Genomic DNA, 230,686 nt, shown 5'->3' with positions numbered 1-230,686 from the left:
GTCGAGCGGCGCTATCCCACAGCCGAGATCCGACTCGTCGGCAAAGTCACCTATGACGAAACACGGCTTGCCTACATTACCGCTTGGGTGCCGGGGCGCATTGATGATCTGTTGGTTGATTACACCGGGGTTACGGTGCGAAAGGGCGATCACATGGTGGAGCTCTACAGCCCTGAGCTGCTCTCCGCGCAAGAAGAACTGCTGCAAGCCATTCGCGGCATGACGGAGCTCTCAAAAAGTAATGTCGAGTCGTTGCGCCGCTCAGCGGCAGGCACGGTTGACGCCGCGCGCGACAAACTGCGCCTCTGGGGCCTTAGCAGCGAGCAGATCGCGGAGATCGAGCGTAGCGGCAAGACATCGGAACAGGTGACAATCTTTTCGCCTGCGAGCGGCGTCGTAATTCATCGCAATGCCCAGGAAGGCATGTATGTCGACACGGGGACACGTATTTTTACTGTGGCCGACCTCGATGCGGTGTGGGTTCAGCTCGATGCCTATGAGTCAGATCTGCAGTGGCTCCGCTATGGGCAGACCGTGAACTTCACCACAGAAGCCTATCCAGGTGAGCGCTTTAGCGGCGTCGTATCTTTCATCGATCCCGTGCTCAACCCGCAAACCCGCACTGTGAACGTTCGGGTCAATGTCGGTAACAAGGACGGCCGCCTCAAGCCAGAGATGTTCGTTCGCGCTGAAGTCTTCGCGCAGTTCGCAAGCCATGGACGGATCTTCGATGAAAGCCTGATAGGAAAATGGGTGTCACCGATGCACCCAGAGATCATCAAGGATGAACCGGGGCAGTGTGATATCTGCGGTATGGATCTAGTACCGGCGGAATCTCTGGGCTATGCAAGCGCAGGCAAGAGCCATGAAGGCGCGCCTTTGGTGATACCGGCGACGGCCGCCTTGCTGACCGGCACACGCGCTGTCGTTTATGTCGAGCAGCCTGGAGCGGACCGCCCCACGTATGTCGGTCGTGAGGTTGTACTAGGACCGAGAGCCGGGGATAGCTACGTCGTTGAAAGCGGCCTATCGGAAGGCGATCTGGTCGTTGTATCCGGCAATTTCAAGATCGATAGCGCGCTTCAGATCCAAGCTAAGCCCAGCATGATGAACCCCGAGGGCGGTGGAAGTGGCGGCGGCCATGACCACGGTAGCCGGTGATCATGATGAGCGACTCCTACTCAATTATTGATCGGCTGCTGCGTTTTTGTCTTGAAAAGAAGCTGATCGTGGGCCTGCTGTTTATCGGCATTATTGGTTGGGGCATATCCGTTGCTCCCTTCTCCTGGGATGTCGGCAACCTGCCGCGTAGCCCCGTACCGGTCGATGCAATCCCGGACATTGGTGAGAACCAGCAAATCGTATTCACCGAATGGATGGGGCGATCGCCGCAAGATGTAGAGGATCAGATCACCTATCCGCTGACGGTTGCGCTGCTGGGTGTTCCTGGCGTCAAAACCGTTCGCAGCTACTCCTTCTTCGGCTTCTCCACGATCTACATCATCTTCCAGGAAGATGTGGAATTTTATTGGTCACGTAGCCGTGTGCTCGAAAAACTCAATTCGCTACCTCAAGGCACGGTGCCGGCGGATGTGCAGCCGGCCCTGGGACCTGACGCCACGGCGCTTGGACAGGTCTACTGGTACACCCTGGAAGGGCTTGATCCTGATGGCAATCCGACGGGCGGCTGGGGTTTGGAAGAGTTGCGATCGATTCAGGACTGGTACGTGCGCTACGCATTGCTCGCCGCCGAAGGGATCAGCGAGGTCGGCTCCATCGGAGGCTACGTTCAGGAGTATCAGATTGATGTGGATCCCGATGCGATGCGCGCGCACGGCATTACGCTGAACGATGTCTTCAAGGCAACGCGAGCCTCCAACCTCGATGTCGGCGCGCGAACAATTGAAGTGAATGGTGCGGAATACGTCATACGCGGCCTTGGTTTTATTGAGGATATCGAAGACGTCAAATCTATCGCGGTTGGCGTGCGCGATAACGTACCCATTCGAATGCGCGATGTCGCCAATGTGAGCAAAGGTCCGGCATTGAGGCGAGGCGCGCTCGACAAGGGTGGCGCGGAAGCCGTGGGCGGTGTCGTCGTTGTGCGCTATGGCTTCAATCCCTTAGAAGCCATCCAAAATACAAAAGACAAGATCGCTGAAATCTCACCAGGTTTACCTGCCAAAGCAATCGTCAATTATCGAGAGACCTCCCGCGATACTCTTAGCGCGTTTGCCGCTCAGCAAGGCATCAATGCCTTTGCCGGGAGTGAGCTTGATCATGACGCCTGGACGGCGTGGCTACGTGCCAACCCACAAGAATTGTGGCCCGAGGGCGTCACTCTGTCTCAGGTCTCCGTCGTGCCTTTCTACGATCGTACCGGATTGATCAATGAAACCTTGGGAACGCTCAACGATGCACTAGCGCAACAGATCTTCATCACGATCATCGTCATTCTCGTTATGGTGCTGCATTTGCGCAGTTCGATCTTGATCAGCGCGTTGCTGCCCATTGCTGTGCTCATGACATTCATTGCGATGAAGCTCTTTGGTGTGTCCGCCAACATCGTCGCGCTGTCGGGAATCGCGATCGCGATTGGCACCATGGTTGATATGGGGGTGATCATCTGCGAGAACATCTTGCGGCACATGGATGAGAGTGACGGAGAAGAGCCGGCGCTTGAGATCGTTTTCCGGGCGACGCGCGAGGTAGCTGGCGCGGTGCTGACCTCCGTAGCCACTACTGTCGTCAGTTTTCTGCCGGTCTTCACCATGACTGGAGCTGAGGGCAAGCTGTTCACGCCTCTCGCCTTCACCAAAACCTTTGCGCTCATTGCTGCGGTGATTGTGGCGCTCGCCATCATCCCGCCGGCAGCACAAATCCTTTTTTCATCGCGGATCGATTCAGCGCGTCTGAAAAGTGTTTTCCATGTCGGTCTGGTTGTCGCGGGATTGGTAATTGCTGTGCTGTGGAGCCCCCTTGCAGGGTTACTCCTGGCGGGCTTCGCAATGGCGCAGCTGCTGACTAAGCGTCTACCGCACTGGTTGGGAGCAAACAAACCGGCGTTAGCCAGTCTTCTGGTCGCAGGACTGGTTGCGATTCTGTTGGCTGAGGCTTGGATGCCCCTGGGTTTGGGTCGCCATAGCCTGATTAACATTGTCTTTGTGTTCCTGCTCGTCGGCGGTTTGTTATTGGCGTTCATTGCCTATCAGCGTGTCTACCCTCGGTTGCTCGCGTTCTGCCTCGAACGCAAAGCGCTTTTTCTGAGTGTGCCTGTGATGGTCACGTTGCTTGGGGTCATCTCCTGGACGGGCTTCGATAATGCGCTACGCTTTGCTCCTGAGGCGTTGCGCCAAACAGCGGCTTGGCAGGCTGTCAATCGCACGTTTCCAGGACTGGGCAAGGAGTTCATGCCCAACCTGGACGAAGGCTCCTTCCTTTACATGCCCACGATCATGCCGCACGCTTCGATCGGAGAGGCTCAGGATGCGCTGCAGATACTCGATGAAGCTATCGGGTCTATCCCTGAGATCAGCTCAGTAGTCGGCAAGTTGGGCCGTGCGGATACGCCGCTCGATCCCGCGCCTATCTCGATGTTCGAGACAGTCATCAACTATCACCCGGAGTATCGAACCGATGCGAACGGGCGTGTCATGCGCTTTGCCTACGACCGTGACACGGAGACCTTCAAGCGCGATGCACGCGGGGAGCTCATTCCTGATATGGACGGTCAGCCGTTTCGCAATTGGCGGGATCACATCACTTCGACCGACGACATCTGGCGAGAAATCATCGAAGCCGCTGACCTTCCAGGTACAACGTCAGCGCCGAAGCTTCAGCCGATTGCGGCTCGTATTGTCATGCTCCAAAGCGGCATGCGAGCGCCCATGGGGATCAAGGTTAAGGGCCCGAGCTTGGAGACGATTGAGGATGTTGCGCTGCAACTGGAGTCTCTACTCAAACAGGTTCCCAGTATTGAGGCGAACACGGTCACAGCGGATCGATTGGTCGGCAAGCCCTACCTAGAAATCGACCTGGATCGAGAAGCCCTAGCACGCTACGGGTTGCACATTGAAGACGCGCAGCAAGTGATTGAGGTCGCTGTCGGCGGCAAACGCATCACGAGCACGATCGAAGGGCGAGAGCGTTATCCCGTTCGCGTGCGCTACTTCCGCGAACTGCGTGATACGCCAGAAGGACTGGAAGAGATTCTGGTACCCACGCCAAGCGGCGCGCAGATTCCACTCGGGCAGCTTTCGGAGATTCGGTACATCAGAGGTCCACAAGCCATCAAGAGTGAAGACACGTTCCTGGTGGGCTATGTCGTCTTCGACAAGCGCGCCGAAGCGGCTGAAGTCGATGTGGTAGAGGACGCGCAGGCCTTCTTGCGGTCGAAGCTCGACAGTGGAGAGTTTAGTTTACCGGCCGGCGTAAGCTACACCTTTGCCGGTAACTACGAAAACCAGCTCCGCGCGCAGCAAACACTCTCGGTTGTGCTGCCCATTGCCTTGCTTGTCATCTTCCTGATCCTCTACCTGCAGTTCGCATCGGTGACGACAACGCTGATCGTCTTCAGTGGCATTGCTGTGGCCTGGGCCGGCGGCTTTCTGGTCGTTTGGATGTATGGCACGAGCGGCTTCTTAGATTTCTCAGTGTTGGGGGCTAATCTCCGCGAACTTTTCCAGGTTAGCCCTATCAATATGAGCGTCGCAATCTGGGTCGGTTTCTTGGCGCTGTTTGGGATAGCCACCGACAACGGCGTTGTCACGGCGACCTATTTGGATCAGACCCTTGCCCGGACGCCCACACGCGATGTATCGGAAATCAAAAAGCTTGTCGTGAAAGGCGCGACTCGGCGCATTCGGCCGGCACTGATGACGACAGCCACGACGTTGATTGCACTCATCCCAGTGCTAACCTCGGATGGCCGCGGCTCCGACATCATGGTGCCTATGGCCATACCGTCATTTGGGGGCATGTTGGTTGCGGTGATCACCACGCTGCTCGTACCCGTCTTGTATTGTGCAGCAAAAGAACACGTCGCGCGGAGGGCTAACGCATGACTCGCTTCGGTACTCCATTACGTTTTGAATGCGCTGCGGTGGATGGCGTCTCCATGAAAAGGATGGCCCAGATAACCACAGCTTTGTCTGCCATCACCCCAAAGGAGATTTCTCTATGATTAGAACCTTTTCGATAGTACTGCTCATTGCTCTCATGAGTGCGTGTTCATCATCACCGGTGTACCACAAAGTCTTCATGAGAGGGCAGGTGGTTGGCGTCGATGAAGATCAGGTCGTTTTCTGCATCGGTGAGGACTCCGGAGCATCGATTGGTGAAGAGTTCGTCGCCTACCGATACACCTACGAGGACTTCGACGGAGATGGCGAATACTACGACACTATAGAAGTCGGCTCGGTTGTGGTTCGTGAGATTGTAAACCTGCACTTCGCCAAAGGGGTGATCTCCAGTGGAGACGTAACTAAATACGACATTCTTTCTTCTAAATGAAAGCCTTTGACCGTCTAAGTCCGAGGCCGTGCTGGCGCCAGTCTTCGGCGTACAAACGACGTGTGACTTGTTTCAAATCTACTAGGAAATTCAATATGAAAGGCATCAAACCTATTCTGATTAACCTGCTGGTATTAATCCTCGCTGGCTGTGGCGGTACCGAGGACACGACTTCGTCACAAGCCGTCGATGCGCAAACATCGAGCGGTATGCCAAGACAAATGATGGATCACGGTGCACAAGCCATGGAAGAGTCCGTTGGATACGCCACTGGCGTGATTCGTTCTGTTGGGGATCAGGGCAACACGCTGACTATCGATCATGGACCTTTCAAGGGCGATATTGAGATGGACGCGATGACAATGCGCTATGGCGTGTCAAAAGACGTGGATGTTTTGGCGTTCACTGAAAACACCGAAGTGGCGTTCTTGGTCAAGCACGGAAGAGATGGCTCGTACCGAGTTATGGCGCTTTGCAACACCAAAACTGATGGAGCCAACTGCCTTGATGCCAAGATTGAAAAGTAAAGAAGCACCGTCGGCCCAGTGCCGCTTCTACCGCCAGGATTTTGCAGCGGCTCCGGCCGGCTTCGGTGGCTCCGCTCGCTCTTCATCATATCGATGTCGCCATGAGAAAGAGTAAGCACTTCTACGTGCGTAAAGCGCACCGCTGGATAAGCATTTTCGTTGGCGTCCAGCTACTGATGTGGACAGCAAGCGGCCTCTACTTCAGCTGGACGGATATCGACGAAATACACGGCGACCAGTTTTTGGCTCCCGGCGCTCAAAGCACAGCGCTTCGCGATCTGAGGTTCCCTGATTTAGATATGGAGGTATCCGGGCTGGGTCTGCGGTTTATCGACAATCGGGCTCACCTGTGGATCAACGGCGCTGTCCTCATCGACCCTGCAAACGGGACGGTGAAGCCGGGTGTCTCGAAGGATGAAGCTGAAGGAATCGCCCGGCGGCACATCAAGGACGAGTACCACTTGGTGTCCAGCACCTTACTGACTGAGGCAGGCAGGCATCATGAATATCGAGGAAGGCCCTTACCAGCCTGGGTAATCACCTTTGCAGGCCCGACAACATTGACGGCTTATGTCTCCCAGCGAGATGGCAGTTTTCAGCGAGTGAGGCATCGGTCCTGGCGCATCTTCGATTTTCTCTGGATGCTCCACACCATGGACTATCAAGGTCGAGACGACTTCAACAATGCTGTGCTCAGGGCTTTTTCGCTGTTCGCGCTTTCCGTTGTGCTGACAGGTTTTATTCTGTTTTTCGTGTCTAGAGCGAATAGAAACGCGCAAAAACTGAAGGCAGGTCGATAAAAAAAGGCCCTTCTTCTCAGAGAGAAGAAGGGCCCGTTTTGCTTGCTTTAGAACGTGAGGCGCAGGCCTGCTTCGACACTCTCTCCGGCTTGAGGCGCAAAATTACGCAGGAAAGAAGTGCTCAGACGAATTTCCTCGTCGGAGATGTTTTTCAGCTTGAGAAAAGCAAGGAGCTCGGTGCCACCGCTGAACTGCAGGTTGTAGTCGATGCCGCCGTCCCAGCGCGTATAGCCTTCGGTCTCCGTTTCAAAATCACCGGGGTTATCCTGATCGCTGGCGTTCAGAACCCGCACATAGGCCCCCAGGGAGTCGCTGCGCCACGACAGCTCGCTTCCTACGCGCATCGGTGGCAAGCGGGGTACGTCGCCGGCGGAGTCAAACTCACCGGTAATCATGTCGCCGAAAATGCCTAGCGCGAGATTGCCGCCCGCCAGGGTCGCCAGATCAAAGCTTGACTCAAATTCGACGCCGTAAAAGTCCGCGTCGTCCTGTTCGTACTCATAAACCGGCGTTTCATCCACCTCACCGCCCGTGTTCAGCAGAAAGATGTAATCGCTGAGGCTATTGTAGAAAAAAGTCAGTTCCGCAAATGACTTCTCTCCCTGCCAGGTGAGGGAGAGATCGCCGTTCAGGGATACCTCCGTATCAAGATTGGGGTCGCCGATCTCGATAATGCCCGTAGCAGCATGCGTTACGAGCTCTTCTTCCGAATTGTTCAAGTTAGAGAACAGTTCTTCCGTCGAGGGAGCGCGCTCTGATCGGGACAAGGACACTCCAAGGCTGAGGCTTTCGTTAATGGGATAGAGCGCCGAACCCGAAAGGCTGTGGCTGGTAAAGTCTTCTTCAAGTCCCGTAGCCGGGTCACGCTCGACATAATCCAAACGACCACCGGCCTCAAACTGCCAGTCCCCCGCGTGAAAATCCTGGACGTAGAAGCCACCCCACTCGACGGAGTCAGTTTCTGGAACATAGGCTTCTTCGCCTATGGCCGAGAACTCATCCCCCTTGAATTGCAGGCCCAATACACCGTGATTGGCGCCCTCGCGCACAAGCTCCATACGACCCTCGTAGGTCTCGCGGCTGAATTGTGTGCCGATTTCCGTGCCTTCAAGCTCAACGTGCTCGTAGTCCGTATAGGTCAGGTAGGCACGCGCCACATCGATGAACCCGGGCACAATGTCGTGCATGTGCAGCTGTGTGTCATAACGTTCCTGCTGGAGGTTGATGCGGATGATTTCCTCTTCTTCCTCCTCTTCTCCGTGCTCCTCGCCCTCGTGCTCCTCACCTTCATGCTCTTCTTCGTGGCCGTGCTCGTGCGCGCCGGGGGGAATGCCGTAGTTGGTTTCGAAGCTGTTATAGGAGAAGCCGATGAAATCGCGCTCACCGAAGTGATAGCTGCCTCCGATATTGAACACATCGGAATCGCCATTGCTGTTGGCGATAAACCCGTCGGAGTTCTCGAACTCTTCTTCATCGTGCTCTTCGCCTTCGTGGTCCTCGTCGTGACCGCCGAGAAGCTCTTCCTGCATTTCTACCGCTTCCTCGTCGATGGCGAGGCCCGGGATGCTCATGTCATCAAAGTCACGAAAGGTACCGCTGACATGGAAAGCAAAGTCGCCGGCGCCACCCTCAAGCTTCAAGACACCGGTATTCATTTCCGGGGCGTCGTCGTAGCGATACTCGACAGCGCCCTGTATGCCGTCGATACGTTTGGCGGGAATACGGTTGTCGATGGTGTTGATGACACCGCCAATGGCACCGCCACCGTAGAGCAGGGTAGAGGGGCCGCGGAGCACCTCGACGGTCTCCGCCAGCATGGGCTCGATACCCACCGCGTGGTCCGGGCTGAGGCTCGATACATCCCCAGCGGCTATGGCGTTGCTGAGGTTGACGGTGCGGGGGCCCGCCTGGCCCCTGATCACTGGTCGACCCACGCCGGGGCCGAAGGATGAGTTGGAAATACCCGGTTTGTCACCGAGAGTTTCGCCGAGGGTGCTGCTGGCAAGGCGTTGTAACTCATCGCCGCTGAGTACCGTGACCGGCAAGGCGGTTTCTGCCGCTTTCTTGTGAATGGGAACGGTGACGAGCACGTGCTCGAGACGGGTGTCGGGTGCTTGTGCCATAGCCTGGCTTGCGGCGCCAATACAGGCCGCGAGAATCGTACGCTTCATGGGTCTCTCCTAAAAATAGAATATGTGGTGGTTCTTTAGGAGAGTGGGGGTGGTCCTCGGGCGTTGAGACGGTAGTGGACACGAAGAGCTGCGCGAGCCAGCGGCGGTTGCACCGCATCGACTCCACTGGCGGTTCCTTGTGCAGCGTCAACTTGTGTCGAAGGGGTAGGCTGGTCGTGCTCAAACTGACACACCGGACATTCGCCAATGGGACAGTCGTCTGCGTGGAGATGTCCCGCAAGCGCCACCTGCAAAGCAATGAACAGCACTAGCGCGATAGCCGGTGCCCAATGGGAGCTTGCTTTTATAGACGTTAATCTCAGCACGCGGCGGATACTACTATAACTCCGACGCAACAAAAACTCGGCCAGAACCAGACTCTGGACTTTTTTGCTGCCTGCGGCACACTCCTCGTTAAGTTCTCCAAGGTGGTTCCACATGCGGGCGGCGCATCACCTGCCCGATAAGTCGATCAGAGTATCTGGAGGCGCCTACTTCATCACCACGGCTATGTAGGAGATTATGCTTTTTTGCGGTCAGCGTAGCGGTTGGCTTCTGGAGCTGATGTTTTACCAAGGAGCCTTTGAATGCCCCTGATATTCCGTCTTTATCTGATACTCGTCGCTTCCTTGCTCGCTGCCTGCTCCACGGTAGATTTTGATCAACCCAAGGCGGCGAGTTACGCGAACCTCGACACCAGCGACACGCGTCTGGGCCGAAATCTTGCACCCCTGCGGGAGGCACGGCATCCCGAGTCTGGGTTCTCTCCCCTGTCCCTGGGCATCGATGCGCTGTCCGCGCGACTGCTGCTGATTGGCCTGGCCGAAAAAAGCCTGGATGTGCAGTACTACCTGGTGGGGAATGATCCTATTGGCGCAGTGTTTTTTGAGGCCCTGCTCAAAGCCGCGGACCGTGGTGTTCGCGTACGTCTGCTCATCGATGATATTGGCACGCGTACCATCGAGCATCAGCTGGCTCCCCTAGACAGTCATCCCAACCTCCAGCTCCGCCTGTTCAACCCCTTCGCGAACCGCAATGCCCGGGGTCTGGATGCCTGGGACTTGCACCGTCTGTCGCGACGTATGCATAACAAGACGCTTATTGCTGACCAGGAGTTGCTTATCCTGGGGGGTAGGAATATCGCGACGGAATACTTCGCGGCAAATCCCGCCTATAACTTCGGTGATGTGGACGCGGTCGCCATGGGTACCGTGGCGAGAGATGCCTCTACCATGTTTGATCGCTACTGGAACGATCGCTACAGCATTCCCTTTGAGCATCTCACTGACCCCGAAAAAAATGCTCTCAGCCTCGAGACCCTGCGCCTGGAGTTGAAGGAGCGGTCTCAGGAACTTGCCGGCTCAGCCTACGGCTCGCTGGTGGGGGACCGCGCTCTGGCTATGACGGACATTCACGCCGACGAGTACTTCTGGTCGCCTTATCAGCTGATTTACGACAATCCCCAAAAGGCACTCTCTCAGGAGGCGCCCCCCGAAGAAAAGCTGAGCTACTCCCTGGGCAAGGTGGCGGGCGATGCGAAGGAAGAGATCTTTGTGTTGTCGCCTTATTTTGTGCCGCGCAAGGCCGGTGTTGATTGGCTGTCAGCTATTGCGGACCGGGGGGTGCAGATAGATATTCTGACCAATGGCCTCGCCGCTAACGACCATATTGTGGTTCACGGTGGCTACGCGCCCGCCCGAAAACCGCTTCTTCGCAAGGGCGCGCGGTTCTTTGAGCTCCGTGGCGATATTGTTATGGAGGGCACGAAAGCATCCGAAGCGTCTGAGGCCAAAAGCAAACTGCATGGCAAGGCGTTTGTCGTAGACCGGCGCCATTTGTTTATTGGGTCGTTCAACTGGGATCCCCGTTCGGCAAATCTCAATACGGAGATGGGGGTGCTGATAGACAGCGAGGCCTTTGCCGGTGCCTTCGCCGAAGGAATGTATGAAGCTCTCGATGAAAATGCCTACGAGGTGTTTTTAGAGGATGGCGCCCTACGGTGGCGTGCCCAAAGGGAGGGCACTACGGAAGTGTTACGTAAGGAACCGGAGGTGAGCTGGTGGACGCGCTTTCTCGCGAACTTGTCGCGCTTGCTACCCATTCGCGGGCAGCTTTAGAGCAGCTTAAATGAGGGATGGGCCTAGGGTGCCTGGGCCGCGCTGGCCTGGAGACGCCTGGCCAGTTCGTCCATATCCGACGCTTCGATATTGGCAAAAGCAAAGCGCAGGAAACGTTCCTGACCCGGACCAAAGAAACTTCCCGGCAGACACAGGATGTTCTGCTCGTCGGCCAGACGTCGGGCGACTTCCCGGGCGCTTTGTAATTCAAAGGGGTGGCGGATATAGGCAAAGTAGCCACCGGCTGATATGAGCTCGTAGCCCAGATCGTTTTCCCGGAAAACGCGTTTCATGGCGTTTTCTCTGCCGGCGAGCAAGGCCCGCTTCTCCGCGACCCAGGGCCATGAATGCTTGAGTCCGAAGAGTGCTGCATCCTGGGAAATGCGTGGCGTGCAGATCTGCACCGTGTCCATCACCTTTGCCACGGCATCAATGACCCGCGCGCTGGCGGACACCGCTCCTATGCGATATCCCGTGAGGCTGAAGGTTTTTGAAAAGCTGTAAAGCTGCACGAGGGTCTCATCCCAATGGTTCTTCTGAATGAGATCATGGGGCGGTCCCTGCTCATCGGTCAGAAAATCGCGGTAGGTTTCATCGAGGATCAGGGCGATACCGCGCTCCGCCGCAAGATCCCGAAACTCACTGATCACCGCCGGTGGATAGACAGCGCCCGTGGGGTTGCCGGGCGAGACCAGGACGATGGCCTTGGTCTCGTCCGTAAGTAGCGCTGCGGCCTCTTTTGGATCAGGCACGCCGGCGCGGTCGTGACGGAAGGGCAGGTGGATAGGCTCAATGCCAAGCATTTCCAACCACATCTGATGATTGAAGTAGTAAGGGACGGGCAGCATGACGGCATCCCCTGCGCGCGCCAGGGCCTGAATTGCGAGGCAAAAGGCCTGATTACAGCCGGCGGTGATAAGGATGTTTTCGGCGGCGACATAGCCCCGGTAACGCTGACTGACGTGGTTGGCAAGAGTCTCCCGCAGCTCCGGTATACCCTTGATACCCGTGTATTGCGCGGTTTCGAAGAGAGCCGCGCGTTCGGCCACGTGCTCCGTGATCTCTTTTGCCGGCGGATAGCTGGGTACCCCCTGAGCCAGATCCAGGAGGGGCTTGTCCGCGGGAAATTCCCGTCCTTCGATCCACGAGTGAGCCTCGGCGATGGGTGGATCGATAGCGTTAAGTACATCGGGATTAAGCGCGAGTTTCATGAATCATTGGCCGGCGTGTTAAGGAAAAGCGCCCAAGGTTAGATCCTTTTAGCCGGTATAGGAAGCCAATATTGCCGAGTGGAAGAGGAGGTTACGCCCCAGGGTGCAGGAGACTAGCGGTCGGTCCGGGGGAGCAACGGTGGCGGCTCCCTACACGGGGGTCAGCCTGTGCCGGGCGTCGGTTGCACCTTGTTCTTGCCGCTACTTTTCGCCCGGTAAAGCTGCTTGTCTGCGGCTTCGATAAGCGTCTCCGCAGCATCCTTGCTGTCCGGGTGCATCGCCGCTACCCCAAGGCTGATGGTGACTACGGACGCCCCGTCGCCACAGGCCTTTCGTGCAATGCCGAGCGCCTCGACGGCCTGGCGACACTGCTCGGCGACGCTGGCCGCATCCTCAAGGGAGAGTCCCGGGAGTATAATCGCTAACTCTTCACCGCCGTAACGCGCGACGCAATCACCGACGCGGTTACCGAATGCCTCAATGGCAGCGGCGATGTTTTTTAGACAGTCATCTCCCGCCAGATGCCCAAAATCATCGTTGAAGGCTTTGAAGTCATCAATGTCAGCGAGGACCAAAGCGAGCTCTGTGCCATGACGGCTGGCGCGTCGCCACTCGTTTTCCAGCGCTGTATCGAACCTCCGTCGATTACCGATACCCGTGAGTCCGTCGGTCATGGATAGCTTGGCGAGGCTGTCGTTCAACTGCTCGGCAGCGATCTCCGCCTGTTTTTCCGCCGAGATGTCCTGGATAAGACTGACAAAGTACTGGGGGTGGTCGGCTGCATCCCTCACCAAGCTGACCGTTAGGCGGGCCCAGAAGTAATGCCCCTGTTCATGGCGATAGCGTTTCTGCATGGAGTAGGTGCTGCGAAGTCCCGCAAGCATCTCCTCGACATAGTGCAGGTCCTCATCGAGATCATCCGGGTGGGTAAGGTCCTGAAACGTCAGCGGAAGGAGATTCTCCTCGGAATAGCCGAGGATCTCGCAGAGCTTTTCGTTGCATTCCAGCCAACTGCCATCCAGATTCACTCGGGCAATACCAATGCCCGCGGCGCCGAAGACGTGTTTAAAGCGATTTTCTGAGTCCTTGATGCGCTCATATTCCGAGACATCCGTGAAGGCTGCCAGACGATAGTGCGTATCGGCCACCGGGAAAACGTGGGGCGTGACCATTACCTGCTTGATGCGGTGATGACCCAGGGACAGTTTGAGGGCGTAAGGTGTCGTATTTTGGGAGGCAAAGCGCTCCCGCATGGAGGATTGTTCATCGGGTGTGATGTGATCAAAGACCGGGGTGCCAATGAGGTCCCCTTCAGGTTTTTCCAGAACTTCACAGAAGGCAGCGTTCGCCGCGACGATCAGTCCGTTCTCAGTGATGACGAAGGCTCCGAGCCAATCGAGGCTTCGGGTCACGGCCTGGGGACCGTCCTCCTGAAAAAGCTGAATGAAAAAGTCATCCAGGGCGTACCGCGGATTCAAGCTCTGACTCCTGCCCGTTGTTTACTGCCAGCTACCGAGAGCCTTCTGGCAATCTTTGAATAACCCTATCATCAAATTGGTGATCCCGCTTCTGAAATTTGGGAGCTCCGGTGCGGCCTAGGGTGATGTCCCAGACCATGCCTGCAATTGCGGCTCCGATTCGATGGCGGGGGCGCCCTCTATCTTATCCAGGGGGCCTAAAACGGCCACAATCATGCGCTCCGGGTGAATGTAGCGTTGCGCCGCAGCGCGCACGGACTCCGCAGTGACGGCGGCCACGCGATCAGGATAACTGGCGGAGGTTTCGTGATCTCCCCGGCTGAGCCACTCCTTGGCGTAGGCCTGGGTGGTATCGACACCTGTGGCGTAGCGCGTGGCGTAAATCCCATCCACCAAGGCACCTTTGGCCACAAAGAGTTCGTCGTCCGTAGCGAGAGATTCGCGGATACGCGTTAGTTCCCGGAAGGTGACGTCCACAAGCAGGCGCACCGCCTCCGGCCGACCATAGGTGCGGAAGGAGTAGGCACCGGGACCTCTGATGCCGGGCTCAAGGAAGGCGCTGTTGTCATTGGTCAGGCCGCGGGTTTCCCGGGAACTTCGATAGAGGCGGGAATCGAGATGATAGGCGCCGAGGATGTAATCCATAACATCCAGTGCCGCCTGGTCCTCCACGGGAACCCGGGGTAGCTCATGACCGATAACCACCCAACCCTGAATGCGGTCCGCATCCGATAGCAACAACTCCCGCTCTTGCGGGGGAGAGAGGGGTGGAAACGTCGTTGGAGCAGGGGGCGCGTTGTCAGCCAGGGAGCCAAAGGCCTTGCGGGTCGCCTTCACGACGCTATTCCGCTTGAAGTCGCCTGCCACCGCCAGAGTGGTGTTTTTTGCCACGACATAGCGCTTATGGAGGCTTCGTGCTCCGGTGCCTGCGGCAGCGGTACCTTGTTCGGCGGTCGCCTTTCGTCCAAAGGGATGGTTGGCGAAAAGCCGTTTTTCGAACATCGCTACCGCATTCACCAGGGAATAGTTGTAGTCGATGCTGGGGCTGGTGGTGCTTTGAATGGCAAGGGATTCAGCGCCTTCAAATGCCGGAGCGCTGAGCACGGCGGCTAACAGTGTAAGGGCGTCAGCGGTTTTGGCGGCGGGCACATCCAAGAAGACTTCGGTGAGCTCGTGGTGTTGCCTCACACGAAACTCTGCGTTCATTGTGCCGAGGAGGCTTTGAAACTCATCCCGTGCCATAGAGGCGGGACCCCGGCGCAGGGCGGCGGCCAGGGCTGGGGCCTCGCCGGGGGCGCCATGGCCGCTGCCGACACCGATATACGCCGTGAGCGTCGTAAGCGGGGCGCGATGATCCTCGGCCACATAGGCAACTAACCCGTTGTCCAGCATCACTTGCATTGATTCCGGAGCGGGTCGCTCAGCTTTTACGGCGGGCAGGGCCATGCGCTGGGGGTGCGTGGTGTCCTGGGCCGTAACCGGGCCGACAACCATTCCAAAAATTGCGATGGCTGCCGTAAGGGAGCCGACAGTGCTTCTGAACATCTTCATGGCTGCATCTCCGCCGTTGCCACAGTCTGGCGCGGACGGGCAATGCCCACGCTGCGATTGTCGACGACGAGATAAGTGCCCGCCAGGCGCTCTATATCCCCGGTCTCCACAGTGTCCCGCGCCGCAAGGTACTTCGGCAGTGTTTTCCAGCTGTCCATGGTCTGAAAGTGGCCTATCTCAAAGGCCAGGGCGCTGGCATCGCGCATGGTGCGGAACCATTGGGTGCGCAAGGCTGCCTTGGCAGTTTGAAGCTCGTCTTTACTGACGCCTTCGCCGAGGGTCGCCAGAGTTTCTTCAAGCACGGCCTCCGCCGCGGCCAGGTCCCCGGCATCGCTCAGGATCAATTCGAAGTTCATCGTGGCGGGAACGCCAAAGCGCTGGGTATGCACCACCCGGGTATTGACGTTTACCGTCGCGGCCAGCTCCGCGTCCTCGACGGCACTCTCCAGACGGGCGCTGGTGACTTCGCCCAGAACATCGAACATTGGGCGGTCCGGGTGCCCTACGGCAGGGATGAGATAGCGAAATTCGACGCGGGGACTGATCTCATTATTTCGATAGATCAGTCGCCGCTCGGCACCGGGTCGCGGCTCGATGGCAGGGGTTCGCGTGGGCTCGGGGGCGGGCTCCATCCAGCCAAAGTAATGCTCCACTCGGGGGATCATAGCTTCGAGACTGACGCCGCCGATGAGGACGATGGTGCTGTTGTTGACGACGAAATACTCCTCATAGAGCGCGCGTTGCGTCGTTCGCGTGTATTCGTAAAAATCGCTCATATAGCCCTCGGGCCAAAACACCGGATGGATCAGCCCTGCCACGGCATTCATTTGCTCGTAATAGGGCGTGGAGGGTTTGTTGAGGTCTCCGAGACGCTGCTCCACGAGAATCATGCGTTCCTGATCAAACTCCCGAAACACGGTGTTCGCCATGCGGTCTGCTTCGATTCTGAAGAACAGATCGATGCGCTCCACGGGAAGATTGATGTCGAACTTCATGTACTCCTGTTCCGTGGTGGCGGTGAGATTGGTCCCGCCATAGGCCTGATACCACTTGTTCAGGGCGCCGTTTTCCCGGTATTGCGAGGCTTCCTCTTCCAGTGCAGCGAGCTCTGCCTGCAATGCTTCCATGCGGGCCGTGGCCTCGCCGTGCCGGTAGTCATCCATGGCTCCACGCTGACGAATGAGGTTTCGGGCCCGGTTCTTCTCTTCGATGTAGTCGGCTTCCACAGCTTTCATGCGTTCTCTTATGGGAGCCTCCGCAGACCAGTTCGTGGTACCCAGAGAGGGCGTTCCCTTGAACATGATGTGCTCCTGAAAATGCGCCGCCCCCAGGAGCCCGGGCGTTTCATGGATGGCACCCATGTCCGTAAAAATCTTCGCTTCTACCCGCTTATCCCCGGGACGCTCCAGAACCAACAGGCGCAGACCGTTTTCAAAGCGATGCTCCCGTATCGGCAGATCGTAGGGCGATGCCGCTTCCGCGGCGGTGCTGGTCAGAGCCATGGTCAGCGCCAGAACAAAGGTCAGGGACAGCGAGGCTATCCTCCGAATCGGTAATACCGCTGGCTGCGCGAATGCTGGGCGAGGTATCTTTTTCAAAGGAATAGCCATCGGAAAGAGGGGACGGGAGTATAGAAGCGCGGGCGGTATGACGACAAGCCGGGCTAGGTGCCAGCCGCTGGGGGCGGGCTTATCGTTCTTGCTCGTCGATATAGACAAAGCGCTCCACGAAGTCGCCCTTGATGTGATATCGCTGCCCTCGACGGCCGAGTCTGTACTCCGCGTAGCGGCGGGAGCGTCGATGGACTTTGCGCACCGTACGCTCCTCGCCGTTTTGCATGATAGCGATGAGGGTGAAGCGTGCATGGGACATTTTCTCGTGAAGTTCCGCATCCTCCGAGCGTCCCGACGCCCGGGGTATCGCCCCGAGGGTGCTCGCAACATGCCGCCAGCGCGGGCCGTGTTTGAAACGAATGCCGGCAATAAGATGGGCAAGCTCGTGGCGGATAGTGTCTTCCAAATCTGCCAGGGCAGTGGTCCCTAGGAAGCTTTTGGATAACACCATGCGCCCGTCGCGATGAGCCTGCCCGTAGGAGCGGCGGGCACGGTTGAAGGAGAGCTCCCGAAAAGGATGCTCCCAGTCTGTAAACAGAGCCTCGGCGCGGACCCGCTCCCGGGCAACGATATGGCGTATCGCGTTTTCCGTGAGGGGGCCGTCGGGGGCCGAGGCCGGGGCAGTCCCTTCAAATCCCGTGTTCAGCGCTCTAGTCTGCCAATCCCGCTTCCGCAAGGATGGTCAGTATGCCGATCTGGGGGCCGAGGTGAACGTCGACGGGCTCCCAGTACTCAGCCAGGGAGTGAGCTTTACCCGATTTTCCGCCGCGACTCATGGTGACCGCGGGAATACCCTTGGAAATCGGCAGATTCGAGTCCGTCGAGGAGATCTGCAGAGATGGCGTTACGCCAAGAGCGGTGGTCGCCGCCATGGCACGCTGCACCAACGCGGCCGTTGCATCGCCTTTGGCCGCAGGACGGGTGCCTACGCGGTCGACGTCTACCGTCAGTGCGGGGCCATCGAGGCGCCCCTCATTCTCTTCCTTTAACGCGGTTTGAATCGCCGCCTGGAGCACCGCATCGATGTCGTCGAGCTTGTCCTGGCTCCCTGAGCGCATATCAATTTCCATCCACGCCTCAAAAGGGATGGAGTTGATGGAAGTGCCACCACCGATGCGGCCGACGTTGTAGCTGGTTTTCTCGCCCACGGTGGTTACCGAGGGGGCGTTTTCATCAAAGAGGGCGATAGCGCGGCCCAGGGCATGTTGGGGGTTCGCGAGGCCAAAAGCGCCCCAGGAGTGGCCGCCGGGTCCTTTGAAAGTCACCCGATAACGGTGAGAGCCGACACCACCGTAAACGATGCGCTCGGCGTTACCGCCATCGACGGCAATGAAGGTATCGATTTTTTCCGCGCCATCGCGAAACAGGTATTTCACGCCGCGGAGATCCCCGAGGCCTTCCTCTCCCACGTTGCCGATGAACAAAACGTCCGCCTCGGTTTCGATATCCGCTTCGTCAAGGGCCGAAATAACTTCCAGAAGCGTGACCAGACCCCGGGTGTTATCACCGATACCCGGCGCGATCATCTTGTTACCTTCAAATTTCACCGTGACGTCGGTCTCTTCGGGAAACACCGTGTCCAGGTGTGCGGCATAGGCGACCACCTTGTCACCCGATTTCCCCGGGCGGCGCCCAATCACGTTGCCCGCGCCGTCGATGGTGACATCCTCAAGACCGCGATCTTTGAGCATCGTCGCAAAATGAGCGGCCCGAACGTCCTCTTTAAACGGTGGCGCGGGGATTTCCGTAAGTTCGATCAACTCCTGCCTGGACCGGGCTTCAAGGGTCAGCACGTAGTCCAGGGCTGTTTGTACCCGCGCATCGGCAGTCAGGGCTTCCATCTCTGCTGTGTACTCCGGCAGGATGGTGGCATCGGCATCTGCGGCGTTCAGGGCGCTGGCACCTGTGCCCAGGGCGGTGATTAACAGGGAGCCGACCAGGGTCGGCAATTGAAGCATCGATGATGATTTCATGAAGTATCCCGCTATTCCTCTAAGGTGAGTTCTACGTCCCGTAAAATATTGATGGCCCATCAGGCGACCAACGCCGGCGTCGTTGTGGTCTACTATACGGCCTAAGGCAGAGCCGATGAAGTAAAAGCCAACGGGAGCTCATACTTCACAAGTCTGATGCTGCTCCGGACTCAGAGTTTGGGGCGACCCTTGAAATCACACTTTCATCGTAATAAGAGAGGGGAGAGTCAATAGTGAGTGAAACCATCGATTTGTATTTTTCGTTTCGCAGTCCCTACAGTTACCTCGCAGCGCAGCTTGCGGAGGATGCTCTCCGGGACTTCGATGTGGAGCTGCATTTAAGACCGGTACTGCCCCTGGCTATCCGTGAACCGAATTTTTTTGATAAGTCCAATCACGACCGTGTCCGATACATTCTCATTGATTGGTTGCGACGGGCAGAAATGCTGGGCTTGCCTGCGGGGTTCCCCAGTCCTGATCCTATAGTTCAGGATATGAGCACCTTCACAATAGCCGATGAGCAACCGCATATCTTCCGTCTCACCTATCTGGGTGTGGAGGCCGAAAAGCGAGAAACCGGTGTGCCCTTTGCCCGGGAAGTGTCGCGTCTCATCTGGAGCGGGACCCCGGATTGGAATCAGGGCGATCATCTCGCCGATGCGGCGAAACGGGCGGGTCTGGATTTAGCGGCTATGGAAGCTGCCGTGGACTCTGGCGAGACCCACAAGGCCATTGTCGAAAGCAATCAGGAAGCGCAGGCGGCAGCGGGGCATCGCGGCGTGCCGCTTTTTGTTTACAAGGATGAGCCGTTCTTCGGGCAGGACCGCATAGATTCCCTGTGCTGGAAGCTGGAAAAAGACGGGCTCAAGCGCTGAACTTCCTGACATGGCATGCTTAACAGGCCCGGCGGCATCATCGGGCATAAAACCAACGAGTCAAAACGAGGAAAACTCCATGGCTAAACTTCACCGATCCGTCCTCAGGGCGACCGCAACACTGGCCCTGGCTATTGCTCCATGGGCCCTGAACGCTGCCGAGGAGCAGGGTGATGCCAAACCTGTGTTGTCCGGTTTGCAGGCGGAGGCAGTCAAGGGAGTAGAGGATCGTGAAAAGCTTATTCAGGAGATCATAGACAGTCTGTTTTCTTTTTCCGAACTGGGTTTTCAGGAGTTTGAAACCCAGGCTTATATGACAGCGCTCCTGGAGAAGGAGGGTTTTTCCGTTGAGCAGGGTGTCTCCGGTATGCCCTCGGGGTGGTGGGCGAGTTGGGGCAGCGGCGAGCCCGTGATCGCCCTGGGCTCGGACGTGGATGGTATTCCCAAGGCGTCGCAGATGCCGGGTGTGGCTTATCGGCAGCCCATGGTGGAAGGTGCGCCGGGCCACGGTGAGGGCCACAACTCGGGACACGGCGTTACCGTCGCCGCGGCCCTGGCGGTTAAGGAGATCATGGAGCGGGAGGGGCTTCCCGGCACTCTGGTGATCTGGCCCGGGATTGCCGAAGAGCTAGTGGGCGCCAAGTCCTACTACGCCCGGGACGGACGTTTTGAGGATGTCGATGCGGTGCTCTTTACCCACGTAGGTCGCAACCTCCAGACCTCCTGGGGCGGTGACCGGGGAACGGGTCTGGTGTCCGTGCAGTATCAGTTCAACGGCGTGGCCGCTCACGGCGCGGGTGATCCCTGGCGTGGCAAGAGTGCTCTTGATGCCGTGGAGCTTATGAACGTGGGCTGGAACTACAAGCGTGAGCATCTCAGACCCCTCCAGCGCTCCCATTACGTGGTAGTCGATGGAGGTGACCAGCCCAACGTGGTGCCGTCAAAAGCGAGTGTCTGGTATTTCATCCGGGAGATTACCGCCGAACATATTCTTGAGAATTTCGAGTCGCTTCAGCAGATCGCTGAAGGCGCGGCGATGATGACCGGCACCACCGTGGAACGGCGTATCATTGGTTCAGCGTGGCCGCGCCACTTTAACAAGGTCATCGCCGAGCGCATGTACCACAACATTCAGGCGGTCGGCCTTCCCGAGTGGTCCGAAGACGATCAGACTTTTGCCCGCGCGGTGCAGGAACTCATGGAGGCCGAGAATCTTAAAGAGGAAGGCCTTGCGACGAAACTGAGCGAGCTTCAGGCACCTCCCGAAAGGCCTATCAGTGGCGGGTCGGACGATATCGGCGATGTTTCCTGGAATGTGCCCACGGTCACCCTGCGGTTTCCGTCCAATATTCCCGGCACCATCGGTCACAACTGGTCCTCCGCAATGGCAATGGCAACACCCATAGCCCATAAGGGGGCCGCCGCTGGCGCAAAGGTGCTTGCCGCCACCATGATGGATCTGCTGACGGAGCCGGAGCTACTGGAGGAAGCCTGGACGTATTTTGAGGAGGAGCAACTCAAGGACATCGAGTACGTGCCCTTTATCAGTGAGGATGATAAGCCCGCCATCGAAAAAAATGCGGCGATCATGAGGGAGTTCAAGGAGCGCTTGAAGCCGCTCTACTACGATCCCAGCAAATACACGACTTACCTCGAACAACTGGGTGTGGATTATCCGCAACTGAAACCCTGATTCAGGGACTGGGAGCTGAAGAGGCAATCCTCCATTGCTTCGTGCGGTTTGTTTTTGCGGGTCAAAAACCGGCGCGAAGATAATCCTCGGGCCTCGCCAGGGGCTCGAGACTCAGGTGAAGGCTCGGTATCTGCAGGGCGCCGCGATCGACCTCGAGCCCGTGGCGCCGCTTCCATATCCAGCGGTGGGCCTTGGCCCGATCTTTAAAGCGATCGTTGGATATAACATCCGCACCGTCTTTTTTAGCCTGCTCCAGAATCCAGGGATCCGCCTGTGTGCCTCCGGGCACTACGCGAAAGCATGCAGCCCAGGGTTGCTCGCTGATCAGTCGTTCAAAACAGGCCTCCTGCTCCCTGCGATGATCGCGAAATAGGTAGAGCGTGTTGGCGTCAAAAAAACAGCTGAGGGCTGCTCCGTTCTCCCGAAGGTGCACAGCGATGGCCAGGACGTAGCGCAGCTCGGGATACTTCGGGCCATGGAGTAAAGCGATGTTGGTGCCGTCCAGGACAAAGGAGCGGCCATGGAAACAGCCCTTTTCCGCCGTGGTTCCCTCAGGCTTTATTTCTGCTTTTGGGTTTTCAATGCCGGAACTGCGAAGGAGCACCGTGGATATCCATCTCCAAAGCGACATTTCCCGCTGCCGTTCAGTCGTGGACTCGTACCCACATGGTTTCGCCGGCATTGGACTGCTCCGTGCTCACAGGGCCATTACCGATAATCTGCACCACGGCGTCCCGGTCGCCCCGGGCGCCGTCCCAGTGGGCAGCACCGGCGGGGTGGAACATGTATCCGCCGGCGGTGATTTCCTGTGCCGCTTCGGGATCAAAGGTGGTGCCCACGCCGGCAAACCAACTCCCTTCAATGACGGTAACGTGCCGGTCCCGGGAATGAAAATGGGGCGTGTCCATCACCCCGGCGGGAAATCGAACGCGGATGACATAGGTGCCCGCTTCGGCAGGATTACCGCGGACCACGGCGAACTCCGCGCCCAGACCATCGGGAACGGGCATCCACGTGAGTTCCTGCGTCTGAACGACCTGGAAGTCCGCCGCCACGCTCTGGCTCTGAGCGCTCGCCGCACTGATACACAAAAGAATACCGAAGAGCCTTGCTACGCCTTTAAATCTCATGAACTCTGCTCCAAGCTGTCGCAGCAATGATTAATGCCGAGCAGTTGATCATAATGACGCCGCACCGTCGATAGGCGGGGGCGCAGGGTAGGGAGCGCGGTGCCCGGCAAGCATTTCGCGCATTGAAATCTGACAGTCTCAGGAGGCGTCATTGAAGATAAGTAATTGCAACTGGTTTGAGGTTGAAGACTACCTAAAGCACGACGACCGCTGCGTGCTGCCCCTGGGGAGTACCGAGCAGCATGCCTATCTCAGCCTGTCCGTGGACTCCATCCTGTCAGAAAAAATGGCGACAGATGCGGCGGAGCCCCTTCACGTACCGGTGTTTCCTGCGGTGCCCTACGGCGTCACTCCCTACTTTATGGGATTCCCGGGAACCGTTTCATTAACTATGCAGACCTACGAAGCCCTTGTTCGCGATGTTTTGGACAGTCTGTATACCCATGGTTTTCGGCGGGTACTGATTGTTAACGGGCATGGCGGCAACAGCCCGGTACAAGCAGCCTGCGCAGACTGGGTGAAGGACAATCCGGGCACGGCCCTGCGGTTTCATGACTGGTGGCGCGCCCCGAAGACCTGGGCGGCGGTAAAGGCCGAGGATCCCGTTGCCTCCCACGCTTCCTGGATGGAGAACTTTGCCTGGACCCGGCTTGCTGGCCGCTCCATGCCGGCGGAGCAAAAGCCTTTTGTAGACTTTGAGCGCCTTCGAGAAGCCAGTCCCGGCGAGGTGCGAACGCTCATCGGCGATGGCAATTACGGTGGTGAGTACCAGAAGGCCGATACGGTTATGGAAGCGATCTGGGCTGTCGCCGTGGCGGAAACCCGGTCCCTGCTTGAAGGCGAATGGGAGTGAAGACCCCCGCGTCAGATCCCATTCTTATCTGGGGCGCCGGCGCTATCGGTGGCATTCTCGGCGCCTATTTTGCGCGGGCGGGGCAGGCGGTGCACATGGTGGATGTGGTGGAAGACCATGTGGGATCCATGCGCAGCGAGGGTCTGCGCATTGAGGGGCCCGTGGAAGCATTCCGCCAGTGCCTGCCGGCGGACACCCCCGCCAGCCTGAAGGGCAAGTTCCGGCGCGTTGTTCTCGCGGTAAAGGCCCATCACACGGAGTCTGCCCTGAATCAATTGCTTCCCCATCTGCGGGATGACGGCTTTGTGGTATCGGCTCAGAACGGGCTTAACGAAAAGTTTATTGCCGCAGCTATCGGTCAGGAGCGTACCCTAGGATGTTTTGTGAACTTTGGTGCCGATTGGCTGGGCCCCGGACGCATACTGTATGGCAATCGCGCGGCGGTGGCCCTGGGGGAACTGGACGGTATAAGGAGTGAGCGTCTTGCGGAGATGCACACGCTTTTCCGTCTTGTCGAGCCAGACGCCGTCATGACGGATAACATCTGGGGTTATCTCTGGGGCAAGCTCGGCTACGGCGCGCTGCTGTTTGTCACCGCGCTGACAACGGCGTCCATGGCCGATGCCATGGACTCGGCGGCACACCACAAGGTCTACGCCACCCTGGGCACAGAGGTGATGCGACTCGCGGCGGCGGAGGGCGTTGAGCCCATCGGCTTTAATGGCTTTGATCCCCTGGCTTTTGCGACGGGTGACGGGGCGGGGATTCATGAATCCCTCGCTGCCATGGTCAGACATAACCGTCAGACGGCTAAAACCCATTCGGGAATTTATCGCGACCTGGCCGTGCGTAAACGCAAGACGGAGGTGGATGCGCAGATGGGCATCATGGTGGCCATGGGACAGAAACACGGCATCCCAACGCCGGCTATCGCCCGCCTCTGTGAATTGATTCATGATATTGAGAATGGCCAGCGGGATCAGTCCATGAAGCTCCTTGATGAGATGCTGACGCAATGCAATTAGGCCTTAAGGACAAGCTGTTTGTTGTCACGGGCGCCGCCCAGGGCATCGGATCTGCGATTGTAAAAAGTCTGGCAGCGGAGGGCGCTGCGGTAGCCGCGCTCGATATTGACGCCGAAGGTCTTCAGGATCTTGCCGCCTTGCAGGGCGTGACGACTTACCCAGGAGACCTGTCTCGCGCGGAGGAGGCCCACGAACTCTGCAAGCGGGTGCTCGACGCCCAGGGCGCTGTTTATGGTCTGGTGACCGCCGCCGGCGGTGTGCGGGGTCAGACGGCTAAAAATCTCGAAAACGTGAGTGCCGCCGAGTGGCACCGTATTTTTAATGCCAACGTGGATGCCGCCATGTGGTGTGCCCAGGCTTTTGCACCTGCAATGAAGGCTGCCGGCAGCGGTCGCATTGTCACGATATCTTCGGGCGCGGGCCTCCGGCCGAGCCTGACGGGGATTCAGTCCTATGCCGCTGCCAAGCACGCCTTGGTGGGGCTCACAAAACAGCTGGCTCTGGAGCTGGGTCCCGACGGTATTGCCGTGAATTCCGTGGCTCCGGGTTTTGTGCTTTCCAACCCCTCTACGGTCAGACAGTGGGAAGCCTTTGGGAAAGCGCGGCAGCAAGAGATCCTGGGTGGCATTCACATGCGCCGCCTGGGGAGCGCCGACGATATCGCCGACGCTGTGCTGTTTCTCTGCTCCGAGCGCGCCTCCTGGATCTCCGGTCAGATCCTTTCCGTCGACGGCGGTCGCGCCTGAGTGAGGGGCGGCCGCTGGTTTTTTTCCTCCACGCTCATCGAAGTGCTCCTGCAGATCCCGTATCAATATGAGCGAGGGTTTCCCCGCGCTGTTCGGCTTCGCGGATGGCCCAGGCGCGATACAGTTCATCCCGCGTTTTGAGCCCCGAGCGGGGAAGGCCATGGGTGGCGACGTAGTTGGCGCCGGCATGACGGTTTTCCCACATGGCCTGATGGGCCTCTGCGATCTCGGTCAGGTCTACGTTGACCGGTGGCATCACATCGATCATGCCTCCGGCGATACGCTCCTGCATTTCTGCGAATTCCCGTGCGGTGTTGAGGTGGGTGCCTCGGATCTCTGCACTGGGCATGAGTATGCGGCGCTGGCGCATCCAGACCTGCGGCGCATAAAAACTGAGCCGCTGACCCCTGAGGTCTTCGGCGTAAACGACTTTGCCAACATTGGGTTTTACCAGCGAGGTTGCCAGTCCCAATCCGTCTCTCCCGGCGCGTTCGAATACCACGTCGGGAAGTCCTCGCTTGTCGAGAGTATTGCGCAACAGCGGCGCTATGGCAGAACCGATGGGCTTTAGGGTGACGTCCGAGAATCTGCGAACCGCCTCCTTGAAAGCCTCGGATTCCTTAAAGGCATCGGGCAGTTCGGGAAAGGGCCCTGGCGGCACAAAGTCATCACCGAGCTTGCGAGCGATGGCATCGATGCTCACCACGCCGGTGAGGCGGGTGCCAAAGCCCAGGGAGGTAACAAACTCCCGCTGGGCGGCATTGTCTGCCAGCACCGCCACCTGGGCTCCCAGACTGCATCCCACCTCGATGGCCTCAATGGCCACGGGGTCGACAACGCCGTCATCGGCACCGGGTCCGTAAACCACAAGGAGGGTGCCGCCGCTGCGCAGGCCAGCGCGATCAAACATGACCGCAGGGCTCGAGCTTCCGCTTTTGCCCATGAACGAAAAGCGATAACCCGATGATGCACCATAGAATGTGAGTACACCGTCGTCGCCCAGCAATTGGAAGGAGCGGGAAAAGGCGTTTTCGCCGGCGTGGGAGACCACGTAGTCAATATTGCCTTCGGCCTGCTTCCGGGCCTCCGCCACAAAAGCATCGCCGGCGCGTTCCCAGGGCTCCCAGGCAGCGGGGTCCTCGGGCACCGGCGTAAAGATATCGCTCCAGCGTTCGTCCTTGCGGTTGATGGGGGCGCCGCCAAAGGCCCTCACGCGCTCGCCGCGTTCTTCTGAGGAGACCATGCCGACGACGGATAACCCCGTCTGTTTTGCCGTGCGGAGACAGTCAAGGCCCGTACCCGTGGATGCGCCCTCAACAAAGAGCCGGCGTCCCGGCTTGATGTCCAGCGTCGTGAATAATGCCCGATGAATCGTGCCCAGGGTCAGTCCGTAGGAGCCCGCTTCTTCGATGGTCATGGAGGGTAGCTTGGGATGGAGCTGGGGACCCTGTACCACCAGAAACTGCGCATGACTGCCATCGTTCTGCTCATAACCCTGGATGCGGAAATCCGCCGCCATAGGATCGAGTCCCTGATCCGGGGACAGGAGTTCGCTCTGTCCTGAATAGATAGTTACCAGTTGACCCACGGAGAGTCGCCCTTCGCGCAGGAGTTCCGCGCCGAGCTGGGCGACCATGGCCACGCCACCGGAACCGGTCACCTGCACATCGGCATCCCGGGCATCAAAGGGTGACACGGGAATGCCGGTAATGGCCCAGATGTCATTGAAGTTCATTTCCGAGGCGAGGACGTAGACCAAGGCCTCGTTGGGCCCGGGCGTGGGTGTGGGAAACACCAGGAGCTTTTCCGCGTCTTTGGGATCGCCGTGATCCGGTGCGCCCGTGTCTGCCCGTTTGGCTACTCCCATACCGTACTGATAGCGGGGCAACTGTGTGACACCGGCAAAAAAGGGCGCGTCCAGGGCGATGAGCTCTCCCGCGGCTTCCAACGCCGCGCGCTGTTCCATCGGGGCATCAGGGGTTACGTCGGTGTACTTGACGGGGAGGGGGGCGCTGCGCCGCTCCAGGAACGCGCTGATGCCTACGGGGCCCGATGCAGGATCACAGACCGCCTCGGCGAACAGCTCGGCCTCGTGTTTGAGACCGGCGGATTGGCCTTTGCTGGCACCAAAGCTCACGGCGTCGATAATGCGATCCAGACAGTGTCCTCGTCCTCCGGCGCGAAGCTGGGCGAAGGTGCTTGCCAGTCCCTTGTCGTCCAACAGTGCCTGATCCACCGGGAGGCTGTATTCCCGGGTTTCAAGGTAGTGTCGCTGCCGTTCCAGGGTGGCTCCGACAGGCCCCTCGCCGTTGAAGTGTTGCCTGAGCATCGCCATGGCAGACTCCACGGCGCTGACGCCCGGCGCCTCGACGATATGATCCACCAGACCCGATGCCAGGGCTTCCCGGGCATCGATGTTGCGGCCCGAGGCAATGAGACGGATAGCATCGATAAGTCCCGCGCGACCATGAAGCTGATGGAGCCGGCGCACCAGGCGCTGGGTGCCGCCGTAGCCCGGCAGCAGATTGAGATTGATTTCCGGTTGGCCGAATCTGGCCTGGGGATCGGCGACGATAAAGCCGCAGGCCAGGGCCAGCTCGCAACCGCCCCCGAGGGCCGGCCCGTTCACCGCAGCGATCACCGGTTTACCCATGTTCTCCAGAACGGAGAACGCCGTGTGCGCTGCGTTGGGCGGGGTTTGGGCCGACTCGCGGTCACCGGCTTCGCCGATTTCAAGCAGTTCCTTGACGTCGGCACCGGCGACGAAGGCGTTGCGCGCGCCCGTTACCACCAGGGCCTCGATGCGATCCTGCTGGGCGATATGTTGTAAAACGGTATTGAGCTCGTCCAGGGAGCGCTCGTTCAGGGAGTTCACCGGCGGAGAATCGATCATCAGTAGCGCTACAAAACGCCGGGGCGCAATCTCATGGGTTTCCAGGCGTAAGAAGCGATAGCTCTGCACGATTTCCCGGGCCTGGCTGAGCTGACCAAAGGATTTCCAGTTGCTGACGATGTGCTGAATTTCCGGGACAACTTCGGGATTGCGCAGGGTAGAGAGATCACCCAGGGGCTCATCCAGGAGAATCGCCCGCAGGGTTCGTCGCATGTATTTGCCAGAGCGGGTTTCCGGGAAGGCGGGGATGACCAGAAAATCTGAGGGCACCGCCGTCGCACCTTTTTCGCTGCGCACCAGACCCTGGAGTCGGCTGAAGTCATCATCACCGAGACGGGAGCCGGGGGCGGCTATAAGGAAGGCCACGGGGGTCTCCCCCTTTTCATCGTGGGGCGCGCCAACGACAACCACGTTGCCCACGGGGGAGTCTGTACGCAGGGTCTTGTCGCGCAGGACAGCGCCCTCAATTTCTTCCGTGCCGATACGGTGTCCTGAGACATTGATCACGTCATCCGAGCGACCGTGAAGGGTGAAGGCACCATCCTCGTGGCTGCGGGCATAATCGCCCTGGGTGTAGGCCAGGCCGTCGGACCAGCGGTTGAAGTAAACCTCAGCGAAACGCTTGATATCACCCTGCCACTCGTCGGTGCCCAGGGCATCGGCGTCGCCCCAGATGGTGCGCGCCAGGTAGGGGTAGGGCTGGGTAATGACCAATTCGCCTTTCTCGCCGGGCTCCGCAGGTCGCCAGTTGGATGCAGAGCCATCGGCAGCGACGTCTTCAGCGATGCGCACCTCCGCCTGTATCCACGGGAGGGGCCAGGTTTTGGCGTCTGCCTGCAGGTCATTGAAGCCACCCCAGGGGCAGGAGAACACCATGCCGCCGTGCTCCGTTGCCCAGTAGGAATTAATGTAGTGATCGCAGATGCGGTCCATGCCGAATTGCTGCACGGCGGGAGAGACCGGCTCGGCACAGAAGGTGGCAACCTTGACCCCGCTCATGTCGTAGGTCGACATGTCTTCAACACTTGCCGGATCGGTCATCACCGCTTTGAGAAAGGTAGATCCCGCTTTGAAGATACTTGCTTTATGCCTCTCGATAATCGACGAGAAGCGTCCCGCATGGGGGAAAAGCGGAGAACCCTCGGCGATGATTGTGCCGATACCCAGGCACAGGGGCGCGGCGATGAGATAGGCCTGACCGGTAATCCAACCGGGGTCGCCCACGACATAGATGCGATCGTCACCCTCGGCGTTAAAGACCATGCGCATGGTGTGAGCAATGCCGGCGAGCCAGCCGCCGTGGGTGTGGACCACGCCTTTGGGTTTGCCGGTGGAGCCCGAGGTGTAGATGATAAACAGTGGCCAGTCGGCATCGACGGGTACGGGGGCGTGGGAGGCGCAGAGAGCTTTATGGAGATCCCGGTCTCCGAGTTTGAGCAATTCCTCGATGTTTGCGGCAATAAACCCTTCTTCTGCCGCTTTTGCCAGCACCCGATCCGTGGCCTCGCTGACGAGTTCGTGGGACCAGCGGTCCCGGCTCTGACGGACAATATCCTGTCCGGTGTAGCGCACCACCACCACCTGCTTCACCGTGTGTTCGACGCCGGCGAGCTCCCGGGCTACCGTGGTTCGCAGCTCCGCGGAGCGTTCAGCGGCCAGGTCGGCCTCGGTGGCCAGGGCCGCACCGAGTTCACGCATGAGGTCGCTGCGCTCGATGGTGATTTCGCCGCGCAGACCCTTCTCGACGGCGTCTACTATGCGAGTCCTGGCATCTCCGAGATCAAAGTCGGCAATGACGCGATTCAGACAGGCGAGCGCCGACGGGAGGGGGATGAAGTTATCCAGCGCCTGATCGGTGTAGGCCTCCTTATAGGAAACTACCTCCGCATTACGGTAGCCGCCATCAGCGGTGATAACGACAGTGGCGCCGGCGTCATAGATACGATCCGACAGGGTTTTTGCGGAGAAACCGCCAAACACGGGGGTGTAGATAATGCCCAGACGTTTTGCCGCCTGGGTGTAGAAGATTTGCTCCAGGATGTTGGGCAGGTTGAAGGCAATGCGGTCACCGCGCTTCAGGCCCAGGGAAGACAGCACCTCAGCGCGCAGGACGGTCTCTGCCAGGAGTTGGCGAAACGAGACGGTGATTTCCTGTACCGGGCCGCCCTTACCATCATTGCGTGACGGATCCCAACGGTCACCCTCGAACACAATCGCAGTGGCGTCGCCGCGACCCGCGAGTACATGCCGATCGACCTCGTTGAAACAGGCGTTTGTGAGGGCTCCGGCGTACCAGCGATAGAAGGGTGCGCGGCTGTCGTCGAAGGCCCGGGTCCAGGGAAACCACTCCCGGGGACGGGCGTTGTCTGCAGGCCCACCGCGGTTGACACCCAGGCCCTGCCAATCGCCGTTGTCAGTGCGGCTCAGCCAGTCACCGTTGTCGTACCAATGGAGCTCCCGGGAGGCGATGGAGCCGTGGTACTGACCCGGGTCTTCAAGAGCAAGTTTCCGCTGCTCGCCTTCGTCTGACGCCGATGCCAGGCGGCCCCATTTGTTTGAGTCTTGGTGCACGCTGCCCCCTCAATTCTCACATTATTTTTTTTATCGCATTCTGGCAGCGCTCTGGTATTCCGCTCTGGAAATCTGCTTTGAAAATCAGAGTGCCCGCATTCTGTCTACCTAGAGATTACAACCCCAAAAGACCATTGGATCAATGGGGGTTTAGGTCCCTTCTGTCACCTACGGTCAGCGATGCTGAGCGTTCGGGTCAATGCTTATGGGCCAGGCTCGGCGGTAACATCGTCCGCCAAAGCTTGTTGAGGCCTCGTCGTCACGACAGGTGGTCGGTTTTTTTCGGAGTAGCCAGATGATCCCTAGAACAGTATTTGATGAAGAGCACGAACTGTTTCGCAGTAACGTTCGACGCTTTCTGGAAACGGAGGTGGTGCCCTTTCACGGGCAGTGGGAGAAGGACGGGCAGGTTGATCGGGAGCTGTGGCGCAAAGCGGGCGCTCAGGGCTACCTGGTTCCCCAGGCGCCGGAAGTCTATGGCGGTGCAGGAGCGGATTTTCGCTACAACGCCATCATCGATGAGGAGGTGTCTCGGTCGGGGTGCACAGGCCTCGGGTGGGGCGTGCACAGCGATATCGTTGTTCCCTATCTCATGCGCTACGGGAGCGATGCGCAAAAAGAAAAATACATCGCCGCCTGTGTGCGGGGCGACATGGTAACGGCCATCGCCATGACGGAGCCGGGCACGGGCTCGGACCTTCAGGGTATCCGCACTCACGCCGTCGCCGACGGCGACGAGTACGTCATCAACGGCTCCAAAACCTTTATTACCAACGGACAGCACGCAGATCTGGTCGTTGTGGTCTGTAAAACCGACCCTGAGGCAGGCGCGGCGGGTACCAGCCTGATACTGGTGGAGGCGGATCGCGCGGGCTTTGAGAAGGGCCGTAATCTTGAGAAGGTCGGTATGAAAGCCCAGGACACCTCGGAACTCTTTTTCAGCGATGTCCGTGTGCCGAGGGAAAATCTTCTCGGCGAAGAGGGCAAGGGCTTTGTATACCTCATGCAGGAGTTGCCCCAGGAGCGACTCTCCATCGGCATTATGGCTATGGCCGCTTCCGAGGTTTGCCTCCGCCAGACCATTGACTACGTCAAAGAACGGCAAGCCTTCGGTAAGCCCATCGCCGCCCTCCAGAACACGCAATTCAAGCTCGCGGAGCTGGACACGGAACTCACCAGCGCTCAGGTGTTTATGGATCGTTGTCTGGAACTTCTGGTAGCGGGACAGTTGGATACGGTAACTGCCTCAAAAGCCAAGCTCCTGGGATCGGAGCTGCAGTGTCGCATCGTCGATGAATGCGTCCAGCTCCACGGAGGATACGGCTATATGTGGGAGTACCCTGTTGCCCGCGCTTTCGCGGACTCCCGGGTACAGCGTATCTATGGGGGCACCAGTGAGGTGATGAAGCTGATTATCGGACGATCACTTATCGCTGACTGACGATCGACTGAAGGAGGGCTTAAGAGGCCTTGGGGCCGGTGTCGCTAGGCAGCGCAGCACTTTTGTCTGCGGGGCTGGAAAAACTATCCGTGCTCCATGACATTGCCATCGCGGTGGGCGCCGATATACTCGTGTGGTGATCGCAGGAACGCTGTCACCGCGGCGCAGGACTCCCAGGGTCGCGTCGTTAATCAAGGCCCAATTCCGTCAATCAAGTAGAGATCACGACTATGTTCAAGCTCAAAATTCTCGCCATGGCAACGCTGGCCGCGGTGACCTGGGTGTTCAGTGTGGCGTCGTTTGCCGCTGACAAGCCCAATATTCTGGTGTTGTGGGGCGATGATGTGGGGGTTTGGAATACCAGCGCCTACAATCGCGGGGGCATGGGGTATCAAACTCCGAATATCGACTCCATCGCCAACGAAGGCGCGCTGTTCACTGATATGTATGCGCAGCAGTCCTGCACCGCGGGTCGAGCCTCCTTTATCCTGGGGCAGCAGCCTTTCCGTACAGGCCTGCTGACCATCGGCATGCCAGGTAGCGATCAGGGCATCCCCGACTGGGCGCCCACCATCGCCGACCTTCTGAAGGACCAGGGTTACAAGACGGGTCAATTCGGAAAGAACCACCTCGGTGACCAGGACAGGCACCTGCCCACCAACCATGGTTTTGATGAGTTTTTCGGCAATCTTTACCACCTCAACGCCGAGGAGGAGCCCGAGACCTACTACTACCCCAAAGATCCGGCATTCCATGAGAAATTCGGCCCTCGCGGTGTGCTCCATGCCTATGCAGACGGCAAGATTGAAGATACGGGTCCCCTCACGCGCAAGCGTATGGAAACCGTCGATCAGGAGTTCGGCGGGGCTGCGAAGAAGTTTATGGCGGCGGCGGTGAATGAGGATAAGCCGTTTTTTGTGTGGATGAACTTCACCCGCATGCATGTCTGGACGCACCTGCAGGAAAAATACCGTGGCAAGACAGGTATCAGCCTTTATGCCGATGGTATGGCGGAGCTCGATGACATGGTCGGCAGCTTCCTCGAAGAATTGGAGACCCTGGGGGTAGACGACAACACGATTGTTATCTTCTCGACGGACAACGGCGCCGAGAAGTTCACCTGGCCCGATGGCGGTGCGTCACCCTACCGCGGCGAAAAAGGCACCACCTGGGAGGGTGGCATGCGTGTGCCTCAAATGGTCAAGTGGCCGGGCACCATCAAGCCGGGCACTATCTACAACGACATTATGAGCCAGGAAGACTGGATGCCGACGCTCCTGGCTGCCGCCGGTGTGCCTGACGTCAAGGAAAAGCTCGCCTCTGAAGAGGGTATGCGCGCCAATGGCAAGCAGTTCCGCGTTCACCTCGATGGCTACAACTTCAAGCCGTACTTTGAAGGTGAGACGGACAAAGGCCCCCGCCGTGAAATCATGTATTTTGCCGCCAGCGGTATGCTCAACGCCATCCGTGTTGATGATTGGAAAGTCGCTTTTGCCATTGAGCGCGGCCCCATCAATGAAGCTTACCGGGAGACACCGGCCTGGCCCGTGATCACCAATCTCCGCGCAGATCCCTTTGAAAGTGCGTACACCGAGTCCGGCATGTACGTCCGCTGGTACGCTGATAATATGTGGCTCATGGTTCCGGCCCAGGGCTTTGTTCAGCGTTTCTTTGCGACCATTCAGGACTTCCCCTTTCAAGCGGGCGGGTCACTCAGCGCCAGTAACATCGGTTACGGCACCCTCGAAAGACAAAAAGCCATGGGTAGCCTGCAGCGTTTGATGGATCTATCGATTCAAAACTAAGCTGCATTGGTGAGAAAAGAGCCCGGGTGCTGAAACACCCGGGCTTTTTTTATTGCGCTATTTGAGTAAACCCTGATCTTTCAGGTCTCCAATCAGGGAGGCAATGATGTCGTGGCGCAGCCTGTCCGTGGAGCCGGCTTTGATGGTGTCGGATACCGCCTGCCACATATGTTCATGGGTGTCAGCAATATAGAGGTCGGCGATGACCTCGTGGGTGGTGTTGGAGGTCCAGACCGGTTGCTGATAGGCCACCTCGTAGGCGTGTCCGTAGTAGCCCGGGAATCCGCCGTAGTAACCCGCGCCATACATCGGCGTCACGCCGTAATAGATGGTGCCCGGGTGATACACCTCGTCGGTGCTTGCGCCGATATACCGCGTGACCAGTACGGTATCCAGGGCATGGGCCTTGGCAGCGTCGATGACGTCATCGGCCGTGAGCTCCCTGTCAGGCAACAGACTGTGGGCCGCCACCGCATTCACGCCATGGGTGGCGAGAGCTTTGACGAACATATTCTCAAAAACGATCTGGTTCTCGCGGTTTTGCGCGACACCAAGCACAAGCACGCCATTGAGATCGAGCTTCTTCAGGAGGGGGTCGGCGTAGGAGCGGGTAATGGTGGAGTTTGTGGAGCAGGCTGCGGTGAAAAAAGCGAGGAGGCAAACAAACAAAACACGGAAGGCAAAAAACAGTCGGTAGCTCACACGGAGGCTCCTGAAAAATTGTGCCTCAAGGATACCGCTAAATGCGCAGCTTTCACTCTATAATCGCCCGCGCGTCTTTAAACGGTGACCGTGACGCGAGGGTAGGGGAGAGCAACTGCGCCATTGATTGCGGTTAGTTTGTTCATGAGTTTGTGTTAATTACCGTGAGTTTCACGATCAGGCGATCAGTTCTAGAGTCATGTTTTTGAAAAACACTGCAGTCGTTGGGGCACGGCAGCCATGCTGTCCTTGGCGCTGGCGGCAGCCGCAAAAACCGCGAAAGCTTCGCCAGGCCTTACAATGCGCCGCCTGCGTTTGCCTTGCCTTGCTACTCCCCGCATATCCCGGCATAGCATGGGGCCTGGGCGATCTTCGCAGTCTGGACCCGGAGGATCGCAGCCAAGAATGGTCCTTTGGCTTTGCATACATTCTCGAGGACGTGATCTACGCGGGCGAGGAGGCGAGCGGTACGGATCTGGTTCCCTTGTTTACCTATAGCGGCAAGCATCTCTTTTTGGACAGCACCGATTTTGGCTGGCATGCGGTGGACACTTCCGCCTGGCAGCTTGATCTTTTCGCCAGTTACTACATCCAGGGTTACAACGACCATTCTTTTTTTTATGAGACCGGTGCCGTACGCCCTAATGATGACGCCCTCAAAGGCATGGTGCGCAAGAACACCGTGGAGGCCGGTCTGGAACTCACGCGCAAGACAGACTTCGGACGCTTTTCTCTGCAGCTCCGTCAGGATGCTCACGGTGTTCACCATGGCGGTGAAGTCCGCGCACGTTGGGCAAAGGTTTTTCGCGGTAATCGATGGCAGCTCGAGCCCTGGGCGGAGTACAACACACTGGCGGCGGGTAAAGCGGATTATTACTACGGCGTCCGGGAAGATGAGGTCACGGACACTCGCCCCGCCTATACCCTGGAGGATGGGAGCATCTGGGGCGTGGGCGTCGCGGGCCGCTATGCCGTCGGTCGACATCATCAATTTAACCTAAACCTGGCGTATCGAGGCTATGGCGGAGACATCGGCGCCAGCCCCATCGTCGCCCGGGATAGGGGCAGCAGTCTGCAGTTTGGCTACCGCTACGAGTTCGGTGGCGAGAAGCTGCCGTTGGGGGATGAAGACTTCAATTTTGTCACGAACAATGCGCGACGCAGCGCAGTGCGTGCGGCCTACGGCTGCTCCACGGAGGTCAAGTTTGTAGAGATCCTGCAGGGGGATATCGGCTGTAGCGATCTGGATACGGAGCTCGCCAGTGTTTTTGTCAGCCGACAGCTGACGGAACGCATGGTGACGCTTCCCATCGAGGGCTGGTTGCAGCTCGGTCTGGGGCGTCGCTTTGAAAACAATCTTCAGGATGATTTTTGGGAGGGGGTTTTTGCCTTTAAGGCGCTTTTTAGGCAATTCCCCTGGTCCGATTCCGTGGAGACTCGTGTGGGGTTCTCTAATGGTGTTTCCTACACAGGGCGCGTGCCCGCCCTGGAGCAGGAAAAAGCGGCCCGTAAAAACCGCCGTGAGAGCCATCTGCTACATTATCTGGAGTTTAGTCTCGATGTGTCCGTGGGGGACCTGCTGCGCGTGGACAGCATGAGAAATCTGTTTGCGGGCTTTTATGTGCACCACCGCTCAGGCATCTTTGCGAGTTCCAACTACTACAAAAACGTGGACGGCGGCTCGAACGCCAACATGCTTTATCTTGAGTGGGAATTTTAAATAAAAATTGAGTATTTATAATGACTTGCAGGTTTTTTGTAACACTGATTCTAAGTCTTTGTGTGGCCGTACCCCTCGTCCATGCGCAGCGTGCGGGGCAGTCTGTTTCGGTGCAATACGGGGTGGTGACCGGCGGTCAGCAGCTTGATCTGAATTCGGGGGCCGTACCCCGAGGCGCGGTAGTCGGCGGTGCCCTGGGTCTCGCATCCGCCCGGGGCAAGAAGTCCAGTAAGAAAACCCGCAACGCGTTGATCGGCGCCGCAGCGGGGAGCGCCCTGTCCGGCGCAGCGCAGGGTGACACCCGTGGCATGGTTTACAACGTTGCGTTGACCGGTGCCGCAGGCGAGATGCAAGTGGTGACGGATCAGCGTGAGATCCGCATCGGCGACTGTGTCGCCGTGGAGCGAGCGGGAGAAACCGCGAATCTGCGTCGCGTCAGTGACGGGTTCTGTGAGGCCGCTAACGCGAGCGTTGTTGAGGCCCTGGCCGAGGAGAGTGCCGAAGAGGCCAGCGAGTGTGCCGCCGCAAAGGACGCTGTGGTCAACGCGGCAACGATCGAGGCTGCGGAACTGGCAGCGGTCAAGATGCGACTCCTCTGCGACGATTGATGGAAGCCGTCTGGGCGCCTGGGAAGAAACCCGGGCGGCGGTGCCGCAGACGCTATCGCGTTATAATCGCCGCTTATTCTAAGTGACAGGGAAATCATGAGCGGCAGTTCAAGAATTCCGGTGGTAGATGTTTCCAGCGGCGAGAAATACGTCAATGACCGTGGAATGTCGGTGATTAAGGACGGCATCAAGGCCAGCGCCGGCGGCGGGCCCAGGTTGCCCAAGCCAAAATGGCTGCGCGCCCGAATCCACGGTGGCGAAACCTACGAGCAGGTTAAGAGTATTGTTCATGAGCATCGTCTGGCCACGGTGTGTGAAGAGGCCAAGTGCCCGAATATGAGCGAGTGCTGGAGTGCCGGCACGGCCACCATCATGCTTATGGGCGATGTGTGTACCCGCGCCTGTCGCTTCTGCGCCGTTAACACCGGTAATCCCAGGGGCTGGCTGGACAGCGAAGAGCCGGATAACACCGCGCGCTCCGTTCAACTCATGGGACTCAAGTATGTCGTGCTCACGTCGGTAAATCGCGATGACCTCCCCGACGGAGGGGCAGGGCACTATGCCGCTTGCGTGCGACGGGTCAAGGAAGTGAACGCCGCTACAGCGGTGGAGGCCCTTACCCCGGACTTCCTTGGCAGCCTCGCGGACGTTGAGACCGTTGTTGATAGTGGGGTCGAGGTGTTCGCGCAAAACGTGGAAACCGTGCGTCGCCTCACGCATCCCGTGCGGGATCCTAGAGCGGGTTACGAGCAGACGCTGGAGGTATTGGCGCATGCCAAAAAGCACCGCCCCGACGTGCTCACCAAAACCTCCCTGATGCTGGGCCTGGGGGAAACGGACGAGGAAATTCGAGAAGCCCTGGAAGACCTCCGCCGAGCCAAGGTTGATATCGTGACCTTTGGTCAGTATCTCCAGCCGACGGCTCATCATTATCCCATCGAGCGCTATGTCACGCCAGAGGAGTTTGAGACCTACCGTGAGTGGGGACTCGAGATGGGATTTCTGGAGGTGGTTTCCGGCGTGCTGGTGCGTTCGAGCTATCGCGCAGAGCAGGTGCTTGAAAAGAACAATGTGGGTCTGACGCCTGCCTAGCCCTGAGCTCTAATCTTCAGTACCCGGGGGAGACGCCAGCCCTCGCGGGGGTTAAGCCTTACTCCGCGGCGGCGTTACCGCGGGCCTGCATGGCGAGCAGGCCGTCGTGGATCTGCTTGGCCCAACTGCTAAAGTTGCGCCGTACCTCCGCCATATTAGTCACGCTGTTGTTCACAGACCACATATTGCTGTTCATGCTGCTGCGGGAGTCTTTGATGATGGCCAGGGGTTCCCCGCTGTCGCCATCCGCCAACATGATGGCAACGGATATGCTGCCGCCACCCTGAGTGATCACCGTGGAGCGCGCCGTCGTTCGAGACTGCATGTCATCCTTGGGCGCCACAGGTGCGATGCGCGTGACCATGGCCTCCAGACGGATTACATCGTCGCCGCCATCGCTGGCTATCTCAAAAGCGCCTCCAGCCTGCAACGCTTTTTCCATGGCGTCGTTAAAGGCGGTCTGGAGCTTGGCCTTATCCTCATCGGTGAGTTCCCACTCGCGGTTATAGCGATTCACCATGCTGCGGGTGGCGTCCGGCTGCACAATTTCGACATTGTCCAGGTCCAGGGGCTCGATAAGCACCTTGGTGTAGCGCGCGTAATCCGCATTGGGGTCGACATAGGCAAGATCAGCCCTGGAGTTATCGACCTTCGCAAGTCCTCCTAAAATGGTCTCGGCTCCTTCGCCCTGTTGGATGCTGGGCTGCTCGGCGCAGGCGCTTAGCAGCGCGAGAGGAGTGATGGCGACAGCGATTGCTCGGGTCAGTTTTTTGATGGCGTGCATGGACAGGTTCCTATGTCTTGAAACGGCAACGTAAGGCCACAAACAAAAGCGTAGTTTGCCACCGTCAGACCCCAGCGCAAGTAGGGCTGGGTTCGCGTGAGGAGTGACCGAGCGCGGGCAGCCATACCCCGCGCAGGTCTGGCTGGGTATACTGGCGTCTTTGCCGCGAGTGAATTGCATGCCCGGAGTATTTTCCCAGGTTGGGGTGGTGGGCCGAAGTCGCCAGGAAGGCATCGAAACGGTCCTGGAAGAGTTGATCGGGGCCTTGCGAGATGCCGGCGCCACTTTGCTCCTCGAAGACCGTTTTGGGGAGCTGACATCCGACGGCGGTGATACCCACACCCGGGACAGCATCGGTGCCCACGCCGATCTGATCATCGTTCTTGGCGGCGATGGTTCCATGCTCAGTGCCGCCAGGGAGATGCTCCAGTACGGCAAGCCGATGCTCGGCGTCAACCGCGGGCGCCTGGGGTTTCTTACGGATATCAGTCCGGATCGTGTTCGCGAGCAGATCGCCGCGGTCATGAGTGGCGATTTCAGTAGCGAAGAGCGGTTTCTCCTCGACGTCAGTGTGCAGCGCAATGGCGAGACCGTCGCCGAGGGTGATGCCCTCAACGACGTAGTCGTTAACTCCGGCACCTCGGCTCAGATGATCGAGGTTGAGCTTTATATCGACGACGAGTTTGTCAATCGTCAGCGGGCGGATGGCCTCATCGTGTCCACGCCCACCGGGTCTACGGCCTATTCCCTGTCCGGCGGCGGGCCAATCATGCATCCGTCCCTGGATGCGCTGCTGGTGCTACCGATGTTTCCCCACGCCCTTTCCAGTCGGCCCATTGTCATCCGCGGTGATAGCGAGATACGCATTGATGTGCTGGCGCGCAATCGCATCCATCCGCCGGTCACCTGCGATGGTCAGGTGAACATGACCGCGCGGCCCGGTGACTCGGTGCTCCTGCGACGAAACCCAGCGGTGCTGACCTTGCTGCATCCCCCGGGGCACAGTTTTTATGCCAGCTGTCGGGATAAGCTGCGCTGGAGCGGCGCGCTGGTCGACTAGATGTCTGAAGCTCTTTATCGCGGCGCTCTTGATGAGGATCTGCGCCCTCTCAGCGCATTGCTCTGGCAGCAGAAGATTGCTCATCGCATCGTCGAGGAAGACGGCGCGCAGGTGCTACTCCTTGCCGTGCCCGAAGAGCGCGAGCGTGCTGCAAGCCTGCTCCGGCGCTGGCAGGATGGGGAACTGCGCGTGACCCTGCGCCCCGCACCGGCGCCCACAGCAAGGCCTTCAAATTTACCCGCCATTATTGCCGGCGCTCCTGTCACCCTGGGGCTTATTGCCCTGAGCATCTGCGGCTTTCTGCTGGTATACCTCAATGCGCCCATAAGCTGGGTGGCGGCTCTCACCTATGAGCCCTTCACCCTGCAGGGGGGGCGCCCGGTGTTTTCCCCGGCAGAGGGGCAGATCTGGCGCCTCGTAACACCGGCGTTTCTGCACTTCGGCCTGATGCACATCGTGTTCAACAGTCTCTGGTGCTGGGAGTTGGGGCGACGTATCGAGGGCGCTCTGGGAAGTTTCAATCTTCTGGGGCTGTTTCTGGCGACGGCGGCGCTGTCCAACTTTTCACAACATACGGTCTCGGGTTCCGTGCTCTTTGGGGGACTGTCCGGGGTGGTCTATGCGTTTCTGGGATTTGCCTGGGTGGCAGGACAGATCAATCCTCGTTGGCGGCATCTGGCACCCGCGACACCGATCATGCTGTTTATGGTGGGCTGGCTGGTGGTATGTCTCGTGGGTCTAGTGAATGTGTTGGGGTTTTCCGTGGCCAACGCCGCCCATGTGGGTGGACTGCTCAGTGGCGCTGCCATCGGTGGCGCCTTTGCCCTGCTCTACAGGAACCGCTCCTGATATTGCGTATAATCGCGCTCTTTTTACGGGAGGCCGCATGGATTACCAGACGCTGATAGACACGCTGAGCCCCGATATCGTTGCGCGCCTGCGTCAGGGCATCGAAACGGGCCGCTGGCCGGATGGCCAGCCCCTGACCCCGGAGCAGCGGGAGCACAGCTTACAGGCGGTCATTGCCTGGGAGCAGCAGCATTTGCCCGAAGATCAGCGGGTTGGCTTTATCGATAAAGGCAAGAAAGCCAAGGCCGGTGTCAGCGGCGAGGGAGACACACAGCAGCTACGTTGGGCTGATCAAAACAAGGACGGCACAGAATGAGCATTTCCCTGGGGGAGGGCGGCATTCGGAAAATGAAAACCGCCCTGAGGGACGGTTCCGTGGATTACGCCCTTCCTCTGGGTGAAGATGCAGTACCTCTAAATGACCTCCTGGGGCAGTCTATCAGTCTGAGTTTTCTGGGCGCGATCCACTGCGTGCACTGCGGTCGCAAAACCAAGAAGAGTTTTAACCAGGGATACTGTTATCCCTGTTTTAAACGTCTGGCCCAGTGCGACAGTTGCATCATGAGCCCGCAGAAATGCCATTATGCCGCCGGCACCTGCCGCGAGCCTGAGTGGGGTGATGCAAACTGCATGGTGGATCACTTTCTGTACCTTGCGAACACCTCGGGCTTAAAAGTGGGTATCACCCGGGGAACGCAGGTCCCTACGCGCTGGATCGATCAGGGCGCCAGTCAGGCGATGCCGGTCTACCGCGTGGCGAGTCGCCTGGACTCCGGCCTTGTCGAGGTAGCCTTTGCCGCTCACGTGGCGGACAAGACCGCCTGGCAGCGCATGCTCAAGGGGGCCAACGATCCCCTGGATCTCTCAGCGGAGGCTGCGCGTTTATCCGAGGCCTGTGCGTCCACCATCGAAGAGCTTCGCGCAGAGCGAGGCATCGACGCGATCACTGCCCTGGAAAACGATACGGTAACGAGTATTGAGTACCCGGTACTTGAGTATCCCACCAAGGTGAAGTCCATGACCTTCGATAAGATGCCCGAAGTAGCGGGCACGCTCTTGGGCATCAAAGGGCAGTATTTGATTCTGGATACCGGCGTTATCAATATGCGGCGCCATGCGGGCTATGAGCTCGCACTGTCCCAATCGACGGAGAACTGATATGCGGGATGGGCAGCCAAAGACTATTTTTCTCAGCGATTATCAGCCGCCGGCCTACAAGATCAGTCATACGGAGCTCCACTTTGAGCTCTTTGATGACTACAGTCTGGTACACGCGCGGCTACATTTTGAGCGCGCGTCCAAGGGGCCGGAGGCTACGCCGCTGATCTTGAACGGTCAGGAACTGGAGCTGGTGTCTCTGGCGGTCGATGGAGAAAGCCTTGGCGCTGAGCGCTACGACCTGAACGATGAAAGCCTGCGCGTCGATGGGCTGCCGGCGACGGGGATTCTCGAAACCACGGCGCGCATCTTTCCCCAGTCCAATGATTCTCTCGAGGGGCTCTACCGGTCCCGGGGCCTGTTTTGCACGCAGTGTGAAGCCGAGGGCTTCCGCAAGATAAGCTGGTTCCTCGACCGGCCCGACGTCATGTCGACCTATGCCGTGACCATCGATGCGGATGCACAGGCCTGCCCGGAACTCCTGAGCAACGGCAACTGTGTGCATAGGGAAACCCTCGCCGATGGTCGCCATCGCGCCGTATGGGAAGACCCCCATCCCAAGCCCAGCTATCTTTTTGCATTGGTTGCCGGGGATCTGGCGCGCGTAGAAGACCGCTTCACCACGATGGGTGGCCGCGAGGTGCGCCTGATTATTCTGGTGGAGGAAAAGGATCTGGATAAGTGCGCTCACGCCATGGACTCCCTGAAACGTTCCATGCGTTGGGACGAGGAGCGCTTTGGTCGCGAATACGACCTGGATGTATTTCACGTCGTGGCCGTCGACGACTTCAATATGGGGGCCATGGAAAACAAGAGCCTCAACATTTTCAACACCTCCTGCGTACTGGCGGCTCCCGACACCACCACGGATCTCGGGTACCAGCGTATCGAGAGCATTGTTGCTCACGAGTATTTTCACAACTGGTCAGGAAACCGCGTTACCTGCAGAGACTGGTTTCAGCTGAGCCTGAAAGAAGGCTTTACGGTGTTTCGGGATGCGGAGTTCTCTGCGGATATGGGCTCCCGGTCTCTCAAGCGCGTAGAGGATGCCATGACCCTGCGCACCCTCCAATTTGCCGAGGACGCCGGGCCTATGGCGCATCCCGTGAGGCCCGCGTCATTTATTGAGATCTCCAACTTCTACACTCTCACGGTGTACGAGAAGGGCGCCGAAGTCGTGCGCATGATCCAGACCCTTGTGGGGGAGGAGAACTTCCGTCGTGGCAGCGACCTTTACTTTGAGCGGCACGATGGACAGGCCGTCACCTGTGACGACTTCGTGGCCGCCATGGAAGACGCTTCGGGCAGGGATCTTTCCGATTTCAAGCGCTGGTATTCCCAGGCGGGGACGCCGGAACTTACGATTCGCGACCAGTGGGACGAGGAGGAGGGTGTTTATACCCTGACTGTTTCCCAGGAGACGCCGCTGACACCGGGGCAGGCCGAAAAGGAGCCTCTCGTGATACCCCTGGCCATGGGCCTTTTGGGTGATGCTGGCAATTTACGGATAACTCTCGAAGGTGAGCCTGAAAACACCGAGACAGACGACAACACTCACCGGGTGCTTATCGTGGATCAGCCCACCCAGGTGTATCGTTTTACGGGGCTGCCCGAGCGTCCGACACCCTCCCTGTTGCGGGGCTTCTCTGCTCCCGTGCGCGTGGACTATCCCTACACCCGGGAACAATTGCTTCAGCTTGTGAGTCGCGACGGGGACGATTTCGTACGCTGGGACGCCATGCAGCAACTGATGGTATCGGCGCTCAACGCATTGCAGGCTCATCCTGACAATGAGTCTCTGGATCCTCTGTTGGAAGCGGCGGTGAAAGCCATCGGCAGTCAGTCTCTGGACCCCGCCGTGCAGGCCGATATGCTGCGTCTGCCCTCGGAAACCTACCTCGCAGAGCTCGCAAGCCATGGTGGCACGGCCGACGTGCAGGGCATTTTCCGTGCCCGGGAGAGTTTGCGACGCTCCCTCGCCGGCACGCTGCATGACAACTGGGCAGCACTGTTTGAGGCGTCGCGCGTAACAGAAAGCTATGCGGCGACCGGGGAGCAGATTGGTGCCCGGGCCCTGGCGAACGTTGCCCTGGATTATCTGGCGACGGCAAACGAGAGCGGTGTTGCCGCGGCCGCCGATTATTACTACGCCTCGGACAACCTCACGAACCGCCTTGTGGCTCTTCGGGCAGTGCTACGCGAGGGCGAGGAGTCTCTGGGTGCGGCGCTCCTTGATGATTTTTACGAGCGCTTTGGCGATGAGGCCCTGGCCATGAATCACTGGCTCACGGTGCAGGCCGAAATCACCCATGGCGACGCTGTCACCCGGGTGCGAGGCTTGATGAATCACCCGGCCTACGACAGCCGTAATCCCAATAAGATTCGCGCCTTGATCGGCGGCTTCGCCAACGCCAACGTCGTGAATTTTCACCGCGCTGACGGCGCGGGCTATCAATTGCTGGGTGAGGTCGTGGAGTCTTTGAATGCGCAGAACCCGCAAATCGCATCCCGCCTATTAACGCCCCTCACCCGCTGGAAAAACTACGCCGCGGGTGGCGACTTGATGCATGCAGAATTACAGCGACTCTCGGCGCTCCCCTCCCTGTCTCCCGACGTCTTCGAGGTGGTCAGCAAGTCACTGGCTTAGGTAGAGCTGGGGCAGGGGACTGTCTTTGCGGCGCGTCTTCGCCTTCTTGGGAAGGCTGCGGATAGCGGCGGCTAAAGCACTGCCATCCCAGGGCTCTGATGAGGGCGCAGCTGCTCCCTTGGCAGCATTGTCCCCGTCGGACAGGGAATGGCGATAGAGATGGCGCTCCAGTTCCTGAACCGCCTCCCGCAGGGAGGCCGAGTCCTGCTCCCTCAGCCAGATCTCCATGGAACCCCTGTGACCCTGCTCCCTCAGCCACAGCCTCAGGGCCTCGCGAGCGAGCCTGGGATCATTGCGCTTGCAGGCGTCCAATAGCCGCGGTGGATCGGGTTCCACGGTGGATGTCTCGCTTGGGCGCGACCCGGGTCTTTGCCCCCGGCGCCACCAGAGGATCGTCGTCACCAGCCAGCCCGCGGCGCAGAATCCTGCAATCCAGGGCCATGGGCTGCCCTGAAGCTGCCCCGCAGCCGGTGCAGCCACCGCCGGGGAGGCATTGCCCGGTAAAGCCGCGGGGGTATCGCCGGTATTGAGCGCCGCACCGGGACTGGGGAGAACCGTGAGTCGCTGGGCCGGCAGGCGCGCAATTTTCAGGCTGTCGGATTCTGTATCCCACCAGGGTATTTCCAGAGCGGGCAATTCATAAACGCCATCCTCAACCGCCACCAGAGCGAGACTGTCACTGCGAATACCCGTGACGCCCTTGTCGGAGTTCACATTGTTGATCAGAGGTTGATCGGGATAGGCGCGGAGCCCGCTCGCACTGTTGCCGTCGATGGGGGGCAGCTGTGCGCCCTGGAGACCCTCACCGGTCACGGTGATCGTGCGTGTGATGGAGTCCCCGATACGCAGCTGATCCAGGGGGCCGGACCACTGCTCTTCGATACGCAGATCCGAGGAAGGGAGCCAGGTTGCCGCCGGATATTCATCCGGCCGGGGCAGGACGGGAATCACCAGCTCCTCGCTCCGTCGTCGCAGCAGTCTTCCCGCAGGACGCGTATCAAAGAGCGTGCGCCGTCCCGAGGCAATGCGCCCGGAGAATGTCTGGGCGGGGATGACCAGTTCTCCACTCGATTCGGGAAAAATCGCGTAGCGGATTTCATGCACCAACCAGGGCCGGCCGTTGATGGTGCGCTGAAAGGAATTCTGGCCCAGGGTCTCAACGTAGGCATTGGGAATATCGAGCTCGCTGATGCTGCGGGAATCCAGGTTGACCGCCTGCTGCACGCGGAGGGTCAGCAATAACTGCCCCTGTACATACACCTTCGAGCGATCCACCTCCGCTTCAAAAATCACAGCCTCATCCGTGGCCTGCAGCGTCGGTTCCGGTCCGACGGTGACGGACAGCGCCTCACTGCGCTTGCCGTCGACTTCAAAGGGCGGGATGACCAGAGAGCCCTCGCGCAGGGGCGTCAATTCCAACGTCAGCTCGCGGGTCTGGCTCCGTTCACCATTGATAATGCGGGTGCTGATGTTGGAAGAGCTCTGGATGATTTCAAAATGCTCCCTTAGCGCCGTCAAATCCGCGTCGCTGGGATCACTGCCGTCGTCGCTTCGCAGGGACAGGCGAACGCTGTCGCCCATGGCGATGTTGTAACGATCCAGGGATGCCTCGAGGGCGCTCTGTGCCGGCATGGCCAGCGCTATCAGGAGCCAGAACACCCACCCCGGGGCCTGTTTACCAGATCTCTTTTGTGTCACGTCTCTTTCCTTGCTGCTGTCTCTGGCGGCTTTCAAAACGGAATTTCTCCCGCAGCAGGCCCGAAGGATCATCCGGCACGCGGCGCAGCCATTGCTGCATGGCCTGGTCTTTCTCCAGGTCTTCCTGCATCGCACTGTTGTCTATTGTCGGTTGAGGCATGGGACGCCGGGAGGCTTCCTCGGACTGTTCGCTATTACCCTGGGAACCTTGCTCACTGTTCGCTTCCTCATCGCCTTGCTCGTTTCCGCTTTCGGACTGGGACTGGTCACTGGAGCCCTCAGGCTGGCTGTTTTGCGCGCCAGAGTTGCCCTGGGATTGCTGCGACTGCTGGTTTTCCTGATTGCCGTCGCCGCTTTGCTGTTCCTGGTTGCCGTCGGAATCCTGAGGCTGTTGCTGGGAATCTCCCTGTTCACCCTGCTGCTCCTGCTGTTGCTGCTGTTCCAGGAGTTGCTCGAGTATTGCCAGATTCTTTTGCGCATCCTCCCGGTCCGGGGCGCGTTCTAAAGATTGCTTATACGCGTTAATAGCAGCCTCGAGTTCGCCCTCGGCGGCAAGGGCATTGCCGCGGTTGTACCAGGCATCCGCGCTGTCCTCTGCGCCAAAAGATGCGGCGGCCGTCGCGTAATCCTTATCCCGAAAGGCGGCGGTGCCGCGCCAGGCAGGATCCTCAAACAGCGCTGCGGCCCGCTCCGCATCGCCCTCGGTAAGCGCGCGCTTGGCCTGCTGATCAGCCCGCAACCAGAGATCCTGCCACTCAAAGGCTTCACTGTGTTGCGCGGGAAAAACGCTCACAAACAGGGGCAGGACGTAGACCCAACCTTTGCGAAAACTGCCCAATGCGACGAGCAGCAGGGGTAGCACCAGCCAGTGGGCCATGTCCTGCCAGCGATCGGCGCGTCGATCCAGAGCGATGGTGTCGTCATCGTCCACCCGGTCCGTTTGACTCAGGAGTGTCTGCAGATCGCTATCGTCCACGGTCATGGTGCGATAGCGGCCACCGGTGTCTTCCGTGAGATTCCGGAGGAATTCCTCGTCAAGGGCGGGCACCACGATTTCTCCACTCTCGTCCTTCAAGAAGCCTCCGCCCGGCAGGGCAATGGGCGCGCCAACCCGCGTTCCCACACCCAGAACCGCCAGGTCCCGGGGCTGGCCCGCAAGAAGGTTTTGCAGGGGTGCAAGATCGCCGATTCGAATGCCGTCGGTCACCAGCAGGATACGGCCCCGTCGCACGCCAGCGGAGTCCAGGAGCGCAAGGGCCCGCTCCACGGCCTCCACAGGATTCGAGCCGGGGAGGGGCATCATTTCTGGAGTGAGAGCCGGCAGAAGATTGGCAATGGTCGGATTATCGTCCGTCAGGGGCGCAACAATGTGCGCATCACCGGCATAGGCGATGAGTGCCGTGAGGCCTTCCCGTCGTTCCCGCAGTAAATCCAGGAGCTTGCGGCGCACACGATCCTGGCGCGATGGCTGTAAGTCCGTTGCGAGCATGGAGTAGCTCAGGTCCAGCACCAACACCAGGGCATCCTGCTTTTGCAGCACCGGCTGGGGTAGCTGTTGCCAGCTGGGGCCCGCCGCGGCCAGCACGGCGATGATCCAGGCAGCAAGCAAGGCGGGAAGGCCGCTGCGTCCTTTGCGCAGTGTCTCCCGGTTAATGAGATGTTCAAGAAGCTCCGGCGCCACGATGCGCGACCAGCTTGCCTCCTGTCCCCGCTGACGCCAAAGGAGCGCGCCCAGTAAGAGACAGGGGAGGAGTAATAACAACCAGTGAGGCCGCAAAAAATGAAAGTTACTGAGGACTTCAGTCATGGACTGCCCTCGCGGCGGTTCCCGCCGTTGCCGCGGCTGACCGGGCTGCCCGATGTTGCCAGAGGTAGCGGATCACCAATGCGAAGCTCAGGACGATAGCGATGAGCAGTGGCAAGGCGCTCAGGGACTGCTGCGGCCGATAGAGGGCTTTTTCCACTTCGAGGGGTTCGAGCTGATCAAGCAGCCGGTAGACCGTGGCCAGCTCTTCGGGATCCCGGGCGCGGAAATACTGACCACCGGTGCTCCTGGCAATCTCAATAAGTGTGCTTTCATCGAGATCCGCCGAGGGATTCACCGTCCGTGCGCCCAGGGGAGAGCCCAGGAGGCCCGGCAGGGTGAGAGAGTCAGCGCCGATACCAATGGTGTAGATGCGGACACCCAGATCCGCCGCCAGATTGGCCGCTTCCAAGGGATCCACGGTGCTTGCGGTGTCCTGGCCGTCGGTAAGCAGGACGAGCACGCGGCTGCTGGCAGGCCGCTCCTGCAAACGTTTGACCGCGAGGCCGATGGCATCACCGATGGCGGTTTCCTGACCTGCAAAACCAATCTGTGCCTCGAGAAGAAAACGCTGCACGGTCTGAATATCAAAGCTCAGGGGCGATTGCAGATACGCGCGACTACCGAAGAGGATCAGCCCCAGGCGATCGCCGCTGCGCCGGGACATGAAGTCGCTGCCCAGTTGTTTCACCGCATCAATACGTCGGGCCATGCGGTTGCCCACCTGCATATCCTCGACGCGCATGCTGCCTGAAATATCAACGGCGAGCATGAGATCCCGGCCGCTGTTGGGCAGTTCGATGGCATCACCGACCCATAGGGGACGCGCGGCGGCCAGCAGCAGCGACAGCCAGATCACCCATAGCGCGACGGCGGGGACGCGGCGCGCGGTGCTGACGATTGACTGCTGGTCTCTATCCGCGAGGCTCTGCCAGTGGCGAAAAAACGGTGCCCGCAGCGCCGGCCTTTCGACGGTGCGCGGCGGTGCAAAGCGGCGCACGAGCCAGGGCAGGGGCAACATCAGCAACATCCAGGGCCATAGGAAGGTAATCATCGGGGCCGCTCCAGTTCCCGGAGCCAGCGTCGCGTCGCTTCCTGCGCATCTTCACAGTCCTGGGCGCTGACCTCGGGCCCGTAGGCGATATCGGCGAGGGTGGCATCAAAATAGGGCCCCCGGCCTTTTGCTAGGGAGTTTAAAAAATCGGCCCAGGCCTGTCCTGTCAGGCCGGCGCAGGCCCTGCGGCCGGCGACACTGATGGCCAGACGTCTTTGGAGTACTCCCAAGGCCGCTGCGCGCTCCGCATCCGACAGCACTGCAACCTCCAGAGACTGAAATTCCCGCCGGGCCGCCCGCAGGGGTGCGGCCCGCTGGTGAAAGCGCCACAGGCGGATCAGGCCATAGATCATCAGGACCAGTGCTAACACCGCGAGGAGCCACCATCCCGGCGCCGGTGGCCACCAGGAGACTGCCTCGGGCTCGCGCAGGGGCTCGAGCATGTCAATAATGGCATCAGCTTCCATGGCTTTCTGACGGTGTCGGGGGATGGGTCGCTACCGCGTCCGGTGATGCCTGGGTGCTCCCGTAGATATTTCTCAGGAGAGTCAGGGGTGCCTGAGTGGTGCTGGCGCGAAGCATGGGAATCCCCAGACGCTGAAGCTGCGCCTGGTAGCTGTCGACCCGCTGGCTGTAGAGCTCGGAAAAGCGCTGGGACAATCCTGCGACTCCCGTATCCAACTCGGCGCGCGCGTGGCCATCGGTGACGCTGTAGCGACCCGCAGGGGGCAGTTGTGACTCCAGGGGATCGCTGCAGTGGATTGCCGTGACCTCTACGTGGCGCGCCAATTGAAAAAATTCCTCGCGGGCCTCGTCCTCCTCAGCTCCCTCAAAGTCGCTCACGAGAAATACGCTGGAACCCGGACGCGCCACTCTGCGAACACTGCGCAGGAGCGTGCTAAAGCGGTTGTTCACGGTGCCGGCCTCCGCGGGGGCGGGAGTTTCGGCCAGGGCGGAGAGTAGTGCGAGGACCGTGCGTCGGCTGTTGCGGGGACGCATTTCCCAGTGGTCCCTGTCACGCATGAGAAAACCACCTACGCGCTCATTGCTACCCAGAGCACTCCAGGCAAGGAGTGCCGCCAACTCAGCCGCGAGGACGATTTTGAAGCAGTTTTGCGTGCCAAACTGCATGGACGAGCGTTGATCGACCACCAGTAGCACCGGGCGCTCGCGCTCCTCATGAAACATCTTGGTGTGGGCCTCGCCGGTGCGCGCCGTGACCCGCCAGTCGATGGCGCGGATATCGTCGCCCGGTTGGTAGCCTCGTACCTCTTCAAACTCGATGCCGCGGCCGCGAAAATTTGAACGCTGTCCGCCGGAAAGCTGGGCCAGAGCCCGACGCCGACGGCGAATGTCCAGCTGGCGCGCAGGGAAGCGCAGCGCCAGTAAGCGCGCGATATCCACCGTAGCGCCCCGGGCAGGTTGGGAGGGGTCCAGCGTCAGCATGGGATTATCAGGCCACCGGTACCAGGCGCAGGATCTCGTCAATGACCTCGTCACTGCGTACGCCCGCTGCCTCCGCCTCGAAGCTCAGCAATAGCCGATGGCGGAAAACGTCCGCAGCCACGGCCTGGACGTCATCGGGGGACACAAAGTCTCGGCCGTGGAGCCAGGCGTGGGCCCGGGCGCAGCGATCCAGAGCAATGGTCGCCCGGGGGCTGCCACCGTAGTCCAGCCAGTGGGCCAGGTCGTCACTGTAGGGCACCGGGTTTCGGGTAGCCATGACCAGCTGCACAATGTATTCCTCCACGGCGGGCGCCATGTGCAGGGCGAGGGCTTCTTCCCGCGCCTGAAATACATTGTCCTGAGCCAGCTGCGGGGCATCGACGGCGGCACCCTTGGCTGCCTCAGAGCGGGTCAGGCGGAGGATTTCCCGCTCCGCTTCCGCGTCGGGATAATCCACTTTTACGTGCAACAGGAAACGGTCCAGCTGCGCCTCGGGCAGCGGATAGGTGCCCTCCTGCTCAATGGGGTTCTGGGTAGCCATGACCAAAAACAGGCGGGGGAGGGGGTAACTCTCGCTGCCCACACTGACCTGGCGTTCGGCCATGGCCTCGAGGAGTGCCGACTGCACCTTTGCCGGCGCGCGGTTGATCTCATCGGCGAGTACCAGGTTGCTGAAGACGGGGCCCTGCTGAAAATGAAAACTGCTTTGCTGGGGCCGGTAGATTTCCGTGCCCGTGACATCGCCGGGAAGCAGATCCGGCGTAAACTGAATCCGGTGGAAGGTCCCCTCCAAGGCATCGCCGAGGGACTTGATCGCCCGGGTTTTTGCCAGGCCCGGTGCGCCCTCGACGAGAAGGTGCCCATCGGCGATGAGGGCGATGAGCAGCCGTTCTACCAGATGGCTCTGTCCAATAATTTGCTGGTCCAGCCACTGTTCCAGTTGTCTCAGATCGCTCGAGGTCACGGTCTCTCCCGTTATTTGTCTATCAGCGTAAAGAATGTCAGGGGGCAGCTTCGCACAAGCCCCATGGAAAGGGTGCGATTCTAGCGGAGTAAGCGCTCCGGGGCACCCGAAGACACGTCTAATCGACTGGGAGAATGTGGGAAAGTTCCCCCCGCTATCTCACTCACGACGATGGCCTTTGCGATACACTCACCGTTACAACGAGTGCAAGGGCGAAGGGGGACGAGCCATGGCATGGGAGACACTCAAGCAGGCTTTGCTTGATGATATTGCAGGGATCGTTGCCAGGCGGGCGGACGCTGCCCATGGGGATGATCTCCGTCGTCTTTCCGATTCCTTTTTCAGCCGTTTCTCTGCGGAAGACATGCGCGATCGTTCTCCCGACAATCTCTACGGACTGCTCTACGGTCTTTTGCGGTTTATGCAGAGCTGGTCCGGTGAGGGGCCGAAGGTACGTCTTCTCAATCCCCAGATCAGTAGCCATGGCTGGGAAAGCACCTCCACCATCGTGGCGATACTCTGTCGCGATATGCCGTTTTGCACGGCTTCCGTGCGGGGCGAAATCAATCAGCGCAACCTCGGAATTCACTGCCTCGCGAGTTGTAACCTGCGCGTGGAGCGTGATGCTGCCGGTGAGCTGCAGACACTCCTGCCGCCCGGCGAAGAGAAGGCAGACGCCTCTGCCGAAAGTCTGCTGTATTTCGAGATTACGCGACACAGTGATCTTAGCGAGCTGAATGATCTGCGCGACACTCTCGAACAGATTCTCGAAGAAGTCGCTATGGTGGTTAACGATTTTGGCGCCATGCGTGAGCGTCTGGAAGAGGCCCGTCAGAGCATCACGAACGCCGCCTGCGTCAGTGAGGATTTTCGCGACGAGGCAACCGCTTTTATTGAGTGGTTGCGCAGCGATCATATGACCTTCCTGGGCTACGAGTATCTCCGCGTTGAGGATAGCGATGTTCACGTTGACAGCAGCTGTAACCTCGGTGTTCTCCGCGGTCTCGAAACCCGCGGCGCTGTGGACCTCAAGCACGACCTGGCGACCATGGCCTCCGAGGAATCCCATCGTCGTCAGCTGAGCTTCGGGAAGTCACGGCGGAGAGCGCGGGTCCATCGCCAGGCTTATCCGGATTACGTGGAAATCAAAACCTATGACGAGGCCGGAGCGGTCACGGGGCAGCATCGCTTTCTCGGGCATTACACGGCTGCCGTGTACAACATGGATCCTGCGGAGATACCTATCCTCCGCCGCAAGGTCAGCCAGGTGCTGGAGCTTTCGGGGCTCGCGGCAGAGGAGCACGACGGTCGGGAGCTGAAACGCGTTCTGGAGCTTATGCCCCGAGATGAGCTGTTTCAGTCGTCCACGGCTGATTTGTACGCGACAACCGCAGCGGTGAATCGCATTCAGGAGCGTCGCCATACGCGCTTGTTTGTGCGCAAGGATGCGCACGGCAAGTTTGTGAACTGTTTGCTTTACATGCCCCGGGACCGCTACACCACGCGACGGCGGATCAATATCCAGCGCATTTTGTCCCGGGCTTTTTCCGCAGAGGAATCGGAGTTCAACACGCAGTTCACCGAGTCTGTGCTGGTGCGCGTGTACTTCGTTTTGCGTGTGGATCCGTCACAAAATCATGAATATGACGTCAATGAAATCGAGGAGCAGATCGTGCAGGCAACCCTAGCGTGGAAGGATCGACTGCGGCTTCGATTGCTGGAAGAGTTCGGCGAAGAGCGCGGCGAACAGCTGATGAGAGAGCTGGGCGAGGGCTTTGCCCCCGGTTATCGTGACGACTTTGATCCCCGGGTGGCCGTGCTGGATATCCAGCATATTCTCGGGCTTAACGGCAGTGATCGCCTGGGCATGAATCTCTACCGCCTCCTGGAAGAGAAAGATGATCACCTGAAGCTGCGTCTCTACCGCATGGGGTCGCCCCTGCCACTCTCCGATGTCCTGCCCATTCTGGAGAACCTGGGTCTGCGCGTGGTGGCAGAGCGGGCCTATCCCGTGCGCTCGGCATCAGAGGGTCGCTATTGGATCCAGGAGTTCAGCCTCATTTATTCCCTGGCTAAAAATATTGATCTGGAGCAGGTAAAAGAAGAGTTCGAGGATGCTTTTTCCCGGATCTGGTACGGCCAGGCCGAGAGCGACTCCTTCAACCGCCTTCTCCTCGGCAGTCGTTTGAGTTGGCGGGAGATCGCTCTGCTTCGCGCCTATGCCTGTTACTTCGGACAGATCAATTTTCCTTACTCGCGCAGTTACATCGCCGAGACCATGGCCGCGCATTTGCCCATTTCTGCCAGTATAGTCGAGCTATTTCTTACCCGTTTTTCCCCGGTGTTTGATGGCGATGACGAGTGGCGGGACCAGCGGGAGGCGGCGGTGCGCGAGCGCATACTTCTGGCTCTGGATGAGGTGGAAAACCTTGGCCAGGACCGCATTATCCGCCAGTACGTAGAGCTGATCACGGCGACGGTGCGCACCAACTTTTTCCAGCAGGGAGAGCTGGGAGACAGCAAGTCCTACTTTTCTTTCAAGCTGCGGCCCGGAGATATTCCCGAGATTCCGCGGCCCGTGCCCCTCTACGAGATATTTGTCTATTCTCCACAGGTCGAGGGCGTCCATCTGCGCGGAGGCAAGGTTGCGCGGGGTGGCTTGCGCTGGTCCGATCGCCTGGAAGACTTCCGCACGGAGGTCCTCGGACTGGTGAAAGCGCAGCAGGTAAAAAACGCGGTGATCGTACCCGTGGGTGCCAAAGGCGGATTTGTAGCCAAGCGCCTGCGACCGGAAATGAGTCGCGACGAAGTCCAGGAAGAGGGCGTGGCCTGTTACAAGACCTTTATCCGTGGGCTTCTGGATATCACCGACAACCGGGAAGAAGACCGTATCGTGCGTCCGGCGCTGACCGTGTGCAAGGACGATGAAGATCCCTATCTCGTGGTTGCAGCGGACAAGGGCACGGCGACCTTCTCCGATATCGCCAACTCGCTCTCCGATGACTATGGATTCTGGCTTGGCGATGCCTTCGCCTCCGGTGGCAGCGTGGGCTACGACCACAAGAAAATGGGCATCACCGCCCGGGGCGCCTGGGTGTCCGTGGAGCGCCACTTCCGGGAGATGGATGTCAACGTCGCGACCACCGATTTCACCGTGGTGGGTATCGGTGATATGTCCGGCGACGTGTTTGGCAATGGCATGCTGCTGTCACAGCATATTTGCCTGGTGGCGGCGTTCAACCATATGCATATTTTTGTCGACCCTGATCCCGATGCGCAGAAAAGCTACGCCGAGCGGGAGCGCCTCTTCGCACTCCCCAGGTCGGGGTGGTCGGATTACGATACGTCCCTGATCTCCGAGGGTGGTGGCATATTCAGCCGCAACGCCAAATCCGTAGCGATTTCGGAGCCTATGAAGGCGCGCTTCGGTATCACTGTTAACCAGATGACGCCGACGGAGCTTATCAGTGCCATCCTGCGGTCCGAGGTGGATCTCCTGTGGAATGGTGGTATCGGCACCTATGTTAAATCCAGTCTGGAGAGCCATACAGATGTAGGCGACAAAGCGAACGACGGTCTGCGTGTGGACGCCCGGGATTTGCGCTGCAAGGTGATTGGTGAGGGCGGTAATCTTGGTATCACGCAGCTTGCGCGAACCGAATTCGCGCTTATCGGCGGTCGCTCCAATACCGACTTTATCGACAATGCCGGGGGCGTCGACTGCTCGGACCACGAGGTCAATATCAAGATTTTGCTGGATGCCATTGTGGCCCGGGGAGATCTCACGGAGAAACACCGCAATCAGCTTTTAGAAGACATGACCGAGTCCGTGTCCGAATTGGTGCTTGCCAACAACTATCGACAGGTACAGGCCATCAGTATTGCGGAGCGCGAGGCACGGGTGCGCAGCGGCGAGTACCGGCGCTTGATTTCCACCCTGGAGAACGCCGGTCGACTCGATCGGGAGCTGGAGTTTTTACCCACGGATGAAGCCCTTGCGGACCGACGCACCCAGGATATTGGTCTCACGCGGCCGGAGCTCTCGGTACTCATTTCCTATAGCAAGGCGATTTTGAAAGAGGAGTTGATTGCCTCGGATCTGGGTAGTGACGCCCACTTGCTCAGTGCGGTGGCCACGGCTTTCCCGCCCAAACTCCAGGAGATCTACCCCGAAGACATGGCCGAGCACCGTCTTCGCCGGGAAATTATGTGCACCCAGGTTGCCAATGACATCGTGAATCGCATGGGACTGAACTTCGTTCTGCGGCAGCAGAAGGCCACGGGTGCGCCGGTGGCTGATGTGGCACGTGCTTACAAGGCGGTGATGGATATTTTTGCTGTTTCCTCGCTGTGGGATGACATCGAAGCTCTGGATTTTGTGGTGAAGTCCGATGTGCAGATAGAAATGATGCTCGACGTTATTCGTCTGGTGAAGCGAGCAACGCGCTGGGTACTGCGTAACCGTCGTCACCAGATAACCCCCTCCAGCATGATCGATGAATTTGTTCACGGAGTGTCCCAAATGCAGGTGGCGCTGCCGGAGCTCCTTCGCGGTCGTGCGGCGGAACAATACGAGGCCCGCCTGGAGCATTATGTGGACGCCGGCGTCAGCGCCGAGACCGCCGCCCGTGTTGCGGGTTGCATGCACGCGGCGACGGCTCTTGCCATCGTGGATGTCGCCGCGCAGACGGAAAATGATCTCATGGAAGTTGCAACGCTTTATTACCATTTAGGGGAGCGTCTGGAGCTGGATTGGTTTGGTGCTCAGGTGTTGGGCAGCAAAGTCGAGAATGAATGGCAGGCCATGGCCCGAGAGGCGTACATGGAAGACCTCCAGTGGCAGCAGTGCACCCTGGCCCAGGGAGTGCTTCGTCTGCGTTGTGAGGACCGTGACGTTGTTGCCTGTATTACGGCCTGGGAAGAGCAGGAGAGTGCCTTACTTAAGCGCTGGAAGGACATGCTCAGTGAGCTCCACACCACCGCTTCGCCGGACTTTGCGATGTTCGCTGTTGCCAATCGGGAACTCCTGGATCTGGCTCAGAGTAGCCGTAGGGTCTGACGAGAGGACGCAGATAGAGGGCGCGTTAGCTCTGGGAGGATAACAAGGCTTCGCCGCGGTCGGTGTGTCTTGCATCGCCCGGCAGCATGTCTGTGGCGGCTTGCGCGCTGACCGCCTTGCTGTACAAAAATCCCTGTACGGACATGGGGCCGCGCTCCCGTAAAAAGCGCGCCTGTTGCTCGGATTCCACGCCCTCTGCCACGATGCCCATATCCAGGGCCCGGGCCATGGCGATGATGGCTTCGGCGATAGCATCGGCGTCTTTGCTGACGGACAGCTCGCGCACGAAAGAGGCATCGATTTTCAGCGTGGCAACCGGTAGCCGCTGGAGGTAGGACAGGGACGAATAGCCCGTGCCAAAGTCATCGATGGAGATGGTAAGCCCCAGGGCCCGAATCTGGTCGAGAACACCTGCCTGTTTCTCCGGCTGAGGGAGGAGGGCGGTTTCCGTGAGTTCCAGCTCCAGGCTCTCCCCCGACACATCGTGGTGCTCAAGGATATCGCGCAGCCGTTGATAAAAATCCGCCTGTTGCAAAGTGCGCCCGCTGACGTTGACCGCGATCTTGGGGGGCAGCAACCGAGCAGCCCGCCACCGTGACAACTGTGCGCAAACGCCACCTAAGACCTTGTAATCCAGCTCTACGATGAGACCGTTATTTTCGGCGATGGCGATAAACTCCTCGGGGCTGACATTGCCAAAATCGGGCGATGTCCAGCGGCTCAGGGCTTCGAAGCCCGTGAGGGCGAGGCTATCCGCGTCGTACTTGGGCTGATACACAATCTCCAGGTCGTTAGCCGTGAGCGCTTCGCGAAAAGCCCCGGATAGCAGCAGGTGACGTGTTGCTACATCGGTCATGGCTTGTGAATAGCATTCCCAGGTACCCCGGCCGGCTTTTTTTGCGGCATACATCGCGGTGTCTGCGTTGCGCAGGAGAGTCTCTGTGTCAGCGCCATCTTCGGGGTAGCGGCAAATACCGATGCTGGCGGAAACGCGCACGGTTTCACCGCCTATGGCGATGGGTTCCTCAAGCACAGCGATCAATTTGCTCGCGATGGTCGATACATTTTCGTAGCCGGGAACATCAAATAGCAGAGCCACAAACTCGTCACCACCTACCCGCGCAAGAATATCGTCGTCACGGAGGGAATCCAGGAGGCGGCTACTGCAGACTTTCAGCAGCTCATCGCCTGCGCTGTGGCCGAGGCTGTCGTTGACGTCCTTGAACTGATCCAGGTCGATAAAAAGGATCGTGGTGGAGCGGTTCCCCGGTGCCGCGCGCGCCAGGCGGCTGTCCAGGGTGTGCCGAAGATGTGTGCGGTTGGGTAGTCCCGTGAGCGGATCCTGGCGAGCGAGGAGTTCCAGGCGGTGCTCGTTCTGTTTGATGGTGGTGATGTCGCTGAAACTGGCGACATAGCCGGTTACCCGGCTCTTTTCGTCGCGCACGGCGGAGACGGTAAGAAGGCAAGGAAAATGATCGCCATTTTTACGACGGTTCCAGACCTCTCCCTGCCAGCGCCCCTGTGCGTCGATGATGCGGAACATTTCCTGGAAAAACTGCGGGCTGTGCTGGTCAGACGAAATGATCTCTGGGGTCTCCCCGATGGCTTCATTTCGGGCATAGCCGGTAATCTCCGTGAAGGCGTTATTCACATCGATAATTGAGCCGTCAAGTTCAGTCATCATCACCGCCTCGGCGGAAGAGCTGAACACCTCTGCCACGCGCCTGAGTTTTGCCTCGGCCTCATGAAGCGGGGTGATGTCGTGGATGCTTACGGCGACCCCGCGAGGGACCTGGGTATCGGAATAGGGCGCGAAGGTGACGTCGATACGACGGGGGCCTTCCGGCGTCTCCCGCCACTGCTGGAAGCGCACCCTGTTTCCCTGCTGTGCTTCCTTGAGCTTCTCTTCGATGCCGCTGCTCGGGTATTCGTCACCCAGCACTTTGGCGATGGGCTGGCCCGTGATGTCGCTCACGGTAAGTCCATGACGGGCTGCGTAGGCGGGATTCACAATCTGATAGACGAAGTGTTCGTTCAGGAGGGCAACTTCACTATCCGTGGAACCTAATACGCGTTCCAGGGTAATGGCGTTATCGAGGGCTTTTCGGTTTGAGAGCCAGAGACTTACGGATGAAGCCGTGCCTTTGAGGAATTCAAGCTCCTCGGGTAATGGTGGGGTGGCCTCGCTGAAGGTAACTTCAATAGAGCCCGGGGATTTTTTTTCACCGCCGATGGGCACTCTCAGGCGTGGGCCCTCGCAAGGGTCCTTGCCCGCGCACCAGGTCCTGCCATGGATGACCAGGCTCGCGCGGACATCCGCAGGGGCCTGCATGGAGCGCACAAGCTCATCGCAGACGTGCTGGGCATACTGGTCCAAGTCGGTGTCGGTCTGGGATCGGCGATGAATCTCATAGAGTCCCCGGAGCTCTTTTACGCGTTCTCCCAGATCACGGTCCGCCTGCTTGGCGTCTGTGACGTCGCTGTAAACCGCCATAAGTCGGCGGTCGGCCAGGGCGTAGATGTCGTTTTGAAACCAGCGATGATGAAGGTCGGTCTTCTGTGTGGCGTCGGAATACTGCAGGGCTGGGAGTTTTTCTGCTTTTCCGGACCTCAAGACCCGGTTGAGGGCGTCGGTCACTCCCATATCCCGGGCACCGGGAAACGCCTCTGAGAGTAGCTTGCCGACGACATCGGAGCCTGCGACTTCGCTTATACGAAGGGCGGCGGGGTTCATGGTGAGAATGCGGAAATCTGCACCGATGTCTACTGCCTCGTAGATAACCACGCCCAGATCGAGTGCCGCAATGGCCTCGCTGTAAAGCTCCACCGCTCCCGACAGCTTGAGATCGGGAGTCATGGGGCGGGCATCACTGCATGCGCAGGCGATGCACTCCTGAAACGCCGATGAGTCCGTCCAGCTGATCGGCGTGGCCTTCGCGCCAGCCGGTAATCCAATTGATGCGCTGTTGTTCCGTTGTGTGCGGACAACTTTCGCTGCTCCGACCTGATACTCCTGCCTGATAACCACGCTCGTAAGCTCGAGCAGTCATATCGCGTTTCTGTCGGCGCATCGCTATTCCTCTCATGTTTTACATAGGGGCTTGTCTGTATATAAGCAGAGATGATTCCTTTGCGCTACTATTTTTTTGTTACGGATACAAGCATGCGTATGTCGCAATGATATAAAGAATTCACAATTTAGGCGGTGACCCCCGTTTGGCGTACTCCCGGGGCGAATTTGTGATCGCCGGGCACTCAGGGCACCATGGCGTTCGTTGCGCAATTAAGCATTACTCATCCACCATCTACTATCGACAACAAGGACTCCCCCTATGCCTTTTCGAGGATTGTGCGGCATCTTTTTGTTCATCAGCCTACTTTCCAGTGCCTATGCCCTGGATGAAACAGAGTCGGCTATTCGCGATGCCGTGAATCGCGGTGAACAAGAAGCCCTGGCGCTGCTGGAACAGGCGGTGAATATTAATAGCGGGACCATGAACACCGGGGGCGTAAAAGAAGTGGGCGAGCTGTTTGCCAAAGCCTTTGCTGATGCGGGTTTTGCCACCCGCTGGGTAGATGGTGCGCCCTTTGGTCGGGGAGGGCATCTCCTTGCCGAACATGGGTCCCGGGGGCCCAAGGTACTGCTCATCGGGCATATCGATACGGTTTTTGCAAAAGACAGCAGTTTTCAGCGCTTTCAGCGTGTCGATGAGCATCATGCCGCAGGGCCGGGCATCACCGACATGAAAGGCGGCGATGTCATCATCCTGCAGGCCGCAAAGGCCCTGGATGCGGCCGGCGTTCTCGACGAACTGCAACTGCGCGTGATTCTCACGGGCGACGAGGAATCCCGGGGACGCCCCCTTGATGTCGCAAACGCCGAGCTCATTGCCGCCGCCGACTGGGCGGATATCGCCCTGGGTTTTGAAGATGGCGACGGCGATCCGGGTACGGCGGTGACGGCCCGACGCAGCTCCAGCGAGTGGCAGCTGACGGTAACCGGGAAGCCGGCGCATTCTTCACAGATCTTCCGTGAGGACATTGGTTTCGGGGCGGCCCTGGAAGCGGCCCGTATCCTGGACGGCTGGCGAAAGGCTTTGTCGGCGATTCCCAACCTCACCTTTAACCCCGGGTTGGTCATGGCGGGTACCGATATGGACCACGATGAGGGCAACACCCGGGGTAAGGTCTTTGGAAAAAACAACGTCATCGCACAAACCGCGGTGGTCAGCGGCGGTTTGCGCGCTATCAGTCCTGCACAAATCGCCCGCGCCGAGGAACTGATGCGCGACATTGCTGGTGACAATCTCTCCCAAACCGCTGCGACCCTGAATTTTAATCACGGTTATCCCCCCATGGCTCCCAGTCCGGGCAATGATGAGTTGCTGAAGCATTACAGCGCGATCAGCGAAGCGCTGGGTTATGGCAAGGTCGCTGCTGTGGATCCCCGGCGAGCGGGCGCGGCCGATATTTCCTTTGTGGCTAGTCGGGTAAGCGCGGCGCTCGATGGCCTGGGTCTCATGGGCGATGGCGGGCACACGGTCGATGAAGTCGCTGACCTGCGTACCTTGCCCCAGCAGACCCAGCGTGTAGCGATTTTGCTCTACCGAATAGCCCGGGGCGACATAAGTCTCCCCGGAAATTAAGGAGAACCCCGCAGGACAGCCCGGGGCGCTTACCCTAGTCCAGCAGCGGCGTTGGGTCAGCGTTATCCCAGATACTGCCGCGATAAGCGCTGTTTCTTGAGGGCGTATGCTCTACCACGTCGATGTTGCCGCCGCCCTCGAGAAAATTGCGCACCTGCTCCGCAATGCTCTCCCGGAGCCGCTGTTTTTCCGCAGTATTGATGTTTGACGATTTTTCCATGGGGTCGCTCTCCAGATCGATCTCCAAAAAATCTCGGACTATCCTCTAAGTCCCTGATTGCAGAAAAAAGATAATTTTTTGAAGTTTTTGTGACCGCTCGGCAGTGAAAAGACCCGCCGATCGTTGTCATAAATTTGTCATATCTCGATAACATAAGCGTCACATTACGCCCCTAGGATGCGCGGATTGCTTTCATGGCTGGCGCGCAGCTGCGTGTCGCCACGTCAAAATTCCTGACTTAGAGGTCGTAATGACACAAGTGTTTGGCGCCCGGCGTTTTCTGCCAGTTTTGCTGTTCCTCCTGTGCTTCACTCACCCAGCCAAGGCTGCGGACGAACTTCTTGTCTATGTGTTCGATCAGGGCGCTGCCGTCGCCGGTGCCGCCGTGGCCATTGACGGCGAAGCCGTCGGGGTCACTCGACGGGATGGGTCCCTGTTTGTCGACCTCCCCGGCAGCGGGCAGCGGGTGCTTACCGTTACGAGCGCCGACGGTGCCAAGCAGCGTGATCGTTTTTCCTCCGCATCCGGGCAACTTGTCGATGTGATCGTCAATCTGGGAAGCGGTGACAATCAGTCCATCGTTGAGGTGTATTCCCGCACAGAGTCCACGGCGGACCGCCGGGAAGTGCCCACAGGTGAGCTGCAGATTACCGTGCGCAAGGGCTCTGATGCCGCCGCCAGCCAGCTAGTGGTGATTTCCAACGGCCAGGGGGGGGTATCCACCAATGCCCAGGGTGTTGCGACCAAGACGGTTCCTCGCGGTATCTATCGGGTCACCACCAACGGTGTCTCTCGCTCTGTGCGCGTGGTCGGGGGCGTAACGCGCGGGGTGCAAATTAATTTGCCCGAGGCTGACGCAGGCTTTTCTATTGCCGCACCGCAAATCGAGGAAGTCTTTGTCCTTGGAACCTTCGACGCCAGCGGTTTTGAACTGTCGGAGCGGGACACCAACCTGATTGTCGACACCCTGGGTGTCGAGGAGCTCGCGCGCTTTGGGGACTCCGACGTCGCCGCATCGGTGATTCGCGTGCCCGGCGTTGCGGTGCAGGACGACAAATACGTCTTTATCCGTGGCCTCGGAGGACGCTACGTCACGTCCACCCTGAACAACGCCACGATGCCGTCGACGAACCCGACCAAGCGTACGGTTCCCCTGGATTTGTTTCCCTCCAATTTCGTTAACCAGCTGGATATCAAGAAGACCTTCCTGCCGTTCATGCCAGGCGAGTCCACAGGCGGTAATCTGGTAATCAACACCAAGACCTTTCCTGACGAGCGTGCGGGGAGCATTACGGCGTCCCTGGGTTACGTGACTGACTTGACCGGAAACACCGTCGCTGTTGACCCCGCCGATGGCACTTTCGATTTTATCGGCTGGGACGACGGCTCGAGAAAAGAAAATATTCTCGTATCCACCATCGGCGACATTGTGTCCGACGGCGGAACTTTTACCGATGATGAAGGTAATACCTTTACGCTGCAGCAAAGCGTTCTCCGAGAGCTTCAGCGCTCCGCCGGTGTACTGCTTTCCCAGGACTGGGACCTCGATTTTTCCGAAACCACACCTAACGGCGGCCTCGGCGTTAACTACGGTGACCTGTTCTACCTGGGTGAGGGTGAGCTCGGATTTTATGCGGCGGTGAACTACTCCAATGAGTGGTCGCAGCGGGGTAACGGTATTCGACGGACCTATAGCGCCAGCGGGATCGTCGCGGACGATCAGAGTTACGAGTCCTATTCTCAGAACATCGATATCTCCGGACTTGTGTCCATCGGCTACAACATCGGCAACAACACTTTTGAGTGGAACAATGTGATGTCCCGCTCGACGGAGAGTTTTGTAGAACGCTCCGTAGGTCGCGAGGGCGATGAGTTTCGCTCGGTGTATCAGGCAACGAGTCAGTGGGAAGAGCGACAGTTCTTCTCCACGCAAATTGTCGGCTCTCACTTTTTAAACGAAGACGGATCTATCTTTGGCGAATGGCAGTTTACAGGCAGCCAGGCCCGCCGATATGTGCCGGGTCGAACCGATGTTCGTTTTAACGCCGAGGCGAATCTCACAGAGCCGGCGGATTTACGCGCGGGCTACGATTTTTCCAGCCCCAACGACGAGCAGGGCGATCTCCTCAACGGTTTCTTCTTTTCCTCGGGTAGCTCCTCCAAACGCTGGGATGATCTGACGGATAACAACTTCGACGGCTCCTTTGATATTACCTGGGATCTGTACGATGACGGTGCGAGTTTTGGACAGCTCCGCTTTGGTGCCCAGGCTATCTACCGCGAGCGTGACGCCGACAGTGCCACCTACGGTTACTTTAACAACGGCGCTGATGCCACCCTGAGCGCGTCGCCGAATGTTCTGGTGACGGACAATATTTTTGTCTGTGGCGAGGGGCCCGGAACGGTTACCTGCGAAGACAATACCCAGGGCGGTGTTCAGGACAGTCCGACGACCGGCTTTCTCTTTCAGGTGCGTACCCAGGTATCGGACGAATACGAGGCGAAGCTGGATTACAACAGCATCTATGCCATGTACGACCATACCTTTGACGGCGTATGGGAAGTGATTGCAGGCGCTCGGTACGAGCAGTACGAGCAGGTGACAGATACCTTTGACCTTACAACGGGTAACCCTGTTCAGGGCATCGTTGACGAGGGCAGCTTCCTGCCGGCCCTGGGCATCAACTGGTTCTACTCCGATACCCAGCAGTTGCGCCTGGCCATCAGCCAGACCGTGGCGAGACCGGATTTCAAGGAAGCCTCTAACGCGGTTTTCTTCGATAACGAATTCAACGTGCGTGTTCGTGGTAATCCCAATCTCACGGTCTCCGACGTTTTCAACGCCGATCTTCGCTGGGAGTGGTATTTCGGTGATAACGATACTGACAATGTTTCGGCGGCGGTGTTCTACAAGGACATGACGGACCCCATCGAGCGTGTTTATCAGGCCGCATCGGGAACCGCCAGTAACTCCCGGACCTTTCAGAATTCCGAAGCGGCGGAGCTTTACGGATTTGAAGTCGAGGGCCGGAAAGAGTTCCTGTTGACGGATGATTACAACAACACGCTCTTTGTGTCCTTCAACGCTGCTTACATCGAGTCTGAGGTCACGCTTCTCAGTGGCGATGCCCGCGCACTCCAGGGGCAGCCCGAATACACCGCAAACTTTGTCATCGGCTACGACAATGTTCCCGGCGGACATCAACTGACGCTTCTCTACAACCATAACGGTGAATCCATCGCCGACGTGGGAATTCTCGGCTTACCCAATGTGCTCCTGGAGGAGCGGGGTGAAATGAATCTCGTGTATCGCTACGACATTTCAGAGACGGCGTCCCTGAAGGCGCGTATCGAAAACATTTTTGATGCGGAAGTGGAATACACCCAGGGCGGTGAAGTTTTCCAGTTCTATGAAAAGGGCACTACTTTCCAGATCGGACTCGACTGGGAATTCTAAGCAGTACTAGAGGACCCAATCGGGTCGATAAAATCCACTAGGGAGTATAGTGATGAACAAGCAGTTTGTATTAGCTCTCGTAGCCTCCGGGGCCCTGGTGGGCCTGTCCGGTTGCTCCGAGGGCGATAGCGCATCGATTATTATCGAAGCGCCAACGACTGATACCGGCGGCGGCAACGTCTGCAACGGCGATGGCAGCTGTAGCGATGGCGGTGACGGCGGCGATGACGGTGGCAATGGTGGCGGCAATGGCGGTACCGATCCCACGGCCTGTCCCACGGGGACCGAAGAGGTGGCCTCAGGAACCTGCTTGCTCAGCGGCACCTATACGAGTGATCTGACTCTGGCTGCGGGCAACGTTTATCATTTGGATGGTCGGGTTAACATCGGTAACGGCAACTGCCTCCTCGCAGACGCTACGACCTGTGACAACGGTGATGCCCTGGTCAACGCGACATTGACCATTGAGCCCGGTGTCAGCGTACGGGGTCTCCCTTCAGATGATCCCCTGAGTGCGGCGGTGCTCCACATCACCCGCGGTAGTTCCATTAACGCTGTGGGTACTGCTGCAGCGCCTATTATCTTCTCTTCCGTTGACCCGGACTTTTCCACACCCGGCGAGTGGGGCGGCGTGCAGATTTCTGGTTTCGCACCCCACAACGCCTGTGACACTGATCCCTGTAACGTGGACGGTGAGGGCGAAGCAGGCTTTATAGGTGGTGATGATCCTGCGGACAACAGCGGCGTGATGCGCTATGTGGTTCTTGCGGAAAACGGTGTTGCCATTAACTCCGACGGTGATGAGATCAATGGTCTCAGCCTGAATGCCGTGGGCTCTGGCACGGAGTTTGATTTCATTCAGATCCACGAGACATCGGACGACGGTGTGGAGTTTTATGGAGGCACAGCCAACATCAAGCACCTCGTCGTTTCCAATGCCAACGATGACTCCGTTGACTGGGACGAAGGGTATCAGGGCAACATGCAGTTTGTTCTCGTCAAGCAGCACGGCGACGGCAGCGGTGAAGCGTTTGAAATGGATACCGAGGGCTCTCTCGCCTGGCTGTCCAAGCCAACAATAGTAAACACCACGGTCATCGCTGATAAGCAGGCCGACGACTCGCCTTTCATCACCCGCTTCAAGGACAGCACCGGTGGATTCTTCCACAACATGGTTATGACTGTTGCCGGCGATGCGACGGGCACTTTCGACACCTGTGCACAGATCGAAGACGGTGCCGAGGCCAACATCAATACCTCTCTGGTGTTCAATAACTGGATCCAGGATTGCTCCAACATCTCTGGTGCGGGTGGCATGCTGTCCAATGAGCCCTCCGTTGATAACGATTCTGTCGTTATTGCAGCGGCGGCCCTGGATGACATCCTGGCGTCTCAGGCGCCTGCGGCCTCAGGTATCACGGCCATCGATTGGGATGCCATTGGCGCTGCCTTTGATTTGCCCAGCATGGCGGACGGCGATCCTCAAGACTTCGATGCGAGCTTCTTTGAGCCCACGACGTACATGGGTGCGGTGAATCCTGATGGATCTGACCCCTGGTGGGCCGGCTGGACCCTGGACTTCGGTGCGGGTAACGCTATTCCTCCCGTAGTCGAAGGCTGCCCCGCAGGCACGGAAGAAGTTGAGGCTGGTGTATGCCGTCTCAATGGTACCTATCTCAGTGATCTGACGCTGACGGCCGGTAATGTCTATCAGCTGGATGGACGGGTGAACATCGGTAACGGTAACTGCCTCCTGACCGACGCGACGACCTGTCAGGGTGGTGCTTCTCTGGTGAATGCAACGCTGACTATCGCTCCGGGTGTATCCGTTGTGGGCCTGCCCTCTGATGATCCCCTGGCGGCCTCTGTGCTCCACATTACGCGCGGCAGCAAGATCAACGCTGTAGGTACGGCCATGGCGCCCATCGTGTTCTCTTCCGTTGACGACGATATCGTCGGACCGGGCGAGTGGGGCGGCGTGCAGATCAGTGGTTTTGCTCCGCACAATGCCTGTGACTCTACACCCTGTAACGTTGATGGTGAGGGCGAAGCGGGCTTCATCGGTGGTGAGAATCCTGCGGACGACAGTGGTGTCATGCGCTACGTGATCCTTGCGGAGAACGGTGTTGCCATTAACTCTGACGGTGACGAGATCAACGCCCTGAGCTTGAATGCTGTTGGTTCCGGCACGGAGTTTGACTTCATCCAGATCTACGAGACGACGGACGATGGTGTGGAGTTCTACGGCGGTACCGCCAACGTGAAGCACCTGGTGGTCGTGAACGCTAACGATGACTCTGTCGATTGGGATGAAGGCTTCCAGGGCAACATGCAGTATGTGCTCGTGAAGCAGCATGGCCAGGGTAGCGGTGAAGCCTTTGAGATGGATACGGAAGGCTCTCTCGCATGGTTGTCCAAGCCCACGGTGGTCAACACCACGGTGATCGCGGACAAGCAGGCGGACGACTCTCCCTTCATCATGCGCTTCAAAGACAGCACCGGTGGCTTCTTCCACAATATGGTGATCACGGTTGCCGACGATGCGACGGGTACCTTTGATACCTGTGCGCAGATCGAAGATGGCGCCGAGACCAACATCAACACCGCCCTGGTGTTCAACAACTGGGTGCAGGACTGTGCAAATGAGTCTGGTGCGGGTGGAACACTGTCAAATGAGCCGAGTGTAGGTAACAGCTCTGTGGTTGTAGAAGCGGCAGCGTTGGATGACATCCTGTCCTCCCAGGCTGCGGCGGCCTCTGGCCTCACCCCAATCGATTGGGACGCCATCGGTGGCTCCTTCGCGCTGCCCAGCGTGTCTGGTGGTGATCCCCAGGACTTCGATCCGGACTTCTTTGATCCCACGGATTACAGCGGTGCCGTGAACCCTGACGGTTCAGATCCCTGGTGGGCTGGTTGGACTGTTGAAGGTTCACTCTAAAGTAACTCTGAAGTGAGTGTTCTGGCGGCCTTCGGGCCGCCTTTTTTTTGCCTGTGATTTATCCTCCGGCAGCGTCCACGCCATGCCAAACGCACGATCACCAGGCTCTTCTAAATGCGAAGCAAAAAAAACCGCGAGCCCTCAGGGCCCGCGGTTTCGCCTTGGCTAATGAGTGCTCAGGCGCTTTTGGGGTGCAGAATAACGTTCAGTGATTTATAGCCTTTGACAAACACTGACAAGGTCCGCTCGGGCTCGCCAACGACCTCTATGCGGTCGAAGCGCTCGAGAATCTCTTCCCAGAGCGTGTGCAACTGCATTTCCGCCAGCTTGTTACCCATGCAGCGGTGGATGCCAAAACCAAAGGAGAGGTGCTTGCGCAGATTCTCGCGATGAATATCGTAGGCATCGGGATTATCAAAGAAGCGTTCGTCACGATTGCCCGATACATACCACATCACAACCTTGTCGCCTTTCTTGATCTGCTGACCACCCAGTTCGGTATCTTCGAGAGCTGTGCGGCGCATGTGCGCCAGAGGCGTCTGCCAGCGGATGGTCTCGGACACCATGTCGGGGATCAGGTCGGGATTCTTCTTCATGTCGGCAAACTGCTCGGGATGGCGGTCCAGGCAGAGCACGCTGGAGCTCATGGTACTGCGCGTCGTGTCATTACCACCCACAATCAGCAGCAGCAGATTGCCCAGATACTCCATGGGTTCCATGTCCTTGGTCTGCTCGCCGTGGACAAGACGGGAAATAAAATCGTTTGAGGGGGGCTCCTTTGCCCGCTGGTTCCAGAGGCCAATAAAGTACTCCAGGCAGCCCAGCATTTCCTGCTTCCACTCGTCCTCGGTCTCGACCATGCCCTGCCCGGGGAGGGTTGTGGTCATGTCAGACCACCAGGTGAGCTTGCTCCGCTCCTCATAGGGAAAGTTGAATAGGGTCGCCAGCATCCGCGTGGTGAGCTCGATGGAGACTCGCTCCACCCAGTTGAAGGGCTCACCCACGGGCAGATTGTCCAGCACATCGCGGGTGCGCTCGCGGATGATGGGTTCAAATTCCCGCAGCGCTTCGCCCCCTACCGTAGGGCTCACGGTCTTGCGCTGTACATCGTGCTTCGGCCGGTCCATGGCAATAAACATGGGCAGCTGAAAATCATCGTCCTGATCGCGGATGGTGATCGCCGGTTCCGAGGAGAAGATCTTGTGCGACGTGTCTACCGTCATGATGTCTTCGTAGCGCGTTATGGACCAGTAGGGCCCGAACTCGCTCTCGGCGCAGAAGTGCACCGGCGCCTCGTCGCGAAGGCGTTTGAACCAGGGCCAATGGACATCCGCTTCGAAAAGATAGGGGTTGGACACGTCAAGCTTTTCCAGGGGTACGGAGTAGGGGTCTACCTTGACCTGTTCTGGATCGTGCTCGGGTATTTTCGGGGAGGCAGGTGCCGGTGCGTTCATGGGTGACATCTCTTGTTGTTGTACTGTGCCTGATTGTAAGCAAAGTCATGCGGTAGGGCTACGCCCGCGCTGCAGAGCGATAAGATGTTCTCTCAGGCTTGAGGTCTGCGCCTGTGATGTTCTTCCCGGCGCTCATATTTGCCGCCCATGGGGTTTATCATGAGGGGAAGTAAAGCAGATAGACGAGCGGAGCGTTATGAGTAGCGAGGCGAGGGTTAAAGAGAGCGGCGAGGTGATTTGGGATGCCTTGCGTTTGGAACAGGAGGCGCTTGCCGATGTGCCCACGCTGGAACTCTTTGATGTCGATGCAGAGCGGGCCCGGGATTTTTCTTTGGAGGCGGCCGGGCTCTATCTTGATTACTCGAAGAACCACGTATCGCGCACTGCGGTGGACCTGCTCCTTAAGTTGGCGGATGCCTGCGACGTGCCCGAACGCATTGCTGCGATGTTCCGCGGTGATCGTATCAATGCCACGGAGGATCGAGCGGTTCTGCACACGGTACTGCGGGATCGCTCGGGACGGGAACTGCTGATTGATGGCGAGGATGTCTGCGCCGTCGCTACCCGCGAAAGGGATCGCATGTTGTCCTTCGTCGATGATATTCACAACGCCAAGCGTGTGGGCGCGACGGGTAAACCTCTCACCACCGTGGTCAATATCGGCATCGGTGGTTCTGACCTGGGGCCCGTAATGATCGTTGAGGGCTTACGACCCTATTGGATTGCCGGGCGGAGAAGCTTCTTTGTCTCCAACGTGGACGGGCAGCACCTGGGTGACACCCTCGTACAGCTGGACCCCGAGACAACGCTGTTTATCGTGGCGTCCAAAACCTTCAGCACCCAGGAAACCATGACCAATGCCCAGAGCGCCCTGGACTGGTTTCTTGCTCAAGGCGGCAGCCGCGAGGGCGTAAGGGATCATTTTGTGGCGCTGTCGACCAATCAAGAGGCTGTGGCGGCCTTTGGTATCGCGCCGGAAAACACCTTTGGCTTTTGGGACTGGGTGGGGGGGCGTTACTCCCTGTGGTCTTCCATCGGTCTGTCTATTGCGCTCCAGGTGGGCAGGTCTCACTTCCTTGAGCTTCTCGGTGGGGCTTTTGCGATGGACGAGCACTTTCGTCATGCGGCTCCTGGCGACAATATGCCGGTGCTGTTGGCGCTCATCGGTATCTGGAACCGAAACCTGGAGGATATCGGTGTACACGCGATTCTTCCCTATGACCAGCACCTGCACCGGCTGCCCGCTTACCTGCAACAGGCCGACATGGAGTCCAACGGTAAATCGGCCTGTCTGAATGGCCACTGGAGTGCCCTGAAAACAGGGCCGGTGATTTTCGGCGAGGCGGGTACCAACGGACAACACGCTTTTTACCAACTGCTTCATCAAGGTACGGACCTGGTGTCCTGTGACTTTATCGCTGCGGTGAACTCTCAAGGGGAACTAGGTGATCATCATCCCAAGCTTCTTGCAAATCTGCTGGCCCAGCCCCGGGCGTTGATGTGCGGTAAGTCTCTGGATCAGGTACGTAGGGAGCTGGTCGCCCAGGGCATGGATGCCGCCGCTGCAGAGGCCCTCGCTCCCCATAAAGTATTTGAGGGTGATCGACCCAGCAATACAATTCTTATGGAGCGCCTTACCGCCGAAAGTCTCGGGGCACTCGTGGCGCTGTACGAGCATAAAATCTTTGTGCAGGGCGTCATCTGGGGCATCAACTCCTTTGACCAATGGGGCGTGGAGCTGGGTAAGCAACTGGCCAGCGAGCTCCTGCCTCTCATCAACGGTGCCGTAAAACCGGCGCCGGGAGGGGGAGAGAGCGAACTGGACCCTTCGACGGCGCAGCTACTCGATTGGATTCGCCGACATCGGGCGGTCTCCTGAGCATCGGACGGCGTTTCCTAAAAGCGCTTACTACCATTGTCCAATAGCGGCGGCCCGGCGGGATAGCTAGGCTTTGCTAAAGGCTGCGGGAAGGACTTTACCCCTATGACAGTAACTGTTGACTGGATGTCGGAAGCGCAAAATATCTATTGGTATGAGGCACCCTCACGACTGTTGGATGAGTCTCGTCCGCCGTTCTATCGCTGGTACCCCGACGGCGTAACTAACGCCTGCTACAACGCGCTGGATTTACACGTGTCCCAGGGCCGCGGGGATCAGCTTGCGCTCATTGCCGACAGTCCCGTGACAAACCACAAAAGTAGCTATAGCTATGCACAGTTGCTTGAGGCCGTGGCCCGGTGCGCCGGTGCTATGGCTGCGCAGGGTGTGTCCATAGGGGATCGTGTGCTGATTTACATGCCCATGATTCCGGAAGCGGTTATTGGCATGCTTGCCTGTGCGCGTCTCGGCGCCGTGCACTCCGTGGTGTTCGGGGGCTTCGCCAGCCATGAGCTCGCTGTGCGCATCGATGATGCCACACCCAGGCTGATTCTCTCGGCGTCCTGCGGTATCGAACCCAGCCGCGTTGTCGCCTACAAGCCCCTCCTGGACGATGCTATTGATCAGGCGGCGCACAAGCCCGATTGTTGCATCGTGGTCCATCGTCCGGAGCTTGAGGCAGCCATGGTCGAGGGGAGGGATCTTGCCTGGCACGATGTGGTGCCGGATGCTCCCCTTCATGATTGTGTGCCTGTGCCGGCAAATCATCCCCTCTACATCCTCTACACATCGGGCACCACGGGGCAACCCAAAGGCGTCGTCCGCGATACTGCCGGCGGCATCGTTGCCCTGAAGTGGAGTATGAAAAGTATCTACAACGTGTCGCCGGGAGAGGTCTTCTGGGCGGCCTCCGACGTGGGCTGGGTTGTAGGGCACAGTTACATCGTTTACGGCCCGCTCTTCAGTGGTAACACGACACTGCTCTACGAAGGTAAACCCGTGGGTACACCGGATGCCGGGGCTTACTGGCGGGTTATAGAGGAGCACAATGTTCGCGTGTTGTTCACGGCGCCCACGGCTTTTCGGGCTATCCGAAAGGAAGACCCCCATGCACAGCTCATGGCTGATTACGATCTCACGGGTCTAAAAGCTCTGTTCCTCGCAGGAGAGCGCTGTGATCCCGACACGCTTCACTGGGCGGAGGAGCAACTGTCCGTACCGGTGATTGACCACTGGTGGCAGACAGAGACGGGCTGGCCCATCTGTGCAAACTGTCTGGGTTTGGAAGCCTTGCCGGTAGTACCCGGATCACCGGCACGGGCGGTGCCGGGCTATGACGTGGTGGTTCTCGATGAGCAGGGCGAACTTGTAGAGGCGAACATTATTGGAGCTCTCGCTATACGCCTGCCCCTGCCGCCGGGCACCTTTACGACGCTGTGGAATGCCGACGAGCGTTTTGAGAGCGCCTATTTCTCACGCTTCCCCGGCTTTTACGAGACGGGAGACGCGGGCTACATCGATGACAATGGCTACGTGTTCGTCATGGCGAGAACCGATGATGTCATTAACGTCGCCGGTCATCGCCTGTCCACCGGCGCCATGGAGGAGGTTCTGGCTGCGCATCCGGATGTTGCTGAGTGTGCGGTTATCGGTGTGGCGGATGCCCTCAAGGGGCAGCTGCCCCTGGGGTTGATCGTCCTTTCCGACGGTGTGTCCCGCCCTGACGGGGATATTGTCTCGGAGGTCGTTGCCTCTGTCCGGGAGGCTATTGGTCCCGTTGCGGCCTTTAAGCAGTGCTACATCGTCAAACGATTGCCAAAAACCCGTTCGGGGAAGATTCTGCGCCGCACCATGCGCGATATCGCCGACGGACAGCCGTTTAAGGTGCCCGCGACCATTGATGATCCGAGTATTCTCGATGAGATACGCGCGGCAATCGGAAGTCGCTGAGGTCTGACAATGTCAGCACATGGAGCCTTGCAATAGCCGTTAACGCCTGACGCACAGCGGCTGAATTTCCACCGTGGCAAAAAATGATTCTCACTCATGTTTACTGTCACTTTTCGGTCGCGCTTTTGTCATTTGATAGTCACCTTGATGTCATCTAGTTGTCATTTTTGTGACACATAAGTGTCATATTTCACCGTTATGGTGCACGCATTCAAACTTTTGGTCTTTTCGTTATGAAACTCCACAATGTAGTTTTTTCAGCCTTAGTCGCAGCGATCGTCAGCCTGCCGGCCCAGGCTCTCACCCTGAGCTCGGTTGAACTCAGCGCCGCAGAGCACCTGGGTTGCGTTCTTGCCGACGATGCCCTGGGCTATCTTAATGAAGAGCAGTTCAACGCACGCTTTGATGAGGCCGTTGGCGATCTTTCCGATGCACAGGTTGATGTGATTTACGCCAAGGCCCTGGGTTATATCGACGGCCTGCTCTTTGGTGTGTCTTCCGGCGATAGGGATATCGCCCACAGTCGCCTGGAAAGCTTCAGTAACAGCGAGACCTGTGCTTACGGCACCCAGGCGGTAAGCCGGACGGTGTCGCTGTAAACTTTTTTCTGATCGGGTGATCCGATCGCATTCGGGGGGGCGTATCAAGCTCCAGTAACGCGCAAGCGTTGCGGCAAACACCATCTCTCCCCCAGATGGCTGTATTTTTTAACCCGACCTTTTGGTCGGGTTTTTTTTGCCTGCGATATGCGCCGCAGCCGTAACGATTGGTTTCCCCCGGGGTGCCACGTGATCCCCCCGGAGGCCCCCTGCGTAATGTTTCCCATCAAGGTATTTGGATGTGTGTATGCGTGTTACCCGGACTGTATTGTTGCTTGCGCTGTCAGTGATGCTGACGGCTTGCGGCAGCATCTCTGTTGAGGACTATGCGGGGGAAGAGCCCAGGTTTGAGCCGGAGCAGTTCTTCGACGGGCCGCTGGTTGCCCGCGGCGTTCTCAAAGATCGCGGCGGCAGGGTTATCCGTCGTTTCACGGCAGACATCAATGCCTACTGGACCGACGGCATCGGTACCCTGGAAGAAGATTTCCTGTTTGACGATGGCGAAGAGAGTCGGCGGGTATGGACTTTGACGCCAGCGGGTAATGGGCAGTACGTTGCTACCGCCGGCGATGTGGTAGGCGAGGGGCGTGCCAGTGTGGCGGGGAACGCGATGTTTCTCGACTACGTGCTCCAGGTGCCCTACGGCGACGGCACCATCAATCTCAAGATTGACGATCGCATGTATCTTCTCACCCCCGACGTCCTTATCAACGAATCGCAAATGCGAAAGTTCGGTTTTCGCGTCGGTGAAATCGTGCTGAGCATCGAACGCCTGGCCCCCTCCGCCTGATGTCCATGCGTTTGATGCAGGCCCTGGGTGTCGCCGGGTTGATACCCTTTATCGTTGCATCCCTCGGGGTAATGTTTCTCGACGACCTGCTCCTGGCCCTGTCCCAGCGCAGCTTTCTTTTATATTCCACAGCTATTCTGTGTTTTCTGGGCGGCACCTTGTGGGGTGAAACCCTTCCCGAGCCCGCGGCGGGGCAGGGCGCAGCTATTCTCATCAGCAATGGTATTGTGCTCTTCGCTGTGCTGGCGATGCTGACAGCACAGCCGCTTTTGGCAGCCCTGCTGCTGATGCTGGGACACCTTGCCCTCCTCTGGTATGAGCGTCAGCTTCCCCATCGGGCTGATTGGTACACGCGTATGCGAAGCTGGTTGACGTTCATCGCAGTGCTTACCCATCTGATGTTCAGCATCGGCCTGACTATGCGGGCGACGCCCTAGCGGAATCCGTTGCGGTAAGCGCGCGTCGAAGGCTAGACTCGGTGCACTTTCTTTCGGAAGCTGGTCCCATGAAGTACTGCGATAGCGCCCTGGAAGCCGTAGGCGGGATTCAGAGTGGCGAGTACATTTGGTCTCACTCCATGGCGGCTACGCCGGTGCTCCTGCTGGATGCCCTGGCGGAACACGCCACCTCCTGCAAGGACGTTACCCTGATGCAATTGCACCTGGAGCACGCGGATCAGGTCACGGCGCCGGCCCTGGAGGGTCATCTGCGTCATCGCTGCTTTTTTGCAGGACGGGAAACGCGAAAACTCATTAACGACGGCCGTGCTGACTACGTACCGATGTTCCTCTCGGAGATCCCCAAGCTGTTTCGGAAGGGCGAGCAGCGGGTGGACACGGCATTGATTCAGGTTTCTCCCCCGGATCGCCACGGCAATTGCTCCCTTGGGATTTCCGTGGAAGCCACGAAGGCGGCCTGCGACGTCGCGGGCAGGATTGTCGCCCACATTAACCCCCTGATGCCGCGGACCCATGGCGACAGCTTCGTTAACGTGCGGGATATACATAGCGCCTTTCAGCAGTCCGAGCCCCTGATCAACGTGGTGAGCAAAGGCAGTACGGATACAGAAAGCCGCATCGGGGCAAATGTCGCCAGCCTCGTGGATGACGGCGCCTGTTTGCAGATGGGTATTGGTGCGATCCCCGATGCAGCACTGCGCTGTCTGGGAGACCATAAGGACCTGGGTGTGCACACAGAAATGTTTTCCGACGGCGTGCTACCCCTCCTGGAATCCGGCGTCATTAACAACGCCAGAAAGAAGATTGCCACGGGCAGAAGTGTCACCGGATTTACCATGGGCAGCGATGCACTCTATGCCCATGTCCATGACAACCCGGAAGTGACTTTTCTCGATATCGAGTTTGTAAACAATCCGACGGTGATCGCCAAGAATTCCAGGGTAACCTCCATCAACAGTGCCCTGCAGATCGACCTCTCGGGTCAGGTCTGCGCTGATTCCATCGGTCATCAGATCTATTCCGGCGTGGGAGGGCAGGTGGATTTTGTTCTAGGAGCGACCTATTCGGAGCACGGCAAATCGATCATTGCTCTTCCCAGTACGGCGCAGAAAGGCGCGCTCTCGCGACTGGTAACAACTCTTGCAGCGGGCGCCGGCGTGGTCACCACCCGTGCTCAGGTCGATTATGTTGTCACGGAGTTTGGCGTGGCGGAGCTGCGGGGGCGATCCCTGGGGCAACGGGCAAAGGATCTTATTGCCATTGCCCATCCTGACTTTCAGGAAGCGCTGTTAAGGGAAGCCCGGGATACGCTGAAACTCAAACTGTCCTAGGCGCTCTGCGCGGTAGCGGGAAAGCGGGCGAAAATTTCTTATCTCACATGCAAACGCAGGAGACAGGCATGCAACACATCTATGTCACAAAATCCGGCGGCCTGGACGGCCTCACCCTGGGTGAGACTGAACCCCGGGCTCCCGATGCCGGCGAAGTTCAGGTACGGGTACAGGCGAGTTCTCTCAACTATCACGACTATCTGGTAGCGGCGGGGCTCCTGCCCGTGGACGACCACCGAATACCCATGTCCGACGGCGCCGGTGAGGTGACAGCAGTGGGTGAAGGGGTCACGGATTATGCTGTGGGTGATCGCGTGATGAGCTGTTTTTTTCCTAACTGGGAGGACGGCGGTGCGACTCTGGAGGGGCTTCTCGGAGTGCCCGGGGACCATGTCGATGGCTTTGCCAGTGAGACCGTCACCATGGCCGCCAGCGCATTTTCTCCCATGCCCGGGCATATGAGCTTTGCAGAGGCCGCGACTCTGCCTTGCGCTGGTCTGACAGCATGGCGGGCGCTGGTAGAGGAGACGAGTCTGCAAGAGGGGGAGTGGGTCCTTGTGCAGGGCACCGGGGGTGTCAGTATTTTTGCTATGCAGATTGCCAGGCATCTTGGTTGCAAAGTCCTGGCGACGTCTTCGAGCGAAGCCAAGCTCCAGAAGCTCAAGGAACTGGGCGCTGATGAGGTTATCAACTACCGCGAGGAGCCGGAGTGGGGCCGTCGGGCGGCAGAGCTGACCGGCGGTGTCAGCCTCGTTGTCGAGGTGGGCGGCCCCGGCACGGTAACCCAGTCCGTGCGGGCCCTTCGTGTTGGCGGTGCCATCAGCATGATTGGGGTGTTAACGGGAATTTCCGGCGATGTGCCCCTGGCGGAATTTTTTCAGCGCAATGCGACCATGTCGGGAATTACCGTGGGTTCCCGACAGCATCAGGCCAATATGACCAAAGCCTTTGAGGACTGGGAATTGCGTCCTGTGCTGGATCGCAGTTTTCAGCTCAAGGAGCTGACCGAAGCCTTCCGCTATCAGGAAAGTGGTCAGCATTTTGGGAAGATTGGTCTGGATCTGAGCTAGCCCCCAGCCTGACGTCGGCTGGATTAGCTCTGAATACACTTCTCCATGGATTCTGGAGGTCAAAAGAGGTTCCCAGGCCCCGGCAGGGGCCGGGAGCACGCTTCCTAGCGACGATCTATTTCATCGAGCTCCAGATCAACGTTGTCAAAAGCGTCGCCCTTATTCAGGCGAATATGCAGGGACACATTGTTCTTGGAATCTGAGTACTCAACAGCGGTCTCCGCAGAAATAGTGCCTTTTTCGTAGAGTGCAATGAGCGCCTGATCAAAGGTACGCATCTGGTATTTGCTGCCCTGCTCAATGGTGTTGCGTAGCTCCGTAAGGTCCTGCTTGGTGATCAGGTCCTGCACGCGAGGAGTGTTTACCAGGACTTCCATGGCCGCGCACTTGCCCCCGTCTATGGTGGGCACCAGTCGCTGGGAGATGATGCCCCGGAGGTTCTGGGCGATTCTGACCACCTCGTTGGCCTGATCTTCCGGCGGGAAAAAAGTCATCATTCGTTCAAGCGCAGAAACCGCGTTGTTGGCGTGAAGCGTGGTCAGACACAGGTGACCCGTGTTCGCGAACTTGAGGCCAAATTCCATGGTCTCGTGGTCGCGGATCTCCCCCAGGAGAATCACGTTGGGGGCGGAGCGCATCGCTGAGCGTATACCGGTGCTATAGCTTTCCGTGTCGACGCCAATCTCCCGCTGGGCGACCACGGAGCGTTTGTGGTTATGGAGATATTCGATGGGATCTTCCAGCGTGAGAATATGCCCCGCCGCATTTGTATTGCGATGATCAATCATCGCGGCAAGGGATGTCGATTTACCCGAACCCGTGGCACCGACCACGACGACAAGACCATTTTTTTCCATCACCAGGTCGTTGAGTACGGTGGGTAGTCCCAGTTCCTCCACCGTGGGGATATCGTTGCGCACGTAGCGAAACACCAGGGAGGTCTCGCCGCGCTGGCGGAAAGCAGAGCCACGGAAGCGTCCCAGATTAGGAACGCCGAGGCTGAAGTCCACCTCGCCGTGTTCCTCAAACTCCATGATCTTTTTGTCGGAGGCGATGCTCCGAAAAATGTGGTCTACCTGTCCTGGCTGCAGCTGCTCACCGAGCCAGGCAAAGCCGAAGGGGCCTTTGATGAGTATTTTTGCACCCGAGTGGAAATAGATGTCTTCGCCTTCCTTATTGACCATCAGGGCCAGATAGGGGGCAATTTCGAGATCCATGTCGCTCATCGCTGCTACCTCTTTTGCTGAAGCTTTGAGTATCGCATTGCTCGTGGGGCGCGAAAAGCGTTCTTTGAGGCTGGGGTGCCTGGGGAGTTTCCGCTAAACTGCGGTCTCCACCCGCCTGTAGCTCAGCAGGATAGAGCAGCCGCCTTTTAGGGGTTCTAGACTTTCTACCTGTAGCGAAGTTTAAGAGCCATCGGGGCGCAGGCATGGAACTAACAGATAGGTTATTCAGAGGCGTTACGGTAAATCAGCGCACTGAGCACGCTGAGGATAGCAGGCCACAAGATACATTGAGTTCGACACGGGTCCTGATCTTGCGCGGTAATACTAGGGGTTACAAAACAAAGTTGATTTGCCACAAATCGGGCGGCTAGTGATTTTTTAAGAGCATCGCACACTATCTCGAGCCTGGTGTTGGTGCAGCGAGTGAGCGCTTCGACAATTTTGAGGATCATAGCCCACCGAGGGATGAGACCGTACGCGCTGTTGGCGCCCCCCCACGGAAGTAAACCTTCAGACAGTCACACTGGAACAACTCGTGCGATCTTAAGTTCGCGAGAACTGCCAGCCACACAGTCCTATCTGGCTGAAGCAGCAGGGCATCGCCGACCACGAGCCAGTAGCCCCTCACGGCGGACTGCCAGCGGATGAACTCAGCGAGGATTACGTTGTGGCCATCATAAACGCCGCACTGGCCTGAGGAGCGTCTAGATTTCCACAGGAGAGTTTCACAGAGATCTAGGCTCCCGAAAAGCGTATGGGTAAAAAGCGTGTACTACGCGGTGATGGTCCAGATAGTAGCTGGTAACGTCTGTAAAGCGGGAGCGGATTATAAAGATCACACAGAATCTCGCTGAGGCTATCATTACTTTTGAATTGAACTGGTCGATATCCTCGGGGCTGCCTCGACCATACAGGCATCGTCGAGGCCCCCCCACCTGAGCTCGGAGCGGGGCGCATAAAAAAGCCCGCCGAAGCGGGCCGTTAGGAGTTTTGTCCTTGCTTAGGCCTTCTTGCGCCGCTTCCAACCCAGTCCGGCAAGGCCGAGACCAAACAGTGCGAGGGTGGCCGGGGCTGGTACATCGCTTGGCGGCTCGATTGGCTCCCCCCCTACTGTGATCCCGTCGTAGGCGAGGCCTGTGTTGACAACATCATCGCTAATATTGGTCACGCCGAATTCCAATAGGTAGTTGCCTGCACTCGCGATTTCAAATTCTGAGCGTATCCAACCTGTGCTTCCGCAGCCAAGGTCGAAACAGGTCCCTGAATCACTTCCCAGCGGGCTCCAATCAGTGGCGTTATCAATAATATCCGCGCTCGCCGGCGTTATTGTTGCTGAAATAGCCGGTAAGCCAAAACCCGGAACTGTTGAGCCTATTGTGACAGTACGAGCAGTGAACAATAACGCACTTTCTGTAAGGTCAGGATTCAGAAGCCTCGCCCACGCGTAGTCACTAAATTCTGAGGAACCATCAGCAGTCACGAAGTTAAAGTAAAAATCCAACAAATCGCCGGCCATTGCAGAAAAGATATCGGTCTGGAATACCGATCCGTTAGTCTCTCCTCCCACGCCCAAGTTAGGTGCGCCGACTATGCCTCCATCCGTGGTCACAAAATCGTAATCACCACCTTGCGGGGACGAAGTCACATCTCCGTCCGGGCCGAGCGTTCCGCACGTCCCTATGCACAGAGACGCTGACGCTGTTTGGGGCATTAACGCCGTTGCAGCAAGTAGCGCAGCGCCACCTAAAAAAGACTTTCTCGTCGTTGTGTAAATCGGGTTCATCTAATTGAGCTCCGTGTTTTAGTCCACCGCCCCTGGTAACGCTAAATGCATACCGTTTTCGAAGAAATATAACAAAAACATATGGTTAGATTTTTCTGCACATTTGGAGTGAGCTTCGGCTGTAAAAAATCTTGACATCGCCGGTTCTGCCCTTTCTTAAAACCTCCTCTAGCGATTAACTTGTTCTTCGCCGGCGTTTTCGGTCTCCGCCGTCTATTCCACGGTGCGCGTGCGGGGCTTTTGATACAATCTCCACGCTCTGGTGATATCGCTAGGGCAAAAAGAAATATAAGAAGTCTTACCTACAATCATCCGCCTGTAGCTCAGCAGGATAGAGCAGCCGCCTCCTAAGCGGCAGGTCGCAAGTTCGACTCTTGCCAGGCGGACCACATTCAGAGCCCGGGTGGGTAGAGACCTCGGGCGTCGTTCAAGGCTGCCTATGAACCGTATTTTTCTCCTCGTCCTCATCAACGCGCTGCTGGTGAGTCTGTCCGCAAGAGCCGATGTCACCTTATTGGAACCTGAGCGGGTGTTCGACGGCCGGGAGCTTCACGAGGACTGGATTGTCCTTGTGGCGGATGAAGCGATTCTCTTTGCGGGTCCCCGCGGCGAGGCGCCCGATGTTGCCGTTGAAAGCACCCTGGAACTCGCGGGCCAGACACTGTTGCCCGGGCTTATCGAGGGGCACTCCCATGTGCTTCTGCACCCTTATAACGAGACGCCCTGGAATGATCAGGTGCTCAAGGAGTCAGAAGCCGAGCGGGTGGTGCGCGCCGTCAATCACGTTCGTGACAGCCTTGCTGCCGGCGTCACGACCATGCGCGATCTTGGCTCTGAGGGTGCGGGATATGCCGACGTGTCGGTGCGCAACGCTATCGCGAAGGGACTGATTCCCGGACCGAAATTGCTCGTGGCCGGCCGCGCCATCGTGGCCACGGGTAGCTACGGCCCCAAGGGCTTTCACGAGGGTGTTACGGTGCCCCTGGGAGCGGAAACCGCGGATGGCTACGACGATCTGGTTCGCGTGGTGCGCAGCCAGATCGGTCGTGATATCGACTTTGTGAAGGTCTATGCCGATTATCGTTGGGGCCCCGGGGGCACCGCTGCGGCGACCTTTTCCCAGGAAGAGCTCAAGACGATTGTTGACACCGCTCGGAGCAGTGGTCGCGGCGTAGCGGCCCATGCCTCCACGTCCGAGGCTATACGTCGCGCGGTGCTTGCCGGGGTCGAGACCATCGAGCACGGCGACGGCGCGACGCCGGAGGTGCTCCGTCTTATGAAAAAGCATGGCGTTGCCTTATGTCCCACCCTGGCGGCCGGTGACGCCATCTCCCGGTATCGTGGCTGGGTAAAAGGCCGGGATCCCGAGCCGGCACGTATCACCCAAAAACGTGCCTCTTTTCAGGCGGCGCTGGATAGTGGTGTGGACATCTGCTTCGGCGGCGATGTGGGGGTGTATCCCCACGGCGACAATGTCCGGGAGCTGGAGATGATGGTGGACTACGGCATGACACCCGGGGATGCCCTGCACGCTGCCACCGCGGGCAACGCCGAGCTGTTTCACCTCAGCGACACCGTGGGAAGCGTGAAGTCCGCTCTCCTGGCGGATCTGATAGCGGTGCGCGGCAATCCCCTGGAGGATATCGCTGCTCTGCGTAACATCACCCTGGTTATGAAGGCGGGCGTTACTTACAGCATCCAGAAATAACGGTTAAAAGACATAGCGGTTAAAAGACATAGCGGTCAAAAGTACTCGCCGGTCATAAACGTCTGGCACTGCCGATGTTGTCCAGGATGAGGACGCCGGCCGCGCTCTGATCAAAGTCCAGACGGAGGCTGCGCACGTCTTCCAGAGAGAGCGATGGGTTGACGCTTGTAAACGCAGCGAAGGGGATTTCGACATACTGCAGCACGGGCTCCCAGAGCGCGTGGTACTGCGCTTTGTTTCGCCGCGCATTTTTCAGGTATTGGACACGCACTGGCGGTATGAGCTGTGCGAAATCAGAAACCAGCACAGTGGCTTCCTGCGCGTTTTTTCCGATAAGGCTGACGCTGAAGTCAGGGACCGTCGGGGCAGCGGAATCATCGGTTTCTGCATTCTCTGAATCTGAAGGGGCGCCTGCAGATTTTTCGAGGGAACCGCTCACGGCAAACACCAGGGAACGCTCCGTGGTGATCAGGCCGGTATCAATGTTGCTGATCAGATAGCTGGCGCCGGGAGTCTCCCAGCCCAGGACCACGGCATTGCTGCCCTGAAGTCGTTTGTCTCTGTGCTGCAGCGCTTCCTCGCGCCATAGAGCGAGATCTTTCACGCTGATACGGGCACCATCGGCACTGCCCGTAGCCGTATCAATGTCCTCTTCAAAGTCCGCGATGGGCGCAAAGCTTGAATCCATGAACTGATGGACATAGCTCTGCCTTGGCAGCCAGGGGGAAAGGCTACGGGGATCCTTCAGGTAGCTCAGGAACCGGCCGTCACCGTGCAAGGATGCTTCTAAAAAGGCGGAAATGTAGATTTTGGCGGCTTTGCGCTGGTCCTCTCCGGGGATTATTGGCGCGGTGTTCAGGCTCCAGGCACCCGGGGGAGAGTAGTCATAGCGCCCCCAGCCCGAGTTGAACTGGCCGTGGTTTGCGCCGTGCACATAAACGCCTGCCTTGAAATGGTAGTCCGCGGTGCTGAGGCTGATGCGGTTCATCTGTCGGAGCCCGTGATAGGCGGGCTCGTCGCTGTCATAGCTTCCGTGAATGGTAAAAAAGTCCACGTCCTGCAGCTTCACCCGGCGATGGTAGCGCTGATCAACCTGCGCAATGGCCACGAGGGCGCGAATGTTAAAGCCATAGTCGAAGGCAACGGTGGCGTCATCGGGAAAGTGGCTGAGGCGGTTAAAGCTGTGAGCGATGGACACCGCCTCACCCCCACGGGAGTGCCCGATAAGCGCAAGCCTGTTCATATCGATTTTGTCGCCAAGGGGGTGGCCCGGTGTCTGGTTCCAATCCCGCCATTGCGCCAGGTGTTCCAGGAGCAGCCACCCCCTGGCGGCCATTTCCTTGCCCTGAAAGTCCCCGGACCAGCTGCCATTGATATAATTCTGATCGACGGACACGGTGATGAAGCCGCGGTTCGCAAGAAGTTCGCCAAGGTAGGCATAGCCATCATCGGAGTAGTCTTCCATGCCATGGTTGCCGTGGACGATGAGCACCAGGGGAAAAGGCCCTGCGCCCTCGGGCATCCAGACGCGGCCATTGAGGGGAGCCTCTTCGAGACCAAAGCCCCAATAGGACTCGCGCATTCGTTTTTTCAGAGATACCCACTGGGGTAATAGCTTTCGGGCGTCCACGGTGCGGCTGTCTATGTCCCGATTGCTGCCGAACTCCGGGCGTCGCAGATTATTGCCGGCCCCATAGGTGAGGGTCTTTACCGTGTACAGGCCGGGGGCGGCGGGATTGCCGGCGTTGCCAGGATCGTCAGCGATGGTCAGGAGCTCGGGGAAAGCACCGTCATCGGGATAAGGATTGTGTCCATCACTCATCAAGGACCACAGGGTCCCCGCGCTTACGGTTATCAGGCTCACCGTCAGGAGAACCAGCAAGCCGCGGTGCGCTGCCCGCAGCAGGGTCAGGTGTTTTTTCCACACCAGAAAAACAATACCCGCCAGCAATCCCAGGGTCAGGACCAGGCCTGTGAGAGAGCCAAAGGACAGGGCATCGCGGGAGAGGTCAAGCTGCCACTGAGGGTCATCGAGGAGGGTTCTGGCGATACGGGCAGGGCTGTTTTTGTTGAGATACCACAGCGCAAATATCGAACCACCCCCAACGCTGAGAGCGGCGAAGGGGATGCTGTGGGTCAATTTCAGGGCGAGGGCAACAACGATGGCCCCGGTGATGACCGCCACGAGGCCGAGACCCAGCCCCAGAAAAAATTCCGTAACGTTTCCAAGCCCCGTGTCCATAAGTGCCACGTTAATGGCACTCAGGAGCATCACCGTGAGGCCCACGGTAAGCGAACCGATGGGCCAAAAGCGGTCGCTATGCCGCGAACGCTGTCGTTTCATGCTGCTCTCACTCGCTGTCGACGATAAAGACCTGCCGCATCTTCACGTCCAAGGCGGTGGAGATGGCGGTTGCTGCGCCGGTCCGGGGATCGGGATAGGCGTCACCAAAGCGACGCAGGGCCTTGTAAAGAGAGATGCCCGAAATCTGACCGTTACTCAGGTGGTGCGTGGAGTCGTTGCGAATCAGCTGGTAGTACCAGGCATCGATATCGGCATAGCCTGCGACAATCCCCGTCGCGCCCTCGGGCGTCAGCGCCAGTTCGAAACGCAGATCCCGGATAATCTGCACCGACGGAACGTTGAGATTCATCCAGGGAATGATGACTTCGTCGATGGGTTCCGTGCGCAGCACGCCATTGTCGATGCTGCCGCTGGTCTGCCGCATGAGACTCTCACCCCATTGTCGATCAACGCGCTGGGAGCCACCGGGGACTACGTTCAGCCCCGTGGCGTCCGTGAGTAACCGGTCCCGCCCGCGGTACAAAGTGACCGTGACCGAGTCGTCGTTATACAGATCATCCACGTCACTGACTTCGATCATCATGCGACTGTAGTTTTCGTCAAGGATGGCCTTGTTCTGAAAAATGTATTCCACTCCATCGGGACCTCGGAAACCGATGACGCAACCCACGGCACGGTACACCTGGTTATCAATCCCCGCTGTGCCATCAGGATGCTCAAAGTCCTCCTCAGTAACGGCATCATCAAGATTCAAACCCCAGGAGTAGGGACCCTCGACGGCCTTGAATTCGAATCCGTCGGACTCGGTGTCGGGCAGCCAGGTCTGAGCCTCCTGACTCAAGCGGGTCGCCTCAACGGTCATTTCCCTGTGTTCCGGGAATAGCTGTTCAAACTGTTCCCGGGGGCCATCGTTAAAGCCCCGGGGACACTCTTCTTTGGCGTCAGGGGTTTGATAGACGGACCAGAACAGATCGGTCATCGCATAGCCGATCTTTCCATTCCGGAGGGGGGAGTCACCAGACTGTGATTGTACAACCGGCGCGAGCGCCAACAGCATCAGGAGAGCAGCGGAAACTTCCATGCCGTGCCTGCGCAGCATTACTGAATACCCCTCATATAATCATCCCGAAGCCAGTGGGCGCGAAGACCGTTGCGTTTACCACGCCATTCTCCGGTGCCCCCGCCATGAACATCGCCCGGTTTCTTATCACCCTCGTAGGTGTACACCGGACGCTCCCGGTAAGCCCAGACCCGCAGGGCCTCCGGGTCTCCGGCGTCGGCGAATCGACCGGTCTCTGGATTGATTTCTACAACGCGCCAGGCCCGGCTGACGCTGGACTCTCGAGGTCCTGCGACCACGTAGGGCCAACGCTCCCGGCAGCGTACCGCGTCGCCACCGCCGCAAATCGCCAGGCGGTAGACCTGCGTGTCCTCGGGGTGATCGCAGGCGAGCTGATCCACGGAATCGTCTCCACACTGATAGGTATAGATAGTTTTGCCTTCAGCGGTGGCCAGAACAATGCCCGCCAGGGTGCGCTGGCGGGTGAAGCTTGTCGGCAGCGGGGGAACGCGCTGCGTGAAGACATTGCGCCAACCCTCGGCGTCGCTTCCCACCTGACTCCAGGGCTCAGGGTCCAGGGTGTAGGTGTAAAGCGGCGCATCGCGGTAAACCCACTGGCGTACACCGGGGGCTCGCTCAAGGACAGACCACTCACCGAAACCCTTGGCCAGCGCCGGTGCGAGAAGGGGCTGGCGCTCGCGCGTGCAGTCCTTTGCACAGGCGACTTTATCGGCGCTGTCACCGTCAAAGGCATATACGGCGTAGTTCTGATGGGTGGTGAGCATCCGTCCGATGCTGGTGGTTTTTACCGCAAAGCCCGGGGGCAGCAGCGGCGGAGGGCCAGCAGGAACGCGACCCGCGGGGGAGTCCCCGTCGCCGCTGCCGTCAGCACGGCGTTTTCGACGATAGCCGCCGTAGGTGTCTCCAGGTTTTTTGTCGCGCACGGATGTGTAGAGGGCCTGCTCCCGGTAGGCCCATTGCCTCGCACCGTCCTTACGCAGGAGCAGACTCCACTCACCGATGGGTTCCGCATCGGTTGCAGCTAATACCGGCGGCCAGAGATCGGTGCAGCTGGGCCGGGAGTCGAGTTCCGGGAGTTGTAAGCCCGCGGGGTAAGGGCTCATCAAACCCGCGCTCACCGTCACGACTTCGTCGTAGCAGGCGATCTGACCTGCCGCCTCACCGCTGTAGCCGTTGCGTAACTTCAGCTGAGGCCAGGTATAGAGGGTTTTTCCTTCTTCGTTGGCGAATACGGGGCCTTCAAGTTCCGTATGTTCTACATGAAATCGCGGGGGCATGGGGATTTCGCGGTAGGCCTCGCGGAAGGGGGGGGCGCTTTGCCCGGCGCCGTCTGCCTCCGCGCCCTTTGAGCCGGGAGCGGCCAACAGTAAGCTCATCGTCAGGAGACTCAGGCAACAGGCGCCTGCCAGGCGCGGCAGGGCGGGGTTAATGCGCCGTGCCGCGGCGGGCCGCGCGATGGCCGGGGAGTAGGGAGAGGCCGCCCCAAACAGAACGCTAAACAAGTATTTCACTGATGGCGTCAGACGTCGTATTGCTTTTTGTTCCCCAGCTGGCGATATCGAGGCCCATGAGCCGCTGCGCCGTGTAACCGAGGCGACAGCCGGGGCTTCCGCCTCCGTCGATATGCAACCCCGTCTTGATTTTGCCGCCGGCGTTACCCGCGGTGAACATGGGTATGCCATCGATGGCATGCATCTTCGCAAAGGACTGGTCCGTGGTGGCATAGATCAGAGAGTTGTCCAGCAGGGATCCGTCGCCCTCACGGAAGTCCGCCAGAGCCTGTACATAATAGGCCCATTCCTCCATGGCACGCCGGGTATACCAGGACACGTTGGGCTGGTAGCGAAGCTCTTCATCCACGGCCTCTTCGTGCGTCGCCGTGTGGTGGGGCTTGTCGTAACCGGGCTTGGTAGTCGCGGAAAACGCGGATGCGTAGAACATATTGAAGACCCGCGTCTGATCGCAGGCGACGGCCATGAGCATCAGATCCGTCATGATGCGATGGCGCTTGGACACCAGGTCAGCATCCAGACCGCTGGGCATGTCTGCGGGGGGATCAATGATCTCGCAGGCCTCCCGGGGCTCGGGTTTTGTGAGCTGCAGGTCAAATCGACGCTCCAGATCCCGAATCCCCGTGAAGTACTGATCGAGTCGGGCGCGGTCCTCCGCTCCCAGGGACTTATTCAGTTTTTTCGCGTCCTCCTGCACCGAGGAGAGTGCGCTCTTTCGGATCATCACGCGCGGATCCGGTGTAAACGTTTCCGCGTTGGGGTTCTGGAAATCCGAGCCAAACAAACGCTGGTAAAAACGTAGGGGTGACCATTCGGGGGCGTTAACGGAATTGCCCGCTTCGTAGCTGAAGCTGTCCCGCACATCGCCGGTGGCGGTAGCGCTGAGGCTGCGGAATCGCGTTTCGTTGCCAAGTTTCCGCGCAATGGATACATCGATGGTCTCTCCGGGACGATTAGGGCGCGAGGTCGGCGCGGTGCCCGAACGCAGTACCACCCATCCCGAATGGTGGCAGAGATTGGGTGCATCGTCCTTAAACACATCAAAATTCGTGAAGAGGTTGATGTGCTTTTGCACGGGCGCCAGAGAGGCGATTTCCGGCGGGAGATCAAAATTGGCGCCGGTTTTCTTGGGAACAAAGACATCGCGATTCATACCCAGTCCCCAGGACCAGGTGCCAAAGCGTGTGGGCAGGGATTCTCCCGATGCGAGGGCTTTTCCGTTGCCATCAAGGAAGGCGTCTAAAAAGGGTAGGGCAACGCTTACGGCAGCGCCTTGCAGGGTGCCGCGAAGAAACCGGCGGCGATTCATTCTACTCATCGATTAGCCTCCTCCTGATCTCGTCGTGTTGTGAAGTCCTGACGCCCCGCAATGAGTCTTTCCGCCAGCGCTGAGTTTGTTTCCTCAGGCTTCTCCTTGGCAAGCCTCGGCAATCGGATGGCTGAAAACTCCTGGCTCATGCTGAGATCCTTGAGCAGCGCAGGTACGCGGTGTCCGTTGGACACAAAACGCTCTTCGAAGCGTTTGAGGATATCGCGATCATAGCGCAGAGACACGGGCCCGCCGGTGCCATAGGCGTACAAGCGATTCACCAGGCAGGCGGACAGCTTGGGGTGATTACGCATCGCAGTGCCCAGGCCCTCGATGTCGTCGAAGAACACCCCATCCAGTTCACCGCTGATATCTAGCGCAGCGCCGTTTTCCGTCTCCCGGTAACCGCCGGCGCCGTCAAAGTTTTCCAGGGCAAGCCCCATGGGGTCGGTAATCAGGTGGCAGCCCGCACAGGAGGGGTTGGTGTTGTGTACCTTCAGGCGCTCCCGCGCTGTGGAGACATTCCCGGCATCCTCGAGTTTGGAAAAGTCCACATTGGGGGGAGGGTCGGGCACATGCTGACACAGGAGCAACTCGCGCATGGCCTTGCCGCGCAGCGTTGGGGAGCTGCGCACGGCGTGGGAGTTCGCCGCAAGAAAGCTGACGTGGGTCAACAATCCGCTGCGATGACTGTCTTCGTCAAACTCGTAGGGACTCCAGCCCTGAGGGGTGGGAATGCCATACAGCGCCGCCAGGGACATGGACATGTGCGTCTTTCGCGTGGTGAAAAGATCCCGGTAGTCCGCGTCTTCACGAAGCAGGTGGTCGATGATCGTTCGCAAGGTCTGTTCCCGGGCGTCCGCAAGGGCTCGGGCCGTTACCTTGGGATAAACAATGGGATCTTTTGCCAGGCTGTCAAAGTCGTCAAAGGCGAGCATGTCGTCAAAGAATGCCCGCATGCCTGTTTCGAGGCGGGGGCTGTTCAACAGTCGATTGACCGCCGCGGCCCGTCCCGCTTCGCTGTGCAATTCACCCCGGGCGGCGGCATCGAGTAAGGCGCTATCCGGCGTGGCGTTCCAAAGGAAAAAGCTCAGGCGGGACGCCAGGGCATAGGCGTCGAGTCGCAGAGCGCCCGGACGGTCGGGATCGGGCTCGGCTCGGTCCATGACAAACAAAAATTCGGGACTGATGAGCAGGGTTTCCAGAGCCAGAGCCAGACCTTCGTAGAAACTGCCGGTTTTTTCCGCTGCTCCGTTGGCCACTGCCACGAGGTCCGCAAGACGCCGACTTTCCAGCGGGCGCCGGAACAACATGCGGCCCGTATCCTGAATGAATTCCGTGGCACAGTTATCATCGGCCTTGACTGCGGACGCCGGCTCACAGGGCACGAGGTACGTGCGGTGATTCCTGTCTACGACCTGCGCGGCTATTGTGGCCGCAGCCTGCTGAATCTGTGACACCTGATCAGAGGTCAGACCCACAAATGCGGCGCCGGAGGCCAGAAGGCCGTCTTTACGCGGTAGGGGAGGCAGGGGCGGAGTCACGCTCTCGCTGATGTCGCTGCCGAATATGTGCGCGATGCTGTTGCTGTACTGCTCACTGGTGAGGAGCCGCACACGCAATTCTGAAGCGCCGGAAACCTCGGGCTCAGGCGCTTCGCCGCAGGCGGTAAGCAACAGGCAGATGGCCACCCCCGTGGCGATCAGTGCACCGAAAGAGAAACGTTTGTCACCGGGGCTAATCAAGGAACGACCCTCGTATTGCGGGGTGGACACTATACCATTGTGACCAGCGAGGGCTTGTACCGGGATCTTGCTCATTCCCATCGCTGCCGCGCTACCTGCTCGGGGGTGACGGGGCCCGCACGGTTATCCCAGGAATGGCGAATGAATGTGGCGACGGCAGCGAGCTCCTCGTCATCCAGTATGTACTGAAATTCTTCCATGGGCTCACGCCATTTCTCTGGCAAATCAGCCCTCGGCGCTTCGGGGCTGTAAAGAATGGCATTGATCATGGAAGCGGGGTTCTCGGCCTGCACGACGAGGCTACCGCGATTTAATCGGGGCGCCATTTCCGGATCACCCTCACCTGTGGGCAGATGGCAGGTGCCGCAGTGGAGATTGTAAATCGTGCGGCCCCGTCCCATAACCACGGTGTCGGGCTCGCTGACGGGAGAGGGCTCTACCCCCGGAAGTGACTTCAGGTAAACCGCCATGGCATTCACGTCCTCGGCTGTCAGGTGCCGCGTGCTGTGTAATATCACTTCATTCATGGGGCCAAAGGATTCCAGAAAGTCGTTCCGTGCGGTTTGCAGATAAGCGCTCAGGTCTTCCGTCGTCCAGGCCCCAAGGCCCCGGGATGACGCAGTGAGATTGGGCGCAGACCAGGGTTTATAGACGTCCGGCATGACCCGGTCGAAGTATTCGCCGCCGGCCATGTGCGCCGAGGCTTTCTCTGCGCCCAGAATATTGCGGGGCGTGTGACAGGCGCTGCAGTGGGCAAGGGCTTCCACCAGATAAGCCCCGCGATTCCATTCATCGCTTTTACCCTCGTCGACTTCATAAGCACCCGGGGTAAAAAACAGCAGTTTCCAGATGGCCATCAGGGGGCGCTGATTAAAGGGAAACGAGACCTCGTTGACCGTGTTTTCTCTCGCCACAGCCGGGATACTCTGCAGATAGGCGTAGAGGGCTGCAGCATCGTCATTACTCACCTGGGTAAACGCGGTGTAGGGAAACACCGGATAGAGGTGATCACCGTTAGCGCGCATGCCGTGGCGCATGGAGTTCAGTAAATCCCAGTCGCTCCAGGCGCCGATGCCGGTCGCCTCGTCCGGCGTAATATTGGTGGAGTAAATGGTGCCGAAAGGTGTTTCGAAGGCCAGGCCACCGGCCATGTACTCGCCGCCCGCTGCGGTGTGGCAACTCGCGCAATTGCCCGCCAATGCGAGGTAGGCTCCCCGCTCGACAAGCTCAGCTTCGCTCATGGTCTCCGCGGCCAGGGGGCCACTGCCGGTCTCCCTTGCACCCGGTTTCAACACAAGCACCACCGTGACCAACAGCGCGGTCAGGGCAAAAAACGCAAAAGCGCGGAGAAAACTCATAGATATCTCATAGCATGTTCAAAGCAGCAGCGATAAGAAAGCCCGGGGCAAACAAAAGCCCGACAAAAACAGGGTCCGACAAAACGGATAGCCAAACATCGGCTCGGAAAACGGGCTCAGCCCCAGCCCCCGGGCGGGAACGCCGCGGACGCATTACCGGACAATGCCGGGTCGCTGTCAAGTATCGGGGGCGATGTGCCTCCGCTTACGCGCATTTGCGCTGCGTGCAGGCATCGATAGTCGCGGATTTCAGGTAGCATTCATGCTTCGCGAGGCGATGGGTCGTCGATGCGCCGTCACTTCAACCGCAGACAACAATCGGGAGCTGCACATGCTGCACAGATTTCTTATTAGTGCCCTCACAGGCTCCTTGGCGTGTTTCGCTGCGGCCGTGCACGCACAGGACCCTACCCAGACCCCGGCCGACGAGCTTCTCGCGGCCAAGCTGGGCAGCGAGCGGCCCATAGCGGCACGACAATCCTACTGGCTTGAAGAATTGACCTGGATGGAGATCCGTGACCTCGTCGCGTCAGGCCATACGACGGTCATCATCCCCACGGGCGGCATTGAAGAAAATGGCCCTTTTCTTGCGACGGGCAAACACAATGTGATCCTTGAGGGCAGCTGCCCGGCAATAGCGAGCCAACTCAGGAATGCGCTGTGTGCGCCCATTGTGAAGTTTGTTCCCGAGGGAAGGATTGATCCTCCCACAGGCGCTATGCGTTTCCCGGGGACCATCAGTCTGAGCGCGAGTACCTACGAAGCCTTGCTTACGGATATCGCGAGCAGTCTCAGGCAATCCGGTTTTACCGACATCGTAATGATCGGTGACAGTGGCGGTAATCAGCGAGGGATGAAGAACGTGGCGGCCACCCTGAACGCGCGTTTTGCAGATACGCCAAGCCGTTTCCATTTCATCGAGGCCTTCTACAACCCGGGGTGGGAAGCGACGGAAAACTACACCCGCGACGTGCTGGGTGTTGATGAAACACAAAAAGACGGCCATCACGACGACATCTGGGTGACGGCCATGATGATGGTGACTGATCCTACCCAGGTGCGCTTCGATGAGCGCGTGGCGGCTGGCCTGGCATCCATTAACGGCGTGCCCCTGACGCCGCTGAGGGACGTGGTGTCCCTGGGAGAGCGCATGATTGCCTTTCGTGCCCGGATGACAGCCGATGCCATTCGGGAAGCCATTGAGTCTGCGCGTTAGGGTCTATTCCGTCCCGGCGTAAGCGACGACTTCCCGCGCCAGAATATCAGCGGCGTCGTAAACGGGCAGGGCGTTCTTGAGTTGCCGGGACACCACGGAGAGCTCCGTGCAGGCGATGAGCAGGCAATCCACGCCTGCAGATGCCAGGAGATCGGCACAGTCCTGAAACGCGGTGTAGCCACAGTCCTCGCCCCGATTGGCCTTGATGGCCTGAATCAGCGCCATGAGCCGGGTTTGCTGCGATGCCTCGGGGTAAACCGCTGTCATCCCTCGGGCATCAAAGCTCCCTTCGTACAAGCGGATTTGTGACAGCGCCGACGATGCCAGGAGTCCCACGCGCGCCGTACCCGGTTGCGATGCGCAGATGTGCCTCGCGACCAGTTCCATGATGTTCAGGAAGGGCACGTCCACGGCGGCGGCAAGCTCTGGATAGAAATGGTGGGCGGTGTTACAGGGCATGGCCAGAAAATCCGCGCCCTGGGAGACGAGTTGCTGTGCCATGGCCGTAAGCGCAGGTACGGGGCTGGGGCCGGTCTTCTCGATAAGCGCCTTGATGCGCGAGGGCACTCTGGGATTGTTGTCCACCAGCATACGAATATGATCGCAGTCGTCCGAAGCAGGCGTCGCAGCGATCACCCTCTGCATCAGATCGACGGTCGCAGCCGGTCCCATGCCCCCGAGAATCCCAACGGTTTTGCTGCGGTTCATAAGGCCTTAGCGATTGCCGTAGCCAAAGGCGTCGCGATAGGCAAACAGTGCCTGGGCGCCCCCCGTGTGTATAAACACGATGTTCTGATCTTTTTGGAAATGCCCTTTACGAACAAGATCAACAAGACCTGCAGCACCTTTTCCGGAATAGACGGGGTCCAGGAGAATGCTCTCGGTGCGGGCAAAGATCTCGATGGCCTCGATGGTGCCCTCGGTAGGTATGCCGTAGCCTTCACCCACATAGTCGCAATTTGCCTCCACGTGTTTACGCTGAACGGCACCCGGTATCCCGAGTAATTCGGCGGTGCGCTCTGCCAGTAAAAAAACGTTGTCCTCCTGTTTTTCTTTAGGCGCCCGGACGCCGATCCCAAGTACCGGGACCTGGCTGTTGCTCCCGGCAAAACCGGCGACAAGACCTGCCTGGGTGCCCGCACTGCCTGTGCCGTGCAGCACCAGATCCATTGCCAGGCCTTGAACGTCCGCCTGATAGAGCAACTCCATGGCGCAGTGAACATAGCCCAGGGCGCCGATGGGGTTGGAGCCGCCGCCGGGGATGATGTATGGCTTTTTGCCATCACTTGTGAGCCTGTGGGCAAGATCGTCCATGGCCTCGTTCATATCCGTGCCGCCGGGAACGCGGCTGATGGCGGCTTCGAACAGTTCATCCAGAAGCACATTACCGTTGTAGTTGTAGTCGTCGATGGTGCTTCCGGTCCGGTCTTCCAGGACCACCTCGCAATGCATGCCCAGCTTTGCTGCGATCGCCGCGGTTTGGCGCACGTGGTTTGACTGCGTTGCGCCCTGGGTAATGATGGTATCCGCGCCCTGTTGCTGTGCATCGGCCATGAGGAACTCAAGTTTCCGGGTTTTGTTACCCCCACCCGCAAGACCGGTGCAGTCGTCGCGCTTAATCCAGATATTCGGTCCCCCCAGGGCTTTGGAAAGATTTTTCATGGGTTCCAGGGGGGTGGGGAGATGGGCGAAGTGCAAACGGGGAAAGCGGGCTAGGTGCATAGGTCAGCTCTGGGAGTTATTGGTAGTAAGGATCGGCGAAGGGCGCAAGATTACCGAATGCGCGTGTTCGCCGCCATTACTCGACAGTCCCAGTTATACTGTGATGCCCATGGTCTGAGAGAGCTGCACCTGTGCATCGACTGTTTTTGTTTGGTTTTGGGCTTGTGCTCACTGCCTGCTCAGCTATTCAGTACAACCTGCCTCCGGTGGCCAGCGAGACTGACGGTGAGCGCCGCGCCGGCAAATTTATCTGGCACGATCTGATCTCCGACGATCCCGCCGGAACCGAAGCTTTTTATGGCGAACTGTTTGGCTGGGAGTTCCGCTCCCTGGAACTCCTCGGCGCCAGCTATTGGGTCATCTCCCTGGACGGCAAACCCATTGCGGGTATGGTGGATCAGTCGGGACTTGCCGCGCAGCGCGACATCTCGCAATGGATGTCGGTGCTCTCCGTGGCAGACCCGGATGTGGCTGTCACGATCGTCAGGGAAGAGGGCGGCCAGGTTCTCCGTGAGCCCGTATCCATCGGCGATCGCGGCACCATCGCCGTTTTCGCCGATGCTCAGGGCGCGCATTTTGCCACCTTGACCACCGTGACGGGCGATCCTGTTGATGAGGAACTCCTGCCCCCTGAGGGCGCATTTCTGTGGCATGAGTTGTGGACCGCGGATGTGGTGGACGCCGCGGACTTTTACGCCAGGCTGGGAAATCTCGATACCAGTGCTGGAGACAGCGAGGGGGTCGCCGGGGCCGATGCCATTGAGTATCGACTGCTACGCAGCGGTAAACTGACACGCGGCGGCATTCGTAGCCTGCCCCAGGACGATATGCCTTCCCTGTGGATGCCCTATCTTCGGGTGGAAACCCTGGCGCGATTGGAGCTGTTGCTGGCCAGGGTGCCGGCGCTGGGTGGGGAGGTGCTGGTGTCGGCGGTGGCGCGTCCCGCAGGCGGCCATGTGGCGGTCATTGCCGGTCCCTCGGGCGCTCCCGTGGCTTTGCAAACCTGGGGCAATGATCAGCCCCTCATAGAGGATATTTGACATGGCCAAGTCACGAAAAGCTCGTAGACGGCAAGGTCGCGCACTCCGCGGTCTTGGCCTGGCGGTGATCGCGGGCACGGTGTTATCCCTCAGTGCTTGTGATGATCCTCACGTCTACGGCAGTGTTGGCGTGTCCACCGGTTACGGCGGTGGCTATTACGGCGGTTACGGCGGCTGGGGTCAGCCACGTATGCGCACGAGTATTTCCGTGGGCGGGCGTATCCGCTGATTAGAAGCTCCAGCCGACGCCGGTGGTAACACCCCAGTCAAATTCTCCGGCGGCGTCGATGTCTACCGTAGAGTTGTCAAAACTCCCCCAGGCGCTGAAGTCCCAGAAGAGATCGCTCACCAGTTCCCATCGCAGGGTAGCGCTGGTATCAGCACGCATACGACCGTTTTCCGTCAGCGAAGGATAGAGCGAGGCGTCAAGCTTGAGCTTCAGCTCCGGGCTGTCATAGCGCCAGCGTGAGTAGCCCAGGGTGAGCACCCCCTCGATGCTTTCCTGGGTGTCGCCGCCAATGCTCCGTTCTTCCAGCCCCTGCACGGACATGCTGCCGATGAGTTCGCTTCGAGGACTTTCCAAAAAGTAGCGTCCCAGGCCTGCTCCCAGGGAGATACGATAATCAAGGCCCAGTTCATCGTTAGTCTCGTGGCCCCCGAAAACCAGACGGAAATTTGCCGCGCGGTCCGTCCACACTTTGCGTGAAAGATTGATGCGGGAACTGGAGGTGGAGTCATCGTCCGTATCGGAGATGGTTATGCGACTCGTGAGGGCATTGAGGGATTCCTCATCTTCGTAGGAGATATCCGTACGAAACTCCGTCTGCGCCACGCCGCTGGCTTTGGTAAAGGCATAATTCGCCGCCACGTAGATATCAATGCGATCCACGAAGCTCTCTTCCACAGGACGGATCTCGACAACTTCCTGCCAGCCGAAATTCTTTGTCCCAAAAACATCCTCAAGGGATACCGTACCGGGCAATGATCCGGGTTTAACGCTGCCGAAGAAGCGTTGGCCGTTATCAAGACGCAGTTCGTAGTTAAAGTTTGAATCGATGCTGGCTACTTCCTGCCATTCGACGTCCAGGGTGCCCATGGCATCCGTTTTAAAGCTCAGGCGGCCCCCGAGCATCGATTTTATTTCACCGGTAATTCGGTCACCGTTGTAGAGAGTGATAGTATCGGTTCTGCGCTGAGCCGCTGCCGAATCACTCAGACAAACGCAGATCAACAGGAGCATGACTACCATCATCACGCGTTGCAGCCGCCATTGGTCTCTTGCTGTCGGGCGCAGGTCTTCCCCCGGGAGCATCTCCAAACTGTTCACCGTTGTTCACCGATATCTGTCTGTGGATGACCGAAGTTTACCGCCATCGGCATGTGAAATTCCTCCATGGGCAGCTTTATCGTTACTGCTGTTTCTGCTTTCGACCTCCACCATGGCTCCGGCGCACGCCGGGGTCGACGAGGCGGCATTCAATCCCTCGGCAGAAGCTTCCGCCCTCGTAGCGGATCGCGAGGGTTTTCTCCGCGCCCGGGAAATGCTGGACGCGGGGAACTGGTCCGCCTTTGATCGCGAGCGAAAAAAGCTCGACGGCTACCCCCTGGGGCCGTATCTGGATTACGAGCGCCTCATGCGACGGCTTACCATGACGCCCGGGAGCCAGGCCCGTAAGTTCGTTGCAGCGGAAAGCCACAGTCCCCTCGGTGTTCGCTACCTCGGCAGTTATCTGAGCACGACGGGGAAGCGTCGGCGCTGGGGGGATTATCTTGAGGCGGCGACGCGGGAGCCCCGCAGTGAAAATCTTCGCTGCTACTACGCGCGGGCAAAACGGGCGAGAGATGCCAAAGAGGAGGCCTGGGCACTGGCCAGCAATCTCTGGGTGTCTCCCAGCTCTGTTGACGATGCCTGTGACCCCCTCTTCAAACTCTGGCAGGCGGCGGGAGGACTCGACGACACCCTGGTCTGGCAAAGGGCCAAGCTTGTCTTCGCGGCTCGCGAGGGAGGCTTGCTGCGGTACATAGCGTCTCTGGGTAGCGAAGAGCTGCAGCCTGCCCTGGGCATCTTGCGACACAGCTACCGTCAACCCCAGCGCAGCGTTGATCTGGCGGCAGGGCTTGATCATCCGCAGAAAGCGGAGGTGATCACCCTCGGTTTGGAACGCCTCTCGCGCTACGACCCCGCGCGCGCACTCAGGCAGCTCCAGGCCCTTGATGAGACGATCCTTGACGAAGCGCAGCACAGGCGTGTGGTCTCGGCCATCGCCTTCCGCGGCCTCCTGGAACTGGATGAGGCCATCAGGGACTGGGCGGACGAAGGGCTTTCCCGGTGGGCGGATGACAAGCTCACCACCCTGCGCCTGCGTTGGGCAATTGCGGAGCAGGACTGGGTCGCCATTGATCGACAGTTTATATCCCTCAGCCAGGCAGCGCAGGAAGAGGGCACCTGGCGCTACTGGTATGCGCGTTCCCTGGAAGCCCAGGGCCTCGTGACGGACGCCGAACTGCTCTATGCAGCTGTGGCTCAGGAGCGTAGTTATTATGGGTTTCTCAGCGCTGACAAACTGGGTCTGCCCTACAGTTATCAGGACAGGGCGGGGGCAGGGAACGCTGTGCCGATCTCGGATCTGCCGGCGTGGACTACAGATTCTCTGTGGCGTGTTCATGAGCTTAACGTCCTTGGGGAGAACAGGCTCGCTGAATCTGAGTGGACCTATGCGCTGAGGCGTCTCGATGAGCGTCAGCAACTCGCCCTGGCTAATATTGCCAAAGAGCAGGGCTGGCACCGCTTGAGCATTGACGCTGCGAATGCGGGACAGCATTGGAATGCCCTCGATCTGCGCTTTCCCCTGGCCTTTGTGGACGACTTTTACCAGCGGGCGGCGGCCCAGTCCCTGCCGGTCAGTGAGCTGATGGCCATTGCGCGCCGGGAGAGTGCGTTTTCTCCGACGGCGAGGTCTCCCGTGGGCGCGAGGGGCCTTATGCAACTGATGCCTGCAACGGGGCGATCCGTGGCACGGAAAGTCGGGGTTCCCGCGAGCACCAAGGCTCTGGATAACATCGAATACAACATCACCCTGGGCAGCGCGTATTACGCGCAACTCCTGGAACGTTTTGATGGTAATCGTGCCGTAGCACTTGCGGCCTATAACGCCGGTCCGAACCGTGTGAAAAACTGGTTGCGCGAGGACCTTCCTCTGGACGCCTGGATCGAGACTATTCCCTATCGTGAAACCCGCGACTACGTAAAAGCCGTGTTGGCTTACAGTGTGGTCTTTGATTATCGCCTGGGAGAAAAGACCCAGCTGATGGGTGTAGCCAGCCCCGCGCCGATTGACTGATTCGCCGTCATCGCTGAGCTTTGTGATCCCCGTGGTGAATGAGGGCGCGAGGCTGCCCGAACTACTCTCCCGTTTGCGCCGTGAGTTCGGCGATGCTGAGCTCATTGTCGTCGATGGTGGCAGCCGTGACGGTAGCGTTTCTCTCGCTCTCATGAATGCGGACCTGGTACTCCTTGGGGAGGCCGGTCGGGCGCGGCAGATGAATCTGGGGGCTGCCTGTGCAAAAAATCACTGGTTGGCGTTTCTTCACGCCGATACGCAGCCCCGGTTTGACACGAATGCATTGCGGGCCGTGCTTGCCGGTGATGTTCGTTGGGGGTTCTGTCGTATTGCCCTGCAGGGCCGCTCCTCGGGGCTGGCAATGGTGAGCGCGTTTATGAACCGCCGCTCCGGGGTCACGCGCATCGCCACGGGTGATCAGTTGTTGATTGTGGAGCGGGAGCTTTTTGAAGTTCTTGGAGGCTTCGCCGCGATGCCGCTTATGGAAGACGTGGAGCTGTGTAAGCGCCTTCGTCGCCACGCTCCCGGCGGGATGCTGCCCCTGGTGGTAGATTCCAGTGGTCGGCGCTGGGATGAAAAGGGTCTGTGGCGGACGATCTTCCGTATGTGGGCCCTGCGCCTGGCGTTCTTTGCCGGCGTCTCACCGCACCGTCTCTGGCGGCATTACTACGGGAAGCATGCCCTGAAGGGTTCCCCGGGCGGGCAATGAGGTGACCGCTTCTCCCTGTCTTCTCCAGCAGTTTGCCCGATACCCTGAACCGGGCCGGGTAAAAACACGGCTCCAGACCGAGCTTAGCGCGACGGAATCCTGTGCCGTTCACGAGCGCCTGCTCCTTAGCACAGCGGCAACATTGACGCAGTCTGCCCTCGGCGTGGCGGAATTGTGGTTGGACAGGGCGGGGGAGCATGACGTGCTCTCGCGGGCGTTGGCCCTCGGCATGCAAGGACCTTTTTTGCAGCAGGGAAAGGATCTTGGGGAGCGGATGCATGCCGCGCTCCGTGATGGGTTAACGCGCGCGGACGCGGTGGTGCTGGTGGGCAGTGACTGCCCGGTGCTGTCGGTGGACTATCTGGAAGCAGCCTTTGATGCTCTTGAGTGTGCTGACGTCGTGCTGGGGCCGGCGGAGGACGGAGGCTTTGTGCTTATTGCTTGCCGCAGAGTCTCCGCGAACATGCTGACGGGCGTGCCCTGGGGCAGCGACGCGGTGCTTGAAGTTACGAGGATGCGTGTGCGCTCGGCAGGCTTAGGCACATCAGAGTTGCCGATGCTTTACGACATCGATACGCCCGACGATCTGCGTCGCTGGGAGCGGGAACTGCGCTCAGGCGTGAGCGGCGACCGCTGAACCTGCCACGGCACCCAGGGTGCTTGTATCCTGCCAGTCACTATGGACCCGTGCCTGCTGATACAGCAGCCAGGCAATGGCCGTGCAATAGCTGAGGTTGGTCTGCAACTCGCTGTCGGGATTGCTCAGAAAAGCCCGTTGACTTGCCAGCCCGCGGACCCGGCTTGCGATGTCGGGACGGAAAGCCAGGTAGCGATCCCAAAGATCCCGATGCTGGTTCGAGGTGATCTGAAACAATCCCAGACCGCGCTCCCGTCGGGAGAACATTCCCCCCTCGGTTTTTCGCAGCGCTGCCGCCAGCAGCTCTCGCTCCGCCTCCGATGACCACTCGCCGAGATATTCAAGGGTGGGTTTGATGACCTGCTCGCGCAGGTGTTCAGCCGTGATGTACATAGATAGCAGGCTCCTCGCAGGAACATGGCGCGAATGCTCTTTGGCATTTCGTCACCGGTTTGCATGCTATTACCGGTTGGTCCCCATCCCGTCCCAACGCGACTGACGCTCTCCTGTGGCGGGAGCATCCGGAACAACCGGTATTTAGGCGGTACTTTCTCCACCATGGCTCCATTTTTACCACACCATTTTTAAATATCCAATATAAATTAGGGGTTTAGAGCATTTTATTTATCTTATTTTTGTATATTGGTGCTAAATGGCACTGTTTTTCACTGTTTTTCACTGTTTGACGCCAAAAACCCGGTTCGGAGCGTGATTTTCGTGGGAGATTGATCAAAAATTAACCAATAATGGGGCGTGGCTTCAGCCGCCCGCAAGTTTTACCGTTAATCCCTCGGCTTCAAGCATGCTTTTGATGATCTCGCGCTGGTCGCCCTGGATCTCAATGACCCCATCTTTGATGGCCCCGCCGACGCCACAGCGCTGTTTGAGAACCTTGGCCCGTTTTTTCAAAGTAGCCGCGTCGTCGGGGAGGCCCGTCACCAGGGTCACGGCTTTACCGCCCCGACCCTTGGTTTCCCGTTTGATGCGTACCACGCCGTCACCTGCGGGCGCAGCAGCTTTTAAAAGCCTGCAGCGACAGTCAGCCTTCACCACGCCACAGTCGGGACAAAGGCGGCCTTTGTCCGTGCTGTACACGGTGCGGGATTTGCCTTGTGCGCCTCGACTCATGAACATTGCTCCTGCCTTGGGGGGCAGTGTAGGGTACAGCGCTTTGTAATTTGGTGAACCCCGTGGACGACGATCAAACGGCAGCCGATATCGCTAAGCTTCAGGCAGAACTGGCGTTTCAGAACGATAGCGTGCAGCGGCTCAACGATGCCCTTGCCACGCAGCAGCAGGATATTCTGCTCCTGCAGCGCCAGGTCACCTTACTCGGCGAGCAACTGCGGGCCCTGCGGGAAAACGAGAATGACGGTCCGAGCTCCGGCGAGAGCGTCGTAGAAAAGCCACCGCACTATTAGGCCGTAACGAGGCCTTAGGTACACTCACGCAATGCGACTTTCCAGCTTCGGCGAAAAATTTGCTGCCAACAGCGGCATCAGCGGTCTCATGGACGACCTCGGTGCTGCCCTGAGCGATGATCCTACGCTGCTGTTTATGGGCGGTGGCAATCCCGGTCGCATCGAGTCCGTGGAAGCCACCTTTGCAGCGCGTCTCACAGCGCTGGCGTCAGATAGAGAGCGACGTCACCAGTTGCTGGGTATTTATCAGGAGCCCCAGGGAGACCGGGTTTTTCGCCGGGAGCTGGCGCGGTTTTTGACACGGGAATACGGCTGGTCGGTCGGACCTGAGCACATCGCCCTCGCCAATGGGAGCCAGTCTGCGTTTTTCGTGCTTTACAACCTGTTTGCGGGCCGGGGATCCGATGGGGTCGAGCGCCAGATACATCTGCCCCTGTGTCCCGAGTACGTGGGTTACCGGGACATCGGGCTCAGTGAGAATTTTTTCTCCGCGACGAGGCCTCGGATTGAGCGCCTAGATGGCGGACAGTTCAAGTACCACGTAGACGGGGAGGCCCTGACCGTGTCTTCCTCAGCCGCGGCGCTCTGTGTTTCCCGTCCCAGTAATCCCACGGGCAATGTGATTTCCGATGAAGAAGTTGCGCTCCTCGAGGCACTTGCCCGGGCAGGGGATATTCCCCTGATTATTGATGGAGCCTACGGTCATCCTTTTCCGGGTCTCATAGAACCCTCCGCAAGCGCGTCCTGGTCGGAGCAGGGCATCCTGATGCTCAGTCTCTCCAAGCTGGGGCTGCCGGGGGTGCGCAGTGGCATTGTTATCGCCCATCCCGATATCGCCCAGGCGTTTGCCCGCGCCAACACCGTGGTCAGTCTTGCCTGTGGCACCCTGGGGCCGCAGCTCCTCCGCGGTATGCTCGACGACGGCTCGCTGATGGCCCTGTGTCGCCAGGAAATACAGCCCTATTATAGGGAGCGACAGCAACTGGCCGTGAGAGCCGTTGAAGCGGGGCGGGGCAACTTGCCCGTATGGATTCACCGGCCCGAGGGCGCCTTTTTTCTGTGGCTGTGGTGTGAGGGTTTGCCGATCGACAGCTTCACCCTCTACGAGCGCTTGAAAGCCCGGGGCGTCATCGTCCTGCCGGGCAATGAGTTTTTTATCGGCACCGGTGAAGACTGGTCTCACAGCAGGGAGTGTTTGCGAATATCCTATGCCGGGGATCGCGAAACCATCGAAGCGGGGATCGCGTTGATCATGAGCGAGCTTCATCGCTGTTATGCAGAAGGCTCAGGATCAACGTGATCCCCCAATGAATGATGTCACGAGCGTATGAACCGACGGTCAGTGACGGCGACAGCACGCCAAGAAGAATACCAACAGGGAGAAAATGTATGCGAAAACTAGTCCTAGCCACGCTACTTGGCACCGCGAGTTGTGTCACGGTTGCCCAGGAGTCAGCGCACCTTGACTGGCTTAACGCCAACTACGAGCAAACAGCCGAAACGGCGCGCTCCCTCTGGGAGTTTGCCGAGGTGGGCTATCAGGAAACGCGTAGCAGCGCACTCCTGCAGGAGCAATTGGCCGCAGCAGGCTTTGCGATTGAAAGCGGCGTTGCGGACATTCCCACGGCCTTCGTAGCCAGCTACGGCGACGGTGGCCCCGTTCTCGCGATCCTCGGTGAGTTTGATGCATTGCCGGGGATTACCCAGGATTCTGTACCCACGCGAAGTCTTCTTGAAGAAAAATCAGCGGGTCATGCCTGTGGACACAATCTCTTTGGCGCAGGTTCTGCGGCTGCCGCCATTGCCGTCAAAGAGTGGCTGGATAGCACCGGCACGCCCGGTACGATTCGCTTCTACGGCACCCCCGCCGAAGAGGGCGGCAGTGGCAAGGTTTACATGGTTCGCGCCGGTCTCTTTGATGATGTGGATTTTGCCATGCACTGGCATCCCTCGGACAAGAATTCAGCGGCGGCGGCCACGACCCTTGCCAATCGCTCGGCAAAGTTTCGCTTTCGTGGTGTGTCTGCCCACGCTGCAGGTGCGCCGGAGCGCGGGCGCTCAGCCCTGGATGCGGTAGAAGCTATGAATTACATGGTCAATATGATGCGTGAGCACGTGCCCCAGCAAACCCGGATTCACTATGTTATTACCTCCGGAGGTAACGCGCCCAACGTGGTTCCCGATTACGCGGAAGTCTTTTATTACCTGCGACATCCCGAGGCCAACACCGTACGGTCCTTGTGGGAGCGCATGGAAGCCGCAGCGCGAGGGGCGGCGGAAGGCACGGGCACGGAGCTGGAGGTGGAGATCATTCACGGAAACTACCCTGTGCTGGTGAATGAAACGCTACACAAAATGATGGATGCCACCATGCGCGAGATCGGTGGCATCACATATAGCGCCCAGGAAAACCGCTTCGCGAAAGAAATATACGAAAGCTTTGATAACCCGAAGCGTGAACTGGGCTCCCAGGAAGAAATACAGCCCTACAGCCTGTCCCTGAGCTATGGCTCCACGGATGTGGGCGATGTCTCCATTGCAGTGCCGACGGTCGGTCTGACGACCGCCACCTACGTGCCCGGCACCGCCGGCCACAGCTGGCAGGCCGTTGCCGCTGCGGGTTCGTCGATCGGATTTAAAGGCGCCGATCTTGCGGCCCGTGCCCTGAGCAGCGCCGCCGTTAAGTTATACACGGACGAGGCTTTGCGCGAAGCCGCGAAAGCCGAGTTTGCCGAGCGTCGCGGCGACGACTTCGACTACGAGGCGCTATTAGGGGACCGGGCGCCGGCACTTAACTACCGCAGATAAGCGGGACAATAAATGCAGCGTGAGTTGCGCAGGACGCATTGGACGCATTGAGATAAGGAAAAACGCATGTCAGACAGTGAACGCAAAGACACGGCGGAGCAGGCGGAGTTTCGTCGCTACTGTAAAGCCTGGATCGCAGATAATCACCCGGGAGAGCCGACGGTACGCTTGCCCCTGTCGCCCCTGGAGATTATGACTCCTGAGCAGATGGCCTATCTTCAAAGCTGGCAGAAGTCCGCTTACGACGCGGGGCTTGTGGGCTGTGACTATCCGAAGGAAGTGGGTGGCGGTGGGCGCAAGGACTGCCAGCGCGTGGCCAATGAGGAACTGGTGGCGGCACGAACGCCCTATTATCCCAATGTCATCGGCCTGGGTATGGCCGCGCCCACTGTGTTCCATCACGGGAAGGAAGCGCTTAAACAGCAACTGTTGCCGCGATTATTTTCCGGTGAGGATATCTGGTGTCAGGGATTCAGTGAGCCCGGCGCGGGCTCTGATCTCGCGAATGTCCAGACCTTTGCAGAACCCAAGGGCGACAAGTGGATCATTAACGGCCACAAGGTCTGGACCAGCCTGGCGCACTTTGCCGAGTGGATGATCATTCTTTTGCGCACGGATAAAGGCCACAAGTACGAGGGCCTGTCTTACTTTGTTGTGCCCATTGCTTCTGCGCTGGGCAAGGGGGTCACGGTAAAGCCCCTGATTAAAATGACTGGCGAGACCGGTTTCAACGAGGTGCTCTTCGAAAACCTCGAGGTAGACGACAGTTTTCGCCTGGACGAGCTGGGCAAGGGCTGGCAGGTAGCGATGACAACCCTGCTGCATGAGCGGGGCGCCGGGGAGTTGGTGACCCCCCGTGCCGGCGGTCTGAAGAGCGAAAGCTCTCTGTCCATCAGTTCGCGAAACGTCATGGATCTGGCGACAAAAACCCCTAGGGGGGCACAGCAGGCGTCCGACGATCCCCTGCTGCGAGATCGCATGGTGCGACAGCTTATTCGTGAAGAGGCCCTCAAGGAGCACCAGCGCCGATCCCGGGTGCCGGCACTGATCGATCATCCCATGCGGCTGCCCTTGCAGAACAAGCTTCTGGCGTCAGAAATCGCCCAGGACACGGCCGCATTGGCTCTTGAGGTGGAAGGACCTGCGGCGAGTCTGTACCTGGCGGATGAGAATGCGCCGGCGCGGGGTCAATGGCCTCTGGCTTATATGAACTCCTACGGCATGACCATTGCCGCGGGTACCAGCGAAATTCAGCGCAATATTCTGGGCGAACGCGTCCTGGGACTAGCCAAGTCTAAATAGACTTGCCGGCCTCTGAAGGAGATTTTTGTGGCACAACCAAAGAATTACGGATTTGAGGAAGAGGCGGGGATGCTGAAAGATGGCGCCCGCCGGTTTTTTGCAGAAAAACTGCCCGTGGACCAGCTTCATGCGCTTGTCGCGGATGCCTACGTGCCCGAGCGGGCGCCGGAAGTGAAATGGCGAAAAGAACTATGGGACGAAATGGTGGCACTGGGGTGGACCTCCCTGGCGGTCCCGGAGAGCGCCGGTGGTGTGGGCATGCCCTGGGTTGCCGTGGCAGCGCTTCTTGAAGAAAACGGGCGCGCCGCGTTTCCCTCACCCCTTTTGACAACTCTGCAGGCCACGGCCGTTTTAAGTCACTGCGGTCAGGCCGGGGAAGCGGCCCTGGCAGAAGTAGCCGGCGGCTGCGCAGCAACGATTGCCGTGATGGACCCCGCCGGTAGCGCTGTTCCCGGTGCCGTAAAGGTGGTGGATGGCAAGCTGATGGGTACGGCTTCTTTTGTTCAGGACGCCGGCAAATGCGATAGCGTTCTGGTCGTCGCCACGGACGAGGGCGAACCCACGCTGTTCTGGGTAAAACTTGCCAGCGATGGCGTTGAGGTGAGGCAGGACGCCATCATCGATCTCACCCGGGATCAGGCGCGAGTGTCCTTTGACGGCGTCGCTGCCGATCGAATTGAGACCCATGGCGCTGCAGCCTGGGACGCCGCATTGCCTACCCTGTGGATGTTGCTCAGCGCAGATATGGTCGGCGCCGCTGAGTGGCTTTTGCAGACGACGGTGGAATACGCCCAGCAGCGCAAGCAGTTCGATCGATCCCTGGGCTTTTTCCAGGCCGTCAAACACGATCTGGTCAACGTCATGATTGCCATCGATGAGAGCAAGTCACTGCTGTACAGCGCAGCCTGCGCTATCGATCATGAGCCCGAGCGCGCCCGGGAGCTGGCGCACATGGCGAAGTCCTCGGCGAGCGATACAGCAGCCTTCGCCGCGGGCAGAACCGTTCAGATGCACGGCGGCATCGGTTTCACCTGGGAATGTTATGTGCACCTGTACTTCAAACGGCAGAAGCACAGCCAGTTGCTTTGGGGTGACGCCGCCTGGCATCGCGCAGCCCTTGCGGCATTACTCCTGGATGGACCGTCTGCGGCAGCGGCGGCCTGATGAACTGGAAAACCGCCGGTCTCATCGCCGCGGCCCTTCTTGTGGGCTACGGCACCCTGGCGCTCATTGCTTTTGCCTAGGGGCGTGGACCCATTCAGGCAGCCATGCTGTCTTCGAGGGTAAAGTCTTCGAGAAACGCCATGAGCTTTTCCCGCTCAGATACATCTTCCCGGGTTCGTGCCAGGAGATGCGTTGTGCGTGGCTCGCGATCAAGAAAGAGCTTGCCCGTGACCTTGGCGGCCTCGGAGGCAGCTGCGAGCCAGATAATGGTGTCCGCGCCTTCCTCCGGGGTTCGCAGAATAAAGCGGGTCAGGGAGTGGAAAGCGGGGAGGGATGACTCCACTCCCGGCGTATCAGCCCAGCCGGGATGCATCGCGTTGACGACGATACCGTCCCTGGCCCAGCTCTCGGCCCACTCTTCCGTAACCACCGTGAGTGCCCGTTTGCAGCGCGCGTAGGCTGTGGCGCCCGAGTAGTTATCCGGGATCGCCTGAAGACGATCCACGCGAAGCTTCTGGGAGTACATGCCTCCGGAGACCACGTTCACCACGCGGGCATCGCCGGCGGCTTGCAGCAGGGGTTTGAGCGCTCGCGTCAGGCGCCAGGGGCTGAGAAGGAGAAGTGCGAAGCTCTGCTCCAGGCCTTCGGGTGTGGTACCCCAGTCATTGAAAAGAGCCCCCGCATTGTTTACCAGAACATTGATGGGCTCGCCGGCTTTCAGGAGTCGGTCAGCGAGGGCGTCGACGTCGGCCATGATGGAGAGATCCGCCAGCTCCTGACGTATCGCCATGTTCCCCGTTTCGGCCTTTAATTCCCTGACCACCGCTTCGCCACGCTCGCGGTTTCGCATGACCAGTATCAACTCCGCGCCGCGTTCCGCCAGATCCCGTGCCGTGGCTAATCCCAGACCGGAGGTGGCGCCCGTGACGATAATCCTCTGCCCCTTGAGCGAGGCGCTCATGGGATCCCAGTGTTTTTTACCCCGGCGGTAACCCCACTTACTGAACATGGCCAGGCCGGGCCAGAGGAGCCGGTCCGCGGTGGCGCTGCCCGAAGATATTTCGGGAGCTTCGTTGCTGTCGTCCAGCGCACGCTTGAGACCACGTAGGGCACTTTTGCCCATGCGCACCATCCCGGACTTCAGTACACCCTCCAGGGCGGCGAGGGGCATTTTGTAACTGAAGTCTGCGTGGTAATCGATGCGGGTCTGACCGTCGTCTTCTGCAAAGTAGATGGTGTCCACCGCGGAGAACAGCCAGCTCTCTGCCTGCAGGGTGACCATGTTCGGCGCTTCAAACTCCGTGATGGTATAGAGAAGCTCGATGGATCCCAGGGGCAGGCTGCAGCGCACTTTGAACTGTGTGCCCAGCCCGACGGGGCCATCGCTGATTTTGCGGGCTTTAAAAGCTGTGGCGTCCCATTCCGGCGTGGTACGGAAGTCTGCGGTGTAATCGAAGCACTCCTCGACGGGGCGCTGGACTCGGATGGTTTCTTTAAGACTGATCATGGGGACTGTGAACTCTGAATCTGATGCTGTGCTTACGCAGTCCTGTGCCTGGCAGTTCACCTTTTGTCCAGGGGCGGGCTGCGGCCCCGCCGTCTTACTCCTCTACCCAGACGTGTCTCAGAGGTTCACCAAAATCGTCATAGATCACCTGTTTTCGGGACCGCCGCCGTCCGGTTTTTGAGCCGGGCTTTCTGGATCCTTTCAGGGATTCTCTTCGCGCCTCGATCGTTGCTACCACCTCGGGTACGGGGGTGCGCTCGCTGGGAGGTTCCGTAAACAGCGGTCGGGAGGGTGCGGGCCGTGTACCGGGCTCCCAGGCACTGGCACCGCGGGGCACGTTGTTGACCTGACCACCCACTTTCAGAAACTTCTCCGTGGCCTGCTCCAGCTCACGACGAATAGCCGCCTTTGACTTGACGCCGAGTTTGGGTTTCTTCTGTGGGTCGTCTTTTGTCATCCCTAGGCTTTTACGGAAGTTCCCTGCAGGTCCGTCTTTGATAGACGGATTAACGGTCAATCCCCATTATAGCGCCGGATTTGGTGGTTCAGGGCTACCGGTATCTGGGATAATCACGCCCTTGAGCGATTCTCGGGAGTTAGATTTATGTTTTGGCTTGTTATCACGGTCGTGGCCTTCGTCATGTTTTCCTACATCGTGCTTCGAGGGGAGAACCTGTCTTATCTCGATCAGCCCGTTCCCGAGCCAGGCAGAAGGCCGCCCAGTGAGGCCATGGAGAAAGTGCTCGCATCCCTGAGGGAGTTTGGCGAAGGCGCTCATGGCCGCGGTCGTCAGCGTGTTCAAGCCATTCGTGGCTTTATGGATAAGATGGGCGCGGAGCGCAACTACGAGAGTGAGTTTCTGGCACTGTCCACACCGGATCTGCGCGGTGAGTGGGTTTTGGCGCCCGAGCACGATAGCGGGCGGCGGATTCTGTACCTCCATGGTGGCGCATTTATTGCCGGCAGCCCCCTGAGTCATCGACCCATCACCGACCGCCTTGCGCGCCTCACTGGTGCGTCGGTCTTTGCTCTGGATTATCGCCTCATGCCCGAGCATAAGCGCATCGATGGTATCGAGGACTGCCGACGGGCGTACCGATGGATTCTGGAAAATGGTCCCGACGGTCGTTCACCCGCAGAAACGCTGGTGGTGGCCGGGGACTCAGCCGGCGGCAACCTGACCCTCTCGCTTTTGTCCTGGGTGCGGGATCAGAATTTGCGCCAGGCAGATGCCGGCATCGCCTTATCGCCCGCGACGGACGCAGTGCTTGACGCGCCCAGTCTCCGCCATAACATCGCCAGCGATGCCATGCTCGGACCGGCCTTCGGAACCCTCGCAAAGGTTCCGGATATTTTTCTCCTTTGGTACACCTGGGCCACGTCGCGGATGCTGCCCGCCGATCCCCGTATTTCGCCGCTGCGCGGCTCCCTGGCGAATCTACCCCCGATTCTTGTCCAGGCGAGTGACACAGAAATGCTCCTGGATGATGCGCGGCGCTATGTGGCGAAGGCCCAGGCGGCGGAATCGCCGGTGGTGCTTCAGACATGGCCCGACATGGTGCATGTCTGGCAGATGTTTACGCCGGAACTTGAAGAGGCCGAGGAGGCCTTTGACAACATTGCAGAGTTTCTCGACGCGGTGCTGCCCTCAAGTGTAGAGCAAGCCGCATGAATGCTGTCCGCTCGTCGCTGGTGTTTGCCTGGATGGTGATAAGCATTATCCCCATTGGTCTTGGTCTCGTTGTTTTTTCTCTGTTTCTTTCCTCGGGCGCTCTGTGGGCGTACTTCGCCCGGCCCTGGCTGCGCGGCGTCATAGGCGCGGCGCGATGGATAGGGGGCGTGGATTACGAACTTCACGGAGCGGATAATCTACCGGAACCTGACGACATGCGCCGCGTGATCCTCGTGTCAAAGCATCAATCTACCTGGGAGACCTTTTTCTTTCCCAGCATGATGCCGCATAACCTCGCTTACGTTTTTAAGAGAGAGCTTCTTCGGATTCCCATTTTCGGTTGGTGTATGGCGCGTCTCGAAATGGTGCCCATCGATCGCAGTAAACGCTCCGAGGCCTGGAACAAGGTGGCGCAGTTCGGTGTCAATCTGATGGATAAGGGACGCTGGATTATTATGTTTCCCGAGGGAACCCGCAGTGCGCGGGGAGGGCAGGGCAACTACAAAAATGGCGCAAGTCGTCTGGCGGTGGCGACGGACGCCTGGCTCATACCCATTGCGGTGAGCTCCGGCCAGTGCTGGCCGCGCCGGTCCTTTTCTTTTATTCCAGGAAAAATCGATGTCTCCATCGGTACCCCCATCCAGGCCTCGGGCGGCGATCCCGAAGCCCTGATGAGGCAAGTTGAGACCTGGATCGAGGGGGAGATGCGCCGCATAGACCCCGAGGCCTATTCCCAAGAGCACTCCGACACTTCCGGGAGCAGCACAGACGGTGGCTGATCATCCCTTACCCGAATGCCGGGCGTTGATTCTCAGTGGAGATCAGCAGTGGCGGGACCTCTTGTGCTCCCGCCTTTGCGAGCTCGAAGCCCGGGGAAGTGAGGACTCTCAGCGCTTTTTGTTAAGCCTGGAGGGCCTCTCCCGCTGTGAGGCGCTTCTTGAGCAGGCGGAGCGGGACGGCAGCTTGCAGTGCGTGGTTTTAGACGCGGCGAGCCTGCCGGATACCACAAACATTATTGCGAAGCTCCGGCGTCTGCGCAGCGAAGTCGACATTTTCATAGCGGTCTCCTCGGGAGAGCGATCAGCGGATGAGCGCTGTGAGCTGGTGGATCGCGATGATACCCGCGCCGAAATCCTTCTGCGGCGCTTGCGCCGTGCTATCGCAAAACGGGCCAGCACGCCCTTTGCCGATACCCTGCGGGACTATGTGGAGGGTGCCCGGGATGCCTGGCATACACCGGGACATTCCAGCGGGGATGGTTTGAGGGAAAGTCCCTGGGTGGCGGATTTCTACCGCATGATGGGGGAGCACGTCTTTAATGCTGATCTGTCCGTGTCGGTGCAGGAACTGGATTCCCTGTTGGAGCCCTCCCACGTCATTCACTCCGCTCAGGATCTCGCTTCGGATGCTTTTGGGGCGAAACACACTTTTTTTGTGACGAACGGCACCTCCATGGCGAATAAAGTCATCGTGCAGCACGTCCTCGGAAACGGCGGCAAGATGCTCGTGGATCAGGCCTGTCACAAGTCTGTGCATCACGCAGCCATCATGTCCGGCGTCGATCCGGTGTATCTACCGGCGAGCGTAAACGAGACTTACGGCCTCTACGGCCCCGTCAGTAAAGCGAGTATCGAAGCGGCGATCGATGCCCATCCGGACGCCGCTTTGTTGGTGCTCACGTCCTGCAGCTACGATGGTTTTTACTATGATCTGGAGCCTATTATCCGGCGTGCTCATGCGGCGGGCATGAAGGTATTGGTGGATGAGGCCTGGTACGCCCACGGTTATTTTCATCCCAAATTGCGACCCTGCGCCCTGGAAAGCGGTGCCGACTACGTCACCCAAAGCACGCACAAGATGCTCTCGGCTTTTTCCCAGGCAAGCATGATTCATGTTGCAGATCCCCGCTTCGATGAGGCCCGCTTTCGAGAACACCTGAACATGCATACCTCCACAAGCCCCCAGTACGGGCTTATTGCCAGTCTGGACGTTGCCAGAAAACAGATGAGCATGGAGGGCTTTTCCCGTTTGGATCGCTGCATTGGCTTTGCTCGGGAGTTGCGCGACGGCATTGCGGCTACGGGGCGATTCCGCGTGCTCAGCCTTGACGACATGTTGCCTGCGGTATTGCGGGATGATGGCGTGCGCCTCGATCCCACAAAGCTCACCATCGACGTGAGCCAGGGGGGATGCGGAGCCCGGGAGCTTCAAAAAGCGCTCTACGAAAAATACTCCATCCAGGTGGAGAAGATTACCCACAATACCCTCTCGGTGCTGGTCACCCTGGGAACGACGCAGAGCAAGGTTCTTCGATTACTGAATGCCCTTCGCAGTCTTGCCCGGGATATCCCCGCAAAATCTGTGAATACCCCGGCTCCACGGGTGCTCCCTGCCATGGGTGTTATGGAGCTAAGCCCCCGGGAGGCCTATTTCGCTAGCAGCGAGGATCTGCCCCTCAACGATGAGAGTCACGGCATCAATCGCGCTCTCGTGGGGCGCGTAAGCGCTGATCAATTGGTGCCTTATCCCCCGGGCATCCCCGTGCTTGTCCCCGGGCAGCGAATCAGCGAGGACGTTCTGCACTATCTTCTGGATCTTTATCACGGTGACAGTGGGATCGAACTCCACGGTCTTGCGAAACACGATGGCAGGCCCATGCTTCGGGTCTCCGCTACAGGCGGATAAGAACACTTGCTACGCACTTTGGCTCATTAACAGGAGGAATCGGTATGGCCATTCAGGAAAAATACATCGAGTACTCGGTGGGCGACAAAACCCACGAGGCCTTTCTCGCCTGGGATGATGATCACAGCGGACCGCGTCCCGGCGTGATGGTGGGGCATGCCTGGGGCGGACGGAGCGAATTTGAAGAAGACAAGGCTCGTTGGCTAGCTCGTCAGGGGTACGCAGGTCTCGCCATCGACATGTATGGCAAGGGTATCCGAGGTTCATCGCCGGAAGAGAACAGTGCGCTCATGGCACCGCTTCTCGAGGACCGGGGGGAGCTCCAGGCACGCATGACAGCGTCTCTTGAACTGCTTCGATCCCTGGACCCCGTCGACGCGTCTCGCTGTGCCTCCATGGGATACTGTTTTGGTGGTCTGTGCGCCCTGGATCTTGCGCGCATAGGCAGTGACATAGCCGGCGTCATTTCCATTCACGGACTGTTCACGCCGCCGGGGAACACGGGGGATGTCACCATTTCCGCCAAGGTGCTCTGCCTTCATGGTTATGACGATCCCATGGCAGACCCGGATAGTATGCTGGCGTTGGCAAAAGAATTGAGCGATGCGGGTGCCGATTGGCAGGTGCATGCTTATGGAGGCACGCTTCACGCTTTCACCAATCCCCAGGCAAACAATCCCGATATGGGCACGGTTTATCATCCACTGGCGGATGCCCGTTCCACCGTGGCGATTGCTAACTTTCTGCAGGAGCTTTTTGCCGCCTGAGCCCTACCGGACTCTCAGCGGAAGAGACGCTCCAGCCAGCGACGCCAGGCGCTTTTTACCTCGGAGGCTTCTTCCGGGTCGGATACCGTGGGCGCCGGCGCGGCATCGCGGTAACCGTGGGCCTCGGACACCCCGTCAAAGGTCGCGTTTAACCAAGCCGCCGTGCGCACGGCAGACAGCGCGAGTCGCTGCTCCGCCCGGGGAAGCTGTTGTTTGATGTAAGCCCTGTCGATGGCAGTCGGGACGGGATACAGCGTTTCCCGGAGGGCGGCGCTTTCCCGGATCCATAGGAGAGGGTCGCTATCTGCTGGGTTGGGCTCTCGCAGGAGATCGCCTCGGCGAAAATAGTCGAGCCAGGTCTCCTTGCTGCGCCCGGTGCTTTCAAAAAGCTGGCGATCCCAGACGCTGTGCAAATTGGATGTTTCCCCGTTTATGGCCACCCGGATCTGGTTGCCGCCCCGATCCCGTCCATTCCCGACATGCAGGGGTTGCTGGAGGTCCTGCACAATATGCAGGGCAAAGCGCAGGGCGAGACGTTTCCGTCGGGTCGGGGTTGTCGGGTCTCTCAAATCCTTACGGAACTGTTGTAACGCCGTGTAGCCGTCTCCCTGGGGCGGCGCACCGACCTGGGTGTAGCTCTGACCATCCGGTACGGTGACGTAGTGGTAGGGGCCGGCTTCTTCCTGCCAGAAGGGATCGGGGTCGCCACGCATACGGTCGGCCCAGGTTGAGGCGGATGCCAGGGTCTCGTCTTTGAGAAGCGCATCGATCTGCGCCCGCGCATTTGCGCTCAGGTAGGGTGCTGCGAGCGTGCCGGCAAGCTCATGACCCATGGCACCCCAGGCGCGCGCTCCCGAACTCCACGCCAGGGTATTACCCAGGAGACAGAGCGTCACCAGGAATCGGCCGGGGGCCGATCCCCCGAGGGGCGGGATAAACGCTGTAAACACCCATCGACTCCTATTCTTCATCATGCAAGTTTACGACGGTCGAGAGCGTTGGAGCGACCCTGCGCTTCGCCCTGTGCTGTGATATAAAACCGCGGCTTTCAATCTGGAAAAAACATCATGAACAGCGACTCACAACCTATCATCATCGGCGTTGGTCAGGCGATCTGGCGCGAGCGTGACGTCACGCGTACTCCCGTGGACGCTCTGCAGGACGTAGGGACCAAAGCACTGTCGAACACGGGGTCAGAGCAGGTGCTGGCCGCCATCGACCGTATCGTGCACGTGCCCTTTCTCATGAACCAGGTGCCCGGATTTGCAGAGGCCATGCCCGTGAATCCGGGCGCCGCACTGGCCGAGCGCCTTGGCATCAGCGCTGCGCAGTTCACTTCCGATGTGGGTGGGAATCTCCCCCAGCAGTTGCTGAATGAGTTTGCACGGCGTCTGAGCCAGGGTGACGGTGACGTGGTCCTGCTCTGCGGTGTGGAACTGCTGGCGACGTTCCTCGGTGCCGTTCGCGGCGGTGATGGATTTCCCGACTGGGCGACGGGGCAGGAGGATACGGCGTTGCAGGTGGGTGAGACGCCGGTGATGACCGCCCCGACGGAGCAGGCTCACGGCCTCTACGAGCCCATTAATGCGTATCCCCTGTTTGAATCTGCCCAGGCTCATGCCCGGGGTCTCTCCGTCGATGAACATCAGGCGCTGCTCGGTAAGCTGGTGTCGGACATGAGCCATGTAGCGGCAGAGAACCCCTACGCCTGGAAGAATCAAGCCCTCTCTGCAGACGCGGTACTGTCCACTGACGGTGGAAATCGCATGATCAGTCATCCCTACACCAAGGTGATGAACGCCGTGTTGGCCGTGGATCAGGCGGCGGCCGTGGTACTTACGACCGTGGGCAAGGCCCGGGAACTTAACATCGACCCCGAGCGATGGATTTATCTACGCGGCGCCGCGTCGGCCCATGATAGCTGGTATCTGGGGCAGCGGATGAAACTCAGCGAATCTCCGGCATTGAAGGCGGCCTGCGATGGAGCCCTGTCCCAAAGCGGGTTGGACGTCGAGGAACTCACGCACTTTGATCTTTACAGCTGTTTTCCGGCAGCGGTACAAGCGGGCTGTGACGCTCTGGGGATCCAGCCCGACGACCCCCGGGGTGTCACCGTGACCGGGGGTTTGAGTCTCTTTGGAGGGCCGGGTAACAATTACAGTCTTCACGGCATCGCCTCTATGGCGGACCGTCTTCGGGAGACGCCCGGAGGCGCCGGTCTCGTGTGGGCGAATGGGGGTTACCTCACGAAGCACGCGGTGGGTGTCTATGCCCGGGAGCCCGGCGACAGCCCGTGGGTTCCAGGTGATGATGAGATGCTTCAGGCCGCCATCGACGCGCTACCCCTCGTCGAACTCGTGGATGCAGGGGAGGGGGGATTCCTTCTCGAAGCGCATACCGTGACCTATGCCAGGGAGGGGCCGACGCGGGCCATTGCACTGGGTAAGCTCGCCGATGGACGCCGCTGCGCAGCCGTGAGCGATGATCCCGACGTGATGCACGCGCTCGTGTCCGGAAACTATGTCGGTCAGCTCGCGCAAGTCAGGCACGAGGATGGCTTGAACCGCTTTCGCCTTGTCGCGGCGGACTGACAAAAATTTGATCGAGCGCAACATAGCTAAAGTCATTCCACAGTAAAGTTTTTACAGCTTATTCGCGATCCTGAATAAACCAATAAGGAGAAGGCCGTGAATGTCTGTAGTAAACACCTGCCTCAAGGTGGCCGCCGTCGATTTCAGCCCTCAGCTTTAGCGTTCGCTCTGGCATTGGCAGGCGCGGCCTTCACTCCCGTTGTTTCAGCGGCCAAGTTTGACCTTGGCCCTTTCGAGGCAACTTTTACCTCTCGTCTGTCCGTAGGCGCCAGCTGGCGTACGGAAGACCCCTCCCATCGGGTGATAACACCGGGAAACAGCGCTGGCCGCGGTCAGGCTTCTTCGGGCACCACGGACGATGGCAATCTGAACTACGCCAAGGGCGATATGTATTCCCTGCAGTTTCGTGGTCTCCATGACCTCGATTTGAACGCCGGCAGCTGGGGTGTGTTTACCCGTGTGAAGTACTGGTACGACTACGAACAGGCGAACGGTGAGGTGCGCCACGGTCACGCGGCGACCAATTACGCAGCAGGTGAAGAGCTCGATCTGTCGGGCTTTCAGGATCTTGCCCAGGACAAGGGTTTCGAGTTTCTGGATTATTACCTCTACGGTGAATTTGATCTCGGCGACAAGCCTCTGGAACTCCGTGCCGGCAACATGGTGCTGAACTGGGGTGAAAACCTGTTTATACAGAACGGTGTTAACGTTGTAAGTCCCGTTGATGTGACGGCGTTGCGTCGTCCCGGGAGTGAGATTCGCGAGGCCCTGCTCCCGGTGGGGATGCTTTACGCCAACTTCGGGGCCACCTATAACCTGTCCGTGGAAGCTTTCTATCAATACGACTGGCAAAGGTCGATTCTGGATGAATGCGGCACCTACTGGAGCTCCGCGGACCCCTATGGAGGTGGTTGTAATTATCTGACCGCCAGTGCTGCCCTGCCGGACGCTGCACAGGTGGGCACGATTTTTGAGATAGGGCGCGCCCCCGACTAGAGAAGCCAGCGACTCCGGGCAGTACGGTTTTTCCGCCCGCTATTTTGCCGAATCCCTGAACTCCACGGAATTTGGTCTCTACTACCTGAACACCCACAGCAGAACACCCATCTTCAGTGCGATCAATACGGAGGTAGGTCTGGGTCAGCCGATTCTGAACCCTGCGGTGCAGCCACGCTACGTCTTTGAGTTCCCCGAGGATATCGAGGTTTTTGCCGCCAGCTTTACTACGAATATCGGCGATTGGGCCTGGGCGGGAGAGGTGAGTTACCGGCCGGACTTTCCTCTTCAAATCAACACCACGGAGTTACTTCAGGCCCTGTCTTTAGGGATTATCGCTGAGTGGTCACCCATGGTGCCCCGAAGTCTCGCCGCCGGACCCGGCGGTTACGTCGCGGGCTACGATGATGTGTCCTATACCCAGATGCAGACCTCGGTGATCAAGTTCTTCGAGCAGGTTGCCGGTGCGGATCGCATATCCCTTGCGGCAGAAGTGGGCGCTGTTTGGCTGGGGGGCATGGACGACGACATCAACTATGGACGCTCCGCCGCTTATGGCGCCAACACCTTTGACACCTTCGCCAGTAATCTACCCCCGCTGCCCGGATTGCCACCGATCACCGGTGCGCCGATCAGCTGCAACAGTCATCCCTATCAGCCATTGGGTGTCGTGGCCAACCCAACGGCGGAGTATTGCGAGGATGAGGGCTTTACCACGGACTTCTCCTGGGGCTATCGCTTACGGGTTGCGGCAAATTACAACAACGCTTTTGCCGGCGTGAATCTAACCCCCAGTGTGGCGTGGTCCCATGATGTGTCCGGTTATTCTCCGGCGCCCAATTTCATAGAAGATCGCATGGCCTTGAGCCTGGGCCTCCGCGGGGATTACCTGAACATCTATCAGGCGGAGCTGTCCTATACGTCATTTTTCGGGGCCGACTACAACGAACTGCAGGACCGGGATTTTGTGTCCCTGAGTTTTTCCGTTGCCTTTTGAATTCACTATCAGGGAGTTTTGGAGATGAATAAGAAGCCGCTCAATCTCTTACTTGCCGCCGCGCTGGCCATAAGCTCGTTGCCCGGTGCCGCCAAGATCAGCGAGGCCGATGCCCAGAGACTGGGAGGGCCCGAGCTGACTCCCGTAGGCGCAGAGCGGGCCGGCAATGCTGATGGCTCCATCCCGGCTTGGAGCGGGGGGCTCACGGACTTGCCCGAGGGTTACACGCCGGGTGACCGCCTGGTGGATCCCTATCCCGATGATGCGCCGCTGTTTACCATTACTGCCGAGAACGTCGGTGACTACGCGGACAAACTGTCCCCGGGACAGATCGCCATGTTCGAGCGCTATCCTGATAGTTACCGCATGCGCGTGTTTCCCACGCGTCGCAGCGCGCGTCTTCCCGAAGAGGAATACGCGCTGATCAAGAAATCTGCGGTGGTCACGGAGCTCGCGGAAGGCGGCAATGGGCTGCGGAACTTCTCTGCGGGTGTGCCGTTCCCTATCCCCCGGGATGGTGTCGAGGTCATCTGGAACCACATCACCCGCTACCGCAACGAGAGAGGCTTGAAGCGGCGGTACACGCAGATTCCCGTGCAGGCCAATGGTAACTTTGCGCCGGTGCTCTTTGAGGATGAGTCCATACCGGCCAGTCGCCTGCCGGACAATGAATATCCCAATCGTCTTTTCGTGTTTCTCCAGCGCATCCTCGCGCCCGCGCGCCTGGAGGGCGACGTGCTCCTGGTACACGAGAATATTGATCAGGTAAAAGAGCCCCGTAAGGCCTGGATCTACAATGCCGGCCAACGCCGGGTACGTCTGGCGCCGAATATTGCCTATGACGGTCCGGGCACGGCGTCCGACGGGCTGCGGACAGCCGACGATCTCGACATGTTTAACGGCGCGCCGGATCGCTACGACTGGACGCTCGTAGGGAAGAAAGAGCTGTATATCCCTTACAACGCCTATGACCTTCGTCGCGGCGACTTAAGCTACAAGGACATCGTCAAAGCGGGGCATATGAATCCTGATTACCTGCGCTATGAGCTGCACCGGGTATGGGTGGTCGAGTCCACCTTGAAGGAGGATGCGAGGCACATCTATGCGCGGAGAACCTTCTATGTGGATGAGGACAGTTGGCAGATCTCTGTTATTGACCATTACGACGGCCGTGGTGAGCTTTGGAAAATGAAAGAAGGGCACAATATGATGCACTATCAGGTCGCTGTCCCCTGGTTGGCTGCTGAGTCCCTCCATGATCTCGTGTCGGGTCGCTATGTGGTGATTGGTCTCGACAATGAGGAGTCCGGTTACCAGTACGACTTCGGCTACGAGGGCAGCTTTGGCGACTTCACGCCTTCGGCACTGCGTCGGGCTGGGCGTCGCTAGGACCGTGACCCGGGAGAAAACATGGATTGGCCGCTGCCTGGCGGCCATTTTTTGCATGCTTCTGTCGGGCACTCTCCATGGGGCCGATCCTGACGGAGAGTCGAAAGCGCTGGTTTTTACGCCGGCGCCTACCGTGCGTAACCCTGAATCTCAGCAACTGCTGGATATCACCCGGGCCGGAGAGAGAATCCTCGCCGTAGGCGCAGCGGGGCTTATTGTTGTCAGCGATGACGAGGGGGATTCCTGGAGACAGGTGCCCGGTGTTCCCGTGAGCACAACCCTGACCGCCGTTACATTTCCTACGCCGACCCGGGGTTGGGCGGTAGGTCACGGAGGGGTGATTCTGGCGACGGAGGACGCTGGGGAAACCTGGCATCAACAATTTGATGGGTACCGGGGGGCCGAGGCGTTTCTGGACTTTGCCCGCATGCAAAGGAGCAGGCTTCAGAGCCAGCTTGACGCAATGGAAGCCGATAGCGATCTGTCTGAAAACAGCGCGGAGCTGGAGGAACTCGCCATCGCCCTTGATGACGCCCTTTTCATTGAAGAAGAGGCGCTGTTGGCTGTGGAGAACGGTCCCGCAGACCCCTTCCTTGATGTCGCGTTTTTCGATGCGATGAGCGGTCTGGCGGTGGGTGCCTACGGCATGTCCTTTCTCACCACCGACGGCGGTGCCAATTGGGCGGTGAACCAGCAGGGCATCGATAACATCGAAAGGTTTCATCTCTACGGCCTGCATATTGAAGATTCTCTGGTAACGATTACCGGCGAGGCGGGTCTGCTTTTTCAGTCCCGGGATCGCGGGTACCGGTTCCGGCGATTTTATGATGTTTATGAAGGGAGCCTGTTTGGCGCGGTACCTATTGCCGCCGGTCTGGTGAGTTATGGACTGCGAGGTAACGTGTTTTTACAGTCCCGTCCCGGAGGTGAGTGGCGAGAACTGCATACCCGGAGTGAAAGCAGTCTGTATGGGGCTGTGGCTTTAAGCGATGGTGGTGCTTTGCTTCTCGGTGCCGGGGGAATGCTTGTGCGACTCAGCGATGATGGCGAAGCGCGCTTGTTTCAACATCCCGGTCGCAGCACTTTTTCTTCAGGGCTTGAGGGACATGAAGGTGAAATCTGGCTGGTGGGCATGGGTGGTGTCGCGCGTTTTTCCCGGGCGGTGGCGCAGTGACGGTCCAGGAAAGTTACACCCTTGACGACAGTGACGGGCGAATACGGCCCGCAATCGGCCGGGTAATTTTCGCAGCCCGCGTACCCCTCATTGCCTTGTTTGTCATTGCTACAGGCTTCTTTGGCTGGAAGCTGACCCAGCTCCGGGCCGACGCAAGTTTCGAGAAGATGATCCCCGTCTCTCACCCCTACGTGCAGAATTTCCTCGCGAGCCGCGACGATCTCAAGGGTTTGGGTAATTCTGTTCGCATCATCGTAGAAACCCGCGACGGAGATATTTTTACAGAGTCGTTTCAGACGCTGCTCCAGCGAATTACCGATGAAGTCTTTTACATCAATGGTGTGGATCGCTCCGCCTTGCAATCGCTGTGGACACCGAACGTCCGCTGGCAGGAAGTCACGGAGGAGGGCTTCGTCGGCGGATCGGTGATCCCCGATGACTATGATGGGAGTCCGCGTACTCTAAGCAAGCTTCGGGAAAACACTCTGAAGTCCGGGCAGATCGGTCGCCTCGTGGCGAATAACTTTCGCTCCGCCATCGTGGTGGTCCCCCTGGTCGAGATTGATCCCTCCACCGGCGAGCGCCTGGATTACGCGACCTTTTCCCGGGACCTCGAAACCCTGGTTCGGGAAAAATATGAATCCGATGAAATTTCTATCAGGATCATCGGCTTTGCCAAGCTGATCGGTGATCTCATCGAAGGTGCAGCCCTCGTAGGGTTGTTTTTCCTCGTGGCCTTTGTGATTACCGCGATACTCTTGTTTTTATACACGCGATGTCTCTGGTTGAGCTTCGCATCGCTGCTCTGTTCTACGGTAGCGGTGGTCTGGCAAATGGGCCTTCTCAAAGTGATGGGCATGGGCCTTGATCCCTATTCCATGCTCGTGCCATTTCTGGTGTTTGCGGTGGGTATCAGCCACTCCGTGCAGATCGTGAACCGCTTCGGTCACTTCATCTACCACAGGGTGTCTCGCGTTGATGCTGCCCGTCTGACCTTTGTACGCCTTTCAAAACCGGGTTTTATCGCCCTGGTCAGCGATGGCGTTGGGTTCTTCACGCTTCGGGTCATCGATATTCCCGTGATTCAGGAGCTGGCCGTGGTCGCCAGCACGGGCATCGCGGTACTGGTGTTGACGAACCTGATTCTCCTGCCTTTGGTGCTCTCCTTTACCGGTGTCAGTGATCGCTGTGTGCGCTACCGCGCCGATAAAGACCACAGTGAATATCGGCATTGGCGTTTCCTCAGTGGGGTTACGCGTCGTGGTCCGGCGACCGCGGTTGTGTTGGTTTGCCTGAGTCTGTTTGCGGTGGGTATCTGGTTTGGGCAGGATCAGCAGATCGGCGATCTGGACCCCGGTGCCCCCGAGTTGCGAGCCGATTCCCGCTACAACATCGATAACGCCTTTCTCACGGAAAACTATTCCACCAGTACCGATGTATTTGTCGTGATGGCCAGAACCCGCGAGCAGCAGTGCGGTAGCTATGACTTTATTGCCGCCGTGGATCGGTTCCAGCGTCAGATGGAGGCCGTGCCGGGAGTGCAGTCCGCTCTGTCCCTGGTCGATGTGTCCAAGCTCGTGATTCAGGGAATGAACGAGGGCAGTCCCAAATGGCACGACATCAGTCGTAATCAGTATGTGCTGAACAATTCCCTCAGTCGTGCCCCCAACAGTTTGCGGAATACTGACTGCTCCATGGCGCCGGTGATCCTGTTTCTCGATGATCACAAGGCAGAAACCCTGAATTCCGTGGTGGATGCCGCCGAGTTATTAGCCCCCCGGTACGAATCGGAAGATTTGCAGTTTCAACTGGCCGCGGGTAACGCAGGAGTTGAGGCAGCTACAAACATCGTTATTGCCGATGCCCAGGCCAAGATGCTCTTGTGGGTCTACGGTGTGGTGATCTTGCTCTGCCTGCTTAACTTTCGATCGGTTCGGGTCACGGTGTGCATCATCGTGCCCCTTGCGCTGACCTCGGTTCTGGCGCAGGCACTGATGGCGGCGCTGGGGATCGGTGTAAAAGTTGCAACGCTGCCGGTTATCGCCCTGGGTGTGGGCATAGGCGTAGATTACGGCATTTATATCTACTCGGCCCTGCAGTTTTACCTCCATCGAGGCGAACCCCTCACCGTGGCATATTTCGAGGCGCTGAAAAGTAGCGGCACGGCGGTGGCCTTTACAGGCTTAACCCTGGCTATCGGCGTGGGCACGTGGATCTACTCGCCTATCAAGTTTCAGGCGGATATGGGGCTTATGCTCACCTTCATGTTTTTCTGGAACATGCTCGGCGCTTTGATCTTCCTGCCAGCGCTCACGGTGTTCTTTTATTCTCGTGAGGAAAGGTCCGGTAACCCCACAGTCGGCAAGCCCGGCTAAGCGTTCAGGACCTCGAAGCGGTTGGCTTCCAGGTTTTTCTGCACGTTGTCGATGTCGAAGAGCTGCCCGTTCATGGCGATGTAAACGCCGGGAGCGGCTGCCTGCAGTGCCCCGATGGCGCAGCCGATGTTAAAAATGGCATCGGACCCCTTGAAAGCAGCGGGTTGCAGCGCGCCCGTGAGAACGATGGTTTTCCCGGGAATGCCCTTGAGGGCCTGACCCGTGCGGACCATGCCATCGGTGCCATGAGTGATGAGTACCTGCTGTTCCACGCAGCGCTCGGTGCTTTGCCGGATCGCCGCCCGGTCCTCTTCCGTAAGTTCCAGGCTGTCCTTTCGCATGGCCGACTCTACGGTATAGGGAAATTGCGCTCCCATACTCTCCAGTAATTCGCCGATGACCGGTTCACCGACCTGGTAGTCACTTTTGGCGTCGAAATAGATTTTATCGATGGTGCCGCCGGTGGTGATGATGTGTAGATCCATAGTGGGCCTGAGCCTTCTGAACAGAGAGCGAATCCTGCTACATGCGCGCGCCGCTGTCGAGGCTCTCGGGTTCATGGGTCGAGGGCTTGCTTTTGTTCCGCACCCAAGGCTGCAGGCCGCTTATAATGCCCGGTCCGAGCAACGACGTGAGACAACAGGACAGCAGCTTATGGGTTTCTATGAACGTCACCTACTGCCGCACTTCATCAACTGCGCCTGCGGCAGCAAACCCATCATGAAGCAAAGGGAGAAGATTGTGCCCCGGGCGAAGGGCGTCGTACTGGAAATTGGTATAGGCACCGGGCTCAATCTTCCCTACTACGACCGGGATAACGTGGAGCGACTTATCGGCCTCGATCCCTCCGAGGCCTCCTGGGAGCTGGCGGGGGAGCGGGCCGACAACATCGGCTTCCCCATTGAATTTATTGGTCTGCCCGGGGAGGAGATCCCCCTGGAAGACAACAGCGTCGATACCATTGTGATGACCTACAGCCTCTGTACCATTCCTGACCCCGTCACCGCACTGCGCGGCATGGGACGTGTGCTGCGCCCCGGCGGCGTCCTCCATTTTGCCGAACACGGTCGCGCACCCGATGAGGCCGTCCGTCGCTGGCAGAACCGTCTGGATCGCCCCTGGGGTCTCATTGCCGGTGGCTGTCATCTCAACAGGGATATTCCGAGGCTGTTGTCCGAGGGTGGGTTTCACAGTGATGATCAGGAGAGCATGTATCTGCCCAGCACACCCCGTTTTGCCGGTTTCAATGTCTGGGGCAGCGCAAGGCCGGCGTGAACCTGGCTAATGATTCTTGCCCTGCGCAAAGCGCTAATCACTGTCTTTTCGCTTCTCCTGAGTTATGGCGCTGCCGCTGATGGCCTGCGTTACAAGGTTGAGGGCGTCAATAAGGAAGTCAGGGAAAATATTCGTGCGTATCTGGGGGAATCTCCGAGTGAACGGGGCGCTGTCGAGCGGTTTCTGAGCACGGCTCCGTTGTTGGCAGCCAAGGCCCTGGAAGCCCTGGGCTATTACGAGCATGAAATCGACTTGCAGGTGGATCGCGAAGGAGATCCCTGGCGGGCGACGCTGTTCGTCGTGCCGGGAGAGCCTCTTCGTTACACCGCCGTGTCCGTACGTCTGCTGGGAGAGGGCGCCGACGATGGGAGCCTGTCCGCCGTTGTAGATGCCCGCTCGCCAAAACCGGGCGACCCCTTGCACCATGGACGCTACACCGACCTCAAGCGGGAACTCCTGCAGGTGGCCCGACGTCGGGGCTACTTTGATGCCGCCTTTGCGGAAAACCGTGTGGATCTGGATGTAGCGCGGCAACAGGCGACGCTGTCCCTGATTTTTGATGCGGGCCCCCGCTATCGTTTTGGCGCTGTCAGTCTGGACGAAGCGGTGATGGATCCGGGGTTACTGGAGCGCCTCCTGCCCTTCAAAACGGGCGAGCCCTATGAGCAGCGCCTGCTTCTTGAACTGCGTCAGCGTCTTTTGCGTCTCGGGTACTTCGGCAGTGTCACAGTCCTGCCGGACCTTCCCAAACGCAGTCTGCCAACGGTCCCCATTGACATCGCTTTGACAAAGGCGCCGCGCCACAGCTATGAAGTGGGTGTGGGTTTCAGCACGGATACCCGGCAGCGCCTGTCCCTTGTCTGGCAGAGTCCACGCCTCAACCGCTGGGGGCATAGTCAGGAGACAGCGCTTCGCTGGTCGCCCGTTAATCCCCAGGCACGCGTGACCTACAGTATTCCCCTGGATGATCCGGCAAACGATGTTTTGCAGCTCATCGCTCGTCTTGAAGACAATGAATTTGGCGATCTTGAGAGTGAGCAGCAGGAGTTCCGCCTTCGCCGGGAGCGCACCAAGGACGGCACGGTTCGCAGTGTGCAAGTCCGAGCCCTCAGGGAGCGTTGGGGCGTTTTTGAAAATAATTTTGACGCCGGCTTTATCCTGGCGGGCGCGAGTCTCTCATCCCGTTACCGACGGGGCGATGCCGTAGATCCCCGAAGCGGCGTGAGTCAGTTTTACAGCCTTGAGGGCGCATCGGCGGATGTTGGCTCGGATGAGGACTTGTTGCGGCTCTACGGCAGTGTGCACGGGGTGCGGCGTTTTAATGAGCGCTGGCGTGCGGTGGGTCGCCTGGAGGCCGGCATGCTCTGGACCAGTTCCGAGGAACCCCAGGACCTTCCGCCATCCCTGGCGTTCTTCGCCGGCGGTGACAACAGCATCCGTGGTTACGCCTATCAGTCCCTGGGCCGGGAAGTGAGTATTCGCCGCGAGGGCGACCCTCAACCGGATCGCCTGGTGGTGGGCGGGACCCGTCTCCTCACGGGGTCTCTCGAGTTGCAGCGTTACTTCTCCCAAAGCTGGCGGGGCGCGGTGTTTGTTGATGCAGGTGATGCTTTCGATAGCGGTGATTTTGAAACTAATGTGGGTCTGGGTATCGGCGTGCATTACCTTTCTCCCGTAGGTGCCCTACGTCTGGAGTTGGCAAACCCCGTATCCGACAGTGACGGCTCCTGGCGGGTTCACATCAACATTGGAGCAGAATTTTGAGACGCCGTCTTCTTCGTTACCTCGCTCTCGGCGTATTGCTCCTCATTCCTTTGCTACCACTCTGGCTTGTCGCGACTACCTCGGGTCTGAACCAGGCGATACAGTTTGCCCAGGCGAGGCTGCCCCTTGTTGCGGAAAACCCCGAAGGCTCGTTGTGGCGGGGTGTTTCCCTCGATGCCCTGCGTTACCAGGGTGATGGTCTGGATCTGACCATCAAAAATGTCAATCTGCGCGTCCGCTGGCTCTGTATGCTAAGAAGCACGTTGTGCATCGACGAGGCATCTGCAGGCAGCGTAAAACTGGTCATCGAGGAGCGCGAGAGCGAGGACGCCGTGTCCCTCAAAGCGCCTTTGCCCTGGCTTCCCTTTTTGCTGGATATCAACAGTCTGGCAGTACAAGAGTTGCGCATAGTGAGGGGCGATAATGAGGAATTGGTAAGAAAGCTGACCCTGTCCGGCGAAGTGGGCAAGCGTCAGGCCCTCGTCGCGCAACTGGCGGGCGAACACGCCATGGTCGCCTGGGACGGGGGCGGAACCCTGAGTCGTAAGGGTGCCTGGGACCTGGCGCTGGAAGTCTCCCTGAGGTCCGCAGCTCTATCGGGCTGGCCCGAGAATCTCACTACGGATTACGCCATCAGCGGTACTGGCGATCTCGATTCCCTCGAGGGAACGGTCAGCGCCCTGGACGACTCCCTGTCCCTGGCGCTGGCCCTTGATCGTGGGCTTGATGGCAGGGTGGATCTGGTCGGTTCTCTCGACGGAGCGGCCATACTGTTGCCGCAGCTCCCGGCCTATCCGGATATTGGGCTGGAGGGCCCCCTGGCTTTTGAAGCTCAGCTTGCGGATCTTCAAAATCTTCGGGCCTCGTTTCGCCAGCAGGTAGTGGGGCTGACACCCCGGGCAGCAAGCCTGGGGGTGAGCCTCGAGCAATCAGCCGGTTTCTGGACTCTTGAAGAGGCCGTGCTGGGTGATGACCCAGAGCCTTTGCTGCGCGTCGCAGGCGCCCTGGGTGAACTCTCGTACCTCTCACCGGTGCTGAGTTTTGAGGCGAACAATTTTCGCGTTCCCTTGCGCCCGGATCAGCCCCGGATTGTTCTGAGCGGTTCCGGGCAAGGTCGATTTACCCTGAGCGATCCCCTGGGAAGTTTTGCGCTGAGCACGCTCTCAATGACAGTTCTTGAAGGAGAGACGCTGTGGAGCGTTGCTGGCGACCTGCAGGCCAGCGACTTTCCGCTGCTCCCTGCGGGGAAGCTCCGGGGCCGTCGCGGGGAGCTGCCATTCTCCTACGAGCGATCGGCGAGTCCCGGCGCAGCAGCGACCCTTGATCTCCCCGAGGGACTCCCCGGCGAGGAGCTTCGCGTATCGGCGCTTCAGGCACGGCTTACCCCCGGTGATGTTGCACAGCTGGACCTCAATGCCGAGGGCGACCTGCGCGGCGATCTGGATATTGCATTGCAGCGGAGCAGCAGTGGAGTCGAGTTTGAAATCCAGCCCTTTGTGCTGTACCTCCGCGATGAGGCGATCCTTGCGAATGCGCCCCTGGTCGGTGCCTGGCATTCGGAGGATGCCGCCATAGCCCTGGAAGCGTTTTGCCTCCAGTGGCGCGCTAACACGGCGTGTTCGGAGAACGCCTCCCTGGGCCAGCAGGGGGAGTTAAACGTATCGGTGCAGATTGATGAAGAACTCCAGGGAGCGATCTCCGAAAAGCCTTTTTCTCTGGAGGCGAGAGGGGCGGGCGCTACGAAGATCGTCTGGGGCGACGGTGCCCTTGAGGAGGCTGTATTTGACCTGGCTTTTGATCGTCTCTCCATCGACCCGTATATGTACGAGGGAACAGCCAATCCCATCGAGTGGGAAGAGGCGCGGGCCTTCGGCACCCTGCGACCCGATCTACGCGAGCTCACTCTTGATCTGCAGTCCGCGCGTCTCGGCGCGGTTTATCTGACCTTGAATGAGGCGGGGGCTGATTTGAATGGCACCCTGCGAACCCGGGGTCTTGATCTGGCATCCCTTGATGATCTGCTCCCGGAATGGAGCCTGCGCAGCGGCAGCATCGAAGCTGACATGAGCATTAAAGGTTCCCGCGGTGATCCGCAGCTCTTTGGGAAGTTGCTGTTGCAGAACGCGGCAGCCCGTCATCCGGACATCGACACGACGCTCTCGGATCTGCGCCTTGCCCTGGATGCCCGTGGCGACGCATTTTCCATCGACGGCAGTGCCCTGCTGGGAGGAGCGCCCTTAACCCTCGCCGGCAACTGCTGTGACGACGGTACTTTGGAAGCGGTGCTGAAGGGCGAGAAAAATGAGCTGCTGCTGCCGACCCTGGGTGTCGAGGCGCTCCTCTCTCCGCAGCTGAATCTGCGGCTCAACCGGGAAAGCGTCCACGTGGGCGGGGAAGTCACGGTGCACCGCGGCGTGTTTGAACATGCCGGACCTGCGGACGAGGCGATCGAAGTATCCGAGGATTTTTATCGCATAGATATTCCCCAGGCACCGGCCCGGCGTTTTGACGTGACGGTGGACCTTCGTGCTCTCATTGAGCCGGGATTTACCCTGCGATCCAAGGAGCTCGAGGCGACGCTCTCCGGGGACCTCAAGGTCAATATCCAGCCGCGACTGCCTCCGGCGCTTTATGGGGATTTGCAGGTGCTGGGGGGGGAATTGCGCGCTTATGGCCAGGTATTGCGCCTTACGGAGGGCAGCGTGGGTTTTGTGGGGGATCCTGTGAATCCGGCTCTCAATCTCAGCGCCGAGCGGCGTATACGCGCTGAAGATCTCCGCGTCGGTTTTCACGTTCGCGGCAGTCTCGAAGAGCCCACCTTCGAGATGTTCTCGGACCCCGTGCGTTCCGAGCGTGACACCCTGTCCTATCTTCTGCGAGGGCGGGGGCCCGATGCGGGGGCGTCCATGGACGGTACCGCCATGGCCCTGTCCCTGGGCGCATCGGCAATTAACCAGTCCGGCGCCCTGGAATCCCTGAACTCCATTCCGGGGCTGTCCGGCGTGTCTCTGGGGGCTGAGGGTAGCGACGATGATATGGCAGCCACCATCAGTGCCTATGTGGGTGAGCGCCTGTACCTGAGCTACGGCGTGGGCATCTATGAGCCGGTTAATGCCTTGACGGCGCGTCTTTATCTGCGTTCGCGTTTGTGGCTGGAGGTGGTGAGCCGCCTCGAAAGCTCTTTTGATCTTTACTATCGCTTCGATATCGAGTGAGGAGTCACTCCAGGCCATGAAGAACAGCCTCGTGTTTTCTGTGAGTAATCTATGGATCCCGTAAGTCAGGGGGCTTTAGGCGCGGCGCTGCCCCAGTCCCTCGCGCGGGCTGAGCACACAGGACTCGCCATGCTCTGTGGTATCGCGGGGGGCATGGCTCCGGATCTCGATGTGCTGATCCGCTCCAGCAATGACCCCTTGCTGTTTCTGGAATATCACCGCCAATTCACCCATTCGCTGGTGTTCATTCCCGTCGGTGCCTTGATGGTGGGGTTCACGCTCTGGGCTGTTTTCGGTCGCCGACGCGCCTGGAGCTTCAGGGAGACCTACGTTTTTTCCCTCCTGGGCTATGCGACCCATGCGCTCCTGGACGCCTGCACCAGTTACGGCACCCTGTTGTTCTGGCCGTTTTCGGATCAGCGCTTTGCCTGGAATAACGTGTCCATCATTGACCCGCTTCTGACCTTGCCGCTTATCGGGCTGATCATTCTGTCCCGGTTCAGGCGCCGTCGCTGGCCCGCAGCCCTGGGCATGCTCTGGGTGGTGGCTTACCTGTCCGCTGGGGTGGTAGCGAGAGACGCCGCCGAGGATGTGGGGCGAAAGATTGCCAGGAGTCGCGGGCACGATCCCCTCGTGGTTGAAGCGAAACCCAGTTTCGCCAATCTCCTGTTGTGGAAAACCATTTATCGGCAGGGGAATGACTATTTTGTCGATGCCGTGCGTTTGGGGCGGGAGCCGGTGATTTACCCGGGCTCTACGGTACCCGCCCTTGATCTGCGCAGGGACCTGCCCTGGCTCCAGGCGAACTCCCTCCAGGCCAGAGACGTGGAACGCTTTCGCTGGTTCAGCATGGGCTATCTGGCCCTGGATCCGCGTTTTCCTGATCAGGTGATGGACATCCGCTATTCGATGCTGCCTAACGAAATTCTGCCCCTCTGGAGTATTCAGCTGGATAAGGGGGCCCAGGGCAGCCAGCACGTGCGCTATAGGGTGAGCCGCGAGCGCGGCCCCGATACCTTTCAGCGTTTGTGGCGCATGATCAGAGGGCTCCCTCTAAAAGATACTCCGGGGGACTCTCCTGCGGGCCTCGGGGGCGCTCAGCTACCGGTCAATGACTGATAATAGTCGCTCGCGGCCTCTACGGCGGCGCCGCTGTCCAGGGCGTAGCCCTCGGCTTTTAATGCGGTTTCCAGGGCATTAAGGCAGAGAATGACGTTCCGCTGCCGACTGGCGTGACCCATGAGACCGATGCGCCATGTTTTGCCCGCCAGGGCACCGAGACCCGCGCCGATTTCGAGATCAAAGTCGCGAAGGAGCCGGCCACGTACACGGGCATCATCAACACCATCAGGAATACAGACGGAGTTGAGTTGCGGAAGACGCCAGGCTTCTTCCACGGCCATGGACAAACCCATAGCCTCAAGCCCAGCCACCAGCGCCTTATGGTTTCGCTGGTGTCTGCTGATGGCGTTATCCAATCCTTCTTCCTGCAGAATCACCAGGGTTTCGTGAAGCGCGTAGAGTGCATTGACGGGCGCGGTGTGGTGATAGGCACGTTTGCTGTCGCCGCCCCAATACCCCATCACCAGCTGCATATCCAGGAACCAGCTCTGGACCTTGTGAGCCCGCGCCTGGATGCGCTCTACGGCGCGGGGACTGAAGGTCACGGGGGAAATACCCGGCACGCAGGACAGGCATTTTTGCGACCCGGAGTAGACAGCGTCCGCGCCCCAGGCATCCACTTTTAGTTCGATGCCGCCCAGGGATGTCACGGTATCCATGATCACCAGTACCCCGTGCTCCCGCGCGAGTTTGCACAGGGTTTCGGCGTCACTGCGTGTTCCCGTAGAGGTCTCGGCGTGAACAAAGGCCAGCACCGATGCCTCGGGATGATTTTTGAGGGCCTCAGCGACCTTGTGGGGATCCACCGGCGCGCCCCAGTCGTCTTCAACCATGACCGCGGTGGCCCCGCAGCGCTCGACGTTCTCGCGCATACGCCCGCCAAATACACCGTTCTGACAAACGATCGCCGTATCACCGCAGGACAGTAAGTTGACAAAGCAGGCTTCCATGCCCGCCGAGCCGGGTGCAGAAATGGGCAGGGTAAGCTCATTGCTGGTCTGGAAAGCATACTGAAGCAGGCCTTTGATCTCGTCCATGAGAGAGACAAACAGGGGGTCCAGGTGGCCGATGGTGGGTCGAGCCAGGGAAGCCAGCACGCGGGGTGACACATCCGACGGACCGGGTCCCATCAGTGTGCGTTGGGGTGGAAAAAAGCTCTGTGTCACGGTGCTACTCCCTTTATCGGAAATGAAACTCGGTGTTACTTGCGTTGCGTGGTTTGCCTGTGTCGGCTGTTGTTTGATGCAGGCCGGTCGTCGCGTTTGGCGCGGGAGTATACCGCCGCGAGCTGCCCGAGGCACCGTCACCCTTGTTGCGGGCCGGTGCCTGTGTCAGCATCCCACTCTCCCGCGCAATGCGTGGGACTTTGTTACCCGTCGATGCTCCGGATATCCATGCTTTCTTTGACTCGTCTTCGTCCGCGGTGCCTCTGTGCCTTGCCACTGCTGGTGCTTCTTCTCACTGCCTGTGCTGATCAGCCGGTGCAGCAGGAGGTGGCTGCGGATCCCGTAGATATGTCCGGAAACTGGGAGCTCGACTACGCGAGGAGCGACAACCTTCAGGCGCAGTTCAACGCCACCATGCGCGGACTGCGGGCCCAGGCGGCGCGCAACGCCAATGACAGGAGCCGCAACACCGTCGGGACGCCTCCCACCTCGTCCCAGGAAAGAGTGCTGGCGATGGCCCGCATGGCAGAGATGATCACGGAGTCTCAGCTCCTGGAAATTGAGCAGAGCCGCATTGCGATTCGCGTAGAGCGAGAGGGCAACTTTTCTTTAAGCTGTGATTACGGGCCCGACGCGCCCGTGCAGGTGGACTACGGTCTGGGCAGTGAACGTTGTTTCTGGGACGGGCAGCAACTGGTTTTTCAGATTCGTCTCCCCGATGGCCTGGATATCGTCCATCGTCTGTCTGTCTCCCGCACCGGTGACACCCTGGCGATTGTCACCAGTCTTTTTTCCCGAGGCGTTTCTGATCCCTTTTCCATACGCCGGGTCTATCGGCGGTTTGTTCCCGGGAGTAACGGTTACCGCTGTGTAGAGACACTGACCCGGGGTCGTGTCTGTACCACGGAGGCCTCATGATGCCGCGTCCCTTTGGTCTGGCTCTCCTTTTGCTCATGTTTTTACAGGGTTGTAGTAACAATCGCGGTGTGCCCGAGGCGCCACCGGAGCCCGAACCCCTCGCACCGCCCGTGGGTTCCGTGCGCCTCGAAACCACGGGCATGGCATCTGTGCCGCTGGATCTGGGCATCGCGGTGTTCGACCAGGGTCTGGATAACCGTCAGGACGGAGCGAGGGTATTCCCGACGGTAAGAAAAGCCGAGTCCCTGCTCATACCCGTAACGCTGTCGACCTATCTCGAGGATAGCGGTGCCTGGGGCGCTGTGCGCGTGGTGCACTCCGACGATGTGTTTATGCCACTGCTGGTAGAGGGGGAGATTCTGCGGGCCGATGGCGCCGTCCTGGAACTGCAGTTGCGCCTTCGGGCTGCTGACGGCCAGCTACTTCTCGATCGCATTTATCGCGATGAGGCGAACAGCGCTGATTATCCCGTGAAACCGGGCAAGGAACCCTTTGAAGATATCTACCGGGCGATGAGTAATGATCTCCTGCGCATCGGAAAGTCTTTAAACGATAGCCGGCGGCAGTCGCTTCAACGCCTGGCGCTCATGCGTTTCGCTGCGGGTTTATCCCCGGCAAGCTTTGAGCGTTTTATCGCTCAGACGGAGCAGGGGGGCTATGCCCTGGTGAGTTTTCCGGCGGATGGCGACCCCATGCTTCAGCGCCTGGCGCGTGTGCGCCGCCAGGATGATCTGTTCATTGATGCCGTGGATGAGCAGTACAGCGACCTGCGGGGCGAGGTCGAAGACAGCTACGCCCTCTGGCGGGAATACAATTTCGAGCTGCAACGCTTTGGCGATGATTACCGCAGCACCGCAGCGGAACGAAAACTTAACGCCCGCCGCGGCTCCTACGCCGCGATGCAGCAGGTTTACGCCAGCTATCGCAAGGTGAAAATCCAGGAAGAGGATCTTCGGGAGCTGGTAAAAGGGTTTTCGGGTGAATCCCTGGAGACGGTGCTGGAGGTTGATGACGGGGTGTTTCGCTTAAGTGGCAGCGTGCAGGATCGCTATCTTCAGTGGCGAGAGATACTCACCCGCATCAATGCCCTGGAAACGGGAGGGCAACTCCCCAACGCTCCCTAGGGTGTGGGGTCCCCCTGCGTTATGCTCTCACCGTGACAAACGACTCGAAAAAGGCATTCTCCGAAGCCGGCGACAAGATGGCGACCTTTGCATCCGCGCGATCCTCTCTCCTGGATACGCTGATCAAAGGCGCCGGTAAAGTGGCCGGTGGCACCCTGGATCTTGCTGTGGATGTGGCCACCATGAGCGCCATGTTCGGAGACTCCTGGGTGCGGGATCTGCTCTTGAATGGGGCGTCACCCGAGCGCCTGGAGGCGATGGCGGAGGCGGGGCACTTTCTCCGCGATGCCCGGGAGACAGCGGGCCTCACTATCAGCGAGTTGTCGGATCGTCTCGATCTGAAGGACGATGCGGTTCTTGCCGACGTAGAGCGTGGTGAATCCATTCTGCCCCTGGAGGTCATGCTGCGCACGGCATCATTGCTCGCCCGGCACGATCCCGTCCCCTTTTTTATCAAGTTCCTGCGAAGTTATAACCCGCAGCTGGAAGCGACCCTGGAACAGTGGGGAGTGATGGCACTACCGCGCAACTTTGAGCGGGAGCGTCGCTTCGTGAATCTGTACCGCCAGCATGATTTTCTCCGGGATCTCAGCGATGAGGGCTATCAGCGGTTTATTGAATACATGGACTCCTCAACCCGGCTGGTGGTGGATGTCATGGAGCGGGAGGCCGAAGCCAATAGGCCCAAAGCTGCGGGAGCTACGGCTAAAGGCCGGACAAAAACCACGTCAAAGCCGAAATCCCGGCGCCCAAAAACGAAGTCAGGTCCCACGGCGAAAAAAACCGCGGCCCCCATGACTCCCAGCGCGACGACAGCCAAACCAGTCCGTGAGCCAGAGCCAGAGCCAGAGCCAGAACCAAAGCCAAAGCCAAAGCCAAAGCCGGTAGTGCGTAAAGTGAAGCCCCGAAACAGTGATCGCTGATACGCCCCGTCAATGGCTCGCGACCTGCCCCCGGGCGCTACCGCCGGTTCTGGCCGCGGAGCTCGAGGCCCTGGGCGCCACGGATATCCGTGAGCAGCAGGCCGGAGTGAGTTTTACGGGCACCCGTGCGGTCATGTACCGGGTCTGTCTCTGGTCGCGTATTGCGACCCGGGTGCTGTTACCCGTTGGCGAAGGGGCTGCCGGGGATGCGGATGCACTGTACGCAACGCTCCTGGAGATACCCTGGCCCGATCTCCTGGCCGAGGGCGCGAGTATTGCGGTGAACTTTAACGGCACGAACAGCGAGATTCGCAACACCCGCTTTGGTGCCCAGCGCAGCAAGGATGCCATCCTGGATAAGTATCGCGCAGCGGGCAGGGCGCCTCCAAGGGTCAATCCCGAGGCACCGGATCTCCACATCGTTGTGCGATTGCATCGTGATCATATCGATGTGGCCCTGGATATGGTGGGTGAGAGCCTCCATCGCCGTGGTTATCGCCGCGCCGCGGGAGATGCCCCCCTCAAGGAGAACCTAGCCGCGGCGCTCCTGTTGCGAGCGGACTGGCCTCAGCTGGCGAGAGAGGGTGCTGCCCTGGTGGATCCCATGTGCGGTTCTGCAACGCTGTTATTGGAGGGGGCGCAGATAGCTGCGGATCAGGCGCCGGCCCTGGGTCGGACGCGTTTTGATTTTATGGGCTGGCAAGGCCATGACCCTGAGCAATGGTCGGCGGTTCACAGTGAAGCCCGGGGCAGAGCAGAGCGGGGGCTCGCGGCAGGGTTGCCGGAGATCCGTGGCTATGACGCCGATCCCAAAGTTATTCGCCGTGCGGAAGAAAACATTGCTGCGGCAGGGCTCGCAAAGTGGGTGCGCGTCAGCGTCAAAGCCCTGGGCGAAGTGCGCAAACCGACCCACGTGGCGCTGCCCAAAGGCCTGCTTATCACCAACCCCCCTTACGGTGAGCGCATCGGGCGTAAAGACAGCCTGCCGCAACTCTATCGTCACCTTGGCGAACTGCTTCACCGGGAGTTCGCCGGTTGGCAGGCGGCTATCCTCGCCGGGGACCGGGAGCATGGTCGGTCCCTGGGGCTGCGCAGCCATAAGCAGTACCAGCTGTTCAACGGCCGTTTGCCCGTCACGCTGCTGCTCCTGGATCTTGAGGGGAACCGCCTCGCCGACGGTGACGCGCTGGTCGCGAGGAAGGACTTGGAGATCGACATCCCCGAGGCGGAGGCATTACCGGAGCTCAGTGACGGAGCGGAGATGTTTGCCAACCGCCTGCGTAAAAATCAGCGCAAGCTTGCGTCCTGGCTCAAGCGCAGCGGCAACGAATGTTATCGACTCTACGACGCAGATATCCCCGAATATGCTGTGGCCGTGGACCGCTACGGCGATTATCTGCACGTGGCGGAGTACAAGGCGCCGGCGCAGGTCAGCGAGGCAGCGGCTGCTCAGCGCTTGAACGATGTGCGTCAAAGCCTCCCTGCGGCGACGGGGGTTAGTGCTGACAGGATTGTGTTCAAGCAGCGCGAACGCCAACGCGGTAAGGCGCAGTATGAGGTCCGCGGTGATGAAGGGGAGATGCTGTCAGTGCGCGAGGGCGAGGCACGACTCCTGGTCAATCTTCACGATTACCTCGACACGGGGCTGTTTCTGGATCATCGGCCCCTGCGTTTACGTATTGCGGCAGAGGCGACGGGACTGCGTTTTCTGAATCTCTACTGTTACACCGGCTCCGCCACGGTGCATGCGGCCCTTGCCGGTGCCCGGGAGACCGTGAGCGTGGATTTATCCAACAGTTATCTGCGCTGGCTTGGGCAAAATCTGGCCCATAATGGCCTGGCGGAAACGCGGCATCATCTGGTGCGGGCGGATGTTATGCAATGGCTGCGAGAGGGGGACGAGCTATTCGATCTGATTCTCCTGGATCCGCCGTCGTTCTCTAACTCCCGAAAAGTGCCCGGTAGCTTCGATGTCCAGCGGGATCACGGCGGTTTACTGAATCTCGCGATGCAGCGGCTGGCTCCCGAGGGCGTACTGTATTTTTCCAACAATCGCCGCAAGTTTCGTCTCGATGGCGAGGTCAGTGAGCGCTTCGCTGTAAAAGACATCACCCGGTCCACTTTAGACCCGGATTTTCAACGTAATCCCGTGCCTCATCAGTGCTGGGAAATGCGCCACAAGACGCTCCAGGGGGTCGCAGACAGCGCAAAAAAATAAACTTATCCACAGCGCTTGCAAAAAAATCTGACAATGTGCTAGCAGAAAATAACCGGATAAGTGGCTTTAATTTATGTATTTAATTTATTGATTTTAATTACTATTTTATAATTTTAAGTTTTAGGCTGCTATCCCGTAATTTCGGCTGTGAATAACTATGAAGGCCTTGCATTTTTTTTGCACACTGCTTTATCCACATCTTGAGCTAGCTGGGAGGAGTTTCAAGCGGTTGACATGCTAGTCGTTTATCACAGTCAAAGCGGCAGTGCCGCGAGGCTCGCCGCAGCGAGCCTTGAAGGGGCCCTCGAACACGACCCGAAGGTACGCTTTTGCCGTGCGGTGGATACCGGTACGCCCGAGGTGTTGGCGAGCACGGGACTGCTTCTGGTGTGCGCCGAAAACTCCGGGCGCCTGGCCGGTGCTATGAAAGACTTCCTCGATAGGACCTTTTATCCACTCATTGATCACCAGTCCACTTTGCCCTACGCGCTTCTGGTGTCCGCGGGCAATGACGGGCGTGGTGCCGTGGCCGAGGCACAGCGCATTCTCAAAGGCATCCCTTTTACGGAAGCCCTGGAACCCCTGATCATTCGCGGAGTGCCGGATGAGGAGGCCCTGCAGAACGCCCGGGAATACGGCGCAGGCTTTGCGGCGGGGCTGGAGATGGGCATCTTCTGATGTCCGGCAGATTTTTTTATTCAAAAGGATTGTGAAGTAATGACTGATAAGCAGGAAAACAGCGCTGCGGTAGCGGTTCCCGAAGGCTTTTCCCTGTTACCGGCGGGTCTTGGCTACGCCGATAGCCTGCGCCCTTTTTACCGCCGCATCGTCGGTACGGAGGTGAGCTTTGGTCTTCTTGTGGAGGAGCAGCATCTCAATCCCATGGGGATCGTTCACGGCGGTGCGCTGATGACCCTGGCAGATATCGCCGCAGCGAATAGCATCCGGGTATTGCGCGATCGGCCTGCGGCTTCCCCAACCATCAATCTCAGCTTTGACTTCATGGCGCCGGGCCGCCTCGGCCACTGGCTGGAAACACGCACGGATCATGTGCAGGCCAAGCGTCGTTTCGGCTTTTGCAGCGGCGCTATCTTCGACGGCGATAAAGCGATAATGCGCTACAGCGGGACCTTCTATTGCCCCGATCACGGCGGGCTGGTGGTCACGGAAGAGAACGCGGAAAAAGCGCGCATCATTTTAGGTGACGATGCCCCGGAGGATTGATTGCCCCGGGATTGCTCAGGGGCGCCTCGAGTGTGTTCAGGAGGCCTTTCCCGTTTCGCGCAGCAGCGTAAGAAAAGCCGAGGCACTTCGTGAGAGGCTCCGTTCCTGATGATGCACCAGACCCAGGGATCGAGAGAGTCGCGTGTTTTCGACGCGGAGTGTTTGCAGCTCGGGACCGGCCATGGTGCCCGGCAGCACCGTCCATCCCAAACCTACCACCGCCATCATGCGCAGTGTTTCCAGGTAGTTCGTGGCCATGCGCAGTTGTAGGGATGCACCGGCAGCATCAAAGTGCTGGTGCACAATCTGTCCCGTAAAGGTATCCAGACCCGGTAACACCGCGGGGTGTTCGGCCAGCTCCGCAATGCGAACCCGATGACGCCCGGCGAGGGCGTGCTCCTCGCAAATCATCACGGATAATTCATCGGTCCAGATCACTTCACTGTGCAACTGGGATACATCGCCCGGTGCAAGGGTGACGACGGCGAGTTCGATATCACCCACCCGCAGGCGCTCATAGGCCTGCTCGGAATCCAGAAATTCAATGGCGAGGTTTACCGAGGGATAGCGGCGCTGGAAGGATGAGAGCACCGGGGGTAAGCGGTGCAAGCCAATGTGATGGCTGGTGGCAATGCGCAGGGGGCCGGAGATTTCGCCGTTGATATCCCGCACGGCCCGCTCGGCCTGACGAAGACTTTGCTCGATCTCCGGAAGGTGTCGCAACAGGGCCCGACCGGCTTCCGTCAGCTCGATACGGCGGCCGAGGCGATCAAAAAGAGGCGCGTCGAGCTCGGCCTCAAGCACAGCGATGCGTTTGCTCACGGCGGGCTGGGTAATGTGCAGTTGCGTAGCCGCGCTGGAAAAGGATTTTCCTGCGGCGACTGCGGCGAAAGCGCGGAGATTAGCAATGTCCATTGATAACCCAAGGTAATCATGTATATAAAAATAATAGATTTGAGTTATTGCTGATGCAAGCCTAGGATGGCGCCGTTTTCAGTTAACTGCGTTGTGAGCACACTGCCATGCCGGGAAAAACCTTGTACGACAAACTCTGGGACATGCATCTCGTGGAAGAGCGGGAGGACGGTTCCGCGTTGATCTACATCGACAGACATCTTCTTCACGAGGTGACGTCACCCCAGGCCTTTGAAGGGCTTCGACTGGCGGGGAGGCAGCCCTGGCGTCTGGATGCCAACCTGGCGGTACCGGACCACAATGTTCCCACGGATTCGGCGGAACGCGCCGGGGGCGTTGCCGGCATCATTGACGCTACGTCGCGCTTACAGGTTCAGACGCTGGATGATAACTGCGAGCATTTCGGTATTGAGGAAATACCCATCAATGACCGCCGTCAGGGCATCGTCCACGTTGTAGGTCCGGAAATGGGTGCAACCCTGCCGGGCATGACTGTGGTCTGTGGTGACTCCCACACCAGCACCCACGGCGCTCTGGGCGCACTCGCCCATGGTATCGGCACCTCCGAGGTGGAGCATGTACTGGCGACCCAGTGTCTCGTGCAGCAGAAAATGAAGAATCTACGCATCCGCGTAGACGGACGTCTGCCCCTGGGCGTAACCGCAAAGGACCTTGCCCTGGCGATCATCGGCGAAATCGGCACGGCGGGGGGCACGGGCTTCGCCATTGAGTTCGCTGGCGAAGCGGTAGAGGCCCTCAGCATGGAAGGGCGCATGACGCTCTGCAATATGTCCATTGAGGCGGGCGCCCGTATGGGCATGATCGCTGTCGATGATGTCACCCTCGATTACGTGCGTGGCCGGCCCATGGCGCCCAAGGGTGAGCAATGGGAATTGGCCGAGGCCGCCTGGCGGGATCTGCACAGCGATGCTGACGCGGTGTTTGATCGCGAGGTTCATCTCGATGCGGCAAGCGTTGCACCCCAGGTGACCTGGGGTACTTCGCCGGAGATGGTGGCCCCGGTCCACGGGACGGTGCCGGATCCCCAGAATATCAGTCACTCGGGCAAGCGCGAGGCGACGGAACGAGCCCTGAGCTACATGGGTCTCGATGGCGGCATACCCATTACCGCCATCCCTGCAGATCGCGTATTTATTGGCTCCTGCACAAACTCCCGCATTGAGGATTTACGGGAAGCGGCGGCCGTGGTGCGCGGTCGTCAGAAGGCTGCGTCGGTGAAACAGGCCATGGTGGTGCCGGGTTCGGGGGAGGTAAAAGCTCAGGCTGAGGCCGAGGGTCTTCACCAGGTGTTTCTGGATGCGGGGCTTGAATGGCGGGAGCCGGGTTGCTCCATGTGCCTGGCCATGAATGCCGACAAGCTGGGCAAGGGCGAACATTGTGCGTCTACCTCCAACCGCAATTTTGAGGGTCGTCAGGGTTTTGGCGGACGCACCCATCTGGTCAGCCCGGGGATGGCAGCCGCCGCTGCGATCGCGGGGCATTTTGTGGATGTCAGAGACTTTACAGAGGGCGTGACGGGAGGTCGGGCATGAAGGCTTTTACGGTACACGAGGGATTAGTGGCGCCCATGGATCGTGCCAATGTGGACACGGACCTGATCATCCCCAAGCAGTTTTTAAAATCCATCAAGCGCAGTGGTTTTGGTCCCAACCTCTTCGATGAGTTGCGTTACCTCGATGAGGGTGAGCCCGGACAGGACTGCAGCGAGCGGCCTGTTAATCCGGACTTCCCCCTGAATTTTCCCCGTTATGCGGGAGCGTCGGTGCTCCTTGGACGGGAAAATTTTGGCTGTGGCTCCAGTCGCGAGCACGCACCCTGGGCATTGGAGGATTACGGATTCCGCTGTGTGATCGCCCCCAGCTTCGCGGACATCTTTTATAACAACTGCTTCAAAAATGGTGTGCTGCCCGTGGTGCTGCCCGCAGAGCAGGTGGATGATCTGTTCACCCTCATGTATGCCGAAGAAGGCTTTCGCCTTACGGTGGATCTTGAAGAGCAGGTAGTCATTCTCGGGGATGGCCGACGCTGGCCCTTTCCCGTGGAAAACTACCGTCGCCAGTGTTTGCTCGAGGGGCTCGACGATATCGGGGTTACCCTGAAAAGCGCAAAAGCCATTGAGGCCTATGAAGGCCGGCTCCGGGAACGTTCGCCCTGGTTGTTTCGCGCGGGAGCTCACGCATGACCCAGACCGTCCTTCTTTTGCCCGGCGACTATATCGGTCAGGAAATTGTGCCCGAGGCCGAAAAAGTGCTCGCACGGGTCTGCCAGCTCTATGATCTGCACATCACCACAGACTCCGCTCTGATCGGTGGCGCTGCCTGTGACGCCGAGGGCGACCCGCTGCCGCCATCGACCCTGGAAAAAGCCCGCGCCGCCGATGCAATCCTGCTGGGCGCCGTAGGCGGGCCCGCCTACGATGCTCTCGATCGTGATCTGCGCCCGGAGAAGGGTTTGCTGCGCATTCGTTCTGAGCTCGGTCTATTCGGCAACCTCCGCCCGGCTATCATGTACCCGCAGCTTGTGGACGCCTCCAGTCTGAAGCCGGAACTGGTGGCGGGGCTGGATATTCTTATTGTCCGCGAGCTTACCGGCGGGATTTACTTTGGTCAGCCCCGGGGGATTCGCGAACGCGAAGACGGCGAGCGCGAAGGCTTTAACACCTATATATACAGTGAGAGTGAAATCCGCCGCATCGCGAGACTGGCCTTTGAGTTGGCGGGCAAGCGCGGCGGCCGTGTGTGCTCCGTGGATAAAGCTAACGTTCTCGAGGCCACGGTGCTGTGGCGTGAGGTTGTCACGGCGCTGGCGGTGGAATACCCGGATGTCGAGCTGGAGCATATGTACGTCGACAATGCGGCGATGCAGCTCGTGCGCGCGCCCAAGCAGTTTGATGTCATCGTCACGGGCAATATGTTCGGTGACATTCTGTCGGACGCCGCCGCCATGCTGACGGGTTCCATAGGCATGTTGCCTTCCGCATCGCTCAATGAAAGTGGCCAGGGTATCTACGAACCCTGCCATGGCTCCGCACCCGACATCGCGGGGCAGGGCAAAGCCAATCCCCTGGCGACGATTTTGTCCGTGGCGATGATGCTGCGTTACTCCCTCGGCTGTCCTGCGGCTGCGGATGCCATCGAGACCGCGGTGGGCAAGGTACTGGACGCAGGTCTTCGTACCCCCGACATTGCCGGCGCCGGGGACCCTATAGTTACTACCACGGATATGGGCGATGCAGTTGTTGCCGCACTAGGCATGCCGGCATCGGCCGAAGACATAACAGACAGGTCATAGATGAAATGAGTAAAACGTACGATGTAGCGATAGTGGGCGCCACGGGAGCCGTGGGCGAGGCCATGATCGAAATCCTGGAGCAGCGGGACTTTCCCGTGGGCGAGCTGTATCTGTTGGCCTCGGAGCGCTCCGCGGGCAAGCGCATAAGCTTTCGCGATAAGCAGATTGCGGTGCAGGACCTGGCGAACTTTGATTTTTCAAAAGTTCAGATTGGCCTCTTCTCTGCGGGGGGCAGTATCTCTGAAGAGTATGCGCCCATCGCTGCGGAAGCCGGTTGCGTCGTCATCGATAACACCTCGCATTTTCGCAGGGACCACGAGATCCCCCTGGTGGTACCCGAGGTTAATCCCCATGCGGCGGTCGACTTTCATGCGCGGGGCATTATTGCCAACCCCAATTGCTCCACCATACAGATGCTCGTCGCCCTAAAGCCCCTGCATGATGCCGTGGGTATTACGCGGATCAATGTCGCGACCTATCAAGCGGTCTCCGGTACCGGTAAGTCCGCCATCGAGGAGTTGGCGGGACAGACTGCCCGACTCCTGAATGGCCAGCCGGCCGAGAGCAAGGTCTATCCCCGGCAGATTGCCTTTAATGCGCTCCCGCAAATCGATAGCTTTCAGGAGAACGGTTACACGCGGGAAGAAATGAAGATGGTGTGGGAGACCCAAAAAATCTTTGAAGATGACAGCATTGCGGTTAATCCAACCTGCGTTCGTGTACCGGTTTTTCACGGCCATTCCGAAGCGGTGCATATCGAAACCCGCGACAAGCTGAGCGCAGTAGAGGCGCGACAGCTACTGGAGTCGGCACCTGGCGTCACGGTCATCGACGAACGTGAGGATGGCGGCTATGCGACCCCGGTCACCGACGGCGCCGGCAACGATGCGGTGTTTGTCAGCCGCATCCGGGAAGATATTTCCCATGAAAGAGGGCTGGATCTCTGGGTAGTGTCCGATAATCTCCGCAAAGGCGCTGCATTGAACAGCGTGCAGATCGCCGAGTTACTCCTGCGTGACCAACTGATCACCTAGGGCCGCAGCACCGCGAATTCCCCATAACGCCCCCGTAGGTGATAAGCCCCGCACTTGACGCCGCCGCGCGCGCAAGGCTACATTTCCACAAGTTGCAGCGTTTTGTAGGTAATTTGACGCAAGCTGTTGTGTAAAAAGCCTTTTATGTCTTCAAGTACGGTAAGGTCAACGAAAGAGCCTGGGATCCGAGAGCTTCGGGCATAATGGCGAATCAGGGTAATAAAAAGGCGTGGCGATGGTGACTAAGTCGAGGACTAAGCCTGGGGTTCGGGCTGCTGTTCGTGCAGCGGTAATCGCGTACGGGGCGGCAGCATCGTTGCCGGCGCTCGCGTTGGGTCTCGGCGAGATCGAGATGCAATCGTTCCTTAATGAGCCTTTGCGCGCAGAGGTGGAGTTGCTCGACACCCGGCAACTCACTACCGATGACATACGCATCCGCCTTGCGGGCGGCGACGACTTTGACCGTTTGGGCGTCGAGCGCAGTTACTTTCTCACCAGCATCAAGTTTGACATCGTCGTTGACGAGCGCAGCGGCCGGGGCGTGATCAAGCTCAGCACCGATGAAGCCGTGTTGGAGCCGTTCATTGATCTCATTATCGAAGCCCGTTGGCCCAACGGTCGTCTCCTTCGGGAATACACGGTATTGGTGGATCCGCCGGCCTTCCGACAGGACGTCGTAACTGTATCTGCTTCCGAACGTATCGCCGAGGATACCAATCTCGAAAAACCCGCCCTCGCGCCGGAGTCCCGCCCTCCGGAATCTTCGGGCACAGAGCGCAGGGATGACAGCCTTGCTGTGCGCGAGAGCAATCTCCCTGCGGGGGAAATGCCCCAGCGTGCATTTTCCGCGGAAACGGCCACTGCGCCGCGCTCGGGTAGCCGCTACATGGTCAAGCGCGACGAGACCCTGTGGCAGATCGCGTCCGAGGGGAAACCCAGCGGCATCTCCGTGCAACAGGCCATGCTGGAGATTCAACGACTGAACCCCGAAGCGTTTATCAACGGCAATATCAATCGCATCAAGGCGGGGTACATTATTTATCTTCCCGCTGCCGGTGAGGTGAGCTCCGACGATCTTGCCCGGGCGCTGGATGAAGTGCGTGAACAGAATCAGGCCTGGCGGGAGGGGCAGGGTGCTCCCGGTGTTACGGCCGCAGCGACCTTGCGTGTATCGGCGGACAGCAGCGTCGATACCCCGGCGCGGAGCAGCGACGCCAGTCTAGCCACAGATGCTGGTCCGAGCTCCCAGGGTGAGCCAGCGAGTGCCCCTGCGTCCACCACGGAGGCGCTAGCTGAGACTCCCGAGGGAGCGGCACCCGCAGGAGAAAGTGCAGGCTCTGCTGAATTGGCGGCACAGTTGGACGCCATGGCCTCGCGCCTCGATACTCTTGAACAGATCGTGTCGCTGAAAGATGAGCAGATAGCGACTCTGGAACAGGCTCTGCGCGAGGCGCGGGAGGCCGCAGCCGCAGCAGCTGCCGCGCCCGCGCCCCAGGTAACAGCGCCTCCCACCGCGAGCGCACCGCAAGCTGCGCCCCGGACAGCTCCCCAAGCCCCACCGTCTCCCGCCGCTTCCGGTGGTATTCCGTGGCTGCCTATTTCGGGCGGCCTTCTGGCAATTGCGGCAGCGGTGGTGCTGTTGCTGCGTCGAAGGGCGGCTGGCAAAGACGACGCTTCGGGGAGCGCCGCCGTGGCGGCCCAGGTTGATGATGACGACGTTTTCGAAGGCGTTAATCTCAAGTCAGAGAGCTTCGATGCCGATGATGCCCCTGTGATTGATGACGCAGCGGCGGCGATGGCCGCAGCAGCGGCTGCCGAAGACGATAGCGAAGCGGCTATCGAGAGCGAGGAGGAGCATTCTCGCGGTGGCAGTCGCGGTTACGGTGAACGCAAACACGACGACTATATTGATGAGGGGGCCGCGGGTGATGCCCTGGCCGAGGCGGATATTTACATTGCCTACGGTCGCTACCTCCAGGCGATAGAGCTTCTCGAGACGGCAATCAGTATCGATCCGGGCAATGGTCTCTACCACGTCAAGCTGATTGAGCTTTACGTCGACATGGGCGAAGAAGAAAAAGCGGCAGAGCAGCTTGAAACGCTGCGCGAAAACGGCAGTCCCGACACCATCGCCCGTGGTGAGGCGCTTGTGGGCGGAGGAGCCAGCGCCGCGGCAACTGCTCCCGGTTTCGATCTCGAAACCCCTGCGGACGATGAGGCGCCGGCACTGGACCTCACGGATGACCTGGATCTGGAGCCCGAGGTGGACGGCGAGGCGGAATCCGTTGACGTTCCCGACTCCCTGGAGCTCAGCCTCGAAGATGCGGATGCGAGCGATGCGTCCCTTGCCGGGGCACAGGAAGACGACGACTTCGACTCCATCGAGTTTGAACATCTTGAGATCGAAGAGGACACGCCTCTGGAAGCCGGTAGCGATGAACTCGACTTCGCTGCTGCGGACGAGGAACTCGATTTATCGGATGCCCTTGTCTCAGCCGAAGAGTCCATGGGCGTCGCTGACGCCAGCGCAGCAGACTCCGCTGACAGCGAAGATCTGCTGATCGCCGAAGATGCTGACCAGATGGCAACCAAACTTGACCTGGCGCGGGCCTATCTTGATATGGGCGACAGTGAGGGTGCCCGCGGTATCCTTGAAGAAGTTATGGAGAAAGGCACCGAGGAACAGCAACAGGAATCCCGTGATCTCCTGACACGCATTGGCTGAGTCTCACCTCAGGCCATTTTCCACGGATACGCTGCCCCAGGGGCAGCGTATTGCTATCCGGGTTGAGTACGACGGCAGCGCCTACAGCGGCTGGCAGTCTCAGCCCCATCTACCCCACGTTCGTACGGTGCAATCTGAAGTCGAAAACGCCCTGGCGACGATTGCCAACGCACAAATCCGCATTTACTGCGCGGGACGGACTGATACCGGAGTGCATGCAACTGCGCAGTGGGTACACTTTGACGCGCCCTGCGCCCGCAGCCTTAAATCCTGGGTGTTCGGCGGCAATGCCCAGCTTCCCGCGACGATTCGCATCGCTGACGCTCGCGCCGTGGCCGAAGATTTTCATGCGCGCCACAGTGCTACGGCCCGACAGTATGATTATCTCATCGCCAACGCCCCGGTACCGTCAGCCTTACTGGCAAATCGCCTGCTATGGGTGCGCCAGCCCCTTGATCACCGTCGCATGCGTCGCAGCCTCCTGCCGCTCCTAGGCGAGCAGAACTTCTCTGCCTTTCGCGCTGCTTCCTGTCAGTCCACCACGCCCATGCGGTTCATGGAGTCCGTAGAGACCTATCGTCGCGGCGACATCGTGCAAATTCGCGTGGTGGCCAATGCCTTCCTTCATCATATGGTGCGCAACATTGTCGGCTCCTGCTTGCAGGTCGGCCTGGGTGACAAAGCCGAAGACTGGCTTGGGGAACTCCTGACCTTGGGGGATCGGACCCGGGCCGCGGCGACGGCACCCTCCCATGGACTCTATTTGAGCGGGGTACGCTACCCCGAAGATACGGGATTGAGCACCTCCGTCGAGCTGCCATTTTTCCCGTCGGCGACGCAGGAATAAGGGGTCGCTTCTGCTATCATTGCGCGCTTTTCAGCGGTAGCAGCAAGGCATAGTCGAACGATGACCCGGGTGAAAATATGTGGCGTGCGTAGCGCTGAGATGGCCGAAGCGGCCAGCGCGGCGGGCGCCGATGCCATCGGTTTTGTTTTTTATGCCAAGAGTAGTCGCGCGGTGACAGCTATGGAGGCCGCGGCCGTTGTCAGGGAAACCCCGGCATTGGTCACTACCGTCGGTTTGTTTGTCAATGCGACGGCGGATGAGGTGTCTCGGATACTGGATTGCTGCCCCCTGGACTGCCTGCAGTTTCATGGTGGTGAGTCCGCCGCATTCTGCCAGCAGTTTGGCCGGCCCTATATCAAAGTGATCAGCATGCGGCCCGAGGTTGATATCCCGGCAGAGCTTCGGGAGCACAGCAATGCCCGGGCGATATTGTTTGACGCCTGGCGTGCCGATGCCCCCGGAGGTACGGGAGACACCTTTGCCTGGGAACGTCTTCCAACCCTGGAGCGGCCCTGGATACTCGCAGGGGGACTTACCGCCGATAACGTGGGCGCGGCGATAGCGCAGCTCGCGCCACCGGCGGTTGATGTGAGTGGCGGTGTAGAAAGTGCGCCCGGTAAAAAAGATCCAACACGCATGCGTGAGTTTATTCACGCGGTGCGCGAAGCAGATAAACGCAAGCATGAGGATGCAGCGGCATGACTATTGATTTAAACCCTTTGAGCTTCTCGAATCAGCCGGATGCGGACGGCCGCTTTGGATCCTACGGTGGCAAGTACGTTGCCGAGACGCTCATGTCGGCACTCGCTGAGTTGGAGTCGGTGTATCGTCAGCTGTCACAGGACGCGGCGTTCCAGGCGGAGTTTGACCATGATCTGGCGCATTACGTCGGGCGTCCCTCACCCCTCTACGAAGCGCGGCGCTGGTCCGATGAAATCGGCGGGGCGAGGATCTTCTTCAAGCGGGAGGATCTCAATCACACCGGTGCGCACAAGGTAAACAACACCGTCGGGCAGGCCCTGTTGGCGAAGCACATGGGCAAGCCCCGCGTGATCGCCGAGACCGGTGCCGGCCAGCACGGCGTGGCGACGGCCACTATTGCCGCGCGTCTCGGCCTCGATTGTCACGTGTTTATGGGTGCGGAGGATGTGCAGCGCCAGTCCCTGAATGTGTATCGCATGAAGCTTCTCGGGGCGACCGTAGTCCCCGTGACCTCCGGATCCGCAACCCTGAAAGACGCCATGAACGAGGCCATGCGCGACTGGGTGACCAACGTAGACGATACCTTTTACATCATTGGCACCGTCGCGGGCCCCCATCCCTATCCCATGTTGGTGCGTGACTTTCAGTGCGTCATCGGGCGGGAGGCGCGGGCCCAGTGTCTGGCGCAGAACGGCAAGCTCCCCGATGCCCTGGTTGCCTGCGTAGGCGGGGGATCGAATGCCATCGGCTTGTTCCATCCATTCCTGAACGACGAGTCCGTGGCCATGTACGGCGTGGAGGCCGGGGGGCTCGGTATCGACAGTGGGCAGCACGCTGCACCCTTGTCCGCCGGTTCTCCGGGCGTGCTCCATGGCAATCGCACCTACCTCATGCAGGACGATGACGGTCAGATTACGCATACCCACTCCGTGTCAGCGGGACTGGATTACCCCGGTGTGGGTCCCGAACATTCCTGGCTTAAGGATATCGGCCGCGTGAATTACGTCTCGGCCAATGATGAAGAAGCCCTGGCAGCGTTTCATAAAACGACCCGGGTCGAGGGCATTATGCCCGCGTTGGAAACGGCTCATGCCCTGGCCTACGCTGAGCGCCTGGCTGCAACCATGACGCCCGATCAGCATATTGTGGTGAATCTTTCCGGGCGCGGCGATAAGGATATTCTGACGGTCGCGCGTCTCGAAGGCATCGAGGTCTGACACGGGTATGAGTCGAATAGCCGGGTGTTTTGCAGACCTTAAAGCACGGAATCGAAAAGCCGTTATTCCCTATATTGTCGCCGGTGATCCCGGTGTAGAGATTACCGTCGATCTTATGCTGGCGCTGGTAGAGGCGGGTGCCGATATCATCGAGCTTGGGGTGCCTTTTTCTGATCCCATGTCCGAGGGCCCCGTGATACAGCGGGGCCATGAGCGCGCGCTGGATCGCGGCGTGCGCCTGCGCGGTGTGTTGGACCTCATGACGCAGTTTCGTGAGCATAACCAGACCACGCCCGTGCTTCTCATGGGTTACGCCAACCCTGTGGAACACATGGGACATGCGCAGTTTGCCGATCGTGCCGCCGCGAGTGGCGTGGATGCCCTGCTGAGTGTAGATATCCCCCCCGAGGAAGTCGCGATGCTCAACCGGGAGCTGCGCCGTGTGGGAATGGACAATATCTTTCTCATCGCGCCTACGACGCCGAGTGCGCGCATGGCACTCATCGCGGAGGAGGCCAGTGGGTTCATCTATTACGTCTCCCTCAAGGGGGTTACCGGTGCCGGCAACCTGGACCGTGAGGCCGTGGCGCGCTCTCTGGAAGAAATCCGCAGGCATACCGACCTTCCGATTTGTGTGGGCTTTGGCATTAAAGATGGCCCATCGGCGGCAGCAGTGGCGTCAGTAGCTGATGGCGTAGTGGTGGGCTCTGCGTTGGTGCAGCGTCTCGCGGACGTGGCCGAGGCGGGGGGCGACAGCGCACAGATTCTTCAGGCGGCCAAAGCCATGCTCGCGGACATTCGGGAGCACGTGGACAGCATCGGCGCTAACGCCACTTAAGTTTCCACCCATGCGTATAATGCGTACCTGTCACCTGCTGGAGAGCGCTCTATGAGCTGGATCGATAAAATTCTGCCCTCGGGTATCAGTAAGGCCGAGGGTGCCAAGCGAGCAACGGTGCCCGAGGGTGTCTGGACCAAGTGCATTAAATGCGAGGCAGTGCTTTACCGGCCGGATCTTGAGCGCAACGCCAATGTCTGCCCGAAGTGCGATCATCACATGCGCCTGGGTGCCCGCAAGCGTCTGAACATCTTTCTGGATGAAGAGGGGCGGGAAGAAGTATTTACCCACATTGAGCCCGTAGACCGCCTTCGGTTTCGCGACAAGAAAAAGTATTCTGCCCGTTTGTCGGCGGCGCAGAAAACCACCGGCGAACGCGACGCGCTCATTGCTATGCGCGGCACCTTGCATGGCATGCCCGTGGTTGCCGTGGCTTTTGAGTTTGGCTTTCACGGTGGCTCCATGGGCCAGGCCGTAGGGGAGAAATTCTCCCAGGCTGCACAGCTTGCTTTGAAAGAGCGGATGCCCCTGATCTGTTTCGCCGCTTCCGGCGGTGCGCGAATGCAGGAAGCCCTTATCTCCCTTATGCAGATGGCAAAAACCAGTGCGGTGATCGAGCGCATGCATACGGAATCTGTGCCGTATGTCTCGGTGCTCACAGATCCCATCTACGGCGGTGTCTCTGCCTCCCTGGCACTGCTGGGCGATCTCAATATCGCTGAGCCCGATGCCCGGGCGGGGTTCGCCGGTCCTAACATCATTGAACAGACGATCCGCCAAAAGCTGCCCAAGGGGTTTCAGCGCAGCGAGTTTTTGCTGGAGCATGGGGCCATCGACATGATCGTCCCCCGCGTCGAGTTGCGCGACACCATCGCGCGGAACCTTGCGAAACTCATGAATATTCCGGCGCTGGCCTCGCTGGAGACCGTGGCAGATGCTGAGGCGGTAGCAGAAGCGATACCCGGTACGGAAGCCGCGGCCAATGGGGGAGCCGATGATGAGGGGGGCGACAACTCAGCGTCGTCCGCAGACCCGGAGTCTCACGAGGAGGCCGGCGAGGCTCATGCAGAGGCTGCCGGTGACGGGGACTCCGCCGATGGTGTTGATTCCGAAGACGCAGACCCCGAGGACGATCCTGCGGTGAGCGCAGCGCAGGATGATAGCCCTGATAGCGATGATGGCAGCGACAGCCTCGATGGGTCGCAAGTCGACGCGGCCTCCGATGCCCATGAAGGTGATGCGGGCAGCGAGAGCCATGAGGGCGTCGACGAGGGCGACGAAAGCACGGGCGAGTCTGTATCCGCTGCCAACGAGGAGTCGGGCAACAAAAAGTCGGATGCCTGAACGCTCCCTGGGTGAATGGCTGCGCTACCTCGAGCAGCTCCACCCCGTCGATATCGATCTGGGCCTGGCGCGGGTTCGCAAAGCTGCAGAGCAGCTTGCACTGTTTCCCTATGGGCCCGAGGTCATCACCGTCGCCGGCACCAATGGCAAGGGAAGTGTGGTCTTTGGTACCGAGTGCATTCTCCGTGCTCACGGCCGTCGCACGGGCCGCTACACCTCACCCCATCTCCTGAGTTTTAACGAGCGCATTGCCGTCGATGGCTGTCCGGTTAGCGACGGGCAGATCGTTGCTGCCTTCGATGCGATTGAAGCGGCAAGGGGAGACGTCACCCTGACTTACTTCGAGTTTGCGACCCTTGCGGCGTACTGGATTTTTCGGGAGCTGCGCGTGGACGTGGCGGTGATGGAAGTGGGCCTGGGCGGACGTCTGGATGCGGTGAATCTGGTGGACTCGGATATCGCCGTCATCACGGCCATTGACCTTGATCACCAGCACTGGCTGGGAGACACCGTAGAGCAGATAGCGCCGGAAAAAGCCGCCATTGCTCGCCCCGGACGCCCCGTCGTTCTGGCCGAGGCGGACTATCCCGACACGCTGTTTCATACCCTCGATGACATCGGTGCTGTCCCGCTACGGGCGGGGAGGGAGTGGTCCTGGCGTTATGAGGGTGATTTGCAGCTTTCCTTAAAAGATCACCGGGAGTCGATAACGGTCCCGCTCCCCGATGGTCTGCGCCCCTCAAATCTGGGGGCTGCGCTCCAGGCTAGTGCTGTATCTCTAGGTCAAACTTTCGACCCACAGAAAAGCCGTGAAGCCCTTCGGACACTGTCGGTGCCGGCGCGTCGCCAGACGATCAGTTTTGCAGGCCGGGCGCTCCTTCTTGATGTTGCCCATAACCCGGCGGCGATGGTTGCTCTCGTGGAGCACCTGAAGGCCCGGCCGGTTCCGGGAAAAACCTTCGCGGCCCTGGGGCTTATGAAAGACAAGGATCTGGCGGGCATGGCCGCTTCCCTCGCCACCGCGGTGGATGGAGCCTGCGCCCTCGCAATCCCGGGTATCGATCGGGCCGCCGCGCCGGAAGCCGTGTGGCAGGCCCTGGATGATGTGGGTATCGCTATTCCCCAGGGAGAGTTCACCGCCGACGCTGTGTGGAGCCAACTACTGGATGGCAGCGCAGCCGGCGATCGTCTGGTGATATGCGGCTCTTTTTACAGCGTTGCGGGTATAATGGAACTGTTGAATATCGAACTTCCCAGTACCCCCAGTGTGAGCAGTTAGAACCGGTGGATAGTCTTGTCAAACAGCGCCTTGTGGGCGCGCTCATTCTGGTCGCCCTGGCCGTTGTTTTCTGGCCGATTATCTTTGTGCCGGGAAACGAGGAGAGTTCCGATCTCCGCGTGGCGGTGCCCCAGGCCCCGCCGGTGGACCTTACAGCCCTTCCCGAGCCTGACAATCTCGGATTGCGATCGGGCACCCGGGCAGCGGCCCAGGACCAGGAAACCCCCGACGTGGAGTTTCCCATGAGCGACGGAGAGTCCGATCTGGAGCCCGCGGGTCTGCCGCCCCGGGACGAGACCATGCCCGTTGCTGAGCTGGATGAGGCACGGAGTGCGCTTCAGGCGCCGGCTCTGGATGAAGACGGTTTACCCGTCGCCTACTCCCTGCAGGTGGCTACCATGGGTGACAAGGCGCGGGCGGAGAAGCTTCGTGACGAGCTGGTTGCTGCGGGTTATAAAGGCTACGTAAAGCGTATGCGGCGCAATGACCGGGTGCTTTACCGGGTGCTGGTGGGGCCGCGCTACAGCAAGGATGAGCTACTTCCCATAAAGGATGCGGTGGATGAATCCTGGCGCGTCGAGTCCCTGATCATACGGTATCTCCCATGACTGATTGGCCGAACCTTGGATCTTTCAACGCCTTTGATTGGATTGTTGTCGTCATCATCGTGCTATCGGCACTCCTCAGTCTCTGGCGAGGGTTTGTGCGGGAGGCCATCTCCCTGGCGGGGTGGGTCGTCGCTTTCATTGTGGCGAACCTGTTAGCCGTCACCGTGGCTGATCAGATCGGTGATCTCATTGCCAATCGTACGGGTCGCTATATCGTCGCCTGGTCCCTGCTGTTTGTTCTCACCCTGGTGGCGAGTTCTCTGTCGGCCAAACTTTTTGCCAGTCTTATCAAGGCCTCGGGTCTTGGGGTGCTGGACCGGCTCCTGGGCACGGTGTTTGGCGTTCTCCGCGGTGCCCTGATCGTGATGGCTCTGGTGTTTGTCGTCCGGGAGATCGTCCCTAAAAGTGAGCAGAGCCTCCTGGCAGATTCAGAGCTTATGCCGCACATCGATGTTCTGCTGTCGTGGAGCATGCGTATTTTTGATGAGTTCCGAGATGTGGAAATCAAGGGGCTGAACGCATGAGACCTCAGTGTTGCGCAGAGCTGATAGCTGATCTGGAGGACCTGACTTAGTGTGTGGTTTAACCGGCATTGTTGGAAAAGGCAGGGTTGCCCCGGAGATCTATGATGCCCTGACGGTGTTGCAACACCGGGGGCAGGATGCCGCGGGCATCATGACCTGCAATGAAGATCGCTTCCATCAGCGCAAGAGTGTGGGCCTGGTGCGGGATGTGTTTCGTCAGCATCACATGCAGCGTCTGGACGGGAATATTGGTATCGGTCACGTGCGCTATCCCACCGCGGGGAGCGCGGGAGCGGCGAATGCCCAGCCCTTCTATGTCAACTCGCCCTACGGCATTGCCCTGGCGCACAACGGCAATCTCACCAATTCCCGAGCCTTGCGACAGGAGCTTTTTGAAAGCGAGATGCGCCATCTGAACACCGATTCAGACTCTGAGGTGCTTCTCAACGTTTTTGCCTACGAACTCCAACAGCGCGCCAAGCTGCATCCGGAGCCCGATGATCTCTTCGCCGCGGTATCAGCCGTACACCGTCGCTGCCGCGGGGGCTACGCAGCGGTGGCCATGCTCGTAAACTACGGCGTCATTGCCTTCCGTGACCCCTATGGCATTCGGCCCCTCGTAGTGGGCTATCGCGGCGAAGGCAGCGACCGGGAATACATGGTGGCATCGGAAAGCGTTGCCCTGGATGTGCTGGGGTTTCGTCTCCTTGGCGATGTGGCCCCCGGCGAGGCGGTTTACATTGATGCGAATCGCCAGCTACATATGCGTCAGTGCGCCGAGGCACCGCTTCTGCGCCCCTGCATTTTCGAACACGTTTACTTTGCGCGCCCCGATAGCCTTATTGACGAAATTTCCGTTTACAAAACCCGGGCGCGCCAGGGCGAGGCCCTTGCACGAAAAGTACTCAGAGAAAAGCCGGATCATGATATCGATGTGGTGATTCCCATACCCGACAGCAGTCGCACCGCGGGACTCGCTCTGGCTCAGTCTCTGGGCATCAAGTACCGCGAAGCCTTTGTAAAAAACCGCTACATCGGCCGAACCTTCATCATGCCGGGGCAGCAGCAGCGTCGGAAGTCCGTGCGCCAGAAGCTCAATCCCATTCGATTGGAATTCGAGGGCAAGAACGTCATGCTTGTGGACGACTCCATTGTCCGTGGCACAACCTCCCGGGAGATTATTCAGATGGCCCGGGACGCCGGTGCGGCCCGCGTGTATCTGGCATCGGCAGCGCCCCCGGTGCGCTTTCCCAATGTCTATGGCATCGATATGCCATCGCCCGGTGAGCTCATCGCCCACGATAAGACCGTGGAAGAAATAAGTGCTTTGATCAATGCGGACTGGCTTGTGTATCAGGATCTTGATGAACTCATCAGCTGCTCCCGTGAAGGTAATCCTCTCGTGGAGGCCTTTGATTGTTCGGTCTTCGATGGAAACTACGTCACCGGTGACGTGGATGACGCTTATCTTGCGATGTTGGATGCAGAGCGAAACGATGAGGCCCAGAGCAAGACCCGGGAGTCCGGTGACGGCGATGGCGTGGGTATCTATAACGAGACGGTATCGTGAGTAAGAGAAGCGACCCCCAAATGGACGAGCTGCACTGGCAGAGCCTGGCGGTGAGAAGCGGCATCAGGCGCTCCCCTGAAGGCGAGCACAGCGAAGCCCTGTTCATGACGTCCAGCTACGTGTTCGATGATGCGGCCCATGCGGCGGCCCGTTTTGCGGGGGACGCTCCCGGTAACGTTTACTCCCGTTACACCAATCCCACGGTGAGAGGTTTTGAGGATCGCCTTGCTGCCCTCGAGGGCGCAGAGGCCTGCGTCGCCACGGCTTCGGGTATGTCGGCCATTCTCAGTACCTGCATGGCGCTGCTCAAGGCCGGTGATCACGTGGTGTGTTCCCGGGATGTGTTTGGCACAACCCGGACACTGTTTGCCAAATACCTCGCCAATTTTGGTGTTGAGGTGAGCTTTGTGCCCCTGCTGCCCGTGGAGGGCTGGCAATCGGCGCTTCAGGACAACACCAAACTGCTGTACCTCGAAACGCCCTCTAACCCCCTATGTGAAGTCGCCGACATCCAGCGTATGGCGGCTCTGGCCCAGGCTGCGGATGCGTTGCTGGTCGTCGATAACTGTTTTTGTTCGCCGGCCCTGCAACAGCCCCTGGCCTTTGGCGCAGATATTGTCATCCACTCGGCGACGAAGTACCTCGATGGTCAGGGACGCTGTGTGGGAGGAGCGGTGCTCGGCCGTCAGGCGCTCATGGATGAGGTGCTGGGCTTCTTGCGCAGCTGCGGTCCAACGATGAGTGCCTTCAATGCCTGGGTGTTTTTAAAGGGGCTGGAGACCCTGTCTTTGCGCATGCGCGCCCACAGCGCCTCCGCGCTGGAGCTGGCGACCTGGCTCGAGGCCCACCCGCAGGTCGACGCCGTGTTTTACGCCGGGCTGGAAAGTCACTCGGGCCACGCCCTGGCGGCTAAACAGCAGTCGGCCTTCGGCGGCGTCCTGTCCTTCCGGGTGCGCGGCGGTCAGGCCCAGGCCTGGGAGGTGATCGATGCCACACGACTCATGTCCCTCACAGCGAATCTTGGCGATGCAAAGACAACCATTGTTCACCCGGCGACCACTACCCACAGCCGTATTTCCGCAGAGGAACGGCAGGAGGCGGGTATCACCGATAATCTGATTCGCATTGCCGTAGGCCTCGAGGATATCGATGACCTGAAAAAAGATCTCGCCCGCGGTCTCGATGCCATTGGATAAACGCAGCATGCCGGACACGAAAGCCCTTGTGGATGCGGCCGTCGAAGAAATCGCGACGGTGCTTCTCGGCAAAGAGCCGCAGCTGCGACAAGCGATTTGCTGTCTCCTGGCGAGTGGGCATCTTCTCATCGAGGATCTCCCCGGCATGGGTAAAACCACTTTATCCCATGCCCTGGCGCAGGTGCTCGGTCTGTCTTACCAACGCGTGCAGTTCACTTCGGACCTTCTGCCTGCAGATATTCTCGGCCTGTCGATTTATCACAGCGCGGAAGGGCGTTTTGAATTTCATCCCGGTCCGATCTTCACCCAGGTATTGCTCGCCGACGAAATCAACCGCAGTACGCCGCGCACCCAAAGCGCGCTTCTGGAGGCGATGGCGGAAGGGCAGGTCACTCTCGAAGGTGACACGCGTCCATTGCCCCAGCCCTTTTTTGTGATTGCGACGCAGAATCCCCTGGAGCAGAGCGGTACCTATCCGCTGCCCGAATCCCAGCTGGATCGTTTTCTCATGCGTATTGAGCTGGGCTATCCCGACGCCCTTGCCGAGCGAGAAATGCTTCGCTCCACGCAGGGTGCCGTTCAGAAAACCGTCCTCAAGCAGTGTATCGATGAGCAGGCTCTGGAAGCGATTCGTGCAGCGGTAGACGACGTACATGCTTCCGATTCCCTCCTGGATTATGTTCAGCGCATCGCTGCCAGATCCCGGGACGGCGGAGAGTTCGCCGTGGGGCTCTCGCCCCGGGGTGTGCTGGCGCTCCTGCGCTCTGCCAAGACCTGGGCGCTGATGGATGGTCGGGATCATGTGCTTCCCGACGATGTGCAGGCGGTACTTCCGGGAGTGACGGCACACCGCCTACAGCCCGGTGGTGGGTTTTCCGGTGATGGAATGGCGCTGGTAGCGCTGCTGCAGCGTGACGTCGACGTGGTCTGAACGCCTAAGCCAGCGGTGGACGCGCTGGCTGGATAGACGGATTCCCCGTTCGCGATCCGTTACCCTGAGTCAGCGGCAGATTTTTATCTTTCCATCGCGCACCGGGTTTTTCTTTGCCCTGTGCCTCCTGGTCATGCTCATTGCGGCCATCAATTATCAGAACAACATGAGCTATGCGCTCACCTTTTTGCTGGCCAATCTTTTTGTCGTTGCGGTGCTGCACACCTACGCCAATTTATCGGGATTGACCATCACCGCGGTCGGTGCAGACGATGCCTATGCGGGACAGCGCAGCGGCTTTCACCTGCGCTTTTCCTCGAGCAACAAGCGGGGGCATCATGCGCTGCTGGTGGGCTGGCCCGAGGCTCGTGAGGCCCGTCGACGGCGGCGCTTGTTCACCGGCCTGCTTTCGAGTCCGGCCATGATCGCCGTCGAAGAAATCGATGTGGAACCGGGTGCCAGTCGTGACCTTGTGCTGCATATACCCGTGGGCAAGCGAGGCTGGTACCGGCCCGGTCGTTTACGTATTGAGAGCAGCTATCCCCTGGGTCTTCTGCGTTGCTGGACCTGGGTGGATCTCGACCAACGCGCCCTTGTATACCCGGCGCCGATGGCCGCAGCGGAGCCCGAGGGTGCGGCGGGGGATTCCCTGGATGGGCGTTGGCTGTCAGGCAAGGGTGATGATGAGTTTTTTGGTATCCGCGATTATCGCGCCGGCGATAATCCCCGGCGGGTCTACTGGAAGGGACTGGCCCGGGGGCAGGCACTCCAGACCAAGGACTATGCCAGCGCCGTGGCCGATGCGCGTTGGCTGGACTGGGAGCAGTTTTCTGGTCTCGATCAGGAGCGGCGTCTGTCGGCCCTGTGTCACTGGGTGATGGATTATCACCGGCGGGAGTTCGAGTTTGGTCTGCGAATCCCCGGCATGGAACTCGCGCCGGCCTCCGGCGATCGCCAGCGGGATCAGGCATTGCGGGCGCTGGCGTTGTTTGGCGTTAATGACGCGGAGCCTGGTACGTGAAGCAGGCGGAGCAGCTTCCCCGTCCTGCGTTGCTGTGGATTATCGTGGCGCAGGCCTTGTTGCTCCTGCCGCATCTACCGCGGCTGCCGATCTGGGTCGCGGCGGTTTATCTCCTGGCCTTTGTCTGGCGGGTGCAGGCCTTTCGCGGCCGCCTGGAGCTGCCGGGTCGCTGGCTCAAGGTCGTGCTCGCTATTGCTGCCGCCGGCGGCATTGTCCTCAGCTATGGTTCCTTGTTGGGGATGGAGCCTATGGTGGCCTTCCTCCTCACGGCGTTTGCGCTAAAACTCACGGAGATGCGTTCCCGTAAGGACGCCTATGTTGTGATTTTTTTGGGGTATTTCGTCTGTCTGACGGAGTTCCTGTTTACCCAGGACCTGCTCATCGTCGCTTACTCCCTGGTGCTGGTATGGATATTGACCACGGCGCTGGTGAGTGTGCATCGCCCGGCGGGTCGTCTCCGGGATCTTAAGCCCCTGCGGACTGCAGGAGTGATGCTGCTACAGTCCGTGCCCCTGATGCTGGTGCTGTTTTTTCTGTTTCCAAGAATCGGCCCCCTATGGTCTGTGCCCTTAAAAAGCCATACGGCCCAGACCGGTATGAGCGACAGTCTCAGGCCCGGGGATGTGTCCAGTTTGAGTCAGTCCGATGCCGTGGCCTTTAGAGCGAAGTTCGACGGTGAGATACCGCCGGTGTCAGAGCTGTACTGGCGGGGTATTGTGCTCAGCGTGCTGGAGGAGGGCACCTGGCGGAGTTTTCGCTATTTTGAGATTCCTGCAGAGGAGCGCCGCACGCCATCAGTGAATACCGAGGGCAACCCCCTGCGCTATAGCATTATCATGTCTCCCACGCAGCAGAACTGGTTGTTTGCCCTGCGCTATGCGCGTACGCCAAAGCCCGGCGTCATGGAGCTCAGTGACTATCGGCTGTATTCGCCGGTCATCATTGAAAACGAGTATCAGTATTCGGTGCAAAGTTGGCCGGAGGCTGCCCTGGAGGCCCGCCTGAGCGACTGGCGCCGGGATAAGGAGATATCCCTGCCGAATCAGGACAATCCGCAAACCCGGGCCCTGGCGGCCTCCCTTTATGCGCAGGCGGGCTCCCCGGCGGCATTCGTGGATACGGTGCTGGCTTACTTTCGTAATCAGTCTTTCTTTTACACGCTGCAACCACCGCTCCTGGGCGATGTGGATGTCATGGATGAATTCCTGTTTAGCAGTCGTCGGGGATTCTGTGAGCATTATGCCTACGCTTTCGCGGTGATGATGCGCAGCGTAGGGATCCCGTCGCGCATTGTGGGCGGCTACCTTGGCGGTGAGGTGAATCCGGTAAACCGAACGGTGATCGTGCATCAGTTTGATGCCCACGCCTGGACTGAGGTGTGGCTTGAGGGACAGGGCTGGGTACGCGTGGATCCCACCGCAGCGGTCTCACCCGATCGTATTCTCTACGGACTTGAGCGCGCCGTGGCGGCGGAAGGCAGCTTTCTATCGGACTCGCCGCTCTCGCCCCTACGGTACCGGGGTGTGAACTGGGTGAACTCCCTGCGATTGCGCTACGACGCGCTCACCTACCGTTGGCAAAGCTGGGTCACGGGTTTTGACGGTCAGGCCCAGTTCGATTTACTGCGAGGCGTGCTGGGTGAAATCTCAGTCAGTCGCTCCCTGGGGGTGCTTCTCGGCTGCGGTGCACTCACCATGGCGCTGGTGTCGCTGTTTTTGTTTCGCGGGGCGAGGCCCGCACCACGGCCTGTTTATGAAGAGGAATTGGCGCGTTTTCAGCGCGTTTTGTGGCGGCGGGGGCTGGAGGAGAAACCGGGAGAAACTCCTGCGCAGCTTACGGAGCGCGCCGTGCGACGCTGGCCCTCTCAGGCGGAGTCATTGCGCTCCCTGTATCGGCTCCTGGCGCTCTGTGTGTACTCGCCGGCAGCGCAATCTCAGGACAATATTCGCCTGCGTCGTGAACTGCGCAAACGCATTCGCGGCATTCAGCTTTCTCTTTGACAATACATAAGGGCAGCGGTCGCACGGCAGGATGCGTGCTGGATGACGCCAGTGCCGGACAGGGTGATCGCTGTGGACTTTGAGCTTTGGGCTATAAGAGATCCACGTATCATTAACCAAAAAAAAGCCCGAGCGCCGTGGCGTTAACCACCGGGCTCGGGCTTTTCCTGGTCTCTCTTCGATTGCCTGCAGGCCTACCCCTTAGGCGACCTCGCTGATCTCCAACGCAGCAATCCGCTTGCCATCTTCCGCAAGCTTCTGAAACTCCACAATCTGGTCGAAGTTCATATAGCGATAGATTTCGGCGCTCATGGCCTTCAGGTTTCGCGCGTACTCCATGTACTCCTCGGGCGTCGGTATCCTGCCCAGGATGGAGCCCACGGCCGCAAGCTCAGCCGAGGTCAAATAGACATTGGCGCCATCCCCCAGACGGTTGGGGAAGTTACGGGTACTGGTGCTCAGTACCGTAGAGTTAGCAGCGACCCGTGCCTGGTTACCCATGCACAGGGAACACCCCGGCATCTCGGTGCGCGCACCGGCGGCACCAAAGATGTTGTAGTAGCCTTCCTCCATCAGCAGGTGCTCATCCATACGTGTGGGGGGAACTACCCACAGGCGCGTGTTGATGGTGCCTTTGTATTGCTCAAGAAGTTTTCCTGCGGCACGGAAGTGGCCAATGTTGGTCATGCAGGAGCCGATGAAGACTTCGTCAACCTTGTCGCCGGCCACCTCGGAGAGGAGGCGTGCATCATCCGGGTCGTTGGGTGCGCAGACGATGGGTTCTTTTACCTCGGCCAGATCGATCTCGATAACGGCAGTGTATTCCGCGTCCTTGTCGGCACGCATCAGCGAGGGGTTCGCCAGCCACTCTTCCATCTTCTTAGCGCGACGCTCCAGGGTTCGGGAATCCCCGTAGCCCTCGGAGATCATGGCACGGAGGAGGGTGATGTTGGAGCGCAGGGACTCAGCAACGGTGTCCTCGGAAAGCTCGATAGTGCAGCCTGCACAGGAGCGCTCGGCAGAAGCGTCAGACAGTTCAAACGCCTGCTCCAGCGTCAGATCCGGGAGTCCTTCGATCTCCAGAATCCGGCCCGAGAAGATGTTCTTCTTGCCCTTTTTGTCGACGGTGAGATGCCCTTCCTGGATTGCGTAGTAGGGGATGGCATGGACCAGGTCACGCAGCGTGATACCTGGCTGCATCTCGCCCTTAAAACGCACGAGCACGGACTCGGGCATATCCAGTGGCATGACGCCGGTCGCTGCCGCAAAGGCCACCAGACCCGAGCCCGCCGGGAAGGAAATACCCATGGGAAAGCGCGTATGAGAATCACCGCCGGTGCCCACCGTGTCAGGCAGGAGCATGCGATTCAGCCAGCTGTGGATAATGCCGTCACCGGGACGCAGGGAGACACCGCCGCGGGTCATAATAAAGTCCGGCAGAGAGTGCTGCGTGTCGATATCGACGGGCTTCGGGTACGCCGCCGTGTGGCAGAAGCTCTGCATGGTCAGATCCGCAGAAAAGCCCAGGCATGCAAGGTCCTTGAGCTCATCGCGGGTCATGGGCCCCGTCGTATCCTGGGAGCCCACGGTAGTCATCAAAGGCTCGCAGTAAGTGCCGGGGCGCACACCTTCCATGCCACAGGCTTTGCCCACCATCTTCTGAGCGAGGGTATAACCCTTGCCCGTATCGGCAGGCTGCTCCGGCGTGCGGAACAGGTCTGACGGGGGCAGCTCGAGAGCCTCCCGCGCCCGGGTGGTCAGGCCGCGACCAATAATCAGGTTGATGCGACCGCCGGCCTGCACTTCATCCAGAAGGACCTGGGATTTCAGTTCAAACTCGGAGAGTGTATCTCCCGACTCGCTGAGAATTTTTCCGTCGTAGGGGCGGATTTCGATGATGTCGCCCATGCCGATGTCGTCGACGGGCGCTTCAAAGACCAGCGCGCCGGCATCTTCCATGGTGTTGTAAAAAATTGGCGCGACTTTGCCACCGATGCATATGCCGCCTGCTTTTTTGTTGGGCACGCCCGATACGTCGTCACCAAAGAACCACAGCACGGAGTTGGTGGCGGACTTACGCGATGAACCGGTACCGACCACATCGCCAACAAACGCGACGGGGTATCCCTTGTCCTGAATCTCTTTGATCTGCCCCATGGGACCGGTCACGCCGTGCTCTTCGGGAGTGAGTCCGTCGCGGGTCATCTTGTACATGGCCAGCGCGTGGAGGGGGATGTCCGGGCGGCTCCAGGCATCGGGAGCAGGGGACAGGTCATCGGTGTTGGTTTCACCGGTAACTTTGAACACGGCCACCTTGATGGACTCAGGTACTGCCTTGCGCTTGGTAAACCATTCGCCTTCGGCCCAGCTCTCCATGACGGCCTGGGCGTGGGCGTTGCCATTTTTGGCAAGCTCCGCCACATCGTGAAAAGCGTCAAAAACCAGAAGGGTGTGCTTCAACTCATCAGCGGCAAGGGCAGCGAGGGCATCATCACTCAGGAGCGTTACCAGGGCCTCAATATTGTACCCACCGTGCATGTTGCCCAGCAGCTTGACGGCTTCTTCGCGACTAATCAGCGCGCACTCGGACTCACCTTTGGCGATGGCGGATAGAAAGCCGGCTTTGACGTAAGCGGCCTCATCGACACCCGGCGGTACGCGATCTGCGAGCAGCGACAGCAAAAACGCTTCTTCACCGGCGGGGGGAGCCTTGATTAACTCGATGAGCTCGGCCACCTGCTCCGCTAGAAGGGGTTTGGCGGGGATGCCTTGGGCAGCGCGTTCTGCTTCATGTTGGCGATAAGCTTCGAGCATGTCTAACTCCTTGATCTTGGGTGATTTAAGGGACTTTTGGGGTATTTTGCTTACGCCCGGAGCCCTAAATTAACGCGACAGATTATAGACTAGACGTGCAAATCACACCAGAAATCAGTGGTTTATGGGTGCTATTCATCCGGAAAATGACGTGCTCTCGGCACGGCTGTTGCGGGAATATTACTGGTCGCCTGGTGTCGCGTCGACGGGGAGTCAGCCTGTCGTAGCCACACAAATTTGGATTCGGCGGTGCATCTCGCAGCAAGAGTCATTATCCTTGCGCCCATCACCCGACGTAAGCGGCAAGCCCAAGATGCATCGCCTTCCCCGTGTCAAAACACCGTGCATTGGTGTCTGTTCCACAGGCATCGGCGACAGCGTGTGCCGGGGTTGCAAACGCTTTGCCCACGAGGTCATCCATTGGAATGCTTACAGTGAGGACCAGAAGCGCATCGTCGATGCGCGCCTCGCTCAGTTTCTGGCGCAGTGCGTGCAGAACCGTCTCCGGGTTATCGATAGCGGCCTCCTGGCGTGGCAGCTTCAGACCCAGCAAATTCGCCATAACCCGGATCATGACCCGCACTGCTGGTTGTTCGCGCTCCTCAAAGCGGGAGCGGGGCAGATTACTGACCCCGGGGCTTTTGGCTTTGAGGTGGATCTGAAATATCGCCAGACCTCCCTCCTGGAGATTCGGGAGCAGATCGATCAGGAGTATTTTGCCCTGTCGAGCGCCCACTACGAACGCTACCACCTGCTTCCCGATCTGTTTACCGAGGAGCGTGCGTCATGACGGCCATGATGGTCGCCGGCGTGGATCTGGGGCCGATCAAGGATTTTCTGCCCTGCGATACGCCTGATGCCTGGGTGGCAGCGGCGGCTTCGCCGGAGAACCTCCATACGCTCCTCGTCGATCACGCGAACTGCGAAAAAAAGGCGGCCTCGACGGCGCTCAATCTCATGTATCGCTACGTAGAGCATCCTGCCTTGCTCCACAAGCTGTCCCGTTTGGCGCGGGAAGAGCTTCGGCATTTCGAGCAGGTGCTGGCCCTGGTGGAAAAGCGTGGCATGAGCTATCCCCAACTAAGTGCGGCACGGTATGCGGCGGGTCTGCGGGAACATGTGGCCAAGAACGAACCTTACCGACTCGTGGATACCTTGCTGGTCGGCGCTATTATCGAAGCGCGATCCTGCGAGCGCTTTGCCGCAGTACAGCCGGTAGTCGACGAGGAGTTGGGGCGGTTTTACGGCAGCCTTTTACGCTCGGAGTCGCGGCATTTTATGGATTACCTGACCCTGGCGCGGGAGCTGGCGCCGGATGTAGACGTGGAGGAGCGGCTGGCGCCTCTGCTTGCCGCCGAACGACTGCTTATCGAGACGGATGACGAAGAGTTTCGGTTTCACTCCGGTGTGCCGCGAACTTGATGGCGTTTATTGGGGTTAATCGACTTTAAACAAATCCCATAAGCTACTGATTTATATCAAATTCAATAAGCTCAATCGCGCCGTTTTCCAGCTTCAGATACCAACCGCTGTGGTCCCAGTCGCCGAGTACCCACCGGTTACCCTCGGTCTCTGCATGCTTCGCTGGGCGATGGGTGTGTCCGTGAATCAGGGTACCGCACCCCGTTGACGCCATGGTGGCGTCCACTTCTTCTTTCGTGACATCCATGATGTCATCCGCTTTACGGCTGCCGGCGTCACGGCTGGTTTTGCGCAGCTGTTGTGCCAGTTCCCTGCGGGTTTCCAGGCTTTTGGAAAGTATCTCAGCCTGCCAGTTTGGGTCCCGGGCAAGGGACCGGAAGGCCTGATAGTCAACATCGCGGGTACACAGGCTGTCGCCGTGCATTAACAGCAGCTTTTGACCATCGATCTCCACAACGCTGGGGTCCGGTAATAGCTGACCGCCCACCTTGTCCATAAAGCTCTCGCCGAGCAAAAAATCCCGGTTACCGTGCATGAAGTAAAGATCAGGCCCCGCCTGCTGGTAGTCGTGAAGGAGGCGGGCGACATCGACGGCAATGGCGGTGTCATCATCATCGCCAATCCAGAACTCAAAGAGGTCGCCGAGAATGTAGAGCGCCGCCGCGTCCCGGCGCTCATCAAGAAACGTCTTGAGGGCCGTCGTCACGTGGGGGCGGGATGCATCGAGATGCAGGTCAGAAATGAAGAAATGGCGCTCGCTCATGACGGACGAAAATCGTTGCCGTGCTTCAAATCGCCGAAGCGCTGCCTTTGCTCAGCTACTCAGCTGTCGCCTTCGTCGACCTCAACGGATTCAATAATCACCGTTTCCGCCGGCACGTCCTGATGACCGCCTCGTGAGGTGGTGGGGACCGCGCGGATCTTGTCCAGTACGTCCTCGCCATCAACCACTTTGCCGAAAACGGCGTAGCCCCAGCCCTGCATGGTTTTGCCGCTGTGATTCAGAAAGTCGTTGTCCTTTACGTTGATGAAGAACTGCGCGGTTGCCGAGTGGGGATCCATGGTACGAGCCATGGCTACGGTGCCAAAGTCGTTCTTGAGGCCGTTGTCAGCCTCATTTTCGATAGGCTCTTTCGTCTCTTTTTGCTGCATATCGGCGTCAAAACCGCCGCCCTGGATCATGAAGTTGTCGATGACCCGGTGGAAAATCGTTCCGTCGTATAGTCCCTCGCGAGCGTACATCAGAAAGTTAGCCACGGTGACCGGCGCTTTCTCTGCGTTCAGCTCGATTTTGATTGGGCCGTAGGTGGTGTTGAGGGTGACCATAGAAAATCCTTGTTCTACTCGAAGTTGAGTTGCTTGGCGGTGTGGGGCTGCATGCGCTTTTCGCCGGAGCGGGATGGTACTTGTTTTGGGCGGCAGTGAGAACCTTCGAAACCGCCCAGAAGCATTATATTGCTTTGCGCGAGACTTTGCGGTCATCGCCTGCTGACGGCTCTCGTTCCCTGCCGGTATACTACGCCGCTTTTTGAAGGGCGGAGGCCCCCCATCGTGGAATCTGGTGTAACCAGCAACAACTTTTTGCGCACGCTTATCGCGGAGGATCTGCGATCAGGCAAAGTGCCACAGATCGTCACCCGGTTCCCGCCGGAGCCTAACGGCTATCTGCATATTGGTCACGCGAAATCCATCAGCGTCAACTTCGGTCTCGCGGAGGAGTTCGGAGGCATCTGCCGCCTGCGCTTTGACGACACCAATCCCGAAAAAGAGAGCCAGGAGTTTATCGAATCCATACAGGCCGACGTGGCGTGGCTGGGCTATAGCTGGGAAGGGCCCGTACGTTTTGCCTCGAGCTACTTCGATACGCTCTATGGCTGGGCCGAGTACCTTGTAGAGCAGGGCAAGGCCTATGTGGATGACTTGAGTCCTGATGAGGCCCGGGAGTATCGCGGCACTCTGACAGAGCCCGGGCGCAACAGTCCCTTTCGGGGGCGGTCTGTGGAGGAGAACCTGGATCTGCTTCGGCGCATGCGCGCTGGCGAGTTTGCCGATGGTGAACGGGTGCTTCGCGCCAAAATCGACATGAGTCATCCGAATATGAACATGCGCGATCCCATTCTTTACCGCATCCGCAAGGCTCATCACCATCAGACCGGTGATGCCTGGCCCATTTATCCCACCTACGATTTTGCCCATGGTCAGGAAGATGCCATCGAGGGCGTCACGCACTCTATTTGCACCCTGGAGTTTGAAGATCACCGGCCTCTCTACGAGTGGTTCATTAACAACCTGCCCGTAGAGAGCAAGCCGCGGCAATACGAATTCGGACGCCTTAACACCAGCTATACCATCACCAGCAAGCGCAAGCTCAAACAACTGATTGATGACGGAATCGTGGCTTCCTGGGATGACCCGCGCATGCCTACGGTAGCGGGCATGCGTCGTCGTGGTTACACACCTGCGGCTATTCGACACTTTTGCGAGATGGTGGGGACTTCGCGTTCTGATGGGGTGGTGGATGTGGCGATGCTGGAACATGCCATCCGCGACGATCTTAATCAGAACGCTCCCCGGGCCATGTGTGTGCTCAATCCCCTCAAATTGACCCTGCGCAATGTGCCCGAGGATCATCCGGCCATTACCGCCGCCGCGCATCCGTCCCGCGAAGAGCTGGGGCAGCGGAGTCTGCCGTTCAGTGGTGAGCTGTTTATTGATGCCGAAGACTTTCGGGAAGAGGCCAATAAAAAGTTTAAGCGCCTGGTTTTGGGCAAGCGCGTTCGCCTTCGAAATGCCTACGTTATCGAGGCCGTCGATGTGGAGAAGAATGCCGACGGGGAGGTGGTAGGCGTTATCGCCGATCTCATTGAGGGCTCTCTCGGTAACGATCCCGCGGATGGCATCAAGCCCAAGGGCGTTATTCACTGGGTAGAGGCATCATCAGCGGTACCCGCCACGGTGCGACTCTATGACCGCCTGTTTACGGACCCGGCACCGGATCGCGGTGGTGCCGATTTCATGAGCTTTTTGAATCCGGAATCCCTGAAAATCATTGAGGGCGCCCTGGTAGAGCCGGACGCGGCTGCGGCGGAGCCGGAGTCTCGATTCCAGTTTGAGCGCGAAGGTTATTTCGTGGCTGACCGCTGCGATCACAGTCCCGAAGCCCCTGTTTTCAATCAGACCATAGGCCTGCGCGACGTCTGGGCCAGCAAATCCTGATATCAGAGTGAGGAAGTAACCACGGTGGACCTGCAGCTTTACAACACGCGCGCCAAGACCAAGGAAGTGTTCCGTCCCCTGAGCCCGAATCGCGTGACCATGTATGTCTGTGGCCCGACGGTGTACAACCTTGCGCATATCGGCAACGCACGCCCCGTGGTGGTGTTTGACACCCTGTTTCGGCTGTTGCAAACCCGCTACGACGAGGTGGTCTACGCGCGGAACATCACTGATATCGACGATAAAATCATGCTCGCGGCAAAGGAGCAGGGCGTCGCCATTGACGTGATTGCCAAGGAGTTCACGGATAAGTATCGCGAGGATACGGCGCAGCTCAACGCCTTGCCGCCTACCCTTGAGCCTCATGCAACGGACAATATCGGACCGATGATTGCGCTTACGGAGAAGCTCATTGAAAAAGGGCACGCCTACGCCTCAGAGGGTCACGTCCTTTTCGCGGTAACGTCCATGGAGAATTATGGTCAGCTCTCCGGTCGTTCCCTCGATGACATGTTGGCCGGCGCCCGGGTAGAGGTGGCGGATTACAAACGGCATCCGGGAGACTTTGTGCTCTGGAAGCCCTCCAGCGACGACGAACCCGGTTGGGACAGCCCCTGGGGTCGCGTGCGACCGGGTTGGCATCTCGAGTGTTCTGCCATGATCAGAGAGCACCTGGGGCCGACCATCGACATTCACGGGGGTGGGCGGGATCTTATTTTTCCCCACCACGAAAATGAGCTGGCCCAGAGCTGTTGTGCCTTTGGCGATGAGTTTGTAAGGGTCTGGATGCACAACGCCTTTCTGGACATGGACGGTGAGAAAATGTCCAAGTCCCTGGGTAATGTTGCGACCATTCGTGAACTGCTCACGCGTTACCGAGGTGAGGTATTACGCTTTGCGCTGCTGTCGGCGCACTATCGGTCGCCGCTGAATTTCTCCGAGGCATTGCTAGCGCAGGCCGAGCAGACTCTGACGAATTTTTACAACACCCTTCGCAGCGTTCAGCACATCGAGCTGGACGAGGACGTTCCTTTAGAGGGTGAGGCTTTTTACTCCGCCCTCTGTGACGACCTGAACACGCCTCTTGCCATTAGTGAGCTTCATGCCCTTGCCCGGGATATCAACAAGGCAGCGGAGGATGACAAGCCTCAGCTAAAGGCCCGTCTTCTCGCGGCGGGTAATCTCCTGGGCGTTTTGCAGCATGATCCCCTCGAGTGGTTACAGGGGGACAGTGCGTCGACCGACAGCAGCCTTGATGCCGACGCCGTTGACGCGCTTATTGCAGAGCGCGCGGCTGCAAAAGCCGACAAAAATTACGCCCGGGCCGATGGGATTCGTGAGGAGCTCACGGCCGCGGGAATCGTGCTCGAGGATTCGGCGGGCGGCACGCTTTGGCGTAGGGTAAACAGTTAGGTTTTTCATTGACGAGGGTGGGGCGGATGAGTAACATTCGCGCTCCCTAAATCGGGCTTAATCGCAGATCGCAGCAACCGCAACGGCCGGTTCAACGGTAGTCGCAACAGGTGTGGTGTGATCAGTGAGTTGGGGGTAAGGTTTTAAAAGTTTCATCGGGGTATAGCGCAGTCTGGTAGCGCGCCTGCTTTGGGAGCAGGATGTCGGGAGTTCGAATCTCTCTACCCCGACCACTTTTAGCTGGACCTTTTCATCCCTTCAAAGAGCATCACTAAACCGGCATTCCATGAGCACTGCTCAGAATGATTGCCCCAAAGGTTTGTTGGTGGTGCCTCGCAACCGTTTAGTGGTGGCCGTAGCTCACCGGGTAGAGCACCGGATTGTGACTCCGGAGGTAGCGGGTTCAAGACCCGTCGGCCACCCCATTTTTCACTCTGCTTCTATTTTTAAGTTCTGACAGTCAACTTCTGACGGTCGTTCGACGTGGATGCGCGTTGCATCGCATGTCGGCGCTTCTATGGTTCCATCGACGTCCCGCAACACCTACAATTACCCGTCAGCTCGATCACGACAATCTTCTCACGCGCTCATAGCTCAGCTGGATAGAGCATCGGCCTTCTAAGCCGACGGTCCGGGGTTCGAATCCTCGTGGGCGCGCCAAAATTAAAGTCTCTCGAGGTAAGCGGTTGCTAACAATTACTAGCTGGGGTGCGCATGGGGTGCGGCGGCGTGCACGTTTTGGATTGGGAGCTCACTGCGCGTGTAACTTAAGTGGAGAGATCGATGTTAAGAATTAGCTCGCTTTTGCTCTTTTTGGCGCTGGCCTTTTCTCCTGCAGTTAAAGTCCTTTCTCAATCGCAATCAGCCATAGAAGAATGCAAAGCCCTGAAGGAGCGCATCGAGGACTACGATGACCTTCGAAAGGAGGGTGGCAGCGCTTCGCAGATGGATCGATGGAGGCGAGCGCGTAACGAGCTTGAAGCCGAGTTCCACGACAAAAATTGCCACAAAATTAGCACGAGGTTGCTCCGCACCAATTAACACGATTTAGTGCTTTCGTAGGTCGGTTCTAGTCGCTTCCGTTAGTCAGCTAAACTTCATCGATGGACGAACGCGAACAACTAAGAGCCGCCCAGGGTCGTCTTGATGAGATGATGGTGGAGGCTCGCAAGACGCAGCAGCTACTTGAGGATGAACGGGCTGCGATACGCCGCGCAAGACGACTTCAGAGGGTTTGGTGGCTCGCTATCTTGTTACTAGGTATTGCGATTGGCTTTGCTGTCGCTGAGCTATTTATTGACCCAGTTACTATCCTAGTACCCACCACTGGGATCGACGTTTAGAGCCCCAATCACGCGCCGCTGCGTTGTGGTAGTAGATCATTGGCAGGGATTGTGGGGAACGTCAGAAACGACCGCTTTCGCCTATTTTCAGTCGTTGGGAGAGTGTTGAGCCAACCACTGATTTCGAGCCATAACGCTCGCTATTTGAGCCGGTTCTGAGCGTTAGTTATCGGGATAGCAGCCGTACCCCTTGGTGTATCACTCAGGTTCTATTGAGCGCGAGTATTGCTCCGCAGCCATGATGACTTCCGCTGCGCGCTCTAACGTGACTGTCTGCCAATCTAGAAGCAGTTCGACGCCGCGTAGACAATTCAACGCCCCAAGATACAACTCCAATGATTCAACTTGACTAGATAGCTGCGACTTAAACAGCGAGCCCTCGGCGAATCCGCCGTTTCTTGCAGCGTTAGTTACATCGTGGAGGGGTGCGCCATGTAAAAACAAATAGTCCAGAATTACCGGCGTCGCTATATCCAGCCTGTCCGCTTGAATCCCCCAATCGCGCAACGCGCGTTTCAGTGCCTGAGACTGGATGATGTTTATCTTGCCCGTGCTCAGTAGTTCTCTGTAAGCAGGAGTGCTTATGGCGGGCGACAACAGGCTTATCCCCAAGGAGCGCTCCGCGACAGTTAGAGCCTCCTGTTCACTAACACCGCCGCTTACTTCGTTGATAAGTTCCTGGAGAATCTCCTTGTCTTTCTTGTAGGTCAGCAAGTTCTGGTTTAGCTTTCCTTCAAGCTCCTTGAATTCGGCCAACAGCCTTGAAACGAGAACGCTCTCCTCTTGCTGCGTGAGCCTTGAAGAATTCCAATTTGCGACCTGAATACCGATGTAAACGCCGATCACGACAATACAGAAGTCGATACCGACGGCAAACCAGTTTTGATTGCGCACATGCTCTGTAACGCGTCGTAGCAACATTGGGCGGCTCCACATTTGACAGCTTCGAGCATACAGAAGTCTTCGTAAAATCGCTGCACCTGAACGATAGCGACGGCCCAACCTAGGCTGCGCGGCCGTCCGCTTTGAGGTGGAAGTCGCCTCTGAGAAAAGCCCCATTCCGCGTTTCCGCGCGGCATACCAGCTTTCCCACTGCAGGGCGGGAGGCGAACATCCTGCCGAGGGGCTTGCACTTAATCTGCAGCAGTAAAGCTAAAATTCTTTGGGACTAAAAACCGCCTTTAGGCGCGGTTTTCAATGTAGCGACCGTCATCCCTTGCTAGGCATGAGCCCGTGCCGCAGACACCCTGTGTCTCAGGGGATCGAGTCCAGCAACCGTGGCGTCTACCTCGTCGCCCGGTAGCAAGGGCCCGACGCCTGCGGGAGTTCCCGAAAATATGAGATCCCCCGGTTGAAGGAGAAACAGCGTGGATAGCGCGCTGATGATCTCCGGCGTGCTCCAGATCATGTCGCGCAAATCACCTCTTTGACGCAGATCGCCATTCACACGGAGCGAAATCTTACCTTCATCAATGTGTCCGCAATGGGTCGCCGGTGTGATCCGTGACACCGGAGCAGAATGGTCAAAGCCCTTGGCCGTATCCCAGGGGCGACCCGCTTTTTTGGCCTCTCCCTGAAGATCGCGACGCGTAAGATCGTTGCCCACGGCGTAGCCAAAAACATAATCGAGGGCATCCTCCGGGGTGATATCACTACCGCGCCTACCAATGGCAATCACCAGTTCCACCTCGTGATGCAGGTCGGCGGTGGCGCCGGGGTAGGGAACATCGACACCTCCGACAACAATGGCATCGGCGGGTTTGGTAAAAAAGAAGGGGGGCTCTCTCTGGGGGTCGGCCCCCATTTCCCGGGCATGCTCAGCGTAATTGCGTCCGACGCAGAAAATACGTCGCACGGGAAAAGCGTCCTCACTCCCGATAACGGGAATAGCAACGGTCTCGGGTGGAGGAAAAACGAAGGATCTCTTGTCAGAAGCACTCATCGCGTCATTCCGCCTGTTTGAGACCGGCCATAAATGTCCGGGTGCTGCTATCCAGCATTTCGGGTATGTCCGCGTCGGGGTGAAAGTGGGGAAGCTTGCCGCTCATGGAGATAGCGCTCATACCGTGCACCATCGACCAGAGTTTGACCGCAAGGTCGAGAACGTCAACGTTCCTCAGGCCCTGCTCGCCAACATAAGCTTCCACGGAGTCGACGAGCATGTAAAAACCTGATGCTTTTTGATCAAAACTGTCGGCGTCCATGGCGCGGGCGCCGATATCACCCCACATAAGGTCATAAAAAGCGGCCTTTTCAATGACGTACTGGATGTACGCCTGACCGATGGCGATGATGGTTTCGATACTGCCTTGTCGCGTGCTGGCGATGGCTTCCCGCACGCGTTCACCCAGTCCGAAAAAAGCGAGCTGACTGACGGCTTCGAGAAGGGCGTCGCGATCGCGAAAATGCCGGTAGGGCGCAGCGGTACTTACCCCTGCCTGGCGCGCCGCGTCCGCCATGGCAAAGTTCAGGGATCCGCTGTCCTCAATGAGCTGGGAGGCGGCAAGGATAAGCGTATTTCGCAAATCACCGTGATGATAGCTTTTGGCCGCTGCTGTCATGCTGCGTTGCCCATAAGGCGGTTTCCGTCGTCGTCCTTGACCAGTGTCGGGTGCTGCTCTGCCTGAAGTCGGCGGTGCCTGCGTCGGTAACAGAGCATGAACATGGGGGGAATATAAAAGAATGACACGACGGTGGATAGGAGCACGCCCCCGGCAATGGCCATGGCGAAGGGCGGCCAGAACTGACTGCCTTCAAGGATCAGCGGTAGAAAACCGCCAAAGGTCGTGATGGTGGTGGACACGATGTGACGGCTGGAGTCCATCACCACGTCGCGCACCGCAGCGGGCTCCCCGCGGGAGGCCCGGGTGTCTAACTGTAGCGCTGTGAGAATGATGATCGCCGCATTGATCGAGACGCCGATGGAGCCGATCACCCCGATGAGCGCCTGCACGCCGAAGGGATAGCGGAAGATCGCGAGGGACAACAGGCTTAACCCCATAGACAACACAAACACTGAAAACGCCACGGCCGAGAGGCGCCAGGAGTTAAAGGTCAGCACGATAGTTGCCAGCAATGCGGCGACGATGAGCCCCATGGGAGCGATGATGTTCTGCACGACGCTGGCCCGGGCATCGGAGTTGCCACCAAACTGATAGCGATAACCGAAAGGCAGGGCGACGGGGTCCTCGGCGAGAATCGCCTGGAGGTCTTTTAATGCCCCCTCGGCGAGCACTCCCCGCGTCACATAGCCTTGCACCGTGTTGATGCGCTCGCCGTCCCTGCGGGTAATGGGGCTGTTGGACGGTTCCAGACTGAATTGTCCGAGGGTGCTCAGGCTAATACTTTGCATAGTTCTGCTGTCCCCGTCCGAGGCGGGGAGAGGTAGACGGATACTCGCGATCTCTTCCGGGTCCGACCAGGCATTTTCGTTGAGGCGGGCGCGCACGGGCAGGCGCTGCGTCCCCTCGAGAATTTCGCCACCGATGCGTCCTCGCAGCGCTGCATCGAGGGTGTCCGCAACGGTCGCCAGATCCAGGCCCGCCATGCGAACCCGCTGCTCATCAAGCTTGAATACCAGCTTGGGCGCCCCCGCTATCAACCCCGTGGTGCTATGAGTGATATCCGGCACTCGCTCCATGCGCAAGCGGAATTCTTCTCCCAGGTGCCGGAGGGTTTCGAGGTCCGGACCGAAGAGATCGACTTCCAGAGGCGCTGACACCGGCGGTCCCTGTTCGATGCCTAGAACCAGAATACGTGCCTGGGGATACTCTGCATCCAGCTCCGTCTGGAGCCTGCGGATGAGATCGTCCGTGCGATTCTCGTCGGTGGTGAGCACCATCGCCTGGGCGTAGCTGGGAATGCCTTCTTTATTACGCACCAGGTTGTAGTAAAACTGCGGGGCACTTTCGCCGACGGTCCAATCCACGCGACGGATGAGCGGTTCGTCACGCAATCGTTCATCGAGTTCCTGCACCAGGGCATAGGTATCGGTGATAGAGCGTCCCGGCGGCAAGGTTACCTTCAAAGACAGCTGATCGCGATCGGTGCCCGGGAAAAACTGCGCTGTCAGCGTGGGAAAAGCCAGAAACCCTGCAACCGGCAGCGCCAGTGCCAGCGCCACGGACCCCGCGGGATGGCGAATCGACCAATCCAGGGCGCGGGACAGGGAGCGACCCATCGCGCCGCTTGCAACACCGGTCTCCCACCAGTGAGATCCCTTGTTGAGCCCGCCGGGAAGAAGGCGGGCTGCGAGCACCGGTGTGATCACCAGGGCCAGCACCAGCGATGAACCGAGCATTATCACCACCGCTTTGGCGATGGAGCCCAGAAAATCACCTGCCGGTCCCGGCAGAATCACCATGGGTACGAAGGCCAGTATGGTCGTGGCTGTGGATGACAGCAGAGGGATGCGCATGCGGTGGACGGACTCACCGATAGCGTCCAGTGGGGCTTCATTATCGAGAAGGCGTTTGCGCACCTCATCGGTCATCACAATGGAGCCGTCCACCAGTAGACCCAGGGCCACGACGAGGCCGGTCACGGACATCTGGTGAATGGGGAGTCCTATCTGGTTCATGATGACCAGGGACACCAGGGTGCAAAGAGGCAGGATCACCGCCACAACCGTGGCAGCGCGCAAGCCGAGGGTAAACAGCAGCACCAGCAGCACCAGCAAGACACCGATGGCGAGGTTGGTCAGAACATCTTGAAGACGGGCCTCGGTGTAGGTGGCCTGGTTGTAGCTGGTGGTGATATCGATGCCGGCCGGCGCCTGGGCACGATACTCGTCAAGGAAGCCTTCGAACTGCTGGCTCCACTTATCGACCTGTTGCCCTTCGTTCATGGCAACGCCTAAGAGGATGCCGCGCCGTCCATCGGTGTGCGCCAGCGCCTGGGGCGGCGTCTGCTGCGCGCGGTAGACCCTTGCGATGTCGCCCACGCTGACGGAATTCCCCGCGGCGTCGGTTCTGATAATCACGTTGGCGACACGTTCGGCGGAATCAAACTCGCCGTCGATTTCTATGAGCAGATCGTTGACGTCGCCGCTGGCACGTCCGGAAGCTCTCCGGGGGTCTGCACCCTGAAGAGCCCGGGTCAGTTCACCGATACTGATACCCCGGGCCAGGAGGGACTGCTCGTTCACATCGACGCGAATTTCTTCGCTGGCCTCCCCATAAATATCGACAAATTGCGTGCCGAGGAAGTTGCGGGCGCGCTCGGCAAGATCCTCGGCGCTGCGACTGAGCAGGGGCAGGGATAAGTCATAGCCCGGGGCGGAGGTGAGGGCAATGATGCGAACATAGGCGGTGGTGCGATCGTTATCGAAGACGGGCGAGGCTACGCCCGCGGGGAACTGGCGACTGGCGTCGTCGATGGCGTCGCGGACTTCCGACCAGGCGCGCTCAATGGCGCTGGCTTCCAGGGTCTCGTAAAGCTCGATAACAATGGAGGATACGCCGGTGGAGGAGGTGGATTTGACCTCGTCGACCTCGGCAATGGCGCGAAGCTCGCGCTCCAGGGGCTTACTCACCAGCGCCTCAATTCTTGCTGGTTCAGCACCGGGAAAAAACGTCGTAACGGTTGCGACAAAGTTGGTGATGGTGGGGTCTTCCTGGCGGCCCAGGGAGCGCATGCTGGCAGCGCCCACCATAAGAATCACGATCACCGTGAGCCATAAATAGCGGCTGTGGGAATAGAGCAGTTTCGCCAGCATGACTAGGACTCCTGGTGCGCGACAGCGTTTTCCAATCCCGGGGCTTCCAGGGGAGCGACCGCGGTGCCCGGGGCGATGCGATGCACGCCGTCAGCGATTAGCCGGTCACCGTCTCTCACGGAACCGCGGACAAAAGCGCGGTCTCCGCTGACGTGTAGCACCTCGACCACCTCGCGCAGGGCGACGGTGTTTCCGTCGCGCTCACGGAGTGCCAACACGGTCCAAATACCCCGTTCTCCTTCGATGAGGGCAGAGAGAGGCAGCCATCCGCCGGTTTCCGGTTCCGTGCGGGGGACGCTCACGGACACGGGCTCACCGTCGAAAGCGTCGACGTCGCCGGGCAAGGAAAAAATCGCAACGGTGGTCATGCTCACGGGGTTAACGTCGGAGCGCACAGCGACGAGGGGGGCGCTCAGGGAGCGGTCTCGCCATTGGAGGGGGTAATTTTTACCGACGGTGAGATAACGGGCCTGTTCTACCGCCACGCCGATATGGGCTTCCCGGTTCTCAAGAGAGGTCAGGGTAAACACCGGTGCACCGGGCTGCGTGACAGCGCCACGATCCAGAAGTTGGCGGCCTATCCGCGCGGCATAGGGCGCGCGGAGTACGGACTTCTCGAGATCGATTTCAAGAGAATCCAGCCTCGCTTGGGCCGCAGCGAGGGCCGACTCCACCGCTTTTTCGGCGAGTCGTGTGTCATCAAAAAGCTGTGCGGAGATCGCGCCGCTCTCCGCCAGAGGGGCCTGGCGTACCCTACGCGCGCTTGCCAACTCTAACTCCGCACTCGCCTGATCCACCGCTGAGGCCGCCGCCCGCCGCCGCGCCTCAAGGGTCTGCGTATCCAGCTTTGCGAGGGCCGCACCTGCCTCTACTGCCTGACCCTCGCGTACGAACACCTCGGCTATCGCGCCGGGAACCTCGAAGCCCACCTGGCTTCGGCTTGCGGCCTGGACGAGACCCAGAAACTTCTGTTCCCGCTGGAAGTCCTGCTGCTCAATGAATGCCGTCTGTTCAACGGGCATGGGCGCACGGAGGGAAGCGCTCTGCTCGGCAGATACTCTGGCGTGCAGCGCCGCAGTCACGACGCCGGTGATGCCAACAGCAATGGCGAGGGCTAAAGCACTGCCTTTCCAACGGGTTTTGTAAGGCTTACCAGTCATAGGATGGGTCCTGAGGGAATTCAATGTTACGCAGCATAACATTTATGTTAAAGGTATTAACATCTACGCGCTCAGATCACCTATTGGATGAGACGAGTCAGATCTTTGTTGGCCCTCGCTATCACGATCCTGGTCATTTAATGGACAAAATCGACGCTTAGCTTTGCGCCTTGCTACGGGGAGGGCTTTTGGCGACAATGCGCGTCCCCGGAAGTCAGGGGTATTAGGGTGGCCCGGGCGGTCCCCTCGCAATGTCAGGCAGTGAACCCCGCCAGGCCCGGAAGGGAGCAACGGTAATTGCTGGTACATGTGCCGGGGTGTGGCTGTCCGGGCCGCTTCCATTACGGCTTGGGATGCGCCCTGAATCACCAGAGTCAGAGCTGACGTACCGGCAAACGGCACGTCCACTAACGGAAACGACATGTCCTATCAGGTGCTGGCGCGCAAATGGCGCCCGGCCACATTCGATGCCCTGGTGGGCCAGGAGCATGTGCTGCAGGCCCTGCGTCATGCGCTGGACAGCAATCGCCTGCACCACGCCTATCTGTTCACCGGTACCCGCGGTGTCGGCAAGACAACCATCGCCCGTATTCTTGCGCGCAGTCTGAACTGCGAAAAAGGCGTGAGCGCGGCCCCCTGTGGTGAATGCAGCAGCTGCGTCGAGATCAGCGAGGGCCGCAGTGTTGACCTTATAGAAGTGGACGCCGCTTCGCGAACCAAGGTCGAGGACACCCGCGAACTTCTGGACAATGTTCAATACGCACCGACCCGTTCCCGTTTTAAGGTCTACCTCATTGACGAGGTGCATATGCTGTCAGGGCACTCCTTCAACGCCCTGTTAAAGACGCTGGAGGAGCCGCCGGAGCACGTAAAGTTTCTCCTTGCCACCACGGATCCTCAAAAGCTGCCTGCAACTGTACTGTCCCGCTGCCTGCAATTTAATCTGAAAAATATGTCTGCTCAGCGGGTAGTGGAACATCTTCGCGATGTCCTGACCCAGGAGCAGGTGGCGTTTGATGACGCTGCGCTCTGGCAACTGGGGCGCGCTGCGGCGGGCAGCATGCGTGATGCCCTGAGTCTCACGGATCAGGCCATCGCCTTTGGTGATGGCAGTCTCCGGGATGCAGAAGTCGCCAGCATGCTGGGCACCGTGGATCGACGCCATGTCTATGATCTTCTTGACGCACTGCTCGCTGATGATGCGCCGGCGCTCATCGCCGCCTGCGCGCAGATGGACGAGCAGGGGGTGGATTTCACTTCTGCCGTGGACGAACTCACCAGTGTGTTCCATCGGTGCTCCATCGCTGCGCCCTGGCACAGGCGGTGCCCGGTGCTATCGACCCGGAGTTTGGAGATGCGGAGCGGGTGGCGGATCTTGGGCAACGCATGACCGCCGAGGACGTTCAGCTGTTCTACGAGCTGGCCCAGAGTGCGCGACCTCAGGTAACGCAGGCCAGCGATCCCCGCGCCGCCTTTGAAATGCTGAGTCTTCGTCTCCTGGCCTTTCGTCCTGTGACTGTTCTCGATCCCCATCTGTCCGCGGACGATCTCATCGATGCTTCTCCGTCGGCCCCGGAGGCCGACAACGGCGTAAAAAAGCCTGAGCCGCCTCCGGCGGCAGCGGTCAGTCAGCCGACAAAGCCCCAGGCCCCGCCCGCAGCCGACACCTCCGTCGTTGAAGCGCCCGGTCCTTCGTCGCTGGAAGGGCAGGCACCCTGGTACGAAACTCTGGCAGCACTGCAGCTCAGTGGCAGCGCCCTCAATATCGCGTCTCACTGCGTCGTCGAAAGCGTGGTGGAGGGTCCCGAGGGTGCGTCGTGGCAGTTGCGATTGGATGAGAGTCGCGCCAACCTGTTCAATGAACGACACATCGCGATGGTTGCCAAGGCTTTATCGGACTGGCGCCAGGCACCCTGCGAGGTCTCGATTACACCGGGTCCCGTGCGGGAGGAGACCCCCGCTATGCGACGCTTACGCCTGGAGGCAGAGCGCCAGGAAGTCGCGGTGGCAGAGATAAACGACGACCCGCGAATCAAAAGTCTGGTTCAGGAGTTTGATGCGACGGTTCTTCGCGATTCCGTAACCGTTGATCAGCCCTGACAGCGACTTAATGTTGACATCAGTTTCAGGAGAGTAAGCGATATGAAGGGCGGTATAGGCGACATCATGCAGCAGGCGCAGAAGATGCAGGCTGATATGCAAAAGGCTCAGGAGGCTATGGCGGAGCTCGAAGTTGTCGGTGAGTCCGGGGCAGGTTTGGTCTCAGTCACGATGACCGGTAAGCACGATGTTCGTCGCGTCGCCATAGACCCGAGTGTGCTCAATGAAGAGAAATCGGTTCTGGAGGATCTTCTGGCCGCGGCAGTGAACGATGCGGTGCGTCGCGTGGAGCAGAGCAACCGGAAAGCCATGCAGGAGTTGACGGGGGGTATGTCCCTGCCCGCCGGTTTCAAGTTTCCTTTCTGATGCATCGTTTCAGCCCCGCCATGGACGCCCTCATCGAGGCCCTGCGCTGCCTTCCCGGTGTCGGTCCGAAGTCCGCTCAGCGCATGGCTCTGCATCTTCTCGAACGCAACCGGGAGGGAGCCGCTACCCTGAGTCGCTCCCTCGCCGATGCCGTGGAGCGCGTCGGACGCTGTCAGCAGTGTCGTAATCTGGCGGAAGCCGTCCTCTGTGGGATCTGTGCCGACACGCGTCGCGATGCGTCCCTGTTATGCATTGTGGAGACGCCCGGTGACATTCTGGCGATCGAGCAGGCCGGTGGTTACCGGGGACGTTACTTTGTACTTATGGGGCATCTGTCACCTATCGACGGTATCGGTCCCGAAGAGATCGGCCTTCCTCTTTTGGAGGCCCTGGCGCGCGATGGCGAGGTACAGGAAGTGATTTTAGCGACCAATCCCACGGTAGAAGGCGAGGCCACGGCGTACTACATCACGCGCATGCTTGAACCCCTCATCCCCCGCATGTCGCGGATCGCCCACGGCGTCCCCCTGGGAGGGGAACTGGAGTACGTGGATGGCTCCACCCTGGCACATGCGTTCTCGGGTCGTCAGCCGGTGCCCGGCTCATGAATTGGACCCTCGTAGAAAATGACGACAGTCTGAGGGGCGCCCTGGCCTCCCTGGCGGGGGCTGACGAGATCGCCGTGGACACGGAATTCATGCGCCGCAACAGCTATTACCCGCACATAGCATTGCTGCAATTGTGCACCGACGACCATGCCTGGCTCATCGACCCGCTGACGATCAGCAATCTCGATGGTCTGCGCGCCCTGTTGACGGACAGCGCGTGTATCAAGGTGCTTCACTCCTGCAGCGAAGACCTGGAGGTGTTTCGCCACTGGCTGGGTGTGCTTCCTTCGCCCCTGGTGGACACCCAACGCGCCACGGCACTGCTCGGCAAGGGCTTTGGATTGGGCTATCGGGCGCTGGTGAAGGAGCTACTGGGTGTGGAGCTGGACAAGGGCGAAACCCGTTCTGACTGGCTCAAGCGTCCCCTGAGCGAGTCCCAGTGCCATTACGCCGCCCTGGACGTATTGGAGTTGGTGCCCGCCTGGAGGATTCTCCGGGAGTTGGCCGAGGAGCAGGGCCGTATGCAGTGGGTTCTGGACGAGGGAGAAGAGGCAATTCGTCTCCTTAAGGATCGTGACGGCCAGATTTATCGCCGCGTGAAGTCTGCCTCGCGGCTTTCCCGTCGCCAACTCGAGGCCCTTCGGCGGCTCTGCGAGTGGCGGGAAGATCTTGCCCGCGCCGTGGACAAGCCCCGGGGATGGATCGTTGAAGACAAGGCGTTTCTTGCCATCGCCATGGCGATTCCAGAAGATCATGATGCCCTGGCGGAGCTGGATGTGCTGCCTGCGTCGGTACTTCGCAAGCAAGGTGACAGTCTCCTTGCCTGCGTGGAACAAGCGCTGCAGCTATCGGAAGAAGCCCTTCCTCCTGCCCTGCCGGGCCCCCTGACTCCTCCCCAGCGGAATCTGCTAAAAGCCTTGCGCACGGAAGCCAAGAGCATCGCGGCGGGGCTGAACGTCGCCCCCGAGATCCTGATTTCCACGGCAGATCTGGAGCTCATCATCCGAGAGGCGTCGGGAGAGGCCATCACCGAGCCCGAGCGCTGGCAGGGCTGGCGGGCAGAGGCGGTGATACAGCCCCTGCGCGCATCTCTTCCCGGGGCATCCTGACAATGAAACTGTTGTGCGAAGTGTTTCGTAGCCCCCGCAAAGAGGGTATGTATCTGTTTGTGAAACGCGAAGAGGGACTGGAGCGCGTGCCCGAGGCCCTTCTGTCGATGTTCGGCGATCCGGAGTCCGCACTGGTTTTCGCTCTGGAGCCCTCGCGTAAGCTCGCGCTGGCCGATACGGTCACGGTACTGGCAGCGCTGGAGTCCGAGGGGTATTACGTGCAAATGCCACCGGGGAAGAGGGAGTCTGCGTCGGAGCCGCGGGAGCAGAGCCTCACGACAAAGGGAGAAACCGATGCTCACTGAAAGCGCTTATCTCACGGCACTCATTCTGTATGTCCTGTCTGCCAGCATTGCGGTTGTGCTCATGAATATCTGGTTGTTGCGCAAGCGCTCCCTGGCCCTGAAAATTCTGATTTCCCTGCCCACCCTGGCGCTTCTACTGACTCCCGCGCTCATTCAGCCCGAGGCCGACACCTTCGCTCCGGCGTTAATCGTACTGGCATTTCAGTGGCTCAGCCTTGGCAAGGAGGCGGCGGAACACGCGCTTCGGCCCTTGGTGTTATTTACAGCGGTGAGCCTTGGACTGGGCCTTGTCGCCGCTCTTGGGGTGATGTTTTTTCGCCGCGGCTCTTCCAGCGAAGAAGAGGACACTCCGGCGGAGGTCTAACTTGCCCGCCCTTGGCAGTGTTGGGTACCCTTGCGCCCCTTACATTTTTGATCTGTGCCCGTCAGAGCGCAGATCCCCGTTTCTTTACAGTGGAGCCCGTCGATGAAGTTTGAAGGTACTGAGCGTTACGTAGCGACAGAAGATCTAAGCATGGCTGTTAATGCGGCGGTCGCGCTTCAGCGCCCCCTCCTGATCAAGGGGGAGCCGGGCACGGGTAAAACCATGCTGGCGGAGGAGGTCGCCAGTGGCCTGGGTATGCCCCTGATCCAGTGGCACATCAAGTCCACGACCAAAGCGCAGCAGGGTCTTTATGAATACGATGCGGTATCCCGTCTGCGGGATTCCCAGCTCGGGGACGACAAGGTCCACGACGTTCGAAACTACATCAAGAAAGGCAAGCTCTGGGAAGCCTTTACCGCCGAGGAGCAGGTGGTGTTACTCATTGATGAGGTAGACAAGGCCGATATCGAGTTCCCCAACGACCTTCTGGTAGAGCTTGATCGTATGGAGTTCTTTGTTTACGAGACCGGGGAAACCATCAAAGCAACGCGGCGTCCCATCATCATTATTACCAGCAACAACGAGAAGGAACTCCCCGATGCGTTTTTGCGCCGCTGTTTCTTCCACTTCATCAACTTCCCCGACAAAAGCACCATGCAGCGCATCGTGGACGTGCACTATCCCGATATCACGCAGACGCTTGTACAGGAAGCCCTCGAGGTGTTCTTTGATCTGCGCTCCGTGCCGGGGCTCAAGAAAAAGCCCTCCACGTCAGAGCTCATCGACTGGCTGAAACTCCTCATGGCGGATGATATTCCCGATGAGATTCTCCGCGAGCGGGACCAGTCCAAGGCAATTCCGCCCCTCTACGGTGCGCTCCTGAAAAACGAGCAGGACGTGCATCTTCTCGAGCGCCTTGCGTTTATGCACCGACGAGAGACGCGATAAGCGGCTGATCCGGAGGATTTAGCGTGCTACTTAACTTTTTCAGCGCCCTGCGCGATGTAGGGATACCCGTCACTACCCGCGAGCTTCTTGATCTCTACGAGGGACTTAGCAAGCACGTGGCTTTTGGCAGTGCCGATGAGTTTTACTTTTTCAGTCGCACCTGTCTGGTGAAAGATGAAAAGTACTTCGATCGCTTCGATAAGGCCTTTGGCGCGCATTTCGAGGAGCTCCAGGACCTTGATGATGTGATCGAGGCGATGATTCCCGATGACTGGCTGCGCAGCGAGTTTGTGAAGCAGCTGTCCGAGGAAGAGAAAGAAAAAATCGAATCCCTGGGTGGTCTCGAAAAGCTCATCGAAGAGTTCAAAAAACGCCTGGAAGAGCAGAAGAAGCGCCACGAAGGGGGAAACAAGTGGGTCGGTACGGGCGGCACCTCACCCTTCGGGCAGGAGGGTTACCATCCGGAGGGTATTCGCGTGGGCCCCAACGGTGGCAACGGCAAAGCGGTAAAGGTCTGGGATCGTCGGGATTTCAAGAACCTTGACGACAGTGTCGAGCTGGGTACGCGGAATATCAAAATGGCCCTGCGTCGCCTGCGCAAGTTTGCTCGCAACGGCGCGGCGGACGAACTCGATCTCGACGACACCATCCGTTCCACCGCGCGCAATGCCGGACTTCTGGATATTCGCATGGTGCCCGAGCGTCACAACGCGGTAAAAGTGCTGCTGTTCTTTGATGTGGGCGGATCCATGGATCCTCACGTGCGGGTCTGCGAGGAGCTTTTTTCGGCGACGCGTACAGAGTTCAAGCACATGGAGAGTTTCTATTTCCACAACTTCTTCTATGAGAGTGTCTGGAAGAATAACGTGCGTCGCCATGCCGAGCGCACCAACATGCTGGACATACTCCACAAGTATGCCCACGACTACAAAGTGATCATCATCGGTGACGCTTCCATGTCGCCCTACGAGATTATGCAGCCCGGGGGTTCCGTTGAGCACTGGAACGAGGAGAGCGGCGAGGTGTGGCTGCGCCGCATGCTGGAAACCTATGACAAAGCGGTGTGGATCAACCCCGTGCCCCAGGAAGAGTGGGAGTTCACGCAGTCAATTTCCATCACGCATCAGCTCATGGAAGGGCGTATGCATCCCCTGACGCTCAAGGGGCTCGAAGACGCGATGAGTTATCTTTCCCGCTGATCGTTGATTTTGGCTTCGGGCTTGCTCTTTGCGGGGGGCGTTGGTGGTAGCGCTGAGGCTTATTCAACCGTCGCGGCGATGTAAGCCACGAGGGCGCCGCTCACTGCCACATTGAGGGATTCCACGCCGTTTCTCATGGGTATGCTCAGGTTTTCGCCCGGCAGGCCTCTGAGAGCCTCCGAGATGCCGTCTGATTCACCCCCCAGGACAAATAGCGCCCGCTGCGCAAAATCCTGACCATCGAACAGGCTGCGCCTGCCGTCAGCCTGGAGGCGATACAGCGTAAAACCGGCGTCACTCAGCTGCCGGGCGCCGTCCATCACCGTTTGACAGCGCAGCAGGGGGGCGCGAAACACGGTTCCCGCGCTGGCCTTGATCACCAGAGGCCCGAGGGCCGGGTTGCCCCGGTCCGCGTAGATAAGCCCCTGAATGCCCGCGGCGGCGGCGCTGCGGATCACCATGCCCATGTTCTGCGGGTTGGTTACGCCATCCAGAGCCAGGATTCGCTGGGGCGCGTCGCTCATATCACGAAGATAGGCATCCAGCTCACCCATGGCCGCGCAGTACACGTCGAGGGCAACGCCCTGGTCCTGCCGGCCGTTACGGGAGATGCGGGCAAGCTCTTCCCGACTGTGTTCACGGCAATCGAGACCTCGCTCTTGCGCCGCCCGTTGAATGTCCCTGATGATGCCGCCACCGCGATTGCTGTTTGCCATGTGCAGAATCCGGCAGTCCATATCCTCGTCCTGCAAGGCCTCCAGGACGGCTTTACGTCCATAAATGGTGAGGAATCGGCGGCGCTCCTGTCGATCCGGTTTGCCCTGTTGGCTCATGCTAAGCTCGCTTGACGATAAAGGCGGAATGATGGACGAAACCACCCTGATTCTCTACAGCACCGAGGGCTGCCACCTCTGTGAGGATGCCGAAGCGCTCTTAGCGGCTGCGCAGGCGCAACACGCCTCCCTGCGATGGAGCGTGGTGGATATCGCTAATGACGATACGCTATTCGAGCGCTACGGCTGGTTGATACCTGTGTTGCGTGCTGAAACGAGTGCCGAGGCCGAGAACAGCGGTGGGGAATTACGCTGGCCTTTTGACGGGCCAGCGCTGGACAGATTCCTGTGTGATTCGGGAGTGCTGCCCTGAATCTAACCCACACGCACCGCGAGCACGTCGCAGGTGGCGCCATGTAAAACGCCATTGGCGGTGGAGCCCATGAGCAGCGCAAGCCCGTAGCGGCCATGGCTGCCCACCACAATCAGACCGGCATCCATCTCCTCGGCGAGGGTATGGATTTCCACCTCCGGGCGTCCCAGCACAACGTGGCGACGCTCTTTGGCTACGCCGTGCTTCGTCGCAAACTTTTCCAACTGCTGCTCCGCCTGCTGATAAATCTCGTCCTGAATACCCGAGAAGTCCATGGGTATGTCGCCGCCGTAGGCAAAGCTCAGGGGCTCAATAACGTGGATAATGTGAAGCTCTGCGTCGTTGTTGCGCGCGATTGCCAGGGCGCGCTCTGCAACGGTGTCGGAGTCCTCACTGAGGTCCACGGCCATGAGAATCTTGCTGTAGTTCGACATTGGCTCTCTCCCCACTTGCTGTTGTGATTATGCTGCCGTTTGTTGACGGCTTGAGTTTTACTGCCGCGGGTAGGTTGCCAGCTGACACTACTGCTAGCATGCCGCCCCGGACACCTTCATTTATAACATAGTGATTTATGTCGAAAACATCGACTGAATCAATGAAACGCGGGAGATTGACTTGGTCTACGCCATTATTGCGCTCATTGTACTCGTTGCGCTGGCGCCGCTCTGGCACTTTATGCCCACCAAGCGTCAGAAACATCAGGCCAGGCTTCGCGAGACGGCCGCGCTGGCGGGACTCTTTGTGGAGTTCAGGGATCTCCCTCTGGGTCCCGAGCGCAGCGCGCGTCTTCCCGCCAGTGAGCGCCAGGTGCTGTACTACGGATTGAGGCTCCCGGCATCGCGGAAAAAGCCACGAATACGCCAGGCCTGGTACCGGGATAACGCGCAATGGCGCAGTCCCGCCGGCCGCGCTGATCCACCGGGTTTTAGCGAGGAGCTCCCCGCGTCCGTGCTTGCCATCGCGGTGTCAGAGGAGAGCTGCGGCATCTTTTGGCAGGAGCGCGGCGACGAGGATACGGTGCGTGAAATTGCTGCTCTGCTGGAGGATTGGAAGGGCAACCTCCTGTCGTCTTGAAAGGCGGCTCCCTTGACCGGGCCTCAAGGTCTCTATATATATGCGCCCCTTCGTCCGTTTCCGTGACCCCTTTTTGTGGTGTTTTTTGTTTTTGCTAAGTTTCGGGTTGTCACGGTAAACGCTTAATTTGTTTTTTTAGTACAGGCCTGCAACCCCTATGGGTAAATCCCTCGTCATCGTCGAATCACCAGCCAAGGCCAAGACCATCAATAAATACCTGGGCAACGATTTTGTCGTGAAGTCCAGCGTAGGGCATATCCGCGACTTGCCCACAGCGGGTTCCGCCAAAACCACCGATGCCAAGGAACGCGCCGCCAAGGCCGCGCAGACCCGCAAGATGTCGCCGGAAGAAAAAGCGATTCAAAAGAAAACCCGGGCGCGGGAACAGCTCGTTCGTCGTATGGGCATTGACCCTGATCAGGGCTGGGAAGCCAACTACGAAATTCTGCCGGGAAAAGAGAAGGTGGTTGCTGAGCTTCGCAAATTAGCAGAGACCTCGGACACCGTGTACCTCGCGACGGACCTTGATCGTGAAGGGGAGGCCATTGCCTGGCACCTTCGAGAGGCGATTGGTGGCAATGACGATCGGTATCAGCGGGTAGTCTTCAACGAGATCACCAAAAAAGCGATTCAGGAGGCTTTCTCCCAGCCATCGCGGATTGATCAGGCGCGGGTCAACGCGCAGCAGGCGCGACGATTCCTCGACCGTGTGGTGGGCTATATGGTCTCACCCCTGCTGTGGGCTAAAGTCGCCCGGGGTCTGTCTGCGGGGCGCGTGCAGTCCGTAGCGGTGCGTCTGATCGTGGAGCGGGAACGGGAAATTCGTGCTTTTATTCCCGAGGAGTATTGGGAGATTCATGCGGATCTTGAGACCAAAGCTGCCGAAAAAGCGCGCTTTGAAGTCCGACGCATGCGCGGGGAAAAATTTCGCCCCAACAATGAAAAAGATGCCATGGCAGCGCGGGACGCCCTGGCAGAAGCCTCCTATGTTGTCAGCGACCGGGAAGACAAGCCGACACGTTCGAAGCCACCCGCGCCCTTTATCACCTCCACCCTCCAGCAGGCGGCGAGCACGCGCCTGAGTTTCAGCGTCAAAAAGACCATGATGCTGGCGCAGCGCCTGTATGAGGCGGGCTACATCACCTACATGCGGACGGACTCGACAAACCTGAGCGCGGATGCGGTGCAGGCTTGTCGGGATCACATCAGGGATAATTACCCCAAGGAGTACCTGCCGGAACAGGCGGCGCGTTATTCATCCAATGACAATGCCCAGGAAGCCCACGAAGCGATTCGTCCATCGGACGTGAATGTTCTCCAGGGGCATCTTCAAAACATGGAGCGGGACGCCGAGCGCCTCTACGAGCTGATCTGGCGGCAGTTTGTGGCGGGTCAGATGCCCGCGGCCGAGTACACGTCCACAACCATTACCGTGAGCGCGGGTGATTTTCATCTGACCACCCGCGGCCGCATCGTGCGCTTCGATGGTTACACCCGGGTGCAGCCACCCCAGGGTCGCAAGGCAGAAGATACGGTTTTGCCCGATCTCGCCAAAGGGGACGAGCTCTCTTTGCTGAAACTGGATCCGGTGCAGCATTTCACCGCACCGCCATCACGCTATGGCGAGGCCAAGCTCGTGAGCGAGCTGGAAAAGCGCGGCATTGGTCGACCCTCAACCTATGCATCAATTATCTCGACCATCCAGGATCGCGGCTACGTGCGCCTCGAAAACAGGCGTTTTTATGCGGAGAAAATGGGCGAGATTGTCACGGATCGACTGGAGAGCAGCTTTAGCGATCTCCTGGACTATGGATTTACCGCGGGTATGGAAGAGCATCTCGACTCCGTCGCGGATGGAAAACTGGATTGGCGTCAACTGCTGGATGATTTCTACGCCGAGTTTAAGGAGCGGGTAGAGACGGCAGAGCTTCCCGAGCCCGATGGTATGCAGGCCAACGCGCCGACCATGACGGACATTCCCTGCAAGGCCTGCGGACGCCCCATGCAGATTCGCACCGCAAGCACCGGCGTTTTTCTGGGATGCTCCGGCTACGCCTTGCCGCCCAAGGAGCGCTGTAAAGAAACGGTCAACCTCATTCCCGGCGACGAGGTCATCGATGCCGATGCCGACGATGAGGCCGAGTCCCGCCTGCTGCGCAGTAAGCACCGCTGCCAGATCTGCAATGCGGCAATGGACAGTTATCTCATCGACGAAGAGCGCAAGCTGCATGTCTGCGGTAACAACCCCGATTGCTCAGGCTTCGAAGTGGAATTGGGCAAATACAAAATCAAGGGCTATGACGGGCCGACCCTGGAATGCGATAAGTGCGGCAACGAAATGCAGCTCAAGACCGGACGCTTCGGTAAATACTTCGGCTGCACCAATAGCGATTGCAAAAACACCCGGAAGCTTCTGCGCAGTGGCGAGCCGGCACCGCCGAAAATGGACCCCGTGCAAATGCCTGAGCTCATTTGCGAAAAGGTGGAAGACCATTATGTGCTGCGCGATGGCGCCGCGGGCCTGTTTCTCGCGGCGAGCCAGTTTCCCAAACACCGGGAAACCCGTGCCCCCCTGGTAAAAGAACTGCTGCCTCACAAGGAAGAGATTGATCCAAAATACACTTTTCTATTCGATGCGCCTACGGAGGATGACAGCGGCAATCCCGCGCAGATCCGCTACAGTCGCAAGACGAAAGAACAGTATGTGATGACCGAGGAAGACGGTAAGGCCACGGGGTGGAAAGCCTTTTACGATGGTGGCCGCTGGCAGATCCAGGAAGCGCCGAAGCGCAAGCCTAAAACCAAAGCCAAGGCAAAGGCCAAGGCCAAAACAAAAGCAAGAGCCAAAGCAAAAACGAAAGTCCAGGCAGGCAAGGACGCCTGAGCCGTGGCGCGAACCCGTGGGGAGGCTAACCGGGCCCTGTATCGCGCTCGTATACTCCTGGAGGCCTGGGAGCGCATGCGAGGAGACGGGCGCCACAGCGATGCAGCCCTGATTGATGCCTTTCTTCCCGCCAGTCGTGAGCAGCTTAGGACCGCCTATGGTTGGTTTCTGCTCTCTCTGGCGGGGATCGAGGACTCCACGAGGCTGCCAAGGCCCCAAAGTACCGATGAACTGCCAGCGCCAGATCCCGGTAAAGCGCTCAGTCCTGAAATAGCGGAATTCGCCCAGCTGGAGAAGGGCGGCTGGCTGGCGCAGATGCTGGCTGATGAAGTTGAGGCTTCGGCCTCTTTTCCCCACGGAGGAGCGGCGGCCAGGGGCGGCCTCCTGGTCAGTGATCGTGAGCCTCTGGGCTACCCGGTGGTTGTAACCTGGGCTGATGCCCTTGCGGCGATTATGGCGCGCATGGACGACTCCCTGTCCGAGTGTTGACCCAACGGCTCCCGGCAGGCTCGCTTGTTAGGGGGGGATCAGGGCTGCTACCATTGCCATGCAACTCTCAAATAGAGGTTACTGCGTGCCTACATCTTTGCTCGAGATCGTGGATCTCGGTGATGGCGACATAGTTCTACAACGTGCTGATGACGATAGCGAGCCCCTCGTGACCATCAGTTTCTCCGACGAAACCCGAATGTACATCATGGATCAGGGACTGGAAGTGGCGAAAGCCATGATTCAGGCCGGTATTCAGGCTGCCGCGCAGGTGGCGGAGCAGACGGACGTCGAGGTTGAGACCGAGCCGACACAAACGGCCCCCCGAATCCTGCACTGATTTACGCAGGGGCCGCGGAAAAGGGCTGGCGGCAGCGGCTAAGGATAGCTGCGGCTTACACCGCGACTAATCCTCGCGGACCATTGTCGCGGACCAGAGCCGCGGACCAGAGCCGCGGACCAGAGCCGCGGACCATAGCCGCGGACCATAGCCGCGGACCATAGCCGCGGACCAGAGCCGCAATCGATAAACAGCCTCGTCCCATAAACAGCCGTGACGCTACAGAGTCCGGCGAATAATACCCACGCTCAGGCCTTCGATGGCGAAGTTAGTGTCCGCCAGGTCGACGGTAATGGGGGAGAGGTGGTCGTTTTCCGGTAACAGCTGGAGGTGTCGCTTGTCTCGCCCACGCTTGAGCCGCTTGACCGTGACTTCATCGTCAATTCTCGCTACGACAATTGCGCCGTTATCAGCCACGGGCGTGCTGTGCACCGCCAGGAGGTCGCCGTCGTGGATACCCACGTTGATCATGCTGTCGCCTTCGACCCTCAACAGGTAGTCTGCGGGGGGATGGAACATGGAGGGGTCTACGGCACAGTGGTCTTCGACGTTCTCCGCAGCGAGAATGGGCTCTCCTGCGGCTACCTTGCCCACGATGGGTAAACCCGCGTCCTCGGGAAGACGGATACCCCGTGAAGCACCGGGAACAATTTCAATTGCGCCTTTGCGGGCAAGGGCTTTCAGATGCTCCTCAGCGGCATTCGCCGACTTGAAGCCCAGCTCTTTCGCAATATCCGCCCGGGTGGGCGGCATGCCGGTGGCGCCTATGTGGCGCCGAATAACGTCCAGAACCTGTTCCTGACGGGCGGTAAGCTTAAGCATGGGGCACCTGTGAATATGTACAGTGCCTGTGATTATATACAGTATGTAGTGGGAGGCAAGCCGCTCTCAGTCAGAAAGCGACACGTGTTTATCTTGCATCGCCGGGCGTTTGTCAGGGCAGGAGACCCCGTGGGTCCCTTGCTCGAGCGAGGCGCTTAACTGTCGTCCAGGGCGAGAACTGTGTCCGGCTCGATAGCTGACAGAGGATTTCCCCACTCCAGCGGATGCATGGGGCCGTCGGGGTCCGGTGCATCGGCATCATCAAGCTCAAAAGCCGAGCGCCAGTCCTCGGGGGCCGCGGCGGGACGCAAGTGGAGTTCGGCCCAGACATCGAGGTCAAAATCCGCCAGCTCACCATCGAGATACTGTACCTGAACGTTTGCGTCTTCCATGTCCAGGGATACGATTTCAAACAGCTGGCCGTTCTCGCAATCCTGATACCAGTGGCCGAGCTTTGGAACGAAATGACTCATGGAGATCCTCCTTGATTACCCTTTAAAACTATCAGCTCTCCCCGGATATGCCAGTGCGGTCTCCGATGCAAAGAAAAGGCGTAGACCGCGTCGTCTGGGCCCCGAAAATCAAGGAAGCGAGACTATTCAATCACTTGGCGTTTGCGCTCTAGAAAGCGTCTGAGCTTATGGTGGCGCTGTTATACTTTCGCCGCCTTAGGGGCGATTTCTACATTCTTAAACAGTCTAAAAGCCGATTGGGATTTTCATGGAATCACAGCTCGCCGTAGCCTTTGCGCATATTGCTAACAGTCTGAATCTGCCCTGGGTCTGGGTGGCGGTCGGTGGTCTGCTGCTGATTGCGCTCGTGGGTCAATGGATCATCGGTGCGCTTTTCCGCCGCCTCCATCGTTTTGCCGAGGAGTCAGAGCAGCAGTGGGACGATGCGTTGGTCCTCGCGCTTGTTTCCCCTGCCAAACTGGCCTGGTGGTTGCTGCTCCTGACGTTGCTGTTTGCACTGTTGCCCAGCCTGGCATCTATCAGAACCGTTGCACTCACCGCGCTCAATGCGTCCCTGGTATTGCTGGTCCCCTGGTTTCTTCATCGCCTCATCGCTAATGTTGAGGAGCAGGTTATCGTTGCAAAGTTCTCCGATGGCGCCTCCGTTGATAAGGCGACGGTGCGATCCACGGCGCGATTACTCCGGGTGGCTCTTTGGCTGGTCACGGCGCTGATGTTGTTGCAAACCCTGGGCGTGTCTGTCTCCGGCTTGTTAGCCTTTGGTGGCATCGGAGGCATCGCCGTGGGCTTTGCCGCCAAGGATCTCCTCGCTAATTTTTTTGGCGGTCTGGGGATCTATATGGACCGGCCCTTCACCATTGGTGACTGGGTGCGTTCGCCGGACCGCTCCCTGGAGGGCACCGTAGAGGAAATAGGTTGGCGAGTGACGCAGATTCGCACTTTCGATAAACGTCCGATCTATGTTCCCAATGCGGTTTTCAGTCAGATCATCATAGAAAACCCCTCTCGCATGCAGAATCGTCGCATCTACGAGAAGTTTGGTCTGCGCTATGGCGACAGTCGAAGCCTGGGTCCGGTCATCGATGCCATCCGGGACATGGTCAACAATCACCCTGACATTGATACGGGGCAAACCATCATCGTGAATTTCGAATCCTTTGGCGGCTCGTCTCTCGACTGTTTTCTTTACTGCTTTACCCGCACCACCAATTGGGTGGAGTACCACGGCGTCAAACAGGATGTTTTGATGAAAGTTCTGGAAATTGTGCACGAGCATGGCGCTGACATCGCTTTCCCCACGCGCACTCTGCACATGCAGAACCCCGGCGAGACGATTTCCCCATGAGTCTGGGACTGATTGGGGGCACGGGGCTGGATACCCTGTCCGGATTACGGGTGACGGCGTCCCATGCGGTTGATACGCCCTACGGCCAGCCTTCCATGGCGATCGAGGAGGGCGTGCTGGCTGGCAGGAAGGTCTTTTTTCTCCACCGGCATGGGGGAGGCGGGCGTCCGATCCCACCCCACCGGGTCAATTATCGCGCCAATCTGTGGGCCCTCCACGAGCTCGGCGTCAAGCGCATTCTCGCGGCCAACGCCGTGGGGGCCATTGCCTCTTCAATGACCGCCGGCAAGCTCGTGATTCCCCACCAGCTTATCGACTACACCTGGGGCCGGGAGCACAGCTTTGATGACGGCAGCAGTGGTGTTCTCCAGCATGTGGACTTTACCCATCCCTACGATGCCGGCCTCCGGGAGGAGGTTCTTTGCGCTGCGCGCGCTGCCGAGGTGCCGTACGTCGATGCTGCGGTGCTTGGTGTGGTTCAGGGGCCGAGACTGGAAACTGCCGCCGAGGTGACGCGGTTCTCAGGAGATGGCTGTGATTTGCTGGGAATGACAGGAATGCCCGAAGCGTCTCTGGCGAGAGAACTGGGGCTCCCCTATGCAGCGATATGCATGGTGGTCAATGCCGCGGCGGGTTTGGGCGATGCTTCCATCTCCATGGACGCAATACGGGAAACCTTGCGTGGGGAGACCCTGCTCTTTGGGGCTTTGCTCAGGGCCTTTCTCGAGGCGTCGGCCTAGCTTCCCTCTGCGGTCGGCGTGTCATCGGGTGGTGGCAACACGTCTACGGGCAGGGCATGGCGCTCGCGAAAGGTGCGAATCTCTGGCGATCGCAGGGGTAAGGCGTCTTCGCTCACGGGCGTGATTTTCACGATAACGCCAATCACCGGGTGGTCGAGATAGTGCACTTCGCCGGAGCGCATCCGCCGCGTCTGGCGATGGACGATGGCGTGGTGCCAGGGATAGAGAGGCTCTGTACTCGCTGCTTCCGCCGGGGATTCCTCAGGTCTCTGGTCCCGAGACGATAGTGCGTTTTGTGACAGGTCCATGCCCTGAGCAACGTCCTCAGCAACGTTCTCAGGGAAAACCTCAGTGACACCCTCAGTAACAACCTCAGGATCCTGCGCTGGCGCCCAGGGGTTAATGGGAGTACCCCGGAGTGTTTTCGCGGTTAAAGACTGCGGGGCGAGAGGCGGCGCCGTTATCTGCCAACCGTCGGGCAAATAGTCCCCCAGGGTGTTGAGCCACAGATCGAGCACGATGTGCAGGTAGCGGGAGCGATAAATCTGCAGGCTGCCCTGAAGCGCCGGCCAGTCCGTGCTGTCCATATCGCCCGAGCGATCCACGATGAGGGCAGGGGTTTCCGCCTGGTCATCAAGCATGGCCCACCAGCTTCCGTGAAACATCACGCGCTGCCCACGGCGGCGCAGGCTCCGGGCTTGAGCCCGGAATTCGAGGTTTTCTTCGTCCAGAAGCTCATAGGGCAGGCTGAGTATCGGGCTTGTGAGATCCACGCCGGGTTCGTTGGGATCAAGGACGGGATTGTTGGGGTCAATGAGGGCTTCATCAGGACCGGTGGCGCTCGCCATTGGCTCATTGCTGCGTTGGGACAGGGCCCCCGCGTTGGCAGGGGTATCAACGCTATCGTCGTCCGCGGGAAACAGCTCATCAAGCGCCCCCTCCGGGTCCTGCAGGGGCACCGTAAGCGCGTCGGGCCGGGAATGGTCGAGTAACTCCTCGATGGGTGCGGGCACAGAGAGGGATTGTTGCCCCCGGGCATCGATTTGACTCTCGAAGGCCAGACTCTCCATCTGCCGTCGATCGGCCATGGGCCGGATCCAGCAAAAAACGGTAGCGCTGGGGATACTCAAGGACCGGGAGGGGGGCCCACTGTTCGGCACCCAGGCTTTCGGCGTCTTCCCGCACAAAGATTAACACCTCGGTGCGGTACCAGTTGTCTGCCAGATCCTCGGGAATCTCCGCCGCTGCAGTGACGCCAGACAGGGCAAGCGCTGCGAGGAGTGCGCGAGGAGCGATGCAATGATCAGGCAGCTTCATCCAGTACCTCCCCGGCGAGCCGCTGTAATAATTCCCGGGCGAGGGCTTCCCGCTCCTTGATATCCGGTAGAGGTCGCTCAATGCGCAGCCGCGTGGGGCCCGCCAGGCGATAGCTAAGGGGCTGCTCCTGAACCAGGGTAACGAGCTGAAGGGGATCAACGTTGGTGTCATCCGTAAAGTCGATATGTCCGCCGCTCTCGCCAAGCTCCAGGGCTTTGATGCCACAGCGCTGGGCCAGCAGCCGAAGGGAGCTGGTGATGAATAGTCCCTTTACCTGTGGCGGCAATAATCCGAAGCGATCAATCATCTCTACCTGCATTTCCCGAAGCGCCGCGTCATTTTCGCAGGCTGCGATGCGCTTGTAGAGTATGAGGCGCATATTTGGATCCGGAAGATAGTCGTCGGGAATGAGCGCCGGACTGTGGAGTTTGACCTCCGTGGTCGCCTGCAGGGGCGCATCGACATCGGGAATGTCACCCCGCCTCAGCGCCTCCACGGCCTGGCGAAGGAGCTGGGAATACATGGCAAAACCCACGCTCTGGATCTGACCACTCTGTTCATCCCCAAGAAGCTCACCGGCGCCCCTAATTTCCAGATCATGGGTTGCCAGCTGATAACCCGCGCCCAGGTCGCCCGCGGCCTCGATGGCCTCCAGGCGTTTGCTGGCATCCGTGGTCATGGCTGACGCCGGGGGGCACAGGAGATAGGCATAGGCCTGGTGGTGAGAACGCCCCACGCGACCCCGGAGCTGGTGCAGTTGCGCCAGACCAAATTTATCGGCCCGATCAATGATGATGGTATTGGCATTGGGTATATCAATGCCCGTTTCGATAATCGTTGAACACACGAGAATATGGTGTCGCTGGTGATAGAAATCCGACATTACCCGCTCCAGCTGGGTTTCATGCATCTGTCCGTGGGCTACGGCGACGGAAAGGTCCGGGAGCAGCTCCTTCAAACCCTGGGCGCATTGCTCGATGGTGCGTACTTCATTGTGCACGTAAAACACCTGTCCACCGCGCAGGGACTCCCTTAGCACCGCTTCCTTGATGAGGCCGTGATCATGCTCCCTGACAAAGGTCTTGATTGAGAGCCTGCGCGCCGGCGGTGTAGCGATGATGGACAGGTCACGCATGCCGCCCAGGGCCATGTTCAGCGTCCGTGGAATCGGTGTAGCTGTAAGCGTAAGAATATCTACCTCGGCGCGGAGCGCTTTGATGCTGTCTTTCTGACGGACACCGAAGCGATGCTCCTCATCGATAATCAGGAGGCCCAGATCGGCGAACTTGATATCGCTCTGGATGAGCTTGTGTGTACCAATGAGAATATCCACATCGCCGGACTCCAGGCGCTTGGCAATCTCCCGCGTATCCGAAGCAGCGCGAAAACGTGAAATCACTTCGATCTTCACGGGCCAGTTGGCAAAGCGATCTCTAAACGAGTTGTAGTGCTGCTGGGCGAGGAGGGTGGTGGGAACCAGCACGGCTACCTGGCGGGCGTTTGCCGTAGCGATAAACGCCGCGCGCATGGCGACTTCGGTTTTGCCAAAACCCACGTCGCCACAGACCAGGCGGTCCATCACACCTGTACCGCACATATCGGCTTCCACGGCATCAATGGCCGCAGCCTGATCGGGGGTTTCCTCAAAGGGGAAGCCCGCGGCAAACTTTGCATAGTCCTCTTCGGGGCTTGTGAACTGTACACCTTCCCGGGCTTCGCGCCGGGCATAGACCTCCAGAAGCTGGGCCGCCACGTCGTTGGCTTTTTCCCGCGCTTTACGCTGGGCTTTCTCCCATTGTTCAGACCCCAGGCGATGCAGGGGTGCGTGCTCGGGATCGCTACCGGCGTAGCGACTGATGAGCTGCAACGAGGAGACGGGCACATAGAGTTTGGATTGATCCGCATATTCGAGGGTTAAAAACTCCGCGTCGGCTCCGTCCACTTCCAGATGGGTCAGGCCCATGTAGCGTCCGATACCGTGCTCCGCGTGAACGACGGGAGAGCCTTCCCGGAGCTCATTGAGATCACGGAAGATGGCTTCGGGGTCGAGGGCATCCCGGCCTCGTCGCCGGCGGCGCTGGGCAACCCGCTCACCGAAAAGCTGGGTTTCCGTTATGAGCATCGGCGCCGTGGGCCCGAGATTGATGCCGCGGTCGATGGGCGCTACGGCGAGGGCGAAATCCGCGCCGGAGCTTATGAAGTCATGCCAGTTGGCGACTTCCTGCGGCGGTTTGCCCAGAGACTCCAGAAGGATTTCCCGCCGCCCCTCGGTTTCTGCGCACAGTAAGACCGGACCGCTGTGATCCTTGAGCAAGGTCTGTAGCCGGGTGGCCAGGCCGCTCTCGTTTTCTCCATCAAGCAGTTGAGGCGGCGGTTCGGTGTTGGCTGCAATGTGCGCCGGCGCCTCGGCGCTGGGGCGCAACTCCAGTACCGCGTGTCGTTTCAGTACCTGAAAAAGCTCTTCCACCGGCATGAACAGCTCACCGGGAGACAGAAGTGGTCGGCGGGGATCGACACCGTAGTCCGTAAACCGACGGCTTGCTTCCTCCCAGAATCGTGATGCGGCGCTGTAGTGGTCTCCCAGGGTAAGAAGCGCCGCGTTCTCCGGCAGGTAATCCAGAAGGGACTCACAGGCGTCAAAGAACAGAGGAAGGTAGTACTCGGCTCCTCCGGGTGCACGACCATCACTCAGCTCGGTGAACACGGGACATTGATCGTGGTCCACGTCAAAGCGCGCGTACCAGCGCTGCTGGAATGCCTGTATGCCCGGCTTGTCCAGGGGGAATTCCCGGGCCGGGAGCAAATCCACACGGGGAAGTTTTTCAATGGTGCGCTGGGTTTCGGGGTCAAAGCTGCGCAGACTGTCAATTTCATCGTCGAGAAGATCGATGCGTAGGGGGAGCTTGCTGCCCATGGGGTAAATGTCCATGAGGGATCCGCGCACCGCAAACTCTCCGTGCTCATAGACTGTATCCACGGCGCGGTAGCCACTTTTGGAGAGCGCAGCACGCAGGGCCTCGATATCCAGGGACTGGCCTTCCTCCAGCAGAAGGCTGTTTCCTTCAATGTAATGGCGGGGGGGTAGTCTCTGCATGAGCGCCGCGATGGGGAGGAGCAGCACGCCGCGATGGGTATCCGGTAGTCGATGCAGCGTCCTCAGGCGCTCGGACACGATATCCTGGTGGGGGGAGAAGTTGTCGTAGGGCAGGGTCTCCCAATCCGGTAGCTGGAGAATTTCACAGTCTTCGGGTAGAAAAAACGGCAATTCCCGGGCGAGCATCTGCGCCTGCGCCGTATCTTCCGTAAACGCCACGAGCAATCGCTCTTCGGCAGCTAGCTCTGCAATACACAGGGAGGCGGTACTGCCGTAGAGGGGACCGATGGCGGTGCGGGAGCCTGTGGTCGTTGGCCAGGGACAGGATTCCAGCAGGGGTGCAAAGAGCATAGTGTCGGGGTGAGTCGGCGGCTTGCGGGCGGCCATTGTAGAGCGAGGTGGGGCGGGCCTCCAAACTGTGATGAGCGCAACATTTACCATGTTGCGGGCGCAGGGGTGCGCAGGGATAATGCACGGCATCAAGCAGTGCACTACTGCGATTGCGCCCTGGTGCGCCCCCACCGTGTCTTAACACGCCAAAAAAGGACTACTACCCGTGACGGACCGCAAACGACCTCGCCCGGACGACTATTTCAAAGACTGGAAAGAGCGCGAAGCGCTGGCGGAAGACATCATCCCTCTGGTGGGGCGTCTTGCCCGGGAAAAGAACGTCAAGTGTTTCTGCTACGACCGATCCATGGTGAATACCTCCGTACTGGAGCTGATGAAAACTCACCGCTATGTCCGGCAGGTAGAAGGAAATGAGCTGTCCGAGCGGGAAACCCATCCCGTTCTCCTGGCGATGAGCCAGCTTGATCTGGGGCCGGCTCACATCGATGTGGGTCGTCTTGCGGTTAATTACTACGACAAAAATCACGGCGAGGGTCTCAGCATTGATGAATATGTGCGAGAGCAGCTCGGCTATCTTCTTGCAAGCGAAGGCACACAGGTAGAAAAACCCAGAGATGTCGTGCTTTACGGTTTCGGTCGTATCGGCCGCCTGGTAGCGCGGATCCTGATCGATAAAGCGGCGGGTGGAGAAGCGTTTCGCCTGCGCGCGGTGGTGGTGCGTAAGGGCAGTGCGCCCAATGATCTCGAGAAACGCGCGAGCCTCTTGCGTCGTGACTCCGTGCACGGGGCCTTTAAAGGTACGATTCGCGTTGATGAGGAGCGCCAGAGCTTTGTGGCCAATGGCAATGAGGTCCGGGTTATCTACGCCAGCTCGCCCGACAGCATCGACTACACGGAATACGGCATCAACGACGCCATTATTATCGACAACACCGGTGTCTGGCGCGACGAGGAAGGTTTGTCCCAGCACCTGAAATCCAAGGGCGCGGCAAAGGTCATCCTTACCGCTCCCGGTAAAGGAGACATCAAGAACATCGTTGCGGGCATTAACAACGAGGACATCGCCGCCGATGATTCTATTATCTCCGCTGCATCCTGCACGACCAACGCTATTGTCCCGCCCTTAAAAGCCATTGACGACAAGTTCGGCATCCTTCACGGACATGTGGAAACGGTGCACGCCTACACGAACGATCAGAACCTTATCGACAACTACCACAAGGCAGATCGGCGGGGGCGCAGTGCACCCTTGAATATGGTGATTACAGAAACCGGAGCGGCGAAGGCTGTCGCAAAGGTCCTTCCGCAACTTTCGGGAAAGCTCACGGGGAACGCAATCCGGGTGCCTACGCCCAACGTCTCCATGGCTATCCTCAATCTGACCCTTGCTGAAGAGACGGACGCGGACACCCTGAACGAATACATGCGCCACATGGCCCTCCATTCCAGTATGCGTCGTCAGATCGACTATTCAGCATCGCCCGAGGTGGTTTCCTCAGACTTTGTGGGCTCCCGAACGGCCTGTGTCTATGACGCCAGAGCGACCATCGTGAGTGGGAACCAGGCCGTTATGTATCTGTGGTATGACAACGAGTTTGGTTATAGCTGTCAGGTATACCGTGTTATGGAACGTATGGCGGGTGTGAACTACGCGGTGTATCCGCAGGCAGCGTAGTAAAAATGGCCGCGACTCCGCTTCGCGGCCTGTCCCGGAGAATGTCTGTAAATAGCATGCTACTTCAGTAGCGGGAGCCCCCGACGCTTCGCTATAATGCGCGCGGCCTGATGCCGGTTCGTGGGGGAGCGAAGCGAATCGGTAAGTCATTCAAGGCAATCACAAGCAAAAAAACAGCGCTTAGAGCGCATTTGTGGTGGCCCATTCGCTTGAAACACAACGACAATCCAGGCGGATTACATGATTAAAATATCGCGGGGGCTTGATATCCCTCTTGAGGGTGCGCCCGAGCAAAGCATTGCCGACGCACCTGACGCACGCGCCGTTGCGGTTCTTGGCGCGGACTACGTAGGCATGAAGCCGACCATGGCTGTACAGGTCGGAGACCGCGTGCAGTGCGGACAGATTCTCTTCAGCTGTAAAAAAACCGAGGGCGTGCATTACACCGCGCCGGCTTCCGGTGTGGTTTCGGCGATCAATCGCGGTGCCAAACGGGTACTGCAGTCGGTAGTGATTGATGTCGAAGACGCGGATGACAGTGACGCGGTAAGCTTTGACGCCTACAGCGCCGACGAGGCCCGGGCACTTCCCGCAAGTAGCGTGCGGGCGCAGTTGCAGGCCTCGGGTCAATGGACCGCCCTGCGCACAAGACCTTTCAGTGCTGTACCGGCCCCCGATCACGAGCCGGCGGCAATATTTGTGACCGCCATGGATACCAATCCCCTGGCGGCAGATCCGGCAATCATCATTGCACAGCAGGATGAGGCGTTTGCCCTGGGTTTGGATCTTCTTGCCACCCTGACAACGGAATCGCTTTATCTCTGCACGGCACCGGGAGCGACGATCCCCGGGGGCAGCGCGGGCAATATCCAGCGGGAGGAGTTTGCGGGTCCGCACCCCGCGGGTCTCGCGGGCACCCACGTCCACTACCTCCTGGGCACGAATCCCGAGCGTATGGTCTGGACCGTGGGGTACCAGGATGTGATTGCCATAGGGCGCCTGTTTCTCGATGGGCGACTCTGGACCGAGCGCGTGATCTCTCTGGCAGGACCTCAGGTTGAGCACCCTCGCTTGCTGAGAACCCGTCTCGGCGCGGATTTGGAGGCGCTGGTGGCCGGGCAGCTCAAGGCAGGGGAGAACCGCATTATCTCGGGGTCTGTGCTGGGCGGGCAAAAAGTATCCGGCGCCACGGCCTATCTCGGGAGATACCACACCCAGGTATCGGTGCTGGAAGAAGGGCGCGAACGGGAGTTCATGCACTTCATGCGACCGGGGGCTGACAAGCACTCCAGTCTCGGGGTTTTCGTCAGCAGCTGGCTGGGGCGGAAACTCCTGCCCATGACGACTTCCACCAACGGCAGTGAGCGCGCCATGGTGCCCGTGGGCGCCTACGAACGCATTATGCCCCTGGACATTTTGCCAACCCAACTGTTGCGCGCTCTCATCGTGGGCGATACGGAAACGGCACAGGCCCTGGGCTGTTTGGAGCTTGACGAGGAGGATCTTGCGCTTTGCACCTACGTCTGCCCCGGAAAATATGAATACGGGCCAATCCTCAGGGATAACCTGACACGCATAGAGAAGGAGGGTTAAGTCATGGCTTTACGAGGCTGGCTTGACGGCGTTGAGCACCATTTTCAGGACGGTGGACGCTTCCAGAATTTTTATCCGCTTTACGAAGCGGTAGACACTATTTTTTACAAGCCATCGTCAGTCACGCGCTCATCGGCACACGTGCGCGATAGCATCGATTTGAAGCGCATCATGATCACCGTGTGGCTGGCGGTCTTTCCCGCGATGTTCTACGGCATGTACAACCTCGGATTTCAGGCCAACGAAGTCCTTGCAGTTACCGGGGGCAGTGTCGATGGCTGGCGCGGGGCGCTTATTCAGGCGTTTGGCGGGACGGACTCATCAAACATCTGGCACAACATGTGGTTTGGTGCCTTGTACTTCGTGCCCATTTATCTGGTGACTTTTGTTGTGGGCGGCTTCTGGGAAGTGCTGTTTGCGATCAAGCGTGGCCACGAGATCAACGAAGGTTTCTTTGTCACGTCCATTCTGTTTGCGCTGATCTGCCCCCCTGACTTACCGCTCTGGCAGGCCGCGCTGGGAATCAGCTTCGGTATCGTCATCGGCAAGGAAGTTTTTGGTGGCACCGGCAAGAACTTCCTCAACCCCGCGCTCACGGGCCGTGCGTTCCTGTACTTCGCCTATCCGGCACAGTTGTCGGGCGACGCGGTGTGGACGGCGATCGACGGTTATAGCAGTGCAACGCCCCTGGGTATGGTTGCATCCGAAGGTATGACTGCCATGCAGGCGCAATACACCTGGATGGATGCGTTTATCGGCTCGATTCCCGGCTCCATTGGTGAGACCTCAACGCTCATGGTCATGATTGGCGGCGCAATCCTGCTGCTGACCAAGGTTGCCTCCTGGCGTGTCGTCGCCGGGGTCTTCCTCGGTATGTTCCTGTTTTCGTCTTTCCTCAACCTCGTGGGTTCGGACAGCAACCCGGCCTTCTCCATGCCCTGGTACTGGCACATGGTGGTGGGCGGCTTCGCCTTTGGCATGTTCTTCATGGCAACGGATCCTGTCTCCGCTGCCATGACTGATACGGGACGCTGGGCGTACGGCATTCTCATCGGCGTCATGGCCGTGCTCATTCGCGTCATCAACCCAGCGTTTCCCGAGGGCATCATGCTCGCGATTCTTTTCGCCAACCTGTTTGCGCCGCTGTTCGATCACTTTACGGTGCAGGCGAATATCAAGAGGAGACTCGCCCGTGGCTAGTAACGACGGTATTGGCAAGATCCTCGGTGTCGCGCTGGCACTTTGCATTGTGTGCTCGGTGATCGTGTCCACGGCGGCAGTGGTGTTGAAGCCGGCGCAGGAGGCGAACAAAACCCTCGATCGCAAGCGAAACATTCTTCAGGCAGCGGGCATGCTGGAGGAAGGGCGCAGCGTCGACGAGCAGTTCTCCGTCGTTGAAGAGCGTTTTGTGGACCTTTCAAGCGGTCAGTTCACGGACGATGTGGCGCCTGGTTACGACCAGCAGGCGGCCTCAAAAGACCCTTCACGGTCCCGGGATATACCCAGCGATGAAGATATCGCCAAGCTTGGGCGCCAGGCCTCTGTCGCGCAGGTTTACCTGGTGCGCGGCGAGAGCGGCGAGTACGAAAAAATCATTCTGCCCGTCCATGGTTACGGGCTGTGGTCCACGCTCTATGGTTTTCTTGCCCTGGAGTCCGACGGAAACACCGTGGCGGGTCTCGGGTTTTACGACCACGGCGAAACGCCGGGGCTTGGCGGAGAGGTGGACAACCCCCGTTGGAAGTCCCTGTGGCCCGGCAAAAAGGTGTATCGCGACGGCGAGGTGGAGCTCAGTCTCGCCAAAGGCGCCGTGGATCCCAGCAGTCCCAACGCCGACTGGAAGGTAGACGGGCTATCAGGCGCCACGCTGACCAGTCGCGGTGTCACCAATCTTATCGACTTCTGGCTGGGTGATGCGGGCTTCGCTCCCTTCCTCGAAAACCTTAGAAATGGAGAGGCCTGATCATGGATTCCGTAAAAGACACCCTTGTCGGTCCCATTGTTAAAAACAATCCCATTGCGCTGCAGATTCTCGGTATCTGTTCGGCGCTGGCGGTTACGTCCTCCCTCAAGGTCACCCTGGTGATGTGTGTTGCCCTGACCCTGGTGACGGCGTTTTCGAACCTGTTTATTTCATCTATCAGACATCATATTCCCGGCAGCATCCGCATTATCGTGCAGATGACGATCATTGCTTCGCTGGTGATCCTCGTGGACGAAGTGCTCAAAGCCGTTGCCTACGACATCAGTAAGCAGCTCTCGGTGTTTGTCGGCCTGATCATCACCAACTGCATTGTGATGGGGCGCGCCGAGGCCTACGCCATGAAGAACCCGCCGGTGGCCAGTTTTATGGACGGTGTCGGTAATGGTCTGGGGTATTCCGTGGTGCTGATCTTTGTCGCCGTTATCCGCGAACTCTTTGGCGCGGGCAAACTGTTCGGTTTTGAAATCCTGCCGCTGGTGACGGAGGGCGGTTGGTATAACCCCAATGGTTTGCTGCTTTTGCCTCCGAGTGCATTCTTCCTTATCGGTCTGTTCATCTGGATTCTCAGGTCAGCCGACAGCAAGCAGGTCGAGGAGCCGGACTTCCGTATGGCGAAGCACACCGTAGCCGAGGAGAGCGTCTGATGGAGTATTACCTTGGCCTGTTTGTGCGGGCGATATTCATTGAAAACATGGCCCTGTCCGTGTTCCTCGGTATGTGCACCTTTCTGGCGGTGTCCAAGAAGGTCAGCGCAGCCATCGGACTGGGTGTTGCCGTGGTGGTGGTGCTGACCATCACCGTGCCGGTGAACAACCTGATTTATAACTATCTGTTGGCAGACGGAGCCCTGGCCTGGGCGGGATTGCCGGAGGTGGATCTCAGCTTCCTGGGATTGTTGTCCTACATCGGCGTTATCGCGGCGCTCGTGCAGATTCTCGAGATGTTCCTCGATAAGTACGTGCCGGCGCTGTACAACGCCCTGGGCGTGTTTCTGCCCCTGATTACCGTGAATTGCGCGATCCTCGGTGCCTCCCTGCTCATGGTGGAACGGGACTACAGCTTTGGCGAAAGCGTGGTTTTTGGCGCGGGCGCCGGGGTCGGTTGGGCCCTCGCTATTGTCGCCCTCGCGGGTATTCGGGAGAAGTTGAAGTACAGCGATGTTCCCGATGGCTTGCAGGGGCTCGGCATTACCTTTATCACTGTAGGACTGATGTCCCTGGGCTTTATGGCCTTGGGCGGCATCGACCTTTGAGGCTTAGTTATACATGGATATGACAATCGTATACGGCGTTGGCATGTTTACCGCGATGATCCTCGCGTTGGTCGCTATCATCCTTTACGCCCGGACTCTGCTGGTAAGTAGTGGAGACGTCACCATTGAGATAAATGGTGAGCGCAATATCACGGTACCTGCCGGCGGAAAGCTGCTCCAGACGTTGTCGGACGCCAACGTGTTTCTGGCGTCGGCCTGCGGCGGCGGTGGTACCTGCGCGCAGTGCAAATGCATTGTCAACGAGGGCGGCGGCTCCATGCTGCCCACGGAAGAGTCCCATTTCACCCGTCGTGACGCGGCGGACGGATGGCGTCTATCGTGCCAGACCGCGGTAAAGCAGGACATGAAGATCGAAGTGCCCGAAGAGGTCTTCGGCGTCAAGCAGTGGGAGTGCACGGTTGAGAGTAATCCCAACGTTGCGACCTTCATCAAAGAGTTGACGCTGCGTCTGCCGGAGGGTGAGAGCGTGGATTTCCGCGCGGGTGGTTACGTACAGCTTGAATGTCCGCCGCACCTCGTGAACTACAGCGATTTCGATGTGGACGAGGAGTATCGAGGCGACTGGGAGCGCTTCGGGTTCTTCAAGATGTCCTCGCAGGTTGACGAGACTGTTATCCGCGCTTATTCCATGGCGAACTACCCAGAAGAGAAGGGTGTGGTGAAATTCAATATCCGTATCGCCACACCGCCCCCGGGTAGCGAGGGTATTCCGCCGGGGCAGATGTCGTCCTGGGTCTTTGGTCTCAAGCCGGGCGATAAGGTGACTGTATATGGTCCCTTCGGTGAGTTTTTTGCAAAAGACACCGACGCGGAAATGGTGTTTATCGGTGGCGGTGCCGGTATGGCCCCCATGCGGTCACACATCTTTGACCAGCTCAAGCGCCTGGGCAGCAAGCGCAAAATTTCCTTCTGGTATGGTGCCCGATCCCTCCGTGAAATGTTTTATGTTGAGGACTACGACAAGCTGGCGGAAGAGAACGACAATTTCGATTGGCACGTCGCGCTGTCTGATCCCCAGCCCGAAGATAACTGGGACGGACTCACGGGCTTTATTCACAACGTCCTTTACGAGGAGTACCTCAAGGACCACCCCGCACCGGAAGACTGTGAGTACTATATGTGCGGTCCTCCCATGATGAACGCAGCGGTCATCAAGATGCTGACCGATCTTGGCGTAGAGCCCGAGAACATCATGTTGGACGACTTCGGCGGCTAATATGCCCGCAGGGTCTCGCCCGGCCCTGCTCCCTGCCCACGCTATGCATCCAGGCTTTCGTTTTTTTGCCGCCGCTATCGCGACGGTCGCGACGGTCGCGACGGCGTTTCTGCTGTCCGCCTGCGACAGCGGGCCGCAGAGGGTGGTGCTCAATGGCGCCACCATGGGAACCACCTGGTCGGTCATTTATGCCTCGCCGGAGAAGGCCGGTGCCACGGTGAGCCCCGTCGAGCTTCGGGCCCTCATTGAGGGTGAGTTAGAGGCCATTAATCAGGCATTGTCTACCTACATACCGGACTCGGAAATATCCCGTCTCAATGCGGCACAGGGGCCCGCCAGCGTCACGCTGTCGCCGCGCTTCGCCCGCGTTCTGGATGCCGCCTTGTCTTTGAGCAATGTTACCGAGGGTGCATACGACGTCACTGTCGGTCCCCTGGTAGAGCTGTGGGGCTTCGGCACACGTAGCCGCGAAGGCACGCCACCGTCTGATGCCGAGATTGACGAGGCTATGGCCCGCGTAGGATCCCGGAAGCTGTCCTGGGATGCCGGGCGCGCCACTCTGGGGCGCCCTGCGGGCATGCGCATCGATTTGTCCTCTATTGCCAAGGGGTACGCGGTGGACGAATTGTCAGCACTCCTCGCTGAGCAGGGTATTGCCAACAGTCTGGTGGAGATCGGTGGTGAACTCCGCGCATCCGGCGTCCGGCCCGAGGGCAGTCTCTGGCGCCTCGCCGTAGAATCTCCCGATCCTTCCAAGGCACGCTTTATCGAGGCTATTGCGGTGAGCGATGCTGCCGTGGCGACCTCCGGTGACTATCGCAATTATTTTGAGTACGAAGGACGACGCTACTCGCATCTCGTAGATCCCCGGACTGGCTATCCCGTAGCCCATGATCTGGTGTCGGTTACGGTGGTCCATAAGAACTGCATGATTGCCGACGCTCTGGCGACCGCGTTGATTGTGCTGGGGCAGGAAGCCGCTCTTGCGCTTGCAGAGCGTGAGGGCATCGCTGCGCACTTTGTCTCCCGGGGCGACGACGGGCTTGAGGTACACTACACCCCGGCGTTTGAGAGCTATCGCCAGAGTTCGCAGGCTGACGCTGCTAAGATGTAAGACCTGAGTTCCAGGTCGCTTTGTCTTCGCCCTTTGCCAGGCGGCAGCTTAGAGACTGCGCACCACCGAGATCACACTGGAGTTGATATGGTTTTTCTACTCGCGTTCCTCATCATGGCCTTGATCATGGCCGGCATGGCGATTGGTGCTATGACCGGACGCGGCGCTTTGAAAGGGTCCTGCGGCGGCCTTTCTGCCGTGGGCATCGAAGGTCGCTGTGAGATCTGTGGTGATGACCCCAGTCTGTGCAAGGAAGAGTCTGGCAGTGGCGATACGCGCGACGAGTCGGATGCCCGCTTCTACGACGCCAGCAAGTAATATCAGAAGCCGTTGACCGATGGCCTCTTACACAAGTTTTCTGGGGCTGCGTTACGGCTTCAGTCGTCAGCGTTCCCGTTTCACCGCCCTGGTATCTATGGCGTCCATGCTCGGTATGATGCTCGGTGTCGCCAGCCTGATTACGGTGCTTTCCGTCATGAATGGTTTTGCGGGGGAACTGCGGGGACGCATCCTCGCGCTGATTCCCCACGCTTACGTAGAATTGCTCCCTGCGCAGGATTCAAAGAAAGGCGAGGAGTCCGCCAGGGCCACAGAGGCGCTGTCCTCGGACTTGCTGGCTGATCCCCGGATTCTCGCTATCGCGCCGTTTGTGCGCGAAACCGTGCTTTTCTCAGGCCCTTACCGACAGCAGGGGGCCGTACTCACGGGCATCGACATTTCGAGGCAATCGGCACTGACGGAGCTGGAAGACTTTCTTAGAGTGGGACGTCTTGAAGATCTGCGCGAGGATTTTACGGTCATCCTTGGTAGTTCTATGGCGCGCATGCTCGGTGTCGTGCCGGGAGATGAGTTACGCATCGTGTTACCTCAGGTGAGTGTGACCCCCCTGGGACTCTTCCCCCGATCCCGCTTGCTCACGGTTGTCGGGCTTTTTGAGGTTGGTGCCCAGCAGGACAGTATGCTGGCTTATGTGTCGCTCCCTACGGCGAACCGTCTTCTGAAGACCGGTGGCACCCGGGGATTGCAGCTGCGCACTTCGGATCTCATGACCGCGCCGACCCTGGGTGCAGCCTTGGACCCCGTTTTACAGGGGCGGGGAGTTTACCGCCCCTGGAGCGAGACCCAGGGGTCTCTGTTTCGCGCAATCCGCATGGAAAAGCTCACGGTAAGCATTCTGCTCCTGGGTGTGGTGCTCGTGGCGGCGTTTAACGTGGTGTCGACGCTGGTAATGGCCGTGACGGAAAAGCGCCGGGACATCGCCGTCCTGCGCACCATGGGTGCGACGCCGGGCGATATCTCGCTGATTTTTTTAACCCAGGGCCTGGCGCTGGCATTGCTGGGTGTAATGGCCGGTGCCGCGGCGGGCAGCTTGTTATCTGTTTATGTTGCAGACCTTGTGGATTTCTTTGAGCGCCTGTTCGGGGCGAGAATTTTTGACCCCTCAGTGTATTTTATTTCGCGCCTGCCCTCCGAGTTACTGTGGACAGACGTGCTAGCCGTCAGCGCGGCGGCAGCGATGCTCAGTGTCCTGGCGGCAATTTATCCTGCCTGGCGCGCAAGCCGTATCGCCCCTGCAGAGGTTTTACGCTATGAGTGATTCCCTGGCTCTGTCCTGTCGGAACGTACATAAAAGCTATGAGGATGGGCGTTCTCAAGTGTCGGTGCTGCGTGGCGTGGAGCTGTCCCTGGCTGACGGGGAAAAGGTGGCCATCATCGGTGCCTCGGGCTCCGGGAAGTCCACACTTCTAAACCTTCTCGGTGGCCTGGATCATGTCAGCAAAGGGGAAGTCGCCCTCGCAGGGCGTGTGCTGGCATCGCTGTCGGAAAAGCAGCTGGCCGAATGGCGTAACCGGCATCTGGGCTTTGTGTATCAGTTCCATCACCTGCTTCCGGAATTTTCGGCGCTGGAAAATGTTGCCATGCCACAGCTCATAGCCGGGATAGCCCGTCGGGAGGCGGAGACCGCCGCTGCCGAAATGTTGGACGAGGTCGGTCTGATTAATCGCAGCAGTCATCGCCCGGGCCAGCTCTCCGGCGGAGAGCGTCAGCGTGTAGCCATTGCCCGGAGTCTCATCAACAAGCCCCGTTGTGTCCTCATGGACGAACCCACGGGGAACCTTGATCCCGAGGCGGCAGAGCAGGTTCTCGGGCTTATCGACAAGCTCCAGGCGAAACACAGTGCCTTTGTGATCGTGACCCATGATCTTGCCGTGGCGAAGCGTATGGAGCGCGTGCTGCGCCTCACGGACGGACGCCTGGAAGCGGCTCCATGAGCTTTTGGGAGACGCTGCGCATTGCTCTGCGTTACACCCTGGCTTTTGGTCGCGGGCATCTCTCGGTATTTATGGCCGGCGTTTCCATGACCGGGCTGGTGCTGGGCACCGCGTTACTCCTCACGGTGCTGTCCGTAATGAATGGCTTTGAGCGGGAGATGCGCGAGCGAATCCTGGCGCTCGTGCCCCATGTGACGGTGCATACTTCTCCTGATGGCGGTGCAGCGTCTGAACTTGCGGGGCGCCTGGAAGCGTTGACCTCCGTGGAAACCGTGTCTCCCTTCGTGAGTTTTGACGGCATGGCCATTCGCGGCCGTGATGTGATGGCGATATCTGCTCTGGGTCTCCAGCGTCTCCCGGCGGAAACGGCTGACGTTCTGGGGGTTGAGAGCCTGGGGGAGCTATCAGGCGTGGTGTTAGGTGATTCCGTGGCCGGGCGTCTGGGTGTGGAAACGGGAGACAGTATTACGATTATTGTTCCGCCGCGAAGCCGGGAGCGACGCAATGCTATCGCGACGGAGCGGCTACCGGTGGCTGCCGTCGTCGATACCGGAACCGAGCTGGATGAGAGCCTGGCGCTCATGTCCCTTGGCCAGGCGTCGACGCTGGCGGGTTTGCAAGGCGGTATCAGTGGTTTGCAGCTCCGCTACTCAGACCCCTTTGCCGTTGATCGGCTGTTACCGCAACTGCGCCGGGAGCTGCCCCCGGGCAGCTACGCCACGACCTGGCGCATGACCCACGGGAATCTCTACGCGGCGATACAGCTATCGCGAGACCTGGTCGTGCTACTGCTGACGTCCATTATCGGCGTCGCGGCGTTTAACGTGGTGTCTGCGTTGGTCCTGATTGTTATTGATCAGCGGGGAGCTATTGCAATTATGCGGACACTGGGCGCGACGCCGGGAAACATGGCCGCCATATTCATCACCCAGGGTTTGATCATTGGTCTCATGGGGTCACTGTTGGGCTGCGCCCTTGGCGTGGCCCTGTGCGCGGCACTTCCCACGATTGTGGCAGGCCTTGAGCAGGGCCTGCAGTTCCAGTTCTTAAGTACCGATGTGTATCCGGTGTCTTTTATACCCGTCGATCTGCGCGCCACAGACGTGCTGCTTATCGCGGCTGTGGCGATCGTTATGTGCGTGCTGGCGGCCCTGTATCCAGCCCTTCGTGCGGCGCGTCTGCAGCCGGCCACGGTCCTCCATCAGGATCTTTGAGCGCGACGTTTTTTCCGTTTCTTCCACTGCCGGGCAACGCGTAAGCGCCACAGCACGTTCACAATAAAGTAGCCGAGACTGCCAAAAAACAGCCCGCAGAGAAGACAGCCGACCACGAGGGGTCGCCAGACGCGCCGCAGTTCTTCATTGATCCACTGAAAACTCAGGACAAACTCCACTTCCTTAATGGGAACGTCAATAATCAGGGCGCCTACCTGATAGGCCAGATAAAAAATAGCGGGTACGGTGAGGGGGTTGGTAATCCAGACGAGCCCCACGGAGATAGGCAGGTTGCAGCGCAGGAGAACGGCGCCCAGGGCTGCTAACAGCATCTGTCCGGGGATGGGGATGAAGGCCAGGAAAAGGCCCACGAAAAATGCCATGGACGCCGAATAGCGGTTGAGGTGCCACAGGTTGCTGGCGTAAACCCACTCGCCAAGAATATCCAGAGTGCCGTTTTCCCTCAGCCTCGCAGGCGAGGGCATCAGGGATTTGAGAGTTTTCCGTGGCACGGTCAGTTGGCCACAAATGCTGTTCGTCGAGAGGATGTGTCGTGCTTCACTAGAACATCGGCCAAGTAGCGGAAGACTCGTCAATCGTGGGCGTTATTATGCCGCCGGAAACGCAGTGATGGTAGCACCCTACCCACTGATGCTCCTATCGCTGGCGGTAGGGTTGGGAGCCCTGCAACTTCCGGTGTTGCCGAGGGTTTTCCAAGTTATCTGCGCTGCGTCGGGTATGGCGCTCATTGTGTTCCTGGCACTCAGGTCAGTGGACAGTCTGAACAGGCCAGCGCCGCCCCACTGGGTTTCCCGCGCTCTCGTGCTTACGGGAGTCATACTGCTGATACTGATCCCGGCACTCATCACTGCTTTTCAGTGGCAGACACGGCAGCTTTCGCCCCTCTGTCAGCGTGAACATGTGACTATCGACGGCCGGATAGATGGTCTGGTGCAACGTCTTCCCGGTCCCCGGAACATTCATCGTCTGCATATTCGCGTTGGGCAGTTGGAACCCCGGCGCTGTGCAGGTCCCCGTCGAATCCGTGTATACCTTGATACCCATCGTTTGGGTCTCAGGGAGGAAGCACAGGCAGACGAGGGGGCAGGGGATGGATCTCCTTTGCCGATCAAGGACCTCAAACCGGGCTCACGTATCCGCTTTGAAGCGGTCCTTCGCCAACCCCGGGGCATGGTCAATCCGGCGGCATTGGACGGCGAGAAGGGCTTTCTGGTGGCCGGCATCCACGCCGTGGGTTCCCTGCGAAGCGTAAGCGCAGTCGACCCCTCCCTGGATGGCATTTTCGCGATCAAAGCACGAATCGACAGGCTCAGAGCCGCTGTGTCCTCATCCCTGCGAAATCGAGTGTCCGGGAGGGTCGGCGCATTACTCGCAGCGCTCGCGGTGGGGGACCGACGATTTATGACCGCTGAAACCTGGTCACGTCTGCGGATGTATGGTCTGACGCATCTTATGGTTGTCTCGGGCCTTCACATCAGCATGATCGCAGTGCCCGGATGGTACTTCGGTGCCGCCCTCGGACGTATCGGCACCGCTCTCATGGGGCGGGGGAGCGCGACGCCATTCCTGGCGCCATCCTGCGCCATGCTTTTCGCGGGCAGCTATGCCTTTCTGTCAGGGATGGCATTGCCAGCGCAGCGGGCCTTGCTGATGCTGAGCCTGCTGATGCTCCCCCGTTCCCTGGGGCGTAACGTCAAAGCCACAGAGATGCTGCCCATTGCGGCGATGGCCCTGTTTCTTCTAAATCCCGTGAGTCTGCTCGCGGCAAGCTTCTGGCTGACCCTGGGCGCGGTGGGTCTGCTGTTATGGTTTACGAGCTGGCGAGGCAGGAGCAGCTGGCTCCGGGATCTCTGGGATGCTCAGGGCTACATGCTTCTGGCGATGCTCCCGCTGGGACTGTTCTGGTTTCAGGAAGCCGGCAGTATCGGCGCCGTAGTGAACCTGGTGGCCGTGCCCCTCACGACCTTTCTGGTGGTGCCGTTACTCCTGTGCGCCGTGGTGCTCGCGCCCCTCTGGTATGCCCTGGCCGACCACCTTCTTGAGTGGGCCGCTATCGTGCTCGCGACACTGTGGTCAGCTCTTGAGTATTGGGAGCCGATGCTCGGTCCGTGGGGTGTCCTGCGTGTCAGTCCGGGGAATGTACAGTTGTTTCTGGCGCTGTTCGGGGTCGTGATACTCGCGCTGCCACGGTTTCCGGGACGCATATTCAGCGTGGGTCTGCTCCTTGTGCCTTTGAGCATTCCGGATTCACGGGGCGATGACTTCGTAGAGCTGCTGTTTTTTGATGTGGGTCAGGGAACGGCCGTATTGCTGCGCCAGCGCGACAAAGCCCTGTTGTACGACACGGGTGGCGGTCCCGTGGGAGGACCCTCCGTCGCGTCAAGGACCATCGTGCCGGCGCTGCAAAGCATGGGTATCCGAGAACTGGATACCCTGATCATCAGTCACGATGACCGCGATCATGATGCCGGTGAAGGGGACGTCGCTCGGATGGCGTCGCCGCAGCAGCTGCGCAGAGCCGTTGTATCGGGGAGCACGGGTGAGGCCTGCCGGCTCGGAGGAAGCCAGCGCTTTTCGCCGGGTGTGACGCTGCGGTTTCTCTCCCAGCATCTCCCCGGTGACAGCGATAACAATGGTTCCTGCGTGATTCTCATCTCGATCCACGGTCGCAAGTTTCTGCTCCCGGGTGATATTGATAGCGCGCGGGAGCGGGAGATTCTTCGCTATTGGGGACAGGATTTGACGGCCGATGTGCTGCTGGCGGGGCATCATGGTTCCGGGAGCTCAAGCAGCCGGCTCTGGCTGCGTTCCCTGGCGCCGGAGGTGCTCATAGTAACCGCCGGTCACGGCAACCGCTTCGGTCATCCCGCACAGCGCGTTCTTGATAGCGCTGCCGCATCAGACATCGTGCTGCTCAATACGGCGCTTCGCGGGGCAATCTCCTTCAGAGTTTTTCCCGACGGACGCATGAAATGCCGTACGCTCAGACATCGAAAGGCGGCTTTTTGGCGTCGCGGCGATTTTCAGCGGGATTGCCGTCCTCCCTGAGGAGCGATCCGCAGGTATAATCAACGCGTCGCAAGAGGAGCCTCACAGTGCTTGAACTCATAACCGCCGGCGGCCTGCTGATGATTATCATCATCGCCTGCTCGGTCGTCGCTATCGCTATCTGCATTGAAAGAACCTATGTGCTCAACCGCCGCCGTATCGCGCCGCCGCACCTCCTCGCCAATGTGTGGAAGCAGCTCAAAGCCGGCGAGTTAGACGCGGCGAAACTGCGTAATCTCAGGGACTCATCGCCCCTCGGGCGAATTCTCGCGGCGGGGCTGGCCAATGCCCATCACGGGCGTGATGTCATGAAGGAGAGCATTGAGGAGGCTGCGGGGCACGTGGTCCACGATCTCGAGCGGTATCTCAACACCCTGGGAACCATCGCCGCCATCGCTCCATTATTAGGGTTGTTGGGTACCGTGGTAGGGATGATTCGCGTATTCGCTGAAATCATGTCCCAGGGCACGGGCAATGCGAGCGCGCTGGCGGGAGGTATCTCGGAGGCCCTGATTACCACGGCCGCGGGGCTCTGTGTGGCTATTCCGGCGCTGGTCATGCACCGGTATTTCAGTGGCCGAATCGATGGCATCGTAGTGGAGTTGGAGCAGCAGACCATCAAACTTGTTGATGCCCTCCACGCCCGGGAAGAGGGGCGGGAGCAGGCGTGAAGTTTCGTCGTCAAAGCCGCGAAGAGCTTAACGTCAATCTGACGCCACTCATCGATGTCGTATTTTTGCTGCTGATCTTCTTTATGGTGTCTACGACCTTCACCCGGGAAACACAGCTATCCGTGGATCTGCCCGAGGCCACGGGTCTCGTGCGCGACGAAGTCGAGCAACAGGTTGAGATTCTCATCGACGAAGGCGGCAACTATCGTGTCAACGGCAAGGCCCTTGTGGATACCAGCATGCGCACCCTCCAGGCTGCGGTGTACAAGGTCTCTGAAGGCGATACGACGCTGCCCCTGGTGATTTCCGCCGATGCCCAGGCGGCGCACGAGTCGGTAGTCAAAGCCATGGACGCAGCAGGGCAGATGGGTTTCAGCCGCCTGAGTATTGCATCAGTCCAACCGACACAGGCCCCCTGACCAGGGTGTTTGAACGATTTGCCCTCGCCGTGGAGCGCGCCTGGTATCAAGCGCCCCGGCTCCTGCTCCTGCTATTGCCTTTGGAGTGGCTGTTCGCTGCCCTCACAGCCCTTCGCCGCACGGCGTTTCGCAAGGGCTGGCTTTCCAGCGTTCATCCGGGAAAACCGATGATTGTTGTCGGCAACATTTCCGCCGGCGGCACGGGTAAAACCCCCGTGGTCATCGGCATCACCCAGGCACTCATGGAAAAAGGACTTCGCGTCGGCGTTATCAGCCGGGGCTATGGGGGTTCGGGTAGTGGCGTTATCCCCGTTACCGCGGACGCTGACCACCGCATCGTGGGGGATGAGGCACTACTCATTGCCAGGAGTACCGGCGCCTCCGTCACCGTGGGTCGAGACCGCGTTGCCGTTGCCCGGCATGCCGCCGGCGAGAACATCGACGTCATTATTTCCGACGATGGGCTCCAGCATTATGCCTTGCAGCGTGATGTGGAAGTGGTTACCAGTGACGCCGAGAGCGGGTTTGGAAATGGGCATTTGCTACCCGTAGGTCCCCTTCGTGAGCCTCGACGGCGTTTGGCCACGGTGGATTTTTTCCTCCTTCGCGGGGGGCAGGACCCACACTCAGGAACTGCTTACCGTCCGAGACAGTTCCGCCGTTTGTCGGATGGCGCAGTTCGTGATGTCCAAAATCCCGGCTTTGGCCCCGGGGTGCATGCCGTGGCTGCCATCGCCCGGCCGCGGCGTTTTTTTGAAAGCCTCCGGTCTCTGGGACTCGAACCAAGAGAACATCCCTTTGTCGATCATCGCGCTTTTGAAGAAAAAGACTTTGCGGCCCTTGGAGATTTACCCGTCGTAATGACGGCTAAGGACGCCGTCAAATGCCCCGATCTTCCAAATACTGATGCCTGGGTCCTGGACATGGAAGCGCAGTTCCCCGACGGTTTTCTCGACCAACTTATGGAGCGAGCTGGGCTGGAGGTGAGGCGAGAGGAGGACAGGGGAACCGCCGATGATAGTAATCAAACGTCGGCTGAGGCTTTTGCTTCGCCGACAATCGGAGTAAATCAATGAGTTTTATTGTGGTCATCCCCGCCCGCTATGCGTCTACGCGATTGCCGGGAAAACCCCTATCGGATATCGCCGGTAAAAGCATGCTCCAGCATGTTTGGGAGCGTGCCGGTACTTCGGCGGCCAGCGAGGTCGTGATCGCGACGGACGACGAGCGTATTGAAGCGGCCTGCGCTGATTTTGGAGCCCGCTGTCTTATGACCCGCGCCGATCACGCCAGTGGCACGGATCGCCTCGCTGAGGTGGTGGAGCAGTTGGGCCTCACGGAAAAGCATATTGTGGTCAATGTGCAGGGTGATGAACCGCTTATTCCCTCGGCAGTCATAGACCAGGTTGCGGGGAATCTCCAGAGAAATCCCTCCGCCAGTATGGCAACGCTCTGCGAGGTCATTACGGACGCCACGGTGCTTCGAGATACCAATGCCGTGAAGGTCGTGTTCGACGAGAATGGACGTGCCTTGTATTTCAGCCGCGCCACGATCCCCTGGCCACGGGATCACGAGGGGTCTGACGGAGAAATGCCCGAAGGACAGTGGCACCGCCACATCGGTATCTATGCGTACCGGGCAGGATTTCTGAAGCGCTACAGTCAATGGCAGCCTGCACCCTTGGAGCTGACGGAGTCCCTGGAACAGTTGCGTGCTCTCTACAAAGGTGAATCCATCCACGTAGAGCCTGCCTGTGCAGCGGTACCCGGGGGTATCGATACGCCAGCAGACCTGGATAGAGTTCGAGGGCTCTTCGCTCAGCCCCGGAAGCCCGGAAGCCCGGATTAGGGGTGAGCGCTGTGCAGCCCCAGAATTCGGCAACAAGCATCTCCAACTCCCTGGGACTTTCCTGTGCCGCTCAGCGCGTTTTTCGGGTATTGACGCCCGAGGATGTTCTCACTGCCGTGGCCTGGTCCAGGAAGTCAGGATTGCCTTTGTATCCCCTGGGTGCGGGTAGCAATGTTGTTCTGCCACCCCGGCTGGCGTCCGGGGTCATCATCGCTGCAGACAGCTCCGTCCGCATCCTGGAGGACGGCGAGAACGGCGTGACTCTCCGGGTTGGCGCCGGCAAAGGCTGGCACGAACTCGTGGCTGATACGGTCGGGGAGGGGCTTTATGGTCTTGAAAATCTCGCTCTGATACCGGGTCTCGTGGGGGCGGCACCGGTACAGAACATTGGTGCCTATGGTCGTGAAGTCGACGAGTTTGTCGTCGCGGTCCATGGCGTAGACCTGGTGAGCGGCGAGATTGGGACCCTCCTTGCCGATGAGTGCGGCTTTGCCTATCGTGACAGTGTGTTTAAACAGACGCTGCGAGACCGGTTTTTTATTATGGCGGTGGATTTTCGGCTCAGCAGGAGCCCGGGGGTGAATGTGACCTACCCGGCGCTGAAAACGCGCATGGCCGATGGAGCGATGACACCGGAGTCCGTGTTTGCCGCGGTCGTTGCTCTGCGGCGAGAACGGCTTCCTGACCCCGGCGATGCGCCCAACGCCGGTAGTTTTTTTAAAAACCCCGTGCTCTCCCGGGAGCAGTTGAGTGAACTGCAGGCTCTGGAGCCGGAGGTGCCCGTTTATCCCCTGGATGATGAGCGTTTTAAGGTGTCTGCCGCCTGGCTCATCGAGCGCGGGGGCCTTCGCGGTTATCGCCAGGGCCCCGTGGAGATCTCTGCGCAGCATGCCCTGGTGTTGGTAGCCCGAGGGGGGGCGTGTCAGTCTGACGTGCTGCATCTGGCCGCCCATGTACAAGAAGTCGTGAAATCCCGTTTTGCTGTCCAGTTGGAGCCTGAGCCTCGGATTTATGAATGAGTCGACACCCGAATCCAAATCGGCACTGTTGCCGGAAGCAGATAAGATCAAAGATAGCTTTGATTCCGAAGCCTTCCTCAAGACGCTGACAAGCCGCTGTGGTGTGTATCAGATGTACGACGGAGCAGGGGAGCTCCTTTACGTCGGCAAAGCCCGCAATCTGAAGAATCGTGTCAGCAGTTATTTCAGAAACAGTGGCCTCAATGCCAAAACGGTTGCTCTGGTCATGCGCATCCGTGATATTCAGGTCACGGTAACCTCAACCGAGGCGGATGCACTGCTCCTCGAGCACAACCTGATCAAGACTCACAAACCGCCTTACAACATTCTTTTGCGGGATGACAAATCCTACCCGTATATTTTTCTATCCAGTGAAGACCGCTTCCCCCGACTGGCCGTGCACCGCGGACGGAAACGCAAGAAAGGACGTTACTTCGGTCCTTATCCCAGTGCCGGTGCGGTGCGGCAATCCATGCACTTCCTGCAAAAAGTGTTCAAGGTTCGCCAGTGCGAGGACAGCTATTTCCGCAATCGATCGCGCCCCTGTCTGCAACATCAGATCGACCGCTGCACGGCACCCTGCGTAGATCTTGTGTCCCCGGAAGAGTATGGGGAGCAGGTTGAGAAGACCGAGTTGTTTCTCCTGGGCAAGTCCCGGGAGCTGCAGGTGCGTCTTGCCGATGACATGGAGCAGGCGGCAGCGGAATTGGCCTATGAGAAAGCGGCGGTGCTGCGTGATCAGATACAGCACCTCCAACAGGTACAGAACACCCAGGGTATTGAAGGCGGTCATGGCGATCTCGATGTCGTGGCCGCAGCCATGGAGGGAGGACAGTGCTGTCTCCAGGTGCTGTTTGTTCGCGACGCGCGGGTACTGGGCAGTAAGTCGTTTTATCCAAAGCTACGCCTGGAGAGTGCTGAGAAAGAGGTTCTCGAGGCGTTTTTACCCCAGTTTTATCTTAATGGTGAGCAACGACTGCCCCCGGAATTGATTGTCAGCCATGTTCCCGATAATGCCGCTACCCTGGCAGAGGTTTTTACCGACAAAGCGGGGCGTAAGGTGGTGCTCCGGGAACGCGTGCGGGAGGCGAGGGCACGGTGGCTGCAATTGGCGGCCCAGACCGCAGAAACCAATCTCATTGCCCACCTGGCGGGCAAGCAGACCACCCAGGAACGTCTGCAGGTGCTCCAGGAAGCCCTGGAGATGGAGGTCCACCCCCAGCGCATCGAGTGTTTTGATATCAGTCACAGCAGCGGCGAAGCCACCGTGGCCTCCTGCGTGGTGTTTGACGGCGGCGGTGCCCGCAAGTCTGATTATCGGCGCTTCAACATCGAGGGTATCGAAGGCGGCGATGACTACGCTGCCATGCATCAGGCGCTCACGCGACGCTTTCGCCGCCTGCGAGATGAGGGTGCCAGTCTTCCGGACATTCTGCTGATCGACGGTGGTAAAGGCCAGGTTACCCAGGCGCTGACCGTGCTCAAGGACCTGCAAGTCAACGGCGTAGAGGTTGTGGGCGTTGCCAAAGGCACCACGCGCAAAGCGGGCTTTGAAACCCTCATTTTGGGCGACAGTGGACGGGAATTGCAGTTGCCCGGGGATAACCCCGCGCTCCATCTCATCCAGCAGATACGCGATGAGGCGCATCGCTTCGCGATTACAGGCCACCGCAATCGACGGGACAAGCAGCGGAAACAATCATCGCTGGAGTCTATCGCCGGTGTTGGAGCGAAGCGACGCAGGGAGCTCTTGCGACATTTTGGCAGCGCTGCGGGGGTAGAGAACGCCAGTGTCGAGGAGCTGCGTAAGATCTCAGGCATCAGTGCTAACATGGCGCAGACAATTTATGACCATTTACACGGCGTTGCCGACTGATCCCTGAGAGCGAGCTTTTGTCTCTGAATATTCCCAATACTCTGACACTACTGCGAATTATCCTCATCCCCGTGATGGTCGCCGTGTTTTATATGCCCTTTGAAGGGCATTTGCTGTCGGCCGCGGCCATTTTTGCCGTCGCGGCAGTTACCGACTGGTTTGATGGCTATCTCGCTCGTCGCCTGGGGCAAATGACGCCTTTCGGTGCGTTTCTCGATCCCGTGGCAGACAAGCTGATGGTCGCTGTCGCCCTGGTGTTGCTCGTGGAGCGTCACAACGACTTACTTTTTACGCTTGCCGCATGCGTCATCATCGGCCGGGAGATTGTGGTGTCTGCCCTTCGCGAGTGGATGGCGGAGCTGGGTAAGCGAACGTCGGTGGCAGTGTCGATGATAGGGAAGGTCAAGACTGGCTTTCAGATGGTGTCCATCGTGGTTCTCCTCGCTGTGGATGCCGAGCGCGATGGCAGCGAAATTCTCGCCCTTGGCGTCCTGCTTCTCTACGTCGCGGCGGCCCTGACCATCTGGTCCATGTGGCAGTATCTTCGTGCTGCGCAGCAGGTGCTCTCCGATGAGCTTCCGGGCTGATAGCATCGCCTGAGTTTTCAGCTTGACTCGCTTACATCACACCCTACAATACGCCTCCCGCATGATTTGCGGGTATCCCTGCGGGAATAGCTCAGTTGGTAGAGCGCAACCTTGCCAAGGTTGAGGTCGCCGGTTCGAACCCGGTTTCCCGCTCCAAGTTTCCAGGCTCGGTGGCAGAGTGGTTATGCAGCGGATTGCAAATCCGTCAACGCCGGTTCGATTCCGACCCGAGCCTCCACACTTTAGATAAGCTGTTGGTGTTGTTTCTGAGACGCTCGCAGCTCCCTGACATGGCGAAGTAACCCGGCCACGTGCAGACGCAAGATTACGCAGTTCTAAACGCCGCATTTGACGCTGTTGATCGGGGGCAGGCGTGCTGGCTTGCTACCGTAGTGGCGGTGCATGGATCATCACCCCGTCCCGTGGGCTCCATGGCTCTTTTCTTACCGCCGGCGTCTCAGGTGGGGTCTCTGTCGGGCGGCTGCGTCGAGGAAGAACTTCTGGCAAGTATCGTCGCCGACGAGTTCGATACTCAAATCCCGCAGGTCCTTCAATACGGCGTCAGCGCCCAGGAAAATGCACGTCTGGGTCTTCCCTGCGGCGGCCATCTGAGTATTTTTCTGCAATACCTGAGCGTCGAGAAAGATCTTGATTGGCTGCACAGGGTGCGGGATGCCCTGCAGGCTAGAGCGGTAGCCCAACGCCGCGTGCATCGACGCTCCGGTGCCACCGAGGTCAGCCTTGGGGAGCGCTTTGCCGAATTACATTTTGGCGATGATAGCCTGACGCAAAGTTTTGGGCCCCGGCAACGCATGCTGCTTGTAGGCGCCGGTCAGCTGGCCGCCAGCGTAGCGGAGCTTGCCCTCGGGCTGGACTATGATGTGCTGGTCTGTGATCCCCGGGATGATGCGCGGGCGGATTGGCGCGGCCCGGCGATCCCCTTGCTCCCCGGGATGCCCGATGACGCCGTCAGAGCCCATGCTGACGACTCCCAGTCTGTGGTGATTACCCTGACCCATGATCCCCGTATCGACGACATGGCGCTTATGGAGGCCCTGGAATCAAAAGCCTGGTATGTGGGTGCCCTGGGTTCTTTGAGAACCACGGAGCAACGCAAAGAGCGCCTGAGCGCCCTTGGCGTGGCTTCGGATGCCATCGATCGGCTTCACGCCCCCGTTGGCCTGGACATCGGCAGCAAGACACCGCCAGAAATCGCCGTCTCCATAATCGCGGAGCTGGTTCGCCTACGACGACGAGGTGTTTGAACCCTTAATGTCTTCGTAGGCATCCAGCGCCGCCTGACGCGCCTCCTTGTGATCGACGATGGGCTCCGGATAGTCCGAGCCTAGTTTTATCCCGGCTTCCTCCAGGGCCTCTTTGCTGGCCTCCCAGGGCTTGTGTAGATACTTGTTGGGCAGCCTGGCAATCTCCGGCACCCACTGACGAACATAGTCGCCATGTTTATCGAATTTTTCGCCCTGGGTAATGGGGTTGAATATACGGAAATAGGGCGCGGCGTCGGCACCGCTGCCGGCTACCCACTGCCAGCTGCAGCCATTGCTTGCCATGTCCGCATCCACCAGGGTGTCCCAGAACCAGTCCTCTCCCGATCGCCAATGTTGTAAAAGGTGTTTACAGAGAAACGAGGCCACCACCATACGGATGCGGTTGTGCATGGTGCCCGTTGCCCAGAGCTCCCGCATCCCCGCATCGACGATGGGATACCCTGTCTGCCCCTGTTGCCAGCGCTCCAGGCGTGTTTTGTCCGGTTGCCAGGGGAAGTCGGCAAAGTTCTCCTTGAACGCTTTTTCTGGAATCTCCGGAAAGAAATGTAGCAGGTGGTAGGAGAACTCCCGCCAGCCGATTTCTGCCTGAAACTTCTTAATCGCCTTTTCGCTCGCAGGTGTCTCGAGCTTTTTTTGCTCGCACATAGCCCAGACCTGCCGCGGCGATAGTTCACCGTGGTGGAGGTGAGGCGACAGTCTGGAGCTTACTTCTTCGGCGGGAAAGTCCCGCTCGTCGGCGTAGCGGGACACCGATTCCTCAAGAAAGTCATGGAGGCGTTGTTGAGCGCCGTCTTCACCGGGGGTCCAATACTCTTCCCAGGATGCCGCCCAGTTTGGCGACGTCGGTCGCAGTTGCCAGTCATCCAGCGCGTCGCTCTTTGTGAACGTCGACCAGGTGACATCGGGCACGGGTACAGGCTCGGCTCTATCCAACTCCAGACATGCGCGCCAGAAAGGGGTAAACACCTTGTACGGACCTCCACTCTGCGTCATGACGTTGCCGGGCTCATGGAGGAGGGTGCCGCCATAGCGCTTGAAATCGATGTCGCTGTTACCCAGGTCCTCGTGGAGCATCTTCTCCTCTTCGCTTGCCCAGGGCTCGTAGCGGCGGCTGCAGTACACCGCGGTAGCGTCGGTGCTTTTGCAGATATCGCCGAGTACCTCCCGGGACTTGCCGCGCCGGAATATCAGCTTGCCGCCCTGATCCTCGATGTCCCTCGCAAGAGCAGACAGACTGTGGTGCAGCCACCAGCGGCTTGCGCCGCCCATCACCCAATCTCCCGGAGAGTCCTCGTCAAAAATGTACAGGGGCAGTACACGACGCCCGTCGCGACTCGCGGCCTGGAGTGCGGGGAGATCGTTGAGTCTGAGGTCCTGTCGGAACCAGAGAATCACAGTGTCTGTCATGCCTGATTGTGTCCTTTTTATGCGGTATGGGAAGGTTGGTGGCCTGGCGGTATGTGCAGGGCTTCAGCGTGCTTTTTGCTGCTCAGGCTCAGGAGAGCATCAAGCCCCGTATCGGCATCAACGGACCACTTTGTCGCCATATCATCAGCGCGGGTCTGCCCCGGATTCATGAGGAAAACAGGCTTGCCCGCTTTCGCAGCCCATTTGCAAAACCGATAGCCCGAGTACACCTGCAGCGAACTACCAACAACCAGTACGCTGTTAGAGTGCTCAAGCACCTGCTTGCATTGCTCCACCCGGCTCCCGGGGATGCTTCCGCCAAAAAACACCACGTCGGGCATCAGGGTGCCGTCACACAGGTCGCAGGAAGGCACGGTGATTCCCTCAACCATGGCGTCGGGCATGTCGGCATCACCGTCAGGGCGTGCCTCAATCGTTGTGTGGTTGATGTGAGGGTTCAAGCGCTCCAGTGCCTTTTGGAGCACATCCCGGCTTGAGAGTGTTTCGCAACCCAGGCACCTCACGCGATCGAGGCGTCCGTGAAGGTCCGTAACCCTGATGCTTCCGGCACGTTGATGGAGCCGGTCTACGTTCTGCGTGACGATATGTGACACCAAACCATGGTGTTCCAACTGTGCCAGGAGACGGTGCCCTTTCGCGGGTTTGGCATCCCGCACAGCGGGCCAGCCCAGGAGCGATCGACCCCAATAACGTTGGCGCTGTCGACGGTCGGCTACAAACTCCTGATGGGTAATGGGATTGCTTCGCAGCCACGCTCCTTTTTCATCACGGTAGGTGGGAATACCCGTCGACACACTGATCCCCGCCCCGGTGATGACCAATACCGGCGCGTGGTCAATGAGGGCGCTTAAAAAGTCGCTCTCAGCATGCAGGGGGATTTGAGTACTCATGTCGTCATCATACGTTGCCTGATGTCGCGGCGGATTGGCTGTCCAGTTTTTGATCTAAATTCACCGCGCGGCGGTAATAACTAGCACCAAAAAAACAGGACAGTTTTATGGAAATCTTAGTCACGGGTGGCACGGGGTTTATTGGCGAGGCGCTTGTTCCTGTCCTATGCGCCAAGGGTCATGGGGTGACGGTGCTCACCCGACAGTCCGATCCGGCGCAAATCTCTGATGCCCGATTCATACAGGAACTGTCGCAGCTTGAGACCCCCATCGACGTGGTGATTAACCTCGCTGGCGCCTCCCTTGCGGCTAAACGCTGGAACGCGGCTTATAAAGATGAAATGGTCAACAGTCGTGTGTTGCTGACCCAGCGCCTGGGCGAATACTTCCGCGCCGTTGAAAAACGGCCCGTGATATGGCTTAACGCCAGTGCCATCGGATTTTACGGTCCCCGGGGTGATGAGACCCTGGCGGAGTCGGCGGACACGGGGACCGGCTTTGCCGCAGAACTGTGCAGGGATTGGGAGGCCGCGGCGAAGAAAGCTGCCGGCGATGCCCGCTTATGCCTCATGCGTCTGGGTGTGGTGCTCGATAAGGAGGGAGGTGCTTATCCCCAGATGGCGCAGCCTTTTCAAATGGGTGTCGCTAATTGGATTGGCGACGGTGAGCAGTGGCTCAGTTGGGTGCACAGAGATGACGTGGTGGCGGCAATATGCCACGCGATGGACAACGCTGACGTGGCGGGAGCGGTGAATGTCACGGCGCCGACTCCAGTGACGAGCCGGGGTTTCTGTGCGGCCATGCGAAAGGTACATCGGACGCTGGTGGCCATACCTATGCCCGGTGTTGTCATGCGCGCGATGGTCGGCGAGATGGCTGACGAGCTACTCATCACGGGCCAGAAGGTGCTACCTCAGGCCCTTCTATCATCAGGCTTTAACTTTACACATGCGGATATCGACACTGCGCTCAAGGCGATTGAGACGTAGCCCCAAGTACTCAGGGCTACGTATTGGTACGGGCAGGTCCGGGGTCAACCTCTCCCCGGCTTTCTACCTGGCCTTTTGCCTGGGCTTCTCCCTGGCTTTCTGCCTAGCCTTCATCCTGACGCTTCTTACTGACCTTCCTGCTGGCCTAGTCGGAAGCTTCCATGTAATCCGCAAAGGCTGAGCGAATACGCTCATTGCCACTGAGCTTGGTCAGCGCCGCACGCTCGAGTTGACGCACCCACTCCCTGCTGACGGACATACGGTCCGCAATCTCCGCGCGGGAGAGGGGGGGGCCATCGTGCAAGCCCCAGCGCGCGATGACGACTTCACGCTCGGCCTTGTCCAGTTCTTCCATTTCGAGCAAAAGCCGGTCGTGGAGAGATTCCGTCTCTGCCTCTGATTCCGAGGCATCAAAAGGTCCACCGCTCATAGTATCGAGCAGCGTGCCGTCGTCATCGTCGAATTGGGGGGCGTCCAGGGACACCCCAAGGTTTCGCAGCTGCAGCAGGTCCCGGGTTTTCTCGAGGGTCAGGCCCGCCGCCTCCGCTAGCGCTGCGTCGCCGGGCTCTTCACCCGTGCGCTGCTTTTCTGTGACGCGCAGGCGATAAAGTTTATTAACCTGTTCCTGCACATGAGTGGGGTAGCGAATCAAGCCTCCCGTGTCTCCCACGTGGCGCCGGATAGCCTGGGTTATCCAGTTAAAGCAGTAGGTGCTGAAGCGAAATCCTTTGCTGTGATCGTATTTCTCTGCAGCACGGATCAGGCCCAGGGTGCCTTCCTGAATCAAATCGAGATAGTTGACGCCCTTGCCCCGGTAGCGACCCGCGATGGAGTACACCAGGCGCAAATTGTGCATGGTGAGGGTGTCGCGCGCGTCGGAGTAGCTCTCCATATGGGCGATGAGCTCCTCGCGCACAGATGCTTCCAGCGGCGTTTTCGGACGCTTTTCCGTGTGTGTCCAAAACGTCGACCATTGCTCCAGGGCGTCCGCCACACTGTCCTGCAGCTTTACGCCGTCGAGACGCAGCACGACCACGGCAATTCCCACGGTGAGGCTGGCGGGGAGGTCCAGATCCGCCATGCGCTGGTCCAGGGTGCGGGGCGTCCGATTTTTCTGCAGCGCGGAATGCAGGGCTTCCATGCGGTCCGCTTGCTTACCATCCGCCATATAGTTGGACAGCTCGCGGCGCAAAATAAAGTGATGCTCCCGGTTCGTAAAGTAGGCGATGTCCAAGGGGGTCAGCGCCGTATTGCTACTCCATGCGCGGAGGTAATGCCTGGCAACTTTATCCCGGACCAGCAGCTTCTGCAGTCCTGTCACTGCCTGCCACTTGCTGCCGTCGATGGATTTTTCCTGCTGGCTTGTTAACAGCGGGTATCTGCGCGCTTCGGCAAAAAGGCGCTCCAGGTCTTTGTCTTCTGTCTCTACCGCTAAAGATTCCACCGCTTCTTCCTCGATCAACATATGTCTAGATATACGGTAGTTTGTCGAACTTTGGATACCAAAATCTGACGATTGTCCTGCTATCTTTACGACAAAACATGAACATGGACGCGGCAAGCTGAGATCTGGTACAAGTTTTGTCGCGTAACTACTGTCAAATCACCACGAGATCTCGCCATGAACGCAGCCCTTTTCGAGCCCCGCCCTCTCTATGGTATTGGTACGGTGGCACGCCTGACCGGATTAAAACCTGACACGCTTCGTGTATGGGAGAGACGTTATGGTTTAGGCGCCAGCCACAAGTCTCCAACGGGTCGCAGGCAGTACACGCAGTCGGATCTTGAGCATTTGCAGCTCGTCGCGTCCCTGGTAAACGATGGCGCCCGCATCGGCGAAATTGCCAAGTCGGAGCGCAAGACCCTGGAAATGCTTCTTAAGCAGCGCGGCGTGCGCGGGCGCGGCGCAGATGCTCCAGCGAAGCCTCGGGCTGTATTTGTCGGAGTAGCACTCTGTGACTGGCTGGACAAGCATCAGGGGTGCGTGAGCAATGTCAACGCGCACCTGGCCCGCGTCGAGTTTTCAGAGCTGTCTGAGGACGCCTTTGATGCCCTTGAGGAAAGTGACGTGCTGGTCGTGGAGTGCGGCTCCCTGGGGAGTGCACAGGTGGCCAGGATCCGTCAGTTCCAGCAGGCCGGCGTCGCGTCGCGGATCATCGTCGCCTATCGCTTTGGCAACGACCACTGGATAGAAGAACTCGAGAAGGCGGAGATCGCCGTCATGGAGTTTCCGCCGGATTCCGGCAAGCTGGCCTTCGAAATCGCCCGCGGTGTGGCGGAATCTTCCGTGCATACGGGGGAGACTAATCTCGGAGAGCTTATGCCGGGTAAAGCGCGACACTTTAAAGCCTCGGAGCTTGCGGCTGCCGCCAATCTAAAGAGTGCCCTTGATTGCGAGTGCCCAAAACACATCTCAGACCTGATCACGGCTCTGGCAGATTTTGAAGAATATTCTTCGTCATGTTCCGTAGATAACTGGAAAGACGCGGCGGTGCACTCCTGTATCTATGCTTACACTGCCCAGGCACGTCACTTGATGGAAAAAGCGCTCCAGGCGGTCCTCGAAGACCGGGGAGCGGAGTTCCAGGCAGAGCTCAACCGCCTGGCCCTCGCGGCGGGAGGCTTGCGCGATGTCAGCTGACGGACCGCGCTTGCCTTGCCGAGGCTGCACCACGGCCTGCACAAACTATGTTCATTGCGGCGGCACCCCCTGGCGTCTCGCAACTCAGCGGTCGGGGCCCCCGTCTGCGGATGGTCTCAAGGCAACGGGCAATAAACCGATGAAGGCGGGAGAATCTTTGGCCGTATAAGCCCATAGCAACACGGGCGCCAGCGGAGGCACCATAAGGGTGGAAAACTGGTAGAGCAGGGCAATGATATCTGCTGGGGGCACCGGTTCTCGGTCCATAAAATCCGTCCCCAGCCCGAGCATAAGGTCTTTCAGCACCGTGCTTATGAGCCCTGCGGCCAACAAAAGCCACAAGGCAAGGAGGCACCAGGAGAACTTTTCCCAGCCCGCGCGCATGGGGGTAGAGAAGTGGAGCGCCGCAAAGAAAGGTATTGAATAGGACAGGGTGCGGGTATTGATCGTGTAGCCCAGCTGATTGCCCGCCAACTCAGCTTTCATGATACTGCCGCCGTCCTCCCCATAGTGAGACATCACCAATAAGTCAGTGCCCTGCAAAGCAACGCTCGCCACCGTATCCCCAAGCCAGCCCAGGAGAACCGGCTTCACCAGCACAATCGCAGGTGCGGCAATGAAGTTGCCAAGGAAATACCAGGCGAGAAAGCAGGCGGGGAGCAGCGCGAAAACCGCCAGTGCGAAGCGCAGCAGAGGACGATTCGCCAGATAGTTCCTCATGGCTCGACCGTTTCCTGCTGTGACAGGTAACGCAGATACAGCATGAAGACCACGAGCACATCGAGCATGATAAGCACCGGCCACAGGTACAGGTGGGTCCAGGTGAACACGTCGAGATTCCACTGTCCCAGATAGAACAGACTGATGATGCGGGCGATGTTCATTACCTGTATCGCCAGAAAGCCCAGAAAAATCGCCACGACTTTGCGTTGCATGGGGGCAGGAAAAGCGAGGACCCCGGCGATGAGGACGATGGCGGCCTCCACGCCGTTACAGCCGGCTTCGATGGACACGGCAAAGCCGGTTTGCGTGTGGCTGATAATGCGACCACTGGCGCGGACATGTTCGTCGAAGGGCATGATGATCGCTGCACTGATGTCGGCAAGCCATCCGGTGAAGGGCTGGATCACGGCGGCTTGCACAGGATCGAGGAGTTCCAGGGTGAACAAGCTCAGGAGCAGCGCGGTGAATAGAAGAACAAAACGACGCAAAGAAAAACCTACTTATGGCTCGTTAACAAACCTTCACGCTCAGCTTAGCGCAGGGACTGGACGAAAATCAGCAGGATGATCGCCGGGCAAACAAGACGTAAATGCCAGGGCCAGATCTTCCAGAACAAACCCTCAGCGATGTCCGGTGCACCCTTCTTGAGCTCCGTGAGCACCGCATCGCGATGCCAGATCCAGCCTACATAGATGCAGAACACAAAGCCCAACAGTGGCTGGCTATACCGCGTTGTCAGCGCAATGATCGCGCCGAACAGCGTTCCAAAGTTCAGCAGAATAATCAGGCTCACCATGGCGATGAGCGCACCAATCACCATAACGGCCCTCAAGCGCTTTACACCATGATTTTCGATGGTGTAAGCCACGGGCACCTCCAACATGGAAATGGAGGAGGTGAGAGCGGCGATGCTCATAAGAAAGAAAAAGGTCAGGGATACCATGCCACCGGCCAGACCCATATTTGAAAAGAGCTCAGGGAGCACGGTAAAAATGAGCGTGTCCTCGGACAAAAGAGCACCGTCGGCGGCAAAGATTTCTACGCCGTTGTTCAGTGCCACGTACATGGCGGGGAGTACCAGAAATCCGGCGAGCACGGCGATGCCGATATCCACAGCGGTAACCAGGCCGCCGGCAACGGGCAGGTTTTCCTTGTCACTGATGTAGGAGCCGTAGATGAGCATAGTGCCCACGCCAAGGGAGAGGGAGAAAAAGGCCGACCCGAGGGCCTTGATGATCAACTGGGGAGAGAGGGCGCTTTCGAAATCGGGCATGAGATAAACCCGCAAGCCCTCGCTCGCGCCATCGAGAGTGAGCACATAGACCACCAAGGCGAATAGCGTCAGGAGCAGCAGGGGCATGAGGCGACTGGACCAGCGCTCGATGCCGTCACGTACGCCGGCGGAAATAATGGCTATGGTCATACCCATAAACAGCGTCATGAAAATCACGTTACGCGTGAGAGAAAAACCCACCAGCCATTCGGCTAGATCGGTAGCGCCGACCAGAGCCGCCAGAGAGGCGAGACAGTGAGCGATCATCCAGCCCGCGACGATGGCATAAAAACTCAGGATGAGACTGGCGACAATAAAGCCTACGATCCCGGCGGTGGCACCGAGATTTCTGAGCAGTGGGTTGCTGCTTGTGCCTTTGAGCGCCGTTACAGCATTGGCGTGGGCGTGTCTGCCAAGCACGAGTTCAGCCATCAATGCAGGGTAGGCCAACACAAAGGCCAATATGAGATAAACAATAAGGAATGCTGCGCCGCCATTACTGGCTGCCTGGGTGGGGAACCCCCAGATATTGCCCAAGCCTACGGCACTGCCCGCGGCGGCCATGATGAATCCAAATCGTGATGAAAACTCGCCCCGAGCCTGCGCCATTGTTGTTGTAAATCCCTAGCGTGGAGGCGGCGAGTGTAGCACGACGCTGGGCCGCGGTAAGTCTCAGGAAGCGTTGGTTTCGCAGGGCTGATTCAGGTCATCGGGGCCGCCAAGACCAAACAGTTTTAGCGTCAGACTCGGTAAAAGAAGCAGTGCCTGTGCCGACAGATCGGCACCGGCCTGGAGGGCCGATGCGCTAATTGTTGGTCCCTGCAATGTGCCGCGCAGACGAACGGCACTGGGAAACTGAATCGCTCGCGACTTCGAGCGGGGCTCGATGCGGACATCAAGATTGTTTTGAGGCAGGTCTACCGTCGCTTTACCCGTGGCCAGCATTCGGGGGGTCTCAATATAAATACTGTCGCTCCGAGCGACGCCGGCGGCGATATCAAACTGTGCCATGCTGCAGTCGAAGGTGGTGGTCTTTTCCCCCGCGCCCTGTACCAGCCAGGCCAGCAGGTTGCTCATGAGCAAGTCATAGGCGGCGCCACTGACCGTGACATCGCTGAGCGCCGTGGATACGCGGCCCTGGAGTGATTGTTGCCAGTCTGCACTCTGAGAGCCCCGGGCGAGAAGACCTCCCTGAAAGCTCAGGGAGCCACTCACGCTCTGCTGCAATCCCAGGTCCGTGGTCAGGGCACCGAGGGGCACGCGAATGCCGCGCCCGGCAAGACTGATCGCTGGCGGCGTGACGGTGCCGTCAATGTTGCCTCGGAGCATAAGTTCTCCGCCTGCATACCGCGTATCCAACTCCCTGAGTGTCAGGCGCCCAAGGGCAAGGTCCAGGGCAATGCTCAAATCCTCAAGCTCCGTGAGGGGGCCCGTGACCTCGCCACTGCGCAGGGTGAGCGCTACGGGGAATCCTGGTACGGAATCAATAAGGCG

186 protein-coding genes, 6 tRNA genes, 1 other RNA gene and 2 pseudogenes (2 of these 195 only partly in view) are annotated in these 230,686 nt (G+C 59.0%); 132 read left to right on the top strand and 63 right to left on the bottom strand.

The annotated features are described in order from the left end of the window. The 5 genes from KT71_RS11255 to KT71_RS11235 form a co-directional block, all read left to right on the top strand. Positions 1-1,161, top strand: partial view of a heavy metal-binding domain-containing protein gene (locus tag KT71_RS11255; protein ID WP_023659637.1) — the 3' portion only. It extends 510 nt beyond the left edge of the window; only the last 1,161 of its 1,671 coding nucleotides appear in the window; its start codon lies beyond the left edge, outside the window; it ends in the stop codon at positions 1,159-1,161. A 2-nt stretch (positions 1,162-1,163) separates the two neighbouring features. Further along, on the top strand, positions 1,164-5,063 hold the full coding sequence (locus KT71_RS11250; protein WP_152025219.1) for an efflux RND transporter permease subunit: 3,900 nt from the start codon (positions 1,164-1,166) through the stop codon (positions 5,061-5,063). Positions 5,064-5,178: 115 nt separating this feature from the next. Further along, positions 5,179-5,511 carry a hypothetical protein gene (locus KT71_RS11245; protein ID WP_008295278.1) on the top strand — a complete coding sequence of 111 codons (333 nt, stop codon included), beginning with the start codon at positions 5,179-5,181 and terminating at the stop codon, positions 5,509-5,511. 95 nt (positions 5,512-5,606) lie between these two features. Next, the gene (locus KT71_RS11240) at positions 5,607-6,038 is read left to right on the top strand and encodes a copper-binding protein (RefSeq protein WP_008295279.1); all 432 of its coding nucleotides are present in this window, start codon (positions 5,607-5,609) and stop codon (positions 6,036-6,038) included. 65 nt (positions 6,039-6,103) lie between these two features. After that, positions 6,104-6,838 (top strand): PepSY domain-containing protein, encoded by a 735-nt coding sequence (locus KT71_RS11235; protein WP_008295280.1) that lies wholly within the window; start codon positions 6,104-6,106, stop codon positions 6,836-6,838. A gap of 47 nt (positions 6,839-6,885) precedes the next feature. On the opposite strand, the gene KT71_RS11230 is transcribed toward KT71_RS11235, so the two are convergent. Then, complete coding sequence (locus KT71_RS11230) at positions 6,886-9,009, bottom strand: TonB-dependent receptor (protein WP_008295282.1); 2,124 nt, start codon at positions 9,007-9,009, stop codon at positions 6,886-6,888. 587 nt (positions 9,010-9,596) lie between these two features. On the opposite strand from KT71_RS11230, the gene KT71_RS11225 reads away from it, so the two are divergent. Further along, the gene (locus tag KT71_RS11225; RefSeq protein WP_008295283.1) at positions 9,597-11,126 is read left to right on the top strand and encodes a phospholipase D family protein; all 1,530 of its coding nucleotides are present in this window, start codon (positions 9,597-9,599) and stop codon (positions 11,124-11,126) included. Between the two features lie 23 nt (positions 11,127-11,149). Here the strand turns inward: KT71_RS11225 and KT71_RS11220 are convergent, their stop codons facing one another. From KT71_RS11220 to KT71_RS11195, 6 genes are all read right to left on the bottom strand, one after another. Beyond that, positions 11,150-12,337 carry an aminotransferase gene (locus KT71_RS11220; RefSeq protein ID WP_008295284.1) on the bottom strand — a complete coding sequence of 396 codons (1,188 nt, stop codon included), beginning with the start codon at positions 12,335-12,337 and terminating at the stop codon, positions 11,150-11,152. A 161-nt stretch (positions 12,338-12,498) separates the two neighbouring features. Continuing rightward, positions 12,499-13,815, bottom strand: coding sequence for a sensor domain-containing diguanylate cyclase (locus KT71_RS11215; protein ID WP_008295285.1), 1,317 nt, complete (start codon positions 13,813-13,815; stop codon positions 12,499-12,501). Positions 13,816-13,932: 117 nt separating this feature from the next. Continuing rightward, the gene (locus KT71_RS11210; protein WP_008295286.1) at positions 13,933-15,366 is read right to left on the bottom strand and encodes a M16 family metallopeptidase; all 1,434 of its coding nucleotides are present in this window, start codon (positions 15,364-15,366) and stop codon (positions 13,933-13,935) included. Next, entirely contained in the window at positions 15,363-16,868 is a 1,506-nt protein-coding gene (locus KT71_RS11205) for a M16 family metallopeptidase (RefSeq protein WP_008295287.1), read from the bottom strand. Before KT71_RS11205 ends, KT71_RS11210 begins: the two co-directional genes overlap by 4 nt. A gap of 187 nt (positions 16,869-17,055) precedes the next feature. Further along, positions 17,056-17,655: a SprT-like domain-containing protein gene (locus tag KT71_RS11200; protein WP_008295288.1), complete on the bottom strand. Its 600-nt coding sequence runs from the start codon at positions 17,653-17,655 to the stop codon at positions 17,056-17,058. Continuing rightward, the gene (locus tag KT71_RS11195; RefSeq protein ID WP_008295289.1) at positions 17,630-18,952 is read right to left on the bottom strand and encodes a M20/M25/M40 family metallo-hydrolase; all 1,323 of its coding nucleotides are present in this window, start codon (positions 18,950-18,952) and stop codon (positions 17,630-17,632) included. Before KT71_RS11195 ends, KT71_RS11200 begins: the two co-directional genes overlap by 26 nt. A 233-nt stretch (positions 18,953-19,185) precedes the next feature. On the opposite strand from KT71_RS11195, the gene KT71_RS11190 reads away from it, so the two are divergent. Continuing rightward, positions 19,186-19,827, top strand: a complete 642-nt coding sequence (locus KT71_RS11190) for a 2-hydroxychromene-2-carboxylate isomerase (protein ID WP_008295290.1) — start codon at positions 19,186-19,188, stop codon at positions 19,825-19,827. 79 nt (positions 19,828-19,906) lie between these two features. Then, positions 19,907-21,520, top strand: coding sequence for an amidohydrolase (locus tag KT71_RS11185; protein ID WP_008295291.1), 1,614 nt, complete (start codon positions 19,907-19,909; stop codon positions 21,518-21,520). Between the two features lie 61 nt (positions 21,521-21,581). On the opposite strand, the gene KT71_RS11180 is transcribed toward KT71_RS11185, so the two are convergent. Together KT71_RS11180 and KT71_RS11175 are read right to left on the bottom strand one after the other, a co-directional pair. Continuing rightward, positions 21,582-22,151 (bottom strand): NYN domain-containing protein, encoded by a 570-nt coding sequence (locus tag KT71_RS11180; RefSeq protein WP_152025218.1) that lies wholly within the window; start codon positions 22,149-22,151, stop codon positions 21,582-21,584. A gap of 13 nt (positions 22,152-22,164) precedes the next feature. Further along, entirely contained in the window at positions 22,165-22,650 is a 486-nt protein-coding gene (locus tag KT71_RS11175) for a cupin domain-containing protein (protein WP_023659632.1), read from the bottom strand. Between the two features lie 151 nt (positions 22,651-22,801). Between KT71_RS11175 and KT71_RS11170 the strand changes: the two genes are divergently transcribed. Genes KT71_RS11170 through KT71_RS11160 form a run of 3 tightly spaced genes read left to right on the top strand, consistent with a single transcriptional unit; the run spans position 22,802 to position 25,274 of the window. Further along, positions 22,802-23,503 carry a creatininase family protein gene (locus KT71_RS11170; protein ID WP_008295294.1) on the top strand — a complete coding sequence of 234 codons (702 nt, stop codon included), beginning with the start codon at positions 22,802-22,804 and terminating at the stop codon, positions 23,501-23,503. Further along, a complete protein-coding gene (locus tag KT71_RS11165) occupies positions 23,494-24,528 on the top strand; it encodes a ketopantoate reductase family protein (protein WP_008295295.1) in 1,035 nt (344 codons plus the stop codon). The genes KT71_RS11170 and KT71_RS11165 overlap by 10 nt, the downstream gene beginning before the upstream one ends. Further along, on the top strand, positions 24,519-25,274 hold the full coding sequence (locus KT71_RS11160) for an SDR family NAD(P)-dependent oxidoreductase (protein ID WP_008295296.1): 756 nt from the start codon (positions 24,519-24,521) through the stop codon (positions 25,272-25,274). The genes KT71_RS11165 and KT71_RS11160 overlap by 10 nt, the downstream gene beginning before the upstream one ends. 34 nt (positions 25,275-25,308) lie before the next feature. On the opposite strand, the gene KT71_RS11155 is transcribed toward KT71_RS11160, so the two are convergent. Continuing rightward, positions 25,309-30,738, bottom strand: a complete 5,430-nt coding sequence (locus tag KT71_RS11155; protein ID WP_008295297.1) for an AMP-binding protein — start codon at positions 30,736-30,738, stop codon at positions 25,309-25,311. A 295-nt stretch (positions 30,739-31,033) separates the two neighbouring features. Between KT71_RS11155 and KT71_RS11150 the strand changes: the two genes are divergently transcribed. Continuing rightward, positions 31,034-32,179 (top strand): acyl-CoA dehydrogenase family protein, encoded by a 1,146-nt coding sequence (locus KT71_RS11150; protein WP_008295298.1) that lies wholly within the window; start codon positions 31,034-31,036, stop codon positions 32,177-32,179. A 230-nt stretch (positions 32,180-32,409) separates the two neighbouring features. After that, on the top strand, positions 32,410-33,984 hold the full coding sequence (locus KT71_RS11145) for an arylsulfatase (protein WP_008295299.1): 1,575 nt from the start codon (positions 32,410-32,412) through the stop codon (positions 33,982-33,984). A 57-nt stretch (positions 33,985-34,041) separates the two neighbouring features. Here the strand turns inward: KT71_RS11145 and KT71_RS11140 are convergent, their stop codons facing one another. Then, a complete protein-coding gene (locus KT71_RS11140) occupies positions 34,042-34,686 on the bottom strand; it encodes a hypothetical protein (RefSeq protein WP_008295301.1) in 645 nt (214 codons plus the stop codon). 325 nt (positions 34,687-35,011) lie between these two features. On the opposite strand from KT71_RS11140, the gene KT71_RS11135 reads away from it, so the two are divergent. The 3 genes from KT71_RS11135 (at position 35,012) to lipA (ending at position 38,106) form a co-directional block, all read left to right on the top strand. Continuing rightward, entirely contained in the window at positions 35,012-36,406 is a 1,395-nt protein-coding gene (locus KT71_RS11135) for a MipA/OmpV family protein (protein ID WP_008295302.1), read from the top strand. A gap of 20 nt (positions 36,407-36,426) precedes the next feature. Beyond that, positions 36,427-37,014 (top strand): hypothetical protein, encoded by a 588-nt coding sequence (locus KT71_RS11130; RefSeq protein WP_023659629.1) that lies wholly within the window; start codon positions 36,427-36,429, stop codon positions 37,012-37,014. Between the two features lie 96 nt (positions 37,015-37,110). Then, positions 37,111-38,106, top strand: a complete 996-nt coding sequence (gene lipA, locus KT71_RS11125) for a lipoyl synthase (RefSeq protein WP_008295304.1) — start codon at positions 37,111-37,113, stop codon at positions 38,104-38,106. A 58-nt stretch (positions 38,107-38,164) separates the two neighbouring features. Here lipA and KT71_RS11120 read toward each other — a convergent pair whose 3' ends face one another. Further along, complete coding sequence (locus KT71_RS11120) at positions 38,165-38,890, bottom strand: DUF3313 family protein (protein WP_008295305.1); 726 nt, start codon at positions 38,888-38,890, stop codon at positions 38,165-38,167. Positions 38,891-39,068: 178 nt separating this feature from the next. Here KT71_RS11120 and KT71_RS11115 point away from each other — a divergent pair, with 178 nt between their 5' ends. The 5 genes from KT71_RS11115 to pepN are packed head-to-tail and all read left to right on the top strand — an operon-like array spanning position 39,069 to position 44,604. After that, positions 39,069-39,950: an NAD(+) kinase gene (locus KT71_RS11115; protein ID WP_008295306.1), complete on the top strand. Its 882-nt coding sequence runs from the start codon at positions 39,069-39,071 to the stop codon at positions 39,948-39,950. Then, entirely contained in the window at positions 39,951-40,799 is an 849-nt protein-coding gene (locus KT71_RS11110) for a rhomboid family intramembrane serine protease (RefSeq protein WP_008295307.1), read from the top strand. A gap of 37 nt (positions 40,800-40,836) precedes the next feature. After that, positions 40,837-41,115 carry a YeaC family protein gene (locus tag KT71_RS11105; protein WP_008295308.1) on the top strand — a complete coding sequence of 93 codons (279 nt, stop codon included), beginning with the start codon at positions 40,837-40,839 and terminating at the stop codon, positions 41,113-41,115. Further along, the gene (locus tag KT71_RS11100) at positions 41,112-41,957 is read left to right on the top strand and encodes a DUF2797 domain-containing protein (protein WP_008295309.1); all 846 of its coding nucleotides are present in this window, start codon (positions 41,112-41,114) and stop codon (positions 41,955-41,957) included. Before KT71_RS11105 ends, KT71_RS11100 begins: the two co-directional genes overlap by 4 nt. 1 nt (position 41,958) lies before the next feature. Beyond that, positions 41,959-44,604 carry an aminopeptidase N gene (pepN, locus tag KT71_RS11095; RefSeq protein ID WP_008295310.1) on the top strand — a complete coding sequence of 882 codons (2,646 nt, stop codon included), beginning with the start codon at positions 41,959-41,961 and terminating at the stop codon, positions 44,602-44,604. On the opposite strand, the gene KT71_RS11090 is transcribed toward pepN, so the two are convergent. The 6 genes from KT71_RS11090 to KT71_RS11065 are packed head-to-tail and all read right to left on the bottom strand — an operon-like array spanning position 44,593 to position 51,570. After that, positions 44,593-46,302 carry a BatD family protein gene (locus tag KT71_RS11090; protein WP_023659628.1) on the bottom strand — a complete coding sequence of 570 codons (1,710 nt, stop codon included), beginning with the start codon at positions 46,300-46,302 and terminating at the stop codon, positions 44,593-44,595. The two genes, pepN and KT71_RS11090, sit on opposite strands and share 12 nt — an antisense overlap. Beyond that, a complete protein-coding gene (locus KT71_RS11085; RefSeq protein ID WP_023659627.1) occupies positions 46,280-48,109 on the bottom strand; it encodes a VWA domain-containing protein in 1,830 nt (609 codons plus the stop codon). The genes KT71_RS11090 and KT71_RS11085 overlap by 23 nt, the downstream gene beginning before the upstream one ends. Further along, positions 48,102-49,160, bottom strand: a complete 1,059-nt coding sequence (locus tag KT71_RS11080) for a vWA domain-containing protein (protein ID WP_023659626.1) — start codon at positions 49,158-49,160, stop codon at positions 48,102-48,104. The genes KT71_RS11085 and KT71_RS11080 overlap by 8 nt, the downstream gene beginning before the upstream one ends. Then, positions 49,157-49,627, bottom strand: a complete 471-nt coding sequence (locus KT71_RS11075) for a DUF4381 domain-containing protein (protein WP_008295314.1) — start codon at positions 49,625-49,627, stop codon at positions 49,157-49,159. Before KT71_RS11075 ends, KT71_RS11080 begins: the two co-directional genes overlap by 4 nt. Further along, positions 49,617-50,606: a DUF58 domain-containing protein gene (locus KT71_RS11070; RefSeq protein ID WP_008295315.1), complete on the bottom strand. Its 990-nt coding sequence runs from the start codon at positions 50,604-50,606 to the stop codon at positions 49,617-49,619. The genes KT71_RS11075 and KT71_RS11070 overlap by 11 nt, the downstream gene beginning before the upstream one ends. Positions 50,607-50,613: 7 nt before the next feature. After that, positions 50,614-51,570 carry an AAA family ATPase gene (locus KT71_RS11065; RefSeq protein WP_008295316.1) on the bottom strand — a complete coding sequence of 319 codons (957 nt, stop codon included), beginning with the start codon at positions 51,568-51,570 and terminating at the stop codon, positions 50,614-50,616. A gap of 229 nt (positions 51,571-51,799) precedes the next feature. On the opposite strand from KT71_RS11065, the gene KT71_RS11060 reads away from it, so the two are divergent. Beyond that, on the top strand, positions 51,800-56,629 hold the full coding sequence (locus KT71_RS11060; RefSeq protein WP_008295317.1) for an NAD-glutamate dehydrogenase: 4,830 nt from the start codon (positions 51,800-51,802) through the stop codon (positions 56,627-56,629). A gap of 25 nt (positions 56,630-56,654) precedes the next feature. On the opposite strand, the gene KT71_RS19725 is transcribed toward KT71_RS11060, so the two are convergent. Beyond that, positions 56,655-59,486 carry an EAL domain-containing protein gene (locus KT71_RS19725; RefSeq protein WP_008295318.1) on the bottom strand — a complete coding sequence of 944 codons (2,832 nt, stop codon included), beginning with the start codon at positions 59,484-59,486 and terminating at the stop codon, positions 56,655-56,657. A gap of 10 nt (positions 59,487-59,496) precedes the next feature. Continuing rightward, positions 59,497-59,679, bottom strand: coding sequence for a ribosome modulation factor (rmf, locus tag KT71_RS11050; RefSeq protein ID WP_434780713.1), 183 nt, complete (start codon positions 59,677-59,679; stop codon positions 59,497-59,499). A 282-nt stretch (positions 59,680-59,961) separates the two neighbouring features. On the opposite strand from rmf, the gene KT71_RS11045 reads away from it, so the two are divergent. Continuing rightward, a complete protein-coding gene (locus KT71_RS11045) occupies positions 59,962-61,275 on the top strand; it encodes a M20/M25/M40 family metallo-hydrolase (protein ID WP_023659625.1) in 1,314 nt (437 codons plus the stop codon). Between the two features lie 34 nt (positions 61,276-61,309). Here the strand turns inward: KT71_RS11045 and KT71_RS11040 are convergent, their stop codons facing one another. Further along, a complete protein-coding gene (locus KT71_RS11040; RefSeq protein WP_023659624.1) occupies positions 61,310-61,495 on the bottom strand; it encodes a hypothetical protein in 186 nt (61 codons plus the stop codon). A gap of 250 nt (positions 61,496-61,745) precedes the next feature. On the opposite strand from KT71_RS11040, the gene KT71_RS11035 reads away from it, so the two are divergent. Further along, positions 61,746-64,952, top strand: coding sequence for a TonB-dependent receptor domain-containing protein (locus tag KT71_RS11035; RefSeq protein ID WP_008295322.1), 3,207 nt, complete (start codon positions 61,746-61,748; stop codon positions 64,950-64,952). Between the two features lie 52 nt (positions 64,953-65,004). Then, positions 65,005-67,890, top strand: a complete 2,886-nt coding sequence (locus tag KT71_RS11030; protein WP_008295323.1) for a beta-helix domain-containing protein — start codon at positions 65,005-65,007, stop codon at positions 67,888-67,890. Between the two features lie 176 nt (positions 67,891-68,066). Here KT71_RS11030 and KT71_RS11025 read toward each other — a convergent pair whose 3' ends face one another. Then, positions 68,067-69,344, bottom strand: coding sequence for a cytochrome P450 (locus tag KT71_RS11025; protein WP_008295324.1), 1,278 nt, complete (start codon positions 69,342-69,344; stop codon positions 68,067-68,069). Between the two features lie 196 nt (positions 69,345-69,540). On the opposite strand from KT71_RS11025, the gene pgi reads away from it, so the two are divergent. The 7 genes from pgi to KT71_RS10990 all read left to right on the top strand — a co-directional run bounded on the left by pgi (position 69,541) and on the right by KT71_RS10990 (position 77,421). Continuing rightward, positions 69,541-71,223, top strand: a complete 1,683-nt coding sequence (pgi, locus tag KT71_RS11020; RefSeq protein WP_008295325.1) for a glucose-6-phosphate isomerase — start codon at positions 69,541-69,543, stop codon at positions 71,221-71,223. A gap of 105 nt (positions 71,224-71,328) precedes the next feature. Continuing rightward, complete coding sequence (locus KT71_RS11015; protein WP_023659623.1) at positions 71,329-73,173, top strand: propionyl-CoA synthetase; 1,845 nt, start codon at positions 71,329-71,331, stop codon at positions 73,171-73,173. Between the two features lie 233 nt (positions 73,174-73,406). Continuing rightward, positions 73,407-73,772, top strand: coding sequence for a hypothetical protein (locus KT71_RS11010; protein ID WP_008295327.1), 366 nt, complete (start codon positions 73,407-73,409; stop codon positions 73,770-73,772). A gap of 271 nt (positions 73,773-74,043) precedes the next feature. Further along, positions 74,044-74,562 carry a DUF3833 domain-containing protein gene (locus tag KT71_RS11005; RefSeq protein WP_238549416.1) on the top strand — a complete coding sequence of 173 codons (519 nt, stop codon included), beginning with the start codon at positions 74,044-74,046 and terminating at the stop codon, positions 74,560-74,562. Then, positions 74,562-74,999, top strand: coding sequence for a DUF3429 domain-containing protein (locus tag KT71_RS11000; RefSeq protein ID WP_008295329.1), 438 nt, complete (start codon positions 74,562-74,564; stop codon positions 74,997-74,999). The genes KT71_RS11005 and KT71_RS11000 overlap by 1 nt, the downstream gene beginning before the upstream one ends. 68 nt (positions 75,000-75,067) lie before the next feature. After that, positions 75,068-76,351: an acetyl-CoA hydrolase/transferase family protein gene (locus KT71_RS10995; RefSeq protein WP_008295330.1), complete on the top strand. Its 1,284-nt coding sequence runs from the start codon at positions 75,068-75,070 to the stop codon at positions 76,349-76,351. Between the two features lie 68 nt (positions 76,352-76,419). Further along, a complete protein-coding gene (locus KT71_RS10990; protein ID WP_023659621.1) occupies positions 76,420-77,421 on the top strand; it encodes a zinc-dependent alcohol dehydrogenase family protein in 1,002 nt (333 codons plus the stop codon). Between the two features lie 104 nt (positions 77,422-77,525). Here the strand turns inward: KT71_RS10990 and KT71_RS10985 are convergent, their stop codons facing one another. Continuing rightward, the gene (locus KT71_RS10985) at positions 77,526-78,647 is read right to left on the bottom strand and encodes a PilT/PilU family type 4a pilus ATPase (RefSeq protein ID WP_008295332.1); all 1,122 of its coding nucleotides are present in this window, start codon (positions 78,645-78,647) and stop codon (positions 77,526-77,528) included. Between the two features lie 1,000 nt (positions 78,648-79,647). Then, positions 79,648-80,430: an NF038132 family protein gene (locus KT71_RS10980; RefSeq protein WP_023659620.1), complete on the bottom strand. Its 783-nt coding sequence runs from the start codon at positions 80,428-80,430 to the stop codon at positions 79,648-79,650. A 312-nt stretch (positions 80,431-80,742) separates the two neighbouring features. Between KT71_RS10980 and KT71_RS10975 the strand changes: the two genes are divergently transcribed. Both KT71_RS10975 and KT71_RS10970 read left to right on the top strand, forming a co-directional pair. Further along, a tRNA-Arg gene (locus tag KT71_RS10975) sits at positions 80,743-80,819 on the top strand. A 50-nt stretch (positions 80,820-80,869) separates the two neighbouring features. Then, complete coding sequence (locus KT71_RS10970) at positions 80,870-82,138, top strand: metal-dependent hydrolase family protein (protein WP_008295334.1); 1,269 nt, start codon at positions 80,870-80,872, stop codon at positions 82,136-82,138. A 52-nt stretch (positions 82,139-82,190) separates the two neighbouring features. Here KT71_RS10970 and KT71_RS10965 read toward each other — a convergent pair whose 3' ends face one another. From KT71_RS10965 to KT71_RS10940, 6 genes are read right to left on the bottom strand one after another with little or no spacing between them, the layout of a single operon-like run. Continuing rightward, entirely contained in the window at positions 82,191-84,482 is a 2,292-nt protein-coding gene (locus KT71_RS10965; RefSeq protein WP_008295335.1) for an alpha/beta hydrolase, read from the bottom strand. A 7-nt stretch (positions 84,483-84,489) separates the two neighbouring features. Next, the gene (locus tag KT71_RS10960; RefSeq protein WP_008295336.1) at positions 84,490-85,542 is read right to left on the bottom strand and encodes a hypothetical protein; all 1,053 of its coding nucleotides are present in this window, start codon (positions 85,540-85,542) and stop codon (positions 84,490-84,492) included. Then, the gene (locus tag KT71_RS10955) at positions 85,542-87,035 is read right to left on the bottom strand and encodes a COG4315 family predicted lipoprotein (protein WP_023659619.1); all 1,494 of its coding nucleotides are present in this window, start codon (positions 87,033-87,035) and stop codon (positions 85,542-85,544) included. The genes KT71_RS10960 and KT71_RS10955 overlap by 1 nt, the downstream gene beginning before the upstream one ends. Next, positions 87,019-88,353 carry a DUF1552 domain-containing protein gene (locus tag KT71_RS10950; RefSeq protein ID WP_023659618.1) on the bottom strand — a complete coding sequence of 445 codons (1,335 nt, stop codon included), beginning with the start codon at positions 88,351-88,353 and terminating at the stop codon, positions 87,019-87,021. Before KT71_RS10950 ends, KT71_RS10955 begins: the two co-directional genes overlap by 17 nt. Continuing rightward, the gene (locus tag KT71_RS10945) at positions 88,350-90,164 is read right to left on the bottom strand and encodes a DUF1592 domain-containing protein (RefSeq protein WP_008295341.1); all 1,815 of its coding nucleotides are present in this window, start codon (positions 90,162-90,164) and stop codon (positions 88,350-88,352) included. The genes KT71_RS10950 and KT71_RS10945 overlap by 4 nt, the downstream gene beginning before the upstream one ends. Further along, entirely contained in the window at positions 90,161-91,447 is a 1,287-nt protein-coding gene (locus tag KT71_RS10940; protein ID WP_008295342.1) for a cytochrome c, read from the bottom strand. The genes KT71_RS10945 and KT71_RS10940 overlap by 4 nt, the downstream gene beginning before the upstream one ends. Before the next feature lie 331 nt (positions 91,448-91,778). Between KT71_RS10940 and KT71_RS10935 the strand changes: the two genes are divergently transcribed. After that, positions 91,779-92,663 (top strand): creatininase family protein, encoded by an 885-nt coding sequence (locus KT71_RS10935; RefSeq protein ID WP_040363149.1) that lies wholly within the window; start codon positions 91,779-91,781, stop codon positions 92,661-92,663. 3 nt (positions 92,664-92,666) lie between these two features. Here the strand turns inward: KT71_RS10935 and cuyB are convergent, their stop codons facing one another. Both cuyB and cuyA read right to left on the bottom strand, forming a co-directional pair. Continuing rightward, positions 92,667-93,371 (bottom strand): cysteate racemase, encoded by a 705-nt coding sequence (cuyB, locus tag KT71_RS10930; protein WP_008295344.1) that lies wholly within the window; start codon positions 93,369-93,371, stop codon positions 92,667-92,669. A 6-nt stretch (positions 93,372-93,377) separates the two neighbouring features. Next, positions 93,378-94,385 carry a D-cysteate sulfo-lyase gene (gene cuyA / locus KT71_RS10925; protein WP_008295345.1) on the bottom strand — a complete coding sequence of 336 codons (1,008 nt, stop codon included), beginning with the start codon at positions 94,383-94,385 and terminating at the stop codon, positions 93,378-93,380. Positions 94,386-94,516: 131 nt separating this feature from the next. Here cuyA and KT71_RS10920 point away from each other — a divergent pair, with 131 nt between their 5' ends. Continuing rightward, entirely contained in the window at positions 94,517-95,425 is a 909-nt protein-coding gene (locus KT71_RS10920) for a VOC family protein (RefSeq protein ID WP_008295346.1), read from the top strand. A 1-nt stretch (position 95,426) separates the two neighbouring features. Next, a complete protein-coding gene (locus tag KT71_RS10915; RefSeq protein ID WP_008295347.1) occupies positions 95,427-95,654 on the top strand; it encodes a hypothetical protein in 228 nt (75 codons plus the stop codon). On the opposite strand, the gene KT71_RS10910 is transcribed toward KT71_RS10915, so the two are convergent. Further along, entirely contained in the window at positions 95,655-96,752 is a 1,098-nt protein-coding gene (locus KT71_RS10910) for a DUF481 domain-containing protein (RefSeq protein WP_238549415.1), read from the bottom strand. It abuts the gene before it with no gap. 112 nt (positions 96,753-96,864) lie between these two features. Here KT71_RS10910 and KT71_RS10905 point away from each other — a divergent pair, with 112 nt between their 5' ends. Genes KT71_RS10905 through KT71_RS10895 form a run of 3 tightly spaced genes read left to right on the top strand, consistent with a single transcriptional unit; the run spans position 96,865 to position 100,112 of the window. Further along, entirely contained in the window at positions 96,865-98,766 is a 1,902-nt protein-coding gene (locus KT71_RS10905; protein ID WP_008295349.1) for a transglycosylase SLT domain-containing protein, read from the top strand. Further along, positions 98,759-99,475 (top strand): TIGR04283 family arsenosugar biosynthesis glycosyltransferase, encoded by a 717-nt coding sequence (locus KT71_RS10900; protein ID WP_040362302.1) that lies wholly within the window; start codon positions 98,759-98,761, stop codon positions 99,473-99,475. The genes KT71_RS10905 and KT71_RS10900 overlap by 8 nt, the downstream gene beginning before the upstream one ends. A 1-nt stretch (position 99,476) precedes the next feature. Further along, positions 99,477-100,112, top strand: a complete 636-nt coding sequence (locus KT71_RS10895) for a TIGR04282 family arsenosugar biosynthesis glycosyltransferase (RefSeq protein ID WP_008295351.1) — start codon at positions 99,477-99,479, stop codon at positions 100,110-100,112. On the opposite strand, the gene KT71_RS10890 is transcribed toward KT71_RS10895, so the two are convergent. Together KT71_RS10890 and KT71_RS10885 are read right to left on the bottom strand one after the other, a co-directional pair. Continuing rightward, positions 100,089-100,505, bottom strand: a complete 417-nt coding sequence (locus tag KT71_RS10890; protein WP_008295352.1) for a hypothetical protein — start codon at positions 100,503-100,505, stop codon at positions 100,089-100,091. The genes KT71_RS10895 and KT71_RS10890 overlap by 24 nt on opposite strands. Positions 100,506-100,871: 366 nt before the next feature. Next, positions 100,872-101,246, bottom strand: coding sequence for a translation initiation factor Sui1 (locus tag KT71_RS10885; protein WP_008295353.1), 375 nt, complete (start codon positions 101,244-101,246; stop codon positions 100,872-100,874). A 56-nt stretch (positions 101,247-101,302) separates the two neighbouring features. Between KT71_RS10885 and KT71_RS10880 the strand changes: the two genes are divergently transcribed. The 5 genes from KT71_RS10880 (at position 101,303) to KT71_RS10860 (ending at position 106,807) form a co-directional block, all read left to right on the top strand. Next, positions 101,303-101,533, top strand: coding sequence for a SlyX family protein (locus tag KT71_RS10880; RefSeq protein ID WP_202962349.1), 231 nt, complete (start codon positions 101,303-101,305; stop codon positions 101,531-101,533). A gap of 31 nt (positions 101,534-101,564) precedes the next feature. Further along, entirely contained in the window at positions 101,565-102,833 is a 1,269-nt protein-coding gene (locus tag KT71_RS10875) for a valine--pyruvate transaminase (RefSeq protein ID WP_008295355.1), read from the top strand. An 89-nt stretch (positions 102,834-102,922) separates the two neighbouring features. Further along, positions 102,923-104,341, top strand: coding sequence for an amidohydrolase (locus KT71_RS10870; protein ID WP_008295356.1), 1,419 nt, complete (start codon positions 102,923-102,925; stop codon positions 104,339-104,341). 66 nt (positions 104,342-104,407) lie between these two features. Then, the gene (locus KT71_RS10865) at positions 104,408-105,643 is read left to right on the top strand and encodes an acyl-CoA dehydrogenase family protein (RefSeq protein ID WP_008295357.1); all 1,236 of its coding nucleotides are present in this window, start codon (positions 104,408-104,410) and stop codon (positions 105,641-105,643) included. Between the two features lie 27 nt (positions 105,644-105,670). After that, entirely contained in the window at positions 105,671-106,807 is a 1,137-nt protein-coding gene (locus tag KT71_RS10860) for an acyl-CoA dehydrogenase family protein (RefSeq protein ID WP_023659612.1), read from the top strand. Between the two features lie 94 nt (positions 106,808-106,901). On the opposite strand, the gene KT71_RS10855 is transcribed toward KT71_RS10860, so the two are convergent. Both KT71_RS10855 and KT71_RS10850 read right to left on the bottom strand, forming a co-directional pair. Next, positions 106,902-108,314 (bottom strand): SDR family NAD(P)-dependent oxidoreductase, encoded by a 1,413-nt coding sequence (locus KT71_RS10855; protein ID WP_008295360.1) that lies wholly within the window; start codon positions 108,312-108,314, stop codon positions 106,902-106,904. Positions 108,315-108,408: 94 nt separating this feature from the next. Beyond that, entirely contained in the window at positions 108,409-108,771 is a 363-nt protein-coding gene (locus KT71_RS10850; protein ID WP_008295361.1) for a hypothetical protein, read from the bottom strand. A gap of 147 nt (positions 108,772-108,918) precedes the next feature. Here KT71_RS10850 and KT71_RS10845 point away from each other — a divergent pair, with 147 nt between their 5' ends. The 4 genes from KT71_RS10845 to KT71_RS10830 are packed head-to-tail and all read left to right on the top strand — an operon-like array spanning position 108,919 to position 113,438. Then, complete coding sequence (locus KT71_RS10845) at positions 108,919-109,986, top strand: alpha/beta hydrolase (RefSeq protein WP_008295362.1); 1,068 nt, start codon at positions 108,919-108,921, stop codon at positions 109,984-109,986. After that, positions 109,983-110,765, top strand: coding sequence for a lysophospholipid acyltransferase family protein (locus KT71_RS10840; RefSeq protein WP_008295363.1), 783 nt, complete (start codon positions 109,983-109,985; stop codon positions 110,763-110,765). Before KT71_RS10845 ends, KT71_RS10840 begins: the two co-directional genes overlap by 4 nt. Beyond that, positions 110,758-112,671: an aminotransferase class I/II-fold pyridoxal phosphate-dependent enzyme gene (locus KT71_RS10835; protein WP_008295364.1), complete on the top strand. Its 1,914-nt coding sequence runs from the start codon at positions 110,758-110,760 to the stop codon at positions 112,669-112,671. Before KT71_RS10840 ends, KT71_RS10835 begins: the two co-directional genes overlap by 8 nt. 44 nt (positions 112,672-112,715) lie before the next feature. Beyond that, a complete protein-coding gene (locus KT71_RS10830; protein ID WP_008295365.1) occupies positions 112,716-113,438 on the top strand; it encodes a dienelactone hydrolase family protein in 723 nt (240 codons plus the stop codon). Positions 113,439-113,452: 14 nt separating this feature from the next. On the opposite strand, the gene KT71_RS10825 is transcribed toward KT71_RS10830, so the two are convergent. Then, complete coding sequence (locus KT71_RS10825; protein ID WP_023659611.1) at positions 113,453-114,388, bottom strand: S1/P1 nuclease; 936 nt, start codon at positions 114,386-114,388, stop codon at positions 113,453-113,455. A gap of 117 nt (positions 114,389-114,505) precedes the next feature. Here KT71_RS10825 and KT71_RS10820 point away from each other — a divergent pair, with 117 nt between their 5' ends. The 6 genes from KT71_RS10820 to KT71_RS10800 all read left to right on the top strand — a co-directional run bounded on the left by KT71_RS10820 (position 114,506) and on the right by KT71_RS10800 (position 122,960). Next, the gene (locus KT71_RS10820; protein ID WP_008295367.1) at positions 114,506-116,029 is read left to right on the top strand and encodes an acetyl-CoA acetyltransferase; all 1,524 of its coding nucleotides are present in this window, start codon (positions 114,506-114,508) and stop codon (positions 116,027-116,029) included. A gap of 96 nt (positions 116,030-116,125) precedes the next feature. Continuing rightward, complete coding sequence (locus tag KT71_RS21240; RefSeq protein WP_023659610.1) at positions 116,126-117,025, top strand: DUF1302 domain-containing protein; 900 nt, start codon at positions 116,126-116,128, stop codon at positions 117,023-117,025. Between the two features lie 55 nt (positions 117,026-117,080). Continuing rightward, on the top strand, positions 117,081-118,022 hold the full coding sequence (locus tag KT71_RS21235) for a DUF1302 family protein (RefSeq protein WP_274518444.1): 942 nt from the start codon (positions 117,081-117,083) through the stop codon (positions 118,020-118,022). Between the two features lie 24 nt (positions 118,023-118,046). Then, positions 118,047-119,411 carry a DUF1329 domain-containing protein gene (locus tag KT71_RS10810; protein WP_008295370.1) on the top strand — a complete coding sequence of 455 codons (1,365 nt, stop codon included), beginning with the start codon at positions 118,047-118,049 and terminating at the stop codon, positions 119,409-119,411. Further along, positions 119,365-120,585: a YCF48-related protein gene (locus KT71_RS10805; RefSeq protein WP_023659609.1), complete on the top strand. Its 1,221-nt coding sequence runs from the start codon at positions 119,365-119,367 to the stop codon at positions 120,583-120,585. The genes KT71_RS10810 and KT71_RS10805 overlap by 47 nt, the downstream gene beginning before the upstream one ends. Further along, positions 120,582-122,960 carry an efflux RND transporter permease subunit gene (locus tag KT71_RS10800; RefSeq protein WP_008295372.1) on the top strand — a complete coding sequence of 793 codons (2,379 nt, stop codon included), beginning with the start codon at positions 120,582-120,584 and terminating at the stop codon, positions 122,958-122,960. The genes KT71_RS10805 and KT71_RS10800 overlap by 4 nt, the downstream gene beginning before the upstream one ends. Here the strand turns inward: KT71_RS10800 and KT71_RS10795 are convergent. Continuing rightward, positions 122,957-123,445 (bottom strand): asparaginase domain-containing protein, encoded by a 489-nt coding sequence (locus tag KT71_RS10795; protein ID WP_008295373.1) that lies wholly within the window; start codon positions 123,443-123,445, stop codon positions 122,957-122,959. The two genes, KT71_RS10800 and KT71_RS10795, sit on opposite strands and share 4 nt — an antisense overlap. Before the next feature lie 169 nt (positions 123,446-123,614). Here KT71_RS10795 and KT71_RS10790 point away from each other — a divergent pair, with 169 nt between their 5' ends. The 4 genes from KT71_RS10790 to KT71_RS10775 are packed head-to-tail and all read left to right on the top strand — an operon-like array spanning position 123,615 to position 130,333. Beyond that, the gene (locus KT71_RS10790) at positions 123,615-124,235 is read left to right on the top strand and encodes a class I SAM-dependent methyltransferase (RefSeq protein ID WP_023659608.1); all 621 of its coding nucleotides are present in this window, start codon (positions 123,615-123,617) and stop codon (positions 124,233-124,235) included. A 9-nt stretch (positions 124,236-124,244) separates the two neighbouring features. Continuing rightward, entirely contained in the window at positions 124,245-125,999 is a 1,755-nt protein-coding gene (locus KT71_RS10785) for an autotransporter assembly complex protein TamA (RefSeq protein ID WP_008295376.1), read from the top strand. Beyond that, positions 125,996-129,214: a translocation/assembly module TamB domain-containing protein gene (locus tag KT71_RS10780; protein ID WP_023659607.1), complete on the top strand. Its 3,219-nt coding sequence runs from the start codon at positions 125,996-125,998 to the stop codon at positions 129,212-129,214. Before KT71_RS10785 ends, KT71_RS10780 begins: the two co-directional genes overlap by 4 nt. A gap of 51 nt (positions 129,215-129,265) precedes the next feature. Further along, positions 129,266-130,333 carry a metal-dependent hydrolase gene (locus KT71_RS10775; RefSeq protein WP_008295378.1) on the top strand — a complete coding sequence of 356 codons (1,068 nt, stop codon included), beginning with the start codon at positions 129,266-129,268 and terminating at the stop codon, positions 130,331-130,333. Here KT71_RS10775 and KT71_RS10770 read toward each other — a convergent pair. Continuing rightward, a complete protein-coding gene (locus tag KT71_RS10770) occupies positions 130,312-131,466 on the bottom strand; it encodes a pyridoxal-phosphate-dependent aminotransferase family protein (RefSeq protein ID WP_008295379.1) in 1,155 nt (384 codons plus the stop codon). The genes KT71_RS10775 and KT71_RS10770 overlap by 22 nt on opposite strands. 264 nt (positions 131,467-131,730) lie before the next feature. Here KT71_RS10770 and KT71_RS10765 point away from each other — a divergent pair, with 264 nt between their 5' ends. The 6 genes from KT71_RS10765 (at position 131,731) to KT71_RS10740 (ending at position 137,909) form a co-directional block, all read left to right on the top strand. Then, on the top strand, positions 131,731-132,420 hold the full coding sequence (locus KT71_RS10765; protein ID WP_023659605.1) for a hypothetical protein: 690 nt from the start codon (positions 131,731-131,733) through the stop codon (positions 132,418-132,420). Further along, positions 132,417-133,544, top strand: coding sequence for a hypothetical protein (locus KT71_RS10760; protein ID WP_008295381.1), 1,128 nt, complete (start codon positions 132,417-132,419; stop codon positions 133,542-133,544). Before KT71_RS10765 ends, KT71_RS10760 begins: the two co-directional genes overlap by 4 nt. Before the next feature lie 32 nt (positions 133,545-133,576). Further along, the gene (locus KT71_RS10755; RefSeq protein ID WP_008295382.1) at positions 133,577-134,467 is read left to right on the top strand and encodes a helix-turn-helix domain-containing protein; all 891 of its coding nucleotides are present in this window, start codon (positions 133,577-133,579) and stop codon (positions 134,465-134,467) included. Continuing rightward, positions 134,457-136,685: a bifunctional 23S rRNA (guanine(2069)-N(7))-methyltransferase RlmK/23S rRNA (guanine(2445)-N(2))-methyltransferase RlmL gene (gene rlmKL, locus KT71_RS10750; RefSeq protein WP_008295383.1), complete on the top strand. Its 2,229-nt coding sequence runs from the start codon at positions 134,457-134,459 to the stop codon at positions 136,683-136,685. The genes KT71_RS10755 and rlmKL overlap by 11 nt, the downstream gene beginning before the upstream one ends. A 234-nt stretch (positions 136,686-136,919) precedes the next feature. Then, positions 136,920-137,363, top strand: coding sequence for a flavodoxin family protein (locus KT71_RS10745; RefSeq protein ID WP_008295384.1), 444 nt, complete (start codon positions 136,920-136,922; stop codon positions 137,361-137,363). A 39-nt stretch (positions 137,364-137,402) separates the two neighbouring features. Beyond that, entirely contained in the window at positions 137,403-137,909 is a 507-nt protein-coding gene (locus tag KT71_RS10740; RefSeq protein WP_008295385.1) for a PaaI family thioesterase, read from the top strand. Between the two features lie 36 nt (positions 137,910-137,945). On the opposite strand, the gene KT71_RS10735 is transcribed toward KT71_RS10740, so the two are convergent. Beyond that, a complete protein-coding gene (locus tag KT71_RS10735) occupies positions 137,946-138,824 on the bottom strand; it encodes a LysR family transcriptional regulator (RefSeq protein WP_008295386.1) in 879 nt (292 codons plus the stop codon). Between the two features lie 107 nt (positions 138,825-138,931). Between KT71_RS10735 and leuC the strand changes: the two genes are divergently transcribed. The 18 genes and pseudogenes from leuC to KT71_RS10645 all read left to right on the top strand — a co-directional run bounded on the left by leuC (position 138,932) and on the right by KT71_RS10645 (position 159,972). Continuing rightward, positions 138,932-140,377, top strand: coding sequence for a 3-isopropylmalate dehydratase large subunit (gene leuC / locus KT71_RS10730; RefSeq protein ID WP_008295387.1), 1,446 nt, complete (start codon positions 138,932-138,934; stop codon positions 140,375-140,377). Beyond that, positions 140,374-141,027: a 3-isopropylmalate dehydratase small subunit gene (gene leuD / locus KT71_RS10725; protein WP_008295388.1), complete on the top strand. Its 654-nt coding sequence runs from the start codon at positions 140,374-140,376 to the stop codon at positions 141,025-141,027. The genes leuC and leuD overlap by 4 nt, the downstream gene beginning before the upstream one ends. Then, on the top strand, positions 141,024-142,136 hold the full coding sequence (gene leuB, locus KT71_RS10720; RefSeq protein WP_023659603.1) for a 3-isopropylmalate dehydrogenase: 1,113 nt from the start codon (positions 141,024-141,026) through the stop codon (positions 142,134-142,136). The genes leuD and leuB overlap by 4 nt, the downstream gene beginning before the upstream one ends. Positions 142,137-142,141: 5 nt before the next feature. Next, on the top strand, positions 142,142-143,170 hold the full coding sequence (locus KT71_RS10715; protein WP_023659602.1) for an aspartate-semialdehyde dehydrogenase: 1,029 nt from the start codon (positions 142,142-142,144) through the stop codon (positions 143,168-143,170). 235 nt (positions 143,171-143,405) lie between these two features. Continuing rightward, the gene (locus KT71_RS10710) at positions 143,406-145,895 is read left to right on the top strand and encodes a motility hub landmark protein FimV (RefSeq protein ID WP_023659601.1); all 2,490 of its coding nucleotides are present in this window, start codon (positions 143,406-143,408) and stop codon (positions 145,893-145,895) included. Beyond that, positions 145,888-146,742 carry a tRNA pseudouridine(38-40) synthase TruA gene (gene truA / locus KT71_RS10705; RefSeq protein WP_023659600.1) on the top strand — a complete coding sequence of 285 codons (855 nt, stop codon included), beginning with the start codon at positions 145,888-145,890 and terminating at the stop codon, positions 146,740-146,742. The genes KT71_RS10710 and truA overlap by 8 nt, the downstream gene beginning before the upstream one ends. Before the next feature lie 60 nt (positions 146,743-146,802). Further along, positions 146,803-147,444: a phosphoribosylanthranilate isomerase gene (locus KT71_RS10700; protein WP_023659599.1), complete on the top strand. Its 642-nt coding sequence runs from the start codon at positions 146,803-146,805 to the stop codon at positions 147,442-147,444. Then, positions 147,441-148,661 carry a tryptophan synthase subunit beta gene (gene trpB, locus KT71_RS10695; RefSeq protein ID WP_008295389.1) on the top strand — a complete coding sequence of 407 codons (1,221 nt, stop codon included), beginning with the start codon at positions 147,441-147,443 and terminating at the stop codon, positions 148,659-148,661. Before KT71_RS10700 ends, trpB begins: the two co-directional genes overlap by 4 nt. A gap of 7 nt (positions 148,662-148,668) precedes the next feature. After that, the gene (trpA, locus tag KT71_RS10690) at positions 148,669-149,499 is read left to right on the top strand and encodes a tryptophan synthase subunit alpha (RefSeq protein WP_008295390.1); all 831 of its coding nucleotides are present in this window, start codon (positions 148,669-148,671) and stop codon (positions 149,497-149,499) included. 51 nt (positions 149,500-149,550) lie between these two features. Continuing rightward, a pseudogene (gene accD / locus KT71_RS10685) lies at positions 149,551-150,393 on the top strand (acetyl-CoA carboxylase, carboxyltransferase subunit beta); the annotation flags it as partial. A gap of 442 nt (positions 150,394-150,835) precedes the next feature. Continuing rightward, positions 150,836-152,122 (top strand): bifunctional folylpolyglutamate synthase/dihydrofolate synthase, encoded by a 1,287-nt coding sequence (locus tag KT71_RS10680; protein ID WP_008295392.1) that lies wholly within the window; start codon positions 150,836-150,838, stop codon positions 152,120-152,122. Between the two features lie 5 nt (positions 152,123-152,127). After that, positions 152,128-152,730, top strand: coding sequence for an SPOR domain-containing protein (locus KT71_RS10675; RefSeq protein WP_008295393.1), 603 nt, complete (start codon positions 152,128-152,130; stop codon positions 152,728-152,730). Then, positions 152,727-153,254: a CvpA family protein gene (locus KT71_RS10670; RefSeq protein ID WP_008295394.1), complete on the top strand. Its 528-nt coding sequence runs from the start codon at positions 152,727-152,729 to the stop codon at positions 153,252-153,254. The genes KT71_RS10675 and KT71_RS10670 overlap by 4 nt, the downstream gene beginning before the upstream one ends. 49 nt (positions 153,255-153,303) lie before the next feature. Then, a complete protein-coding gene (gene purF, locus KT71_RS10665) occupies positions 153,304-154,824 on the top strand; it encodes an amidophosphoribosyltransferase (RefSeq protein ID WP_008295395.1) in 1,521 nt (506 codons plus the stop codon). Positions 154,825-154,844: 20 nt separating this feature from the next. After that, positions 154,845-156,020, top strand: a complete 1,176-nt coding sequence (locus KT71_RS10660) for an O-succinylhomoserine sulfhydrylase (protein ID WP_008295396.1) — start codon at positions 154,845-154,847, stop codon at positions 156,018-156,020. Positions 156,021-156,027: 7 nt separating this feature from the next. Continuing rightward, entirely contained in the window at positions 156,028-156,951 is a 924-nt protein-coding gene (locus KT71_RS10655; RefSeq protein ID WP_023659598.1) for an AAA family ATPase, read from the top strand. Then, positions 156,932-157,972: a DUF58 domain-containing protein gene (locus tag KT71_RS10650; protein WP_023659597.1), complete on the top strand. Its 1,041-nt coding sequence runs from the start codon at positions 156,932-156,934 to the stop codon at positions 157,970-157,972. The genes KT71_RS10655 and KT71_RS10650 overlap by 20 nt, the downstream gene beginning before the upstream one ends. After that, positions 157,969-159,972 (top strand): transglutaminase TgpA family protein, encoded by a 2,004-nt coding sequence (locus tag KT71_RS10645; RefSeq protein ID WP_008295399.1) that lies wholly within the window; start codon positions 157,969-157,971, stop codon positions 159,970-159,972. Before KT71_RS10650 ends, KT71_RS10645 begins: the two co-directional genes overlap by 4 nt. A 201-nt stretch (positions 159,973-160,173) precedes the next feature. Here KT71_RS10645 and acnB read toward each other — a convergent pair whose 3' ends face one another. Next, complete coding sequence (acnB, locus tag KT71_RS10640) at positions 160,174-162,786, bottom strand: bifunctional aconitate hydratase 2/2-methylisocitrate dehydratase (RefSeq protein WP_008295400.1); 2,613 nt, start codon at positions 162,784-162,786, stop codon at positions 160,174-160,176. A 313-nt stretch (positions 162,787-163,099) separates the two neighbouring features. On the opposite strand from acnB, the gene KT71_RS10635 reads away from it, so the two are divergent. Further along, positions 163,100-163,576: a DUF1289 domain-containing protein gene (locus KT71_RS10635; RefSeq protein WP_008295402.1), complete on the top strand. Its 477-nt coding sequence runs from the start codon at positions 163,100-163,102 to the stop codon at positions 163,574-163,576. Beyond that, positions 163,573-164,208, top strand: a complete 636-nt coding sequence (locus KT71_RS10630) for a MiaE family protein (RefSeq protein WP_008295403.1) — start codon at positions 163,573-163,575, stop codon at positions 164,206-164,208. Before KT71_RS10635 ends, KT71_RS10630 begins: the two co-directional genes overlap by 4 nt. 43 nt (positions 164,209-164,251) lie before the next feature. Here the strand turns inward: KT71_RS10630 and KT71_RS10625 are convergent, their stop codons facing one another. Both KT71_RS10625 and KT71_RS10620 read right to left on the bottom strand, forming a co-directional pair. Beyond that, positions 164,252-164,971: a UDP-2,3-diacylglucosamine diphosphatase gene (locus tag KT71_RS10625; RefSeq protein ID WP_008295404.1), complete on the bottom strand. Its 720-nt coding sequence runs from the start codon at positions 164,969-164,971 to the stop codon at positions 164,252-164,254. 59 nt (positions 164,972-165,030) lie between these two features. Further along, the gene (locus KT71_RS10620) at positions 165,031-165,534 is read right to left on the bottom strand and encodes a peptidylprolyl isomerase (protein WP_008295405.1); all 504 of its coding nucleotides are present in this window, start codon (positions 165,532-165,534) and stop codon (positions 165,031-165,033) included. A 225-nt stretch (positions 165,535-165,759) separates the two neighbouring features. Between KT71_RS10620 and KT71_RS10615 the strand changes: the two genes are divergently transcribed. The 6 genes from KT71_RS10615 (at position 165,760) to KT71_RS10590 (ending at position 169,878) form a co-directional block, all read left to right on the top strand. Further along, on the top strand, positions 165,760-167,424 hold the full coding sequence (locus KT71_RS10615; protein ID WP_008295406.1) for a glutamine--tRNA ligase/YqeY domain fusion protein: 1,665 nt from the start codon (positions 165,760-165,762) through the stop codon (positions 167,422-167,424). 24 nt (positions 167,425-167,448) lie between these two features. Next, complete coding sequence (gene cysS, locus KT71_RS10610; protein WP_008295407.1) at positions 167,449-168,837, top strand: cysteine--tRNA ligase; 1,389 nt, start codon at positions 167,449-167,451, stop codon at positions 168,835-168,837. Between the two features lie 156 nt (positions 168,838-168,993). Continuing rightward, positions 168,994-169,070: transfer RNA gene (locus tag KT71_RS10605), tRNA-Pro, on the top strand. A 116-nt stretch (positions 169,071-169,186) separates the two neighbouring features. Next, a tRNA-His gene (locus KT71_RS10600) sits at positions 169,187-169,262 on the top strand. A 158-nt stretch (positions 169,263-169,420) separates the two neighbouring features. Continuing rightward, positions 169,421-169,497 (top strand) — tRNA-Arg (locus tag KT71_RS10595). A 123-nt stretch (positions 169,498-169,620) separates the two neighbouring features. After that, entirely contained in the window at positions 169,621-169,878 is a 258-nt protein-coding gene (locus KT71_RS10590; RefSeq protein WP_008295408.1) for a hypothetical protein, read from the top strand. A gap of 500 nt (positions 169,879-170,378) precedes the next feature. Here KT71_RS10590 and KT71_RS10580 read toward each other — a convergent pair whose 3' ends face one another. The 5 genes from KT71_RS10580 to KT71_RS10560 form a co-directional block, all read right to left on the bottom strand. Next, positions 170,379-171,101, bottom strand: coding sequence for a hypothetical protein (locus KT71_RS10580; protein ID WP_008295065.1), 723 nt, complete (start codon positions 171,099-171,101; stop codon positions 170,379-170,381). Positions 171,102-171,399: 298 nt separating this feature from the next. Further along, positions 171,400-172,122, bottom strand: coding sequence for a fumarylacetoacetate hydrolase family protein (locus KT71_RS10575; protein ID WP_008295410.1), 723 nt, complete (start codon positions 172,120-172,122; stop codon positions 171,400-171,402). 4 nt (positions 172,123-172,126) lie between these two features. Continuing rightward, positions 172,127-172,741, bottom strand: coding sequence for a TetR/AcrR family transcriptional regulator (locus tag KT71_RS10570; RefSeq protein ID WP_008295411.1), 615 nt, complete (start codon positions 172,739-172,741; stop codon positions 172,127-172,129). Continuing rightward, a complete protein-coding gene (locus tag KT71_RS10565; RefSeq protein WP_008295412.1) occupies positions 172,738-175,896 on the bottom strand; it encodes an efflux RND transporter permease subunit in 3,159 nt (1,052 codons plus the stop codon). Before KT71_RS10565 ends, KT71_RS10570 begins: the two co-directional genes overlap by 4 nt. Positions 175,897-175,898: 2 nt before the next feature. Further along, positions 175,899-177,056: an efflux RND transporter periplasmic adaptor subunit gene (locus tag KT71_RS10560; RefSeq protein ID WP_008295413.1), complete on the bottom strand. Its 1,158-nt coding sequence runs from the start codon at positions 177,054-177,056 to the stop codon at positions 175,899-175,901. 235 nt (positions 177,057-177,291) lie between these two features. Here KT71_RS10560 and ffs point away from each other — a divergent pair. The 9 genes and pseudogenes from ffs (at position 177,292) to KT71_RS10520 (ending at position 184,055) form a co-directional block, all read left to right on the top strand. After that, an RNA gene (gene ffs / locus KT71_RS20090) (signal recognition particle sRNA small type) lies at positions 177,292-177,388 on the top strand. 89 nt (positions 177,389-177,477) lie between these two features. Beyond that, positions 177,478-179,156 (top strand): annotated as a pseudogene (gene dnaX / locus KT71_RS10555) (DNA polymerase III subunit gamma/tau). A 42-nt stretch (positions 179,157-179,198) separates the two neighbouring features. Continuing rightward, the gene (locus tag KT71_RS10550) at positions 179,199-179,522 is read left to right on the top strand and encodes a YbaB/EbfC family nucleoid-associated protein (RefSeq protein ID WP_008295415.1); all 324 of its coding nucleotides are present in this window, start codon (positions 179,199-179,201) and stop codon (positions 179,520-179,522) included. After that, on the top strand, positions 179,522-180,130 hold the full coding sequence (gene recR, locus KT71_RS10545) for a recombination mediator RecR (RefSeq protein WP_008295416.1): 609 nt from the start codon (positions 179,522-179,524) through the stop codon (positions 180,128-180,130). Before KT71_RS10550 ends, recR begins: the two co-directional genes overlap by 1 nt. Next, a complete protein-coding gene (gene rnd, locus KT71_RS10540; RefSeq protein WP_008295417.1) occupies positions 180,127-181,239 on the top strand; it encodes a ribonuclease D in 1,113 nt (370 codons plus the stop codon). Before recR ends, rnd begins: the two co-directional genes overlap by 4 nt. Before the next feature lie 2 nt (positions 181,240-181,241). After that, the gene (locus KT71_RS10535; protein WP_008295418.1) at positions 181,242-181,544 is read left to right on the top strand and encodes a YcgL domain-containing protein; all 303 of its coding nucleotides are present in this window, start codon (positions 181,242-181,244) and stop codon (positions 181,542-181,544) included. After that, positions 181,534-181,908, top strand: a complete 375-nt coding sequence (locus tag KT71_RS10530) for a hypothetical protein (RefSeq protein ID WP_008295419.1) — start codon at positions 181,534-181,536, stop codon at positions 181,906-181,908. Before KT71_RS10535 ends, KT71_RS10530 begins: the two co-directional genes overlap by 11 nt. Positions 181,909-182,010: 102 nt before the next feature. After that, positions 182,011-182,856, top strand: a complete 846-nt coding sequence (locus tag KT71_RS10525) for an AAA family ATPase (RefSeq protein WP_008295420.1) — start codon at positions 182,011-182,013, stop codon at positions 182,854-182,856. Between the two features lie 23 nt (positions 182,857-182,879). After that, complete coding sequence (locus tag KT71_RS10520) at positions 182,880-184,055, top strand: vWA domain-containing protein (RefSeq protein ID WP_008295421.1); 1,176 nt, start codon at positions 182,880-182,882, stop codon at positions 184,053-184,055. 59 nt (positions 184,056-184,114) lie between these two features. Here the strand turns inward: KT71_RS10520 and KT71_RS10515 are convergent, their stop codons facing one another. After that, complete coding sequence (locus tag KT71_RS10515; RefSeq protein ID WP_008295422.1) at positions 184,115-184,888, bottom strand: TrmH family RNA methyltransferase; 774 nt, start codon at positions 184,886-184,888, stop codon at positions 184,115-184,117. Positions 184,889-184,916: 28 nt separating this feature from the next. On the opposite strand from KT71_RS10515, the gene KT71_RS10510 reads away from it, so the two are divergent. Continuing rightward, positions 184,917-185,201: a glutaredoxin family protein gene (locus KT71_RS10510; protein WP_040362300.1), complete on the top strand. Its 285-nt coding sequence runs from the start codon at positions 184,917-184,919 to the stop codon at positions 185,199-185,201. Positions 185,202-185,203: 2 nt separating this feature from the next. Here the strand turns inward: KT71_RS10510 and KT71_RS10505 are convergent, their stop codons facing one another. Further along, positions 185,204-185,635: a universal stress protein gene (locus KT71_RS10505; RefSeq protein WP_008295424.1), complete on the bottom strand. Its 432-nt coding sequence runs from the start codon at positions 185,633-185,635 to the stop codon at positions 185,204-185,206. Between the two features lie 181 nt (positions 185,636-185,816). On the opposite strand from KT71_RS10505, the gene KT71_RS10500 reads away from it, so the two are divergent. The 4 genes from KT71_RS10500 (at position 185,817) to KT71_RS10485 (ending at position 189,988) form a co-directional block, all read left to right on the top strand. After that, the gene (locus KT71_RS10500) at positions 185,817-186,275 is read left to right on the top strand and encodes a hypothetical protein (RefSeq protein WP_008295425.1); all 459 of its coding nucleotides are present in this window, start codon (positions 185,817-185,819) and stop codon (positions 186,273-186,275) included. A 157-nt stretch (positions 186,276-186,432) separates the two neighbouring features. Then, a complete protein-coding gene (topA, locus tag KT71_RS10495) occupies positions 186,433-189,159 on the top strand; it encodes a type I DNA topoisomerase (protein WP_008295426.1) in 2,727 nt (908 codons plus the stop codon). Positions 189,160-189,162: 3 nt separating this feature from the next. Further along, complete coding sequence (locus KT71_RS10490; protein WP_008295427.1) at positions 189,163-189,648, top strand: hypothetical protein; 486 nt, start codon at positions 189,163-189,165, stop codon at positions 189,646-189,648. Between the two features lie 85 nt (positions 189,649-189,733). Next, the gene (locus tag KT71_RS10485) at positions 189,734-189,988 is read left to right on the top strand and encodes a hypothetical protein (protein ID WP_023659592.1); all 255 of its coding nucleotides are present in this window, start codon (positions 189,734-189,736) and stop codon (positions 189,986-189,988) included. A 219-nt stretch (positions 189,989-190,207) separates the two neighbouring features. Here the strand turns inward: KT71_RS10485 and lexA are convergent, their stop codons facing one another. Together lexA and KT71_RS10475 are read right to left on the bottom strand one after the other, a co-directional pair. Then, positions 190,208-190,810 carry a transcriptional repressor LexA gene (lexA, locus tag KT71_RS10480; RefSeq protein ID WP_008295429.1) on the bottom strand — a complete coding sequence of 201 codons (603 nt, stop codon included), beginning with the start codon at positions 190,808-190,810 and terminating at the stop codon, positions 190,208-190,210. Between the two features lie 155 nt (positions 190,811-190,965). Next, positions 190,966-191,283, bottom strand: a complete 318-nt coding sequence (locus KT71_RS10475) for a DUF6763 family protein (RefSeq protein WP_008295430.1) — start codon at positions 191,281-191,283, stop codon at positions 190,966-190,968. Positions 191,284-191,530: 247 nt separating this feature from the next. Between KT71_RS10475 and KT71_RS10470 the strand changes: the two genes are divergently transcribed. Together KT71_RS10470 and KT71_RS10465 are read left to right on the top strand one after the other, a co-directional pair. Beyond that, on the top strand, positions 191,531-192,628 hold the full coding sequence (locus tag KT71_RS10470) for a mechanosensitive ion channel family protein (RefSeq protein WP_008295431.1): 1,098 nt from the start codon (positions 191,531-191,533) through the stop codon (positions 192,626-192,628). Then, positions 192,625-193,368, top strand: coding sequence for an S-methyl-5'-thioinosine phosphorylase (locus tag KT71_RS10465; RefSeq protein ID WP_008295432.1), 744 nt, complete (start codon positions 192,625-192,627; stop codon positions 193,366-193,368). Before KT71_RS10470 ends, KT71_RS10465 begins: the two co-directional genes overlap by 4 nt. On the opposite strand, the gene KT71_RS10460 is transcribed toward KT71_RS10465, so the two are convergent. Then, complete coding sequence (locus tag KT71_RS10460) at positions 193,365-194,456, bottom strand: CsiV family protein (protein WP_008295433.1); 1,092 nt, start codon at positions 194,454-194,456, stop codon at positions 193,365-193,367. The genes KT71_RS10465 and KT71_RS10460 overlap by 4 nt on opposite strands. A 215-nt stretch (positions 194,457-194,671) precedes the next feature. Beyond that, entirely contained in the window at positions 194,672-198,166 is a 3,495-nt protein-coding gene (gene mfd / locus KT71_RS10455; protein WP_008295435.1) for a transcription-repair coupling factor, read from the bottom strand. A 169-nt stretch (positions 198,167-198,335) separates the two neighbouring features. Here mfd and KT71_RS10450 point away from each other — a divergent pair, with 169 nt between their 5' ends. The 12 genes from KT71_RS10450 to KT71_RS10395 all read left to right on the top strand — a co-directional run bounded on the left by KT71_RS10450 (position 198,336) and on the right by KT71_RS10395 (position 210,472). Further along, positions 198,336-199,805 (top strand): glyceraldehyde-3-phosphate dehydrogenase, encoded by a 1,470-nt coding sequence (locus KT71_RS10450; RefSeq protein WP_008295436.1) that lies wholly within the window; start codon positions 198,336-198,338, stop codon positions 199,803-199,805. 240 nt (positions 199,806-200,045) lie between these two features. Further along, positions 200,046-201,398 (top strand): Na(+)-translocating NADH-quinone reductase subunit A, encoded by a 1,353-nt coding sequence (locus KT71_RS10445; protein ID WP_008295437.1) that lies wholly within the window; start codon positions 200,046-200,048, stop codon positions 201,396-201,398. Positions 201,399-201,401: 3 nt separating this feature from the next. Further along, on the top strand, positions 201,402-202,598 hold the full coding sequence (locus tag KT71_RS10440; RefSeq protein WP_008295438.1) for an NADH:ubiquinone reductase (Na(+)-transporting) subunit B: 1,197 nt from the start codon (positions 201,402-201,404) through the stop codon (positions 202,596-202,598). Next, positions 202,591-203,361, top strand: coding sequence for a Na(+)-translocating NADH-quinone reductase subunit C (locus KT71_RS10435; RefSeq protein WP_008295439.1), 771 nt, complete (start codon positions 202,591-202,593; stop codon positions 203,359-203,361). The genes KT71_RS10440 and KT71_RS10435 overlap by 8 nt, the downstream gene beginning before the upstream one ends. 2 nt (positions 203,362-203,363) lie before the next feature. After that, complete coding sequence (locus tag KT71_RS10430; RefSeq protein ID WP_008295440.1) at positions 203,364-204,026, top strand: NADH:ubiquinone reductase (Na(+)-transporting) subunit D; 663 nt, start codon at positions 203,364-203,366, stop codon at positions 204,024-204,026. Beyond that, positions 204,026-204,634 (top strand): NADH:ubiquinone reductase (Na(+)-transporting) subunit E, encoded by a 609-nt coding sequence (gene nqrE, locus KT71_RS10425; RefSeq protein WP_008295441.1) that lies wholly within the window; start codon positions 204,026-204,028, stop codon positions 204,632-204,634. Before KT71_RS10430 ends, nqrE begins: the two co-directional genes overlap by 1 nt. Positions 204,635-204,647: 13 nt before the next feature. Continuing rightward, complete coding sequence (gene nqrF, locus KT71_RS10420; protein WP_023659590.1) at positions 204,648-205,871, top strand: NADH:ubiquinone reductase (Na(+)-transporting) subunit F; 1,224 nt, start codon at positions 204,648-204,650, stop codon at positions 205,869-205,871. Between the two features lies 1 nt (position 205,872). Further along, positions 205,873-206,985: an FAD:protein FMN transferase gene (locus KT71_RS10415; RefSeq protein ID WP_202962348.1), complete on the top strand. Its 1,113-nt coding sequence runs from the start codon at positions 205,873-205,875 to the stop codon at positions 206,983-206,985. Positions 206,986-207,072: 87 nt separating this feature from the next. Further along, positions 207,073-207,303 (top strand): (Na+)-NQR maturation NqrM, encoded by a 231-nt coding sequence (gene nqrM / locus KT71_RS10410; RefSeq protein WP_023659589.1) that lies wholly within the window; start codon positions 207,073-207,075, stop codon positions 207,301-207,303. A gap of 19 nt (positions 207,304-207,322) precedes the next feature. Then, entirely contained in the window at positions 207,323-208,582 is a 1,260-nt protein-coding gene (locus KT71_RS10405; RefSeq protein WP_008295445.1) for a lipoprotein-releasing ABC transporter permease subunit, read from the top strand. Then, positions 208,575-209,258: an ABC transporter ATP-binding protein gene (locus tag KT71_RS10400; RefSeq protein WP_008295446.1), complete on the top strand. Its 684-nt coding sequence runs from the start codon at positions 208,575-208,577 to the stop codon at positions 209,256-209,258. Before KT71_RS10405 ends, KT71_RS10400 begins: the two co-directional genes overlap by 8 nt. After that, positions 209,255-210,472, top strand: a complete 1,218-nt coding sequence (locus KT71_RS10395) for an FtsX-like permease family protein (protein ID WP_008295447.1) — start codon at positions 209,255-209,257, stop codon at positions 210,470-210,472. The genes KT71_RS10400 and KT71_RS10395 overlap by 4 nt, the downstream gene beginning before the upstream one ends. Here the strand turns inward: KT71_RS10395 and KT71_RS10390 are convergent. Further along, complete coding sequence (locus KT71_RS10390) at positions 210,460-210,984, bottom strand: DUF2062 domain-containing protein (protein ID WP_040362299.1); 525 nt, start codon at positions 210,982-210,984, stop codon at positions 210,460-210,462. The genes KT71_RS10395 and KT71_RS10390 overlap by 13 nt on opposite strands. A 118-nt stretch (positions 210,985-211,102) precedes the next feature. Here KT71_RS10390 and KT71_RS10385 point away from each other — a divergent pair, with 118 nt between their 5' ends. The 11 genes from KT71_RS10385 (at position 211,103) to KT71_RS10335 (ending at position 221,227) form a co-directional block, all read left to right on the top strand. Further along, entirely contained in the window at positions 211,103-213,541 is a 2,439-nt protein-coding gene (locus tag KT71_RS10385) for a DNA internalization-related competence protein ComEC/Rec2 (protein WP_023659588.1), read from the top strand. 47 nt (positions 213,542-213,588) lie between these two features. Continuing rightward, a complete protein-coding gene (locus tag KT71_RS10380) occupies positions 213,589-214,212 on the top strand; it encodes a MotA/TolQ/ExbB proton channel family protein (protein ID WP_008295450.1) in 624 nt (207 codons plus the stop codon). Further along, a complete protein-coding gene (locus KT71_RS10375) occupies positions 214,209-214,631 on the top strand; it encodes an ExbD/TolR family protein (protein ID WP_008295451.1) in 423 nt (140 codons plus the stop codon). Before KT71_RS10380 ends, KT71_RS10375 begins: the two co-directional genes overlap by 4 nt. A gap of 5 nt (positions 214,632-214,636) precedes the next feature. Further along, the gene (lpxK, locus tag KT71_RS10370; protein ID WP_008295452.1) at positions 214,637-215,707 is read left to right on the top strand and encodes a tetraacyldisaccharide 4'-kinase; all 1,071 of its coding nucleotides are present in this window, start codon (positions 214,637-214,639) and stop codon (positions 215,705-215,707) included. Then, positions 215,704-216,480, top strand: coding sequence for a 3-deoxy-manno-octulosonate cytidylyltransferase (gene kdsB / locus KT71_RS10365; RefSeq protein WP_008295453.1), 777 nt, complete (start codon positions 215,704-215,706; stop codon positions 216,478-216,480). Before lpxK ends, kdsB begins: the two co-directional genes overlap by 4 nt. A 2-nt stretch (positions 216,481-216,482) precedes the next feature. Then, the gene (murB, locus tag KT71_RS10360; RefSeq protein ID WP_152025213.1) at positions 216,483-217,499 is read left to right on the top strand and encodes a UDP-N-acetylmuramate dehydrogenase; all 1,017 of its coding nucleotides are present in this window, start codon (positions 216,483-216,485) and stop codon (positions 217,497-217,499) included. Continuing rightward, the gene (gene uvrC, locus KT71_RS10355; protein WP_008295455.1) at positions 217,492-219,375 is read left to right on the top strand and encodes an excinuclease ABC subunit UvrC; all 1,884 of its coding nucleotides are present in this window, start codon (positions 217,492-217,494) and stop codon (positions 219,373-219,375) included. The genes murB and uvrC overlap by 8 nt, the downstream gene beginning before the upstream one ends. A gap of 23 nt (positions 219,376-219,398) precedes the next feature. Continuing rightward, positions 219,399-219,962: a CDP-diacylglycerol--glycerol-3-phosphate 3-phosphatidyltransferase gene (gene pgsA, locus KT71_RS10350; protein ID WP_040363117.1), complete on the top strand. Its 564-nt coding sequence runs from the start codon at positions 219,399-219,401 to the stop codon at positions 219,960-219,962. Between the two features lie 80 nt (positions 219,963-220,042). Continuing rightward, positions 220,043-220,118 (top strand) — tRNA-Gly (locus KT71_RS10345). Positions 220,119-220,126: 8 nt separating this feature from the next. Next, positions 220,127-220,200: transfer RNA gene (locus KT71_RS10340), tRNA-Cys, on the top strand. Between the two features lie 73 nt (positions 220,201-220,273). After that, on the top strand, positions 220,274-221,227 hold the full coding sequence (locus tag KT71_RS10335) for an XdhC family protein (RefSeq protein WP_040362298.1): 954 nt from the start codon (positions 220,274-220,276) through the stop codon (positions 221,225-221,227). Here the strand turns inward: KT71_RS10335 and KT71_RS10330 are convergent. Continuing rightward, positions 221,207-222,655, bottom strand: coding sequence for a cryptochrome/photolyase family protein (locus KT71_RS10330; protein ID WP_008295460.1), 1,449 nt, complete (start codon positions 222,653-222,655; stop codon positions 221,207-221,209). The genes KT71_RS10335 and KT71_RS10330 overlap by 21 nt on opposite strands. A 17-nt stretch (positions 222,656-222,672) precedes the next feature. Next, entirely contained in the window at positions 222,673-223,566 is an 894-nt protein-coding gene (locus KT71_RS10325; protein ID WP_008295461.1) for an NAD-dependent protein deacetylase, read from the bottom strand. Positions 223,567-223,673: 107 nt separating this feature from the next. Here KT71_RS10325 and KT71_RS10320 point away from each other — a divergent pair, with 107 nt between their 5' ends. Beyond that, positions 223,674-224,555, top strand: coding sequence for a TIGR01777 family oxidoreductase (locus KT71_RS10320; protein WP_008295462.1), 882 nt, complete (start codon positions 223,674-223,676; stop codon positions 224,553-224,555). A gap of 145 nt (positions 224,556-224,700) precedes the next feature. Here the strand turns inward: KT71_RS10320 and KT71_RS10315 are convergent, their stop codons facing one another. Further along, positions 224,701-225,999, bottom strand: a complete 1,299-nt coding sequence (locus tag KT71_RS10315; RefSeq protein WP_152025212.1) for a sigma-70 family RNA polymerase sigma factor — start codon at positions 225,997-225,999, stop codon at positions 224,701-224,703. Positions 226,000-226,176: 177 nt separating this feature from the next. On the opposite strand from KT71_RS10315, the gene KT71_RS10310 reads away from it, so the two are divergent. After that, the gene (locus KT71_RS10310; RefSeq protein ID WP_008295464.1) at positions 226,177-227,196 is read left to right on the top strand and encodes a MerR family transcriptional regulator; all 1,020 of its coding nucleotides are present in this window, start codon (positions 226,177-226,179) and stop codon (positions 227,194-227,196) included. A gap of 84 nt (positions 227,197-227,280) precedes the next feature. On the opposite strand, the gene KT71_RS10305 is transcribed toward KT71_RS10310, so the two are convergent. The 4 genes from KT71_RS10305 to KT71_RS10290 form a co-directional block, all read right to left on the bottom strand. Continuing rightward, the gene (locus tag KT71_RS10305; RefSeq protein ID WP_008295465.1) at positions 227,281-227,916 is read right to left on the bottom strand and encodes an exosortase H-associated membrane protein; all 636 of its coding nucleotides are present in this window, start codon (positions 227,914-227,916) and stop codon (positions 227,281-227,283) included. Next, positions 227,913-228,407 carry an exosortase H gene (gene xrtH, locus KT71_RS10300; protein WP_008295466.1) on the bottom strand — a complete coding sequence of 165 codons (495 nt, stop codon included), beginning with the start codon at positions 228,405-228,407 and terminating at the stop codon, positions 227,913-227,915. The genes KT71_RS10305 and xrtH overlap by 4 nt, the downstream gene beginning before the upstream one ends. 44 nt (positions 228,408-228,451) lie before the next feature. Continuing rightward, positions 228,452-229,801 carry a sodium-dependent transporter gene (locus tag KT71_RS10295; protein WP_040362297.1) on the bottom strand — a complete coding sequence of 450 codons (1,350 nt, stop codon included), beginning with the start codon at positions 229,799-229,801 and terminating at the stop codon, positions 228,452-228,454. 63 nt (positions 229,802-229,864) lie between these two features. After that, on the bottom strand, positions 229,865-230,686 hold the 3' end of the coding sequence (locus tag KT71_RS10290; protein WP_008295468.1) for an AsmA family protein. The gene runs 1,989 nt beyond the window's last position; 822 of the gene's 2,811 nt are visible here — the last part of the coding sequence; its start codon lies off the right edge, out of view; it ends in the stop codon at positions 229,865-229,867.

Source organism: Congregibacter litoralis KT71 (genome assembly GCF_000153125.2).
Classification (GTDB): Bacteria; Pseudomonadota; Gammaproteobacteria; order Pseudomonadales; family Halieaceae; genus Congregibacter; species Congregibacter litoralis.
Note: the sequence above shows the minus strand (reverse complement) of the source record. Positions and strands in the feature narration are given on the sequence as shown.

Bases quoted from the DNA above. Each gene is read 5' to 3' on its own strand.
- KT71_RS11250 (WP_152025219.1), top strand. From the start codon at position 1,164: ATGATGAGCGACTCCTACTCAATTATTGATCGGCTGCTGCGTTTTTGT.
- KT71_RS11245 (WP_008295278.1), top strand. From the start codon at position 5,179: ATGATTAGAACCTTTTCGATAGTACTGCTCATTGCTCTCATGAGTGCG.
- KT71_RS11240 (WP_008295279.1), top strand. From the start codon at position 5,607: ATGAAAGGCATCAAACCTATTCTGATTAACCTGCTGGTATTAATCCTC.
- KT71_RS11230 (WP_008295282.1), bottom strand. From the start codon at position 9,009: ATGAAGCGTACGATTCTCGCGGCCTGTATTGGCGCCGCAAGCCAGGCT.
- KT71_RS11225 (WP_008295283.1), top strand. From the start codon at position 9,597: ATGCCCCTGATATTCCGTCTTTATCTGATACTCGTCGCTTCCTTGCTC.
- KT71_RS11220 (WP_008295284.1), bottom strand. From the start codon at position 12,337: ATGAAACTCGCGCTTAATCCCGATGTACTTAACGCTATCGATCCACCC.
- KT71_RS11210 (WP_008295286.1), bottom strand. From the start codon at position 15,366: ATGAAGATGTTCAGAAGCACTGTCGGCTCCCTTACGGCAGCCATCGCA.
- KT71_RS11205 (WP_008295287.1), bottom strand. From the start codon at position 16,868: ATGGCTCTGACCAGCACCGCCGCGGAAGCGGCATCGCCCTACGATCTG.
- KT71_RS11195 (WP_008295289.1), bottom strand. From the start codon at position 18,952: ATGAAATCATCATCGATGCTTCAATTGCCGACCCTGGTCGGCTCCCTG.
- KT71_RS11185 (WP_008295291.1), top strand. From the start codon at position 19,907: ATGGCTAAACTTCACCGATCCGTCCTCAGGGCGACCGCAACACTGGCC.
- KT71_RS11180 (WP_152025218.1), bottom strand. From the start codon at position 22,151: ATGTCGCTTTGGAGATGGATATCCACGGTGCTCCTTCGCAGTTCCGGC.
- KT71_RS11175 (WP_023659632.1), bottom strand. From the start codon at position 22,650: ATGAGATTTAAAGGCGTAGCAAGGCTCTTCGGTATTCTTTTGTGTATC.
- KT71_RS11165 (WP_008295295.1), top strand. From the start codon at position 23,494: ATGGGAGTGAAGACCCCCGCGTCAGATCCCATTCTTATCTGGGGCGCC.
- KT71_RS11160 (WP_008295296.1), top strand. From the start codon at position 24,519: ATGCAATTAGGCCTTAAGGACAAGCTGTTTGTTGTCACGGGCGCCGCC.
- KT71_RS11150 (WP_008295298.1), top strand. From the start codon at position 31,034: ATGATCCCTAGAACAGTATTTGATGAAGAGCACGAACTGTTTCGCAGT.
- KT71_RS11145 (WP_008295299.1), top strand. From the start codon at position 32,410: ATGTTCAAGCTCAAAATTCTCGCCATGGCAACGCTGGCCGCGGTGACC.
- KT71_RS11130 (WP_023659629.1), top strand. From the start codon at position 36,427: ATGACTTGCAGGTTTTTTGTAACACTGATTCTAAGTCTTTGTGTGGCC.
- lipA (WP_008295304.1), top strand. From the start codon at position 37,111: ATGAGCGGCAGTTCAAGAATTCCGGTGGTAGATGTTTCCAGCGGCGAG.
- KT71_RS11120 (WP_008295305.1), bottom strand. From the start codon at position 38,890: ATGCACGCCATCAAAAAACTGACCCGAGCAATCGCTGTCGCCATCACT.
- KT71_RS11115 (WP_008295306.1), top strand. From the start codon at position 39,069: ATGCCCGGAGTATTTTCCCAGGTTGGGGTGGTGGGCCGAAGTCGCCAG.
- KT71_RS11110 (WP_008295307.1), top strand. From the start codon at position 39,951: ATGTCTGAAGCTCTTTATCGCGGCGCTCTTGATGAGGATCTGCGCCCT.
- KT71_RS11105 (WP_008295308.1), top strand. From the start codon at position 40,837: ATGGATTACCAGACGCTGATAGACACGCTGAGCCCCGATATCGTTGCG.
- KT71_RS11100 (WP_008295309.1), top strand. From the start codon at position 41,112: ATGAGCATTTCCCTGGGGGAGGGCGGCATTCGGAAAATGAAAACCGCC.
- pepN (WP_008295310.1), top strand. From the start codon at position 41,959: ATGCGGGATGGGCAGCCAAAGACTATTTTTCTCAGCGATTATCAGCCG.
- KT71_RS11085 (WP_023659627.1), bottom strand. From the start codon at position 48,109: ATGACTGAAGTCCTCAGTAACTTTCATTTTTTGCGGCCTCACTGGTTG.
- KT71_RS11080 (WP_023659626.1), bottom strand. From the start codon at position 49,160: ATGATTACCTTCCTATGGCCCTGGATGTTGCTGATGTTGCCCCTGCCC.
- KT71_RS11075 (WP_008295314.1), bottom strand. From the start codon at position 49,627: ATGGAAGCTGATGCCATTATTGACATGCTCGAGCCCCTGCGCGAGCCC.
- KT71_RS11070 (WP_008295315.1), bottom strand. From the start codon at position 50,606: ATGCTGACGCTGGACCCCTCCCAACCTGCCCGGGGCGCTACGGTGGAT.
- KT71_RS11060 (WP_008295317.1), top strand. From the start codon at position 51,800: ATGGCATGGGAGACACTCAAGCAGGCTTTGCTTGATGATATTGCAGGG.
- KT71_RS19725 (WP_008295318.1), bottom strand. From the start codon at position 59,486: ATGACTCCCGATCTCAAGCTGTCGGGAGCGGTGGAGCTTTACAGCGAG.
- rmf (WP_434780713.1), bottom strand. From the start codon at position 59,679: ATGACTGCTCGAGCTTACGAGCGTGGTTATCAGGCAGGAGTATCAGGT.
- KT71_RS11045 (WP_023659625.1), top strand. From the start codon at position 59,962: ATGCCTTTTCGAGGATTGTGCGGCATCTTTTTGTTCATCAGCCTACTT.
- KT71_RS11040 (WP_023659624.1), bottom strand. From the start codon at position 61,495: ATGGAAAAATCGTCAAACATCAATACTGCGGAAAAACAGCGGCTCCGG.
- KT71_RS11035 (WP_008295322.1), top strand. From the start codon at position 61,746: ATGACACAAGTGTTTGGCGCCCGGCGTTTTCTGCCAGTTTTGCTGTTC.
- KT71_RS11030 (WP_008295323.1), top strand. From the start codon at position 65,005: ATGAACAAGCAGTTTGTATTAGCTCTCGTAGCCTCCGGGGCCCTGGTG.
- KT71_RS11025 (WP_008295324.1), bottom strand. From the start codon at position 69,344: ATGAACGCACCGGCACCTGCCTCCCCGAAAATACCCGAGCACGATCCA.
- pgi (WP_008295325.1), top strand. From the start codon at position 69,541: ATGAGTAGCGAGGCGAGGGTTAAAGAGAGCGGCGAGGTGATTTGGGAT.
- KT71_RS11015 (WP_023659623.1), top strand. From the start codon at position 71,329: ATGACAGTAACTGTTGACTGGATGTCGGAAGCGCAAAATATCTATTGG.
- KT71_RS11010 (WP_008295327.1), top strand. From the start codon at position 73,407: ATGAAACTCCACAATGTAGTTTTTTCAGCCTTAGTCGCAGCGATCGTC.
- KT71_RS11000 (WP_008295329.1), top strand. From the start codon at position 74,562: ATGTCCATGCGTTTGATGCAGGCCCTGGGTGTCGCCGGGTTGATACCC.
- KT71_RS10995 (WP_008295330.1), top strand. From the start codon at position 75,068: ATGAAGTACTGCGATAGCGCCCTGGAAGCCGTAGGCGGGATTCAGAGT.
- KT71_RS10990 (WP_023659621.1), top strand. From the start codon at position 76,420: ATGCAACACATCTATGTCACAAAATCCGGCGGCCTGGACGGCCTCACC.
- KT71_RS10985 (WP_008295332.1), bottom strand. From the start codon at position 78,647: ATGAGCGACATGGATCTCGAAATTGCCCCCTATCTGGCCCTGATGGTC.
- KT71_RS10980 (WP_023659620.1), bottom strand. From the start codon at position 80,430: ATGAACCCGATTTACACAACGACGAGAAAGTCTTTTTTAGGTGGCGCT.
- KT71_RS10970 (WP_008295334.1), top strand. From the start codon at position 80,870: ATGAACCGTATTTTTCTCCTCGTCCTCATCAACGCGCTGCTGGTGAGT.
- KT71_RS10965 (WP_008295335.1), bottom strand. From the start codon at position 84,482: ATGAAACGACAGCGTTCGCGGCATAGCGACCGCTTTTGGCCCATCGGT.
- KT71_RS10960 (WP_008295336.1), bottom strand. From the start codon at position 85,542: ATGCTGCGCAGGCACGGCATGGAAGTTTCCGCTGCTCTCCTGATGCTG.
- KT71_RS10950 (WP_023659618.1), bottom strand. From the start codon at position 88,353: ATGAGTAGAATGAATCGCCGCCGGTTTCTTCGCGGCACCCTGCAAGGC.
- KT71_RS10945 (WP_008295341.1), bottom strand. From the start codon at position 90,164: ATGAGCAAGATCCCGGTACAAGCCCTCGCTGGTCACAATGGTATAGTG.
- KT71_RS10940 (WP_008295342.1), bottom strand. From the start codon at position 91,447: ATGAGTTTTCTCCGCGCTTTTGCGTTTTTTGCCCTGACCGCGCTGTTG.
- KT71_RS10935 (WP_040363149.1), top strand. From the start codon at position 91,779: ATGCTGCACAGATTTCTTATTAGTGCCCTCACAGGCTCCTTGGCGTGT.
- cuyB (WP_008295344.1), bottom strand. From the start codon at position 93,371: ATGAACCGCAGCAAAACCGTTGGGATTCTCGGGGGCATGGGACCGGCT.
- cuyA (WP_008295345.1), bottom strand. From the start codon at position 94,385: ATGCACCTAGCCCGCTTTCCCCGTTTGCACTTCGCCCATCTCCCCACC.
- KT71_RS10915 (WP_008295347.1), top strand. From the start codon at position 95,427: ATGGCCAAGTCACGAAAAGCTCGTAGACGGCAAGGTCGCGCACTCCGC.
- KT71_RS10905 (WP_008295349.1), top strand. From the start codon at position 96,865: ATGGCTCCGGCGCACGCCGGGGTCGACGAGGCGGCATTCAATCCCTCG.
- KT71_RS10890 (WP_008295352.1), bottom strand. From the start codon at position 100,505: ATGTACATCACGGCTGAACACCTGCGCGAGCAGGTCATCAAACCCACC.
- KT71_RS10885 (WP_008295353.1), bottom strand. From the start codon at position 101,246: ATGTTCATGAGTCGAGGCGCACAAGGCAAATCCCGCACCGTGTACAGC.
- KT71_RS10875 (WP_008295355.1), top strand. From the start codon at position 101,565: ATGCGACTTTCCAGCTTCGGCGAAAAATTTGCTGCCAACAGCGGCATC.
- KT71_RS10870 (WP_008295356.1), top strand. From the start codon at position 102,923: ATGCGAAAACTAGTCCTAGCCACGCTACTTGGCACCGCGAGTTGTGTC.
- KT71_RS10865 (WP_008295357.1), top strand. From the start codon at position 104,408: ATGTCAGACAGTGAACGCAAAGACACGGCGGAGCAGGCGGAGTTTCGT.
- KT71_RS10855 (WP_008295360.1), bottom strand. From the start codon at position 108,314: ATGATCAGTCTTAAAGAAACCATCCGAGTCCAGCGCCCCGTCGAGGAG.
- KT71_RS10850 (WP_008295361.1), bottom strand. From the start codon at position 108,771: ATGACAAAAGACGACCCACAGAAGAAACCCAAACTCGGCGTCAAGTCA.
- KT71_RS10845 (WP_008295362.1), top strand. From the start codon at position 108,919: ATGTTTTGGCTTGTTATCACGGTCGTGGCCTTCGTCATGTTTTCCTAC.
- KT71_RS10840 (WP_008295363.1), top strand. From the start codon at position 109,983: ATGAATGCTGTCCGCTCGTCGCTGGTGTTTGCCTGGATGGTGATAAGC.
- KT71_RS10830 (WP_008295365.1), top strand. From the start codon at position 112,716: ATGGCCATTCAGGAAAAATACATCGAGTACTCGGTGGGCGACAAAACC.
- KT71_RS10820 (WP_008295367.1), top strand. From the start codon at position 114,506: ATGAACAGCGACTCACAACCTATCATCATCGGCGTTGGTCAGGCGATC.
- KT71_RS10810 (WP_008295370.1), top strand. From the start codon at position 118,047: ATGAATAAGAAGCCGCTCAATCTCTTACTTGCCGCCGCGCTGGCCATA.
- KT71_RS10795 (WP_008295373.1), bottom strand. From the start codon at position 123,445: ATGGATCTACACATCATCACCACCGGCGGCACCATCGATAAAATCTAT.
- KT71_RS10790 (WP_023659608.1), top strand. From the start codon at position 123,615: ATGGGTTTCTATGAACGTCACCTACTGCCGCACTTCATCAACTGCGCC.
- KT71_RS10785 (WP_008295376.1), top strand. From the start codon at position 124,245: ATGATTCTTGCCCTGCGCAAAGCGCTAATCACTGTCTTTTCGCTTCTC.
- KT71_RS10775 (WP_008295378.1), top strand. From the start codon at position 129,266: ATGGATCCCGTAAGTCAGGGGGCTTTAGGCGCGGCGCTGCCCCAGTCC.
- KT71_RS10770 (WP_008295379.1), bottom strand. From the start codon at position 131,466: ATGGGACCCGGTCCGTCGGATGTGTCACCCCGCGTGCTGGCTTCCCTG.
- KT71_RS10765 (WP_023659605.1), top strand. From the start codon at position 131,731: ATGCTTTCTTTGACTCGTCTTCGTCCGCGGTGCCTCTGTGCCTTGCCA.
- KT71_RS10760 (WP_008295381.1), top strand. From the start codon at position 132,417: ATGATGCCGCGTCCCTTTGGTCTGGCTCTCCTTTTGCTCATGTTTTTA.
- KT71_RS10745 (WP_008295384.1), top strand. From the start codon at position 136,920: ATGCTAGTCGTTTATCACAGTCAAAGCGGCAGTGCCGCGAGGCTCGCC.
- KT71_RS10740 (WP_008295385.1), top strand. From the start codon at position 137,403: ATGACTGATAAGCAGGAAAACAGCGCTGCGGTAGCGGTTCCCGAAGGC.
- KT71_RS10735 (WP_008295386.1), bottom strand. From the start codon at position 138,824: ATGGACATTGCTAATCTCCGCGCTTTCGCCGCAGTCGCCGCAGGAAAA.
- leuC (WP_008295387.1), top strand. From the start codon at position 138,932: ATGCCGGGAAAAACCTTGTACGACAAACTCTGGGACATGCATCTCGTG.
- leuD (WP_008295388.1), top strand. From the start codon at position 140,374: ATGAAGGCTTTTACGGTACACGAGGGATTAGTGGCGCCCATGGATCGT.
- leuB (WP_023659603.1), top strand. From the start codon at position 141,024: ATGACCCAGACCGTCCTTCTTTTGCCCGGCGACTATATCGGTCAGGAA.
- KT71_RS10715 (WP_023659602.1), top strand. From the start codon at position 142,142: ATGAGTAAAACGTACGATGTAGCGATAGTGGGCGCCACGGGAGCCGTG.
- KT71_RS10710 (WP_023659601.1), top strand. From the start codon at position 143,406: ATGGTGACTAAGTCGAGGACTAAGCCTGGGGTTCGGGCTGCTGTTCGT.
- KT71_RS10700 (WP_023659599.1), top strand. From the start codon at position 146,803: ATGACCCGGGTGAAAATATGTGGCGTGCGTAGCGCTGAGATGGCCGAA.
- trpB (WP_008295389.1), top strand. From the start codon at position 147,441: ATGACTATTGATTTAAACCCTTTGAGCTTCTCGAATCAGCCGGATGCG.
- trpA (WP_008295390.1), top strand. From the start codon at position 148,669: ATGAGTCGAATAGCCGGGTGTTTTGCAGACCTTAAAGCACGGAATCGA.
- KT71_RS10680 (WP_008295392.1), top strand. From the start codon at position 150,836: ATGCCTGAACGCTCCCTGGGTGAATGGCTGCGCTACCTCGAGCAGCTC.
- KT71_RS10670 (WP_008295394.1), top strand. From the start codon at position 152,727: ATGACTGATTGGCCGAACCTTGGATCTTTCAACGCCTTTGATTGGATT.
- KT71_RS10660 (WP_008295396.1), top strand. From the start codon at position 154,845: ATGGACGAGCTGCACTGGCAGAGCCTGGCGGTGAGAAGCGGCATCAGG.
- KT71_RS10655 (WP_023659598.1), top strand. From the start codon at position 156,028: ATGCCGGACACGAAAGCCCTTGTGGATGCGGCCGTCGAAGAAATCGCG.
- acnB (WP_008295400.1), bottom strand. From the start codon at position 162,786: ATGCTCGAAGCTTATCGCCAACATGAAGCAGAACGCGCTGCCCAAGGC.
- KT71_RS10635 (WP_008295402.1), top strand. From the start codon at position 163,100: ATGCATCGCCTTCCCCGTGTCAAAACACCGTGCATTGGTGTCTGTTCC.
- KT71_RS10630 (WP_008295403.1), top strand. From the start codon at position 163,573: ATGACGGCCATGATGGTCGCCGGCGTGGATCTGGGGCCGATCAAGGAT.
- KT71_RS10625 (WP_008295404.1), bottom strand. From the start codon at position 164,971: ATGAGCGAGCGCCATTTCTTCATTTCTGACCTGCATCTCGATGCATCC.
- KT71_RS10620 (WP_008295405.1), bottom strand. From the start codon at position 165,534: ATGGTCACCCTCAACACCACCTACGGCCCAATCAAAATCGAGCTGAAC.
- KT71_RS10590 (WP_008295408.1), top strand. From the start codon at position 169,621: ATGTTAAGAATTAGCTCGCTTTTGCTCTTTTTGGCGCTGGCCTTTTCT.
- KT71_RS10580 (WP_008295065.1), bottom strand. From the start codon at position 171,101: ATGTTGCTACGACGCGTTACAGAGCATGTGCGCAATCAAAACTGGTTT.
- KT71_RS10575 (WP_008295410.1), bottom strand. From the start codon at position 172,122: ATGAGTGCTTCTGACAAGAGATCCTTCGTTTTTCCTCCACCCGAGACC.
- KT71_RS10570 (WP_008295411.1), bottom strand. From the start codon at position 172,741: ATGACAGCAGCGGCCAAAAGCTATCATCACGGTGATTTGCGAAATACG.
- KT71_RS10565 (WP_008295412.1), bottom strand. From the start codon at position 175,896: ATGCTGGCGAAACTGCTCTATTCCCACAGCCGCTATTTATGGCTCACG.
- KT71_RS10560 (WP_008295413.1), bottom strand. From the start codon at position 177,056: ATGACTGGTAAGCCTTACAAAACCCGTTGGAAAGGCAGTGCTTTAGCC.
- KT71_RS10550 (WP_008295415.1), top strand. From the start codon at position 179,199: ATGAAGGGCGGTATAGGCGACATCATGCAGCAGGCGCAGAAGATGCAG.
- recR (WP_008295416.1), top strand. From the start codon at position 179,522: ATGCATCGTTTCAGCCCCGCCATGGACGCCCTCATCGAGGCCCTGCGC.
- rnd (WP_008295417.1), top strand. From the start codon at position 180,127: ATGAATTGGACCCTCGTAGAAAATGACGACAGTCTGAGGGGCGCCCTG.
- KT71_RS10535 (WP_008295418.1), top strand. From the start codon at position 181,242: ATGAAACTGTTGTGCGAAGTGTTTCGTAGCCCCCGCAAAGAGGGTATG.
- KT71_RS10530 (WP_008295419.1), top strand. From the start codon at position 181,534: ATGCTCACTGAAAGCGCTTATCTCACGGCACTCATTCTGTATGTCCTG.
- KT71_RS10525 (WP_008295420.1), top strand. From the start codon at position 182,011: ATGAAGTTTGAAGGTACTGAGCGTTACGTAGCGACAGAAGATCTAAGC.
- KT71_RS10515 (WP_008295422.1), bottom strand. From the start codon at position 184,888: ATGAGCCAACAGGGCAAACCGGATCGACAGGAGCGCCGCCGATTCCTC.
- KT71_RS10510 (WP_040362300.1), top strand. From the start codon at position 184,917: ATGATGGACGAAACCACCCTGATTCTCTACAGCACCGAGGGCTGCCAC.
- KT71_RS10505 (WP_008295424.1), bottom strand. From the start codon at position 185,635: ATGTCGAACTACAGCAAGATTCTCATGGCCGTGGACCTCAGTGAGGAC.
- topA (WP_008295426.1), top strand. From the start codon at position 186,433: ATGGGTAAATCCCTCGTCATCGTCGAATCACCAGCCAAGGCCAAGACC.
- lexA (WP_008295429.1), bottom strand. From the start codon at position 190,810: ATGCTTAAGCTTACCGCCCGTCAGGAACAGGTTCTGGACGTTATTCGG.
- KT71_RS10475 (WP_008295430.1), bottom strand. From the start codon at position 191,283: ATGAGTCATTTCGTTCCAAAGCTCGGCCACTGGTATCAGGATTGCGAG.
- KT71_RS10470 (WP_008295431.1), top strand. From the start codon at position 191,531: ATGGAATCACAGCTCGCCGTAGCCTTTGCGCATATTGCTAACAGTCTG.
- KT71_RS10465 (WP_008295432.1), top strand. From the start codon at position 192,625: ATGAGTCTGGGACTGATTGGGGGCACGGGGCTGGATACCCTGTCCGGA.
- KT71_RS10460 (WP_008295433.1), bottom strand. From the start codon at position 194,456: ATGGCCGATCGACGGCAGATGGAGAGTCTGGCCTTCGAGAGTCAAATC.
- mfd (WP_008295435.1), bottom strand. From the start codon at position 198,166: ATGGCCGCCCGCAAGCCGCCGACTCACCCCGACACTATGCTCTTTGCA.
- KT71_RS10445 (WP_008295437.1), top strand. From the start codon at position 200,046: ATGATTAAAATATCGCGGGGGCTTGATATCCCTCTTGAGGGTGCGCCC.
- KT71_RS10440 (WP_008295438.1), top strand. From the start codon at position 201,402: ATGGCTTTACGAGGCTGGCTTGACGGCGTTGAGCACCATTTTCAGGAC.
- KT71_RS10430 (WP_008295440.1), top strand. From the start codon at position 203,364: ATGGATTCCGTAAAAGACACCCTTGTCGGTCCCATTGTTAAAAACAAT.
- nqrE (WP_008295441.1), top strand. From the start codon at position 204,026: ATGGAGTATTACCTTGGCCTGTTTGTGCGGGCGATATTCATTGAAAAC.
- nqrF (WP_023659590.1), top strand. From the start codon at position 204,648: ATGGATATGACAATCGTATACGGCGTTGGCATGTTTACCGCGATGATC.
- KT71_RS10415 (WP_202962348.1), top strand. From the start codon at position 205,873: ATGCCCGCAGGGTCTCGCCCGGCCCTGCTCCCTGCCCACGCTATGCAT.
- nqrM (WP_023659589.1), top strand. From the start codon at position 207,073: ATGGTTTTTCTACTCGCGTTCCTCATCATGGCCTTGATCATGGCCGGC.
- KT71_RS10405 (WP_008295445.1), top strand. From the start codon at position 207,323: ATGGCCTCTTACACAAGTTTTCTGGGGCTGCGTTACGGCTTCAGTCGT.
- KT71_RS10400 (WP_008295446.1), top strand. From the start codon at position 208,575: ATGAGTGATTCCCTGGCTCTGTCCTGTCGGAACGTACATAAAAGCTAT.
- KT71_RS10395 (WP_008295447.1), top strand. From the start codon at position 209,255: ATGAGCTTTTGGGAGACGCTGCGCATTGCTCTGCGTTACACCCTGGCT.
- KT71_RS10385 (WP_023659588.1), top strand. From the start codon at position 211,103: ATGGTAGCACCCTACCCACTGATGCTCCTATCGCTGGCGGTAGGGTTG.
- kdsB (WP_008295453.1), top strand. From the start codon at position 215,704: ATGAGTTTTATTGTGGTCATCCCCGCCCGCTATGCGTCTACGCGATTG.
- uvrC (WP_008295455.1), top strand. From the start codon at position 217,492: ATGAATGAGTCGACACCCGAATCCAAATCGGCACTGTTGCCGGAAGCA.
- KT71_RS10330 (WP_008295460.1), bottom strand. From the start codon at position 222,655: ATGACAGACACTGTGATTCTCTGGTTCCGACAGGACCTCAGACTCAAC.
- KT71_RS10325 (WP_008295461.1), bottom strand. From the start codon at position 223,566: ATGAGTACTCAAATCCCCCTGCATGCTGAGAGCGACTTTTTAAGCGCC.
- KT71_RS10320 (WP_008295462.1), top strand. From the start codon at position 223,674: ATGGAAATCTTAGTCACGGGTGGCACGGGGTTTATTGGCGAGGCGCTT.
- KT71_RS10310 (WP_008295464.1), top strand. From the start codon at position 226,177: ATGAACGCAGCCCTTTTCGAGCCCCGCCCTCTCTATGGTATTGGTACG.
- KT71_RS10305 (WP_008295465.1), bottom strand. From the start codon at position 227,916: ATGAGGAACTATCTGGCGAATCGTCCTCTGCTGCGCTTCGCACTGGCG.
- KT71_RS10295 (WP_040362297.1), bottom strand. From the start codon at position 229,801: ATGGCGCAGGCTCGGGGCGAGTTTTCATCACGATTTGGATTCATCATG.